Source organism: Bradyrhizobium sp. CCBAU 45389 (assembly GCF_028128625.1).
Taxonomy (GTDB): domain Bacteria; phylum Pseudomonadota; class Alphaproteobacteria; order Rhizobiales; family Xanthobacteraceae; genus Bradyrhizobium; species Bradyrhizobium liaoningense_B.
The window spans coordinates 340,625-554,373 of sequence record NZ_LBIY01000002.1 but is presented as its reverse complement, the minus strand read 5'-3'; the positions used below and the strand labels follow the sequence as shown (position 1 = coordinate 554,373).

Below are 213,749 nucleotides of genomic sequence, written 5' to 3'. Positions count from 1 at the left end.
ACCGACGGCGACGGCGACAAGGCGAGCACGCCGGTCGACGTGTCGGGCAAGATCACCTTCGACGACGACGGCCCGAAAGCGAACACAGTGACCGCGACGCCGGTCCTGGACGACGACGCGCAGACGCTGTTTGTGGGTAATCCGGGCGGCACGAGCGACGTTGCGGACGCAATGGTTGCGACGGGCGCGGCGGGTGCGCTGTTCGCGGCGGGTGCGGACGGTGTGCAGTCGATCAGCTTCACCAACCCGGTCGGGCTGAAGGCGATCTACAAGGACGCCAACGGGCTCGGGGCCCAGGAGACGCTGAACTACGCGACGACGGTGGTCGCGGGCCACACGATCCTGACCGCGACGGGCGCGATCTCGAACAATGTGGTGTTCAAGCTCGACGTCGCACCTGACGGCTCGTACACGTTTACCGAGTCGGAGCCGCTGGTGCATCCGACCAGCAGCACGACGGAGGAGAACCTCGCCGTCGCGATCGGCTTCACGGTGACGGACGGCGACGGCGACCAGGCGGCGGGTTCGCTGACGGTGAACGTCAATGACGACACGCCGTCGATCAGTGCAATTCAAGATGCGATTGCACCTTTCAACAACAATACGCAGGTCAACGGTACGTGGCAGCCGCTGTTTGGTGCCGATGGCCCGAACGCAATCGCTCCGATTTCGATCTCAATGGGAGCGAACCCGACTGGTCTCACCTATGTCATCACCGATACGAATACGGCGGTGTCAGGCCACGAGCTCTTCAAGGTTGACGTGAAGAGCGGCGCAACGACGCTATACTCCTTCTATGAGTACACGGACTACAATCCCGCCACGAAGAGCGGGGAGATGTTTGCATTCACCGACCTTGCCCATACGAAGCAGTTCTTTGAACTGACCGTAGGCATCGATGGAACCTACAATTTCCACGTTGACACAAACACTCTTCAGCAAACGACCACGTTCAGTTTCGTTTCGCAGTTGCCAAACGGCGGAAACGGCGACTATCTGACGATCGTCAACGGCACCGGAACGTTCCTCAACGGCAACGATCCCGCCACGGTGCCTGCCGGCACCGTCCTCATTGACGGATGGAACAGCAGCAACACGAGTCCAAACTCTCACGTCTTGCACAAGAACAACCCGGGCTTGGGCATTGACAACGGCAACTTGGATGGCGGCGAAACCGTCATGTTCAAGTTCGGTGATCTGCAGACCGGCATAACCGTTGGCATCGGCAAGGGAAATAACTCGACCAACGAACACTTCCTCGTCACCGTTTGGGATGCGACGCATACCAATTCCGTTACTTGGGACTTGGTGCAGGCAGACGGCACGGCGATTGTTGTCGATCAAGCGCACTGGGGCGCTACCGGAACGGTATCCGGAGCACTCTTCTCATCTTTCAGCGAAGTCGACGTCAAGAATATCGCCAGCGGCTCTGCTGTCCCGGACGAAGACGACAAGGTCGTGCTGACGACACTTTCGTATGGACAGAATACGACGATTGCCAGTACCACCCTGAACTTCGCGCTCGCCATCACCGATGGTGACGGCGATACGTACGCCAGCACGGACAATCTGACCGTGTCTCTGGTCGGCACCAACGCCAGCCTGACAGGTACGACCGCGCCCGAGGTGATCGCCGCGAGCGCTGCGAATGATACGATCACCGGCGGAACGGGACCGGGAGATACCGTTGACTACAGCAACGCGACGTCCGGGGTGACGGTCAACCTGACGGCAGAAACCGATACGGTGGCCGCCGTCGTGGGTGGTGGCGCGGCAGGTGACACCATCAAGGGTATCGAAAACGTCTTCGGATCGTCCTTTGCGGATACTCTGACGGCTCACCCGTCCGGCAGCGTCCTCTATGCGGGAGCAGGTAGCGGGGCTGGCACGGATGTCCTGAATGGCGGCGTCGGCAATGACACTCTCGTCGCGGGCCTGGCCGGAACTGACGTCCTGTCGGGCGGCGCGGGCAACGACACGTTCGTGCTACATGGCAATGGCGGTGCCAATGTAACGATCTCAGACCTCGGTTTGGGCGATTCGATCGTCGTCGACGTTGCAAATCTGAACCTGACCATCAATACGGCCCAGACGGTCACGTTCAACTCGGGAACGACAGGCGCAAACGATCAGACCCACGACAGTGCCTTCGTGGGCTCGAACTTCTTCTTCAACACCAGCAACAATGAGCTGTACTATTCGGCCGACAATACTGCAGCTCACGCGGTCGATCTTGCCCACATCAGCACGGGCATCCCCGCAGCCAACGCCGTCCACGTGGCGTAAGCGGGCTGTGGTGCACGACAAAACCGCCGGCGAGCTCCTCGCCGGCGGTTTCTTTTTGCCTCAAAGAAGCAGTGGCAGCGTGCTCAGTGACCCGCCACCGGCATCCGCCGGCTCCGAGCCCACCCATTCCGAGCCGGCTGCCGCCGGCGCCGCTTCGGCTGTGAGCGGCGCAGCCTTCGCATACGGCTTCGCGAACAGGTGCACGCCGTCGTGATTGATCGCGAATAGCGGCGCGAAGTTCAATTCGCCGTTGTCCTCCCGCAGGCCCGCCCAACGGTTGTCCAGGATCATCCAGCGGCCATCGAGCCGGGCGGCAAGCACCGCGTGGTCCTGCCGGACCGTACGGTCGCGGACGAGGAGCAGACGCATGTCGGCGTCCGGGAAACCCGCTTCGCGCAGTGCGGCGTATTTGGCGATCGCGTAATCTTCGCAATCGCCTTTGCCCGTCGCAAAGCTCGCCAATGGCGAACTCCAGCGGTCCAGCTCGCGATGCTGGACGAGATCGCTGACATAACGGATCGCGGTGTTGACACCGAGATTGACCTCCTCGAGCTGAGCGCGACCGGACTTCGCCTTGACCGCACTGATGAGCCTGAGGAACTGCGCAGCGTTCGGCGGGCAGCTCGCGACATCGGAGCGGCAGCGCTCGAGCAGGGCCTGCTCGCTCGCGATCTCTGCCTCGACCGTGCGCCATTTGCGCCAGATGGCGTTGTCAGGTGCCCGGAACGTGAAGAGGCCGAAGGGTTCATTGCCGAGCGACGGCGCGCCGGCCGGAGAGGCGGCCTCTGGTTGGGCATCCGTCGCCGTGGCGGAGGGAGGCGTCAGCGCTGCCAGACGCATGGCATTGGGCCCGCGGCCACGCTCGCGATCGAGCTTCGCCAGCACCGCGTTGATCGTGAAGAACGTCGCGGGAGCCTGAATGGTATCTGCTCCGGATGGCGCGATTTCAGTCGGATCAGCCGGCCCGAGATCGGCCGCAAACGCGACCGAGGTTGCAGCACCGCTGAGCGAAACCAGCATGGCCGCCGCAAACGCCAGAATGCCCTGCCGTCGCCGTCCACAACGCGACTTCATTGACCGTCCCCATATTTCGGGACGTCGCCGGCGTCTTTACGCGCCTGGTCATCATCCCGACCTGTTTATCGGGAGCCAGCGTGCGCGTGGGTGCGCTTAAGTCGGGTTAAAACCGGGGACGGGACGACCAGGAATGAGCCGGTGGGATGAACCGCGTCCCTCCGGCAATGCTAAAGCTTGCGATCGCGCGTTAAGGACGCATTAAGCAAGGCGATCGGATCTAGTGCTCGCGCAGGGCCTCGTCGCGCAAGGTGCGAGCCGGCTTCATGATGTAATCCAGAACGCTCTTCTTGCCGGTCAATATCTCGACCGTCGTGATCATGCCCGGAATGATCGGAAGCGGAGTTTCCTCCGTACCGAGATGGTTCCTGTCGGTTCGAACCATCACGCGATAATAGGTCTCCGGCCGCTGCGCCGCTTCTCCCTTGTCGTCGAGGATCGTGTCGGCGCTGATCCGCTCGACCTTGCCGGCGAGATGGCCATAAACGGAGGAGTCGTAGGCGGAGATCTTGACCACGGCATCCTGGCCCGGGCGGATGAAGGCGATGTCCTGCGGCCTGATCTTGCCTTCGACCAGCAGGGTATCGTCGAGCGGAACGATGTCCATGAGGTTCGCACCAGGCTGAACGACGGCGCCGATCGTCGTGACGTTCAGCTTGTTGACGATGCCGCGAACCGGCGAACGCAGATCCGTCCTGCGCACCCTGTCCTGGGCGGACTTGATGTTCTCGTCGAGCACGGCGAGATCGGCCCTCGACTTGGCGAGATCTTCGTCGGCCTGCGCGCGGAAGGTCGAGATCGTGGTCGCAATCTTCGCCTTGGCTTCGGCGATCTGCCCTTTGGCTTCCGCGGATTGACGCTCCAGCCGGAGCATTTCGATCTCGGGAACGACCTTCTGCTCGTACAGCTTGCGCGTCAATGCGAGCTCGCGATCGAGCAGGCCCGATGTTTGGGTCAGCCTTGCGATCTGCTGATTGAGGACGTCGACATCCTGCGCCACCTTGAGGGCGCGCGTCTTGAAGACGCTCCGTTCCGTTGCGACGGCCGCGGGGTTGACCTCTTCGATCTTGTCAGGAAAGACGATCTCGCTACGGCCCTTCGCTTCGGCGTCGAGCCGCGCGAGGCGGGCCGCCATCGAGGCACGGCGCTCCCGTATCTCGCCAAACTCGGAGGCGAACTTGGTGTCGTCGATCCGCATCAGGGACTGTCCCTGCTGAACCACCGCGCCTTCCTGGACCAGGATGTCGCCGACGATCCCGCCTTCCAGGGATTGCACGACCTGGATCTGCCGCGACGGCACGACCTTGCCGTTGCCGCGCTTGACCTCTTCGAGCACGGCGAAATGAGCCCAGATCAGGAATGTGGAGAGGAGGGCGAAGAACGCCCACAGCAGCATGCGGGAGGTCCGCGGCGTTCTCAATCGAACGGCCGCGCGAATGTCGTTGGCGTAAGCGAAATCAGCTGACATTGGACTTCTGCGCCGGCTGGACTTGTTGAACCACTCTGGGATTGACGACCGGCTCGGCCGACGGAGTCTTGCCTTGCAACAGGCTCAAGACGTGGTCGCGTGGCCCGTCGGCAACCAGCCGGCCGTTGTCGAACAGCAGCAGCCGGTCGACCATGGTCAGCAGTGAGAGACGGTGCGTGGAGATGATGATGGTCATCTGCGCATCGTCGAGCTTCTTCAGCCGTTCAAGGAACTCGCTTTCGCTGCGGACGTCGAAATGCGCGGTTGGCTCGTCCAGAAACAGGATCTTGGGCTTGCGGATCAATACGCGCGCGAGGCCGATGGCCTGCTTCTGACCGCCCGAGAGGCTGCGTCCGCCCTCCGCGATGGGCATGTCGTAGCCCATGGGGTGGCCTGCGATGAAGCTTTCGACGCCGGCGAGGCGCGAGGCCGCAAGCACTTCCTCGTCGGTCGCGGCCGGATAGCCCAACGTGATGTTGTCGCGCAGCTTGCCGAAGAACAGATCGGTGTCCTGCATGGCAAAGCCGATGCCGGCGCGCAGGTCGGCGGGATCATACTGGCGCGAGTCGACGCCATCGACCAGGATGCGGCCATCCTGTGCCTCGTAGAACGAGAGCAGCAGGCGGCCGACGGTCGTCTTTCCCGAACCGACCCGGCCGATGATTCCAACGCGCTCGCCGCTCTGAATCTTGAAGGTGACCTTGTCCAGCGCCTTTCCAGGCGCATTGGGGTAGGTGAACGAGACGTTCTCGAAGCTGACAGTGCCTTGATCGATCTTTCTGGCGAGATAGGTCCGTTCCGGTGAACGCTCCCGCTCCAGAGTCATGATCCGATCGATGGATTTGAGCGCCGAGAAAGTCTGAGTGCCGCGGGTGATCACGGAGGCGATGCCTGCAATCGGCGCCAGAACCCGGCCGGCGAGCATGTTCGCCGCGACGAGGGCGCCGACCGTCAGAGTGCCGTTCTGGATCAGAAAGACGCCGATCACGATCATGAGCAGGCTGGTCAGCGTCTGCGCCGAGTTGGCTGCAGTCAGCGCCAGGGATGACCAGAAGTGCACGGCCTCGCCGGACCGGGCTGTCGCCGCGACCGAACGCTCCCAGGCCGTCTGCATCCTCGCTTCACCGCCCGAGGCGCGCACGGTTTCGAGGCCCGCGAGCGATTCCACCAGCACGCCGTGGCGGGCCGCCGACTCGGCCTGCAAGCGCTTCATCGCCCGATTGAGCGGGCGTTGCAGCACGAGGCCAATTCCGATCATGACCGGCAGCATCAGGAGCGGCACCCAGGCAAGCGGCCCGGCGACCACGAAGAGAACGGCAACAAACAGGATGGCGAACAGCAGATCGGTTGCCGAGACGACGCTGCCCGAGGTGAAGAACTCGCGAACGGAATCGAAATCGCGAAGCTGGTTGGCAATGATGCCGACGGATGTCGGCCGCTGCGACATCTTCACGGCCATGACGTGTTCGAAAATGTTGGCGGCAAGGACGACATCGATCGTCTTGCCCGTCACGTCGATCATCTTGCTCCGGACCATCCGCAGGATCAGGTCAAAGACGATCGCAAGGCCCATACCGATCGAGAGAGCAACGAGCGAGGGGATCGCTCCGTTCGGGATGACCCGGTCATAGACGCTCATCGTGAAGAGCGGCATGGCCAGGGCCAGAATGTTGATGAGCAGCGCAGCGAGCGCGATATGTCCGTAGTTGCGCCAATGCGCCTTTACGACGGACCAGAACCAGTGCTGTCGGGGAAGGCTGCCGGCCGCGACGGCTCGCGGGTCCGACTCGGCGGCGGCCCGGACCAGAAACGCGTAACCCGTATATCCCGCAGCGATGGTGTCGAGCGTCAGCATCTGCGGCACATAAGGCCGGTTGCTCGGGTCGATCACCCTTGCGGTACGCTTGCTCTCGTCGATGCTCAGCAGAACCAGCGTCGTTCCGTTCTTCATGATCAGAACGACCGGAAGAACGAGAGACGGGATGTCCAGCAGCTTGCGTTTGGTGGCCTCGGTCTCGAGGCCGGCACGGCGCGCCGCGCGCTCGTAGAGCGAAACCGTCAGGCGCCCGTCGAGGATCGGCAGGCCGCCGAGCAAGCCCTCGCGTGTCACGGCTCTGCCGTGATGTCCGGCCAGAAAGATGAGCGAGTCCAGCAGGGGATCGCCGTGTTTCGCTGCGCCTTGCTCGGTCCGGGCCGAGGCCGCGGACTCTTCGCCGATGTTGTCTGGGCGCGCACCTTCGGCCGAAGCCGTCTTTGTTTGACGAAACAACAAGCTGATATGCCTTAAATGAAAAGCGATGACGCGAACTTGGCAAAGTCGTCGCGAGACTACGACAAATTGCGAGTTAATTCATTTACTTATTTGAGCGGTCGCGATTAACGATTAACAATCGCGCGCCCGAAATTCTATCCGTGCGTTATCGGGGGTAGGCCGAAACAAAAAAGCCCGCACAAATGTGCGGGCTTTTTCAATGGTTATTCGGCCGACGTTGCTATTTTGTAATCGGCGAGAATGCGGTCAGCAGCCAGTGGGGCTTCTCGGCCGCGGCATATGAGCTGCGCTGGTCGGCCGCGCTGTCGAGCACGACCGGCCCGCCGGAGCCTTGCCGCTGCTGCGCAAACCAGGCCGACACGCCGGCAACCTTGGCTGACGCCGGCTCACCGGACCAGCGATCGCCGAAAGCGGACGTGGCAGGCTCGGTCGCCGCATAGGACAGCCGGACGGGCGCTGCCGTCGGTGCCGGCACGGCAGTCCGCAGCGGCTCCGAACCGCTCTGCGGCAGGGTCCAGCGGAACGTGGGCGCCTTGTAATCCGGCAGGCCGAACAGGTTGAGATCGGTCGGAGCTGCGTCGACAGGGGGAGGAGCCTTCAGGTACTCGATCAGGGTTCCTGTCGCCGCGAGCAATTGATAGTCGGCGAACACCACGACCGCGCGCGCCGAGGTCAGCGAAACCTGCGCATTGAAGAACTGGTTCTGGGCGTTCAGGAGGTCGATGAGCGAGCGCTGGCCGAGCTCATATTCCTTCTGGAAGGCGGCGATGGTCTTCCGGGCCGCCTCCAGCTCGCTGGTCAGCGCCGCAATGCGGGTCTGCGTGACCGTGCGAGCGTTCCAGGCCTTGTCGATCGACTCATAGGCATCCCGCTGCAGGCGGGCGTGCCGTGCGGTCGCCTCCGTGAACCGTTCGGCCTTTTCCGAGCGGTTCCAGGCGTCCTGGCCGCCGCGGAAGATGTCCCAGGACATCACCACCTTGCCGCTGTAGTCCTCATGGGTGACGGCGGGCGAGCCGGCGGCCGCAACATAGGGGAACGCATTGTCGTAATGCGTCGCCCGACCCTCGAGATAGAATTTCGGGGCGAACAGTCCGTCCGTGGACTTGAAAGCGTGCTTGGCGGCGTCGACGTCGGACTGGGCCGCCGAGATCGTGGAGTTGAACCGCAGCGTGACCGCGAGCGCCTCATCCCGGCTGGCCGGCAGCCCCCTCAACGGGCCCGGGAAACGCACATTGTAAGGCTCTATTCCGACGACCTTGCGGTACTTCGCCCGTGCGTCCTCGAGACTGCGGCGGAATTCGGCGAGGGCTGCACGAGCGCTTTCGACGCGCTCCCTCGACTGCTCAAGGTCGCCTTCGCCGGCCCGGCCGCCCGAAAAGCGGGAGTTCACGTTCGAGAAGATCTTCTCGTGATTGGCGACGTTCTGCTGGGCCCAGGTCACCAGGCGCATATAACGCACGACATCGATGTAAGCTTCGGCGGCGTCGAGGGCGATCAGCTCGGTGCGTTCCTTGACGCGTGCCGCGGCGGCGTTCACGCGCGCATTTTGACGCCACACTTCGTGGATCGAGGTGAAACCATCAAAAAGAAGCTGACGGACGACGACGGATTCCTGGCTTCCGTTCCGCCACGGTCCTGATCCGGTCGTTGGAACCGCAATGCTCGGGGCGATGAAGCCGGGCGACTGGTCGAACTTTTCCGGTCCATAGCTGGCGTCGATGCGGACCTGCGGTAATAGCGTACTCTGGGTCTGGCGGAGCTCGCTCTCGGTTGCGCGGCGGTTGGCCGAGGCCTCACCCACCCCCGGGTTGGTCTGCATCGCCTGTTTCAAGGCATCGTTGATTGAAAATTGCTCGGCTTTCGCGGGGGCGACGGCCAGGATGATCGTTGCGAAGGCTAAATGCGCCGGCTTCATGGTCCCCACCATAAACGTCTTTTAACAAATATTATTGCCTGGGAAGAATTAGCAAAATGCTACGGCACTACCTATGACATTTCAGTCACAGCTTGCAGCAATCGATCCGACGTCTCTTGCGCGAGTGATACGGGAACAGCTCGGGCAGACTAACTAATTACCTCTTCATGGGTGAAACAGGGCTTGCTGCGTTGCACAAATTCAGCGTGTAATCTGCTGCCTAGCAACCTGATTCTACTAATCAATTGCGCTGCTGCCGTGCTGCGATGCGGCTGTCGTTCGATGGGGCGGTTCCGGATATGGCAGGGTGTGCCAGGCCGGCCGGAGAGTTTTGCGCCGCCGGTTGAATGCTTCCCCCGCTCCGGAGTTGGAGACCGCCCGGGGCGGCCAGCACCATCCGGCCTTCGCCGATTCGGATCCAGGGGCGCCTAAGCGGCCGGCAGGTTTGACCTGCGATCGGCTTGCCTTCAATCGCCGGTCATCAGCGCTTGCCCCGGCCCGCTCACGTGGCGGCAGGGCGATGCCTCGGGTCCATCCTCATGATACCTCGGGAGCCCCTCGGGAAGTAACGGCACGTGCATTTCAAGTTAAGGACGAACGCTTGCAGCAGGCCTCTGGATGCAAACTTTGCTTAAGGTGTCAGACACATAGTGAAGGCATTTCAGAATGAGATTGAAAGGCTTGAATTGTGACTCCAGATCTTCGAAGCGAGCTGGAAGGCCTCATGGAAGCTATCCAGAAGCGCCAACGGCATATTGAGGACCAGGTTTTTCTCATCAACATTCTCGAGCGGGAGGGGCACATCACGCTCGACCAACAGGCCGCCCTTCGATTTGAACGCAAGGAGCTGGCGCTTCAAATGGAGCGGCAGACGAACCTGCTCTTGAAAGCGCGGATCCGCGCTTAGCGCCATTCATTCTCGGGCAAAGTTCCCGGCGGAGGCTTGAGTTGCTCGAGCCCGTCGTCGATCGCCCGGATGTCTTCTTCCATCCGCTCGATGGTCCGGCTCGGGTCGATGCCCGACACGGTCCGGAGTTGCTCGAGCAGCAGGCGCCGATGCTCGCGCAGCTCTTCGAGTCCGCGCCGGTCCTTGAGTGCCACATGAGAGGCAACGATCAATTCTATGGATGATGGCAATGCAATACCTATCGATTAAATGCGTCGATTAAAACGTTCATTATAGAGCTTTATGCGAAGCAGAAAAGATCGCCCGCATCCACACTTCGACGATAGGGGCTGCCGGCGCAGGTGTTGCCGGAGATCCCCTCAAGCGCAATCGCGACTTGCCGGGAGCGGGCTGTCGTCACGTTGGCCTAGACACAGCTCAGTCGACCTTATTGCGATGGCACCATGATCTGACGGCAAAAGCTGCTCGATCTTTGCTGTTCGCCGGAGCGCACACGGCATGTCGGCGAGATGGTTTCCGCGACGCTGTATCGCGTTGCATCGGCGGCTTCGCTGCTCGATACCGCCATGTCGCGGGATGTGCATCGGTGATTCCACAGAGCGCGTCCTTTACGGATAGCGTTACGACCATTAATTTCATCTCGATATTTTGTTGATTTGTTTTGCCGGTGTCAGCAGCCCTTTCGCCAAGGCAATTGCAAACGATGTGTGATCGTTGCTCGATCCTCGACAGGAAGATTCAAAGATTCAAGGAGCTCGTCGTTCAGCTGTCTGATTTCGATGACGGCCTGGTCGAGCAGATCATTTGGAGAATAGCCAGGCTGCGCAGCATGAAGGCTGCGCTGCATCCCGACGACGGATAGCCGGGAAATGGCCGCCATTCGTCTGGTCCGGGTGCGATGTTCCAACAGCGCCGGGAGGGAAATGCAGGATCCGGTTGTTCGAGTCTGCGGTTTCATTGATCTAGATCAAACCAAAGCCGCCCATCTGGTGAATCACGCTGGGCGTATGAACCAGCCCTGCAGAGCATCGACCGTTCGGTTAAGATTGCGGGAAAAAAAGGAAAAAGCGTTCATCTGAACGTAGATGAGTAGGGCCTTCTTTCGAGATTCCGCACAGCAATATCCGACGAGATCATCGGGCACTTATCACTGGGTGCACGCGCGATGGCATGAGGGGGCTTGGCAGGATCGGGAAAAATAGGCAATATTCAATTTTTGGATTTTGCCATGCCAGCTTATCTTGTCCGCTCAATCGATAGTCATCAGATCGTCGGCCTTTTCTCCGCCGATCATCCCCGAAGTCTCGCCCATTCAGTCGAGGAATGGACGGAACGGGACCATTGCGAATATGTCGAATTGCCATCCGGCGGCCTGGTCTGGGCGGGGTCGGCGGTTCGAGTGCCCATGCACACGGGCATCGAGAAAGACGCTGACTGGAACATCCCCGAATTGCCTTTCACGAGCGCGACGCTGTCGGACACTTGGCTCAATGTGCTCTACGGCTACACGCCCGGGCTTCGTTGGACGAGGTTCAGGGCCAAAAAAGCACCGCAATCAACGCCAGCCGAACTTCCAGAGCCGGTGCGCTCGGCGCAGATCATTCCTCTGCGACCGCGCTCTCAGCAAATGGCCAAGCGGCGAGATGCGCAATGACGGCGGAGAAGCTGCGCAGCCACGTCACCTACTTGACCGAACTGGGGCCGGATTCCGAGGGACGCGACGTCTTCGTGGGCCTGACTTATGGAGAAACCGTCTGGTTGATCGATTATCGGGAGCGGCGTGCGCGCGGCGAGCCGGGATGGAGCCGCGATCAAGCGACTGCTCGCAAACTGGCGGCAAGGCACCATACGGCGCACATCGAGATCGTGATCGCACAGGCGGAAAAGCGTTTCGACAACCCGACCATCAACTAGCTTGCTCAGGTCCTGCTTCGCCACCGCTCATCCCGGAACGCTGATGGCGCAGCCGTTCTGCGGATGGAGATCATCCGCAGAGCTCAACTTCCTCCCATCCATTTCGACGATGGTCAGCGGCAGACATACGTCCCGTTGACCAGCACGCGAACGCATGCCGCGCCTGCGGCTGCTGCGCCGACGGCCGCAGTCCCGACGACCGCCCGCCTGGTGGTTCGGCGTGCCACGCCGGCGACCGACACGGGGGTGAGGGGGCGTCCGACCCGTGCATCTGCCTGGCTGAAGGACAGTGATGGTGTCTCGCCGGATGACCAGCCGATCGAGACGGACAGGCCTGCGCCGACCACGATGGTCGCAGCAAACAGCTTACCGATCATACCACGTGTCATGACGACCTCCGTCCTTGCGGCGATGATGATGATGTCGACTGACCCACGGGCCGGCCGGCGAACCGTTGATCAAGATCAAGGGAAAAGTCGAAATCCACTTGGAGGTCGTCAGGTCAGCTTCAATGTCAGATGAACCGTTTGAGGATCCCGCTTCGCCGCAGGGCTGAAGCCGAGCCTCTCGAAGACGCGACGCATCGCCGTATTGTCGGACATGACCTCCGCAATCAGTTCAGTCAGCCCGGCCTCGCGCGCGAGCGCGATGAGATGCTGTGCCAGCAGCGTGCCGACGCCACGTCCCTGCCAGGCATCGACAACGACAAAGGCCATCTCTGCGCAGCCGGGCGTCGCGACGACGTAGCGGCCTCCGCCTATGATGACGTCTCGGCCCGCACCCTTCGCGCAGGCAACCAGCGCCACGTGATTCACGAAGTCGATCTCCATGAAATAGGCGCGCTCGCGGTCCGAGAAGTGGCGCTTCGGTGCGAAGAAGCGAAGCTGGCGTGTTTGCATGCTGGTCTGGTCCAGCGCGGCGAGCATTCCGACCTCATCCTCCGGCCGCTGTGCCCGGATCTCGATCGCGGTGCCGTCGCGTAGCGTCTCCCGGCAAGTGAAACTTGCTGGAGTCCCCATGAGTGCGTGCCTTTCTCCGTTCAGCGATTTGCCGGAACTTGCGCCTGAACCGGATCAAGTCTGCCGCGAAAGGCAGGTCGTCAGGCTTCCGCAGGGAACCTTGCGCTCCGTCACTGACCGTTGACCTAAATCAACGTCGGCGATCCGCACGCTCCTTGAATGACTGGACGACGGCGAGGGCGAACATGGCGATGGCTAACATGGCGATGGACAATCTGAAACTGCCCGACCTGAAACTGCCGGATGGCCCGATGTCGGGCCTTGTGGCCTCCGCCGTCGAATACATGGTCGATGCGGGGCAGCGCAGCGTGCTGTTTCTGGACATCATGCGTCAGCGTGGCGACCAGTATCGCGAGCATGTCGCGCAGGTCGCGCCGCATGTGCTGCAATATGCTGCAGAATTGATCGCCGACGGCCGCACGCTGGAGGAGCCGGTCAACTACGCGCTTGTGCGCATCATTCCGCCCAAGGATGTCGAGATCGACATGAGTCGGCGGCCCTTCGTGGTGGTCGATCCGCGTGCCGGCCATGGGCCGGGCATTGGCGGCTTCAAGGCCGACAGCGAGATCGGCGTGGCGATGAAGGCGGGGCATCCCTGCTATTTCATCGGCTTCCTGCCGGAGCCGGTGCCGGGCCAGACCATCGAGCGCATCGCGCGCGCGGAAGCGAAGTTCATCGAAACCGTCATCAGCCGTCATCCCGAAGCCGACGGCAAGCCCTGCGTGATCGGCAATTGCCAGGCCGGCTGGGCCGTGATGATCCTGGCATCGTTGCGGCCGGAACTGTTCGGGCCCTTGATCATCGCCGGCGCGCCGCTGGCTTATTGGGCAGGCGTGCACGGCCAGTATCCGATGCGCTATTCCGGCGGCCTTTTGGGCGGAAGCTGGCTGACGGCGCTGACGAGCGATCTCGGCGCCGGCAAGTTCGACGGCGCCTGGCTGGTGCAGAACTTCGAAAATCAGAATCCGTCAAACACGCTCTGGACCAAGCAGTACAACGTCTACTCCAAGGTCGACACGGAGGCGGAGCGCTATCTGGATTTCGAGCGCTGGTGGGGCGGTCACGTCAACCTCAATGCCGAAGAGATCCAGTTCATCGTCGACGAGCTGTTCATCGGCAACAATCTCGCCGCCGGCCGCATCGAGATGTCGGACGGACAGAAGGTCGATCTGCGCAATATCCGTTCGCCGATCGTGGTGTTCTGCTCCAAGGGCGACAACGTCACGCCGCCGCAGCAGGCGCTCGACTGGATTTTGGACTGCTACGCCGACGTCGACGAGATCAGGGCGTATGGCCAGACCATCGTCTATACCGTTCACGAGAGCATCGGCCATCTCGGCATCTTCGTGTCCGGCGGCGTCGCCAAGAAGGAGCATGCCGAGTTCTCGAGCAACATCGATTTGATCGACGTGCTTCCGCCCGGGCTCTATGAGGCGACGTTCGAGGCGAGAGGCAACGAGACGCTCAATGCCGATCTCGCGGCCGGGCAGTGGGTGATGCGCTGTGAGGCGCGCACGCTCGACGATATCCGCGCGATGGGAGGCAACTCGCCCGAGGATGAGAGGCGGTTTGCCGCCGCCAAGCGCGTCTCGGAGCTCAATCTGGCGGCCTATCAGAAGTTCGTCCAACCCTGGGTCAAGAAGATGGTGACCCCGCAGGTGGCGAACTTGGCGCGCAACATGCATCCGCTGCGGATGCAATATGAGGCCTTCAGCAGCAAGAATCCCTGGATGTCCACCATCCAGGCGGCCGCCGATCGTGTCGAGGACAACCGCAGGCCGGTCTCGAAGGACAATCCGTTCCTGGCGATCCAGGAGCAGATGTCGAAGCAGATCGTCCATGCGCTCGACAGCTGGCGCGACGCGCAGGAGGCGTTGAGCGAGACCGTCTTCCTGAATGTCTACGGCTCGCCGTTGCTTCAGGCGGCCGTCGGTATCGATCCGAATTCGGTGCCCTCGCAGCGCCGCGAGATGTCGGCGGAGCATCGCGCGATGCTCGAGAAGCGAATCTCCGAGCTGAAATCGCGCATCGGCGAGGGTGGCCTTCGCGAAGCAGCGCTCCGTTCGCTGCTCTATGTCGGCTCCGCCCGCGGCATGGTGGACGAGCGCAGCATCGAGGCGCTCCGGCAGGTGCGGCGGGACCATGCCGGCCCCCGGATGACGCTGGCGGAATTCAAGATGCTGGTCCGCGAGCAGTTCTTCATGCTGCTGCTCGATCGCGACGGCGCGCTGGCTGCGATCCCGAAATTGCTGCCCGACGACATGAGCCAGCGGCGTGCAGCCTTCGCCGCGATGTGCGAGGTGCTGTCGGCGAGCGAGGACATCACAGGCGAGCGCGCCCATCGTCTGAAACAGGTCGCCGGGCTTTTTGGTCTGGACGGAGAAGGGGACCTGACGTCGAACGTCACCCCTTTCGACCCGAAGGCAGAGGCAAAAGCGTCGTAACGCGGATGGACGGAAGTGGGAGTGACATGATGTCGGCCAATACGACGGGGGGCCATTCCGGCAGCAAGTACGACCGCCTGATCGCGGCAGCGAAGGCGGGGGCGTCACTGCCGACTGTCGTCGTCCACCCCTGCGACGAGACTTCGTTGCGCGGCGCCGTCGACAGCGCAAGCGCCGGCATCATCCGGCCGATACTTGTCGGGCCCGAGAAGAAGATCAGGGAGACGGCGGCCAAATTCGATCTCGACGTGTCCGGGTTCGAGATTGTCGATGCCGCGCATAGCGAGGACGCCGCGGCCAAGGGCGTCGCGCTCATCCACGCCGCCAAAGGCGATTTGCTGATGAAAGGCAGCCTTCACACCGACGAATTGATGCGCGCCGTCACGGCCAAGACCGACGGCCTGCGCACCGACCGGCGCATCAGCCACGTGTTCGTCATGGATGTGCCGGCCTACGCCGAGACCATCTTCGTGACCGATGCCGCGATCAACATCTTCCCCGATCTCGACGCCAAGCGCGACATCATCCAGAACGCGATCGACCTCTACAACCAGGCCGGCTTCGGCAAGACCCCGCGGGTCGCGATCCTGTCGGCAGTCGAGACCGTGACCTCGAAAATCCCCTCGACGATCGAGGCCGCTGCGCTTTGCAAGATGGCCGATCGCGGCCAGATCACCGGCGGCATCCTCGATGGCCCGCTGGCGTTCGACAATGCGATCGACACGGAAGCCGCGCGGATCAAGGGCATCACCTCCGAGGTCGCCGGCCGCGCTCAGATCCTGGTCGTTCCGGACCTCGAGGCCGGGAACATGCTGGCCAAGAACCTCGCCTATTTTGCCAAGGCGGACGGCGCGGGCATCGTGCTCGGTGCCCGCGTGCCGGTGGTGCTCACCTCGCGGGCGGATTCTCCACGCGCGCGCATGGCATCCTGCGCGGTTGCCGCGCTCTATGCTCGCGCCAGGCGTCAGAAGGCGCCGACAGTGGCTGCGTGATGTCATGGATACGATCCTCGTCGTCAATGCCGGCTCCTCCAGCGTCAAGTTTCAAGTCTATTCGATCGAGGGCGAGGGGGCCCTTCGGCGGCAGATCAAGGGACAGATCGATGGTATCGGCAGCCGGCCGCGTCTGCGGGCCGGCGGCACGAGCAACGGCCCATTGGTCGATCGCGCCTATCCGATCGAGGCTGTGCCGGATGTCCCGGCGGCAATGGCTGTTGCCGGCGACTGGTTGCGGAACGAGCTTCGGGTGACGCCGATCGCGGTCGGCCACCGCGTCGTGCATGGCGGTCCGGACTATTCGCGGCCGGTCGTGATCGACCACGGCGTCGTGTGCCGGCTCGAGCGCTTCGTCTCCCTGGCGCCGCTGCACCAGCCGCATAACCTGGCGCCGATCCGCTCGCTGCTCGCGGGCTTCCCGGCATTGCTCCAGGTGGCCTGTTTCGACACCGCCTTCCACCGCACGCACGACGCGGTCGCCGACCACTATGCCATTCCGCACCAGCTTCATGCCGAAGGCGTGCGGCGCTATGGCTTTCACGGCCTGTCCTATGAATACATCGCCCGAACGCTGCCCCATGTCGCGCCCGAGATCGCCAGCGGACGCGTGATCGTCGCCCATCTCGGCAGTGGTGCCTCGATGTGCGCATTGAAGAACGGGCGTAGCGTCGAAAGCACCATGGGCTTCACGGCGCTCGATGGCCTGCCGATGGGAACGCGGCCGGGGCAGATCGATCCCGGCGTTGTGCTTTATCTCATCTCGGAGAAGGGGATGTCGGCTCCGAGGGTGCAGGACTTCCTCTACCGCGAGTGCGGACTGAAGGGCCTCTCCGGCGTCAGCAACGACATGCGGGAGCTCGAGGCGAGCACAGATTCCCATGCAAGGCTCGCGATCGACTACTTCGTCTACCGGATCGGGCTCAGTGCCGGCATGTTGGCCGCGGCCTTGCAGGGGCTGGACGCCTTCGTCTTCACCGCCGGCATCGGCGAGAACTCGGCATCGATCCGGGCGCGTGTGGCAGAACAGCTCGCCTGGCTCGGTGTAACTCTCGACGCCGACGAAAATGCCCGCCATTCACGGCTGATTTCGCATTCCGGCAGTCGCATCCCCGTCTATGTCGTCCCGACCGATGAGGAGCTGATGATCGCGCAGCACACGCTGGCGATGCTGGTCAACAGCCCGTCGCAAAACACACGATCTGAGAGGGTGTCATGATCCCAGTATTCCCGGACAGCAAGGTGGCCCTGAAGGGAAAGAAGGGTCTGATCGTCGGTATCGCTAATGACCAGTCCATCGCCTGGGGCTGTGCGCGGGCGTTTCGTGCGCTCGGCGCCGATCTCGCCGTCACTTACCTGAACGATCGCGCCAAGAAGCATGTCGAGCCCCTGGCGCAGGCGCTACAGGCGCCGATCTTCATGCCGCTGGACGTGATGGTCGAAGGACAGACCGAAGCGGTGTTCGAGCGCATTGCGGCCGAATGGGGCCAGCTGGACTTTCTGCTTCACTCCATCGCCTTCTCGCCCAAGGAGGCGTTGCACGGCCGCGTCGTCGATGTCGGCCGCGACGGCTTCCTCAAGACCATGGATGTCTCGTGCTGGTCGTTCATGCGCATGGCCCATCTCGCCGAGCCGCTGATGAAGAACGGCGGTACTCTGTTCACCATGACCTATTACGGCAGCCAGATGGTGGTGGAGAACTACAACGTCATGGGCGTGGCCAAGGCTGCGCTCGAGGCCTCGGTGCGCTACATCGCCGCCGAGCTCGGTCCGAAGGGCATCCGCGTTCACGCGATCTCGCCGGGCCCGCTGGCAACGCGCGCAGCCTCAGGCATCCCCGAGTTCGACGAGCTCATGGACAAGGCGCAGTCGAAAGCGCCGTCACGCAGCCTCGTCAGCATCGACGACGTCGGCAACGCCACCGCCTTCCTGGCGCTCGACGGCGCCAAGCTGATCACCGGCGGCGTGCTTTACATCGACGGGGGATATCACATCATCGACTGACCCCGGCCGCGTGTTGTCACGCCGGGTTGGCAGTCAGGAGGCTGTGGGCTGATCGTGGCATCATGCCAGTGTTTTGCCCGACGGGTCAAATTGCTTTCGCCGGCAGAAACAACCGGAAGAAAAAGCGCAATGCCGTCAATGCCCCCGCTACTGTGCATGGGGTTGTTTTCGACCTTTTTTTTGATTCAGCGATAGTGGAGGGCGATCAGCTCGGCGACGCAGGCTGGCTTCGTGCCGCCTTCGATCTCGATCACGAGGTGATAGTTGACGCGCAGCCCGTCCGGCGGCACGTCCTCGGCTTCGGCGACGGTGACGCGGCCGCGCAGCTTCGAGCCTGCCGGCACCGGCGCCAGATATCTGATCCGGTCGGCGCCGTAGTTCAGCGTGTTGCGCAGGCCCTTCAGGCCGATCACCGAACGGATGAAGAGGGGCGCGAGCGCCAGCGACAGCAGGCCGTGGGCGATGGTCTTGCCGCCGGGCATCTCCTTGGCCGCGCGCTCCTGGTCGACATGGATCCACTGCTCGTCGCAGGTCGCCTCCGCGAATTGGTTGATGCGCTGCTGCGACACCTCGACCCATTCGCTGACGCCGATCTCGGTGCCGACGGCGGATTTGATGTCGTTGAAATCGCTGAAGACGCGCATGGTCACCCCGTCAGATCTTCATTTCCGGGACAGTGTCGGGAATGGCGAGCTCGGCCTCCGTCACCGCCAGGATCTCGCCGATGCTGATGCCGGGTGCTGTTTCCAGCAGCGTCGCCTTGCCGTCGGGAAAGCCGATCACGGCCATGTCGGTGACGACGAGGTTCACCGGCCGCGCCGAGGTCAGCGGCAGCGTGCATTTGGCAACGATCTTCGACTTGCCTTTGGCCGCGTGCTGCATGGCGACGATGACGCGCTTGGCACCGCTGACGAGGTCCATCGCGCCGCCCATGCCTGGAACCATCTTGCCAGGGATCATCCAGTTGGCGAGCAGGCCGTGCGCGTCGACCTGAAGGCCGCCGAGCACGGTGACGTCGACATGACCGCCGCGGATCAGGCCGAACGACATCGCGCTGTCGAAGGTCGAGGCGCCCGGAAGTGCGCTGATCGGCCGGCCGCCGGCGTCGGTGAGCAGGGGATGCGCCATTCCCTGCTCCGGTATCGGCCCGGTGCCGATCAGCCCGTTCTCGGACTGGAAGAAGACCTTGAGATCGGACGGAACGTAGTTCGCGACCAGCGTCGGGATGCCGATGCCGAGATTGACGAGATTGCCTTGGCGGAGCTCCTTGGCGACGCGCCGCGCGATGATGATCTGCGGATCCATGGGGTCACCCGTTCGCAATGATGTAGTCGACCAGCGGCGCCGGCGTGACGACGTGATCGGGTGCGATGACGCCGACGGGCACGATGTTCTCGGCTGCGACGATGACCGTGTCGGCCGCCATGGCCATGATCGGATTGAAATTGCGCGCAGTCAGCGCGTAGGCGAGGTTGCCGAGATAGTCGGCGAGGAAGGCGTGGATCAGCGCGAACTGCGCGCGGATGGCGGTCTCCAGCAGAAACGGCTTGCCGTCGACCTCGATCTGGCGCTTGCCCTCCGCAACGAGGGTGCCGACGCCGGTCGGCGTCAGCACGCCGCCCAATCCGCATCCGCCCGCCCTGATGCGCTCGACGAAGGTGCCTTGCGGCACGAGATCGACCGAGATCTGGTTGCCAAGCATCTGCTGCTGGACCTTCGGATTGAGGCCGATATGCGTCGCGGTCAGCTTCGAGACCGCCGTCGCATCGAACAGCTTGCCGACGCCCTTGCCGGGGACCGCCGCGTCGTTGCAGATCAGGGACAGGCCTGTCTTGTTCTGCCGGACGAGCTCATCCAGCAGACGTTCCGGTGTCCCGACGCCCATGAACCCGCCGACCATGACGCTCGCGCCGGACGGGATCATCGCAACGGCTTCTTCGACGGAAACGGCCTTCATGGTCGGACCTCCGGTCGGCAGGCACAGTTGAATTGCGGATCGATGTTGGAGCCGGGCGGTGTCGCGGCTTTGATCTGCGTCAAGGCCGCAGGCTCATTGCTGCGGGACGACGCCGATGCTTTCCAGCGTCTCGTTCCAGAGTCTGCGCACCTCGGCATGCCGCCGATCGAGCGCTGTGCTGACGGCGTCCCGGAGGGGAACGAGGTCCGGTCCCTTCAGGAACAGGATCTGCGCCTGCAGCAACCGGCCGCTCTCGAACTCGATGCGGCGCAGCGCCGCCACGAAGGGATCGCTGGCTTTGGCATCCGTCGGCAGCAGGGCCGCGGGCCGGATCCCGGCGTGAACGGCATGCGCGAGGGTCGCAAGCTGGACCGCCTGCGCGCGGGCGTGATCGGCGATGCCTTCGATCGGGGCCGGCAGCCAGGCCATCTCCCACGACGCGGCCATGGGCCCCAGCGCGAGGTCCGGGACCCAGGCGGTCGCACGCATCAGAAGCGAAACGATCTCGCTCTCGCGATAGAGCTGGGCGTTCAGCTCGGCCTGCCAGGCCGCGTCGAACTTCGCGGGAAGGGCGAGCGCAAATTGCCGCGCCAGCGCACCATGGGCGGAGAGCAGGAATGCGGAGACCCGCGACTGCTGACGCGGCGGGACGCGGCCGTCGGCTTCCAGCGGTCCGAGAAAGGCGCTCATGTTGCCGCCCTCTGCACCGGGATCGCGCGCAGATGGTCATACCCGTCCGGAAACGGCGAAAAGTCTCCGCCGGCCTGTTCCGGCGCGATCAGGACCTGCTTGTTGCCCCGCCAGCGGCCGGCCATGACGTCATCGGCGAAGCGCGCCAGCAGGTCGGCGGTGAGGGCCGCCTTTTCGAGCGTGAAGGCGTGATAGGCCTTCGGGATGATGACGAGGGCGCTGTCGGGAATCTCGACCCGCAGGGTCTCGTGCAACGCGCGTGGCGTGAGGAAGTCGAACTCGCCGTTCAGGATCATGGTCGGGACAGTGATGGCGGAGAGCTGCGGCGTCAGCGGCTTGAAGTCGAGAAAGGACTCCATCAGGTTCTGGAGGGCGTAGACGTCGTTCACCAGCCAGCCCTGCCGCTTCACGCTGTCGAGCTTGTCCAGCAGCGGCTTCAGCCATTGATCCGAGAGATTCATCGGCAGCAACAGATCCTGGAGATAGCCGGTGCCGCCGAGGATGAGGCCGGTGCGCAAGGCATTGCCGATCAGCAGCAGTTGCGGTGAAAGCTCCGCAAAGCAGCTCATCGGCACGAGCCCCGACAGCCGTGCGCCGTGCTCGATGGCATAGCGCAGCGCGATCAGCCCGCCGAAGCTGATGCCGCCGAGGAAGACCGGGCCGTCGCCGAGTTCGCCGATCAGGCGATGCAGCACGGCGACGTGGTCGTCCTGGTTAATGAACAGCGCGGGCTTGTCGGAGGCGCCCTGGCCGAGCAGATCGAATGTCGCGACGCGAAACCGCCGCGCGATCAGTGCGTCGCGATAAGCGCCCCAGAGCTCGGAATATTGCGTGAGACCGTTAACCAGCACATAGGCCGGCGCATCCGCCGGTCCGTCGAGCTCATAGCGGATCCGATATGAGCCGAGACTGAGGAAGGGCATTGCGGGCACCGGCCAGGTGGTGATGGCCGCGATCCTCGACGCCGGCGCGAGGATTCCATTGAGCTAAATCAAACCTCCCGGGGGCACCCAACCTAGCGTGCGCGCAAAACACCGCCAGGAGGGAGGTCGCCATGACCGGGAGAAACGCGCTGCAGCGTTGCATCGTCAGCCTGATCTTGTTGCTGGTTGGCACCGCGCTTGCGGTGGCGCAGCCGTTCACGCGCCGCTCGTCGCAGATGCAGCATGACGGTCTCAAGAAGACCTACGAGATCGCGAATTTCCGCCTCGGCGGAAAGTACGACCTGGCCGATCCCTCGAAATGGGAGAATGGCGGCGAGGGCGGCGTGACGTTGGAATCGCTTGGCGGCGGCAAGCTGCGCACCGGCTACATCGCGATCGGCAATGCGCGACGCAATGCCGCCGGCGAGATCACCAATGCCGTCGTGATCAACTCCTATTATTCCGGCGACTCCACCGACATGTATGAGCAGTGGGTCAAAGGCGCCGCCCTGTCAGGCGGCGTCCCGGTCATCGGCCCGGGCCGGCCGATCGACACCGACCGCTATTACGTCATCATGGTCGATCCGCTCGGCACCTGGGGTGCAAGTAAGCCGTCCGACGGTCTCGGCATCAAGTTCCCGCAGTACAGCTACTACGACATGGTGCAGGCGAACTATCGCCTGCTGCGCGACGAGCTGAAGGTCGCGCGTGTCGCGCTGGTCACCGGCGTCTCCATGGGCGGCACCCAGACCTATGTCTGGGGTGTCATGCATCCCGAATATATCGGCGCGTTGATGCCGATCGGCGGCACCACGCAGTCCGATGGCGAGGATCCCGTCGGCAACTGGACGTTCCAGATGATGACGGCCGCGATCCAGGGCGATCCGGTCTGGCAGGCGACCAAGGGCGACTATTACAAGCTGCCCAAGGAGAAGCACCCGGTGCCGGGCGTGGCCTTCGGCTGGTCGATCCTCGGCATGACCGGCTATGACTTCGCTTTCCGCACCACCCAGAACTGGGCGGCGGTCCAGCCCGAAATCTTCTACTGGGACCCGCCGAACGAGAAGGCCGGGTTGAACGTCATCAACCGCGCCAAGCTCTATGACGCGGTCGATCTCGTCTGGCGCAACCGGGTGGGCGAGACGCACAACGTCAATCCCTATCTCGGCCGCATCCAGGCCCGCACGCTGGTGATGCACATCACCAACGATCTCTGGCTCAACTTCAAGCTCGCCCAGAAAGCCGTCGATCGCGTGCCCGGCGCGGATCTGATCGCCGAGGAAAGCCCGGTCGCCCATTACGGCGTGTTCCCGCTGATCAACAATCGAAAGAACGATCCGAAGTTCGTCGCCTTCATGGACGACGTCGCGAGCCTCGATCGCGCGCAGAAATTCGTCGACAAGAATTACCGCGTGGCCGACGTCGCCCAGAACATCGATCCGAAAAAGTCGTTCTGGAAGGCGTATGTGACCTATCCCTATCCGGTCAAGTTCGGCAACGCCAAGGACAAGAGCGGCAATTCCTGGGAAATCGGTTACATGGATGAATATGCCGGCACCGACAAGGATCCGAAGGTGCTCGTCATCATCCACGGCAAGGGCGCCTTCGGCGGGCACTACGGCAACGTCATGCAGTATGCGCTGCGCAGCGGCCTGCGCGTGATCGTGCCGGACCTGCCGCATTACGGCATGTCCGGGCCCGGCAATCTCGACAAGAGCCCGGCGCGGACCATGCAGGACATGCGCGAGGTGATCTACGACCTCGTCGTCAACCAGCTCGGCGTCAAGAAGGCCTACTACCTCGGCCACTCGCTCGGCGGCCAGTTCGTGGTGGGCTACGCACTGACCTGGCCGGACGCGGTGCAGGGCCTCGCCCTGGAAGCACCCTCCGGCCTCGAGGAATATCCGCGCGAGATCACCATCGCCAAGGACAAGAAGGCGCCTCTTTTCGCCGACGGCCTTGGCCGCGATTTCGACAAATGGAAGCAGGTCTGGGACCAGACCGGCATCCTCGCGGCGGAGAAGGCGCGCGACGAGCAGAACATCCGCGACTTCTTCTATTTCAAGAAGCGCGATCCGAACACCGGCGCGGTGTCGGCGGCCAAGAGCGGGTACTTCTTCAGCGACAGCGAATATGCCCGCTTCCACACCGAGCAGCGCGTCGGCCTCACCAAGGGCAACCCGAAAGAGCTCGAGCAATGGTGCAACGTCTTCATCTTCGACATCTACACCATCGGAGCGGAGCTTCAGCAGGATGATCCGAAGAATCTCTACGAGCGCATCACCCAGATCAAGGCGCCGATCTTCCTGTCATTCGGCGACAAGGAGCCGTTCATCCCGACGCCCGCCTTCAACGGGCTCACCGACCTCGGGCGCGACGTCATCACGCCGTTCATGTCGCGGATGACCATTGCCGGTAACCGGCCGATCCTCAAGATCTATCCGGAGACCGGACATTTCATCCATACGGATAACCCTGTCGAGTTCTCTGTCGACGTGGTGGATTTCGTCACCAAGGGAACGGTCGATACGTCGTCGCCGCTCGGCACCGATCGCATGATCAGGGGCGCGGTGGCATCGGCGCTGCCGGTGGCGCCAACGCCTCCCGGTGCGGCACCGACGGCGGGTCTCAACAAATAGGACGTGCTGATGCCACGGGTGCGGGCGGGCGAGGTCCAGCTTGGCTGGCGAGAATGGGGAGAGGGCGACGTCACCGTCGTCTTCATCCACGGCAATCTCGCCAGCAAGGACTGGATCGAGCTCGCCGCGCCTCTGTTTCCAACGGGGCTGCGGGTCGTCGGCCTGGACTGGCGCGGGTGCGGTGACAGCGATCGGCCGAAGCCGAACGCGGACTATTCCAACTATTCCATGCAGCGGCACGCCGAGGACATGCTGGCGGCGCTCGACACGCTGGGCATCCGCCATTGCCATCTCGCGACGCATTCGACCGGCGGCATCATCGCTGCGCGCATGCTGCTGATGCAGCCGCAGCGTTTCGGGCGGGTGTTTGCGCTCGATCCGGTGACTCCGCTCGGCATGGCCTTCAATGCCGACCAGATCGGCCTGTTCCGCTCGATGATGATGAGCAAGGAGCTGACGCGGACGATCATGGCAACGGCGGCGTCCTCGCTGTTCGTGCCGGAAAGCATGGCGCCGAACGCCATCCCGCGCTTTCGCGAAGGGCTGGGCGAGATCGAGGCGCTGTTCGACCGCATCATCGACCAGACGTTTGGTGTCTCGGAGGGAATCTGGATCGGCACCCCCGTCAACCTCACGCGCGAGAAGGAAAGCCGCGAGCTCGAGCGCCGCATGCCGGAACTGCGGCATCCGCATTTGGTGCTGTGGGGTGAAAGGGACGGCTGGATTGCGCCGGACGATCTTCGCGCGATGGCCAAGGCGATGCCGGATTGCCGTCTCGTGATCGTGCCCGGCATCGGGCATTCGATGAATCTCGAACGGCCCGCACTCTATGCCGGCTATTTCGGCGGCTGGTTCGGGGGACTGCCGTCCAACTCCAGGTCCTGACTGATCCTACAACAAGGGCGCTCCTGGTGCCTTCTCATGACGCCAGTGCAAGGCTTGCCATCATCAGGCCGATCGCCGCGATCCAGCCGCCGAGTGCGCGAACGGCGATGGTGCGCCAGGATGTTGCGCTATCCGGGTTCGTTCGCTTGAACACCGCGGTCAGCGCCATCGTCAGGGTGATGGCGGCGTAGCCGATGAACGTCAATCCTGCTGCAAACAGCACCCGGTCGGTTTCGGGCGCGAGGTCGGCGCCGTTCGCGGCACCCCTGATCACGGCGACCGCGAAGGCCATCGCGCAGAGCAGCACTGTGGGCACCTGCGCTGCGCCTGCGAGCAGCAGGCCGATCGCGAGCATCATTGCCGCGTCCGCCAGCTGTGTGGACGCCGCGCCGAAGACGTGCCCGAGGAGCAAGCCGGCCAGCAGTCCTAGGGGAAACACGGCGATGAGCCAGCGCCCCTTGGCGGCTCCGAGCGTACCCGCCAGCACGCCGGTCGCGGTCCAGAGCACGACATCCTGGAGATCGGTGAGTGGATGCACCACACCCATGTAGAAATCGCCGAGGCGCGCCGCGACGATATGCGCCTCGGCGGCATTTCCGCCGACGAGCAGCATCGCTGCGGCGATCAACAGGCGCGCGGAATTCAGCTTCATGCGAAGGCTCCGACGCCCTGCGCAAGGAAATAGCAGCCGATTGCCGCAATGCCGGCCCCAAGTCCCTGGATGAGGCGCTCGCCGGCGGGCCAGCGCGTCAACGTGCCGATCGCGATGCCGCAGAGGTGCAACAGGCCGGTGGCGGTGACGAAGCCGACGCCATAGGCGAGCGCATTCGCCGCGCGCGGAAGCTCGGCGCCGTGCGCATGACCGTGAAAGATCGCGAATACCGCGACGACGACAGCGGCCGCGGCAAAGGGCAGGCGCAGCCGGGCGGCAACGGCAACTCCCAGGATCACGGCGGAGACGGCAATCATCACCTCCGGCATCGGAAGCGGAACATGCAGCACGCCCAGCACTCCGCCGATCGCCATGACCAGCGGAAAGGTGATCGGCAGGATCCAGATAGCCGGCGCGCCGAGCTGCGCGCCCCAGATCCCGACCGCCACCATCGCGATCAGATGGTCGATGCCCGTGACCGGATGGAGCAGGCCGCTGACGAGGCCGCCTGCCACGCCGGCCTGCTCATGCGCGAGAGCAGGTTGCGTCAGCGCGAGCGAAACGACCGCGGTTGTGAGGGTGAGGGTGAGGGTGAGGGGAAGGCGCAAAGACATTGTGTTTGGACTCTCGCTCAGATCACTGCGAACACGCGCACCAGACGGCCGAAGAACCAGAACATCGAGACCGACCCGATCAGGTAGGCCGGGAGGGCCTCGCCCCAGCGCGGCACGACGGCATCGAGCCGGCGGTGCGCCCAGATCAGGGCGAGCACCAGCAGCACGAAGGCCAGCTGTCCGATCTCCACGCCGATGTTGAAGAACAGCAACGCTGCCGGAAGCAGGCGGCGTTCGAGCCCAAGCCCTGCCAGCGCGCTCGCAAAGCCGATGCCGTGCACCAGGCCGAAACTGAACGCCACGATCCAAGGATAGCGGGCGGTGAGCCCGATCTCGTCGCGCTGCTGCTTGACGATTTCCACCCCGACGAAGGCGATGCTCAACGCGATGCAGGCATTGAGCGGGCGTTCCGGCACGCCGATCAGGCCGAAAGCCGCTGCAGCGAGCGAAGCGCTGTGGCCGATCGTGAAAGCTGTGATCGTCTTCACCAGACGCCAGCCGCCGCCGACGATCCAGATCAAGCCCAGCACGAACAGCAGATGATCGGCGCCGAGCAGGATGTGATCGATGCCGTAATTCACATAAGTCTTGGCCAGCTCGAGCCACACCTCGAATGTCGGCGCGCCGGTGCCGAGAACGGAGACAACCGGATTGGCCGTCGAGATCGTGTAGCTGCGCGGATCGCCCTCGATCGGAACGACCTTGATTAGGACGACCGACATGTTGGAGCCGAGGTTGGTGATGGTGATCGGACCCACCAGCCCCTTCGTGCCGCAGTTCATCTCCGGCAGGCGGAGAAAGCAGTGCGGCGGCATCCGCAGGTCGACCCGCGACGAGCCGATCGAGGGCTCGATGCTCCAGCGACCGACGAAGGCGCCGGGCCGGACCTCGCGGAATTCAAGCACGCCCATCGCCGCTTCATGCGCGCTGAGCACCGACGGCCGGATGAGTACGGCCAGCGCCAGCGTCAAAGCCAGCAGCGTCAACCGCAGATATGGGATCGTTCTCACGGCTCGTACCGCACTTGATAGGACGCCTTGAGCCGCTTGACCGCTTCCCAGGCCAGCTTGCGCGTCTCGTCCGTATGCCAGATCCTGGCGGCCTCATCCCGAACCTTGTCGAGGCTGGCTAGATTCCCCTCGCGCCGGGAATCCAGCCGGGCGACGTGCCAGCCGTCCTTGGATTGCAGCAGCTTCCATTCCCCTTCCGGCATCGCCAGCAGTTGATCGCGGAAGCCTTCGCCGAAGCCTGCGGCAAGACTTTCGACCGGCCGGGCGAGGACGGCGCGCGTGAGATGCTGCAGCTCCTCGGATTCGCGTTGCTGGACGATGTCGTCGAGCTGGCGCTGCGCCGTCGCCTGGTCCGTGGGCGGGGTGATGTAGAAGGAAACGCGCTCCGGCTCGTCGAAGCGGGCGTGATTTTCCGCAAACCACGCCTTGAGCTGCTCGTCGGTGGGACGCGGGACGCGGATCTGGTCGAAGATCAGCAACTGCATCTTGAAGGCAATACGGTCGCGGATCGTCTCGTCGCCGCGGTCGACGCCAAGCGCCTTGCCTTCGCGGTAGAGGATCTCGCTCGCGACCCAGCTGTCGATCATCTTCTGGAGCTGCTCGCTGGACGGGGCGCGTTCCTTGTCCTCGTCGAAATTGTCGATGAAGGACTGACGCATCGCCTTGGTCACCGTGATGACCTTTTCGTCCTTGGCGGGCGGATGCAGCACGCCGTCGATCCCGAAGATGATCGCTCCGAGCAAGGTGAAGTGCAGCAAGGGTTCGCGCGAGAGCCGCACGAGCGCCGAGACGAAGGAGCGCGACGGCTGCGTGGCGCCACGGGCATCGGCGCCCGGGCTCGGGCCTCCCGCGTGCGATATCGGAAAGGACTGCACTTCAACTGGTGTCGCCGGCATTGACATATGGTTGTCACAAATCTCGCAGCACGCGCCGCCGCTTGATGCGGCAGAGCATTTCAACTGTCACCTTCACGCGGCGCGGAAAATGCAACGGACAAACGCTGGAGGCAAGATGCCTGGCGAAATTGCCGACCTGCGCGCACCAAACATAAATCCTTCACGAAGTTGTATCGGAACTCTGGTCATGATCCCGCGCGCAGGGAATCCGCTCACCCCAATTGGGGCACATGGTGTTCGATTCCCGGAGGCTCCGTTGTTGTTTCGCGATATCTGACTTGAATGAGGGGAGATAGATGTTTCCATCTGGCAAGACGATCCTGTTGACCGCCGCATCGGCATCATTAGCGCTGACTCAGAGCGCGACGGCCGAGGAGTTCGGTCGGGGGGAGCGCCGCGGCAATCCCTATGTCGCCGGTGACATGCACAATCACAATACCTGCGCGGATGGTTCGGTTGCCGCCGGCTACACCATCGACCGCGCCGTCGGGCGGGGTACCGCGTCGGCGGGTGGCAACAATTTCGACCTCGACTGGTTCACGCTCGGCAACCACGGCGGTTCCGGCAATCGCGACTGCCGCTTCAGCGACACCAGCGCCAATATTCCGGGGCAGACCACGACGACCTGGAGCCAGACGCTAGGCCAGACCATCGACGGGATCACCATCAGCAGCCTGAAGGGCACCCCGAACGGCTCCGGCACCGGCGCGCAGATGTGGCGCTGGCAGTCGATCCGCGAGGTCGAGTATCCGACCATCGTCAATCGCTCGGCGCGCTACGACAAGGTGCTGATCGAGGGTCTCGAGTGGATCGCGCCCGGCCACGAACACGTCGACGTCGCCGTCATCACCGGGCAGCACCCGATGCACCCGAGGAAGGGGCCCGGCAACGCGGACAAGATGGCGGAATTCGAATACCGCTTCGACCGCGCCGACACCGATGCGATCGGCCCCGTCATCGACGCCGGCGGCAACCAGCTCTGGCCCGGCAAGGACAACGTCAACAACACCGGCACGGCGGGCCACCAGAAGGCGCTCACGGGCATCAAGTGGCTGCAGGCGAACTATCCGCTGCAATCCTACGTCATCCCGACCCACACCGAACGCCAGGGCCCGTTCAGCACGACCGCGAACAAGGGCTACAACATCGAGCACTTCCGCGACTTCAACAATGCGGGCCCGACGGTCGCGTTCGGCATCGAATCGCCCGGCCACTTCGCCGAAGGCGGTGCCAACGGCGGCTCCGGCTCCTACACCTCCGGCGCGGTCGGCGGCGGCACCTACGGCATGAGCGGCATCTACACCGCGAAGGTCGGCGGCCTCTGGGACGGGTTGCTCGGCGAAGGCCGTAACTTCTTCATGTATGTGAGCTCGGATTGGCACAGCCGCGGTGCCGGCGGTGCGCGCGACTCCTTCACGACGGCCGACTTCATTCCCGGCGAATACACCAAGCTGTATGTTCCGAACGCCGGACGGTTCTCGTCGCAGCACGTCGTCGACGGCATGCGTTCGGGCAACTCGTACTCGGTCAACGCCGACCTGATCGGTCCGGATATGGTCTTCCGCGCCAAGACGCGCGGCGACGACTGGAAGACCATGGGTGAAACACTGGTCGTGCGGCCCGGCGAGAAGATCACGGTCGAGATGCAGCTGACCGTGCCGCGGGAGAACAACAGCCCCTACACCTTCAACAATCCGCTGCTGGTGCCGGTGGGGATCAAGCAGCCGCTCAACAAGCCGTCGCTCGACCATGTCGACCTGATCACCGGCCAGATCACCGGCGTCGTTGCGCCTGATGCGCCCAATTACGCGGTGGCGAATGCCGCGGGCACGGCCGGCGCGTCGATCGTGTACAATCCGTCGGCGACGATCGCCCGGCAGATTCCCGCGACGCAGATGCATCGCGAGCACCGCGGCGACCCCGACGGCGTGCGGCTGACGTTCACGACGACGTTTACCGCGGGCACAAAGCCGTTCTACATCCGTGCGCGCGGAACCAACATTCCGAACGGCACTCCGAACGTCAGTGATACCGCTGGCAATCCACTGCTCGATGCCAACAACGCGCAGGTCAGCTGCACCGATCCGGCGTGCCCGGCGCATCTGGAGACGGTGAACGGCGCCAAGAAGGTGACCCACGACGTTCAGGCCTACTCGAACGTCTGGTTCTATGCCAACCCGATCTTCGTCAGGCCGGAAGGTTCGCCGAAGCTTCTGGTCGAGACCAATGCTGAGCTGGCGCGCAAGCTCGGACAGCGGGCCGACAACGACCACGATCACGACGACGATCATCATCATCACGACCACCACTGACGTGATGTGAGTCCACCCGGCGGGACGCAACATTGCGTCCCGCCGCACTCGTTTTGAAGCGGGCTGTTGCTGCCCAGTAACGACTGACATGCATCTGTTTCGTGTTACGCTCTACACATTCGGCGTGCTCGCGGGCCTCGGCTGCGCTGCGGCTAGCCCCGGTGCGGCCGTGCCCGCCTCGGAGGAACCGACCCAAGACGAGTGCAATGCTGCGGTGGCGGAGGCGCGCGCATTGGCGGCCGCCTTGCCGCCCGATCATCTGTCGCGCTATTTCGCCGAACGGCACCTGCATCAGGCGCTGGTCGAAGCCGGCAATGGCGAGTTCGACGAATGTCTCGACATGGCCGCACGTGCCTCTGACGAGGTGCGCGAACGGCGTCACGAGCTGCTGCCGGGCGAGAAGCTGAAGGTGCTCGGGGCCGACGAGTAGCAGGATCGGAGAATCTTGCAGATCCTGCACGCTGTCATCGCAGTGTCATCCTTGCCCGCGCATTGTCTGCCCGCGTTTCAAGAACAGGGTGACGTTGCGACATGGATCAGATCGAGCCGCTTTTTCCGATTCCCCTGCTGCGGTCGCCCGGGCTGCTTCCGCCCTCGCTGAACGAGGCCGCCGTGGCCGCGATCCGGAATACCCGGATCGAGGGTAATCTGCGTTCGGGTCAGCTCTTCCACACCGAAGTTGCCGATCCCCGCGACAACGAGCTGTTTCGTCAGATCGCCGAGCTTGCCGTCCCCAAGCTGGTCGATTTCGGTGTCCTGCTGTTCGGCGAAAAGCTGCGCTGGACCGTCAAGGAGATGTGGACAAACATGCTCGAGACCGGCGGAAACCAGACGCTGCATTCTCATGCCAACAGCTTCGTCTCCGGCATCTTCTACCTGACGCCCTCGCACCCGGCCTGCAAGACGGTCTTCGTGCGGCCGCCCGGCGGCTTCGACTTCTCCTTCCGCCACCACACGCGCGAAGCCGCCATCGGGCCCTTCAACGCGGGCAAGTATGCGTTGCCCGAGGCCGAGCCCGGCGATCTCGTGCTGTTTCCAAGCTACCTCTACCACGAGGTGCCGAGGAATCAGGGCGGTCAGAGGATCACGATCGCCTTCAACGCGATTCCCGATCATCTCGACTGCTGGGGCTATCGCATCAACTTCGCGCCGTAAGGCCTGCAGATCACTCGTTACGCAAGCCGAACTCGCGCAGCAGCAGCTCCCGCGCATCCCGCCTTGAGGGCGCCGCCTCATTGATCTTGCGAAGCAGGCGGGCGGCCGCCGCGCGGTCCGAGCCGATTAGCGATTTCGCCATGCCCATCAGCGGTCCATAAGCCGGGTCGAATTCGGGGCTGAGGCGAAGCGCGTCGATGAGGCCCGGGGAGGCGGCTTCGATGAGGGCGGCACCGCGGGGATCGCCGGGCAGCGACGCGCCGGCTTCGAGGAAGCGGTTGCGTGCGTGCCAGTAAGCGGCGAGGCGCGCGCTCAAAGTATCGCGCCCGGGCCCAGCCAGCAGTTCACTCGGATCCGGCTGGAGGTCTTTGGTCACGGCCAGCAGCAGTGACCAGGGGGCTGCCCGGAGCGCGCGGACATTCCGCCGCGCATCGAACGTCACGAACGGATAATCATCCGTGTTGCGCGGACCGTCGCCGGCGAAGGCGGAGAGCGCGCGTGGACCTCCGACATATTGGCCGAGCAGGTCGATCGGTGCCTCGAACCCCAGCGGCCGTACGACCTTCGCGGTCGCGGGATCGTGCAGCCGCGCTTCCAGCGCATCGATATCGAGATGGCCGCCGTCCCTTGTTCCGATCAGCGCTAGCATCGGGGTGCGGACGCTGTAGTGGTTGAGCCAGGCCGCGCCGTCGGGATAGACGTCGAGAAAGCCGCGGATGATGGCGCGGAGCGAGGGCATGTCGAGCTGGTACAGCGGTAGCCATTGGCAGAAGATGCCGCCGGCCGCCAGCCTGCGTTTCACCGCCTGGAAATGCTCCACCGTATAAAGCGCGCCGCTGCCGTCGAGCGCGGGGTGAAACAGGTCGGCGATGATCACGTCGTGCTGGCCCGTATCCGCCGCGACGTAGCGGCGGGCGTCCGCCACAGTCAGCCGGGGCACTGAGGCCGCCGCAGGATCGACGAACCAGGGCAGCAGGTCCACCACTTCCCGCGAGAGCTCGACGCCGCGCACGCTGACGCCGGGCGCCTGTGTTCCCCCGATCATAGTGGCGCCCGTGCCGATGCCGAGGAACAAGGCGTGGCGCGGCGCTCCGTGAAGCAGCAGCGGCAGCATCGCCTGCCGATAGTCGGACCGCGTCGAGCTCGTTCCGCCCATCCGGAAATGACCGTTGATCTCAAGGTAGCGCGTACCTGCCGCGTCGTCGACCACGCCGGCCGTCGCCATCGGCCCTTCACGGACCGCAAGCAGCGCGCCGCCCGGCGGCACCCGCGTCAATGACGGCGCTGGATTGAGCCACAGCAGAAGCGCGCAGATTGCAGGTAGCGCGGACCACAGCAACGCCGACCGGCCGGGCGGGAGCAGCAGCAGATAACCGACTGCGACGGCCAGCAGCGCCGTCCAGGCGCCCAAGGCCGGGATCAGCAATTGCGCCGCAACCAGCGGCGCGATGCAGGCGCCTAGACTGTTGATGCCGACGGCCGTTCCGACCGAGCCGCGCTGATCGCTCACCCGCTGCGCCAGCAGGCCGAACAGTGCACCCATCGCGGTTGCGGGGATCAGGAAGAGGGCGATCGCCACTGCGAGCTCGCCGAAGATGTCCGCAGCCGATGCGATCTCGACCAGTCGGCCGGCATAGGGCGCAAGAGCGGCGGTTGTGATGCAGGCGAATGCGGCTCCAGCGAGCAGGCCGCGGAGATTTCCGTCAGTCGCCTCTCGCCCGGTCCGCTGCCAGAGCAGGCCGCCTGCCGCGGTGCCGAGCAGATACGCAGCCAGTAATCCTGCGAATGTGTAGACGGTATCTTCCATCACCTGCGCGGCGAGCCGGACCACAAGGACCTCGAATGCGATTCCGAGCAGTCCGGTGGCGAACAAAGTGATCGTGAGCCTGAGGTCGCGAATTCGTTCGGGCCGCTTCTGTTCGGCATCGGCTCTGCCCGCTGCCGATCCAAGCGCGAGCGCGGCGAGGGCGCAGAACGCGTTGACGCCGGCGAGGCAGAGCAATGTTCCCGAAAATCCGAGCGCCGGGATCAGCAGGAATGTGGAAGCGAGCGTGCCGACCAGAGCCCCCGCCGTATTCGCCCCATACACGCCTGAAGTGACGCGCGCCTCGCCGCGCGCGTGTCGCGTCATCCGTTCCAGCGCGGCCAGAGTTCCGCCCATGGCGATCGTTGCGGGGAGCAGCACGAGCGTCGGCAGCACCAGGCTGCCGGCCCACAGCAAGACTGGAGACGGTTCGGTGCCGAGCAGAGGCGGCAGGGCCCGCCCGGCCGCCGGCAGCAGCCACACGCTGATCAGGCCCCAGACGGCGATGACGGCCTCAAGAGCCGCATAGACGCGCCATGGCGATGACGAGCGGCGGATCAGCCGATCAAGAGCGAACGCGCCGAGGGCCAGACCGCCGAAAAAACCGGCAATGACGCCGAGTATCGCCATCATCTCGGTGCCGAGTGCGAGGCTCAACTGGCGGGTCCACACGATCTCGTAGCCGAGGCCCGCAAAGCCAGATGCGGCCATGATGGAGACGAGCGCCCAAGGGCGTGCAGCCTGCCCCCGGATCGATGCGGCCTCGTCCTGTGCCGTGCGCGCGAACCGCTCTGCCGAGGCGATCATGGCGATATCAGGCTCAGATTGCATTCCCCTTAACTCCTGCCTCGAACGCGACCGCTGGGCGGTCGGAGCCGGGGTCTTGCGTCAGCCGATCTCGCGCGCTCGGTTCATCAAAGCATCCGCTCTATGTCAGATTTTTTCAGGATTTATGACGGTCAGAATCTCGCGGCCACCGTCAGCCGCACCGCAAGCGGCTCGGCCGGATGGACGTGACGATCCGCAACGCCCTCGATGGGCTCGCCCGGCAGCCGCGACAGATAGTAGTATTCGATCTGGTTGGTCTGGGCGTTGAAGAGGTTGAGCACGTCGAGTTGCACCCGAACGCCGTTGTCGAATCTGTAGCCCGCGCGTGCATTGAAGATCAGCGACGACCGCGAGCGGACGCTGTCGTCCTCGATCAGGGGGCGCGGACCGAAATAGCGCGCCTTCAGCGCACCGAACCAGCCGGTGTCGCCGCCGAGCGTGACCGTGCCGCTCGCCACCCATGCTGGCGCACCGGGGATGCGGGCGCCGGCCGGATCGAAATCGGTGAAGCGCGCGTGGGTATGGGCGACGTCGAGATCGACCGTCATCCACGGCAGCGGCTTGTACTGGTTCGTCCACTCGACGCCGACGCGGCGGCTGGGGCGGCTCGGCTCGGTGGTGCCGGCGTCGCCGACGAACAGCAGCTCCGAGTCGAAGTCGAGCACGAAGACCGCGAGCGAGCTGGTCAGACCCTCGATTAGTTTGGTGCGGACGCCGAGCTCGGCGCCGCGCGAGCGCACCAGCAGCGGCACGCGGTCGAGCGGCGTCACCTTGTCGTTGGGATCGACCGTGATGGTCGCGCCGCGGATGTCGTTGCTGTGCAGGCCGTAGCCGGCATTGGCGTAGAACTCGGTCCTGTACCACGGGCCGAGCACGAGGCCGGCCTTCGGGCTCGCCATCGACGCCTGGGCGTTGCCCGAATTCTGCGGCGTGTCGCTGAAAACGTGTCCGGCGAAGACATCTTCGCGGATGCCGATCGTGGTGCGCAGCCAGTCGGTCCACCGCGTGGTCGTATCGGTCCAGAGGCCGACATTGCCCTCCTGCACGCGGTCATCGCGCACGGTCGAGAGCCAATTGCGCTGTTCGGTCTTGAACAGGCCGACATGGATATCATCATAGCGGCTCTGCACGCCGACGCGGGTTTGCGCCTCGATGCCGGCAAAGCGCCAATCGAATGCATGCCGGGCATCGATGCCGCCGAAGCTGCGGCGGTCGAGCTGGCTGAACTGGTCGCCATTGACGGGGTTGTCGAGAAAATAGGTGAAATCGTTGAACAGCCGCAGGTCGGAGCGCACGATATAGGCGCGGACATTGGTTTGTCCGTAATCGCTTGAGTGCGCCCAGCTGCCGGACAGGCTGAACCGGCTCGAGGTGCCGCCGTCGGTCGGATTGAGCGTGCCGAGGCGATCGATCAGGCCCTGGTCGATCGCGCGTTGCGCAACCTGGTCGGTGGAATTCCAGCCGTTGGAATAGGCCATCGCGGTCAGGGTCAGGCCGTCGGTCGCCGTGCCCTGACTGTAGCGCAGCACGCCGTTCAGCTTGTGGACGTCGTCCGGCGACCGCCACGGGCCATCATATCTGGTGGCCTCGAGCGCCGCCAGCAGCGTGCCGGCGCCGACGGAGTTCGACGTTGCGGCCAAGGCGCGGCGATAGCCGAAGCTGCCGAAGGTCATCTCTGCGATGTTGTGCGGCAGCTTGTTGACATAGTCGATCGCCACGGCACCGGCGGAGGCGAAATCGCCATGGTCGGCGAAATACGGTCCTTTGCGCACATCGACGGACCGGATCAGCTCGGGGATCAGGAAGTTGATGTCGGCGTAGCCCTGCCCATGGCCGTGGGTCGGCATGTTGACGGGCATGCCGTCAACGCTGATCGCGAGATCGGTGCCGTGATCGAGATTGAAGCCGCGCAGGAAATACTGATTGGCTTTGCCCTCGCCGGAGTGCTGGGTGACGATCAGGCCCGGCACCACTTCCAGGGCTTCACCGGGCCGCGAGAATGGGACCGCGTTGACCTCTTTGCCGCTGATGCGAACTGCGCTGGCGGCCGTGGGCTGCAAGGCGGCTGAGCCGCCGGGCGCCGCTGCCCCGGCTGCGCCGCCGCCCTCGGTCGAATTGTCCGTGCGAGCGGCCGCCGGATGATTGCGCGTACCCGCATTTTTCGGCGGCTTCTTGCGGGCGAGCCGCTTCGGATGCTGTTCCACCTCGGCCGCGACGGTGACCGGCGGAAGCTCGGCGGCCGCGACCGGGCTGAGCTCGTGGGCTGCTGCCGGAAGCGCACACAGGGCGGACGATGCGGCGGCCGAAAACATCCGCAACAAGGTCCCACGCACCGCCACGTCTCCGCATTCCAACCAGTCCAGCAACGCCAAGCTCTAGCAGGGGAGTATGACGATGCGGCAACAATGTCATACTGGGGCCCAGAGCCAGTGTCGAGGTGTGCAATGATCGCAGCAGGCCGGGGAAACATCGGGGAGGTCGCGGATGTTTCGCACAAGTGTCACATCGGCAGCCGATAAGCCTTGCTCCCCTCGGTGTTCAGCGCCTGGCAAGCCGCTTGTCTTGCCTGAGCTGGCCGCCGGCCTCCTTGACTGAGACTCTTGCGCGTTGCTTCCGACAGGCCGATGACTGGGAACATGAGACGGCACAAGGCGGCGCGGCGGATATCGGTGGGGTTCGTGCTCGTGCTGGCGTCTCTGCTCGACGTGTCCGCCTCGACCTCCGCGCTGCCGGCGGATTTCCCTGACATCGACGTGCCGGGCTTCAACGGGCCGACGTCCAGCCTTGGGACGTCCAGCCTTGGGGAGTCTCCCACAACGTTGGCGCCGGTCAGTTCCGCGGCGCCATCGCGGTCTCCGGTCAATCGGGAAGCGATGCGCGGCAATCCGCTCTGTGCAGTCCCGCTCGCGGCACTGACGGACACGAACGAACGGCCGATCTTCTCGACCTCGCGGCGGCCGCCGTCGCCACCTGCGATTTCGGAGTCTGTGTCGAAGGCGCCGCCCGTGCCGCCCGGCCCGCCGGCAGCCGAACTGCGGCTGGTGCTGGTCGGAACCGTCGTCGGCGGCGATCAGAGCGTCGGCATTTTCGTCGACGAGACCAGCAAGGCCACGCTGCGCCTGAAGCTCGACGGAGACTACCAGGGCTGGCGCCTCAGTTCGGTGCACCCACGCGAAGTGACGATGGTGCGCGGCGAGCTCTCCGAGACGCTGACATTCCCGAAGGCAGGCGGAGCCGTGCCCGCGACAGGACCGGCGGTTGCGGAAAGTGCGGTGAAGCGAGGCAGCTCGCACACGGCTCAGTATGACTGAACGAGTCCTTCAGGCAGACGTCGTTGCTATTGGGGGGCTGTGCAAACTTAAATCTGGAACACCCGCCGGGGGGCACGTGTCAGACACTCATGCCCGGCGTTTGTGACGAGCACGGTCTCGCTCAGCGCGAGCCCGTCGGCGGAAACATACATGTGGAATACCATGCCTTCCTCCAGCCTCCAGTCGACGGTGGGCAGGAAGACACGTGAGAAGTCGCTGGTGCGCGGCGTGTGGGCCGGATAGCAGCCGAGCGAATAGCCGGTGATATTGGGAAAGTCGGGCCGCAGGCCTTCGGCGAGCATCGTGTCTCTGGCCAGCGCGTCGATATCGGCGGCTGCGGCGCCCGGCTTCATCGCTTCGAGCTGCTGGTCCTGGATCTCGATCAGACGGCGTGCGAGTTGCGATCGGCGCTGGTCCATCTCTCCGATCACGGCCGACCGCATCAGGCGGGCGCCGTAGCCGTCGATATAGGGCAACAGCTCCATATGCAGAACGTCGCCTTTGGCGAGCGGCTGCTTGGTGAGTCCGCCGTGCAGGAACGCGTTGCCGACGCCGGCGGTGATGATTCCCGCGCGTGCCGCATCGGCGCCCTCCTGCATGAACACCTGATAGACGGCTGCCGCGGCATCGCGGGCCGATCGGCCTTCGCCGGCCGCCTTCACAGCGGCATCGATGCCGAGATCGCCGATTGCGGCGGCGCGCCGGAGCACGGCGATTTCCCTTGCGCTTTTCCTGGCGCGGAGCAGGGCCATCACGCCGGAGAAGTCCACGAATTGCGCGTCCGGCAGCTGGGCAGACAAATGCTTGAAGCGGGACAGCGGCATGCAATAGGAATCTTCGTCGAGGCCGACACGCCCCGTCGCACAGCCGAGGCTGCGGATGGTATCGGCGAGGACCTTGATCGGGTCTTCCCAATCGGCGAAGGCGACGGAGCGCTGCAGCCATGAGCTCTCGCTGAACGGGCCGAGGTCGACGGCGCGCAGAATCATGATCGGCTCGCCATCGCGCGGCAGCAGGCAGGCCCGATACATGTTCTCCGAGATCAGGAATCCGGTGAGATAGGCGAGAAACTCGCTCTGATCGATGATCAGGACATCGAGATTTCGTGCCGCCGTCTGCTCGCGCACGCGCTTGACGCGAGCGTCATATTCGTCGATCGGAAACAACATCGTCATTCGCCCTCGTGGGATCAGATGCGCGATTTCGAGCGCGCGTCAGCCGCAGATCTCGAGGATCGCGAGCATGTAGATGCGGATCATGTCGACGAAATCGACGATATCGACCCGCTCGTCGGGCATGGTGTTGTAGCGTCCGCCGGGGCCGCAGACGATACCTTCCATCTTGCCGAAATAGTGCAGGTGACCGGCGTCGGTGCCGTAGAAACAGCTCGGCGCAACGGGTCCGGTCGGCTGGTCTTCGCCGCGCACCGTGCGATAGGCGCGGTTGATCGCGGCGACGATCGGGCTCGTACGCGCCACTTCGAACGGCGGCATCGTCGGCACGCCGGAGCGATCCTCCGACATGATCTTGGCCTTGAGACCGGGAAACCGTGCTTCGAGCGCATCGAGCTCGCGACGCATGTCGGCCAGCGCGCCGGCCTCGGTCTGGCCTGGCGCATAGCGGCCCGAGCCCTTGATCCGGACGAAGTCGGCAACCTGCGGCGCGCGCCATTCGTGCAGCTCGCGCCCGAGCGCGCCATGCACGACGCCGACATGGACGCGGTTGATGCCCTCGTGCTCCGGCGAGAGCGCGCCCGAGAACTTCATCGCGTTGAGACGCGGAATGAGGTCGCACGCCGCGGTGATGGCGTCGACCGCCTCTTCGCGCTTGGACAGGTGACGGGTATTTCCTGTGAGCTCGATGATGAACATAAACGCCGCGGCGTGCATGGTCATCGCCTTCAGGTCGGTCGGCTCCGAATTGATGAAATAATCGGCGCGAAGTCCCTGCTCGACGAGCGAGTAGGTGCCGACGCCGCCTTGTAGCTCACCAACCACGTAGGTGAGGATGACGTCGCCTCGGAGCTTGACGCCGGCGTCGATCAGCGTCTTGACGGCGCAGAAATAGGCGGCGTCGCCGGCCTTCATGTTGGAGACGCCGATGCCGTAGATGAAGGCGTCGTCGACCTTGCCTGCCCAGGGATCGACGGTCCAGCCCTCGGTCACCGGGTTGGTGTCGAGATGGCCGTTGAACATCAGGCTCTTGCCGCCGCCGGTGCCTTTCCAGCGGCCGACGGCGTTGACGCGTCCCTCGTCGCCGAAGGGCGTGAGCTCGCTTTCGAGGCCGATCTCGCGCATGCGGCCGGCCATGAAGGAGGCGAGCTGCTTCTCGCCCTCCGACTTGGAGTAGCTCTTGTGCTGCACCATGCGCGACAAGAGGTCGAGGGCGGCGGGCACGTCGATCCGGGCGAGAAGTGCGTTGTGATCCATGAGAGAAATCCTTGTCGTCAGCCGACCGGTACGGGCGAGGCGGCCATCAGTTCGCGGGTATAGGGATGAACGTGCTCTGCGTCGAAATCCTCGGCCGGCAACAGGTCGACCATTTCACCGCGGCGCATCACGGCGATGCGGTGGGCGATCTGACGGATGAGGTTGAGATCGTGGGTGATGAAGAGGAAGGCGGTTCCGGTCGCGGCGCGCAGCGCCAGCAGCAATTCGATGATCTGCGCCTGCACGGAGACGTCCAGCGGCGCGGTGATCTCGTCGCAGATCACGAGCTTTGGCCGCGCGGCAAAGGCCCGTGCGATGGCGACGCGCTGCTTCTGGCCGCCGGAAAGCTGGTGCGGCCAGCGATCGGCAAAGGACGTCGGCAGGCGGACCTGTTCGAGAAGGCGGGGAATCTCGGCGGTGCTGCCGCCATACAGCTTCAGGGGACGCGACAGGATTTCGCCGACCTTCTGGCGCGGATTGAGCGAGGAATCCGGATGCTGGAAGATGATCTGCACGTCGCGGCGATAGGCCGCGTTCATGTCACGCGCGCCTGTGATCTCGCGATTGTCGAAGCGGACTTTCCCCGAGAAGCGGGCAAGACCGGTGAGCGCACGTGCCACGGAGGATTTGCCCGAGCCGGATTCGCCGACGAGGCCGAGAATTTCTCCCGCCCGCACATCGAGGCCGATGCGTTTGGTCGCGGGCGGCGGCGGATGGCCGAAGAGGCTGCCGCGACCGTAATGGACCTCGATGTCCGAAGCCGCGAGAAGGACATCGTCACTGGACTTGTCGTGAATGAGACGCCGTTCCGGCCGCGGCACGGCCTGCACGAGGGCCTGCGTATCGGCATGCCGGGGCGCGCGGAAAATCTCGGCGGCCGGGGCCTGCTCCACCAGACGGCCGTGTTTCAGGACCGCGACCCGGTCGGCAACCCGCGTCACGAGCGCGAGGTCGTGGGAAATATAGAGTGCGGCAACGCCAGTTTCCTCGCGCAGCCGGGCGAACAGTTCGAGGATGCGTGCACCGGTGATGACGTCGAGCGCCGTGGTCGGCTCGTCGAACAGGATGACATCAGGCCGGCAGCCGAACGCCGTGGCAATGATGACACGCTGCTTTTCGCCGCCGGAGATCTCGTGCGGATAGCGTCGCATGATCGCGGCGGGATCGCGCAGTTCGACATGACTGAGCAGGTCGACGGCCAGCGCATCCGCTTCGCGCTGCTTGAGGCCGCGGTGCTGGATTAGCGTCTCCGTCACTTGCCGGCCGATGGTGAGGGTCGGGTTGAGCGAGGTCGACGGATCCTGGAACACCATGCCGAGGCGGCGTCCCCGGATTCTGGTCAGCCCGCGCGGACTCAGGCGCTGGAGGTCGGTGTCACCGAGATGCAGGGAGCCTGCGATCTCGCGGGCATTGTCCGGCAAATGGCGCATCAGCGCCCAGGCGAGCGAGCTCTTGCCCGAGCCGGATTCGCCTACGAGGCCCAGCACTTCGCCCGGGCCGATCTGACGCGAGATGTCGTGCAGCACGCGCACCGGTCCCGCGGCCGTCGCGTAGTCGAGCGTATAGTTCTCGATGGCAAGGGCAGGGATCACCGCTCATCCTTCGGATTGAGGGCGTCGCGAAGGCCGTCGCCCAGCAGGTTGAAGGCAATGGCGGTGAGTGCGATCGCCGCCGCGGGCACGATCAGACCCCACGGCGCCTGGTACATGTACTGCCGGGCATCGGCCACCATGAGCCCCCATTCCGATGCAGGCGGCTGCGCCCCGACGCCGAGGAAGCTGAGGGTCGCGAACAGCATGACGGCAAAGGATACGCGAATGGTGGATTCGATCACGATCGGCGCCATCACGTTGGGCAGCATCTCGCGGAAGATGATCCAGACTGCGCCCTCGCCACGCGCGATGGCCGCCTTGACGTAGTCCTGATTGCGCACATTGAGTGCAACGGAGCGGGTGACGCGCGCCATGCCGGGCGCAAAAGCCACCGCAATGGCGATGACGGCGTTGCCGGCGCCATTGCCGAGCGTCGAGACCAGCAATAGCGCGAGCAGAAGGCCGGGGATCGCCATCACCGCGTCGTTGGTGCGCATGATGGCCTCGTCGGTTCGGCCGCCGAGATAGGCCGAGCCGACGCCGATGATGGCGCCGGCCGCGCTGCCAACGAAGGTCGCGATGAGGGCCATCGGCACGGTCGAGCGGGCGCCGACCATCAGGCGGCTCAGGATGTCGCGGCCGAATTGGTCCGCGCCAAGCCAGTTCTGCCAGCCGGGCGGACGAAACCGGCCGAGAAAATCGATCTTCTCCGGCGCGTACGGGGCAAGCGCCGGCCCGAACAGGCATGCAATGGCAATGAGCGCCAGGAGCGTCACGCCGACGAGCCCCTGCGGTCTTCGGATCAGGCGGATGAGCAGCTCAGTCATAGCGGATCCGCGGGTCGAGAACGGCATAGGCCATGTCGGCAAGCGTATTGGTGACGGCGTAGGTCGCCGCCATGATCAACGCGCCCGCCTGGATCGACGGCAGGTCGCGCGCCGTGATGGCGACCATGAGGGCCCGTCCGATGCCAGGAATGGCGAAGATCTCCTCGATCACGATGATGCCGCCGAGCAGGTAGCCGACATCGAGCGCAATGATCGTCACCACCGGCAACAGCGCGTTGCGCAGCGCGTGACGGAATAGCACGCTGCGTTCCGGCAAACCCTTCAGGCGCGCTGCGCGGATATAGTCCGATTTCAGCACGTCCAGCGTCTCGGAGCGCATCATGCGCATCACGTGCGCGATGAGGATCACCGAAATCGTCAGCACCGGCAGCGCCAAATGAGAGATGCCGTCGCCGAAATTTTCCAGCGGCGAGACGTAGCCCGTCGCCGGAAGCCAATGCAACGTGTCGGCCAGCAGGAGCGCAAGCAGTGTCGCGGTGACGAATTCGGGCAGTGAGACGCCGAGATATGCGATCAGACTAACGCCGGTGTCGGCGGCCCTGCCTTGCCGCAGCGCCGCCACCACACCGAGTGGTACGGCGACGACCAGCGTGACGAGGATGGACGATGCCGCGAGCAGCAGCGAACGCGACAGCGCGCTCAGCATTTCCGGGCCGACGGGCTGGCTGGTCCGCATCGAGATGCCGAAATCGCCGGTGAAGACGTGGCCGGCCCAGCGCAGATATTGCTGCCAGGCCGGAGCGCCGAGCCCAAGCTTCGCCCTGAGCGCAGCCAGCATTTCGGGCGTCGCATTCTCGCCGAGCAGCGACTGGGCCGCGTCGGCCGGCAGGACCTGCGTGATGGCGAACACCAGCATCGACACGACGATGACGGTGTAGACCATCAGCAGCAGACGGCGCGCGAACCAGGCAAGCGACACCCGAAGCCTCCGCGTCAGCCGCGCTTCGGCGCGCCGGCGCCGAGCGAAACCAGATCGAGGCGGAAGACCGAACCGCGCGGATGCAGCGCGTAGCCCTCGACGTAGGAGCGCTGTGCGGCCAGAAGGTCGAAGAACGCCGAGATCACGGTGGGGACCTCCGTGTTCATCATCTCCTGCGCCTTGGCATAGAGCGCGGTGCGCTTGGCCTCATCGGTCTCGACGCGGGCCGCATTGATGACGGCATCGAACGCGCTGTTGTTCCAGCGCGTCTCGTTCCAGGTCGCATTGGACGTATAGAGCAGGTTGAAGATCGCATCAGCCGTCGGCTGCATGTTGTAGAAGCCGACGTAGAAATTGCCCTTCTTCCAGACCTGGTCGAGATAGGTCGCGTGCGGCATCGTCTGCACGTTGATCCGGAAGCCGGCGGCGGCGGCCATCTCGCGAACGGCGACGCCGAGCTGGGTGCGGGTCGCGGGCCTGTCGGATGCGATCAGCGTCAGATCGATGCCGTTGGGATAGCCGGCCTCGGCCAGAAGCTGCTTCGCCTTGGCGACGTCGGGCTTCTTCATCGGGATGTTCTTGTAAAAGTGATAGGCGGAGTTGAGTGGCGTGTCGTTGCCCGGCGTTCCGTAGCCGCCGGCGACGAAACCGACGGTCGCCTCGCGATCGACCGCCAGCGCCAGTGCCTGGCGGACCCTGACGTCGTTGAATGGCTTCTGGTCGCATCCGAGGTTGATGTTGAGGAATTGGCCGGAGGGCGTGCGCAGCGCCTTGACGCCGCTCGCCTTCACGAGCCGCTCGTATTCGCCGGGCGTCGTCGTCAGAAGCAGGTCGATCTCGCCTGAGATCATCGCCGAGGCTTCGGCCGTGCGGTCCGGATAGACCAGCAATTCCACGCGATCGAGGTAAGGCCGCGCCGGGTCGTAATAGGCCGCGTTGCGTTCGACCACGATCTTCCGATCAGGTTCATAAGACACCAGTTTGAACGGCCCGGTGCCATTCGCCGTGGTCGACAGGCTGGCGAGGTCGGACGCGATGACCTTCGCCGGAACGATCCGCGCATTGAGATAGGTCAGGGCCACCGGCAGGTCGGCGTAGGCGCCTGATAGCGTGAACTTGACAGTCAACGGATCGATCGCCGCGACCTCCTTGATCGGACCGACATTGGTCCGGCCGGGGGAGGCGGTCTTCGGATCGAGAATGGCATTGATGCTGGCGACGACATCTTCCGACGTCAGCGGCGAGCCGTCGTGGAACGTCACGCCGGGGCGCAGCTTGAAGATCCACTCCGTCCGCGCCTCGTTCGGCTCCCAGGAGAGCGCGAGGTCCGGCTCGACGGTCATGTCCGGCTTCAGCCGGGTCAGGTTGGAATAGAGCAATTCGGTGACGAGATATTCCGGATTGACCCGCGCCAGCATCGGGTGAATCACCGACGCCGCCTGGTCGAGCGACATCCGCAGCACGCCGCCGCGCTTAGGGGTATCGGCGACGGCGATCCTGGGGAGAGTGACGAGGCTGATGGCCGTGCCGGCAAGAAACAGGCGGCGGGTGACGGACAGCATGGCAGTAGGCTCCTCGAGTTAGCGAATGGCGGTTGCTTCGGGCGAAAGGTCGGGACGGAATTCGGCGGAGAGGTACGCCAGGACCGACTTCGCGAGCGCGATGATGTCGGGGAGCGTGGTGAATTCGCCGGGCGCGTGAATGCGACTGGTCGGCCGACCGAGGCCGGTCAGAAGGATCTCCTGCATGCCGGTCGCCTGCACCCAGCCGAAGTCGGAACAGCTCGTTGCGCCCCATTTGGCGAATTCGTCGGGTGCGTAGCCGAATCCGGCCGACAGCGCGTCCTGCCAACGCGGCCAGTGCGGACCGGTCGGATCCGACGTCGGCATCAGGTGCCCCGTCAGTGCGATTTCGATCTCTGCGTACGGCGCAGCCTTGCGGATCGCATCCTCGATCTCGTGGCGCGCGGCGAGGAAATCCTCCTCCGGCGCATAGCGGCGGCAGATCAGGATATCGAAGCGCGAGGGAATCTGCCCGCCGCACTGGCCGCCATGAGCGGCCGATATATCGAGCTGTGCGGCAAGCGGGCGTGTCGCGCCTGGCGCGGCCGGCAGGGCGGAGATGCGCTCTGCGATGTCCGGCTTCAGCGCAGCGAGCGCATTGAGGATCGGCAGCGCGGCCTCGATGGCATTGGCGCCGCTTCCGGCGTTTGCCGCTTCGCTCGCATGAACCGTCCTGCCATGGACTTTCACCAGCAGCGTAAACAGCCCGAAGCAACCGGCCCAGATGCGTGGCGCCGCCGCGCCGTTGAAGTTGAGGATGTGCCCCTCGAGCAAGCCCTGGTCCGCGAGATAGCGGACACCGGGATGGAGCCCGCCTTCCTCGTCGGTGCAGAACAGCAGCATCGGATCATAGCCGAGCGGCAGGCCGGTGCGGTCGGCGGCGCGCAGCGCCAGCAGCACGGCCGCGATCGTCCCCTTCATGTCGGCTGAACCGAGGCCGATCAGACGGTCGCCGTCGCGCGTCAAGTGCAGCGGATCGGTGGCCCAGCCCGGCGCGGCCGGCACCGTATCGACATGAAAATACAAGCCCAGCACCGGCCTGCCGGAGCGGCGGCGCGCGATGAGATTGGTGCGCGCGCCTTGCGCCGGGCCGCCAGCGACGCGCCACAGGTGCTCGGGGACATCGATGCGCCGGCACTCGAGGCCAAGCGGCGCGACGAAGCTCTCCATCAATCCGGCAAACGCCTGGTATCCCGCACCGGGTGGGAAGGTCGTGTCGACCGCCACCATCCGCGCAAGATCGTCGACCGCGCTTTCGGCAGCGCGTTCGATTTCGGCGAAACCCAGGCTTAGCCCGGACTGCGCTGGACCGTTAAGCGGAGAAACCATTTGCGGCGGCTCATTTCTATATTCTATAAAGAAATACACGATGAGAACCGATTGCTGTCAATTCCAAAGAATGAGGCAGAGGTGACCGGTAAACAGGCAAAAGCGGCGGTGACGGGCTCGTCGAGCCTGCCGGTTCCTCTGTACGAGCACGTGAAGCGGCAGATCGCCGAGGCGATCCTGGTTGGAGAGCTTGCTCCGGGTACGGTGCTGCCGGGAGAGGTCGCGCTTGCAACGCGGTACGGAGTTGCGGTTGGCACCATTCGCCGGGCGCTGGCGGACCTGACTGCCGACGGCATGCTGGTGCGCCGTCGCAAAACCGGTACGGTCGTCACCGGCCGTGCTCCGCAGCACAGCCTGCGCTTCTTCTTTCAATACTTCCGCCTGCATGGCGAGGACGGCGGCCTGCAGCGCTCCGTACCTGAGGTCTTGTCCGTGGCAATCCGGCCGGCAGGCGCCGAGGAAGCCGCGCTCTTTTCGGAGCCGGCGGGTGAGCCGCTGCTCTGTCTCGACCGCATCCGGAGAGTCGGCGGCGTGCCGGTCATGCATTCGCAGATCAAGCTCCTTGCGCGCCGCGTGCCCGATTTTCCGCGCGAGCCGGCACGCGTGCCGGCGCTTCTCTATCTTCATCTGCTCGACGTCTACGGCATCCGCGTTGCTGCGGTCCGCGAAAAATTGTCGGCAGAGCTCGCGGACGCGAAAGACCGGCGTCTGCTCGGCTTGCGCTCGCCGAGCGCCGTCCTGGCCATTCACGAAGAGGCCTACGATCAGACCGGAGCATTGGCGCTGCTCAGCGAGCACCGCGCGACGACCGCGCACCATCGCTATGTGAATGAAATCCGCTGACCCAATCGGAGTAATCACCGTCCTCGAGCGATGGAGAGACAGAACGACAAACCCGCATCGTTTGGGCTCGTCGCGCAGACCCGGCTCGTCGATCAGCAGAGCGGACGCATCTGGCGATAGCAAATAGATCCGCGCTATTTCCCCGCCATCTCGGCGCGGTACCAGTCGCCGATTTCGCTTGCGGTCATCAGCGCGACGCCATCATGGCTGATGACATGGTCGAGCAGTGCCTCCAGATACTTGATCCGGTGCGGCACGCCGGTGATGTAAGGATGGATCGAGATCGCCATCACCCGCGCATTATCGGCGCCTTCGAGATAAAGGCGGTCGAACTGGTCGGTGCAGCGCTTCAAGAACTGCTCGGACGGCAAATGCTGAAGCGCATGGATGACAATGTCGTTGGTCTCCACCGAATAGGGGATGGTGGTGATGGTGCCGTGGGGCGTGGCGATCTCCTGCGGCAAATCGTCGATCACCCAATCCGCGACATATTCGATGCCGTTGAGGCGGAGCAGGTCGAGTGTTGCCTCGGTTTCGGTGAGACCAGGGCTCTCCCATGAGCGCGGCGGCTTGCCGGCGAATTTGGTGATGGTGTCGACCGCGCGCTTGATCGCATCGGCCTGGTTGTCGAGCCTGTGCATCGGCCCCTGCAGGAAGCCGTGGCCCATGAACTCGAACCCGGCTTCCAGCGCGGCGGAGGCGACGCGGGGGTAGGAATTGCAGACATTGCCGTTGATGGCGAGCGTCACCGGGATGTTGCGCTCCGTGAGTGCCTTGAACTGGCGCCAGAAACCCGCGCGCATGCCGTATTCATGCCACGACCAGTTCGGCACGTCGGGCAACAGCGGCTGCCCCATTGGCGGCGACAGCACAGTACGAGGCATGGCATTTTCGATCCGCCATTCTTCGACATTGAGGATGACCCAGACGGCGAGCCTCTTGCCGCCGGGCAGCTTGAGCTTCGGGCGGTCGACCTGAGCGATGTAGGGGATGCGATCGGAGAGAGCCATCGTGTTCAACCTGCGGCGTCGCGGCTTCGGGCAGAGGCGGCGTTGACGCGTGGTATGACTTGCTCGGCCATCAGGATCATGGAGCGGCGGCCGGCCTCGCGGTCGCGCCAATCCTTGCCGGCGTAGAGGAGCGTGCCGAAGGTGCCGACGTCCTCCTGGAAAGCCAGCAACTGGTCGGCAACGCTCTCCGGTGTGCCGTAGATGATGAGTTTTTCGCAGATCGACTCCAGCGTCACCTCATCGTCGGGCTGGTCGCGCCGGGTCTTGAACAGCTCGATGCGACCATTTCGCTTCAGCTTGGTGAAGAGCGAGCGATAGTAGTAGACGTAAGGTCCGTTGGGGTCGGTGGCGTAGGCCTTGGCGGTAGCGGCATCCTTGGCGACGAATACGCTTTTGGCCACGCGCCAGTTGGCGGGATCGGCCCGACGCCCGGCGCGCTCGCAGCCCTCGACATATTTCGGCCAGTGGCTCTTCACCCATGCCGGCATCAGGAAGTTGGCGGAAATCGGTTCCCAGCCGCGCGCGGCCGCCTCAGTGACGCCCTTGGAGAAGGGCGCGACGGCAGTGACCACGATCGGTGGATGCGGACGTTGCAGCGGCTTTGCGATAAAGCCCTGACCGATGTCCTCGATCAGGGTTTTTTCGATCGAGATGTTCCAGTATTTGCCTGCAAGATTATAAGGTGGCTTGCCCTCCCAGATTGCCAGCACCTGGTTGATGGCCTCCAGGAACATCGCATTGCGATCGGCCTCGAGATTGCCAAACAGCTCGGCGTCCGACAGCAGGCCGCCCGGGCTGATGCCGAAGATCAGCCGGCCGTCGAGCATGTGGTCGAGCATTGCGATAGAGGCGGCAATTGCGGCCGGATGGCTGTTCGGCATGTTGACCGTGCCGGTGCCGAGCTTGATCTGCTTGGTGGCGGCGGCAAGCCAGGCGATGAAAGCGATGCAGGACGTGATGTTTTCGGCGCGGTCGGTGACGTGCTCGCCGACATAGGCTTCCGAAAATCCGAGCTCGTCCGCCAGCAGGAAGGCTTCCCGATCCTCGTTCAGGGATTGCCGCCAATCCTTGTCCAGGGGATGGATCGGCATCGTGAAGAACCCGAGCTTCATGATTGCTGTGCTTCCCCGAGCTGTTCTTGTTGGCGGGAGGGTGCGTCGGCCGGTCGATCAAGGCAAGTCCGAAAGTCGAAAAGACTGCGAAATCTAGTCGCTTGACCTTCGAAAAGTCCCACCCTCTAATCCCCTCAAAAGCAGAAAAGCAGTTCCGGGGAGGGGCTTGCCTGAATGAAAGCCGCGGCTTTCACCTACGCACGCGCGACCAGCGTTGCCAATGCGCTGGAGCTGCTTGCCGTGCACGGAGAGAAAGCGAGGGTGCTTTCGGGCGGGCAAAGCCTGATCCCCGCGATGAATCTGCGGCTGGTTGCGCCGGAGGTGATCGTCGATATCGGCGAACTCGTCGAATTGCGCGGGATTGCGGTCAAGGACGATATACTCGTCATCGGCGCGCTGACCCGGCATGCCGATCTCCTGAAATCATCCGACATTGTGAAATGCGCGCCGCTGCTCGGGGCGGCAGCGGCGCATGTGGCGCACCCCGCAATCCGCAACCGGGGTACCATCGGCGGCAGCCTCGCGCAGGCCGATCCGGCATCCGAACTGCCCGCCTGCATGCTGGCGCTGGGTGCGTCGATCGTCGTCCACGGCCCCGGCGGCGAGCGGCGGATTGCTGCGGAGGATTTTTTCACCGGGATTTACGAGACGCAGCTGGCACCGCAGGACCTGCTGGTCGCCATCGAACTGCCAGTCGCCCATACCGGCTCGGCGCATTTCTTCCAGGAGTTTGCGCGGCGGCACGGCGACTATGCGATCGTCGGCCTTGCGGCGCAGGCCGTGCTGCAGGGCGATCGGTTTGCCGACCTCCGGCTCGGCTATTTCGCCGTCGGCGACAAGCCCGTCCTGGCGAAGGCTGCGGACAAACTGGCGGGCGCTGCAATCACGCCCGCACTGCTGGCCGAGGCCTCCGACGCCCTTTCGCATGAGCTTGATCCGCATGAGGATCAGCAGGCGACGCCCGCAATGCGCCGGCATCTCGCAAGAGTCTTGCTGGCGCGCTGCGTCGCTTCGCTCCTGAACCGTCCCGATCTCGACATCGGAGGACGGACGTGACGGCTCCAATGGCGATCTCAGTCACGGTCAACGGCGAGCGCGTGGAAGCGCATGTCTTGCCGCGACTCAATCTTGCGGATTTCCTGCGCGAGCACCTGAAACTGACGGGCACGCATCTCGGATGTGAGCATGGCGTCTGCGGAGCTTGCACGGTGCGCGTCGGCGGCGAGATTGTGCGCTCCTGCCTGATGCTGGCGGTGCAGGCGAATGGCGCCGTGGTCGAGACGATCGAGGGGCTGTCCGACTCCGGCGAGATCGCCGATCTGCAGGCGGCGTTTCGCGACCGCAATGCGCTGCAATGTGGCTTCTGCACGCCGGGCATGCTGATGGCGGCGCAGGATCTGCTGCGCGAGAACCGAACGCCCGCGCGAGAGGAGATCCGCGAGCATCTCTCGGGCAATTACTGCCGCTGCACCGGTTATCACGCCATTGTCGACGCGATCGAGACGACCGCGCGGGCGCGGATGGAGCTGAAGGCATGAGCCCGGCCCGCAGCAATCCGGAAAGGCTGTCGGTCCTGGACCGGCCGAACTCCTATATCGGCAAGACGGTGCCCCGGCCGAATCTGGAGCGGCTGCTGCAGGGCCGGGGCAGTTATGTCAGCGACATGGAGCTGCCGCGGATGGCGCATGTCGTGTTCTTGCGCTCGCAATATGCGCATGCGGAGATCGTGAGCATCGACGCCGCCGTTGCAAGGCGGATGCCGGGTGTGATCGCGGTCGTCACCGGCAAAGAGCTTGCGGACGTCATCACGCCGTGGATCGGCGTGCTCTCCCATCTCAAGGGCCTCAAATCCGCGCCACAATCGGCGATCGCGGTCGACCGGGTCTGCTGGCAGGGCGAGGCGGTGGCCGCCATCGTGGCGACGAGCCGTGCGGCGGCTGAGGATGCCGCTGAGCATGTTGCGGTCGAGTATAGGGAGCTCGAGGCCGTCACCGACATGCGCACGGCGCTCGATCCGGCGACACCGGTCATTCATGCTTCGCTTGGCGACAATCTGGCGTTCGAGCGCGTCCTCGACGCAGGCGCCGTGGATCAAGCCTTCGCCGGTGCCGATGCGGTGGTCGAGGCCGAATTCATCTTCGGCCGCCACACCGGCGTGACGCTGGAGCCGCGTTCGGTCGTTGCCGACTGGGATGCCGCGGAAGCGCGGCTCACGATCTATCAGGGGACGCAGGCCCCGCATATGGTGCAGAACATCGCTGCACTGCACCTGGGTTTGCGAGAGTCGCAAGTTCGCGTCGTCTGCAAGGATGTCGGCGGCTCGTTTGGCATCAAGGTGCACATCTACGCCGACGAGATGGCGACTTATGCGCTGGCCAAGCTGCTGCGTCGGCCGATAAAATTCGTCGCCGACCGCGTCGAGAGTTTCAATACCGACATTCACGCCCGCGACCATCGCTGTAAGGGAAAGATCGGCGTCAAGCGCGACGGCGCCATCACGGCGTTCGAGATCGACGATCTGACTGGCATCGGGCCTTATTCGATGTACCCGCGCACGAGCGCGATCGAGGCCAACCAGGTCGTCAACCTCGTCGGCGGCCCCTACACCACGAAGAACTATCGCGCCCGGGCGCGGGTGGTGTTTCAGAACAAGAACGTGATGTGCCAGTACCGCGCGGTCGGCCATCCCATTGCCTGCTCGGTGACTGAGGGACTGGTCGATCTCGCCGCCATGAAGATCGGTATGGATCCGCTGGAAATCCGCCGCCGCAATCTCATTGCTGACGACGCCTATCCCTGCGCCTCGCCGTCGGGGCTGCGGTTCGAGCAGTTGTCGCACCATGCGTCGCTGGCCAAGATCGTCGAGATGATGAACTATGAAGCGCTGCGTGCCGAGCAGGTGGCCTTGCGCAAGCAAGGCATTCATCGCGGCATCGGCATCGCGAGCTTTATCGAAGTCACCAATCCCAGCGCCGCGTTCTATGGCGTTGGCGGGGCGAAGATATCGTCACAGGATGGCGTGGCGGTGCGGCTGGATGCGCAAGGCTCGGTGATCTGCCAGACCAGCATCACCGAGCAGGGGCAGGGTTCGCAGTCGCTCACGGCGCAGATCGTGGGCAGCGTCCTCGGCGTTTCCATGGATCGCGTCCGCGTCATGCTCGGTGACACCGACATGACGCCCTACGGTGGCGGCACCTGGGCTTCGCGCGGCGCCGGCATCGGCGGCGAGGCGGCGCTGCAGGCGACGAAGGTCTTGCGCAAGAATATCCTCGATGTGGCCGCCGTCATTCTGCAATCGACCTCGGCCGAACTCGATATCATCGACAATGCCGTGGTCAATGTCAGCGACGGCGCGCCGCGCATCGAACTCGATGAGCTTGCGCGCATCGTCTATTTCCGTCCCGACATCCTGCCGCCGGGCATCCAGCCCGAACTGATGGCGACAAGGCACTATGTGCCCCGTGAATATCCTTTCGCCTTTACCAATGGCGTTCAAGCCGCCTGGGTCGAAGTCGATGCCGACACCGGCTTCGTCAAGTTGCTCAAGCACTGGGTGGTCGAGGATTGTGGCACCATCATCAATCCGCAGCTGGTCGATGAACAGATCAGGGGCGGAGTGGTGCAGGGGCTTGGTGCGGCGCTGTTTGAAAAGTGCGTCTATGACGACCGGGGACAGCTGACCAACGCCAACATGGCCGATTACCTGGTGCCGATGTCCGGCGAAATGCCCGACATCGACGTGGGCCACGTCGTCTCGCCGACGCGGGAGTCCGAGCTCGGCGCCAAGGGCGCGGGCGAGGCCGGTACCGCAGGCGCGGCGGCGGCAGTGGCCAACGCGGTCAATGATGCGCTCGAACCGTTCGGAACAATAATCACCGAGATCCCCCTGACACCGCAGCTTATCCTGACGGCCTTGGGACGGATCTGACGAGGGACGCCGCCGCAAAACAATACAATCACACCAAGCAACAACGACCTAGGGGAGAGAACTGCCAATGTCGAAGAAGGTCTCCAAGCCAGGATCGATTTCCCGCCGCCGGCTGCTGGCGACTGCCGGCGTGACGCTCGCTGCCTCGCCGTTCGGCGCCAAGCTGGTGCAGGCGCAGCAGACGCCGATCAGGATCGGCATGAGCATGCCGCAGACCGGCGGTCTTGCAGGTGGCGGCAAGGCCTCGCTGCTCGGCATCGAGATCTGGCGTGACGACGTCAACGCCAGGGGCGGGCTGCTCGGAGGCCGCAAGATCGAACTCGTCGTCTATGACGACAAATCGAGCGCGTCGGAGACGCCGGCGATCTATTCGAAGCTGATCGATGTCGACAAGGTCGACCTCTTGTTCGCGCCCTATGCTACCGTGCCGACGGCGCCGATCATGCCAATGGTCAAGCAGCGTGGGCTTCTGCTGATGGGTAACTTCTCCTTCCAGGTCAACAGCAAAGTCGGCCATGACATGTGGTTCAACAATGCGCCGTGGGGACCGGCTGACAGCTGGGCCACTTCGTTCCTCGATATCGGTCAGAGGGCCGGCGGCAAATCCATGGCGTTGCTGGCCGCCGACCAGGAATTCGCGCAGAATCTGGCGAAGACCGCGCGTGAAGTCGCAGCGAAGCGCAACCTGCCGATGGTATTCGACCAGGCCTATCCGCCGAACACGGTGGAGTTCTCCAGCATCATCCGCGCGCTCAAGGCATCCAAGCCCGACATCGTCTATATCGCGTCTTATCCGCCGGATTCGGCGGGCATCCTGCGCGCCGTGAACGAGATCGGGATCGGCGACAACGTCAAGGTTTTCGGCGGCGGCATGGTCGGCCTGCAGTTCGGCGCCGTGATGGAGAATATGGGATCGCTGCTCAACGGCGTCGTCAACTACAACACATGGCTGCCCGAAAAGAGCATGTACTTCGAGGGCACCAGGGAGTTCTTCGACAAGTACACAAAACGTGCCGTCGAAGCCAAGATCGATCCGCTCGGCTATTATCTGGCGCCGTTCGGCTATGCCAGCGGCCAGCTCATCGAGCAGGCCATCAACGCGGTGGGGTCGCTGGAGCAGAAGGCACTCGCAAAATATCTGCGCGAAAACACGCACAAGACCATCGTCGGTCCGATCGCGTTTTCACCTGATGGCGAGCGCAAGGAAACTGCGGTGCTGCAGGCCCAGTTCCGCGGCGTCGTGGATAAGAACATGGAGCAGTTCCGCAGCTCGGGCAAGCAGGTGATCCTGTTCCCGGAGAACCTGAAATCCGGCGAGTTGGTCACTCCGTTTGAGGCCGCGCGGAAGTAAGCTGGATATCGCGAGACGGCTCGGTAAAGATCGTCCCAGGATCGGCTACCCCGGCACGAGTTGATCGGGGAGTCGATCTCAAAGCGGGTCAAGGGGGATCTCAATTGTTTTCATTTGATCTGCTGCTCGATGCGGTGGTGATCGGGGTGCTGCTCGGCTGCTTCTACGGCGCGGTCAGCCTCGGATTGTCCGTGTCGTTCGGGCTGCTTGACGTCCCCCATGTGGCGCATCCGGCGTTTCTGGTGCTGGCGTCCTACGCGGTGTATTTCCTCAACGAGCATTATGCCGTTGATCCGCTGATCGCCGGGCTCCTGATCACACCGGTATTCTTTCTGCTCGGGCTCGTGGCCTATCGCTTGTACTACGAAACGTTCGAGAAGCGAGGCAGCGACGCAGCGGTGCGCGGCATCGCCTTCTTCTTCGGCGTCGCCTTCATCATCGAAGTGCTGATCATCCTGCAATTCGGCGTCGATCAGCGCTCCGTCACCGCCGACTATGTCGGCAGGGCCTGGCGGCTCGGCGATATCCGCATTCCGTACCGGCTCCTGGTCGCCTTTGTCGTCGCGACCGCACTGACCGTCCTGCTCACGCTTTATTTGTCGCGGACCTTCATGGGACGCGCCATCCGGGCGGTCGCGCAGGACCAGGAGGCGTTGCGGTTGATGGGCGCCAACCCGATCAGGATCAAGCAGTGGGCGTTCGGCATCGCCACGGCCGTGCTCGGGATCGCCGGCGCCCTGCTCATCATAGTCGCTCCTGTCGATCCGACACTCGATCGTGCCTATATCGGGCGTACATTCTGCGTCGTTGTGATGGCGGGGCTCGGCAGCATGGGCGGCACGCTCGTCGCCGCCATCATTCTCGGTGTTGCCGAGACGATTGTGCTCACCATGTTCGGCGCCTCCTGGGCGCCAGCGATTTCCTTTGCGATGTTGCTCGGCGTTCTCGCCGTAAGGCCGCAAGGCCTGTTTGGCAGGCGATCATGACACGCAACAGCATTGCTTTCTGGACCGGAGCGACCGTCTTTCTCGTCGCGGTCTTTGTGATGACACAGGTCGTCGGCAACCAGTATCCATTCTTTGCCGGCTACGTCATCCTGCAGTTCATCGCGCTTGCCGTGGCATGGAGCATCCTCGGCGGTTATGCGGGCTATGTAAATTTCGGCACCAGCGCGTTTTTCGGCGTCGGCGTCTATGCCGCGGTCTTCCTGGTCAAGGCCTTTGGCGCGCCGCTACCCCTGCAGATACTGACTGGCGCCGCGATCGGTGCGCTCATGGGGTTTGCGCTCGGTCTCTTGACGCTTCGCATGCAGGGCATCTTTTTCTCGATCGCGACGATTGCGCTGACGATCATCATCGAGACGACGATAACAAATTGGCGATACGTCGGCGGAGCAGCGGGTATCCAGATCCAGCGGCCGGCGGTGATGGCGCCATTCGACAATTATGTGCAGATGCTGTTCTTCGTCCAGGCTCTCCTCGTGGTTCTGGCGGTTGCGATCTCGCGCTACATCCAGAATTCATGGATCGGCCGCGGCCTGCAGGCGCTGAGGGACGACGAGCTTGCGGCCGAATGCACGGGCGTGCCGACCTTGCGGTTGAAGCTGCTCGCCTGTGTGATCTCAGGGGCGCTGATGTGCGCCGTCGGCGCGCCGGCAGCGATGTACCTGCAATATGCCGACCCTGCGTCCGCGTTCAATCTCAACTACTCCGTCACGACCCTCGCGATGTCTCTGATCGGCGGAACCGCGCATTGGTCCGGACCGATCATCGGCGCGATCCTGCTTGGCACAACGCAGCAATTGCTGACGGTAACGATCTCGTCGGAAGTCAATGTGCTGGTGCTGGGCGTGATGCTCGTGCTGTTTGTCGTGGGCGCCCCGGAGGGTATCATCGGCCTGATCCGCAAGCTGCGCGGCGACCGCAAGGAGGGCGAGGTATGACGCTCTCAGGAACCCAGTCGCCCCTGCTGCGGATTTCGTCGCTCACCAAGCGTTTCGGCGGGTTCACGGCGCTCCACAACGTGAGCGTCGACATTCGGCCCGGCGAGCGGTTCGGCCTGATCGGTCCGAACGGCTCGGGCAAGACCACGCTGATCAATTGCATTTCCGGCGCGTTTCGCACTGAGCCCGGCACCATCCTGTTTCGGGATGAGGACATCACGCCGCTGCAGCCGCATGTGCGTACGCGCCGCGGCATCGCTCGCAGCTTCCAGATTCCACGACCGTTCAGGAGCATGACGGTCGCCGAAAATCTCATGGTCGCGCTCGATTTTGCCGCGCACGAGCACGTCTCGGTGGCGCAGCGGCGAGACGCCATGATGTCGATCCTCAATCAAATGGGCCTCGCCTTGAAGGCTAACGTCTCGGCCACGCAGCTTAGTCAGGTGGAATTGCGCAAGATGGAACTCGCGCGTGCAATGGCGACGCATCCGAAGCTCCTGATTTCGGACGAGGCCATGGCAGGCCTCTCCAGCTCGGAAGTCGACGAGGTGCTTGACCTGCTGCTCAGCCTTGCAAGCCGGGACATCACCATCATTATGATCGAACACATCATGCAGGCCGTGATGCGCTTCTCCGAACGCGTCATGTGCCTCGACGCTGGCCGAATCATCGCCATCGGCACGCCATCCGAAGTCATGGCCGACCAACGCGTGCAGGAGGCTTACCTTGGCACTTAGCCTCGCCATCAACGATCTTGATGCGGGTTACGGCGCCGTGAAGGCGTTGCGCGGCGTTTCGCTCCATGTCGAGGCCGGCGAGACCGTTGCCTTGCTTGGCACCAATGGCAACGGCAAGAGCACGCTGATGAAGTGCATCGCGGGCCTAGTGCGGCCGCAGCGTGGGGCCATATCGCTTACGATCGACGGTACGGCGCACGATCTGTCCCGTCTGTCGGCCGAAGACATCGTCGAACTCGGCGTAGCGATGGTTCCAGAGGGACGGCGTTTGTTCCCCCGGCTGACCGTGCTCGAGAACCTGATGCTCGGCGCGTTCCGCAAGGCAGCCCGGCGCAGTATCGACCGCAACCTTGCGATCGCTTTCGAAGCATTTCCCGTCCTCGAGGAGCGGCAGGGGCAGCTCGCGGGCACGATGTCGGGCGGACAACAGCAGATGCTGGCGATTGCGCGCGCCCTGATGTCGTCACCACGCCTGTTGTTGGTCGACGAACCTTCGGTGGGTCTCTCGCCGCTACTGGTCTCGCAGACCATCACCAAGATCGGCGAACTCAATCAAAACCTCGGCCTGACCGTGCTGATGGCGGAGCAGAACTTCAATCAGGCGATCCGGATCGCGAGCCGCGGCTATATCATCGTGCATGGTGAAATCGTCGTGGCGGCCGCTTCGGTCGACGAATTGAGGGGCAACGACATCGTCAAGCGGCTCTATCTTGGCGGGGCGGCGTAATTGCTCGCTGAGGCACCGAAGTGCCTAGAAGGTCGCAGCCATTGCAGCGAGGCGCTGATAGGCCCTGTCACGGGCGGCATCGATCGGCTGCTGCGGTCCAGTGGTTGGACCGATCAGCATGAAACGGACATTGCTGATTCCAACAAAGCGCAGAATTTCCCGCAGGTAGGGCGTTGCCATGTCGACGCGGCCGCGGTTCATGCCGGTGGCAAAATCGCTGCCGCTGGCGATGATCACCAGTGTTGGCCGATCCTTCAGCAGCGGGAAATATCCCTGGGACGGATCGAACCGAAAGGTGAGCCCGGGCTGGACGATGACGTCGAACCATTGCTTGAGCTTGTAGGGAATGCCGAAGTTCCACATCGGGGTCGAGATCAACACCCGATCGGCGAGCGAAAAGCGCAGCGCCATGCGCTCGGCTTCGGCAAAGCTGTCGCGTTGCGCCTCGGTGAAGGCCTGAGCTTTCATGCGCGCATACTTGGCCTCGACGATGGGACCCGTGAATTCCGGCATGCGCTCACGCCAGAGGTCCACGACATCGACGTCCCAATCCGGCCGCGCCTGGCGGAAGCGATCAAGGAAGACGTGTGCGCCGGCCGTCGAGACGGACTCGGCGCGGGGCGAGCAGGACAGATGCAGGAGCTTTGCCACAGCTCATCCCAGCGCTCTGATGACGGAATCGGCCCTGGTCACGACCGCGACGTTCTGCATGGCAAAATTGATCGAAGCGTTGTGCCAGTCGGCGTTCATGGTCGAGCAGCAGTCCTCGGGCACGATCATGAAATAGCCCTTGTCGGCGCCGGTGCGCGCGGTGTGTTCGACCGACATGTTGGTCCAGGCGCCGGTATTGATGATCATGTCGCGGCCGGTCGCTTTCAGGATCGTCTCCAGCCGCGTGCCCTCCCAGGCGCTCATCCGCATTTTCTCGACGACGAAGTCGCCGGGCCGCGGCTCTAGGCCCGAGACCGGGGCCGCGCCCCAGCTTCCGCGCACCATCGCCTCGCTGTCGACGAGCCCCTCGAACAACGGCGCATTCAGCGTGACCCCAGGTGCGCCGGGCTCGACGATGAACCAGACATGGATGATGGGGACGCCGCGGGCGCGCGCAGCTTCTGCCAGACGGCGCACATTCTCCACGACGTGCTGTTGCTTGGCGTGCCCCGGCGCGCCTGACTCGGCGAACGCGCCGCCGTCCATGATGACGTCGTTCTGGAGATCCTGGATGATCATGGCGCAGCGCTGCGGATCGAGCCTCATCTCGCCCTCGGTGAGGACAGGCGAGGCCGGAGATGGAGCCGGGCCCGCTCCGCTGCTGGCGCGCCTGCCGCTCATATAGGGCTCATGGCGCGGACCGACCTTGGTCGGGATCGCGTACACCGAATGCGTCGAGGTGAGATAAAGCGAGCGGAAATCCGACCCTCCCCAGGCGAGGTTGGCGACCAGCTCCGGCACGCGGACCTTGCCGAGCAGTTCGCCGCGCGGCGAATAGACCCAGACGCCGCCGGGCGCGGTGACCCAGACATTGCCGTGCTGGTCGCACTTCATGCCGTCGGGCAGGCCCGGTTCGAGCTCGGACTTGATGCCGCTCGCGAACACCCGCGCATTCGCCAGCGAGCCGTTGCCGTCGACGTCGAAGACGCGGATCAGGGCCTGTACGGTGTCGTTGACGTAGAGCAGCGTCTCGTCCGGCGAGAAGCACAGCCCGTTCGGCTGATCGAACAGGTTTCGCTCGACCACGAGCCTGGGTTCGCCGCCGGGCACGACCCGGTAGACGCCTTGGAAGCCGAGCTGACGCGGTCGCTCGACGCCATAGACCGGCATCCGGCCATACCAGGGATCGGAGAAATAGATCGCGCCTGAGCTGTGCACGCACACGTCGTTCGGGCTATTGAGTTCCTGGCCGCCGAAATGCGAAGCGAGTACCTCACGCCGGCCGTCCGGACGTTCGCGGACGAGCGACGAGGTCGCGTGCTCGCAGACGATCAAATTGAGCTCGGCGTCATAGGTCATGCCGTTGCATTTATTCGACGGACGCTTGACCTCGACGACGCCGCGCCGCGCATCCCAGCGCCGGCGCACGTCAGCGGGCATATCCGAGAACAGCAGGTATCGATCGACCGGATGCCAGATCGGCCCTTCCGTGAAGTCGAAGCCGGTGCCGATCTGTGCAACGGGAGCGTAGGGGTCGATCAGGCTCTCGAATTCGCTTCGCAGGGTGACGTGCGTCATCGGTCTATCTCAAAGATCATCTCAGGCCGGGAACCAGTTGCGCTGCGGCAGGGACTGCACGACCGGTCCGGGGACCTGGTCGTGCAGCCGCCCGACGACATTGCCGCCTTCGATCTTGGCAGGACGATCGTGCACCGGAAGGAGATAGCGCGAATTGCTGAGCAGCTTCTTGATCGCCGCCTTCTCCGCGCGCTTGCTGGTGCCGTGGTTGCCGGTGGTGCGCGGCTCCCAGTCGTGGATCTCGTGGAAGGGCGTGACAATCTGGTCGTTGAAGTCGTAGATCACGTCGCCGCAGATGGTGGCGATGCCATCGGCGGTGTGGACGATGATGTTCATCGATCCCTCGGTGTGGGCGTTGGCGGCATCGCAATAGACGCCGGGCATCAGCTCGATCGGGCCGGTGATCTCCAAGTCGAGGAAGCGCAGCGCGCTCTTGGTGTGCAGGCGGTCGATCAGGTGCTTGATGTCGGGTGCTGGATATTGCGGATGCATCAGGCCGGAGACGGAATACTCAAGCTCCTTGCGGTTGACGACGACGGTCGTGTTCATCGGGAACAGGTCGTCCTTGCCGGCATGGTCGATGTGCAGATGGGTGTGACAGACGAAGCGCACGTCGCCCATGCGCACGCCGTGGCGCGCGAGCTGGTTCTCGATCATGTGCTCATGGTACTGCAGCCCGCGCATCCCCAGCGTCTCCATGATCTGGTTGGAGCGGTAGCCGGTGTCGACCACGACCGGATACGGGCCGCCGAGGATCAGGAAGCCGAGGGTGAGGACGCGGCGGGTACGGCCGCAGTCGCGGCCGAGCACCAGGAAGCTCGATTCCAGCTCGATATCGCCATAGTCCAGGATCTTGATCTCCAGCGCCATTCGTTGCCCTCCGGTCTCGTGTCTTGTCTGTCAAAGCCGATAGACGCGCGTCGCCGTCGCCCTGAAGATCGCGTCCTGCTGCTCCGCACTGAACGGGGTGGCAGCTGCGCGAAAGGCACTAACGAGATCGCGATAGCTGGTCCACAATTTCTCGATCGGGAAATTGGAGCCGAACAGGCAGCGCTCGGCGCCGAAGATTGCAACGGTGTCGGTGAGCACGGCGGCGATATGCGCGGGATCATTGCGATGGATGAAGGTGCCGAGCCCGGACAGTTTTGAGACCACGTTCGGACAGGCCGCGAGCCGGGCCATTCCCGCACGCCAGGCCGCACGGCCCGCCGGCGAGAGATCCTCCAGCATGCCGGCATGCTGAAGGACGATCGTCACCTTGGGGCAGGACTCCGCCAGCAGTGCGGCATCCGGCATCTGCGGCGTGAAGACCTGCAAGTCGAAGCTCCAGCCGTAATCGGCGAGATGCGCGACGTTGCGGCGGATCACGGGATCGGCGCAGAGATCCGGACGAGCCGCGAAGCGGTACAGCGGGTTCTCGTGCCAGTGCAGCTGCATGCGTACGCCGCGCAGAAGCGGATAGCGTTTGAGGCGGTCGAGCTGCGGGCGTACGTCGTCGGCCGCGAAATTGGCGTAGGCGACGATGGCGTGCGGCCAGCCGTACTCGTCGGCCGTGCGCTGCACCCAGGCGGCTTCCTCCTCGAAATGCTCGGGCGCCCAATTGGTCTGCACATAGACGGAGCGGGCAACGCCGGTGACCTTGAGATCGGCGAGATACTCCTCGATCGGATAATCGCGGCGGATCGGCTCGTAAGGTCCGAAGATGCGCGGCTGCATGGGGCCGGTCAGCCAGGGCAGGTCGGCCTGCCGCCAAATGTGATGATGGCCGTCGACAATATCGTTCACGCAGCTCTCCTTCGTCCCAGTGCCAGTACATGGGCGACGATCGAGGAGCTCGATCCGCCGTCCACGAGATCGTCGACGAACCGCTCGATGGCGACGAGCGCTTCGGTCTGCGGGCGGAAGCCCGGTCCTGTCGCGAGCGGCGTCAGCCAGCTCAGGCGCCAGGCCCGCCGCGACAATTTCGCGACGGCATCGCGAAGCGCGTCGGGCTCGCCGCGCTCGAGCCCGTCGGACACGATGACCACGGCGGCGCCGCGGGCATAGCCGCCGAACCGCGGCACCGCGAGGAAGGCTTGCAGCGCGTCGCCGATGCGGGTGCCGCCGTCCCAGTCGCTGACCAGATGCGCCGCGGCGTTCAACGCCTGCTCGCGGCGCTTCAGCCGCAGCGCGCGGGTGACACGGGTCAGCCGCGTGCCGAAGGTGAAGACCTCGACACTGGGCGCGGCCTGTACCAGCGCGTGCGCCAGCTTCATGTTCTCCTCGGTGCGGCTCTTCATCGAGCCGGAGACGTCGATCAGCAGCAGCATCTTGCGCGGGCGCTGGCGCCGCTTCATGTGGCCGAGCCGCAAAATCTCGCCGTCGCTGCGGACGCTGTCGCGCAGGGTGCGGCGGAGGTCGGCAAAGGGGCCGCGGCGGGCCCGCATGCGACGGTGCCCACGCCGCCGCGGCAGGCGTCGCGGCGCCTCGTGTGCCAGGCGTCGGAGCGGATCGGAGGTTGATAGCTGGCCGAAGCGGCGCTCGACCAGCGCCTCGGTGCGCGTCGCGGTCAGGCCGGACTCGTTGGCGTCATCGGAGAGCAGGGGCTCCTCGTGGCCGCGGCCTTCCTCCTGGAGACGGACGGTCTCGTCGTCCTCGCCCTCGTCGTCGCGCGCAATGGCCTCGCTGCCGCGAAAATGAAGGTCGAACAGCCGGTCGAAGGTGGCGCGGCGCTCGGGCGGCGGGGCGAGCGTGGCGAGCGCAGATTGCCTGATGTCGTCGAGGTCGCGCGGACCGAGCAATGCGATCGCGGCGAGAAAGGCGGTGGTCTGCTCCGGCGCTACGGCGAAACCGTTGGCACGCAGCAGCGCGACGAACGAGACGAAGATGCGCGCAGCGCGCGGGAGCTGCTGCTCGGTGCTCATGCGGTCGCCTCCGCGAGCATGGCATCGAGCCGGGGGGCGATGAAGTGCAGGTCCTCCTCGTCCTTCAGCGCCACGCCGATCGAGCGCTTGAAGGCGTCGGGCCAGCGTGCGCCGCCCTTGTTGAGGAGCGTCGCGGCCTCAGCCCAGTCGACGGCCTCGGCGATGCCGGGCGCCTTGCTCAACGGCTCGCGCCGCAGCTTCTCGACGGCCGCGACGACGGCGCGGGCCGTGGCTTCGGCGACGCTGGATGCGCGCATCATGATGATCCGCGCCTCCCGCTCGGCGGTGGGATAGTCGATCCAGTGATAGACGCAGCGGCGGCGCAGGGCCTCGTGCAGATCGCGCGTCCGGTTCGAGGTCAGCACGACCACGGGACGCTCGGCCGCGCGGACCGTGCCGCGCTCGGGGATGGAGATCTGGAAATCGGACAGGAATTCGAGCAGGAACGCCTCGAACTCCTGGTCGGCCCGGTCGATTTCGTCGATCAGCAGCACGGTGGAATCGGGCGCGCGCAGCGCCGCCAGCATCGGCCGCTCGATCAGGAAGGTTTCGCCGTAGATGTCGATACTGTCGTCGCCGGCCTGGCGGATCGCGAGCATCTGGCGCGGGTAGTTCCATTCATAAAGCGCGGCAGAAGCGTCGATGCCCTCGTAGCATTGCAGGCGGATCAATTGCCGGCCGAGCACGGCGGCGATGGCCTTCGCCGCTTCCGTCTTGCCGACGCCGGGCGCGCCTTCCAGCAGCAGCGGTTTGCCGAGGGCAACGCCGAGATAGGCGGCGGTCGCGAGCCCTTCGTCGGCGAGGTAATAAGCCGCCCGCAACGCCTTCTCCAGCGCCTCCGGGCTGTCGATACCGACGATGTTGCTACGAACGGCCACGATGTCTCCCTCAGCGCCGTGCCTGCGGCCGCGCGCCGCCTTGGGCTTTGATCGCCCGCAGCACCTTTTCCGGCGTGATCGGGAGATCGTCGATGCGCACGCCGACGGCATTGAAGATCGCGTTGGCAACGGCCGGCAACACCGGGTTGGCGCACATCTCGCCGGGGCCCTTGGCGCCGAACGGACCGTCGGGCGCAGGTCGTTCCAGCACGGCGATGTCGTGCGGGCAGATGTCGCCGGGGCCGGGCATCAGATATTCGACGAAGTCGCGGGGCCCATGAGCCGGGTCCGGATAATAAGGCTCGGGCGTCTCGTAGAGCGCGTGACTGACGCCCATCCAGGCGCCGCCGACGAGCTGCTGCTCGACCAGGCGCGGGTTGAGCGCGCGGCCGAGCTCATAGGCGGAGTCCATGCGGACCATCGCAACATCGCCGGTCTCGTCGTCAACCTCGACCTCGGCGACGAGGCAGGCATGAGCATAGCAGGTCGCCGGTGACATCTCGCCGGTTTCAGGATCGACGTCGGACAGCGGCACGAGGAAGATGCCGCGGCCGGCGATGGTCTTGCCCTGCTTGAACTGCGCCGCGATCGCGACGTCCTTGGTCGAGATCGAGCGGTGTGGCGCGCCCTTGACGTGGATGTTGCCGCGGCCGTCGGTTTCGAGATCGGCGGCGTTGACCTCGAGTTCCTCGGCCGCCGCCTCCATCATCACCCCGCGCGCTTCGCGGGCCGCGGCCATCACGGCGTTGCCGACGCGATGGGTGCCGCGCGAGGCGAACGAGCCCATGCAGTGCGGGCCGGTGTCGGAATCCGCCGTGTCGACATAGACGTCCTCGACCGGAACGCCCAGCGTCTCCGCGCAGATCTGCCGCGTCACCGATTTCATGCCCTGGCCGAGGTCGATGGACGACAGCGCCACGGTGAACTTGCCGCTGGGGTTGGAATGCACCAGCGCCTGGCTCGGATCGCCGCCGAGATTCATGCCGATGGGATAGTTGATCGACGCCATGCCGCGTCCGCGATGCCTGGTCATCTCAACGCCTCCTGGTGCCGAAGACAGAGGAGAAGCGGGGCGCGCCATGCGAGGGCGCCGTTGGTCGCGGCGAGGGGGGCGGCGGAGCGGGCGGTGGCGGCTCGCGCGGCGGCTCTCGCGTGACGTTCACCGGCGCGCGGTCATAGCTCGTGCGCTGCTGCGACGGCACCGCCGGCCGCGCACGCGAATCCGTCGGCGTCGCGGGGATGGCGGCGCGGCTGCCGCCACCGTCCTTGCGCGAGGAGGCGCGCTTGAACTCGTCGCGGATCGGCCATTTGGCCTTTTCGGCGGCGACCTGCACGCATTCGATCAGCGCGGTGTTCTTGGCCTCGCGCCGGTGCGCCTTCATGTCGCCGTCGCGATAGGCGTTGAGGATGCGGAACTCCATCGGGTCCATGCCGACGAGGTTGGCCAGCTTGTCCATCTGGCACTCGATCGCAAAATCTATCGCGGTGACTCCGAAGCCGCGCATGGCGGTGGCCGGCGTCCGGTTGGTGAAGACGCAATAGACGTCGCCATAGACGTTCGGGATGGTATAGGGGCCCGGAAGGTGGGCGGCGCATTTCACCGCCGCGTAGCTCGACAGCCGCGTATAGGCGCCGCTGTCGAAATAGGCGCGGATCTTGCGCGCGACGATGCGGCCGTCGCGCATCACGCCGTCCTTGATGTAGATGCGTTCGGCGCCGCGCGGCGGGCCGTACTGCATCTCCTCCTCGCGCCCGAACACGTAGCGGACGGGGCGCCCGGTCAGCATCGCGCCGAGGATCGCGAGCGGCTCGGTCAGAGTGTCCACCTTGCCGCCGAACCCGCCGCCAACGGTGCCGCCGATGAAGTGGAATGTGTTCGAGGGCACGTCCAAAATCTTGGCGCAGGTGTCGACCGAGAAGAACAGCGCCTGCGTCGAGGTGTAGACGACGTAGCGGCCGTTGGTGTCGGGGGCTGCGATGGCCCCGTTGGTCTCGGTCGGCGCGTGCTCGATCGGCGACATCTGGTAGCGCTGCTCGAGCACGTGGTCGGCGGTTGCAAGCGCCGCGTCGGCATCGCCGAAGCGCAGGCGCTGGTGATCGTAGACGTCGTGATAGATGAAGGCGTTCTTCGGATAGGTTTCGTTGACCACGGGCGCGCCGGGCTTCAGCGCGTCCTCGACGTCGAACACGGTCGGCAGCGGCTCGTAGTCGACCTTGACCTTTGCGATCGCCTCGAAGGCCTCGCGCTCGCTGTCGGCGACGATGGCGACGATCGGCTCGCCCTTGTAGCGCACCTTGTCGACGGCCAGCGACGGCTCATCGTCCTTGCCGAAGTTGATGAGGCTGAGCAGCGTGTTGAGGTTGACCGGTACGTCGGCGCCGCGGATGATCCGCCGGACACCCGCCGAGCGCTCCGCGTCCGCGGTGTCGATGCGGCGCAGCCTTGCATGCGCATGCGTCGAGCGCACGACCTTCAGATGCAGCATGCCCTGAAGTTTATGGTCGTTGAAATAGCTGGACGTGCCCGTGACATGGCCGAGCATGTCCTGGCGCTGGGTGCCCTTGCCGATCTCCTTCAGGTTATCGTCGCGTTCGTCGGCAAAAATGTCCTTGCGCAGTTCCAGCATGGCCGCGTTCCCTTACGCGCTGACCCGGCCGCCCGAGGCGGCGAGGATGGCATTGATGATCGGCTCGTAGCCGGTGCAGCGGCAGATGTTGCCGGAGATGGCCTCGACGACCTCGTCGCGGCTCGGTGACGGATTGCGGTCGAGCAGCGCCTTGGCGGCCATCAGCATGCCCGGCGTGCAATAGCCGCACTGGGCGGCGAAATGATCGGCAAAGGCGCGCTGCAGCGGATGCAGATTCGGGCCCTGCTTCATGCCGTCGAGCGTCTCGACCGAGCGGCCGGCGACCGTTTCGGCCAGTGTCAGGCAGGACAGGTGCAGCTCGCCGTCAACAAGCACGCTGCAGGTGCCGCAGCCGCCCTGGCCGCAGCCGAATTTCGGTGTCATGTCGCCGATCAGCTCGCGCAGCGCCACGAGCAGATTGGTGCCACCATCAACGAAGATCGCGACGTCGCGGCCATTGTGACGAAATTGCAGGGGGATCTTCGACATGGCGGTCTATTCCTGTCCCGACAGCAGGCGCCGCAGATGCACGCCGACGATCTCGCGGCGGTACCAGGCGCTGCCGAGCGCGTTGTCGGATGGCGATGTTCCTTCAGTTGCCGCCGATGCGGCGGCCGCGATCGTCGCGGCATCCAGCGAGCGGCCCTCGAGCGCGCGCTCGGCGGCGCGGGCGCGGATCTGTGTCGGGGCCATCGAGCCCAGCGCGATCCGCGCGCCCGCGATCCGTCCACCGCTGACGGGCACATGTGCAGCCAGCGTGATCACCGCGCCGCCCTTCGGCTTGATGCGCGCGATCTTGCGATAACGGAAGGCGTCTGCGCTGGCCGGCCGGGTGCACGAGACCGACAGCACCAGCGTGCCGGCCTGCCGGTCGCGCCCCTGCAAGAACTCTTCGATCGGGATGGCGCGCGCGCCGAAGCCGCCTTGCACCGCGACGGTGGCGTCGAGCGCCAGCAGCGCCACGGTGAAATCGCCGTAAGGAGTTGGCGCAAACAGATTGCCGCCAACCGTTCCCATGTTGCGTACGGCGGGACCGCCGATCGAGCGGGCAGGGGCGTGCAGGAAGGCGAGGTCGCGCTCGGCGAGCACGCGCGCGAAGGTGACGCCGGCGCCCAGCGTCACGCGCGGGCCGGAGGCATCGATCCGGGCCAGCGCCTGATCCTGCGCGCGAACGATCGTCGAGATCGAGACATCGCCCTCGTTCAGCGCCCGCATCACCAGCGTGCCACCGCCGAGATAGCGCGCGCTACGGTCCGAGGACAGCGCTCCTGCCGCCTCGCTCGCATTCGCAAAGGTCTTTACCGTCACGGCCATGTTATTTGGCCTCCTTCAGATGCCGGCGGATCGCTTCGAACCCGGCCTGATAGATATCTTCCGCGACCATGTGGGTAATGCGGTCCCGGTCCTCGGATCTGGTCGTGAATCGCGACTCCCAGTGCCAGAAGGTGCGGTCGCCGTCGGTCACGGGCAGCAGGCGGACATGGGCGACGTAGTTGAACATCGGGATCGGCGTATCGAGCAGGCAATAGCTGAAGGTCTGTTCGAGGTCGGACAGCGCCAGCAATTGCTCGCGTAGCTCGGAGCCGTCCTTGAGCTTGAACCGTCTGACACAGCCGATCTTGTCGGCGGACTGCGCGCGTTCGATGGAGGAGGTCGCGACCGCCGGATGCCAGCGATCATGCCCGTTGAAATCGCGCAGCACGTTCCAGACCGCGTCGGTCGGCGCGTTCAGAATCGTGCTCTTGACGACATGCGGCACAGCTAGCCTCCGAACACGCGCTTCAGGGCGTCGAAGCCGCCCTGGAACACGCCGCCGCCGATATTGTTGACGAGCTCGGTCTCCCGCTCCGGTGCGCAGTCGAATTCCGCGGTCCATTCCATGAAGGTCTGGTCGCCGTCGGTGACGGGCGTGAGCCGCAGGGTCGCGACGTAGTTCTCAACCCCCATCGGCGATTCCAGGATCGAATAGGTGCAGAACATGTCGTAGTCGGAGAGCCCGAGCAGCTTCTCGCGGATGCGGTCGCCGTTGCGCAGGCGAAAGTCCCTGACGCAGCCGATCTTGTCGGAGGGCTCGCCGCCCTCGATCCGGCTTTCGGCGATCGCCGGGTGCCAGTTCGGCATGCCGTTGAAATCGCGCACCCGCGCCCAGACGCGGTCGTTGCGGGCGTTGACGACGGTGGAGACGTAGACGCGGGCCATGGCGCGACCTCAGCTCTTCTTCCGCGGAGCGCGCTCGGCCGGAGGCTCGCTGCCGCCTTCGGCAGAGGGCGCGGAGGCCGCCGGCTTGTCGCCGCCACCGCCGCCCTTGCGCGCGGCCTCCTTGATGCCCTGCATGTCGCGGGCCTCGCGGATCAGTCCTGGCATCTTTGCCAGGCTGCCGCCCTCGACGCCGATGTCGGACAGGATGGAGTCGATCAGGGGCGCCTGGACACGGTAGCGCAGGGCCGAGTCGATCACCTCGTCGGTAGCGCTGCGGCCACCATTGCCGCCGCCATGTCCGCTGCCGTTGAGGCCGTCGACCTGGAGGATGCGGATGCCCTCGATCTTCTCCATCGGCTTGACGCTCTCGCGCACGATGCCTTCAATGCGGTCGAGCAGCTTGCGGCGGAATAGCGAGTAGCGGGCCTGATCGGTCAGCACGTTCTCGGCCTCGTTGAGCATCCGCTGCGCTTCGGCCTCGACCGCGGCGCGCACCCGCTCGGCCTCGGCCGCGATGCGGGTTTCCTCGGCCTGCTTCTCGGCCAGCAGCACCTCGACGGTCTTGCGACGCTTTGCGATCTCGCTCTCGCGTGCGGTGACGACACGCTCGGCCGCTTCCGTCGCCCGCATCCGTGCCTCCTCAGCCGCAGCGCGCGCGGCCGACTCTTCCAGCGACTTCTGATGGATGGCGATCGCTTTCTCCATCAGCACCGTCTCGACATCCTTCTCGCGATTGACCTCAAGCTTGCGCAGTTCGCGTTCGCGGCCGATCCGGGCTTCGTCCAGCCCGCGGTCGGAGGCGATACGGGCGCGCTCGACTTCTTCGCGCGCTGCGATTTCCGCCTCCTGGAGCGACTGGACGCGGGCGACCTCGAGCTGCTCGATCGCGCGCCGGCGCTCGAGGCGGGCTGCTTCGAGTGCCTGTTCGCGCGAGACGTCGGTGGTCTCGACCTCCTTGCGCGCGACGATCTCGGCCTGCTTGACTTGGCGATCGGCATCGATGCGTTCGGAGCGCTTGGTAGAGAGGGCGATGACGCGGTCCTCGTCCGCGATCTCGATGGCCTTCTTTTGCTCGATGTTGAGCACCTCGCGCTTCTTGGAGGAGTTGATGCGCTCGGCTTCGAGCGCAAGATCGACCGTAATGCGCTGGCGCTCGATGGCGTCGCGTCGCTTCAGCTCGGCCGCCTCCAATATGCCGGTCCGCTCGATTTCGAGCGAACGCGTATCGCGCTCGGCCTGGATGCGCTCGGCCGCAACCGCCTTCTCCTGGGCGATGCGGGCTGCCTCGATCGCCTCGCGCGAGGCGATGTCGGCCTCCTCGACGGCACGGTTGCGGGCGATCTCCAGCGAACGCACGCGCTCCTCCTGGGTGATGCGGCTGGCTTCCGTTGCTTCACGGGCCGCAATGCCGGCGACATCGAGCGTCTGGTTGCGCTCGATCTCCAGCTGCCGGGTGTTCTGCTCGGCGGCGATGCGCTCGGCGGCGAGCGTCCGCTCGCGCGCGATGCGCGCGGCCTCGACCGCCCGCTGGGCCTCGATCTCGGCCTCCTGAATGGTGCGCACCTGCTGGATTTCCAGCGCGCGGGTGCGCTCGTCCGAGGAGATGCGCTCGACATTGACGATCAAGGTCTGGGCGATGCGGGCTTTTTCGGTGGCTTCGCGGGCGGCAATCTCGGCCTCGTCCACGGCACGGGTGCGCTCGATCTCGCGGCGGCGTGTCTCCTCTTCATTGGCGATGCGGGCATCGGTGACGACGCGGTCCTGCTGGATCCGGGCCTTTTCGATGGCTTCGCGGGCGGAAATTTCAGCTTCCTCGACCGTGCGCATCCGCTCGATCTCGCGCTGGCGCACCTCACGTTCGGAGGCAATGCGGGTGGTGTCGATCGAGCGCTGGTTGGCGATCCGGGTCTTCTCGATCTCCTCGCGCGCCAGAAGTTCCTTCTCCTCGATGGTGCGGGTCCGCTCGATCTCCTTCTGGCGGGTCTCACGCTCCGAGGCGATACGGGCCTCGGCGATCGCCTGGTCATTGGCAATGCGGGCGCGCTCGATGGCTTCGCGCGCGGAAATCTGCGCCTGCTCGGCCTCGGTCTCGCGCAGTGCGCGTTCGCGGGCCACTTCCGTGCGCTGAAGCGCACGGCGCATCTCGATGTCGCGTTCCTGCTCGAGGCGCGCGGTCTCGCTCTCGCGCTCGATCTCGAGCGCCTGCCGCTCAGCCTCCAGATTGCGGGAGCGGATCTTGATCATCGAGTCCTGCTCGATGTCGTTGCGCAGCTTCCGCTTCGCCTCGATGTCCTCCATCAGGCGCGTCAGGCCTTCGGCGTCGAAGCGGTTCGAGGGATTGAAGAACTCGAGGTCGGTCTGGTCGAGGTCGGTGATCGCGACGGATTCGAGCTCGAGGCCGTTCTGGGCGAGGGCCTCGGCCGCATTGGTCTTGACGCGTGCGACATAGTCGCCGCGCCGCTCGTGCATCTCCTCCATGGTCATTTCGGAGGCGACCGAACGGATCGCGGAAATGAACTTGCCGGCGAGAAGGGCGTGCAACTGCTCCGGCTCCATGGTGCGGCGGCCGAGCGTCGCGGCCGCAATCGAGACGGCTTCGCGGGTCGGCTGCACCCGAACGTAGAAATCGGCCTCGATGTCGACGCGCATCCGGTCGCGGGTGATCACGGCGTCCTGCCTCGAACGCACGATGCCCATCGGCAGCACGTTCATGTTGACCGGCGTGTAGTCGTGAATGAACGGCAGCACGAAGGCGCCGCCATTGATCACCACGCGTTCGCCGAGGAATCCGGTCCTGACGAACGACGTTTCCTTGGAGGAACGGTGGTAGAGCCAGTTCACGATATAGACGCCAACCACGACCACGACGATCGCGACGATCAGCCAGAGGATCAATTCACCGACCAGCATCCCTGACATCTTTTCCTCCCTCGAACCTTCCGGCGTTAGCGCGCGCCGATCGCCTTGAATTGCCGCACCTGCTCCGTCAGCGCCCGTTCCACAGGCAGTCGCTCCATCGAGGAGGCGCCGTAGAAGCCGTGGCAATGACGGGTGTTCTTCATGATGAAATCGGCATCGGCGGGATCCGCGATCGGGCCGCCATGGGCCAGCACCAGGATGTCCGGATTGACGCTGAGCGCAGCGGTGGCCCAGGTGTCGATCCGCGCGGGGCAGTCCTGGAGCCTCACGGCGGTTTGCGCGCCGATCGTGCCGCCGGTCGTCAGACCCATGTGGCAGACGACGATGTCGGCACCGGCGATCGCCATCGCGGCGGCCTCCTTCTCGCTGAACACGTAGGGCGTGGTCAGCATGTCCTTGTCGTGCGCCTTGGCGATCATGTCGATCTCGAGCGCATAGGACATGCCGGTCTCCTCGAGATTGGCGCGGAAGGTGCCGTCGATCAGGCCGACCGTCGGAAAGTTCTGGACGCCCGAAAATCCGAGCGCCTTCAGCTGGTCGAGAAACGCGTCCATGTCGCGGAACGGATCGGTGCCGTTGACGCCGGCAAGGACCGGCGTCTGGTCTACCACCGGGAGCACTTCACCGGCCATCTCCAGCACGATGGCGTTGGCATCGCCATACGCCATCAGGCCGGCGAGCGAGCCGCGCCCGGCCATGCGATAGCGGCCGGAATTGTAGATGACGATAAGATCGACGCCGCCGGCCTCCTCGCATTTGGCCGACAGGCCAGTGCCGGCGCCGCCACCGACGATCGGCTCGCCGCGCCTTGCCATGTCGCGGAACTTCTTCAGGAGGGCTGCGCGTTCAAACCTGGCCATCGGTCACCTCGCTAGTCTCCGCCGCGTGCCGGTGCGGCCGAACAGCGTTCGGAACGCACTGACGACGGCGGCGGCGAAGTCGGGATCGTTGATGTTCTTAGGCGTGCGAATGAGCTGGCGGTTGCCGGTCTGTCGCACGTTGCGCTCCAGGGCGCGGAACAACGCGGCATCGGCGTCCGGATCCCAGAACGGCTGGCTTTGCGCATCGAGCGCGGAGACACCGCCCTCGGGCAGGAAGAAGCGGACAGGGCCGTCCATCTGGTTGAGCCGCTCGGCGATCCAGCGGCCCATGCGCTCGTTCTCTTCGGCCGTGGTCCGCATCAACGTGACCTGCGGATTGTGGACGTGGAACTTGCGCCCGCGGTAACGTTCGGGGATTGTGTCGGGCGCGCCGAAATTGACCATGTCCAGTGCGCCGACCGAGCCGACATAAGGCAGCCGGCTGCGGATGATCGCACCAAAACGATCTTCGGTCGCCGGAAACACGCCACCCATCAGCAGGTCGCAGATCTCGGTCGTGGTGAGGTCGATGACGCCTGAGAGCTGCCCGGACTCGACGAGTTTTTCCATGGAACGGCCGCCGACGCCGGTGGCATGGAAGACCAGGCATTCGAAATCATTGTGCAGCTCGGCCGCGATCTTCTTCACCGCCGGCGTGGTGACGCCGAACATGGTGATGCCGACCGCGGGCAGGCTGCCGGTCTCGCGCGCTGCCGTAGCGCGTTCATCGAGCCGCGCCTTGACCATGCCGGCGAGGGCATTGGCGCCATTGGCGAGCACCGCGCGCGAGATCGCGTTCAACCCCTGAACGTCGGTGACCGAGTACATCATGGTGATGTCGGCGGGGCCGACATAGGGCCCGACATCGCCGGAGGCGATGGAGGAGATGATGAGCTTGGGTAGACCGACGGGAAGGGTACGCATGCCCGGCGCAACCAGCGACGCCGCACCCGAGCCGCCGGCCGAGATCACGCCGGCGATATTGCCCTGTCGCCGCAGCCAGTTGGCGAAAGCATCGGCCATCGCGGTCACAGCGGCGCCGCGGTCGGTGCCGAATACGGCGGATCCGCCGCGGCCGTGGTTCAGGGCGATCTCCTGCGCGGAGACATCGCAGCTCGAATGCTTGCCACTGGTCGAAACGTCGACCAGCCGCGTGCGAAGGCCGGTTGCTGCGATGATGTCGCGAATGAAGCGCAATTCCTGGCCCTTGGTATCGAGCGTACCGACGACCAGCACGACGGGCGGGCCCGCGATCTGCGCCGCCGCCGGCTCGCGCCTGCGCCGCGTCGACTCCTCCAGCCGCGTGACCTCTGTCGAGCGCGTGCGGGCCGCCGCCTCGATGCGGGCGATCGGCACAGGCTGCGACCATCGCGTCGGCGGCACGGGGTTGGAGACGTAGATGCGGACAGGGCCGTCGCGGCGTGGCGCCGGCGCTGGCTTCGAGCCGGCAGCCGGGGCGGGTATGTCGATATCCGGCTCGAGCTCGGCGTGAAGCCCGACGCCCAGCAGGCGCTGCTGCAGCTCGCGGTCGGCGGCGAGGCGACCGGAGTCGATGATGCGGTTGACCCGGCCGTTGACCATGATCGCAACGTTGCGTGAGATGGCGGTGGCGACGCCGATGTTCTGCTCGATCACGAGCACGGACATGTCGCCGTCCTCGCCCAGCCGCAGCAGCATCTCCTCGACTTGCGCCACGATGACGGGCGCAAGGCCCTCGGTCGGCTCGTCCATGATCAGGAGATGTGGATTGGTGAGCAGCGCGCGCGAGATCGCCAGCATCTGCTGTTCGCCGCCGGAGAGCTGGCCGCCGCCGTGGCCCTTGCGTTCGGCGAGCCGCGGGAAGGTGTCGTAGATGCGCTCGACGGTCCAGGCGCCGGAGCGCATGCCGCCGGCGAGCCGCAAATGCTCTTCGACGCTGAGCGAACGCCAGAGACGGCGCCCCTGCGGCACATAGCCGACGCCGAGCCGCGCGATCTGGGCCGGCGGCCGCCGCGTGACGTCCTCACCGCGGACGCGGATCGATCCGCCGCTCACGCCGACCAGCCCCATGATCGCCTTGCACAGCGTGGTCTTGCCCATGCCGTTGCGGCCGACGACGGAAAACACCCCGCTCTCCAGCGTGAGATCGACGCCTTGCAGCGCGTGCGAGTGGCCGTAATAGACGTCGAGGCCGCGGACCTCGAGTGCAGGGGAAGAACGGCGGGCCTCATTCATGGCCGCCTCCGAGATAGAGCTCCTGCACCTCGGGATCGGACTGAATCTCCTGCGGTAGGCCCTCCTTGAAGACGCGCCCGTTGTGCATCATCGTGACGCTCTCGACGACGCGCAGCGCCACGTCCATGTCGTGCTCGATGATGATGTAGCCGATATGCGCGGGCAGGGAGGTCAGGATCTCGATCAGCTCGGCCCGCTCGGTCGGCGACAGGCCCGCGGCCGGCTCGTCGAACAGGACGAAGCGCGGTGCGCCGGCCAGCGCGAGCGCAATCTCGAGTTGGCGCTGTTGGCCATGCGCGAGCTCGGATACGCGCTGGTCCTTCACGGCGGACAGATGCACGGCCTGGACGAGGTTGTCGGCGGCATGCATCAGGGCGTCGTTCTGACCCGGACGCAGGAACGAGAAGCGCCCGCGTGAGACGCCGCGGCAGGCGAGATAGACGTTGTCCTGCACGGTCAGGCCCGGGAACAGGACCGAGATCTGGTAGGTGCGGCGCAGCCCGCGGCGGATGCGTTCATAGGGAGGAAAGTGCGTGACGTCCTCGCCGAAGAAGCGGATGGTGCCGGAGGAGGGCGGAAAATCTCCGGTGATGCAGTTGAACAGCGTGGTCTTGCCGGCACCGTTGGAGCCGAGCACGGCGCGCCGCTCGCCCGGACGCACTGTGATGGTGACGTCCGTCAGCGCCGCAAGCGCGCCGAACAGCCGCGTCACGCCGCGCAGCTCGAGCGCGGCACTGGCACCGACGGCGGAGAGGCGCTGGGCGACGCTATCCATGGCGGCGCCCTCCGTCTGGGCGGTCTGTGCGGGGACGCCGACTCTGGCGCCAGCGCTGCCACAGGCCGACGACGCCGTCCGATGACCAGAACACGATGGCGAGGAAGCCGAGCCCGATCAGCAGACGGAAACGGTTGCCGTCGAGGCCGAGCCTGACCAGGAAGTCGAGCGCGAAGGTGCGCAGCAGCACGAAGATCAGCGCGCCGATGAAGGGACCGATCGGGCGGGTGATCCCGCCGACCACGGCGATGATCAGCACGTCGATGCAGGCGCCGACGCTGACCGAGCCCGGCGAGATCTGGCGATAGTTCCAGACCTGGAGGACGCCGGCGAGCGCGGCCACGAAGGACGCGAAAGCATAGGCGGCGACGCGATGGGCGTTGACGTTGAAGCCCAGGGCGGCCATGCGCCGCGGATTGTCGCGCACGCCCTGGAGCGCAAGGCCGAACGGGGCGCGCGAGAGATATTCGACAGCGAAATAGCAGAGCGCGGCAACCGCGAGCACCACATAATAGAAGGGGATGTCGGCGCGCCAGTTCACGCCCCAGAAGTGAGGCGTCGCCACGTTGTTGATGCCGGTATGGCCGTTGAAGATCGCCCAGTTCTGGTTGGTGAAATAGTAGAAGGCAGCTCCAATCGCGAGCGTGATCATGATGGTGTAGATGCCTTCGGTGCGCACCGCGAGTGCTCCGCCGAGCGTGCCGAAGGCGGTCGCCAGCGCCAGCGCCATCGGGACTGCGAGCCACCACGGCCAGCCCAGGCTGATATTGGCGTTGCCGCTCACCCCGAACACGGCGACCATGTAGGCCGAGAAGCCCGCGATGGTGAGCTGCATCAGGCTGACCATGCCGCCATAGCCGGCGAGGAACATCAGGCTCAGCGCCATGATGCCGAGGATCAGCGTGGTCGCGAAGATCTCGATCAGGAAGAAGCCGTTGGCGATCAGCGGCATGATCAGGAGGATGGCCGCGACGACCCAGGCGGCAGGATTGTCGATCTCCGGCCATGTCCGCGCGGGCCGCTGCGTTCCGGCAGCGGGACGAACGGTAACGCGGGCGTCGTGGGCGAGCGACATCTCAGCGCCTCGCCAACAGGCCCTGCGGCCGGATCGCCAGCACCAGCACCATGATCAGGAAGGTCACGACGATGGCATAGGTCGGGATGTAGACCGAGCCGAGCTGCTCGGCGAGGCCGATGATCAGCGCGCCGAGTGCCGCACCGGGAATCGAGCCCATGCCGCCGACGATCACGACCACGAGGGAGGCCAGCAGGAAGCGGATGTCCTCGCCCGGCGACAATGACTGGAACGTTCCGCCGACCACGCCGGCTATACCGGCAAGTCCCGCGCCGAAGGCGAACACCAGCACGAAGACGAGCTGGATGCGCACACCGGTCGCGGCCAGGATATCGCGGTCGTCGACGCCGGCGCGGATGATCATGCCGATCCGGGTGCGGTTGAGCGCGAGCCACATCGCCACGCCGATGACCACGGAGGCGGCAAGGATCACGAGCCGGACCAGCGGGTATCGGAGATAGACCGGCTCGCCCGAGGATTTCACCGCCGTGACCAGCGGCAGGTCCACGGGTCCGATCAGCCAACTCGGGGTCTGGATCTGGTAGAAATCGCCGCCGCAGGCCCAGAGCATGAGGTCGGCAAACACGATCGACAGACCGATCGTCACCATGGTCTGCCTGAGGTCCTGGCCTTCCATGCGCCGGAACACGATCACCTGGAGCAGGACGCCGACCAGGGCGGTCAGGATGAAGGCGACGATGAAGCTGAGCAGCCAGGATCCGGTCGATGTGCTGATGGCGTAGCCGACATAGCCGCCGAACAGATAGAGCGAGCCATGTGCGAGGTTGACGTTGCGCATCAGGCCGAAGATCAACGTGAAGCCGCTGGCGACGAGGAAGTAGAGGCCCCCGAGCGTGATGCCGTTGAAGACGGCGTTGAGGAAGACGCGCTTGCGCCCGATCGCCTCCTCCAGGCCCGGCGGCCAGACCGCGAAGACCAGCCAGAGCGCGACGGCAATGGCAATGATGGTGATCAGCGCCCAAGCGGGATGGCGTTCGATGAAACGGCTCATATGCGCGGTCCGCTCGTCCGGGCGCCACGCCGAAGGTTCGTTGAATGCAGGTCGGACAGCCCTATAGCGGCTGCAGGCCTTGCCATGGACGTGCGCTCCCGTCGGTCGCGATCATCTCGGGATCGCGTTGCCCACATCCTAGCCGGGCGGCGAGGGCGACGTTTGATCGTGAGTATCTTTTCGTGCAGCTGTCAGGCGCGCAAAACCTTGGCTGCGCGACGATAATCGGTCGGGGCCATCCCGACATTGGCGGCGAAGAAGCGGGTGAAACCGCTCTGCGAGGAGAAGCCGAGATCGAAGCCGATGTCGGCGATCGGCGTCTCGCTGGCCACCAGCGCTTCGAGCGCTTGTTCCATGATCAGCGTGTTGAGATAGAGGTTGGGCGTCACCCCGGTCTGGACGCGGAACAGCCGGTAGAAATGCGGCCGCGACAGACCGGATTCACGCGCAATGGCGTCGAGCTCGATCTCAGCGCCGGGGCTCTCGGACATCATCTTGATACACTTGCGCACGCGAAAGTCGGTCACGGAGCCACCTGCGCGCGGGTCCCGCGCGATCTCGGCCTGCTGCCAGCTTTCATCGTAGCAGATGTCGATCAGCCTCCGCAGCTCGCAATCGAGACTCGAGAGCGATGGTGCGCCGCACACGAGCGCGGCGGTCCGCCTGATGTGCTTGTCGAGTGCGGGCGTGCGCCTGAACTGGGTCCGGCCGAAACGCATGCGGTCAGTGCCCGAAGCGTCGGGCGTAAACCATTCGGCATTGACGTAGAGCACGAAGAAGATGGCGCCGCCATCGAGGTCGGTCGGCAGGAAGTTGTGCGGCTCCCAGGGATTGACGGCGACAACGGAGGATTCGTTGAGATCGTAATGTCCGTCGCAAACATCGATGCATGCCGGCATGCCGCCGACATGGAAGATCAGATGACCTTCACGATGGGCGTGGATATTGAAAGGGCGGTTCAACTGATAAACCGTCGCCCGGCCGAACCTGCCGTGGAAGACGGCGAGCGCACGGCTCATGCCTTCCCCTCCCGAATGTTCTTCTTTTCAGCCAGCGTTCAACAACCCCGCCGAGATTGCAAGAGCGGAGAGCGACCGCGTCAGCTGGTCGCTCCCCCGTCGCTTCTTGACGATGTAATGCGTCAGTACTTCTTACATTCCGGCACGGTGCGGCTCGGCAGGCCGATCTTCGAGAACACGGCCGGGTCATAGCCGAGCGTCTGGTTGACGTTCGGGATCACCTTCACGACCTTGCTGAACAGCGCGCCTTTGCCGTCATCGACGACCTCGGTGACGAAGTTGGTGCCGATCGCCTGGCGGTTGGAGTCGAGCTTGATCTTGCCGTTCGGCGCGTCGAGCTCGATTTTCGCCAGTGCTTCCCTGAACTTCGCCTGGTTGTTGGAGAGATCGCCGTTGACCTGGCGTAACGCGAGGATCAGCGCCATGGTTGAGTCATAGTAGTTGGTCGCCAGCAGCGACGGGCTCGGGAAGCGCTTGTTGGGCGGGAAGGCGTCCTGGTAGGCCTTCACGAACTTCTGCCAGCCCGGGTCCTCCCAGGTGTCGGCCTGGCCGCTCGCCGCGATGGTGCCGATCAGCGCATTCTTGGCGTTCCCCTTCGACGACAGGATGGTCTGGTCGATCATGATGGAACCGCCCATCAGATGCGCCTTGCCGCCGGCCTGCTGATACTGGTTGAGGAAGTTGACGGCATCCGCCCCGCCAAGGCCGAGATAGATGGCATCGACGTCGTCGGGCAGGGCGGCGATGACCGAGGCGAAGTCCTTGGTGCCGAGCGGCACCCATTGCCTGTTGGTGACCTGTCCGCCGGCGCCGCAGAACTCAAGCACCAGCCCGAACACCTGGGTGTAGATGAAGGAATAGTCCTCGCCGACGGTTGCGATCTTGCGATACTTCTTCTCGTCATAGGCGTATTTGCCGAGGCCCACCTGCCACTGTGCGCCGTCCATGTTGTAGCGGAAGAAGTTCGGGGCAGGGTCGACATAGGTGGTTTCCTGCGCGCCGGATGCCGCGTTGATGAAGGTCAGCTCGGGGTGGGTCTTCGCGAAGTTCTTCACCGCGATGCCCTCGTCGCCGGAGAGGGGCGACAGCAGGATCTGCACCTTGTCCTGCTCGATCAGCTTACGGACCGCGCGCACCGCGGAGTCCGGCGTCGCGTCGGTCGAGGCGACGATGAATTCGAGCTCCTTGTCGCCGATCTTCTTGCCGAGCACGTTGAGCGCCGTCTGGTGGCCGCGCATGCCGTCCTCGCCGAGCACCGTGTAGGTGCCTTCGAGGGTCGCGGTCACGCCCACCTTGATCTTTTCCTGGGCGATCGCTGCACCTGAAAGAAACAGGCTGCTCAGCGCGAGCAGACCAACACTGCATTTCAACATTGTGCTCCTCCCTGTGTCGTCGACTTATTGCCGCACCGAATTGGCGCGACGCCCGTGGCCTCTCGAGCGGCCCGCGGCTTTGTGGGGAAGCTAGCCGAAGTCGGATGCGGTGCATGCGCGGACGCCTCGTTCGGCTTGACTGGCAGTCTCATTTTTGAATGTTGCGGCGCAAATGGTTTCGCGGTGCAGCAGTCCCATACGAGGCTCTGGGCCAGTGTCCGATGGATGCCGTCCACAAGCCGGTGACATCTCAGCCCACGACCAGTCTTCACAGGCGCTGATCCGCTGACGGCGAAAGGCCTTCAACCAAGAGGAGGCCTTCAGCTCGTTGAAAGGAACGATGTCCTGCGGGGCGCGTGCTCGCGCTGCGCAAGCTGACCAAGGCTCGGCCACTACCTGATGTCGTACATCTGTCTCCTTTGATTGAATTCGTCGGCGCCGAATAACCCGGTCCATGGTTGGCCCAGTGATGATGGTCACAGCCGACGATATCGACCTGCGCTATGGCTGCGACTGAAAATCCACTGGTCGAGCAGGAGAGACCTGTGTCAGTCGAACTCAGCAGCACGGACTGGAGGCCATTAGCGGCGGTACATTCAGTCTAGGGTTAGCGTTCCTGCCCTCGATATTGACGAAGACAAGTAAGCCGCCATCGCCAATCGCTCCCTCCGATCCGTCGACGAGCAGCACGCATAAGAGCGCGTCGTTCGATCCTGTTGGTGTTCGGTTCTGATCCCTGCGCGACGAAAACTTGGACCGCAAAACAACGTGCGTGGACCTGCCGGCCTGAGGTACCTCATAATGGTTGCGCACGAGCGGGGAGTGCGACAAGGCGACATCTTCCCGGGCTTCGATTGAGGCCAGAATATGTTGAGGAGAGGGAGCCAAATATCCATCAACCAGTGCGAGTGATGCAGATGCGCGAACTTGCTGAAGCGGAATATTGGAAGACGTTTGAACTCTCGCCGTCCCCCATCGAGCCGTCGTGGATCATCGAAGGTCGGCCGGAAGCTCGTTCGCACCTTCTGTCGAAGAGCGCGTTCAAGACCTGGTGGACGATGATTTGGTCCTGCACCCAAGGCAAGTTCAACTGGCATTACTATTTCGACGAGACCGTCGTGATCCTCGAAGGATCAATCATGCTCGAGGTCGATGGTGCACCGCCGACGCGTTATGGTGCCGGCGACGTGATCTTGTTCCGCACCGGTTCGCGTGCCAAGTGGCACGTCGAGGATTGTGTGAAGAAGGTCGCCTTCTGCCGGCGGACTCCGCTGGGCCTTGTCATGCGTGCCGCCAGCAAGCTCAAGTCACCGATGCTCGGCCAGCCTGCGGCGTCGCGACTTACTTGACGGGATGCAGCGAATTGGAACGCTCTTGGAACGGGAGTCGATTGCGTTCCGACCTCGCCCCATCCATCAATCCGATTTCACCCGACCGATGTCGTCGTCGATCGCCGCCACATAGTTTACGTGCAGAGTGATCGGAACCTTCGATCCGTCCAGAACCAGACGGAGGCTTCTCGGATAAAATCCGCCGCCAATGACGCGTCCGGTTTTTCCAGCCAAGCGAGCACCAGCTTCAGGTTTGACCTGAACGCGTGAGCCCGGGGGAAACCCGAGATTGGTGCAGGCTGATTCCGGCATGGCTTTCTCAGCAGCGAATGAGACAATGCTCGCCCCGCGAATTTCAGATGAAATGCTCTTAGGCGCCGCGATGGCGGCCGACGTCACTGCCACTACTTACCTGTCACGGCTTGACGTAGGTCCAACCCATCTCCTGCAATTCCATCACGCGCACGACGCCCGATTTCACGATCTCCGCCTGACGCACAATCGGTATGTCCTTATTCTCGGCCTTCTTCATTTTCTCCTGGGTGTTGCCGCAGGCCTTGAACGAAACCTCAGGCGTGCTCAGGGCCATTTCCTCGATGCGCGCTCTTACCGGCGACGTGTCGTCACGCAGCATATGTAGCCCGGGCCCAAATGTGACGACCTCGATCTTCACCTTCTCGCCGGCGTCCTTGTAGTATTGCGCCACGTTCATCGCGTTGTTGAGCGCGAGATTCATCGCCGGGGCGTCATTGGTATTTACCTGCAGGATCAAATGATGTTCTCTTTCCTTCGGCGCCGCCGAATTCTTCATATGGGCAAACGCGTCCTGCTTTCGCTTTGCCGGCTTCGCCACGTGTTGTCTTGCGTGCGCCCTATGCTGGACTTGTTGCCCGTCTGCCGGCGTCCAGTATCTTCCGCCTTGCTCCGCGGCCGCAAACGATGCAGAAGCCAGAACTGTAATCGCCGCCACCGCGAACACCTTGGCAGTATGTTGGAACGTCATCATTATCCGCCTCCATCGAGAAAATCGTTTTGCATGTCATCAATGACTCGGTGTCGCGAGCGCGCGCGGCCATTTGCATGCCGCTGCTATCTTCGCACGCGCTTCGTCCAACCCAGCGAGGGAGAACGATCCGTCATGGGCGGCGCCGCCCCGTCGCGAGAACAGGACAATGAGGTCCCCGCTGTCTGGAAGCGACTGCACCAAGCGAACAACTTCCCCCGTAAACGCAACGCCGGGCCCGAAGGTAGGGACGGCTGCCCCGATTTGTATCGCCGGGTTATCATTGATGCGGTAAAAAATTGCATCGTCACCGCCCCCACGGGAGATGCCTGGTCCCGTAAGCACCAATTCGGTCCGCCCGCTGCGGCAGCGAATCGACAATTGCATCGCGGACTCGCCGGCTCCGCCGCGTGAGGATGTCGTGGCAGTCGCGATCGGAGAGTAGTCAATCGGCGAGGTCGTCTGGCTGACGACCCAGCCGTCTTCGGGGGATTGACGATGCTGAGGCGCGACGGTGCGAGTCAGTTTGTCCAGACATTCGAGGCGCTCGGCGTGTTGCCTCTGAAGGCAGGAGCGCAGTTGCCTCATCGAATCCTGCGCCGACGCTACGCCGCCGGTAGCCGCGAGCGCCAGGAGAAGCAGGGTCGCGGCCCGGTTCATTGTGATGCTTGTGTTGCGCGGTGCTGACGATCCAGCCACGCCTGCGCCGCAGGGACGCGGGTGAGACCCGGAACTGTCGCAGCAAGGTTGATGGACTTCCATTTCGGGTCGAAACCGGGCGCCTGCAGCCTGTCGATCCGGGAGAACAGGTGGTCGATGAAACGAGAGACGCGCTCGGAACGGTTTGAGTTGATCGGCCAATTGAAGGCGACCAGTGCGGTCGGCACGGCGATCGTCGAAACCCGTTCGCCCGGCTTGATCAGATTGGGATAGTCGGCTTCGCCGAGGGAGGCGGGGAGATAGTAGTCCTCGAATCTGCCGTCATAGGGGAGGGACAGGAACTTGTAACCCGGCTCCCAGCGGCCCCGCACGAAGGCATCCACCGGCTTCGATGTAATGAAGACAACCGCTGCAATCTCGCCCTTGCGCATCTGCTCGAGCGCGATCTGGTGCGGGATGAACGTCTTTTCCACCTCGAGCTTGAGGCGGCTGAAGATCAGCGGGCCCGAATAGGCCGCAGCGGTGCCTTGCGTATTGAAGTTGACCTTCTTGCCGGAAAGATCGCTCAAGCTCTGGATCTCCGGTCGAACGAAGATATGCAGCTCGGACGGGAACAGATTCAGGACATATGCAATTCGTCGCTGGATGTCCGGCACCTGGCTTTTGTATTCCTCGAGCGCGTCGGAATTGATGATTGCCGCATCGATGCCGCGTAGATAGAGCAGGGAATTCACGTTTTCAGTGGCTCCGCGAGTGACGACCGGCAGAACGTGCAGGTTATCCCCGTCGTCGACCACACGCGCGATCTCCGCCGCCAGCCGTATCGGTGCGCCCTCGAGCAGGCCTCCGGCCAGGCCAACAGTCCAGGCGTTCATGGAGAGCACCTCAGGTCTCGGCTGCGAAGGCGCGGGGCGAACCGGCCGAGCATTGTGGGACTGCGAATTCAACGGCCGCGCATCCGCCCAGGGCTGAACGGCCATGAGCGATGATGCGAACGCCGCAAGCAAGGCCAACCGGCGGAATCCTATGAACCCTTTCATCGACGAACTCCTTTACGCACGCTGCATCCGCTTTGGGCTTTCTATCGGCGCAACGCTTCGTATCGCGCTTTTGCTTCCTTGATTCCCCCGGCTTCGGCTCGCGCATAAAGATCTCGCGCTTTGGTGGAATCCCCTTGCGTTCCGTACGTTCCGAAATTCGGCAGGATCAGCGGATCGTAGGTTTCCGCGAGCGCGAAGCTTGCTTTCGCGCTCCCCATCTCAGCGGCGCGCTCCAGCACGATCCGAGCCGAGCCGATGTCTCCCTGTTCAAGTAGTGCGCTTGCGCGCGCGACCAATTTTTCCGCTTGCGCGCTGTCGTTGGACTGGACCTGAGCATTGCTCTGGCCACGCGCTGCTATGGCCTTGTCTGGGACAGGTCGGGCTCCGACCGATTTATGTGGGATGGGCTTGTCCTGGACGGGTCCGTCTTGCACAGGCCGGTTTTGGATTGGCCGGGTCGGCGCCGACGGCGGTTCCTCGCGTACAGCCCTGCCGGTGGTAGCCGGCGGAGGCGCAGCAGAGGGAGAGTTCCCCACAAGCGCGCCGTTATCTCGACGCGCCAATGCGAGATCCCTTTCTAATTCCTCGGCGCGCTCGCGCTCACGCTGCAACAAGCTCCGCAGCTCGGTCGATTCGCGTTCTCGGGCCTGCCTGATCCGTGCGACGTCCTCGCTCGCCTTGGACGCTCGTTCGGTCTGCGCGTCGAGTTCGCGGCTTGCTTTTGCAAAGTCCCGGGCCAGCTGTTCAGCCCGCTCGCGCTCCTGCTGCTGCGCTTGCTCCAACGAGGCCGTATTGCTCGCCGCCGTCTGTCTGAGCTGTGCCGCTTCCTCGCTGGCTTTGGCGGCTTGCGCTTCGTATGCGTAAATCTTGCTGCGAGCGATCGAGAGATCCTGCGCCAGCGCATCAGCTCTCTCTTGCTCCTTCTGGATCGATTGCTTCTGGTCTGCGGCTTCGGCTTTTGCCGCTCGCGTCAGTCTGCCGACCTCGTCACTCGCCCTTGCAGCCAGCGCGGCCTGCTCATCGATATCTCGGTGCGCGGCCACCAGCGCTTGCTCCAGCTGCCCGGTCCGATCGCGCTCTTGTTGCAGGGAATTCTGCAGCTCCGCCGTGCCGTCCCTTTCGGCCGCTTTCAGCAAGGACGAGCCGTCGCTGGCTCTCGCCGACGGCGCGGTTTGCACCTGGTATGCATAAATTGCGCTCCGTGTCAGGGATAGGTCTTGTGCGAGAGTTTCGGCCCGGTCACGCTCGTTCCGCATCGACTGCCTCAAGTCCGCGGCACTGGCTTCCGCTGCCTGCTTCTGCTGCAGAAGGTCCTCGTTAGCCTTTGTCGCCAGCGCAGCCTGGGACTCGACGTGTTGCCGCTCGGCTGCAAGATCCTGCTCCAGCCGGACCGAGCGCTCGCGCTCCTGCCGCAGCGATTTCTCTAACTCCGCGGCACTGCTTTCTCCTGCCCGCTTCAGCCGGGACGCTTCCTCACCTGCCTTCGTCGCCAGCGCGGTCTGGGTTTCGACATCGTGCCGGGCGGCCGCGAGATCCTGCGCCAGCCACTCGGCTCGATCGTGCTCCTGCTCCAGGCGTTGCAGCAATGCGATGTCGCGCCTTGCAAGGGCGAGTTCGCATGACAGGGACTCTGGCCAGTCGCGTTGCTGTTTAGGGGGCTGCTGCAGCGCTCCTGTGTCGCCAGTCGTCGCTTGCGCAACCTGTATCGATTTGTCACTGCCGCCCCGGCCCGGCAGCAACCTCTTGAACTCGTCAGAACCGAGATCGTGGACAGCCAGTTGCCCGTCTGCGCGGTGTCGCGCCTGGTCCCGGGAAGCCTCCGCCTCCGACGCCCATGTCATAGCGAGCATGACCGCTGCCATCCACAGGTGCGCGCATGGTCCCCGCGTGAGGGAGTTCTTCATTTCCTCGTTGAGCACGACCGTGCGAGCCATCTGCAATCACCTGTCGCGCGGAGATACGATATCTCTCAGATGCCTTCAGACGCCTCATTATGCGCTTCATCTTTACGCGAATCATATAGCTCGCATGGAGGACCCTCCCCACCACTTTTGGGTTAGAGTACGGATTGTGCCCGAGCCGTGAACAATGAGATGGCCGCAGCGGGCTGGATCCTAGGGCCGTCCAGCCCCGCGCCTGCGAGTAGCGCCTTCACGGATCGCCATTGCATTGTCCTCAATCGTGAGGAAAGCAGAAGCTATTGTTGCTAACAAACAGCGATTAACAACTGCCATGGATAGGTACTCCCAGTGCGGATGCACCTATGCGACCGCTATTCTAAATTGTATGTCGAGTGTCCGAAGATGTTTCGCATCTAATCGGCCATGTGCTGATCCAGAGCGAGCGCGCAAGCCCGCATCGCCGAGCCGGTGCAGAAGGCCAGTTCCGGATTTTGGTTCGGTGTCCCATCCATTTGGAGTACTCTCCTTTCGTCCACGCACGTCAGGAATCCTGCACTCATATGTCAAGAGCAAGTGGTAATCATGGACCTGGCGTTCTACCGCTCAGGGGTGCCGGTTGCGCCGAGTGAAGGGAGCATGTTCTTGAAATCGAGTCTCAGAAATGAAGAGCCCCGGCAGGGGCTGCCAATCGAGGCCCTTTAGTGGCTATTACCGCTATCCTTCGGCTTGTCGCGTGGCTCCTCGCAGCGGCCGTCACATTTGCAACGCTTGGACCTCAGGACGCTCGGCCTCGTCCCTTTCTCGGACAGCACGGCGATCACGCGCTCGCCTTCCTTCTGGTCGGGATCGCCTTCGGCCTTGCCTATCCGCAGCGGCGCTGGACTGCTTCAGCGCTCGCCGTTGTCCTGATCGGCCTGCTTGAGATCATGCAACTATGGGTACCGGGACGGCACGCGAGGTTTGAGGATTTTATGGTCGATGCGCTTTCGACCTGCGCCGGCTTCGCGCTTTCCGCAGCGGCCAGCCGGATGATGGCGCAATTGATCCACGATCCCGACGCGGTGAGGCGCCAGCGTCCTTAGCGAGCGCACTGATCTGACTTGCAGCGGAAGATGCGCGAGCTGACCGCGAGACGGAGCGCACCATCAATCGAGCTCAGTGCATTGGTGCACGGACAGCCCGCCGCCGCTTGTGTCGTTGCCGCGGATCGTCAAACTTTAGCTCGGCGACCAGTCGCCAAAGCTGAACCTCGTGACCATCCGCCAACCGCCCGGCCCGCTCGGTTGCGGACGCGTCGTCCGGGCAGTGGAGGTTGACCACGCTCCCCAATTGGCCGTGTTCGTCCAAAACAAATGCACGATAGTGTGGCATCGCAAATCCCCACGCGACCGCATCTTACCTGCCGCCTCGCTCTCCGGTTTGGAGATTATGGAGCATTGCGAGCTACCTCTGATGGGCGGTGTGCTCGCCCCGAACCCGCTCGGCGTCGCCCGTTCGAATAGCTGAGGCGCACGCACTCATCCGTGACGGTGGAAATGCCTGGACAGCTCCGGTCTTTGAAAGTGCGCTACCATGGTAACCGTCGGGGTTCTGCAATTGCCAACGCCAATGGTCCGCACACATCTGCTCCAACGATCGGGTCGACTTCCAGCCCAAGGCCTCCATCGCAAAGGTCGGGTCGGCATAGCAGGCGGCGACATCGCCAGCCCGACGCTCCCTGATTTCATAGGGAACTGAACGCCCGCTCGCTGCTTCAAATGTACGAACGATGTCCAGAACGCTGCTGCCGTTCCCCGTGCCAAGATTGACCGTGAGCACACCAGGCTGTCTCAGGTTGCGCAAGGCGCTCAAGTGCCCGGATGCGAGATCGACCACATGAATGAAGTCGCGGACTCCGGTGCCATCAGGCGTGTCATAGTCGTTTCCCCAGATCTGCAGCTTCTCCCTCCGTCCAATCGCCACCTGCGCCACAAACGGGAGCAGGTTGTTGGGAAGGCCCAGCGGGTCTTCTCCGACCAGCCCGCTTTCGTGTGCTCCAACCGGATTGAAGTAGCGCAGATTGGCGATCCGCCAATCGTCGTCGGACCTGCAGAGATCCTTCAGCATCTCTTCGATAACGAGCTTTGTGCGGCCATACGGATTGGTCGGACAGAGGGGATGCTTCTCGTCGAGTGGCAAGTATTTAGGTATTCCGTAAACGGTCGCGGACGAGCTGAATACAAGTGTCTTTACATTCGCCCTCTTCATTGCCGATACGAGCCGCATCGTTCCCAGAACGTTGTTCTCGTAATAGTTCAGGGGACGTACGTTGGAATCACCCACGGCCTTCAGCCCTGCAAGGTGAATGACCGCGGTCACTCCGCAGGAACTAAGTATGTCGTGAATCGCCTCTTCATGGCGGATATCTGCGTGTCGAAAGACGAGCGAACGCCCGCAAATGGACTGCACCCGCTCGAGCGAAGTCTGGCTGCTGTTGGAGAGATTGTCGAGCGCGACGACGTCGAACCCGGCGTCCAGCAATGCGATACAGACGTGGGACCCGATGTAGCCGGTACCTCCAGTCACCAAGATCATCTCGGACAGCTTCCGCATTCGCTCAACTGGCCTCCGTGGATGCGACACCACATTAATCGGAAGTCGCGTCCACGGGGCGTGGAGATTCTGGGCCTTATGAGCTACCTCTACTGGACTGCATCGCGGGTGATGCAGCCGGGAACGGACCATCGGGCGCTCATGACCGTTGCATCATCCATTTCCAGGCGTCGCGGATGAGGTTTGGACCGCCAACGTAGGATAGCGTCGCAAAATGCTATCTCCCGCTACGGAACTGCGACGGCTGTTGTTACCTCTGCCCGATGCGCACCGAATCGCCAGCGTTCTCATCGGTCCGGCTTGTCCCTGATGGAATGTCTGAACTGCCTATCCTTCGGGGAGGGACGGGAGGACCATCCTGGTATCGGAGGGTGACCTCGACGGCGTCACCCGGCTGCAGTTCGGCATCTTCGCTTGCGATGATCCGTTCCTGTCCCTTATCGCCCTTCCTGATGATGGCAATCTCCGCGTGGTTGCCGGTTCCTCGCACGAGTTGTGATCGAACCATCGCAGTGTACTGAAGTTTCTCGCCGACGCTCTGCAGCTTCTCGCGAATTTGATTGAGCTTCACGCTGGTATCTTGCAGCTCGCGGAGCAAGTCGAGCCTCCGCTGGTCGTCTAGCTTTGCCAGCTTCCTGACGAACTCGTCCTGCTGCTTCTTGACTTGCAGCAGTTGCGCAGAGGTTTGCAGCTTCCGGGTTGATGACAGCAGCACGGCGCGACGCGCATCCGTAACGCGAGGGCTGATCAAGGAACCCTTGCCGAAGAGCTCGGTCGTTTTCTGCAGGTCATCAAGATCTGCTTGAAGTCCCTCCTCATCCTTCTTCTGCTGCTCTGACAGCACGCGGACCTCGTCGTCTCCCTGCCTAATGCCGCGCTGAAGATACGTCTTTTCCTGCTGATAATCACTCTGCTTGGTCTTCAGATATTCCGTTTCTGCATTAACGATGTCCGAAATCGCCGATCGAGCTAAGGGCGCGTCCATCAGAGCGCCTGAACTGATCTGGGCTGCCTCTCCAAGTTCGGTCTTGATGCGCCACATACGCGCTTGTTCTTTGGCCAGCTCTGTCCAAAGCGAACCATACTCGCCTCTCAGGTCCGCTGCCTCGAGATACGGGTTGTTCATTTTGACGCGCATGATGTCGTAGCCGCCTGCCACGGCGACGAGCTGGCGTGCGGTAATAGACGGACGATAAGGGTACTCACCCGGCTTCGATACATCCCCATTTACGTATATGGGCTTGTATTCCGCGATGATCGTCGTGACCTCGCCTGCGTCGATCACGACGACCGTCTCACGGCCATCGGACGTCCGCTGTCGAAATACCTTGCGCGCAAGTGCAGCCCCGATTTTGGCTCGGATCTGTGGTAAGGGCAGGCCGGCCACCGGAAGCGTTCCAACCAGAGGCAACGAAATATTCCCGTCCATTTGAACGGGAGCACGATGCCGCAGCTCCGGCACGCCCGCCACCGCAACCTCCAGCACATCTCCGATGCTTACCAGATATTCCGCCTTTGCTTGAGTGACGGAAATTGTCAGGCCAATAGCCACCAAGGCCCATTTGATGCAACGACCCAGGTCGCTGCCATCGACGTCGACATGGAAGCTATTGCGCAGTCTGGAGTTCGGCATGGGGTCATTCCCTGTACGAACGTAGTCACCGAAGTGAAAGTCTTTCAAATTTGTTCGCGGACAACCGTCCGAGTAGTCTCCCGACAGGCGATCAGCGAAATTACGTTCCGTTCTCTCATTGACGCCGAACCACTCGGTGCCTTCTTCCGCTCAGTTCGATTGAACGGTTCTCTATCATACTCATCGAACCCATTGGGACGGGCGCTTCCATTGCTGCCCGAATCTAATCCCGCGCGGTCGCGGCTCAATCGACCATCGTAGTTACCCACTTATTGCCCGTTTTGCCGGCCTCCGCCAAACTTCCGGCACATCCGGTCCATGGCGGCACGGCGATCGCAGGCCGTTGGAAGGGGCAGATTGGCCGCTCTATTACTATTGGCAGCAGGTGCCGAGTTCCTACTCGTAGCCGGTGCGGAACATGGGCGCGCAGATGACGATCGTTTAAGAACAGTACGGCCATCGCGGACGAACGCTTCACCGCCGACGATCACGCCGGCGCCAGGATCCACCGAGCGCAGGCACCGCTGGTGAAAACGCTCGAACCGAGCTGCAAGCTATTCTGGTACGGAAGCGCGATACTCACGGCGCCACATCTCGACCATCATGAGCTGAAATAAGCGGCGACTTCCGCGCTCCGTCGACCGAAGGCTTGACAGGAGGCGCGCCAAAAATCGCTTTTCAAAAAGTGGCGAGCCGGTCGCGATGAGATCGTCCACGAGCGGCCGCCAAGGTCCCTGGAACCATTCATGCAGAGGGATCGAGAAACCCTGCTTTCGGTGACTATCAAAGTCGGGAGGTAGCCAACGCTGCGCAAGAGCACGCAAGATGATCTTTCTTCGAGCATTCTGGACTTTGAATCTTCCGGGCAATCGCCCAAAAGCAAACTCGACGATTCGATGATCCAGGAGCGGCGCGCGCACCTCCAGGGATGTGAGCATGCTGGCCCGATCGACTTTGACGAGAATGTCATCCGGCAAGTAGCTGCGAAACTCGGCGGCACAAATCGCATCTATGCCACCGCAGACTGTTTCCAATCCAGCGCGGCGAAGTTCCGGGGTAACCGACACAGGCCGGCCGGTCAGTCGCGACCTCGTAATCGGATCAAGTAGTCGCGTCAGCACTGTTTGTGGCTCATTGCAGCTGAGTAGCCCCATGATCGCGTTGCGTCCTTCGATTCCCAACGGTATCGATTTTGCGGCGAGTGCCTCCAATCCGAGCCGATGCAGACCAAACTGCCGTAGTTGCGCGATCTTCAGAAGCCAAGGATGATGAATGTAGCCACCGAAGAGTTCATCGCCGCCATCGCCTCCTAGGGCGACAGCGCATTCCTTTCGAATTGCGCGACTCACCAGATAGGTGGGAAGCAACGAGTTGTCAGCGATAGGCTCGTCATATTGACGGATGAGCGAAGGCAGGAGCTCGCCCGAGCCCGGCTCAGCGACGAGTTCAGTATGGTTTGAACCGAGATAATCAGCGACCCGACGCGCGTGGCGCGACTCGTCGAAGCTCGGATAGCCTGGAAAGGCGACGTTGAAAGTGCGAACAGCCCGCCCCGAACTCCTGACGGCCGCGGCAGCCACGAGGCTCGAATCAAGACCACCGCTCAGCATGATGCCGATCGGCACATCAGCGATAAGCTGGCAGCGCACGCTCTGCGTCAGCAGGACCTCGAGATCGCTCGTGAGCTCTTGCAAATCGCTCTGCGCGGTGTTGGTGGCACGTATCGGTAGGTCCCAGTATCTGCTGATCTGCAGTCGATCCAGATCGGGTTCGTAAGTCAGCCAATGCCCCGGCGGTAGTTTTGCGAATCCGTCGAAGATGCAAAGTGACCCGGAAACGTAACCATACGCCAAGTAATCGTCGAGCGCCTCGCGATTGATGCTCCGTGGGATGTTCGGATCAACGAGAATAGCTTTCAGCTCGGACGCGAAAGCGAACCGGCCATTCTTGTGCAAATAGAATAAAGGCTTTTCGCCGGCCCGATCGCGAGTAACGAACAGGCGTCGTTTGGCGCCGTCCCAGATCGCGAGCGCGAACATTCCGACCAAACGATCGAGACACGCGGGGCCCCACGTTCGATACGCGGCGATCACGACCTCGGTATCGCTTGTGCTGCGAAAACTATTGCCGCGCGCCTGAAGTTCGGCTCGAACTTCCTGAAAATTGTAAATCTCACCATTAAAGACAATTGTTATCTGGCCATCGTCCGAGCTCATTGGCTGATGACCGAGAGGGCTGAGATCGATTATGGCTAAGCGCCGATGACCTAAGCCTACCCGCCGATCAGGACTGAGCCAGGTACCAGCGTCGTCCGGGCCGCGGTGTGCGAGTGCATCGCACATGCTTTGCACCAATTGAAAGCTAACCGGCTTCTCGGCCTCGACTATGCCGGCAATTCCGCACATGGTTGCCCGATCGTTTTTCTATGCGAAAAGAAAGATACGCGAAACATTGCAAGTTACAGAGCAGGTTACAAAGGAGGGGCGCTCTTCGTCAAATCTCCAGGGGTTAACGAGCGGACAAAATCAATCACTGCATCCGCGCGCTTGGGGCTGCATCAGACGGTACACCGTAGAAGACGCCCCGTCCGTCGGTCCCGATGTACACGCGGCCCCAGACCTGCCGGTCGCCCGCCATGGCCCCGGCTCCGTTTACGAGATCGCTCATTTGGTACTGGCTGTCGTTGATGAGAATCCAGTTGGTCCCCATGTCGTCGGACCTAAAGACCCCCTTCGTATTTTCCACTGTCCCGTAGAGAAAGACCGTCGGGACTTTCGACCCGTTCGGGGGCGCTCCGAAGCTGAACATGAAGGCGTACTGCACGTTGGCGACCTTGGCGAAGGTCTCACCTGCGTTCGACGAACGATAAAGGCCCGAGGCACCGTTGCTCATCCAAACCTCCCCGCTCATTCCTGGGGCGGCCTCTACGACCTGCTGTCGCCAGCCCGACGGCGGAATAGTTGAGACGCTCTCGAATGTCGCCGCACCATCGGTCGAGCGGTAGAAATGCCCGTTGTTGTAGTCGTACAGGTAGAACTTGCTTCCATCTGTGCGGTCCGCGGCCAGTGGTTTGTTCTTGCTCCAGTAGTTCTTTCCTTCGACGGCGGCCGATGGCGCTCCAACCGACTGCGTCCACGAGGCGCCCAGGTCGGTCGAGTAGTAGGGAACGCTTCCTTTCGGCAGCCATACGATCCGCCGTGACGTGGCCGAAACCGCCACTCGGCCGTCTAAGTTTCCGTTTGGGTTGGATGGAAAAGCCGTGAAGGTCTTCGCATTGTCGACGGAATAGCCACCGGCCGGCGAGGTGTCTCCAGGATGTCCCACCCGCACGACGAAGTTTGGATCCGCCTCCTCGAAATCGATTCCTGTGGAGTTGCCGAAGGGGGTATATCCGAACTCGTTGGGCGGTGGCGTGGTGAGAGAGGCATTTCTGAACCCGATATGGTCAGCCACAGCCGAGAGCAGGGGAGCGCCCTGGGGCGGGGACTTGACGTCGAAGACGACCATCTCTTCCAGCCCATTTACGTAGCTCTGCCAAATTTGGCGCTTGGCGGTAATGTCGTCGGTGCGCCACACCCCACCGGTGTCCGTGAACCAGACCCGCTTCGGATCGGCAGGATCAATTACCATCGCCGACGGCCCATCGGCGAACTCGCTGTTGGGCAGCCACGGAACCGAAGAAGTGGCGCTCACGTTCCAAAAGGTCCAACTGGCGCCGCCGTTCGTGGAGCGGTACCAGCCGTAGTGGCTCTCCATCGTCACCAGGACGTTCGGATTGGTCGGGTCAACGCTGATGGCCGAAAAGTTGCGCCTCCGCTGAGGCGGCGAGATATTGGTCCAGGCCCCCCCGGAAAATTTCGCGACGCCGTCGTCGTGGGTCACGTAGAAGGTTCCATCAGAGGCGATGGCTTGGCGGTGAGGGGCAACTGGGCTGCCGGCCATGACGGCCCACGATAGCCCTGCGTCCATGCTGCGATAGACTCCGTGGCCACGTACAGCGGCATAGATTGTTGCAGAAGGCGACCCCGCCCTGCCTGTCGTGCGATCGATGGCCACGAAGGTGATCCCGACTCCCGCCGTGCCGGTGGGAAAACTCTCGACCCGCTGCCAACTTGCTGCGGCGTTGGTGCTTTTCCACAAACCAGCGTTGCGCGAACCAAAGTAAAGGACGTTGCCGTCGTTCGGATCTACAATCAGCCGCTCCCCGTTGAGCGCGCCGGGGCCATCGTTGCCGTGCATCACGACGTTCAGATTAGTGCGCTCCCATGTCTTGCCTTGATCCGTGGACTTAAGCACATCCCACGGTCCGTCGCGCCACCAACTGAACATCCCGGCAGCGAAGTAGACGTTGTTCGGGTTCGATGGGTCGATAGCGATGCTCTCTCCGCCGAATAGATTCTGGTGCGAGAGCGGGAGCCAGTCGAGCAACGGAATCCACCGCTGGTTGGCAGCATCCCACCGGTAACATCCGCCGACATCGGTGCGGATGTAGAGCAAGTTGGGGGCCGATGGATGTGCGACGATTCCGGTGACGTACCCACCGCCGCCCCACTTCACGTTTGTCCAGACGTATGACTCGCTCTTGACAACGCCTGCATGCCCGGCGGCGAAGCTCAAAGCGGCCAACAGCATTCCTAGACACGTTCGACGAATGAACCATGCGCTCCAGGCACTCTTTGCCAGGGGTACGTGTCTTCCGGCCCGCTCGCCAGCGCTCCGCATCATGAACGGACCGCATCGCCTCGTGCGAATCGTCGTCGCTCGTATGGCTGTTGCATCCGGTCGTTGTTCTTCCATACACCCTCCGTCTGCAATGAACTTCAAATACTACGATTGGCTCGCTTTTGACAACGCCCGCAGGTCCGACCTCGCCCTCAGCTCATATCGCGCGCGAGATAACCCGTAAGAGTTATTGCGATAACCATAATCCAGGACACACTTGCTGGTGAATCGGTTCTCTTCAATGCCGCGGGGCGTGTATGTCGACGAAGCTGAGGCCTGACTATGCGGCGATCCAGCGGCGCCGGAAGGATACACGGTCGCCCGAGCGTCTGATCGCGCACTACGAACTCGAACGGAGGCTCGCGGATCGGCTGCGGGCCGCCGGGCGCGATGAACGTTCCCGATTATATACGGAGGTCTATTCAGAACTGTTCAACAGCCTGCCGGATCATCCGCAAAAAACCGCCATGAGCTCGCGGACGGATTGGATCGTAAAGCAGGTCAGGCTCCTCAAACCTCTGGTGCGGCGCGGCGACGTGTACCTGGAGGTCGGCTGCGGTGACGCCTTGCTGCCATTCGCGCTGGCCGGCTTCGTCCGGGAAGTGCTGGGCCTCGATGTCACAGACGCCCTGGTGGATTTCGTCGCCGCTCCGGCTGGCTTCCGCTTCTTGAAGACGGACGGGGTCGAGATCCCGCTCGCTGAAAACTCCGTCGATCTGGCGCACTCGGACCAGCTTATGGAGCATCTGCACGTCGAGGATGCCGAAGCCCAGCTCCGGGAGATCCACCGGGTGCTTAGGCCCGGCGGGCACTATGTGTGCAAGACCCCGAGTAGGCTCACGGGGCCGCACGATATCTCGGTGTTCTTCGACGAGGTGGCGACCGGCATGCACATGCGGGAATACGACTATGGCTCAGTGCGCTCCCTAATGCTTCAGGCCGGCTTCCGGTCGGTCGAGTTCGCCCTCGTGGTCTCCGGATATCGGCTTGTCACGCCACCCTACCCGATACTACGCGGCGTCGAACGGGCTCTGCAGCAATTTCCGGCCCGATTGCGGTGCAATGTCTTGGCGCGCTGCCTGATGGGCATCACTGCAATCGCCATCAAGTAGCAGCACCGGAGTTCAGGGCGCGTCACGTCCGCCGCTCACGAAGGAGAGATATGACCGACCGATGCATGTTCGTGAGCACAAACCCAAGCAGCATGGTCATCACAAAGACCGAGGACTTCACGAAGAGGCGGAGAAAGACGGATGTGTCCAGCCCGGAGCAGAGGACGTGGACGACGAGCACACCGACTGCGACCACAACGATGACTTTACAAATCCGATCGAGCCGTATCATTTGCGCGATGCTGGCCCCCAGTGCTTTGGAAACCATGTTCAAGGCCCAGCACTCCCAAAGAACAAGGCTTGTGGTGCTTCCTGCTACCACGCCGGCAAGTCCGAAAAACTGGAGACCAAGAATGCTCAAAGCAATCGATAGCAGAAGAGATATTGCGCCGATTATTGCGGCCCGCCGACCGAATCCAAATACCTGAAGGAGATGGCCCGCCGCGAAGACGGTAGCCATCTGTCCCAGGAGATAGATGCGCATGAGCGGCACCGCCCCCAGATACTCGCGCGTATATATGAGTTCGACGAGCTCGTTTGCGGTCGAGATCAGCAACCCGAGAACTGGGGGCAGCATCATTCCCAGTACGAGGTATCCCTTCTGTATCAGGGCGAGGGCGTCATCGAGTTTGCCTGCGCCAACCAAGGAACTGATCTTGGGTAGAAGAGCATCATTGAGAGGCTGGCGGGTCAACGTTCCGACCAACAGAACCGTCGACGCAATCGAGATAAGTGCAAAGGCCGTGTTCGAGAAGTTCGTCGCCACGACCCATTGGTCCGCCTGCACGCGCAAAAGGAAAAACCCCTGGGCGACAGCAAAGGGCAACGAATAATTCAATTGCAAACGCACGAGCTGCCTGTCGAATGCGAGTCCCGTTTCCTGCGCGGCAAACAGAGCATAGGCGAGTGCTATCCCGACCTTCGCCATGGCCGCGCCGCACATGGCAACCAGAACCCAGGTCACGTCGCCCGACGCGACTGCCGCACCTGCCAATGCCGCCGCCCTGAGTGCCGCAAAGCCGACCGTTGCGCAGGCCTGCCACTCCGATTTTCCATCCGCGTTCGGCAATACGTCGAGAATCGATGCCAATATCCAGGTGCCAACGAAAATCTGCACGAGCGGCGAGTAGCGCTGCAAGCCGGCGATCGAACCAGGCAAGACGGGCATCAGCACCAAAAGCAAGAGAACCGAAAGACCGCCGAGTGCGAACAGGCTCAGGAGCGTATTCCCCACCAGCTTCGGCCGAGTCCCGGGGGCAGCGCGCGGCAGGAAATAAATCAGGGACTGCGGCAGGAAGAGGGGAAACAGGATCAACCCTGTCGAAGCAATCAACCACATCAGGCGGTAGTCCCCAAACTCCTGCTGGGTCAGGTGGCGGACCAGGATGACCGGCAGCGCCATTTGCATGGCATACTCGAATAGCCCTGCGGTAGCCAGAAAACTGGCCTTGCGGCGAATCCCTGACGTCATGCCGTGCGCGCCTCCCTCCATGCGGCCTCGTCCAGCAGGCTGTCGTGCTTCCAGCGCATCGGTCATAAGGAAATGAGGCCATGCACGCGCTGACGCGCATGCATGGCATCCCTCCTGTGTCGATCGCCGCCGATCAGGAGCCTCATCGCCACACCGGTTTGCTCGACGCCTGTCGTTCCGTCCTTCGGCGAATCGCTTTTTCGATTGCTGCGACATAGGGCTTCAGCACCACGTGATCGCAATGCATCCGGTCCATGTAGCTTCTGCATCGCTCGGACGCCTTTCGCCATTCTGTTTCATCGGCAATCAAGTGGTCGGCAACGTAAGCCATCTCATCGATGGACTGGGGTGAGGCACCCAGGCCTTCGCGCTTGATGAGTCCATCGGGATCGAAAAATGATATTACCGGAACGCCGCGACGCCAGGACTGAAGAAAGGAATTGGGAAAACCCTCCGTGTGCGAGGTATTGACGAAAATCTTGGCGCGGTCATAGAGGTCACCGACGTCGTGATAAGGCACACGACCGCAAAACGTCAGGTTCGGCAGTCGCTTCGCAGCAGACTCGATCTTGCTGTACAGGTCGGAATAACCCGGTTGTGGACCGCCAACCATGTGGATATGCCGGGAAGGCATGCGGCGCGCCAACTCGATGGCGAGCTCGGGGCGCTTGAAGTCACGCAGGTTGTTAACCCAAAGAATTTCCAAGTCGCGTTGATCACGATCCAGCTGCCGATCCGGGGGATCCACCAGCATGTCAGCGACCACGCTCGTCAGTCCGTAATTTTCCAAGAGGGCGCGTTGCTGACCGGCGTGTTGACAAAGGACACTATCAGCCCTCCTCAATCCGTATTCGTAAAGCTTTTTGTCTCGTGTGTAGCGTATCAGCAACTTCTCAGGATCGGCATCCGCGTCATGTGCCAATCGGTGGACGAGGCCACATCCATGCCGGCGGCAGAACATCGCGACCAAGCCGACACTCATGGTGGCACAACTGGTGTAGTAGACGTCGGCATCGGCCCGCATCAACGCCGCCCACGTTGCGGTCCAGCGGGGATAAACAAAACGAAGTACCGGAAGGCCCGCATCCGCACGATAGGTTTTGTAGGTCGTGACGTCGTGCCAGGCCGCTGCGTCGGATTGACCGTAATCGCCGACGACCATGGAAACCTGGTATCCACGAGCAACGAGTGCTTTCGCGAGCAGCGTCTGTTGGACCTCTTCTCCTCCAATACCTTGGTGATTGTATTCAGGGGCAAGGACCGGGAGGTTTTGAAAACCGACGAAACACACCTTCATGGCTGCGTTCTTTTGGTCGAACAGATTGATTGGGCCTGCCCGAGTGCGAGCCCATAACACAGCCAAAGGGCTACCTGCGGGTAGGTCGGTACAAATCGGTCATCCGTCAATCCCTGGACGGCGAGGCACATCAGGCAAACAACGCCCCCTTCGAAAACCCCGCGCCATAGGGGATCACCATGGTTCTTCGCGAGGCGTCTGAACATGGCCCAAGCCGACCAGAAGAAGGCTGCGACGACTGCGACACCCACCATCCCCATATCAAGGAGAACGCCGAGATAGGCATTATGGGGGTGTCCGACCGGAAGCATTTCTCCGCGGAGATTGGGAGTGGCCCACATGGTCGAACCGAGGCCATGCCCGAGGATGGGCGCTTCCCAGAACGTTGGCAATAGTGGGCGCCAGATCATGTCGGGGCGACCGGCCGTGATTGCATGAGTATCCTCTGTGGCGAAACCTGTCGTCGCTCGTTCGACGAATGCGCCGGGCAATAACAAGGTGACACCGACGATGATCGACAGCGCAAGAACGATCTGGCCTGTTCGGCGCCGGGTGATCAGATAATGTCCAACGATGATGGCAAGGCCGATAAAGGCGCCTCGAGAAAAGGTCAGCGCCGCCATCGCGGCGGCGGCGATGGCGCATGCAAAAAGCGTCAGGCGCGGAATCGGTCGGGCGGTGGCCGCCGCCGTGTAGAGCAGGATCGCAAACCCCAAATTCGCCATGAGGCCGATCTCATTGGCGTGCATTCCGGTCCAACTGAGAAAACCGCGCTCTCCTGCGGACGCGAGACTTTCAAGGCTGATGCCGTTGCCAACGAGGTCGGCCACGACGAGCATGAAGAAGGTAACAAGGGCCCCTGCGAGCGCCCAGATCAGAGATTGCCCACCTCCATTTCGCGAGACCACAGCCGCCATCCAAGCCACGAAAAGGATAATCATCGGCTTAGCGAAATTGTCGAGGATGTATGTCTTCACGGTTAAAGGCTCCTCGCCTGGAATCGTGATCGCTTGCTCTGCCGACGCGGAGCCGCTGTAGGCGGCGAGTGCAATCAGTGCGACATAAACCAGTAGTGCCGGCGGCAGGTGGGGGAATCGAACGGCCTCTCGGAGCGAAGCCAAGCACAACGACGAGAACGTGAGCACGAGCAGGCAATTTTCCGAATTGAATCCGGTGACCTCGAATACCTGACGCGGAACCATTTGGGTTGACGCGAAGGGTAACAGTAACACTAACAGCCAGACTCCATTCCGGTAGTTGGCAAGAACCACCGCCGCGGCAATCGGCAACGAATAAAGAAAAAAGGGAATCGTTCCCCCGACCATTGCCGTCAATCCGCCCCCGATCGCGGCAAATATCCCGATGAGAATCAAGAATAAAGTGTCGGCTCGCAACGGTGAGACGGAGCTGGAATTCGAGAAGGAGCCGTTCATCTATCGATGGCCATGTTGTCGAATGACGTTTTGCGTGCCGTCATCGTCCGCGACATCACGGATGATGCCGCGAGGAGATCGTGAGCGCAGCTGATGTCATTCGTGACCAGATTGAGATAGTGCGCGAGATTCGCCGTCTCATGCTTCATATGCAAGCGTCTGATGCTGCGTGAACTCTGCGAATTGGGGGTAATCCTTTCGACTGCTCCGACACGTGCTCCTGGAGGCGGGCAAGATCGCCGCCTGCGTGCGCGCGGACCAGCGCGCCAGCAATGCCCTTTCGAGACCAGGGCAGCGCCCAGTCTTCAATGCAGAATCTCTTTCGGGCCACAGGCGCTTGCTGGCTTCGCGGCCACCCTCCAGCGAGGTTGCACATCTTCGGCCTCGATCGCCGTTCGACCTTTCCGCAACACAATGCCTGATCCGCGGTGCCGCCATGCAGGAGACGATACCATTCCACTGCGCAACGCCAATTTGCCGTCCCAATGTTAGATCCGACGGGGCGCGCGGGAGGCCGAGTGACGACCGATTGAACGCGACCTATCGGGTCAGGCGTCTCGATTGCGGCGCGCCCCCCCGCTACAGGCGAAAGCGAAACAGGTCGCTGGACCCGTAATTGTCACGAAGTTCGGATAGATATCGCCGAGCCGCCACTCCAAGTCGGTATGAGACCGATTCTGAATCTGGGAAAGCATCCGGCTGTTCGTGATAAACACAGCGTATATCCGCCGTTCTGCCGGGCGGGATATCGACGATCAGTCTAAGACATCCGTCCATGTATTCGTGCGCGACGATCTCCTGGTTGACTGTAACATTGTTCAAGGAGGCGACCTGTGGTTCTTCCTTCATAACTCGGATCCGTCGCGTCATCGCCTCCTTATTTTCGATGCGGAGTTGTTCAGCAAACATCCTTATTTTGCTCGTTCCGCCGCTGGCTTTAATGCTGTAGCTGCGGCAAACGGCGTCCCCGAGAGTCCGCCAACAGAGTTTCCACCGCAAGGATGCAAGCTGTCGGAGGAACTCCGCCAGTTCGCTGCCATGGCCCCGGAAAATGTCGTGATGCCCGGCGATGAAGCACGGCTTGCCCAGGATTCCGTCAAATGCGAAGTTTTCAATGCCGTGGTGAATGTACCGCCGGGTAAAGATCGAGAATCCCCCATACCGCACGATGGCGACACTCCACAGGTCGGCAAGTGTCGTTTCGTTCGACGCGTCATCGGCTGGTGCGACTTCCGTGTTCACTGCCGCGACGAAACCGTTTCGTTTAAGAGCCGACGCTGCCTCCGGCGAGAATGCCCCTTGCGGGAAAACCATCACGTTTTCATGGTCAAGCGCGGTCTTGTTGAGAAGGGACTGCATCCGACACTTCGCGGTCTTCAGTTTTCTGTCGAGGAGTTCGGCTGAACGGGCTGCAAATTCACCACGGGTGTGATCGCAGCCGTGCACACAAACGGATAGTTTTCCGCTATTTTTCCGAAAGGCGGCAACGGTGTCGCGATTTGTTCGTTGCCAGTTCCATGGAATGAAGGCGATGGTCGTCGCGAACTTCTGCTTGTCGGCCAAGTGCAGTAGCTCGCCAAAATCGAGAAGGCCGTACCGTGGCCTCAGGGGTGGATCGTCGATGATCAGGCACGCGTTTGTTTCGGAGGTGGTCCAGCAGATGGCGCGGAACGACCACTTCAGATACATCACGACTGGCACCGCACCGGCGAAACGCTTCTTCACGTCAAAATAAGTCGCAGCCCGTTCGCGAATGTCCACCATCGTCAGTGACGCGTCGGCAAAAAAGCGCACGCCGGAATGAGCAAATCCGGCGAACAGATGTCCCTCAGGCGCCGCGGCGATGCTCTGCAATCCGGCACCATCCCGGATGACAAGCGCCGCATCCGCGGCGCCGGGCTGCAGTTGGATCTGCAGGGCCGACATAGGGCCGCACATGTCTGGAAAAGCATCAGTGACGGACACGGTTATCGGCCACGCGTCGATGCCGCGGATATCCGCCTCCGGGTCTCCAGTGATCTGGCGCAGCAGAGCCCTGCAGGGGTCCCCAGGTTGAAATCCATAGACGAACACTGAAGCGGCTGCCGCCAACCAGGCCGGAAACGTTCCGGCCTTGCAGGGCTGCAAGATTTCGGCGAGCCAGTGCGCGGAAGTCAGGATGGAGAACTGCGGATGACTTGCCGTCAGCGAGGCTACCTTGTCCCCGTTCGCCTCGCTGACTGTCAGCGCCGTCCATGGAATTCCGAAAAAATCGAGGATTTCCGCTAGATTGCAATCCTCGGGCGATGGGGTGTCGTCGCTGCGGAGCAGGAGCGCGATCGAAGAACCCGTGTCCATGGCGTGGGCGCTCCTCCCTGGTTGTCGCATCATCCCTCGGCAAGGCCAGCGGACATCCTGCGGATCGTCCGCGACCTTGAGACTGTGCTCCTCTTTGGGGAGTCCTATACCAAAGATCGCCAGGTTTCCACCGAAGGACGCCGGCGCAATGGTTCTGTCGGCCAACATATCTGCGATGGGCGATGCGGGGGCAGCTTGTCGCAATCGGCGCGGACTCTGCGCTGAAAACCCATGGAGTGATAAGGCGTTAGATGGTCGACCAGCCAAGCAATCACTTTGGCTATGACCAACGCTACGAGAGCAGGGCGCGGGGGGTGGTCCAACCTGTGTACCCCCAAAGAGCGTAGATCATAATCCCTGTTCTAACGCGGCGCGCGCGCCCAATCGGTTATCTTGAATCGATGCACGCTGAGCGCCTTCAGACAGGAGCCAACATGGCGAATATGGCGAATAAGGACGCGGAAATTCGGACCAGGAACGGCGGCCCTTCGCTCGCAGTCATCGGTTGCGGCTACTGGGGTTCGAAGCACATCCGCGTCAGCTGCGATATACGCGATGCAAGGTTGTCGATGGCCGTTGATCCGCGTCCTGACAGATTGGAATATATCCGTTCACAATATCCTTCTGTCGCTGTTTCGCGAGATATCGGCGCGGTACTGAATAACCCTTCTATAGACGGAGTCATTGTCGCCACCCCTGTAGAGACGCACTTTGAATTGGCGCGAGCGGTGCTCCAGGCCGGAAAGCACGCGCTCGTCGAGAAGCCGCTCGCCATGACGAGCGCGCAATGCCGCGAGTTGAATGCCATCGCCGAAAAGCGCAAGCGCGTGCTGATGGTCGGGCACACGTTCGAGTATCACCCGGCGGTCGGTGTCATGCGTCAGATGATCAAGAGCGGCTCTCTCGGTGAGCTTTACTACATTGATTCGCGGCGCCTTAATCTCGGTCTCTACCGGCAGGACGCCAATGTCCTTTGGGACTTGGCGCCGCACGACCTCTCGATCATCTTCTGCTTGCTGGAGGAGGTGCCGCAAACCATCGGCGCCTGGGGTTGCGCCCACGTTCTGCCCAACGTCGAGGATGTTGTTTACGCCAAGATGGGCTTCAAGAGCGGCCCGACCGCCCATGTGCATGTTTCCTGGTTGGACCCGGTCAAGGTGCGCCAGACCACGATCGTCGGAAGCGATGCGATGCTGGTGTTCGACGACGTGCAGCCGTCCGAAAAACTGCGCGTTTACCAGAAGCGATTCAGGCCGCGGATCGACGGCGACTCCTATGCCGATTTCCAGTCGGCCTATCATCATGGCGACGTGCATATTCCCGCGATATCCAGCAGTGAACCGCTGAAGCTCGAGATACTCGACTTCGTCAATGCGATCGTGACCGGGGAACGGCCGTGCGCGGACGGAATGCACGGGCTGCGCGTCGTCGAAGCGCTCGAGGCGGCATCGGCGTGTCTACGGCTCAAGCACAAGCACGGTAGCAATGGCAAGGATCAACGGATATTTCGGCGGCGGAACATGCCGGCGGGAGGTCCCGAAGTTGCGGTCGCATGACGCCACGCGACGGAAGGCGACCCCGCGGGAATTCGGCAAGCGGGCGCTCGACGTCGCGATCAGCGTTATCGCGATCGTGCCGTTGGCCCTCGTCTTCATCGTGGTGTGGATAGCAATCCATCTCGACAGTCCCGGGCCAGCGGTCTTTCGCCAACGTCGCATCGGGCGAGACGAGAAACCGTTCGACTGCTTCAAATTCCGGACACTCCACCACAACGCCGACGAAAACGTCCATCGCGAGGCGATCCGGAGGGCTTGGGCAAAGGAACTCCTCTCGAACGACCCCGCCGCCCCATACAAGCTGACGGACGATCCTCGCGTGACGCGCGTGGGACGGTGGCTGCGGAGAACCAGCTTCGACGAACTGCCTCAATTCCTCAACGTATTGCGGGGCGAAATGAGCATCGTCGGTCCGCGGCCAGCGATTCCCTATGAACTCGAATACTTCCGGGACTGGCACCATAAGCGTCACATTGTGAAGCCCGGGATAACCGGAATTTGCCAGGTGCGCGGTCGGGGTCGTGTCAGCCCCGAGGTGATGCTCGAGATGGACGTCGACTATGCAATGAACTGGACCCTATTGACCGACCTGAAGTTGATTGCCCTGACGTTTCCCGCGGTTCTGCGGGGGCACGGTGCTCGATGACGTTCTCTGGAAACAAAGACGGATTCTCGTGAGGTTGGAAAAAATGCACATTCCGTTTGTCGATCTCAAAGCGCAATATGAGACGCTAAAAGACGACATGGCCGAAGCAATTCGGGACGTTCTAACCTCCGCGCAGTTCATAGGCGGCGAAACGCTTGCCTCGTTCGAAAGAGATTTCGCCGCGTATTGCCAGGTGCGCCATGCGCGCGGCGTGGCGAACGGCACGGACGCAATTCATCTGGCGCTGCGGGCCTTGGGTATTGGTCATGGCGACGAGGTGATTACAACCGCCCATACCTTCATCGCCACCGCGGCCGCCATCGTGGCGACGGGGGCGCGGCCTGTGTTCGTCGATATCGATCCGGACACCTACACGATTGATCCCGAGATGATCGAGCGCGCCGTAACGGATCGTACAAGAGCAATCATCGCAGTCCACCTCTTCGGGCAGCCGGCTGACATGGGTCCAATCAAGGACATCGCACGGCGGCGCGGCCTCTATGTACTAGAAGACGCAGCACAGGCGCACGGGGCGGAATATCAGGGTGTCCGAACGGGGGCGCTCGGCGATGTCGCATGTTTCTCGTTTTATCCAGCGAAGAATCTCGGCGCCTATGGCGACGGCGGAGCGGTCACCACCAACAATGCCGCGATCGCCCAGCGGATCGAACGACTGCGTGACCACGGTCGAACCACTCACTACAGCCACGCCGAGATCGGGTTCAACAGCCGGCTCGACGCGCTCCAGGCGGCAGTCCTGCAGGTCAAGCTCCGGCGTCTGGATGAATGGAACACCAATCGGCGGCGCGCTGCGGAGTGGTACGCCACTGAATTGGCCCAGTCGGGGATCGAGACGCCGCTCGTTCGCAAGGGGGCGACGCACGTCTACCATCTGTATGTGATCACCACGAACGATCGTGACGCAATGCGAACCAAGTTAGACGAAGCCGGCGTGGCGACCGGGATTCACTATCCGTTGCCGCTCCACCTACAGCCTGCTTTCGAGCATCTCGGCTACAGGCAGGGCGACTTGCCGTGCTGCGAAGCGATGGCCGCTCGATCATTGTCCCTGCCCATGTTTCCCGAGCTCACACGCGACCAAGTGCGCCGTGTCGCCGCGATTGCGCGCGCTGCGGCCGAGCGGGACGGTCACAAGAACTTGCAGCGGAAGTCGGCGTATTCGTCCGCTGCGCTGCAGGCGTCAGAATCGGCGTTGGCGCCGTCGTCGGCGCCGGTGCGGTGGTGACGAAGGACGTGCCCGACGGTGCGCTCGTGATGGGCGTCCCGGCGGAGATCCGACGACGGCTCAACGGGCTAGCGGTGCAGACCAGTGACCCGGTGGCAGTTCGTGCCGAGCGTCGAGGCAACACTAATCGTGAGGATCCTCTGCGTCGCCAACGTACATCAACCTATATCAAAGTCCCAATTGTGGTTGAGCGCTGGGACTGCGGTCATAAGGTCGGGTGAAGGAATGCTGAATTCGTCAAGGCCCGCGATCAGGGTGCTGCATATAACCGACACGTTGGCCTCCGGGGGGAAGGAGCGGCAACTGGTTGAATTGCTGCGTGGGTTCAGCAAACTAGATGGGTTCATTAACGAACTCGTCGTTCTTTCAGATACCATCCACTATGACGAGATTAGGTCACTGGGAATAAAAATACACATCATCAGAAGAAGCCGACAATGGGACTTCAGTATTTTCGAAAAGCTATATGGCCTGGCGAGACGATACCGACCGGACATAATATATTCGTGGGAGTCGATGTGTTCGGTGTATGCGTCACCAATTGCGTTGATATCTCGATCGGCTCTGATCAATGCAATGATACAAAACGCACCGCCCCATCTGAATTTGAAAGATTATACGTACCGACGTTTACGTCTGACAGCTCCATTTTCAACTGTAATATTGGCAAATTCATTAGCGGGACTTAGAGCTTTTCGAGTTGAGGGCAAAAAAGCTCTTTGTATACGAAACGGTTTTGATTTTGATCGAATAAACAATCTTCCGGACGTCAACGATGTCAAGCGTTCGATGGATATAAGAACCAAACACGTAGTCGGTATGGTTGGAAGATTCCATCGAGAGAGAGACTATAGTACGTTCTTCAAGGCGGCAAAATTGGTGTGCAGCGAGCGGAAGGACATTACATTCGTCGCTGTGGGCGAAGGACCAGATCTTGAAAGCTTCATGGAGCGTGTGAAGCGCGACGGTCTTTCGAATGTGCGCATTCTGGGAGTCAGGAAACGGGTCGAAGAAGTCATAAGAACCTTTTCCGTCGGAGTATTGGTCTCAACAAACGGAGAGGGAATCTCTAATGTGATTCTAGAGTACATGGCGCTGGAAAAGCCGGTCATAGCCACAGACGTGGCGGGCAATCGCGAAATCGTCAAGGACGGAGAGAATGGATTCCTAATTCCATTCGGAGACGAAAATGCACTGGCGTCGCGGATAAGGGAAATTGTCGACTGTCCTGGCATTGGAAGCGCGTTCGGTCGTGCAGGACGGGTGCTCGTCGAGGAGAAGTTCGGGATTGAGCAAATGGTGCAGAAGCACGTTGAGCTGTTTCGGCAATTGGCAAGCGGGAATAGGGTACCTTCTGTTGCGGTTTGATTGCGAGCTGGAGCCTCAGATTGATCGAACGACCATATTTGGAGACTGCTGAGAGGCATTGGTCGCTATGTGCGGGATTGCGATAGTCGAGCTGGATCTGATTCCCTGTTTGGCCGTCAAACGGGGGTTTGGCGTGCGTCGGGTGAGCGAATGGCCGTTCCTGGAGGGCACAAGGAGCAAGCTGCGTTGATTGTTCTGCATGTTACGGGCGCGTACCCTACTGCACAGAATCCGTCTGCGGGCGTTTTCATCCGCACTCAAGTGGAGTCGCTGGCGAAGCTTGGGATTGATGTTGATGTGTGCCTGCTCAAGAGCACAGGCATTGGCAAATATATCAAGGGTATTGCTGAAGTACGGAGGGCTGTACGTTCGAGGCAGTACGATATCGTTCATGCGCACTATATGTACTCAGGCTGGACAGCCAGATTCGCTACTACCCTGCCGCTCGTTGTGTCGTTTATGGGCAACGACGTATATGGAGATTGCAACGAGCGGGGAGAATATCGATTCTCGAATCGAGTGTTGCACGGGCTATTCTCCCGTTTATTGTCGTGTGCGACGGCTCGCAATATTGCGAAGAGTGCTGGCCTTGCAAAATATCTTCGCGCCAAAACAACGTCCATCATTTCCAATGGGATAGATCTTGATATCTTCTATCCCAGAACGGTCCCTAAGCACGAAGTGGGTTTAAAGGAAGACGAGCGGCACGTCCTGTTTGCAGGCAGGCCCTCGGCAGGGGGTTATAAGAGATACCCGCTCGCCGAAGCCGCTTTTGAGTTGGTTCGAAAATCCAATCCATCTGCCCAATTGGTCACACTTGATAAGAGGCCTCAGGAAGAGGTAGCGCGCTTCCTGAACGCCGTCGATTGTTTGCTGCTTACGTCCGCTCATGAGGGTTCTCCGAACATTGTAAAGGAGGCTCTTGCCTGCAATCTACCGATTGTTTCCGTCGATGTTGGCGACGTGGCCGAGCGAATTAAAGAGTTCGAAGGATGTTACATCGTGTCTGACGAACCGACCTCTATCGCGGAAGCTGCAGAGAAGGTGCTGGTCCGTGGAAAGCGTCTTTCCGGCGGTTATGCCGCGGTCCATGAACTTTCGCTTGCAACGGTCGCAAGGCGAATACAATCTTTGTACGAACGCGTTCTTTCGTGAAGCTGCAGGAGCGGAAGGCTGGCGCGGGGCGGCCGATGGCTATCGTCGATGAACAGCACACCGTCGCCGACGAACGCTTCGCCGCCGACAGTCACGCCGGCGCTGGGATTGAAGAGACAATTTGGGAAACCCGATCGCAGGCGCGGGCGAGATAATCGCCGAACCGGGCAACCTCGACCAGATAATGCGAGAGTGTTTTCTGTCTTCCTGGTTTGTCGTTGACGAGGCGATCGAGCGCGCCAAAGGATTCCACCATGTGCGGCATCTGCGGGCAGTTTAACTTCGGCAGCGGTGCGCCCGTCAGCGCTTCCACCATCGAGGCGATGATGGGCACGATCATCCACCGCGGCCCCGACGACGCCGGCCGGCATTTGGACCGGAATCTCGGCTTGGGTTTCCGCCGACTGGCGATCATCGATCTGTCACCCGCCGGACACCAGCCCATGTCTGACCAAGCCCAAACGGTGTGGGTGGTCTTCAACGGAGAGATATACAATTATCAGAAGCTCCGGCAGGAGTTGCAGGGGCACGGCCACGTGTTTCGTTCCAACTGCGACACCGAGGTGATCGTGCACGGCTACAAGCAGTGGGGTGACGCCGCGCTGAACCGCTTCAACGGCATGTTCGGCCTCGCTATCTGGGACGTGAAAAAGCGCCGGCTGCTGCTGGCGCGCGATCCGATGGGCATCAAGCCGGTCTACTACGCAATCCGCAACGGATCGCTCGCTTTTGGTTCGGAGATTCGGCCGGTCCGCGTTGCTCTAGGCGAGCCGGGCGTTGATCCCGAAGCCGTCGCTCTTTTTCTGCGCTATCGCTACACGCCGGCCCCGCGCACGATGTTCAAGGGCATCCAGAAGCTCGCCGCGGGTGAAAAACTCGTCGTCGAAAACGGCCAGGTGCACGTCTCGCGCTACTACCAGTTCGTCCCGGAGCCATTCGCCCCGCAGCCCCGCCCGGAGGAGGCGGCGGAAAAATTGATCGAGCTGTACAGGGCGGCCATGAAGCGGCATCTCATCAGCGACGTTCCGCTCGGACTGCTGCTCAGCGGCGGCCTGGATTCGGGCCTGCTGTTGGCGCTGATGAGCTCCTATGGTCGCGACTGGCACACGTTCAGCGTCGGGTATGGTTCGTCGTTCGCCGATGATGAGCTCGAGGATGCCGGAAAAACGGCCCGGACCTACGGGGCCAAGCACAATACGGTTCACCTCACCCGGGAAACGTTTGAGGACGTCCTGCCCCGCATCGTGGATGTCCTCGAGGAACCGGTCGCCTCGTCATCGATCGTGCCCATGTACTTCGTCTGCCAGCGGGCTCGTGAAAACGTGAAGGTGGCGCTCATCGGCCAAGGGCCGGATGAGCTGTTCGGCGGATACAACCGACACCTAGGCGTGCACTATGGCGCCGCCTGGCGCGCGCTGCCCGCCTGGTTGCAGACACCCAGTGCCGCACTCGCGCGCGCCCTCCCGCGGAACGATACGATCAAGCGTGGCCTTTACTCGCTGCACGAGCCCGACCGGCTTCGTCGTTTCCAGCAGATATTCTCCCTGGTTTCGGACAACGCGATGCAGGGGCTTTTTCGCCCCGAACTGATTGCTGACGGGGAAGTTGCCGTGGCGGCCCGCTGCTGGGAGGAATACCGGCCGGCCTTCGAAAACCTGGACGACCTGAGCGCCTTTCAGTTACTCGAGCTGCGCTCGTCGCTGCCGGACGAGTTGCTCATGTATGGCGACAAGCTGTCCATGGCGCACGCCCTCGAGGTTCGCGTACCCTATCTCGATCGTGAAGTGGTCGAGCACGTCCAGCAATTGGGCGCGTCCTTCAAGGTGCGTCATGGCATTCGCAAGTGGCTTCATCGCGAAGTGAGCAAGCGGCTGTTGTCGTCGGAAATCATCCATCGCAAGAAGCGCGGATTTGCGGTGAATGTGGTCGATGGGTGGTTCCGCCAATCCCTCGACGGAGGGATCCGGCAATACTTGGCCGATCCGCAGTCACAGGTCTACCGGTTCTTGGAGCCGGCTGCGGTGCAATCCATGCTGCGTGACCACGCGGCAGGCCGGGCCGACCACCACAAGATGCTATTTAGTATCGTCGTGCTGGAGCAATGGCTCCGCAGCGTCCGTCTGACACGGCGGACGCGATGTCCACTTCCCGCGCATTAGGCTGGAGGGTCGCCAAGCGGGCACGAGCTGAAAGATAATAAAATATCCCTGAGAGGGCGCGACAATTGCGACAGTAAGTATGGTTCGGAGTAATAATATGCCAAAGCCGATGATCTCGCGGGTTAGATCTAAGTTAGCTTTGCTCAATTATGAATTGAGGCGGTTGTATTTTGTTTATTTTTGGAAAATGGATATTAAAAAGGGGACACGCATCTCGCTTAGCGCAAAACTAGATAAGACAAATCCTACGGGTGTACACATTGGTAAGAATACTGCGGTCGCTTTTCGATCTGCAATACTTGCTCATGATTTCATAAACACAAAGCACAAGGACGTTTTTATTGGCGACAACTGCCTGATCGGAGCGGGTTCAGTAATAATGCCAGGAATTCAAATCGGAAATAATTGCATTGTGTCACCAAACACCGTCGTTCTGCAAAATGTGCCAGCGGGATCCATCGTAATGGGCAATCCGGCCAAAATCGTTCAGAAGAATATTATAACCGGACCATGGGGAACCCGGTGCTCAACCCAAGAAAGCTCCCGACAAACATCTGAAGCGGCGACTTGTCAGGGCTGAGCGCGGCCGCCGCTTCAGCTTGACCTCTCGTTTCTCAAGCTGCCCAGTCCGCGCATAAAGCTTGCCGTGTTCCGATTGACCGAGGTAGGCGCAATGGTTTTCTCAGCGAACATATCTGCGGCAGGTGATACGGCCGGCGCGGTCCTTATCATCGTTGAGAACCTGCCGGTGCCGGCCGATCGCCGGGTCTGGACGCAGGCCACAGCGCTGCACCAGACTGGTTACACCGTCTCGGTCATTTGTCCCAAAGGAAAGGGATATGACAAGGGATACGAGCAGATGGACGGTGTGCATATCTACCGCCATCCACGGGGTGTGGAAGGCTCGGGCGCCCTGACCTATCTTCTCGAATATACCGTCGCCCTTTTTTGGCAATTCGTTCTCTCGTTGAAAGTGTTGTCCAGGCATGGATTCGATATTCTTCATGCATGCAATCCACCGGACTTGATCTTCTTGATTGCGCTTTTCTACAAAGTTTTCTTTGGCAAGAAATTTCTGTTTGATCAGCATGATCCCGCGCCCGAACTTTATGAGGTCAAGTTCGGCCGCCAGGATTTCCTTTATCGGCTCCTGCTCCTGCTTGAACGCTGGACGTTTCGCTCGGCTGACGGGAGCCTTGTGACAAACCCTACCCTGAAGCGGCAGGCCGTGGAGCGAGGCGGGATGCCGCCAGACAGGGTCTGGATTGTCAGAAGCGTCCCCGAGCTTGGGCGCTTCAGCCGGGTCAAGCCCGAACTGTCGGTCAGGCGGGACTGTCGATATCTCGTCGGCTACGTGGGAATGATGGCCGAGCAGGACGGTGTAGACCTCCTGGTCAAGGCGATGGAATACATCGTCAAGCGCCTGCATCGAACGGATATCGCCTGCCTGATCATCGGCGACGGGCCGGAGGCAGATCGGCTCAGGGCGCTCACAAGCGAACTCGGGATTACAGACAATGTCGAATTTGCCGGGTACATTTCGGGCGATCCGCTTCCCGCCATGCTGGCGGCTTGCGACATCGGCGTCGTTCCGGATCCGCCCAATGCCTGCAATGTGGTTATGTCGATGATCAAAGTCTTTGAATACATGGCGCTCGGGCTGCCGTTCGTCCTGTTCGACTTGGCACAGGCGAGGGTTGATGCAGGCGACGCTGGCCTGGTGGTGGCGGAGCCGACGCCGCGGGCGCTCGGCGAAGGAATCGTGGCGCTGCTTGAGGACGAGGCCGGGCGCGAGCGTATGCGGAACTACGGCAGGGAGCGTGCCTACGGCGCATTTCAGTGGGAGCTCGAAAAGCGTTCGCTTCTCGCCGCCTATACGACGCTGGCGCCGAGGCGCGCACGTGCAGGGACACCAGCCGATGCGAATCCTCACTGAGAGCGGAAGCAATTAGCCTCCGGGCGGTGGAGCGGGTGAACTGCTCGATCGCGAGGTCGCCGCGAGTGTACCACGGCCGAATCCCTCGATCGCGAGCGTAATGTCCGGATCTTGGCTCCCGGCAGCGGCAAGACCGATCTGCACGGGGGGGGGCGCGCCAGCGGCCGGACCTCGCGTGTCAATCGTTGCGATGTTCGTTCGTGCCGGGTAGAAAACCTTTCATTGAAAATGCGGTTTCGAAGATTCGGGTGCCGATCGGGACCAGGTAACTGCCAGCCCCCCGCTAGAGAACGCTGACGTTGATTTTGTCCGCGCTGTCGGATGTTTTTGTCTAGGCGTCTGGGGCGGTACCTCTTTGGTCCACCTCTTTCAGTTCTTGTCCGCGTGTTTTAATGCGACCGTAAATCGCATTGTGCTGCGCTAGTCTCATTGAGACGCTCCATGCGTGGACGCTGGATCGCCACATGAGTCAGGCATCAGCTTCGTCAACACACTCGCCTCCGTTCGATGTGGCCGCTCGTTTCGCCTAGCCTGAGATCGTGGCGATCGGCTCGCGCGGTGGGACAGGCGAGATACGGCTGCTCTCCTAGCCCACGATGAAGTTGACGAGGTCACCTGACTGCATCCTGGTGGACCGATGCCGATGGGCGGGTCCGCCGCCGCGTGCCGCACGACTTGGTAGGTCACCGGGTTCGCCTCTCTTCCGATTGCTGGGCGCAGGTCACCGGCAACGCGCTCAACTTCCAGATCGTACTTGAGGTCAGCCTTCGCAATCATCCTTACGGGGCACCCTGGAGCGGCAATCTGTTCGGTCGCAAGATGACTCCGCCATGCCGCCGATCGGTGGACTTGCAACGCCACTTGCTCCAAACGGATCGACAAACGACGCTACATTGCATACTTATGGGCGCAGCGTTGCCACGTGCATTTCATGCGCAACGTGCTGGCGTATGCGGGCAAAACGTGCTGGCGCATGCGGGCAAGAGCACACGGCGCGTCGTCCCCGCTTCCATCGCCACCGTTCGCCCAGGAAGATGCGACTGATGTGCTCGCCTACGCGACGTTCCGCGCTGGCATCGGACCAAGCTGTACTCTCCGACGCGATACAAGCTGACAGAAAAATCGGGTGCGCGTGTCTTGAACCAACCAATTCAATACGTGGCGCAATATAGGCGCGTATGAGGCAAGTGGGGGGCGCTACCTACTTGAGTATAATTCACACTTTGAAAGTTTTTTCGCCATTTTTGCTCATTAGGCAACCAACCCAGCAGTCGGGGGGCACCTTCAAAAATCCCACTGCTTTGGAGTCCGCTCGCGGTCCGAGACCGCGATGCGTTGGAATCCGCGCGCGGTCCGTGACTGTGATGCGTTGGAATCTGCTTGCGGCCTGAGGTTGCGAGCACGTGGTATGTCGCGCGCTTTCGTGATGCGCGGCAGTGGAATTCCCTTGTCAACGTCAAAGACTCACGCAGAACGAAAGGTACGCATGTCGTTCAACTTGTCATCCACTCCGTTTTCGTCGACCTCCGCTTGGAACCAGCTCGTCCCGACCGGAGCAACGTATACGTCGCTGAACTGGCCCACCGCGACCGGATGGAACTACGACGTGGGCTGGGGCAACGTGCCAGTCTACGTCGCCTCGTCGTCGGACCCAGTCGTGCAGGTGTCTGTTCCCGCCAGCTGGGGATGGCCCGGCGGGACCGTCAGCCTCCATGTTCCGGCCGGGGGGACCGGCGGCATCGGCACGGACGGACCGGTCGTCATCGTCGACGGCGACATCGCCTACAATTTCTGGCGATTCAACCGCACGAGCACCACGACCGCGACCGCCGTGTCGTATGCCGAGGCGAACGTGGTCACGGGCACCGGTTGGGGCACCCCCGGGTTGGGCGCAGGCATCACTGCGGCCGGCTCGAGCGAGCTGGGCGGGCTCCTGGTCCAGGCGCAAACGGACACGGGCACGATCAATCATGCCCTGCAGCTCGCCGTCGAGGGCTCGCTCTTGAAGTCAGGCTACGTTTCCCCCGCCATTTCCACCGACGGCTCCAGTTCCAGCGGCATAATGCAGGAAGGGCAGCTTCTGGCCATTGCGCCCGGGACGCCGATGCCATCCGGCCTTTCGACGCTCGGCCAGGAGGTGTTCCGCGCCCTCCAGCAATACGGCGCCTACGTCATCGACGACGGAGGCACCCAGACCGCCATTCGCACCCAGGCGAACGCTTATGATTCGGCGACAATGAACGCCCTCCGTCTGGACATGAATTTGATGCTTCCGATGCTCAAGGCGGTGAGCGGGGGCACGCCGACAAGCCCGACCGCCCCCGTCAACGTTGCGCCGACGGTGACGCAGGCCTCCGCTTCACCGGGGACGGGAGTCGAGCATGTCGGCGATACCGTCACAATGACACTCGGCTTCAGCGAGGCCGTGACCGTCACCGGTACCCCGACGCTGTCGCTCAATGATGGCGCCAAGGCCACCTATGTCGGCGGCTCGGGGACGAACTCGCTCACGTTCAAGACGACCGTCGCGTCGACCGACACCACGACTTCGGCGCTCGCCATCACCGGGGTCAACCTTCCGAGTGGCGCGAGCATCAAGGATACGGGCGGCCTTGCAGCCAACCTCTCGGGTGCGGTGAAGACGTTCACCGGGCTCCAGATCGATCCGACGTCAACCACGTCGACCAGCCCAACGACCCCGCCGACCCCCTCCGTGACGAGGCCTGTCCTCACCGTTGCGGATGACTCGCTCTGGGTGGCGGGTCGAGGTGGTACGGTCGATCTCGGGACGAAGGTGACAACGACCGATTCCAACGACCGCGTGGCCTTGCACATCACGGGGTTGCCTAAATATGAATCGATCACTGACGCGCTCGACGGTCAAACGTTCCGCGGAAGAGACATCACGTTGACGGCCGCGCAGGTCAACAGCGGGCTGACTCTGACGTCCACCTACAGGGGCGGTGGCCATCCGGTTGCGGACCTTACGCTGACGGCAACCGCGACGGATCCGTCAACCGGTGCGGTTGCGACGGCTTCGCCGCAGATCATCACCGTGACGGACCCCCGACCTGCGAGGGACGCGACTACAACAACGTCGTCGCACGGCCACGCTGTGACGGATCAGCAGCCTGTTGCCACCGCGACAGCTGTGACCCCGACGGCCTCGCAGACGATCGAGCCCACGGATCATCAGCAGGCAGCGCCGGCAAGCACGGGATTCCTGGCAAACCGGGGCTTTGAGCTGCTCCAGCAGCATTTTGATCGGGCCGCCAGCAGCCTGGCAACGACCGCTGCCCATCCGGTCATGGCGGCAGATCATCCGACTGCCACCGGGAGCACGATGGCGTCGCTCGCAAGCCAGAGCTTTGCGCTGCTGAACCAGTACTTGGCCACTCACACCGGCCAGGTGGATCCCGGTCAGATCGTGGCGGCCGTGTCGCAGGCCGCCGGTTGGGGGCACGACTCGTTGCTGGCCAGACCGCAACACTGAGGCCAAGCCGCACCCAGGCTCAGCGCCTGGGTGCGGCACCCGCAATGTCTTGGAATGCATGAGAAGGAACATCGAACGCGGTCGGTAGCCGCGAAGGGTTGAGTTAAAATGGCGATCCAGAATGGAAATGCCCATGCCGCAGACCTCGGGCTTCGAGCCCTGGCTCTGTTCCTGCGCCTTCATGGCGTGAACGCCGAGCCCGACCAGCTCCGCGACCGTTGCGGGAGCAACGATATCGGCATCAGCGCAATGCTTCGCTGTGCCCATGAATTCGGGGTCAAAGTCCGTTCGAGCACGACGCGTTGGAAGCGACTGGCGAGCACTACGCTGCCCGGAATCGCCTCGCTGCGTGATGGCGGATTCCTGCTTCTCGGCAAGGTTGATGACGAGACGGCAATTGTGCTGCACCCGACTGCGTCGCGTCCGAACAAGATGACGCGTGCCGAGTTCGAAGAAGTCTGGGACGGCCGTTTGATCCTGGCCGGCTCACAGACTCGCGTGCACCGGTTGCTTCATTCACTCGCTGGCATAAGTCATCTGGGGCGGGATCTGGCGCGGCGCGCCCGCGATGCCGTGATGCACGCTGACAATCTCTTGACGCGCGCACGGGGCGTTTTCATGCGCGCGCCCGATCGATCCGATATGCCTGTCCAGGAGGCAGGTCTTGAGAGCGGCGACGAGTCAGGGCTCCTTGCGGTCGCGATATTGCTGCGTTGCCATGGCATTGCGGCCGATCCGGAGCAAATTCGGCATCGCATGGGCACTGCGCGGATCGGTCTGACCGAAATCCTCCGCTGTGCCAAGGAATTTGGGCTCAAGGCCCGGTCCCAGAGATCGAGCTGGAGCAGGCTTGCGGTCACGCCGCTGCCGGCCATTGCCGTGCTTCGCGACGGCGGCTTTCTGATCCTGGGCAAGGTCGTCGACGACAAGCTTCTTGTTCAGCGCCCATTGTCTCCCCGCCCCGAAGCCATCACTCAGGCCGAGCTCGAGGCCATCTGGAGCGGTGACATCATCCTGATGACCCGGCGCGCGGCTCTGACGGATCTGTCCAGGCGTTTTGATATCGGCTGGTTCGTTGGCGCGGTCCACAAGTATCGGCGCTTGCTCGCGGAAGTGCTGGCCGCGTCGTTCTTCCTCCAGGTCTTCGCCCTTGTCTCTCCGCTGTTCTTCCAGGTTGTCATCGACAAGGTGCTCGTGCATCGAAGCCTGAGCACGCTCGACGTCCTCGTTGCGGGCCTCGTCGCGCTGACCGTGTTCGAAACCGTTCTCGGCACGCTGCGCGTCTATCTGTTCGCGCATACGACGAACCGCATCGACGTCGAACTCGGCGCGCGGCTGTTTCGTCACCTGATGGCATTGCCGATCGCATATTTCCAGACGCGCCGCGTCGGCGATTCGGTCGCACGCGTTCGAGAGCTGGAGAACATCCGTCAGTTCCTGACGAGCTCGGCGCTCACGCTTGTCGTCGATCTGTTGTTCACGGCCGTCTTCCTTGCGGTAATGTTCTACTATTCGACAGCGCTGACGTTGATCGTTCTGGCATCGTTCCCGCTCTACATCGGTATTTCCGCCGGCGCCGCGCCGCTGTTCCGCCGGCGCCTCGACGAGAAGTTCAATCGTGGCTCGGAGAACCAGGCCTTCCTGGTCGAGAGCGTCACGGGCGTCGAGACCCTGAAAGCGATGGCGGTCGAGCCGCAAATGCAGCGCCGCTGGGAGGAGCAGCTCGCCGGCTATGTGGGTGCGAGCTTCCGCGTACTCAGCCTGAACAATACCGCGAGCCAGGCGGTCCAGATGATCAACAAACTGGTCACAGCCGCAACGCTCTACTTCGGCGCCAAGTTCGTGATCGGCGGAGACCTATCCGTTGGCGAGCTCGTCGCGTTCAATATGCTGGCGGGTAGGGTGAGCATGCCGGTGCTTCGGCTCGCGCAGATGTGGCAGGACTTCCATCAGGCTCGTCTGTCGATCGATCGTCTCGGCGACATCCTCAACACCATTCCCGAGCCAAGCTTCAGTCCGGCCCGCGCCGCCTTGCCACCGATCCGCGGCAAGGTCACGTTCGAGCACGCGACCTTCCGCTACCGAGCCGACGGCCCCGAAGTGCTGCACAACGTGTCCTTCGACGTCGAGCCGGGGCAGGTGATCGGCATCGTGGGCTCTTCGGGCTCGGGTAAGAGCACGATTACCAAGCTGATCCAGCGCCTCTATGTACCGGAGAGCGGTCGCGTGCTGGTCGACGGCGTCGACCTCGCGATGGTCGACCTGGCCTGGCTTCGACGCCAGATCGGCGTGGTGTTGCAGGAGAACGTGCTCTTCAACCGCTCGATCCGTGAGAACATCGCGCTCGCCGACCCGGCCATGCCCATGGAGCGCGTCATCGAGGCGGCGTCGCTCGCCGGCGCTCACGACTTCATCCTGGAACTGCCGGAGGGCTACGATACCATCGTCGGCGAACGTGGCAGTAGTCTCTCCGGCGGGCAACGCCAGCGCGTCGCGATCGCCCGCGCGCTCATCACCGACCCGCGCATCCTCATTCTCGATGAGGCGACCAGCGCACTCGACTATGAAAGCGAGCGCGCCATCCAGCAGAACATGAGACGGATCTCCGCTGGGCGGACCGTGTTCGTGATCGCGCACCGACTCTCGACCGTACGCAATGCCAACCGGATCATCACGCTCGAGCACGGCCGCATCGTCGAGGACGGCAGCCACGACGAACTGATCCGCTCTAACGGGCGTTACGCAAACCTCCACTATCTGCAGGCCGGTATCCATGACGTCCGCTAGTCGAAATATCGTTCCGTTTCCGAGACGCGAGCCTCGCCGCCGCGAACAAGAAATCGCGTTCCTGCCGGCCGCACTCGAGATCACCGAAACGCCGCCGTCGCCGGTCGGGCGCGCAATCGGGGTGAGCATCATCGCGGTGTTCTGCATTGCGCTGGCGTGGGCATCGTTCGGCAGCGTCGACATCGTCGCGACCGCGACGGGCAAGATCGTGCCGGGCGGACGCACCAAGCTGATCCAGCCATTCGAGACGGGCGTTGTCCGCGCCATCCACGTCCGCGACGGACAGACCGTCAAGGCCGGCGACGTCCTGATCGAGCTCGACCCGACGATGACGGAAGCCGATCAGGAGCGGCAGAGGAGCGATCTCCTCGCGGCAGAGCTCGACGTCGCGCGGCTACGCGCAGCGCTCACCGAGGATCCGCTGGCAACTTTCCGGCCACCGCAGAACGCAAGTGCCGCGGAGATCGAGATGCACCGTCAGTTTCTGATCAGCCAGCGTGCCGAGCAAAACGCCAAGCTCGCCGAGATCGCGCGCCAGCAGGTCCAAAAGGAAGCCGAGCGGGCAACCACGTCAGCGAGCGTGGCGAAGCTGCAGGCGACGATCCCCGTGCTCCAGGAGCGGGTCGATATTCGCAAGGGGCTCGTCGACAAGGCCCTGGCTTCGAAGGTGATCTATCTGTCCGAGTATCAGGAGCTGGTCGGCCTTCAGCAGGATCTCGTCCTCCAGCAGAGCCGGCTGAACGAAGCCGACGCAGCCATCGCCTTGCTGAAGGAAACGAAGGACAGGATCGCCGCGGAGTATCGGCGCGCGACCTTTGACGCACTTGCCAAAGCCGAGCAGAAGGCGGCGAGCGCTGCGCAGGAAGTGGTCAAGGCGGAGCGTCGCACGAAACTCCAGCAGTTGACAGCGCCGGTCGACGGCGTCGTGCAACAACTCGCGGTGCATACGGTGGGAGGCGTGGTAACGCCGGCGCAGGCGCTCGCCATCGTGGTTCCAAGTGAGAGCCAGCTCGAGATCGAGGCGATGCTATCCAACCGGGACATCGGCTTCGTCCATCCCGGACAGAAGGCGGAGATCAAGGTCGATACGTTCAACTTCACGCGCTATGGGCTCCTGCATGGGGGCGTACTCAGCGTGTCGACGGATGCCATCACGCGCGACAGGCCACAGGGCGGATCGAACGACCGCGCGTTGGGCACGGCGCAAGGCAGCAGTGAACCGAAAGGCCAGGAGCTGGAGTATGCGGCGCGAATTTCGCTCGACCGCACGCAAATGCAGGTGCAGGATAAGCTCGTCAAGCTCGGCCCGGGCATGGCAGTGACGGTCGAGATCAAGACCGGTGCGCGCACCATCATCAGCTACCTTCTCTCGCCGCTGGCGAGGTACAAGCAGGAGGCGCTGCGGGAGCGATAGACGAAGTGGAGCCTCATCGAGCAGCATTGCGCGCAACTGGCCGATGTCGATTCCCTTCCAAAGAGGAGATACTTCATCCACCTTCTGATCGCTTGGCACGTTCTCGATGTCGACCAGGTAATTCGTCGAGTAGACGAAAAAGGCTTGGTCGCCGTGCGCCTCCATCCAGCGCGCCGCCGGGTCGAGGGACAGGGCTCTTGGTGCGCTGGAAGACTGCTTCGATGACGTCGATCTCCCGTTCAATCGAAACGTCGTCCGGCGAGCCCGGGCACGAAAAGAATTGTCGGCCCCGATCTTTGCTCGCGGTAGTCGATCCGTTCAGCAGGATATTCGATCATGACTGCTCGGCAACGTGGACGTGATACCTATCCAGAAAATATTCTTCTGCTACCGGCCCTTCTCGGGCCTCTGGTGAGGGCCGCTATTGCACCGCTATTAGAGGTACAATTGACCTCATACGCTTCCGGGGCTTGAGCCCCAGAACTATCTTGGAAGAAGAACTCCTTCTATGGCGCACAGGCGTCTTGCCATTTTCACATAGCGCTACGCCCGGATTTAGGACACAGGTCCCTCTTCGAATGAGATTGACATCGCAACCGGTCTTACTGGGCGAACCAACGATGATCGATTGCGAAGACGCTCGCCCGCCGCGGCGCTATTTAGGGCGCGGCTCGCGAGCAGCTTCGCCGGGGACACGACCCTCGGCAGAAGCCTGGTCGTTACCGCGCTCACCCTCGCACGAATTGTACAGAGAGCATTGAAGCCGACCAATGAGTTTCGAGGAAAGCATCGCTTTCGCGACCATGGCATGGGCTGTCGGATTCCAATGAGCATCTCTTGGATACTCAAACCGACCACCGTGGTACGCGCGATCGCCTTCGTGTCCAGCACAAACTGACCGCCGGTGGCACGCCGATTGTTAGGTATCCTTCAACCCGCACCCGTAAGGCGCGCTGGCCTTGTCTTTGCCGATATTTCAGATTGATGATCTGATCGGAGCACGTCCGGAATAGGTCGCTCGATCCAGTCGTCTTGTGCGCTTAGACGAGGTTCCCGCCCGATGGCGAGAATTGCGGACAGTTCGCGCAGCATTCCGATAGCGATGCCAAGAAGCGCTCCCGCAACAATCGCTGCTCCAAGCACGACTCTGGCTTTTGGCGAACTGGCCCTCAACGGAGGCGACGCCCCAGTGATGAGACTCGCCTCAAACACCGGCAAGGATTGCTGTCGCGTGGCTTCCATCTTACGCAGCACGTGGCGAAAGTTATCATAGGCGCTTTTGGATGATTCAGCCGCGACTGCCAGTTTATCGATAGTAGCAGCGGAATCCGCTGTATCTTTCCCGTTTCTACTGAAATCCTCCAATGCTTTTTGGGCAGCTAATGCTTGAGTGCTCAGTTCGTTCAATCGATCCTTGATCCACGAATCATCTCGTATGCCGGCATAGTCCATTTGACGGGTAATATATTTTTCTGCGACGGCGTTTAGGATCTGCGCCGCTCGATCGGGATCTCTGGAGTCGAAGGTAATCTCGACAAGATACGTAGCGCCGAGACGCTTGGCTGAAAGCTTGCGTTGGAACGATTCCACAATATACCGCGCCGCATTGGCTTTCGTTTCCGGTTTACTCCAGCCGAGCAGACGGGATATCGATCTGGTCATGCTGTGCAGGGGGCTGGCTTGGCTGGCCTCAAATTCCGGATCTTGAGCAAGGCCGAGCTTTTCGATCACAGCGTTAGCGATGCTCTCAGACGTTATGATCTTGATCTGGCTTTCCACGATCGTTGACACCGAGGTAGGGTCGACCGCTCTCGAGTCCACCACGAGTTCCGCCTTCGCCGTATACGTGGGTGCCGCGGCAATGAGGTAAATTGTGGCAATACCAAGCGCTGCCAAAGTTGCCAGCGATATGATCGAGAGATGTCGTCGTATGAAGGCTAGCACTTCTACCAGGGACATGGTGGGTGCCGGACGAAAGTCAGGCGGCATACTGTCCCGATTTACCCAATTATCCGTTCTATTGGTCTGCACCATTTTCGCACCAGCGCTGATAGTTGAGGCTTCGCGACGATGACCAAGCTGAATATGCCGATAGGGCGATCGTCGGTTGGCGGAAGATGCAGCAGATGAAGTCGCACGAGGCAACTAGCCGGCCCCTACCGACGCTTGGTGGGGCCGCCCTGCCGCCGTCGACTAAATGTGCCGGAAACTGTGTAGAGGCCGGCAATTTGGTGAAGAACGCATGACCCATGGCCTCTACTACCCAGTCGCTCATCTCCGGGTATCAGTACCTTGCCGCTCAGTGGATGGGAATTGGCGATAATTAGGTAACTACGATGGAGCGACGGCACTGCCGAAGGTTCGAGCTGCAAATCGGCCGCGCTGGCGGCGAAAGCAAGCCAGAAAGCTTCCCAGCGGAATCATATGAGCGAAAGCGGCGCGGTCTGAATTAGCTGCAAAAATCCCTGAACAGGAGCGCGAGCGCCCCGCAGGGCTGAAGCAAAATCTTGCGGAAGAAGGCGGGCCGAATGACCGGGCGTCGGGCGCGGCGCAAAGCAGCGGTGAACTGAAGGTCTTGAGCTGGAATATGCAGCGCGTATTTCACTCGACCGCACGCACATGCAGATGGAGGACAAGCTCGCCGAAGCCCGGTCCGGGCTCGGCGACGATGGTCGAGATCAAGACCGCGTCAGTTATCGTCTCTCGCGGCTGGCGAGGTACAAGCAGGAATCGCTGCGGGAGCGATAAACAAACTGGGCTCCCGCAGCCTGCGCACTGCGCGCCGTCAACCAGAGGAGACTGTCTGCGCAATCTTGCGTGCTAATCACACAAGAGCAGCAGCGAACATTCTCCCCGCGGCCTGGGCGTCGAGGAAGTCGACGAAATTGTCGCAGCTTTGCTCCACGATGGGATCGTGCGCGCGACTCAGTCGTCCGTCCCTGCGTCTACTTGTAGAGCCTTGCCGCGGCGCGCGTCCCCCGGTCCACGCCCTTGCGGAGTAGGTCGTCGATAGGGGGCACCGCTACGTGACTAGACTGGGGAGACAATGGAGCCGGCTCGGTGATCGGCTCCATCTCGGAAACCACCTGGAGAGGTTTCGCGATCCCTCTGCCCAGATCGACGGTTGTGAGCGCCCGACCATTTGCCGCGCGTACCAGCGATCCGTGGTTCATTCCCCAGATCGCCGCTTGCGTCCGGTTCTGGACCCGGATCTTGCGCAAGATCGCCTTGACGTGGACCTTCACGGTAGCTTCGGCGATGTCGATCTTTCGGGCAATGCATTTGTTGGAATCGCCCTCGATAAGGCAGGATAGAATTGCCTTTTCGCGTGGCGAAAGCTGCGGCGAGATCGCGTCGTCCGACGTGACGAGGATCGCGTGCCCGTTTTCGCTGAGTGTTGTCGTTTCGCGTTCGTGATTGCCGTCTAGAGCGAACGACAGAAATGCCGGTGGGTAGACGGTCTCGCCCATCGTGACGAGCTCAACGGACTTGATGAAAGCGTCGCACGAAATGATGTTGACGAAGTAGCCGTTGGCGCCTGCACGAAATGCAGAAGCCAGTTCGACCGGCCGATAATTGTCGGACACGATTGCAATGGGCGCGTCGGGATAGCGATCTTTCAAATATCCAATCTGCGCTATCTCGATGCCGAAATCATCGCCGGTGTGGATGATGAGAAACATCAGTTTCTCATCTTGAAGGGAACTTGGTAGCTCCTCAGGGCTCGAAGCAGACAGGGCAATACGAAAATGTGCCGTATGCAATATTCTGGCAATACCTTCACGGATTAAAACGTTCTTTCCGAGAAGTGCCATGCCGTAAAGTTGACGCCTCCTCATTTTATCCTCCAACCACGCACTGACACAACAGGAACAAACTCAATGTAGTCTCGCGATGGGCGATTGGGCCTTTCTAGTAGGGTCATCGCCCCGCCTGAACACCTTTGGGCTAGTGAATTTTCGTTACTCCGAATGCCTACGTCCGTAGGCTATATCCCTCCATGTTGCTAAATCTTTAAATTATGTTAAACACGAATTTACGTTAGCCATATATATCCTTTGCTATAGGTGTCCATGCGCCGCAGTTCGAATCGCAATACTGTTTTTGGCGCAGTCTCTGCGTGAACTTGATGATCATGTTTATTCAAAGTGGAGGAGGGGCGGGCTTTTGGTCGCCGGATCTACCTCCACGCGAACGCCGGTATGCAGCCGAATTTCGCGGTGCTCTGGCCGTAGTGTAGTCTCAGGGTGTTGCGGACTCCGGAATCGCAAGTCGCCGCGTGAGCGTCGGGGAGCGAGCAGAGCAGCGCGTCAATCCAATCCAATATTGCACTGCGACATAGGCATCGATCGTATTAGAGAAATTTCGAAAGGTCCGTCCTGCGCTGGGGAAATAGCAGCACGTTCCAGGCGTTAATGTGTTTAGGGGGGCGCGGGCTGAGGAGCGCCCAATGCGACGTACTAACGTAGTCATTGCAGACCGGCATCCGGTCGTCCTGCAGGGACTGAGTAACGTGCTCAGTGCCGCGGCGGACTTCAACATCATTGCGTCTTGTAGCGACACTGCAAGCTGCATCCAGGCGATTCGTAACTTGGCGCCCGACATCGCGATTGTTGATCCCGCGATGCCCGAACTCGCCGCGCTGATAGTTCTCTCCGTCAATTCAGAAAATCGTTCGACGCATTTGGTGTTTTTCGCCTCGAGTGAAGATTGCGGATTGCTTTTGGATGCCCCCTTTGCCTGCAGCATCGTCCTGAAGGATACGGAGCCAGAAGCGCTGGTGCAGTCGTTGCGGCACATCGCCAATGGCCGATGTCTACTGCCGATGATGTCATCCGGTTCGATCGCATCGCAGGAGCAGGGCGCGAATTCGGACAAGATTGTGACATATCTGACGGACCGCGAGCGTCAGATCATGCGTCTGGTATCCGAAGGATTGTCGAATAAGGAAATCGGGCGGCGGCTGGGCGTTTCCGTCGGCACCATCAAAGTGCACCTTCACAACATTTTTCAAAAACTTGAAATCAGCAATCGAACAGAGCTCGCGGCAATAGCTATCGCGCAAGATGATCGTGCGTCAGGTGGAGAGCACTAGGAGAATCGTCGCGGTCCGCCAATCCCGGTCGCGCCTCCCACTGCAATGAGCACGGATGGGCTGGTCCGACTCGAAAGAATCTCGCGATCGCGCCCGACGGCAAAGTCTGCGTCGCGCACACGACAGGCCCCGACATCGGCGGCCGCTGCGCCATCGCAAGCTGAATGGGGTAATCCGTCAGGACCGTCAGTTCATCCGGAATGGCAGTCAATGCAAGGAGGGAGAGGGGTATTGATTCATCATCTGCGGCTCTGGGTCGATCGAAGTGGTCCGCTGTCAGGTAAAGCGTCGTCGCGGGCTATAGCGAACGGCTCGAGATAGCATCGCAGAAATATGCCGATTGGAACTCGGCAACTGCGGAGCGGCGGCCCTGGCCTTTCCTTCCTGCCCCCCCAGTGGTCAGGGCCGTTCTCCCTCTCGGCCTTTCCGGCAGGGCGGATAATTCTGTGGTTGAGATGAAGGCCAGTATGGGGCGCAGCTAGATGTCCCTCGAGTTTCACCGTGCCGTCGACGACATGGAAATCTGGAGCGCGACTGGCGACGGCTTTTCGTTCGTTATCACGTATGAGAGCCCGGCTGGCGCCGGTTTTCATGGACGCGCAGGCTATGTGGCGTCATGGCGGCCGCTCTATGGGGGGAACGGCGCGATCAAGATCGGTGGTTCGGCGTTTGTATCTCTTGCGGAGGCCGAGAAGGCCTGCAACACGATGCTTGGGCATCTGACGGGGGCTGGCTGAGTTGAAGAGCGGGTGAAGCCGGCGCGAGCCTGCGCACAATGGCCAAGCCGATACCGCGGCTGCCGCCGGTGACGAGGATGTTACGCATCGGTGCGCGCCAGTTTTCCCGCTGCCGTGACCTCGAGTCGCTCGACGAAACGGATCACCGCGGGTACCTTCCATGCTGCCAGGCCGTCCTTGCATTGGCTGAGTATCTCTGCGCGGATGGCCTCGTGGCGCTTCTCATCGGTGCCGCCCGCGAGGATGACGTCGGCAACCACGATGGCGCCCGTGATCGGGCTCTTGCGCGATCGCGCCCGCGACATTCGAACACAGGCGTGACGGTTGATCACAGCCTCCACCTCTTCCGGATGCACCTTCAACCCGCCGATGTTGATAATGCCGCCTCGCCGGCCGACGAAATGGTATCGTTCGCCGCGCAACTCGACGATATCGCCAGTATCGACGAAGCCCTCCGCGTCGGCGAGCGGCGGCGCATCGGCGCCGACATAGGCGCGCGCAGTACGCTTGGAGCGGATCCGCAACGAGCCCTCGACGACCTTCATCTCTACCCCGTCCCGATTTCGTCCGATCAGGTGGGCAGGAAACCCCTCGCGCCCGTCGTCGACGCTAAACCCAACTCCGGCTTCGGTTGAGGCATAGGCATGACCGATCGACGCGTGCGGATATGCCTGGGCCAGGCTGTCGAGCACGGCCTGGTCGGCGATTTCGCCGGACAAGCGGATATAGCGCGGCGAAAAATTGGCGGCCGCGCCGCTCATCAGGAGCTTGCGCCAGTGCGACGGCGTGCCGGAGATGTGGCTGACGCCGCCCGCGCGCAGCCGCTCCACATGGGCCGCGATGGTTTCCCCGGGCTCGGATAGCACCATCGATCCACCGCCGATCACGGCGCGCAGGAGGATTTGCAGGCCGCCATAGCGGCGGATATCGTAGAACGTTGCCCAGGTGGCGTCACTGTGACGCGCAGGCCCCTCGGCGATTATCGCGCCGGCGAGCCCGTCGAGTGTGTGTCGGACGATTTTCGGCAACCCCGACGTCCCCGATGTCAGCATCAACCATTCGGTTGCGTGGTCCACCGTCGGTCTCGTGTCCGTCCGATCGGGCAGGTCGATGCCGATAATAGTGCATTTTCCCGCACGCGATCCGGATAGCGGTCGATCGGTGACGATGGTGTCGATCCCGGCCTGTTCGACCAGAGCCTGCAGGCGCTCCCAATCGAGATCGGGCGGGCATAGAAGCATGCGGCGTGCGACGCCGTCGAGCTCGATCATTGCAAGCGCGGAGAACAGCTGTCTCGATGTCGCAAGCAGCACCGAGCGGCCGGACAACTCGTTGCATTCGCCGGCGAGGCAGCTGTGCTCGACCATGTCGGTCAGCGATACACTGTGCCGGGCGTCGGAAATGGTGCGGTCCTTCGCTCCCTGGCCGAGGTAGTGGCGCAGCGCGATGATGTCAGGCGGGAACATTCTCATAGGCTCTGACAAACTCACCGAGGGTAGACGGGAAGGCTGCGTCCTCGGCAATAGTGAAGGGATCAATACCGAGCTCGTCCTCCAGCCGCGCAACCAGGATAGCGAAGGCCAGCGAATCGAAGCCGGTTTCGTTCAGGGACAGGTCGTCCTGAAGAGGTGGAAGCGTGACTTGCTGTTCTTCGGAGATCTGCTTCATCGCGGAGAAAATCTTCGTTCTGACCGACATGGTACACACCTCACATTTCGGCTTCGGAGCCAATGTTAGAGCCTGATTTCGCCCTCGACGATGCGCGCGTAGACGGCCCGGTCGATCGAACGATAGCGACCGGTCACCGGATCGCGCACGAACAGCGGATCTCCCACGACCGAAGGATCGAACCCCTCGTAGATCAATCGCTGCTTCTTCTTCCTGAAAGTGTCGGTCGTATCCAGCGCGGGGCATAACCTGACGAAAGCCGGGATCGCGTAAGGCGGCAAGCGATGCGAGAGGTATTCGCTGAACATTCCGAGGTCGAAATTTTGGTCCACCACCAGGGCCGCCATGCCGACGCGGCCGTCGGCCCCGGACACCGCAACTCCATAGGTCGAAGCGTCGAGAACGCCGGGGCAGTCGGCTATTGCATCGTTCACTTCGCTGGTCGCGACGTTCTCGCCCTTCCAGCGAAAGGTATCGCCGACGCGGTCGATGAAGTGGAGGTAGCCCTGCGCGTCGCGCATCATCAGATCTCCACTGCGGAACCAGGCATCCCCCCTTTCGAATACGTCGCGCAAGACCTTCTTCTTGGTCTCGGCGGGATCCGTGTAGCCCTCGAAAGGGCGGCCGTCGGAATTGGCCTCGCCGATACGTCCGACGGCCTCGCCGGTCTCGCCGGGGGCGCACGCGATGCATAGCCCCGCCTCGTTACGGATCGGGCCGCCGCTGTCGGCGTCGACCTTGACGAGCGAGGTCGGAAAGCGATGCGCCAGAACCGGCGGTATCCGGCCGATCGCGCCCGGCTTTCCGTCCACGTTGAACAGCGAAAAATTGCCTTCGGTTGCAGCATAGAATTCGAGGATCTGCGGAATCGCGAACCGGTTGGCGAACATCTCCCAGATGTCGCGGCGCAACCCGTTCCCGACAGCCAGCCGCAGCCGGTGCCGCGTCTCTTGTTCAGATACTGGCGCCTTCAGCAAATACCGGCAGAGCTCGCCAATGTACTGGAAGACGGTACAGTCGAAACGCTCGATGTCGCGCCAGAAGCCGCCGGCGGAAAATTTCTCCGCAATCGCGACAGAACCGCCCGCGCAGAGCATGCTGCAGGGAGCCGCGACGCCACCCACGGAGTGATGGAGCGGCAGGCAATCGTAGAGACGATCGTCGGTGGACGCGTCCGTCAGTCCGGCAAACCACCCACCCCAGGCGAGAACGCGACGATGACTGACGTTCGCCGCCTTCGGCAAGCCGGTGGTGCCCGAGGTGTAAATGAGGAGCGCGCGCCCATCGATCGTGACGTCGCCGCGTTCGTCGGAGGACAGCGGTCGTGGTTCGAAGGCGGAGAGCGCCGCATCCAGATCGTTGCGTCGATCGCCTGTGCCAAGGCTCCAGCATTGCGGCACGCGGTGCAGGTGGGGACGCGCGCCCTCGAAGGCGTCCACGCAATCGGCAGCGAGGATGAGGTGATCGGCATCAGCGACGTCGATACAATGGGCGAGCGACCGGCCGACCAGCCTGGTGTTGATCAGCGCCACCGTTCCGCCGACGCTGCTGATACCGAGCCAGCAGGCGAGGTAGTCCGGGCGGTTCGGTGCCAGCAGGCAGACGGTGCGACCGGCATGAAGGCCAAGGTGCCGTGCCCAACGCGCATAGCGGTTGATCCGGTTGGTGAGCTCGCCGTAGGTGAAGGATTGGCCATCCGAGAGCAAGGCGGCACGCCCGGGCTGCCGTTGTGCCCAGTCCTCGACGATGTCGGCGAACAAGCGATGCGGCTGGGCTTCGAGCCGTGCGGTCAGTGCGATGGCTTGCAGCCAGGTCTTGGCGGCGGAGCGCCGCGGAGCGTCGCGTCTGGTCGCGCTCTCGATCACGGCTTTGTTTGCGAGTTGATCATGCGGCCGGGCTGGATCGGTATCCTCGCGCACCCGGGCGAAGCGGCTTGCCTGGTTCTCGAAGCGCAATCTTTGTTCAACTGGCTTCATCCCGACCCGGATCCGAGCTGGTTGAGGATCATCCGCTCCATCGCCTTCACCGATTGGAAGTTCTCGGGTGTGATCTCGAGTTGGGGAAGGATGAGATCGAACTCGGCTTCAACCTTGAGCATCAACTCGACCATGCCCATCGAGCTCAGCCCAATGTCCACGAGTCGCGACTCCGGGTGGACCTCGGCGATAATTGCGTTCTGCTGGAGGACGCTCCTGACGACCGATAGGACGCGGTTCTGAACGTTGACGGCAAAGTCGTGCATTTCAGCCGGTCTCCTGCCGTGGCCAGGCGTGATCACATGGAGGCGACGATACCCAACTGTACCTTCGGCCAACAGCTCTGCTTCGGAGGTACCTCGCCCGGGAGCGGAAGAGTCCTGATACCCACTTCTGCGCCAAGGACGCGGTGAGGGAAGTGGGCTACTTGTCGCTTTTGATCGGAAATCGTCTCGACCCGGCTTGCATCGTTCAATCATGACAACCATGAAACGGGAGGCTCTGGCCCATGACTGTGCAGGAAGTTCAGTTCCGCAACAGCGCCACCGAAACTGGTCGAATTACTTTCTCTCCCGACTACCCCTCGTTCCAACAGCGAACGGCAAATGTCGTGGAGGTCGCCGCGGCGGAGGCAGAAGCGGTCGATCGCGAGGCGCGCTTCCCGCGGAAGGCGATCGACGCGGCGCGGAAGGAAAGACTTCTGGGAGTTCAGATTCCGATCGAGTTCGGCGGGGAAAGCGCAGCCATCTCCGAGGTCGCGGATATGTGCTACGCGCTCGGCCGCGCCTGCGCCTCGGTCGGAATGATCTTCGCGATGCATCAGACCAAGGTCGCGTGCCTGGTTCGCCACGGCGCGGACAGTTCGTGGCACGAAAATCTCATGCGACGCGTGGCTGCCGAGCAGCTGCTGCTGGCATCATCGACCACGGAAGGGCAGAACGGCGGAAACATTCGCTTCAGCTCGGCCGCGGTGGAACGCGCGGGCACCGAGATTTCGCTGCTGCGCGACGCGACGGTGATTTCCTACGGCGCGGAGGCGGACGGCATCATCACCGTCGCTCGCCGCTCCGAATCCGCTGCCGGATCTGATCAGGTGCTGCTGGCCATCACTCGTGATGACTATACCCTGGAGCGCACTCTGGGGTGGGAGACGCTCGGCATGCGCGGGACCTGCAGCGCAGGCTTCAAGCTGAATTTCAGAGGGACTTCAGACCAGATATTCCCCGTGGCATACGAAAAGATCCATGCGCAGACGATGACGCCCGTCGCGCATCTGTGCTGGTCTTCGGTCTGGGCAGGAATCGCGGCAGCCGCGGTGGACCGGGCGCAGCTGTTCGTCCGCAAGGCCGCTCGCGGGTCGGGCGGCAATATGCCTCCTGCCGCGGCGCACTTCACCGCCGCCAGGATGACCCTGACGAAATTGCGCGCCAGCATCGCGGCAAGTCTGCAGTTCTATGAAACTCATGGACAAGACGTGCGCGCGCTGTCGTCCGTCGACTTCCAGTCCTCGATCAATCTCCTCAAGGTGGAGGCCTCCGAGCTTGCGGTTGCGACCGTCATGCACGCGATGCGCACCTGCGGCCTGTCCGGTTACCGCAACGACACCGACGTGAGTATCGGCCGCCACCTGCGGGACGTGCTTTCCGCTCCGATCATGATCAACAACGATCGCATCCTCGCCAATATTGGCCCCGCCACGCTCATGAGCACGGTTCCAGACTCTCTGTGCGATTGAGTTTCTTCTGAAAGGAAAGGCCTGATGAAGTTCGCCATTGTTGAAGCACCGGCGCTCTCCACTCAACCTGAAGCCGATCCGTTGGACCATCTCGCCGATGCGCTGTTCCACGAGATGGGGTCTCCCGGCGTCTATGGCCGTACCGCGCTCTACGAAGACGTCGTGGAGCGGATTGCCGCGGTGATCTCACGGAATCGCGACCCGAACACCGAGGTGATGCGTTTTCCACCCGTCATGAATCGCGCCCAGCTCGAGAGGTCGGGTTACCTGAAGAGCTTTCCCAATCTGCTCGGCTGCGTCTGTGGCTTGCACGGCATGGAAAGTGAGATTGACGCGGCGGTCAGCCGCTTCGATGCCGGCGGCGACTGGACCACGTCGCTATCGCCCGCGGATCTCGTTCTGTCGCCGGCCGCCTGCTATCCGGTCTATCCGATCGCGGCGAGCCGGGGGCCCGTGCCGGCCGACGGCTGGACCTTCGACGTGGCCGCCGACTGTTTCCGCCGCGAACCGTCGCGCCATCTCGACCGGCTGCAGTCGTTCCGAATGCGGGAATTCGTCTGCATCGGTAGTGCGGATCACGTCTCGGCGTTCCGGGAACGTTGGATCATACGTGCGCAGAATCTTGCTCGGGATCTCGGGCTGACCTTCAGGGTCGACCATGCCAACGACCCGTTCTTCGGCCGGGTCGGCCAGATGATGGCGGTAAGCCAGAAGCAGCTTTCGCTGAAGTTCGAACTGCTGGTGCCGCTGCGCTCCGAGGAGCAACCGACCGCCTGCATGAGCTTCAACTACCACCGGGATCATTTCGGCACGACCTGGGGCATCGTCGATGCAGCCTCCAAGCCGGCCCACACGGCCTGCGTGGCGTTCGGAATGGATCGTCTGGCCGTCGCCATGTTCCATACCCACGGCAAAGACGTCGACTGGTGGCCGACCGCAGTGCGCGAGCTGCTGGGCTTCGCGCCGACCGATGGCCGAGCACCTTCAGCAAGCGAGGAGGTCCGATGCGCCAGGGAAGTCGGGAGCTAGCCCGGGGCAGGAGAGCCGAAGAGCCAGCGACCATGAGAAGAGAGACTGTCGCCGTTCATGGCGGCTTCGAAGATGATCCGGCAACGAAGGCGGTTGCCGTGCCAATCTACCAGACGGCCTCCTATGCATTCGACAGCGCCGACCATGGAGCGGCGCTCTTCAACCTCGAAGTCGACGGCTTCCGTTATACCCGGATCGGCAATCCAACAAACGCCGTGCTGGAGAAGCGCGTTGCCGCCCTTGAAGGAGGCATCGAGGCACTCAGCGTCGCCTGTGGGCAGGCTGCGGTGAACTATGCGGTGGTCAACATCGCGGAAATGGGCTCCAATATCGTCTCGATTCCGCAGCTCTACGGCACCACCCATACGCTGTTCGCGCACATCCTGCCGCGGCAGGGCATTGATGCCCGCTTTTCGGAAGACGACCGGCCGGAAAGTGTCGAAAGGCTGATCGACGACGACACACGCGCGGTTTTCTGTGAGAGCGTGGGAAATCCGGCCGGAAACGTCTGCGACATCCAGGCAATGGCGGAGGTCGCGCACCGGCACGGTGTCCCACTGATCGTCGACAACACCGTGCCGACACCGATGCTGCTCAGGCCGATCGAATACGGCGCTGACATCGTTGTGGAGTCGCTGACGAAATTCATGGGCGGGCATGGCACGACGCTCGGTGGAATTATCATCGACGGCGGCAGATTCCCCTGGACCGAGCATCGCCGGCGCTTTCCGATGATGAACGAGCCGGAGAAATCGTACCACGGGCTGGTCTTCACCGAGCGCTACGGCGCCGCTGCCTACATTGCGCGTTGCCGCGCCGTTTCGCAAAGGACCACCGGCGCCGTGCTGGCGCCGATGAACGCCTTCCTGCTGCTTCAGGGCATCGAGACCGTCGCGCTCCGGATCGAGCGGCATGTCGAGAATGGCGCCAAGGTCGCGCGATTCTTGCGCGATGACGGCCGTGTCGGGTGGGTGAATTATGCGGGCTTTCCCGACAGCCCCTATTTTGCGCTGACGCAGAAGTATCTGGACGGTCGAGCGTGTTCGCTGTTGACCTTTGGCGTCGCCGGAGGCTTCGAGGCGGGCAAGCGGTTCTACGACAGGCTCAAGCTCTGCAAGCGGCTGGTCAACATTGGCGATGCGAAAACGCTCGCCTGCCACCCCGCGTCGACGACGCACCGGCAGATGTCCGTCGAGGAACAGGAGAAAGCCGGCGTGCGGCCCGAGATGATCAGGCTGAGCGTCGGAATCGAGCACATCGACGACATCCTCGCGGATCTCGATCAGGCGCTCTGCGCAGCGAGCGTTTCGTCAAACGTGAAGGCATTCGGATGACTGTCTTAATCGATATCGATTCACACGATCACCACCTCTTCTCCAGAGCGCCGCGCGGCGCCTGTGCGACGGCGTCGCAAGGAAACCGGGGAGAGTGTCTGGACATCGGGCTCATCAACAACATGTCGGATGCCGCCCTGATGTCGACCGAGCGGCAGCTGTTCGATCTGCTCGATGCGGCTGCCGGACGACTGTGCGTCAGGCTGCACTTTTATGCGATGGCGGCGACGCCCCGTTCGGAATGGGGACGCGATTACGTGGGTCGATACTACCGTGGCATCGATGATCTGCTGAACAGGAGCCTGGATGGCGTGATCATCACGGGCGCCGAACCCAGGGCCGCCAGCCTCACGGAAGAGCCATATTGGAGCACCTTCACCGAGATCGCCGACTGGGCGACCGAGAATACCGTGTCGTCGGTGTTTTCCTGCCTGGCTGTCCATGGGGCCGTCCTGCACCGGGACGGCGTTGTGCGCCACAAGCTGCCTGGCAAATGCTTCGGTGTCTTCGCTCAAACGAAGACGAGACATCATCCCTTGATGCAGGATGTTCCGAGGACCTTCCGGATACCGCACGCCCGTTGGAACGAGGTGCAGGAGGAGGATCTCTCGGACTGCGGATATTCAGTTCTCACTTGGTCGGCGGAGGCCGGGGTCGACTGCTTCGTCAAGCAGCAGAAGAACAGCCTATTCGTCCATTTCCAGGGCCACCCGGAATACGAAACCCAGAGCCTGCTGGGTGAATATCGGAGGGATATGGGGCGTTTCCTCCGGGGAGAGAACGAAGTCTGTCCGACGATACCGAGAGGCTACCTGAACGAGGGCGCGGAAAAGATGCTGATCGCTTTCCGACAGAAGGCCCTTTCGGACAGAAACCCGGAGCTTTTCGCCGATTTTCCAGCCGATCAGCTGGCGAAGGACCTGAGCAACGTCTGGCGTCTTCCGGCCCAGCGCATATACCGCAACTGGTTGCGCTACATCGTCACGCAGCGACGCGCACACTCGATGCGAGAAGCAGCTCTCGCTGCAGCCGGAATTCCGGCCCGTCGCCACGGACGCAAGTTGGTTGCCGCTCGATCCGCTCGCCTGGCGCGCTCGCCAAACCAGGGGACCATGAGGCGGCTCGGATACAACGAGTGAGAGTCTAGATAATGATCCGCTGCCGTGAGATAGGAACAGCCGATCTCGACGCCGTCGCCGATCTTCTGACAAAGGGCTTTCCAATACGCTCGCGCGACTACTGGATCGACGGACTCAGGCGCTTGTCTGGACGCCCGACCGCTTCCCGCGCTTTGGCTATATGCTTGAGCACGACCAGGCACCTGTCGGCGCTCTGCTGTTGATCCGCACCGCAAGGAACGAGGGCGGTGGTGCCTCCATCCGCTGCAATCTCTCCAGCTGTGTCGCGCTGGCGATGGCCGCGCCTTTCCGTTCGTGCTGCAGCCGATGCGGATCCGTCGCATCAGGCTGCCGGTGATGCAATTGATCTATTGCGCCGATCTGGCCGACTACGTCGTTTGCGCCGGCGCTATGGGGCGCTTCCTGGTTCGACGCGGCTGGATGTCGATTGCTCTCGATGCCAATGGCTCCGTGACCGGCCTCCTCGGCATCTACAGGGAGCCGATCGGCCGGAAGTACTTCAAGGGTCCGCATTGCCCCCGGCTTGCCGATCTGTCCGACTCGGAGCTGGTGATCTACGGGCCGTGACTTCGTCGTTCCATGACAGTTCCAAACGGGGCGCCAGCAAGTTCAATGCGGGTGTCGCTCAGATGCTCCGCGCGCCGGTGGCGGGCAAACGCCTCCATCGCCCCTCAGGGCGCCATAAGAATTCGCTATGGCGGCAGAGGACAGTCGTGCTTCCCCTGTCATCAAACGTAAATCTATTTTTTACCGTCGGCCGCAGCAAAAAATTCCAAGGGCAAGACCACCGAAGTGGCACAGTTCGCGGGCGCATCATTTTGTGGCAGCAATGGAGCGGGCTAATGACGATCGAGTTGAGCCGACGGGGATTTTGCATCGGAACCGCTCTGGTTGGGCTCCAGACGATGTCCTCCGCCGCCTTCGCGGCCCGAAGTGAAGACGGGACAGTGAGGCTTGGTCTCGTTGCGCCCATGAGCGGCCCGAACGCCCGGTATGGGGCGTTTTCGATGCGCGGCGCCCAGATGGCCGCGAAGGAAATCAACGACGCCGGCGGCGTTGGCGGACGCAAGATCAACGTCATGCCCGGGGACAGTCAGGGTACGCCGGTCGAGGGCGTTTCTGCGACCCGCCGTCTGATCGACCAGGACCGGGTCGACTTCATCATCGGCGATGTTTCGAGCTCGGTCACGCTGGCCATGCAGCCGGTCGCCGAGGACGCCGGCATGCTTCTACTCAATGCGGCCTCGTCGAATCCGATGATCACCTACAAGGCGGGCGTCGGCGGCTTCAAATGGTCCTTCCGCAACTATCCGACCGACGAGAACCGCGCACTGCTCGTGCTGCAGTACGCGGCCGAAAAGAAGGGCTTCACCAAATACGCCGTGCTCTCGGTCGACAGCGATTACGGCCGCGCCGCCATCCAGTTCACCAAGAAATACCTGCCGCGCTTCAAGAGCGCGATCCTGACGGAAGACTACTACAAGGAGGGCGAGGTGGATTTCCGCAGCGTGCTCTCCAAGATCCGCGACTCCGGCGCCCAGGCCATCATCATGTACGGCAATGCCGATTCCTCGCCCATCGTCGGGCGCCAGATGATGGAAGTCGGAATCGCAGGCAAGATCCCGCTGATCGGCAACGCCGAGTTCAATACGGCGAGCACCATCAAGGCGGCGCCGAAGGCGATGGAGGGCGCGATCGAGGCTGCAGCCTGGCTTCCGGCGTACGACTCTCCGAAGAGCAAGGCTTTCGTCGAAAAATTCACTGCCGAATATCGCGAAGCTCCCAACAATCACGCTTACGTGCATTGGGAGACGGTGCATCTCCTCGCCAAGGCGATCGAGCAGGCCAAGAGCGTCGATCGAGAGAAAGTCCGCGCCGCGCTCTCTGGCATCAAATATGATAGCGCGGTCGGCGAGGTCACCTTCGACGATCACAACCAGGCACGCCTGCCGATGATCCTCCTCGAGATCGAGGGCGGCAAGCCCGTGATCAAGGGCGCCTACAAGGCCGAGATCGACTACCCCAAGTAGGAACGGTGGCCCATGTTCTACACGATCATCGAGCAGGTCGTTAACGGCATCGTTTCCGGATCGGTCTACGCGATCGTTGCCGTCGGCATGACGATGATCTTCGGCGTCCTGCGTGCGATCAACTTCGCTCATGGCGAATACTACATGCTCGGGACGTTCGGGGCCTGGTTTGCGATCGACTATTTCGATCTGCCCTATCCGGTCGCGGTCGTGATCGGCGTGGTTGCGACGGCGGCCATTGCCGTCGTCGTCGGCAACTTTGTGATGCAGAGGATCGTGGGAGCGCCGGCGGAGGCTGGCGTTCTCGCCACGCTCGGCGTCGCCCTGATCCTGCAGAACGCGGTGATCCTGGTCTTCGGCGGCAGCTACAAGTTCTTCTCCGGCGGCTATATCGAGCCGGTGAGCGTTTTGGGCTTCACCCTGGCCGAACAGCGCATCCTGATCATCATCGTCGGCCTCATCGTGTTCGTCGGGCTCGAGCTGATGGTGACCTACAGCCGGATGGGCAAGGCCATGCGCGCGGTCTCCCAGAACATCGAGTGCTGCGCAGTGGTCGGTATCGACGTTCGCCACATCGCGCTGTGGACGTTCATCGTCGGTGCCTGTCTTGCCGCGCTCTCGGGCGTGCTGACCGCGCCGGTGAACGTGAGCGTCTATGGCGGCATGGGCGAGCTGATCACCTTCAAGACGCTGCCGATCATCATCATGGGCGGGCTTGGCAACGTGCGCGGCACGTTCGTCGCCGCCATGATCCTCGGTATCGCCGAGAGCCTGGTCGCGACTTACGTCGGCCTGCAATTCCGCGACACGGTCGGCTTCGCAACCCTGATGCTGGTGTTGATGTGGCGTCCGCACGGGCTCTTTTCCGCGCAGGCGCGCTTCTAGAGATGCGGTGGTGACAGGTGAGCGAGATCGCCCGAGAGCCGAACATGACGTCCGCTGAACTCACGGCCGCAACGACGGGGCGGGACCTTCGCGTTCCCTTCGGCGTCGCGCTCGTGGTGCTGGCATGTGTCGCGCCGCTGTTCCTCGGCAATTATCCCCTGCACGCAATGATCATCGCACTGATCTTCCTCCTGCCGGCGCACGGGCTCAACCTGCTGCTCGGTTACACCGGCCTGCTGTCGCTGGCGCAGGCGGCGTTCTTCGGCATCGGCGCCTACACGTCCGCGCTGCTCGCGGTGCATTTCGGTACACCTTTCTATGTGAACTTCCTGGCAGCGGGACTGATGGCCGGCGCGATCGCGCTGCCGCTCGGCATTCCGGCGCTGAGGCTGCGTGCGACGTCGTTCGTGATGTGTACGCTGGGCTTCGTCATCATCGGCCAAGCCATCGCCAAGAACTGGATCAGCCTGACGCGCGGCGACATGGGCTTGGCGGCGATTCCAAAACCTTATTTTGCGCTGGGGCCGGCTTCGTTCACCGTCTCCGGCACGGTCGGCTTCTACTATCTGGTCCTCGCCATCGCCGCGATCGCCACGCTGGTCGCCTTCCTCATCGTCCGTTCGCCGGCCGGGCGAAACATGATCGCCATCCGCGAGAACGAGACGCTGGCGGAATCCGTCGGTATCCCCACCTGGCACTACAAGCTGGTGGTGTTCATGATCAGCGCCACGTTCGCCGGTCTCGGCGGCAGCCTCTATGCGCACTACCTCACCGTCGTCAGCCCGCTCACGTTCCAGATGTACTACTCGACCACGATGCTGATCATCGTGCTCGGCGGCGGCGCCGGGACCATTTCGGGCGTCATCTTCGGCAGCCTGTTGTTCGTCGGTCTCACCGAAGCGCTGCGCGTCACGCCGGAGCTGCGCATGATCGCCTATGGCTTCTTCCTGCTTGGGCTCGTGTTCTGGTTTCCGAGCGGATTCGCGCCGCTGATCGGCCGCTTCTGGTCTTTCCTTGAGAGGCGCAAATGACCGGCCTTCCGATCCTCGACATCTCCGGTCTCTGCAAGTCCTACGGTGCCGTCCGCGCCGTCGATGGCGTCGATCTGCACGTGGGCCGCGGCGAGATCTGCGGGCTCATCGGCCCCAATGGCTCGGGCAAGTCGACCTTCTTCGATTGCGTGACGGGGCTCGCGAAACCCAGCGCCGGTGCCGTGAAGCTCGACGGCCAGGACATCACGGGCTGGTCGCTGAACGACATCGCCCGTGAGGGCCGCATGCTCAGGTCGTTCCAGAAGACCGTGGTGTTCTCAGCGCTCGATATCGAGGAGAACCTCGTCATCGCCGGCCAGATGTTCACCTTTCCCGGTATCTGGTCGACGTTCGGGATTGGATCGGCGGCCCGCAACCGCGTCGCGGCGCTGCGGGAACGGGCGCGCGAGCTGATCAAGATCGCCGGCCTCTGGGACGTGCGCTTCCAGCCGGCGGGCAAGCTGTCCGGCGGCCAGCAGAAGCTGATCCAGTTCGCCTCGATGCTGATGCCGGAGCCGAAGCTCATCCTGCTCGACGAGCCGATGGCCGGCATCAACCCCAAGCTGATCGAACGCGTGGTCGAGAGCATCCGCCTCGCCAACACCTCCTTCGGTGTCAGCTTCCTCATCATCGAGCACAACATCGATGTGGTGACGAGCCTCTGCAAGCGCGTGGTCGTGCTCGACCAGGGCCGCAAGCTTGCGGAGGGAAGTCCGGAGGATATCGTCCAGAACCAGGCGGTGCGGGAGGCCTATCTCGGTGGCTGAACCCTCTCTCTCGATCAAGGGATTGCGCGCGGGCTACGGCTCGCTCGATATTCTCAACGGCGTCGATCTCGACGTTCCGCAGGGGCAGTTCGTCGCGCTGATGGGACCGAACGGCGCCGGCAAGTCGACGCTGCTGAAGACGCTCTATGGCATGACGACCATCAAGGGTGGCAATATCAACTGGCAAGGCAAGGACATCACGGCCTTGAAGTCGCGCGCGATCCTGGCCGAAGGCATTTCATGGGTGCCGCAGGGACGCTGCAATTTCCCGGTGATGACGGTCGACGAAAATCTGCAGATGGCCGCCTATACGCTGCGCGACAGCCAGGTGAAGGCGGAGCGGGACTATGTCTACGACCTGTTCCCGATCCTGAAGACACGGCGCAATACGCTTGCCGGAAACATGTCCGGCGGCGAGCAGCAATTGCTGGAAGTGGCGATGGCCGTGCTGCAACGGCCGAAGATCCTGCTGGTCGACGAGCCGTCCGTGGGACTTTCGCCGAGCGCAATCGGCATCGTCTTCGACGAGCTGCTTCGTATCAACGCGACCGGTCAGACCATTCTGCTGGTCGAGCAGAACACCAAGAAGGCCATGGAGGTCGCTCAGCGCGCGGTCATCCTGCGTCTCGGCAAGGTGATCTGGGATGGCCGGCCGGCAGATATTACCCACGACGAGCTGGGCGAACTGTTCCTCACGGGCCGCATGCGCGGCGAGACCGAGGTCGAGCACTAGCTATCACGGCGTTCGCCGCGGACGCGCGCCCCCATATTCGCAAACTGAAGGACGACAAACGTGACGATTTTCGTGCCGGCTTCGCGCGTCTCGCGCATCAAGATCTCTCCGACCACGGCGGCGTCCGCCCGCGTTCGCGAGCTCAAGGCGGCGGGACGCGACATCATCGACATGGCGATCGGCGAGCCGGATTTCGACACGCCCGATTACGTCAAGACGGCCGCGCATGAGGCGATCGATCGCGGCGAGACGAAATATACCGCGGTGAACGGCACCGTCGCCCTGCGCAAGGCGATCATAGCCGACTACAAGCGCCGCCTCGGCCTCGAATATGCCGACAACGAGATCTGCGTCGGTGGCGGCGCCAAGCAGATCCTGTTTCTCGCGCTCATGGCGAGCGTGGAGGAGGGGGCGGAGGTCATCATCCCCGCACCCTATTGGGTCTCCTATCCCGACATGGTGATTGCCAATGACGGCAAGCCCGTCATCGTCCGCTGTTCGGAGAACCAGGGCTTCAAGTTGACGGCTGACGCGCTCGAGGCCGCCATCACGCCCAGAACACGCTGGCTGATCCTCAATGCGCCCTCGAACCCGACAGGCGCGGCGTATTCGCGCTCGGACCTTCAGGCCCTCGGCGAGGTCCTGCTGCGCCATCCCAATGTGCTGGTACTGTCCGACGACATCTACGACCAGATCTGGTACCGCGACGAGCCGGCGACCACGCTAGCGGCTGCGGTGCCGGCGCTGAAGGAACGTGTTCTGCTCGCCAACGGCGTGTCCAAGACCTACGCCATGACCGGATGGCGGATCGGGTACGCGGCGGGTCCCGCGCCGCTGATCGCAGCCATCAACAAGCTGCAATCGCAGATCTCCTCGTGTCCCTCGTCGATCAGCCAGGCCGCGGCCGCCCATGCGCTCACCAGCGACCAGGCGTTCGTTCGCGACAGCGTCAAGCTCTACAAGGAACGTCGCGACTATGCTTGCGCGCGGCTGAATGCGATCCCGGGCCTGTCATGTCTGGTGCCGGATGGTGCGTTCTATCTCTACCCCGGCTGCGCCGGTGTCATCGGCAAGACCACGCCGGATGGCAAGGTCATCGAGAACGATCTCGATTTCGTGCTCTATCTGCTCGACGGAGTCGGTGTGGCGGCCGTGCAGGGTGCCGCCTATGGGCTCTCCCCGTATTTCCGCCTGTCGATCGCGACCTCGATGGAGGCGATCAAAGAGGCCTGCGACCGCATCGAGAAGGCCTGCCGCGCGCTTTCCTGAGCGCGGCGAGCCGTGGATACGGCGAAAACCCTCTAAATCGACGAGAATCCCATTGAAATCAATGGGCTAGATAAAGGATAGTGCGGCTCCCGACCTTCTTTCCAGGACCAGCATTCGGCCCCTATGAGTGTCGATTTCAGGAAGCTGAAGAGCTTTGTCAAAGTCGTCGACGCCGGCAGCGTGTCGCGCGCCGCCGGCCTGTTGCGGACGGCTCAGCCCGCGCTGTCGCAGCAGATCGCTGCACTCGAGAGCCATTTCAAGCACAAGCTGCTTCTGCGCAGCAATCACGGCATCGTCCCGACCGAAGCGGGGCTCATTCTCTACCGTCACGCCCAACTGCTGCTGAAGCAGATCGAGCAGGCGCAGATCGACATCGATCAATCGACGAAGGCGTTGGCTGGGCGTGTGTCGATCGGGCTCGCGACCTATTCAGCATCGAGCACGTTGTCGCTGCCGATCCTGAAGGAGATGTCCACGCTGCATCCCCAGATCATCGTCCACATCAACGACAGTTTCGGTCATGTGCTGAGCGAGCTCATCATGACCGGCAAGATGGACATGGCGATGATCTACGGCTCCGGTCCGATCAAGGGCGTCAAGCTGCAGCCGCTGTTCCGGGAGGAGCTGTATCTGGTCTCCCGAGTGGAGCAGGGAGCGAAGAAGCAGGCCGATGAGCCGCTGGCGTTGTCGGCGCTCGCCGACGTCAAGCTGCTCTTGCCGAGCCAGGGCCATTTCCTGCGGCGATTGATCGATGAATCGCTGGCGCGGGCGCGGGTGACGCCGAACGTCGTCTCGGAGATCGAATCCGTGTCGGCGCTGGGAGCGGCGGTCACGGAAGGGCTCGGCTCGACCATCCTGCCGGCTTCGGTGGCGGCAAGCGCATCCAGCTTTGAGGGCGTCGAGGTCCGGCGGCTCGTCCGTCCCGCAATCGAAGCGACCGTTTCGCTTTGCGTGTCGGATCACCTGCCGCTCTCGGAGCCGGCGCTGGCGACCCGATCGGTGCTTCTTACGGTCGTGGAGAAGCTGATGCGCGGCCATCCACAAGGCATCCGCGCGGTCTAGCCGCCGCTGACCGCGTATCCATTGCAGGGACAAGACGTGTCAAACGCCGATCGCTGCACGCCATAAGCAAAACCTATGGCGGCAGACCGGAGTTGTGTTGGCCAGCGGCGGGTGCATTTCCTACCGTCGAAGACATCGTCGAACCCGGCGTTCCCGATTCAAGCCTTGATCGCACGGTTCAGCAGGCAGCTCGAAAATGCTTCGTCCTGCACGGCGATCGCTTCGAGGACAAAGATGGCCAAGCTCGCATTCGATACCGGGGGAACTTTCACCGATTTCGCGCTGCTCGACGACAAAGATGAATTGCATCTCCACAAGGTGCTGAGCACGCCGCACAATCCCGCCGAAGCCGTGGTCCGCGGTGTGTCCGATCTGCTCGAGCAGTTTGGTGATGTCGTCGATCTCGATAAGCTCCAGGTGCTCGGCGCGACTACCGTGGTCACCAATGCCGTGCTGGAGCGCAAGGGCGTCAAGACCGGCTTTATCTCGACCGCCGGTTTCCAGGACATGCTCCGCATCCGCAATGAAGGGCGCTACGATCTCTACGACCTCAATCTTAAATATCCGGATCCGCTGGTGACGCGCGCGAACAGCTTCGGCGCGGTCGAACGCATTTCCGCTGACGGCGAAGTCATCACGGCGCTGGAGGAGGAGACGGTCCGTGGGATCGCCGGCCGGCTGCGCCAGGAGGGTATCAAGTCCGTCGCTGTCTGCCTGCTGCACGCCTACAAATATCCGACGCACGAACAGCGCATCGCAGCCCTGCTGCGCGAGGAGGATCCTGATATCTTCGTCTCGCTCTCCTCCGAGGTCTGCCCGGAAGTGCGCGAGTTCGATCGCGCCTCGACCACCGTCGTCAACGCCTATACGCGGCCGCAAATGTCGGGACACGTCGCTCACCTCGAGCGCGAATTCGCCGTCAAGGGTATCGATCGCCAGGTGCTCTGGATGACGTCCTCGGGGGGCCTCGTGCCGAGCAGCCGCGCCGCCGAGCTGCCGGTGCGCCTGATCGAGTCGGGACCCGCCGCAGGTGCGGTCGCCGCCGCCGAGTTTGGTCGCATCGCCGGAGAGGGCAGCGTGCTGTCCTTCGACATGGGGGGCACCACGGCAAAGCTGTGCCTGATTCCGAATGGTGAGCCGACGGTCGGTACCGATCTCGAAGTCGCGCATTATCACCGCTTCCGCAAGGGCTCGGGCTTCCCGCTGAAGATCCAGTCGATCCGCATGATCGAGATTGGGGCCGGCGGCGGCTCCATTGCTGCGAAGAATCCGCTTGGCCTGCTCGACGTCGGACCGCGTTCGGCCGGCGCGATGCCGGGACCGGCGGCCTATCAGCGCGGCGGCACCGAGCCGACCGTCACCGATGCCGATATACTGCTCGGCTATATGGGCACCGGGTCCTTCGTCGGAGGCTCATTCAAGGTATCGAAAGACGCCGCGCTCGCGGCGATGACGAAGCTCGCATCCTCGCTCGACGTCAGTGTTTCCCGCTGCGCCTTCGGCATCCACGATCTCGTCAATGAATCCATGAGCAAGGCCGCGGCCGTGCATGCGACCGATCTCGGCGTCGATCCGCGCAGCCTGCCGATGGTCGCCTTCGGCGGCGCGGGTCCGGTGCATGCCTATGGTATCGCGCGCAAGCTCGGCATCAAGCGCATCATCTGTCCGACGGGGGCCGGCGTCACGTCGGCGATCGGCCTGCTGATCGCTCCGGTCGCCGTCGATCTGTCGGTGAGCTTTCCGATGCAGGTCGACAATTGGGATTTCGCCGCGATGGATCGCCTGCTCGGAGATCTCGCCGCCCAGGGCGCTGAAGTCGTCCGTGCCGCGGGCGTTGCACCGGAGACCATCACCAACACTTACACCGTCGACATGCGTCACGTCGGGCAGGGCCACGAGATTACCGTCGCCCTGCCGGATCGCAGCTTGCCGCCCAAGCAGTTCCACGAACAGCTGCTCGCCAATTTCTTCAAGCTCTACCGCGAGCTATTCGGTCGGACCGTGGCAGGCTCATCGGTCGAGGTGATCACCTGGCGCCTGCGCGCCGGCGGCCAGAAGGATCAGGTGACGCGGCCGCACGCGCGCTATGCTGCCGAGGCGAAGAAGGGGACCCGTCCGGTCTATTTCAGCGAGCATGGGGACTTCGTCGAAACGCCGGTGTACGATCACTACAAGCTGCCGGTCGGCGAGGAGATCAGGGGGCCGGCCATCGTCGAGCAGCGCGAGTCCACTGCGGTGGTCGGACCGAGCGGTACCGCTCACGTCGACATTAACGGCAATCTCGTGATCAATATCGCCTGAGGACCACGTATCCATGTCCGTGAACGCCGCCGATTTCAACGATCCGATCAACCTCCAGGTGATGTGGAACAGGTTGATCTTCATCGCCGACCAGGCCGACATCGTGCTCGGCCGGACCGCGTTCTCGCCGATCGTGCGCGAGAACCACGACTATGTGACCGTGCTGCTGGACAGCCGGGGCCGCGCGCTCGCGCAGTGCACCTGGTCGATCCCGGTCTTCATCACCTCGCTGCCGGTTGCCGCGCAGAAATACTTCCTGCCGAAGTTTCCGGCGGAGACGTTGCAGGAGGGCGACGTCCTTGCCACCAACGACCCGGAGATCGGCACCGGCCATCTTCCCGACGTGACGATGATCACGCCGATCTTCAAGAAGGGCAAGGTCGTGGCCTATGCCGGCTCGATCGCGCATCTGCCGGATATCGGCGGCGCTCCCCTGCATTCGGAAGCCAGCGACATCTTCGAGGAGGGCATTCGCTTTCCGATCGTGAAGCTGCACAAGGCGGGCGTTCCCAACCAGGATGTGCTCGACATCATCGCGGCCTCCGTTCGCCTCCCGACCGAGGTGATGGGCGATCTCGAATCTATGGTCGCCGCCAACAACGTCATGGGGCGCGAGCTTCTGAAATTTCTCGATGAGTACGATCTCGACAGCATCGACGAGCTCGCGGACGCCATCCATACTCGCTCCGAGGCCCAAACGCGAAAGGCCATCCGGCAGTGGCCGAACGGGACGTATTCCGCCGAGGTCCTGCTCGACGGCTATGACACCGACGTGAGACTCAAAGCATCGGTCATCGTGCGCGACGATTCCATCCACGTCGACTACGCCGGGACGTCCGACCAGATCCTTCACTCGATCAATTGCCGCACCAACTACCGCTACGCCCATTCGGTCTATGCGCTGAAGTGCCTGCTCGATCCGGACACGCCGAACAACGAGGGTTGCATCACCCCGATCACCGACGAGGCGCCGCTTGGTTCCATTCTCAATCCGCAGCAATGGACGGCGGGCAATTCGCGAAACCTGATCGGGCACGTCATTCCATCGCTGATCTTCAAGGCGCTGGAGAGTGTGGTGCCCGACAAGGTCATGGGTGACAGCGGCGGTGCGCCGATCTGGGCCGCCAATTGCGTCGGCCGGCGGGATGACGGCTCGCAATACGGTTCGGTGCAGAACTTCCACGGCGGGCAGGGCGCGCGCGCCGAGTTCGACGGCCTCGACACGCTGAGCTTCCCGTCCAATTGCAGGGTCACCGCCATCGAGATGTTCGAGATCGCCGTGCCGGCGCTTGTCGAATGCAAGGAGTTGATTCCGGACTCCGGCGGCGCCGGCAAGAGCCGGGGCGGTCTCGGCCAGCACGTCGTACTGCGCAACCTCGGCCGCAACCCGATGAACATCTACCTTGCCTCCGAGCGGGTGCGTCATCCCTGCTTCGGTGTGGTCGGCGGTCAGTCCGGCAGCGCGGGCAAGGTGTATAAGAACGGCGGACCGCAATTTCCGAAGGGCAAGGTCGTCTTGAAGACCGGGGACCGCCTCGAAGTCGAAACGCCCGGTGGTGGTGGCTGGGGCAAGACGTCGGAACGCTCTGTTGCATCGATCGAGCTCGATCTTGCGGAGGGGTTGATCACACCGCAGGCTGCGCGGCAGTTTTACGGCTATCAAGGCTCAAGCCTGGCGGCGACTGCCGCCGAATAGGTGAATCATGGGGCTACTCGACGGAAAAGTCGCACTCGTCACGGGGGCAGGCACGGGGATCGGGCGGGAGACCGCGATCCTGCTGGCCCAGGAGGGGGCAACCGTTGTCCTGACCGGGCGCCGCATCGCGCCGCTTCAGGCGGTCGTGTCCGTCATCGAGAAGGCGGGCGGCAAGGCCACCGCTCGCGCGCTCGACGTGGCCTCGCGTGAGGCGATCATCGAGACGGTGGCCTGGGTCAAGGGTAACGTCGGATCGATCGACATCCTCGTCAACAATGCCGGCAGCGCCAGCAAGGTGCTGAACGCGCGGTTCATCACCGAGGCCGAATGGAACGCCACGGTCAACATCAATCTCACGGCCGTGTTCAACCTGACCCAGGCCGTGCTCGAGGATATGATCGCCAGGAAGGAAGGTACGATCATCACGGTGTCCTCGCTCGCGGTGGTCAATCCGAACCTGCTCGGCGGTGCCGCCTACGGCGCAGCCAAGGCCGGCGTGAAGAACTTCATGACTTTCCTGCACAATACGTTCCGCAATCATGGCATCCGCGCGACGACGATCCTGCCGGGCGAGACCGACACGCCGATCATGGACAATCGTGCAAGACCGCCTTTGGACAGCGAACGCGCTGTTATGCTCAATCCGCACGACGTCGCGCGCGCAGTGCTGCTCTGCGTCAGCCTGCAAAAGGGCGCGATGATTCCCGAGCTGCACATCTGCCCGACCTTCATGCGGGATACATCCGTGGATATCGAGACGGCCCGCTGGGTCGGCGCGCCCGCAGGTCTTGCCGACAAGCCGAAAAGCTAGAGAAGAGGATCCCATGAACGGAGCCAACTTGCGCGAGCGCCTTGCCAGGGGCGAGGCGGTCACCATGTTCACGCCGCACCATGCCTCATCGGGACTGGCGGTGCGCCTGGTCGAGCTCGGTGCGGACGCCATCTTCGTCGATTGCGAGCACGGCACCTGGAGCTTCGAGGACGTGCGGGTGACAGCGCAGGCCATCCGCGGTGCCGGCGGCGCCGCAATCGTCCGCCCGCATTCCCATGAGCGGCCGGTGCTGATCCGTTATCTCAACGCCGGCGCCGACGGCTTGATGGTGCCGATGGTCGATACCGCAGAGCAGGCGCGGGCCATCGTCGATGCGGTGCGCTACGCCTGTCCCGCCGATTACGAGAAGCGGCTCGTCATCGCCATGATCGAGACGCCGAAGGCGATCGACGACATCGACGCGCTGGTCGCGGTCGATGGCATTGACGTCTTCTTCATCGGGCCCGGCGACCTCTCGCAGAACATGGGCTTTCCGCCGGCACCGCCATTCGGCCAGCCGCGGCCGCAGGCCGTGATGGAGCGGGTCGCGCATGCCGTGAAGAAGATCCGTGCGGCCGGCAAAGTCGCCGGCACGCTCGTGACGTCGGACGAACTGCCTTCCCTACTCGAACAAGGTGTGCGGTATTTCTACATCCACTCTGATCCGTTCCTGCGCGTCGGTCTGGCCGGCGTTAAGAGGCTGCTCGACCGCTGATCGCGGATGTAGCGCCATGTCGTGTGACGGCCGCCATCTCGAATTGTCCAATCTCGTCGGCCGACGCGCACTAGTGACCGGGCCGTCGTGAGAGATCGGCCTTGCCATCGCCACGCGGCCTGGCCGAGTGAATGGACACCCCTTTTTGGCATGTTGACTGGTCATTCCAAGGCCCGGTGCCCCATCCAGTGCAACCTGGACGACGGGCATCAACCAGTGCTTGGGGAACATTACGATCACAAGCCCAGCAAGGACGGGGCTGTACGTATTCTCAATTGGAATGATGTCTTGAGTAATCTTCGTTTTGAAGGCCTTGACGATGCAATCATAGTGTAGAGCGATACCGATCTCGCCACGCATCTTCTCAGAACGGACAGCGTCGACGTCGTGCCCGGCTCCGCATTTGAGCTTGCGCCTTGCTTCCGGATTTCTTACGCCACGTCGATATTGGAGGCCAGTCGGCGGATTGCCGACGCGGCAGATGCGTTACGGCTGAAGGAGTCTGCCTGATGGAGGGCGATGCGAAATCGCACGGACTGTGGGAGTTGACGGCGCCGCCAGCACCTCAGACTCAGCCATTGGCGGGCGAGATGGATGTCGATGTCGCCATCATCGGCGGCGGTTATACGGGATTGTCCGCGGCTGTTCACCTGGCCCAAAAAGGCGTCCGCGCCGTCGTGCTGGAAGCCTCCGAGATCGGCTTCGGCGGCTCCGGCCGCAACGTCGGTCTCGTCAATGCGGGCATGTGGGTCATGCCTGACGTTTTGGTATCGACGTTGGGGCAGACCTTCGGCGAGCGCCTGATCGAGCTGTTGGGGCATGGGCCGAATGAGGTGTTCGATCTTATCGCCAGGCACGGCATCGACTGCGAGCCGGTGCATGCGGGCACGCTGCATTGCGCAGTCGGTCGCAGAGGATTGGAAGAGATCGAGACGCGCGCAAAGCAGTGGCAGCGGCGCGGTGCGCCCGTCGAAGTGCTCACCGCCGAAGAAACGCGCCGAAAGGTCGGCGGAGCCGACTATGCCGGGGCGCTGCTCGACAAGCGGGCCGGCACCATTCAGCCGCTGGCCTATGTCCGCGGCCTGGCACGAGCCGCGCTTGCGGCTGGCGCCCAGATCTTCACCCAGAGTCCCGTACTCGCTGCAAGGGACGCCGGCGCCCGTTGGCAGGTCGACGCGAAAGCGGGAATCGTACGTGCAGATTGGGTGATCGTGTCGACCGATGCTTATGCGCGAGGACCCTGGTCCCAGCTACGGAAGGAGCAGGTACATCTGCCCTACTTCAACTTCGCGACCAGGCCGCTGCCGGACAATCTGAAGGCGTCGATCCTGCCGGAACGGCAGGGGGCCTGGGACACGCGGCAGGTACTCTCCTCGTTTCGCTTCGACCGTGCAGGCCGGCTCATTTTCGGCAGCGTCGGCGCACTCGAGGGGAGCGGTACGGCGATCCACAAGGCGTGGGCCATCCGCACGCTGCGCCGGATGTATCCGCAGCTCACCGCGGTCGAGTTCGAAGCCGCCTGGTTCGGTATGATCGGCATGACCTCCGACAACTTGCCGCGTTTTCACAAGCTCGCCCGCAACGTGATTGCCTTCAACGGATATAATGGCCGGGGCATCGCACCGGGCACGGTCTTCGGGCGCCTGCTAGCATCCTATGTGCTCGGCCATGTCAGCGAGAAGGATCTCCCGCTGCCCGTCGCGGCGATCGAGGAGCCGCGATGGCGCGCCGCGCAGGAGGCGTTGTACCGTGTGGGCTCTCAGTTCGTTCATTTGACTGAATCACGGCTCTGATCGGTCGTTCGACGCCGTCACTCGCGGCAGTCGAGCCGGGGGCGATCCTGCGCGCGGTCAGGATCGGTCCTCGCACGTCAATCATTGCAAGATGCGCAGCGGAGCTGCGCCGCCAGCCCGGTTGCTGCCTCTTTAGGCCGGCAAATGCCGAGAATCTCCGCAAGCATCATCGTGGAATTTGTTGACGATAGGAAACTTTTGTTCCACGCTGCGGGTATGGCTGACATTGCCGAGCACATCGGGAATCCCGGGTTCGTTCTGCAAACGCGGAATCTCACGCGCCAGTTCGATGGCTTCTTCGCCGTGAAGAACGTGAACTTCCGGCTTGCCCGTGACAGCGTGCACGCGGTCATCGGCCCCAACGGGGCCGGCAAGACGACGCTGTTCAATCTTCTGACCAAGCATCTGGCCCCGACCGGCGGCGTGATCCTGCACGAGGGCGAGGACGTCACGCGCCTGAAAATGCCGGCGATGGCCAAACGCGGTGTGGTGCGCTCCTTTCAGATATCTGCGGTGTTCGCCGGCCTTACCGTGCAGGAGAACGTCGAAGTCGCGTTGCTGCGTAGCAGCGGCCTCGCATGGAACGTTCTCGGTCGTATATCGAAGCGTTCCGGCATCATCGAGCGCGCAGCCGCGTTGTTGCGTCGCTTTGGCCTTGCCGAGCACGCCACCACGATGGCGGGCAACCTCTCCTATGGGCGCAAGCGCGTGCTGGAGCTCGCTACGACGCTGGCGCTGGAGCCGAAGGTTCTCCTGCTCGACGAGCCAATGGCGGGATTGGGCCGGGAGGATATCGGCCGGGTTACAGCGCTCATCCAGGAGGCGCGGCAGGGCCGTACGGTGCTGCTGGTCGAGCACAATATGAATGTCGTTGCGGAGCTGGCCGACACGATCACCGTGATGGTGCGGGGTGAGATCCTGGCGGAAGGCCCCTATGACGACGTCGCCGCCAATCCGGTCGTGATCGCGGCTTACACGGGGCGTGCGCATGCTTGAGGCGCTCAGCGTCCGCCGGCTCGAGGCCTGGTACGGCGAGTCCAAGGTCGTGCACGGCATGGATTTCTCCGTCGGCGCCGGCGAGGTAGTGGCGCTGCTCGGCCGCAACGGTGCGGGCAAGACGACGACGCTGAAGGCGATCATGGGGCTGCTCCAGAGGCGAGCAGGATCGATCCGCCTCGATGGTGAGGAGATCATTGGCGCGGCCCCCTTCGACGTCGCGCGCAAGGGCATTGCTTTCTGCCCGGAGGAGCGTGGCATTTTTGCCAGCCTCAGCGTGCGGGAAAATCTGCTGTTGCCACCGAAGATCGCCGAAGGCGGCATCGCACTCGACGAGGTCTTGAACCTCTTTCCAAATCTGAAGGAGCGGCTCGACAGTCAGGGCTCCAAGCTCTCTGGCGGCGAGCAGCAGATGCTGGCGCTCGCGCGCATCCTGCGTACCGGTGCGCGCATCCTCCTGCTCGACGAGCCGACCGAGGGGCTCGCGCCGGTCATCATCCAGCAGATCGGCCGCATGCTGTCGCATCTGAAGAGGCTTGGCTTCACGATCCTCCTGGTCGAGCAGAACGCCGGATTCGTCTGCGGGCTGGCTGACCGCCACTACGTTGTCGAAATGGGGCGTGTCGTCGACGAGATAGCCGGTGACGAATTCGAGCGGCGGCTCGGGTCGGTCAACAGCTATCTCGGGCTCTGAGGCACGATGATGAGGAACGCTGGGACATGACGACGATCTTTGGCATTCCTTCGGCGGTGCTGTTCGGCCAATTGTTGCTCGGCCTCGTCAATGGCGCCTTCTACGCCATGCTCAGCCTTGGGTTGGCGGTCATCTTCGGCATGATGAACATCGTGAACTTTGCTCATGGTGCGCAGTACATGATGGGGGCGATGCTGGCATGGCTGCTGCTCAACTTTCTCGGCATCGGCTACTGGTGGGCACTGATCATCGCGCCGCTGTTGGTCGGATTGACGGGCATCGTCGTCGAGCGATTCCTGTTGCGGCGGCTCTATGGGCTCGATCACCTCTATGGAATGCTGCTGACGTTCGGGTTGGCCCTGATGGTCCAGGGCGCGCTCAGCAACTGGTTCGGGTCGTCCGGCCAGCCTTATGCGATTCCCGCCGAGCTTTCCGGTGGCCGCAATCTCGGCTTCATGTTCCTGCCGAACTACAGGGCCTGGGTCCTCGCCGCGTCGCTCATCGTTTGTCTGGGCACCTGGTACGTGGTCGAGCGGACGAGGCTTGGCGCCTATCTGCGCGCGGCGACCGAGAATCCAATGCTTGTTCAAGCGTTCGGGATCAGGGTGCCGCGCATGATCATGCTGACCTACGGCGCCGGAGTCGCGCTCGCGGCGCTGGCGGGCGTGCTGGCCGCGCCGGTCTACCAGGTCAGCCCGAGCATGGGGGCGGACCTGTTGATCGTGGTGTTCGCCGTTGTCGTGATCGGCGGCATGGGTTCGATCATGGGATCGATCGTGACCGGATTCCTCGTGGGGCTGATCGAAGGCCTGACCAAGGCCTTCTATCCCGAATTGTCGAGCACGATCGTCTTCCTGGTGATGGCCGTGGTGCTGATGCTGCGGCCGGCGGGATTGTTCGGCTCAAAGCTGGACAATGCCGGTGCTCCCGATCAGGCGGACGCCGTGATGCCGACATCATCTCCCGGTGCGCAGATTTTCATCGTCCTGGCGCTCGCCGCAAGCCTGATCGCGGCGCCGCTCGTCATCTATCCAGGCTTCATGATGAAGGCGATGATCTTCGCGCTGTTCGGCTGCGCCTTCAATCTGATCGCTGGCTATGGACGTCTGGTGTCTTTCGGGCACGCGATGTTTCTGGGCTCGGCCGGCTACGTCTGCGGGCACGCGGCCAAGGTGTGGGGATTGACGCCGGAGCTTGCGATCCTGACCGGGACCGGGACGGCGGCGTTGCTCGGGCTGGTGTCGGGCTGGCTCGCGATCCGCCGCAGCGGAATCTACTTCGCCATGGTGACGCTTGCGTTTGCGCAGATGGTCTATTTCGTCGCGTTGCAGGCTCCCTTCACGGGTGGTGAAAACGGCTTGCAGGGCGTTCCGCGCGGCATGCTGTTCGGGCGGATCGATCTGTCCAATCCCGTCAATCTCTACGTCTTCGTGACGGTGATCTTTCTCGGCGGCTTCGTCCTGATCATGCGGCTGGTCGACTCGCCGTTCGGCCGTGTGCTGAGGGCGATCAGCAATCACGAGGCCCGCGCGCAGTCGCTCGGTTTCGAGATCGACCACTACAAATGCGTCGCGTTCACCCTGTCGGCCGCCCTGGCGGGCCTTGCCGGGTCGACCAAAGCGATCGTCACCCAGATTGCCAGTCTCACCGATGCGCATTGGTCGATGTCGGGCGAAGTCCTCCTCATGACGTTTCTCGGCGGTGTCGGCACGCTCCTGGGGCCAGTGATCGGCGCGTTCGTGGTCGTCGCCATGCAGAACTATCTGGCCGGCCTCGGCCAATGGGTCGCGGTGATCCACGGGTTGATCTTCGCGGTCTGCGTTCTTGCGTTCCGCCGCGGCATCGTTGGCGAGGTCGCGGCGTGGTGGCGCCGGCGCAAGCCGCATGGCACCGGTCCGGCGCCCAGCCCCGTGCAGGCTGTGTCCGGCAAGTGAGCTTGAAGTGGATTCTTGTGCAATAAAGAGGAGCGGCAATTGAAGATGCATCGGCGATTCATGCGGGGACTTGCAGCGCTCTCCGTCCTCGGTTCTCTCGGTCAGGCGGGAACGGCGTTCGCGCAAGCCAGCGACGACATCGTCAAGCTCGGCGTGCTGACGGACATGTCTGGCCAGTATTCGGACATGAACGGTCCGGGTTCGCTGCTTGCCGCGCGAATGGCCGTCACCGATTTCGGCGGGACCGTGCTCGGCAAGCCGGTCGAGGTGGTCGGCGCCGACCACCAGCAGAAGGCCGATGTCGGTCTCGGCATTGCGCGGCAGTGGATCGAAAGCGAGAAGGTCGACGCCATCGTCGACGTCACCAACAGCGCCATTGCGCTGGCGGTTCAGCAGTTGACGCGAGAGACCAACAGGATCGCACTGTTTTCCTCGCCGGGTACGACCGATCTCACGGGCAAGGCGTGCTCACCGACCGGATTTCAGTGGGTCTACGACAACTACTCCAATGTCGTCGGTCCGGTCAGGACCTTGATCGAGAAGGGCAACGACACCTTCTTCATCATCACCGCTGACTTCGCGTTCGGACATTCGCTCGAGAAGATCGCGATCGACGCAATCAAGGCCAATGGCGGTAAGCTCGTCGGTTCCGTGCGCCACCCCTTCGGCGCCAACGATCTCTCGGCTTTCCTGCTGCCGGCCCAGGCGTCGAAGGCCAAGGTGATCCTGCTGGCAACTGCGGGCAAGGATCTGACAACGGCCATCAAGCAGGCCAGCGAATTCGGGATCACCGCAGGCGGCCAGATCCTCAGCGCTCCGGTGGTGTTTCTGACCGACATTCATGCGCTCGGTCTCTCCAGCGCGCAGGGCATGTCGTTCCTTGAGGGCTTCTACTGGAATCAGAACGACGAAACCCGTGCCTTCGCCAAGCGCTTCTTCGAGGTACGCAAGACCATGCCGACCGCGCTGCAGGCGGGCGTCTATTCGGAAGTGTCGCACTATCTCAAGGCGGTGCAGGCCGCGGGGACGGACGAAGCCAAGGCTGTCGCCGCCAAGATGCGTGAGCTGCCTGTCAACGACTTCTTTGCCAGGAACGGCAAGGTCCGGGAGGACGGGCGGATGGTCCATGATATGCTGCTCGTCCAGGTCAAGAAGCCTTCCGAATCGAAGGGGCCGTGGGACTATTATAATGTTGTGGCAAGTACGCCGGGGGATCAGGTATTCCTTCCACTCAGCCAGAGCGAGTGTTCGCTCGTGAAGAAATGAACCCCCGCCACGGGCGGCGTGACCAGCGCCGTCCGTGACGGTCCCGAGAAGGAATGGCCGTGGCCAAGAAAGCGACCAAACCCCGCATCAGCGCCGCGGCGCAGCTCGCGCCGTCGGTGCCGGCCCGGTTTTCCGCGCCACGGCCGGCCAAGGAGGATACGTCCGTCGATCTCGGCCAGCGCTTGAAGCGCATGCGTTTCGACAACGGCTGGACGTTGGAAGACGTCAGCCAGCGCACCGGTGTATCGCGTTCGACCCTCTCAAAGATCGAGAATGGTCAGATGTCGCCGACATACGATGTGCTGCAGAAGATTGTTCGCGGCACCGGGCTCGACATTGTCGAGCTGTTCGACACGCGCCAGCAGAGCGCTCCGTTCGGGCGCTGCAGCATCACGCGCCGTGGCGAGGGCAGATCCCATCAGACGGCGACCTATCACTATGAATTGCTCGCGACTGATCTCGCGCACAAGCAAATCCTGCCGTTCAAGTCGCGGGTGGTCGCGCGGAGCCTGGACGAATTTCCAAACTGGGTGCGCCATCAGGGCGAGGAGTTCCTCTGCGTGCTCTCCGGCCGCATCCAGCTTCACACGGAGTTCTACGCGCCCGTCATTCTCGAGGCCGGCGACAGCGCATACTTCGACAGCAAGATGGGACATGCGATCATTTCTCTGAGCAGAGTGGACGCAGAGATCATCTGGACCTGCACGGGCATCGCGTCGATCGAATAGATGAAGTGAGGAAATCTTGTTGCGTTACTATACGGCAGCCGAGGTAGAAGTCGGCCTCGACTATGTCAGGCTGATCGACGCTCTCGCCGAATCCTTTCGACGCGGCGGCGAGGCGATGCCGGTTCGACAGAGCTACGAGCTTGGAACGCCCGACACGCCGGGACATCTGCTGACCATGCCGGCCTGGGAGCGCGGGAAGGCGCTCGGGGTGAAGCTCGTCACGGTGTTTCCTGCCAATGCCGACCGCGGGATCGGCTCGGTATCGTCGCTCTATACCTTGTTCGACGGGGCAACGGGACAGCCTCGCGCCATGATCGATGGCGAAGCGCTGACCAACCGGCGTACCGCAGCCGCCTCTGCCCTGGCTTCGCGATATCTGTCGCGATCGAACAGCAATACGCTGCTCGTCATAGGAACCGGCCGCATCGCGGCCAGCCTGCCTGCGGCGCATCGCGCCGTACGTCCGATCGAACGCGTGCTTGTCTGGGGGCGCAATTCGGAACGTGCGCGGGGCTTCGCCGACACATTCTCTCGCCAGGGATTCGCCGCCGAGCCCGTCGCCGATCTGACGGAGGCTTTGGCTCGGGCGGACATCGTCAGCTGTGCCACGACGTCCACCGAGCCGATCGTGCTGGGTCGGTATTTGCGGCCCGGGACACATCTTGACCTCGTCGGCGCGTTCACGCCGAACATGCGCGAGAGCGACGACGAAGCGATCTGCCGCAGCCGCGTGTTTGTCGATACGTATGGCGGCGCGCTCGCCGAAGCAGGCGATCTGCTCCAACCGATTGCTGCGCACCGCTGGCAGGCCGACAAGATCTGCGGTGATCTGCATGAGCTGACGAGTGGCGCGCGACCGGGGCGCCTCGATGAGAGCGAGATCACGATCTTCAAGTCGGTCGGCGCGGCATCCGAGGATCTTGCGGCGGCCTCGCTGCTCGTCGGTGGATGGGATTCCGTAGCGGGCGGTGCGGCGCCATAAGCCGGGTCGCCTCGAAAGGAAGGGCAATGCCGACCATCGAAAAACCGGGCTTCTGCACGTTGTGTCGATCGCGCTGCGGTACCATAAACGTCATCGAGAACGACCGGCTCGTCGCTGTCAGGCCCGATCCCTCACACCCCACCGGCAAGGCGTTGTGCCCGAAGGGGCGGGCTGCGCCGGAGATTGCGCATTCGGCGCGTCGGCTGAAAACCCCGTTGCGGCGAACGGCGCCGAAGGGCGCTGCGGATCCCGGTTTCGTGCCGATCACCTGGGACGAGGCGCTGACTGAAATCGCGGACAAGCTTGCGCGCTACCGTGCCGAGACGGGACCGGAGTCGGTCGCATTCGCCATTACATCCGGCTCGTCGTCGTCAACCTCGGACAGCCTCGACTGGATTCAGCGCTTTGTTCGCGGCTTTGGAAGCCCCAATACGGTCTTCTCGACGGAGATATGCAACTGGCACAAGGACCACGCCCACGCCTTCACGTTCGGCTGTGGTCTGCCGCCTGCCGACTATCGGCATTCGGATCTGATCCTGCTGTGGGGGCACAATCCCGCCAACGTCTGGTTGGCGCAAGCCGAGGCGATCGCAGAAGCACGGAAGAAGGGCGCTAGGCTCGTTGCGATCGATCCCCGGCGCAACGGATCATCACGCGATGCCGATCTCTGGCTGCGCATCAGGCCGGGGACCGATGCAGCGCTCGCCCTCGGGCTTGCCCGCTGGCTGATCGTCAATCGCGCATATGACGCCGAGTTCGTCCGCCACTGGACCAACGCCGCGTTTCTGGTGCGCGAGGATGATGGACGGTTTCTGCGCCCGGCTGATGTCGGCCTGTCAGGTGAGGGCTATCTGGTCTGGTCATCGCGCTCCGATCAGCTGGCGGCTGCCGAGGACGGACTCACTGACGTCGCGCTCGAAGGCTGTTTTGAGATCGCGGCGGCCGACAGGACCATCGCGTGCAGGACCGCATTTGATCATTATTTCGGTGCGACCCAGGCCTACGATCCGGCAACCGTCGAACAGATCACTGGCATTCCGGCAGCCGAGGTGGAGCAGCTTGCTCGCGCCATCGCCGATGCCAAATCGATCTGCTACCATGGCTGGACCGGCGTCGGGCAGCACACCAACGCCTCGCAGACCGAGCGCGCGATCGCGACGCTCTACGCGCTGACAGGCCATTTCGACGCGCCAGGCGGCAACGTCCGCATGCCGGCTCTGCCGGCTCCTGCGCTGCATTCGATCTCGATGATCGAGCCTGAGACCCGCGTGCGCGCACTTGGTCTTGCCGAGCGGCCGCTTGGTCCGCCGGCCGATGGTTGGATCACGTCGACCGATTTTTATGACGCGACCCTGATCGGCAAGCCCTATCGGATTCGCGCGCTGTTTGCCTTCGGTTCGAACATGCTGGTATCGCATCCGGCGCCTGACCGTGGCCGCGAGGCGTTGATGGCGCTCGATTTCCAGGTTCACTGCGATCTGTTTCTCAATCCGACCGCGGAAATGGCCGACATCGTGTTGCCGGTCTCCAGTCCGTGGGAGCACGAGGCGCTGCGGCTCGGGTTCGAAATCTCGCCGGAGGCGCAGGAGCTGGTTCAGCTGCGGAACCCGATGATTCCGCGTCAGGGCGATGCGCGCTCGGACATGTGGATCGTCTTTCAGTTAGCGCGCCGCCTGGACATGGGAGAATTGTTCTTCGACGGCGACATCGAGAAGGGCTTTGCGCATCTGCTGGCGCCTCTGGGGCTGACTCTTGAGGCCCTGCGTGCGGCGCCTGAAGGCATCCGAGTGCCGCTAAAGCACGATCATCGAAAATATCGCCGCAGCGGATTTGCGACCCAAACGGGCAAGGCCGAGCTCTATTCTGAGCTGTTGCACCGCTACGGCTATCCGGCGGTGCCGCGCTTTGTCGAACCTGCCGAGCACCGCAACGACAGCTTCCCGCTCACGCTGTTTTCAGCCAATAGCGGCTATTTCTGTCACAGCCAGCACCGTGGTATCATCGCCTTGCGTCGCAAGCGCGTGGAGCCGACAGCGGAAATTCATCCCGCGCTCGCGCGCCGCAAGGGAATTGACGCCGGTGCCTGGATGACGGTGTGCACCCGCAAGGGCAGGATCAGGATGCGGGCGGCGTTCAACGATGCGCTGGCAGAGGATGTCGTAGCCAGCGATTACGGTTGGTGGCAGCCATCTCCAGATCTTGGTCTGCCCGGCTATCTGCCCGACGGCACGCTACCTATCGGATCGAGCTTCAACGCCGTGATCTCCGAAGACGAGCGCGATCCGCTCAGCGGGGCGTTGGCGCTTCGTTCGTTCGCCTGCGATGTGGAATGCTGCGAAAACCGGGCTTGGGCCGGCTGGAGATCCTTTGCGGTCGCCGGGCGCCGCGAGATCACCGGAGATGTCGTCGAGCTGACGTTGCGACCGAGCGATGGCGGTTTGCTGGCGCCGTTCCGGCCCGGCCAATATGTCGGCTTTCGCGTGGAGGGCGCCAGCAGGTGCTATTCGCTGATCGGCGCGGCCATCGCGGAGCCCGACGCCTATCGCATTGCCGTACGGCACATCGAAGGCGGATTGGTTTCGGGAGCGATCAGATCTCGACTCGCACCCGGCGACCATGTCGAGCTGGAAGCGCCGAGGGGAGGGTTCGTTCTTCCACTGCGCAACGAATTTCCGATCGTGCTGATCGCCGGCGGCATCGGCATCACGCCGTTCTTGTCCTATTTGGAAACCTTGCAGGGCGATAGTGACGAGCCCGAGATCACGCTGCACTATGGTTGCCGTAGGGGCTCAAGCCAGCCGTTCCGCGAACGGCTGGAGGTGCTGCGACAGCGGCTGCCGAATCTGACGGTGATTACCTATCTTAGCCGGCCCACAGACAATGATCGCTTCGATCGCGAGGGGCGTTTCACCGCCTATGATATCGAGCCGGATCTCCTGCGCCGCCGCGCGCGATTTTACATGTGCGCGTCCGACTCGATGATGCGCGACGTCAGGGATGGCCTGAAAGCTCGGGGCGTACCGGATTTCGAGATTTTTTCCGAACGGTTCCACTCGCCTGTCCTGGCGATGCCGGACGATCAATCGCCCCGACGGATCACTTTTGTCCGCTCCGGAAAAACTGTGACCTGGCTTCCGCAAAATCCGGCAGGCAGCATTTTGGCTGTAGCGGAACAAGCGGGTCTTTCGCTGCCGAGCGGATGTCGCGTCGGCCAATGCGAAAATTGTTGTTTGTCCATCAAGGAGGGCCGCGTACGTCATCTGATCGACAGCCCTGATTTGGAAGAAGGGCACTGTCTAACCTGTCAGGCGATTCCTCTGACCGATCTCATTTTAGATGCCTAGTGGATGAAATGCAGCGTCGTACAAGCACGCTGCCTGAAGAATCTCTCGAATTTGTAACGGCTACGATCAGAGAATGTCGGTTCAGGCCGCTCCACTTTCCGAGCCGGTCATCGGCGCATGACCCCGGATGACGAGCTGACCCGTCTCGTCGCGAGTGAACATCTGGTCAGGCGGCACGAACGTTGTCGTCGTGGCTTCTTCGACGAGCGCCGGGCCCGGAGTCAGCGATCCGATCGGAAGTAGGTTTCGGTCATAGACGTTGCAGGCGACCCAATCATTCTCCCTTGCCAGGAAAATGAAGCGTTGGCCCTTGAGAGCGTTGTCGAGCGTATTTTGCGGGTTGCCCTGGATCTTCGGCAGGGCGATCACTTCGCTGAGCATCTCGGTCTGCAGATGAAGCGTCGTGATCTCGGCTGTTGCGGTCATCAACGCGAACGAAAATGCCTTCTGATGGGTGGCATGGAAACTGGACAATAATTCCGCGGCGCTGCCGCCGGAAATGGTCACGGAGACGCTATGCTCTTGGCCTCTATATCGCATCTCGGCATAACGATGGAATTTCAATCGGGCTGTGCTGGTTCCGGCGAAATATTCGATGGCCTCCTGTTCGAGCTCCGCAAACAATTGCGCAATCGAATCCATTTCATGCTCGCTGACCGTCTTTAACACCGTCCGCCTGATGTCAGCGCGCGGCCGCGCAGCAAGCATTCCCCAGGCCGAAAAGATACCGGGATGCGTGGGAATCACGGTCCGTTTGGCATTCAGTTCTCGCCCGAGGCTGGCAGCCAGCAACGGTCCCGCGCCTCCGGATACGATCAAAACGAGATCGCGCGGATCGTGTCCCCGCTGTATGGTGATCAACTTCAGTGCGTTGATCATGGACTCTTCGGCCACCTTGACGATCGCGAGCGCGGCCTGTTCGACGGGGAGCTTCATCGGCAGGGAGACACGGGCGATCGCCGCACGCGCACGATCGACGTCGAGCGGTATGCGGCCGTCGGCGAAGGTGAGCGGGTCCAGAATTCCGAGAGCCAGTTTGGCGTCCGTCACCGTCGGGTCGGCGCCACCTCTGCCGTAACAGGCAGGTCCTGGGTTCGATCCCGCGCTTTGAGGGCCGACCCGCAGCCTGCCGCTCGAGTCGAGCCAGGCTATCGAGCCCCCGCCGGCGCCGACCTCTACGATATCAACGACCGGGACTTGAATGGTGTAACCAGGGGAGCTTCGGGTCTTCTCGAGGCGATATTCTGCGTCGACCTTGGGCTGTCCCGCCTTGATCAGGGAGCATTTCGCGGTCGTGCCGCCGACGTCCAGGTACAGAATATCGGTTTCGCCGATCTCCGATCCGATACGCGCCGCGCCGGCCACGCCGCCGGATGGACCGGATTCGACCAGTGTGAGGGGAGCTGTTACCACCTGTTCGAAGCTTGCGACGCCGCCGTTCGATTGCATCGCATAGGTGGGGCAATTTATCCCCTTCCTTTCCAGCGCGGTACCGAGGTTGTCGAAGTAATTTCTGATGATGGGCTGAACATAGGCATTGAGCGCGACCGTGTTGGATCGCTCGTATTCCCGCCACTGCCGCGAGATTTCGTGGCTGGCACAAACTGAAATCCCAGGCAGCTCCTTGCGCAGCAGTTCCGCGCATTTCTTCTCGTGGGTGGGATTGGCGTAGCTATGAAGGAAGATGATGGCGACGGCAGCAACCTGCTGCTCGCGGCATTGCCGGGCGCAGCGCGCGACATCTTCCTCATCCAGGGCGTGCAGGACCTCGCCTGACGCACTCATGCGCTCTCTCACCTCGAATCGCAGGTGACGTGGTACGAAAGGCGCCGGAGTCCTGGTGCGCAAATTATACAGATCGGGGCGGTTGCCCCTGCCGATTTCGAGCACGTCACGGAAACCAGCCGTCGTAATCAGCGCAGTCTTGACACCTTTGCGCTCGGTTATGGCGTTGATGACGGTTGTGCCGCCGTGAACGAAGAAGCCGATGGCGTCGACGCCCAATCCGGATCGCTCGGCCATGGCGATGGTGTCTAGTACCCCGACGGATTGATCATCGACGGTTGTCAGGCTCTTCGAGAAGACGACTGCACCACTGGTGTCGTCATAGGCGATCAGGTCGGTAAAAGTGCCGCCCACATCCGTGGCAAGGCGAATCATGCCGTGGACCCCTGGCCAAGCGTCATTGCTGTCTTCCGTAAATGCGCTGTGCATCTTCCCGCGAGATCAGTCCGCTCTCGATGTCGGCTGTCACCATTGCGGGGGCCCGGTCCGATGGTGCTCCCCAACCGCCGCCGCCGCCCGTCACGATCTTGATACGGTCGCCCTGGCCAACGGGTTTGGTCGGCGATCGTCCGAGCTTCAAGACGCCTCCGTCGGGCTTCACGATTTCAAGATAGTTGACCGATCCGCACTTGCCGCCGTCCATTGGCCATGGCGGCGTGACCGTCCGCCCAAAGCCGCAATAGACCTCGGCGCGCTCGGCCAGGATCCGATATTCCCTCACCAGACCGTATCCGCCACGAAAGCGGCCGGCACCGACACCGCCTTCGACATTGAAGCCGTAGCGTTCGACCAGCAGCGGAAACTTGGCTTCGATCAGTTCGACGGAATAGTTGTAAGTATCGCCGTCGGTCAGCGCGATCAGCGCATTGGCGCCGTCGCTGTCGTGACAAGCGCCCCAGCCTCCGTGCTCGGGTTCGATATGGACGAACAAGTCGCCGGCTTCATCATGTCCGGCGATGTAGGTGACACAGAGACTGGTATAGGAGCCGGCAGAAAATCGTTCGGGCAGGATCGGCGCCAGCGCCTTCCAGACCAGCTCGGAGGCATGCACTGACCCTTCATAATACCAGCCGGTCGGAGACGGTCGCTCGGCGGTAAACAGCGTGCCCTGCGGGGCCGAGATCGACAATGGGCGAAACCAACCTTCGTTCGAGGGTTCGTGGGGCGCGACCAGGGCTTTGAAGACGGTCTTCACTGCGGAGTGCAGTGCGCCGCGGGCGCAGTTGATCGGACCGGCGCATGCCGAGGGGCAGTCCGTGAAGTCGACCTCCATGCAGTCACCTGCGATACGGACCGCAACCCTGACCTCGATGGGAAGCGGACTGACGCCATCGCCGTCGATCACGTCGGTGGCGATGTATTCGCCATTCGGCAGCGATCGGATGAGTTCCCTGGCTCTGGTCTCGGAATCTCGCAGCAACTGATCGAACGAAGCGAGCAGTGTGTCGGCACCGTATCGGCCGACCACCTCCTGCAGCCTCTGGTCCGCGATCTGGACGGTGGCGAGCTGGGCATGGAGGTCGCCAATAGCCATGTCGGGAAGCCGGACGTTCTCGCGGATGATTTCGACGATGCTCTCGACCAATTGATCTCTTTCGGTGATCTTCACGCAGGGCAGTCGCAGCCCTTCCTGAAAGATCGAGGTCGCGTCGGGCGGCAGGCTTACCGGAATCGCGCCGCCGACGTCCAGCCAATGCGCGACATTGATGGCAAACGCGATCAGTCGGCCTTCGGCGAACACCGGACGCACGATCGCGAAATCACAGGCATGGGTGCCGCCGCGAAAAGGGTCGTTGGTGACGATCACATCGCCGGGAAAAATCGACGTGCCGAACCGGTCGATGACGCTGCGGATCTGCGCGCCGAACGTTCCGGTAAACAGCGTAATCCCGTTGGTCTGGGCGATGAGCTCGCCGTGCGCATTGCAGATGCCGCATGCGAAATCCAGCACCTCGTAGATCACCGGGCTCATGCTGGTCTTGGTCATCACGATCGCCATCTCGTCGACGACCGAGAGCAGCTTGCCCCGGATGATTTCGTGCGTGACCGGATCGAACGACGCGGCAGAATCGATGGTTTCAATGGCCAAAATGCGTCACTTTCGATTCGGTGCAGCCATGCCGTGGGGTCGTACCAGATTGTCGACCCAGGCCTCGGCGATGTGGGGGAGGCTGAGCTCACCCTTGCGGTCGAGCAGCAGTTCGAGCACCCGCGGCGGCGTCAGCGGCAGTTCCTGGACACGCTTTCCGGTTGCGTTCGCCACCGCGCAGGCGATGGTCGCGCCGACGTTCAGGATCGGCACCTCTCCGGCACCTTTGGTGCCGAGCGGCCCGACCGACGGCGCGCCTTCGTACAGGCTGATCTCGACCGGCACGACGTCGAGCGCCAGCGGCAGGCGGTACGTCTCGAAGCCGTTCTGGCAGACGCGTCCATTTGTACCGATCGTCACCTCTTCGTGCAGGGCATAACCCAGGCCTTGCACGACGCCGCCCTGAATCTGGCCATGGATCGCGCGCGGATTCAACGCGCGGCCGACATCCTGCACGACGCGATAGTTCAGCACCTCGACATGTCCCGTGTCGGGATCGACGGCGACATCACAGTCATGGACCGCGAACACCGGGATATCGATCGCGTCGATGAAGTGTCCGGCGACACAACCGGGCATCGCCGGCACGCCGGCGCCCGTGAAGGCGCCAGTGCCGGAAACCGGACCGAGTTGGGTCTGTGCGCGGGTTGCGACGTCAGCGATCGTACGACCAGAGCCGGGCGCGCCGGCGATCTCGATCCGCCCCCGGCGCATCACGAGGTCCTCGGGCGCCGCTTCGATCATCTCCGAGGCGACCTTCAGCAGCTTGGTTCGCACCTCGTGCGCTGCCGAAAGGCTCGCCGCGCCGAGCGACACTGTGGTGCGACCGCCGCCGACACCGACGTCGTAGCCGGCCGCGTCGGTATCGGCCGCGCGCACCACGACGTCGTCGGGCTTGAGGCCGAGCGTGCCGGCGACGATCTGGGGAAGGCTCTGCATCATCGAGCCGGAACCGATCTCGACACCCGATGTCACGAGCGTGGCTGTCCCGTCGGCGTTTATGTTGACGGTCGCGGCTGAGGGGCCGACGAACACGAACCAGGTGCCGACCGTGGTGGCGCGTCCGAACAATCGGCCATCGGACAGCGTGTGGGAGGGCGCGGCGGCTTCGCGCAGCGTATCCATCCGGTCGAGCATCGGGCCGAGCACGTTGCCCTCGAACACCTGGCCGGTGGCGCCGAGGTCGCCGTCGCCGAGCACGTTGCGGCGGCGGAAGGCGAGGGGATCCATGCCGATCCGCGCTGCGATCTCGTCGGTGTGCCGCTCCAGCGCGAAGGTGCAATAGACGCCATTGCAGCAGCGGAAGGCACCGTTCGGTGCGGTGTTGGTGTAGACCGCGCGCGAGACCAGGCGCGTCGACCCGAGCCGGTAGTTTCCGCCAAGCGTATGGGCGGTCATGGTGGTCAGGAAGATCTGCTCGCCGCCATAGGCGCCGCAATCCATCAGGACGACCGCCTCGCGTCCGACGATCTCGCCATCGCCCGTCACCGCCGAGCGAATGCGAATCTCGGCGTTCTCGCGGAACAGGCAGGTCAGCATCTCCTCTTCGCGCGAATTGATCAGCCGCACCGGTTGTCCGCTGGCGCGAGCGAGCAGGGCCGCGAATGGTTCGATGGCGAGATCGAATTTGAGGCCGAAGGCCCCGCCCACCGGCGGCACTGTGACCCGCACCCGCGAGGGAGCAACGCCGAGGATCCGCGCGGTCGCATTGCGGATGGTCCAGGGAACCTGGGTCGAGGTCTCGATATGGAATCGTCCGTCCTCATAGCTCGCGATGACAGCGCGCGGCTCGAAAGCGACATGGTTCTGGCGGCCAACGCGAAAACTGCTCTCGACGATCTCGACGTCGGGCCTTGCGAAGGCGGCGTCGACGTCGCCGCGGACCACCGTTGCCTCCCAGGCCACGTTGCCCGCACGCGCGCCGCCTTCGAACAGCACCTCGTAGTCGCGCCAGTCGGGATGAACCAGCGGTGCGGCCGGTGCGAGGGATTCCGCCATGGTGAGCACGGCCGGCAGCCGCGCGATCTCGACATCGATCGCCGCAAACGCAGCCTGCGCCTGTGCAAGCGTGTCGGCTGCGATCGCCGCCAACGGCTCGCCGTCATAGCGGATCACGTCGCGGGCAAATAGCGGGTGATCGGCGATACCGATCCCGATCTTGCCGGGAGTATCCGCCGCGGTGACGATCGCGCGCACGCCGGGCAGGCGTGCGGCGCGCGACGTGTCGAGGCGGACGATGCGCCCCGAGGCCACGTTGGCGCGCAGTACAGCGGCGTGCAGCATCCTGGGCAGGTAGCGATCCATGGTGTAGCGCGTGCGGCCGCGCAGCTTGTCACGCGCATCGCGGCGGCGGAAATCCATGGTGGCAGAGATGTCGGACATGGAGCAGCCCTCGATCATTTTGCGGCAAGTGCGGACAGCGCAGCGTCGACGATGCGCTCATACCCGGTGCAACGGCAGATGTTGCCGCTCAGCGCAGCGCGGACGTCGTCGCGCGTTGCTTCCGGGGAGGTCGCCAGAAGATGTGTCAGGGTCACCACCATGCCCGGGAAGCACATGCCGCATTGGACTGCATCGCAGGCTTCGAGCGCGACCTGAATTGCGGTCGGCGCACCGCCAGTGCCAAGACCTTCGACGGTCCGGATATCAGAACCTTCGGCAAGCGCTGCCGGCATCAGGCATGATGGGGTCGGCTTGTCGTCGACCAGCACCATGCAGGCACCGCAAAAGCCTTCGCGGCACACCGGCTTGGTGCCGGTGAGATGGAATTCCTCGCGCAGGATGTCGACCAGTGGAGTTACGGGATCGGCGGCTGATGCGCGGCGGTCACCATTCACGGTCAGGCTCAGGGCCATGTTCACCTCCAGCAATCTCGTTCAGGCGCCAAGCGCCGTGGCAGTCGCTCGCCGGACGAGGCCGGGCAGTACGCTGACGCGATACCATGGGGGAGCCTCGACGCTGTCGCGGCCGGCGAATTCATCAGCCAGATCGGCGGCCATATCCGCGGCCCGCGAGGGGTCGAGTAGGCGGTCAAGCAGAGCCGTTTCGAGCCGTTCCCAGCGGCGTGCGACCGTTTCGACCGAACCGATCGCGATCCGCGCCGCGCGTACATGGTTCGTCGCATCGACATCCAGGGACAGGCTCACGATGGCGACTGGATAGTCGCCAGCCTTACGTAATGTTAGTCGCGCATGCGCAGTCTTGTGCCGGGATCGCGGCACCACGATCTTGGTAAGCAGCCGGCCTGGTGCCAATGCCGATCGCTGCGTCAAGAACGCCTCGAGGCTCATGCGTTCGTGGCCGCTTCGGCTCGAGACCTCGATTTGGGCATCGAGGCAGAGCAGGGCGGGCACGCAATCTGCCGCGGAAAAGTCCGATGTCGCCAGATTACCGCCGATCGTTGCCATCGCGCGGACCGCCGGGTTCGCAGAGCGGCCCGCGGCCGCCGTGAGGACCGCGAACTCGGGCAGATCGGCCAAAGCCGAGGCCAGTGCGGCGTGCGTGACTGCTGCACCGATTTCGATCGCATCGGGGCCGATCCGAATCTCGGTCAGCTCGGGAATTTTCCCGATCGCAACATAGCAGCCCTTGAGCGGTTGATGCCGGATCGGCGCGCGCATGATCCAGGTGCCCCCGGCAAAGGCCGCGCCTTCCGGGCCGTAGTCGTTCAGCGCGTCGAGGGCGGCGGCCAATGACGATGCGATATGGAATGTTCCAGTCGCATTGCCTTGTGCGGGAGTACAAGTTGTCATCGGCGTCGCTCCAGTCGCAGGCGATCGAGCAGCACACCGATGATGACGATGGCGCCGAGCACGACCATCTGGATGTAACCGTCGATGCGGGTGAGATTCATGCCGTTGGACAGGATCGTGACGAACAGGGCACCGAGCACGGCGGTGCCGACCCCGCCGCGTCCGCCTGCCAGGCTCGTTCCGCCGACCACGGCACCGGCGATGGCCTGCAATGACAACGAGCCACCGAGATTCGGCTCGCCCGAGCCGGTGCGCGCGGTCATCATGATCGCGCCGAGCGCGGCGAGCGTCGAGCACAGCACATAAGTGCCGATTAGGATCCGCTTGACCGGCAGACCGGCGACCGTCGCGGCGCGTGGGTTGGTCCCGATGATGTAGAGTGAGCGGCCGAACACCGTGCGGCCGAGCATCAGATGCAGCACCAGGCCAATGGCCAGCGTGATGACAATGGCTGCCGGGATGCCAAAAATATTGCCGCCGTAAAAGAGCTGCGAGAACAGTTTGGGCACCCCCTGGACCGGACGCCCGGCGGACAGGGTGGTGGCGACGCCGATCGCGATGTTGTAGCTACCCAGCGTCGCGACGAAGGGGCTAACGCCAAGCAGCGCGATGACCACGCCATTGAACAGGCCGCAGGCGATGCCGAGGCCGAAGCCGGCGCCGAGCCCCGCGAGCAGGACGGTGGACGGATCATGGCCGGCTGCCGTGGCGCCGGCCATGGCCAGCGCGGTGCCGACACTGACCATTGAAACGGCCGGCCCAAGCGCGAGGTCGAAGCCGCGGGTGAGGATCACCACGGTCTGGGCCATGGCAAACAGCGCCAGATAGCTGGTCTGCTGCGCGATATTAAGCAGATTGGCCGGGGAGAGCACGCTGCGATCGACGGCGGCAAAGCCGAGCAGCAGCACAACCAGCGCGATCGGCAGGACCGCGCGCCACAGCCATTCGCTCGAAAACGAATTCTTGCGGTTGGTCTGCTCGGTTGTCATGGACAATTCCAGGTCAGACACGGGCCTTGCTCCGTCGGCTCATTTCATCCAGCGCCACAGCTGCCACCATGATGACGCCGAGGAAGACCGGTTGCAGGCGGGAGTCGACATGCAGCAGGTTGAGCGCATTGCCGAGAATGGTCAGGAACAGCGCGCTGATGGCCACAATCTCGACGCGGCCGACACCGCCTCGCAAGGAGACGCCGCCGATCACGGCCGCAGCGATCGACTGCAGCATCATGCGGTCGCCACCAAAGCTAGCCTGGCCGGAGCCAACCTGTGCGGTGAGCAGGATACCGGTGAGGCCTGCCAGCACGCTTGACACGGCGTAGGTGCCGACGATGTGGCGCTGGATCGACACGCCTGAGACGACGGCGGCATCGACATTGCCGCCGATCGCATAGACATAGCGGCCGAACAGCGTGCGCCGCTGTACGAACATCATCACGGCAATGACGGCAAGCGCAGCATAGACAGCGGTCGGCAGGCCGAACAGCTGTGCGCGCCCAAATCCCTTCACGAAGCTGTCGGGCGTGCCGTAGACAGGGATGCCGCTCGTGATCATGAGACCGACGCCGGCGGTCGCCGACATCGTGCCGAGCGTGACCACGAAGCCGGAGACCTTCAGCTTCGCGACGCAGAAGCCGTTGACGAGCCCGACCACGAGTCCGCAGCCGATCCCTGCGGCGGCCCCGCTTGCGATGATCAGGGCGGTGTTGCCCGGGAATGCCGCGGCGGTCGCCGCCATGGTCTTGGCGGTCACCACGCTTGCCAGCGCGACGACCGCGCCGACCGAAAGGTCGAAGCCGCCCGCGACGATCACCAGCGCCTGGCCGCAGGCGACGATCGCCAGCAACGATGCGTTGCGCAGGATGTTGAGGATATTGATGAGGCCGTAGAACTGGGAATCGACGGCCGACATGCCCGCGACGAGGGCGACCAGCAGCGCCGGCAGGAATCCGATGCGGCCGACGATCGATCGGCCGAGGCTTGTCGACCGTCGAGGCATCCCGGCGGTCACAACCGTGCTCATGCGACCTCCGCGACAAGATGCTCTCTAAAGAAGCTCGCCAGCACGCTCTGCTCGGTCTTCTCGGCACCCGTCAGCTCTGCGGCGATGCGGCCGTGGTGCATGACGTAAAGTCGGTTCGACAGCGCCAGCACCTCCGGCAGCTCCGACGACACCACGATCACGGCGGCGCCGGCTTCGACCAGGCGCTTCATGAATTCGTAAACCCCGAGCTTAGCGCCGACGTCGATACCGACGCTCGGCTCATCGAACAGGAACGCGGTCAGCTCGCGCGTCAGCGCGCGGCCGAGCATCACTTTCTGACGGTTGCCGCCGGACAGGGCGCCGGCGGTCCGCTCGATGTTCGGCGGCCTGAGCTGCAACTGCTCCATGACGCCTTGGATCGTGGTGCGTTCCACCGCCTGCCGCAGCACGCCGAAGCGGGCGAAGGCGGGCAGATCGAGCACGGTCATCGATGCGTTCTCGCGAATCGGGCGCGACAGCGCGAGCCCTTCGGCGACCCGGTTGGCAGGGAAGTAGGCGACGCCATTCTTCAGGCTTCGCCGTGGCGCGGGGAATTCGTAAGGCAGGCCATCGATCCGGATCGTGCCGGAGACGATCGGTTCGATTCCGTAGATGGCGCGGATCAGCTCGGACTTGCCGCAGCCAACGAGGCCGGCGACGCCGGTGATCTCACCGGCGCGGGCGTGGAAGTTCACGTCGCGCACGCTTCCGTCTGCCAGTGTCAGGTTCTCGACGTCGACCATGACCTTGTCCGGCTTGTGAGTGATGGTCGGAAACAGCAGGTCGATTTTGCGGCCCGTCATCAGCTCGACCAGCTCGCTGTCGGTCGAGGTCGCGGCGTCGAGGGTGCGGATGTGGCGGCCATCGCGCAGCACGGTCACGCGGTCGGCGAGTGCGCGGATCTCACGCATGCGATGCGAGACGTAGATCAGCCCGATATTCTGGCTCTTCAGGCGAGCGATCAGCTCAAACAGCCGGCCGGTCTCGCGCTCGGTCAGCGACGCCGTCGGCTCGTCGAGGATGAGTAGGCGAACGCGGCTGAGTAGAGCCTTGGCGATCTCGGTCATCTGCTGGTGCGCTCGCGAGAGGTCGTCGACCCGCTGCGAGGGATCGAGATCGAAGCCGAGCTCATCGATCAACGCGGTTGCACGCTTGCGCATCTCGCCGGCATGCAATACGCCGCCGCGCGTGACCTCGCGGCCGAGGAACAGGTTCTCCTCCACCGTGAGGCTTGGAACGAGCGAGAACTCCTGAAACACCGGACTGATGCCGATCGCCCGGGCCCGCTGCGGCGTAAGATGGCGGATTTCCTCACCGCCGAAATGGAATGTGCCCTCGTCGGGCGGGAATGTCCCTGACACGACGTTGATCAGGGTCGATTTGCCGGCACCGTTCTCACCGAACAGCACGTGCAACTCGCCGGCATGGACATCGAGATCGACCCGGTCGAGCGCACGAACACCGGTGAATCGCTTCGAGATGCCGCGCAAGGCGAGCAAGGGTTCGGCCGGCTTCAGGTCGGTATCGACGTCCATCTGGTCTCCGCGGGCGTTGGATGAGGCGGGAGCGCAGGTCTCCCGCCTCGATGATTTGCGGGTTACTTGGCCTTGACCGAATAGACCGGCTTCCAGCTGCCCGGTGCCAGCACGAGGTCCATTTGCAGTTTCGGAACGGTGGTCTTGTCGACGGCTGACGCCAGCGGCTGGGCGAGGCTCATCACCGGCTTCTTTTCGATCAGGCGCACGGCCTGGTCGACCGAGACGGCGCCTTCGCCGACCGGGTACTGCGTCGCAAAGGCAAGGACGTCGCCGCGGTTCAGCGCGTCGAGCATCGCTTGGTTCTCGTAAGAGGACATGATCTTCATGTCGCTGCGGCCGGCTTCGGCGACCGCACCGATAGCGGCTTCCGCGGTCGGGGCGGTGCCCCAGATCACGTTCATGTTTGGATAGGCCTGGAGCGCGTCCTGGATCAGCTGTAGCTGGACCGCAACGCCGGAGTCGCCGAACTTCTCGGCCAGGACCTTGGCGTTGGGGTTCTTCGCCACCGCTTTCTTGAAGCCTTCGTTGAAGGACTCCGCCCAGCCCGAGCCGGCCGGCCCGGGGAAGGTCACGATGTTGAGCTTGTCGCCGGGCTTGGCCTGCGCGAGCAGACCCGCGCCGGTAACTTCGCCCATGGCGACGAAGTCGACATAGATCGCGGCAGGCAGGGCATTCGGCGGCAGCGGGTTGGCGACGCCGACCACGGGCACACCCTTGGCCTTGGCCTCCTCGAACTTCTTGCTGAGACCTGCACCCGAGATGGCGCCGACGATGATCGCGTCGGGACTGCTCGCCATGCAATCATCGAACTGCGAGAGCTGCTTGGGCAGGTTCTCGTAGCCGCCGGCTTCATAGAGCGTCATGTTGACGTTCAATGCCTCGGCCTGCTTGACGATGCCATAAGCAACCGCGACCCAGAAACTGTCCTTCATATGCGGAAACAGGACGCAGAGCTTGTAGGGCTTCTCGGCCTTGGTCAAAGCCGTGTACTCGGCCGGCTTCGGTGTGCCTGAGGAGGCATCGTAGACCTTCATGGGGAACCATGGCGTCTCGGCCGCGGCGGGCGCCATCGCGGCGAAGGCGAGGCCTGCGGCGATGCCGAGGGTGGAGCAGATCGGCCGAAAATGCTCGATCGAAAGGCACGTCGCATGAGTCATAGCTCTATCCTCCTGGTTCGAATGAAAGGTGAGGGCCGACGGCTTCGGTTCCTCTGTTGCATGCAACCGCCACGCCGCCCGTGGGCGACGCAGTCGTCGACGGGGATCAGCCCGTTGCCCACTTTGCGACCGAGCGCCGCTCGAAGACTTCGCGGAACTGGCGTGTGGATTCGGGAAGGAGGGCGCCGCTGCCCCAGTCGAGGATCACGGCGTGCTGGCGGATGACATCGAGGGCATCGATCTCGCCGCTGCGGAAGCGCCGCGCGACAAGTTCCGGATCGAGCCTGGCCTTCGCGACCCGCTCCACCCTGATCCTGGCGCGGAGTGCGTCGGTTTCGGTCTTGTCCACCTCGTACTCGCAGAGTTCGGCGTCGATGATCTGCACGACGACGCCGTAGTCCTTTGCGGCGCGCTCGACTGAGACGTAGTCGTCCTTGATGTCCTCGATCACGAGGCGCGGGTCGCGGTCGAGCGGATCACCGAAGCCGCCGCCACCTGCGGTCGGTCGGGAGAAAACGTCGCCTTCGCCAATCGGCACGTCGGAAAAGATCGAGCCGAGCCGTTCTTCGCGCGTGCTGTCCTTGCGCTTCAATGTCAGCCCGTGCGGCATGGAAGGCAGGCCGCCTTCGATGCCCCACACCACGGCGCGTTCGCGGTCGCAGATGTAGGAGATCACGGTCTTCTCGGCCTGCAGCATCCGCGAGGTCTTCATCACGCCGGCGCCGCCGCGCCATTTGCCGGGGCCGGGTGAGTCCTTCAGGATCTCGCATTTAGTGGTCAGGATCGGATTGGCGCGCTCCTGGCCCTCGACCGGCTGCGACATCAGTCCAGTACCGAAGCAGGCGGTGGTGACGTTGCTGCCGTCCTTGCCGTTGCGACCGCCCCAACCGCCCGGCAGCCAGTCGTAGAACATGAAGATCGGCTTGTCGGCGCTACGGCCATCGAACCCGCCGGTGAGCAGATATTCGAGATTGAAGGCGCAGGCGAGCGCACGCTCGGGCATTAGCTTCGACCACATCTCGTAGATCGAGTTCATGATCTTCTCGAACGGCATCAGGAAGCCGGTGACCGCGATCGGCCACTTCGCATCGACGATCGAGCCTTCAGGAGCGATGATCTCGAAGCAGCGATAGAAACCGGAGTTGAGCGGCAGGTCGGGGAAGAAGGTCTTCATGCCTGCTGCGACGGCCGAGAAGGTTGCGCCAAAGGCTGAGTTGTAGATCGAGCCGATGGTCGGATGGCTGCCCGTGAAGTCGTAGATCGCCTTGTCGCCCTTGATCGTCATCTTGATGCGGATCGGGATCATGCCTTCGCCGCCCGCCGGATCGCGATCGATGAAGTCGACCGTCTCCCATTCACCGTCGGGCAGCGCGGCGATGCGCTGGCGCGCGGAGCGCTCGACATAGTCCTGGACTGCGGCCAGACCGGCCTCGACCGTATCGCGGCCGTATTTGTTGACGAGGCGGAGGATCTCGCGTCCGCAGACGGCAGTGGCCTCGGCCTGCGCCTGGATATCGCCGATGATGGAGGCGGGATCGCGCGTGTTGGACGCGATCAAATGCGCGACGTCCTTGCAGAAGCGTCCCTTGTCGAACAGCCGGACTGGCGTGATGCGTAGGCCTTCACGAAACATGTCGCGCGCCGCGACGTCGAACGAGCCGGGTACACTGCCGCCCATGTCGGACCAATGACCGTTGGACTGGCTGAAGGCGATGATCTTGCCGTCGGCGAAGATCGGCCGGATCAGCCGCACATCGGAGAAGTGGGTGCCGCCCGCATAAGGATCGTTGATTGCGAACACGTCGCCCTCGTGCATGTCGCCCTCGAAGTGGCGCATGACGTCCTGGCAGGTGAAGTGCAGCGTGCCGACATGGACGGCGATGTCCTGATTGCCCTGCGCTGCGCATTCTCCCTTGGCGTCGTGCAGGGCGCTGGAGAAGTCACGATTGTAGATCACGAAGGAGTAGCAGGTGCGCAGCACCTGCTCGCCCATCTGGTCGACGCTGGTGATGAAGGAGTTTTTCAGAACCTCAAAGGTCACGGGGTCGAGCGGAAGATCTCCGGCCATGGTTCATTCCTTCACGCGGATGATGATGTTCAGATATTTGTCGACCTCGGCGCTGGCGCCGGGCGGCACGACGGTGGTGGCGTCGACCTGCTCGACGATCGCAGGGCCCTGGAAGGAGAAGCCGCAGGGCAGGTCGTCGCGGGCATAGACGGGCGTATCGAGCCCGTTGCCCTCGAACCACACCCTGCGGCGGCTGACCGGCTCAGGGATCACGCCGGTCGGCTTGTGGACGGCGAATTCGGCCTTGGGCACGACGCCGATTGCTTTCAGGTTCAGCCGGAAGAAGCTCACGGGCGAATCGTCGCGGCGGAAATTGTATTCGCGCTTGTGCTCGGCATGGAAACTCTGGACCAGGTCGGAGATCGAGCCGATCGGGCGCGGTGCCTGGACCGCGAGCGACCGCCATTGGCCGCGATACATCATGTCGATCGATCGCTGCAGCACAATGTCGCCCTCTGCAACGCCCTCGTGGGTGAGCCGGGTGAGCGCTTCCTTCTCCAGCGCGATGAACTGTGCTTCGATATCGGCGGAGTCGGCCTCGTCAGCGCCGACCATGCAGCTCTGCGAGAAGTCGTGCTGCATGTCGACCAGCAGGCAGCCGAGCGCTGAAGTGACGCCGGGATTTGGCGGCACGATCACGACGGGGATCGCAAGCTCGCGCGCCACGTCGACGCCATGCAGGGCGCCGGCGCCGCCAAAGGCGACCAGCGCAAAATCGCGCGGATCATAGCCGCGACTGATCGAGATCAGCCGGACCGCGTCCGACATGTTGGCATTGGCGACCTTGACGATCGCGTCGGCCCCCTCATGCAGGCCGAGGCCGAACGGCTTTGCGACGCCTTCCTCGACGGCCTGCCGGGCAAGGGCGGGATCGAGCTTGACCTTGCCGCCGGCGAGATCGGTGCCGAGCCGGCCCAGCGTGACGTTGGCGTCGGTGTTGGTTGGCTGGGTGTTGCCGTTGCCGTAGCAGGCGGGGCCCGGATAGGCGCCGGCCGATTGCGGGCCGTTGCGCAAGGAGCCCGCCGGATCGGTCCAGGCCAGCGAGCCACCGCCGGCGCCGATGGTGAGCACCTCGATCGAGGCAAAGCGGATCGGATAGCCGAACTCGATATACCAATCCTTGGTGATGCGCGACTGGCCCTCATAGGCCAGCGATACGTCGGTCGAGGTGCCCCCCATGTCGAGGCCGATCGAATTGGGATAGCCGCAGAGGCCGGCGATGTAGCGGCTGGCGATGGCGCCTGCGGCAATGCCGGAGCCGGCGAGGCGGGCGGCGAAGTCCTTCACGGAGGCCGGCGTCATGACGCCGCCGCCGGTGTGGAGCAGCAGGAGATCGCGGGTGTATCCTTCATCGGCGAGGCGGTCGCCGAGCCGGCTCGTGTAGCTGACGACGACCGGGCTCACGACGGCATTGGCTACTGTCGTCGAAAAGCGTTCGTGCTCGAAGATCTCGGGCAGGACTTGCGAGGAGATCGAGACGGGGACGTCGGGCATCTCAGCGAGCAGGATATCGCGCATGGCGCGTTCATTGGCGCCGTTGAGATAGGCGTTCATGAAGCATACGGCGACCGCGGCGACGCCCCGGCGCTTGAGAATCCGCGCGACGTTGCGCGCGGCTTCGACGTCGAGCGGCTCGATCACCGCGCCGCCTGCATCAACCCGTTCGGGCACGGTCAAACGGTCGCGTCGCGGCACGTAGGGGCGCACAACGTCCTTGTAGGTATCCCAGAGATCTTCCTTGTTGGCGCGCCGGATTTCGATCACGTCGCGGAAGCCCTGGGTCGTCACCACGGCGGTGCGCGGCAGCCTGCGTGTGATCAGCGCGTTGGTCGCAACCGTGGTGCCGTGCGAAAACAGGGCCACCTTGGAAAGATCGATGCCGGCCTTGGATACGCCGCCCATGATCCCTTCGATCGGGTCGCGCGTGGACGAAGTCTTCTCGATGCGGATGAGGCCGGTCGCCTCGTCCATGATGCAGATGTCGGTGAAAGTCCCCCCGACATCGACGGCCACACGAAGGTTCTGCATCATGCGTCTTCCTTTCCGGCAAGCGTTTCGCCGATCATAGGCAGACCGGCGGCTTGGGCGCTTGACGCTGAGTGCAGGAAGATTTGTGCGAGAGAGCGAACCTCGCCCGTGCCTGGATCGACGGCTGGTTGCCTAAGGATCGGCCAGACCGGTGCGGCGTGGGGCCGTCAGGACGTCGGGATGCGTGAGGCCGCGCGTGCTTCGCTCGGGGTGCACCCGAACCGGCCGCGATAATTCCGGCTGAATTGCGCCTGGTCGGCGAATCCCCATTGATAGGCGATTTCTGAAATGCTCTTGCGGCAGTTGGGATCGCGCAACAGGGTGTCGCACATCGACAGACGCTGGTTGCGGATATAGGCGCAGACCGTCAGGCCTTCGCCTTCGAAGATCTGGTGCAGGTATCGAAGCGAGATGCCGCAGCCGTCGGCAATGGTCTGCGGCGTCAGTCGCATGTCTTCGAGGCGGGTTCGGATGAAATGCTCGCAGCGGAGCAGATGGCCGTTACGAACGGAGGACGAGTGGCCGGTCAGGACGCGGTCGTCGGATTCGATGGCCATCGCGAGGAGCTCGACGAGGTGCTTGCCCATCAACGTGCGCGCCATCTCGTCCATCTCGCTGATGCGTTCGCCGGCAAGGCGCAGCGTGTCGACGAACAAGGCGCCGACGCTGCGGCTTGCATCGAACTGAAGCGTCGCGAGACGTTCGGGGCGCGAGATGCGCGCACGCAGGACTGCGCTGGGAATCTTCAGAACCCACAGCGCCGTCCGATCCTGATGGCTGAATTCGTATGGCAGATGGCTGCGTTCGATCAGGAATGCGCCTGGCCGACAGTGCACGACCTTGTTGTCCTGCTCGAAGCGGATTTCGGCGAGCTCCGGCACCGTGATCAGGAAGGATTCTTCGCGCTCGCTCTGGAGATGCCGTTCATGGCGTTTGTAGAGCAAGCCATTTGCGATGTTGCGGGATACTGCAACGGGCCCCATCGACCAGGCGCCGAGGCGCGCATCGAAATCGCGGCCGCTCGGGAAGCGCAAGTCCAGTGAGAAATAGGTCCTGGAGACGATGTCCTGCCAGTATTGCTGCCGGCCATGCGCTGGAATGTCGTTGGTCGCGTAACTGACTTGCATTGCTGCGCTCCCCGCTGCCGGCTGCTTCTCCGGCGGCCAGGCCCTTGGTGAGTGTGGCGAGGGCGGCCGGATGACGTCAAGTCGAATAAGGCGGAATCAGATATTTCAGATTTCGATCCTCTCCTCGGCGTGATGCCGGTGGTCGACGCTGATTGGCGGTCGGCCGGGACCCACGCCCGCTACCGCAAAGCGCATGAAATCCCGGAATGCCTTTGCGGCTTCCGACAGCTTGATGTCGCGGCGCCAGGCGAGACCGATGTCCATGGTCGGTATCTCGTCCTCGATCACCCGGGTCTCGATCCGCTGGCCTTCCAGCGACCAGGGCCGGTAGATCAGGTCCGAGAGGATTGCGATGCCCATTCCGCCGGCGACCATGGAGCGCACGGCCTCGACCGAAGACGTGCGGAAGATGGTCTTTGGCTCGAGTAAAGCGTTGTTCCAATAGCGCATGGAGGTGTGCTTGGCTTCGTCCACGGTGAGCATGACGTAGGGATAGGTCGCGACTTCGGCGAGGCGGACGTGCTCGGCGCGGGTGAGCGGATGATCGGGAGCGAGCCACAGGCGGCGGGGCGAGCGCAACAACGTTTCGCTACCGAGCATCGCGTTGTCGCGCAGGTTCGAGACCAGCATGACCGCGAGATCGAGAGCGCCATCGACGAGCGCACGTTCGAGGACGTCGCGCGGGGCCTCGAACAGCTCGACCGTGATGCCCGGGAAGCTCGCCTGAAAACGCATCTGGTGGCGAGGCAGGAAATAGCCGGACACGGTGTAGGTGACACCGATACGGACGGTCCCAAAGAGCGGGCCCGCGGACATGTGCGTGCTGCGGACCGCCTCGGCCACGGCTGCCAGTATCTGCCGGCCCTGGGACAGGAAGCGGCTGCCTTCCATGGTCACGGTGACGCCGTTGGGCGCGCGCTCGAGGAGGCGCGTGCAGATGGTCGCTTCGAGTTGCTGAATCGCCGCCGTGACCGCGGATTGCGAGACGTTGAGCTCCATGGCCGCCTGGCTGATGCGGCCGGTTTCGGCCGCGGCGACGAAATAGCGAATCTGTTTCAGTGAAACTGACATCGCGGTTGATCCGATGTTTGCACAAGTCGTGCGCAGTTGAGCGTTTCCTCAGCCCAGTGACATCCGCTGCAACTCTCGTGCCGAGGTCGGAAAGATGACGGTCGCGCCACGTTAGATTTAGGGGTTGATCACGGACAGCCGCAGGTTTGAGGATCGCGCCATCCGCGGGCACCTCGGCCATAGTCGGCCGAGGTGCGGCAAATGTCGTGCAATCTGCGCGGGTTACGTCAGCGCGTTGCGCAGCCTGCCAAGCAACTCCGCACGGCTCTTACGTGCTGCCAGGGCCTGATCCATCCCAACCTTGACGAACCGCACCGGCGTATTGGGCTGGAGCTGGCCGATGAGATCCATGTCCGCGGAGATGACCGTACCGACCATGAAGTAGCCGCCGCCCGAGACCGCGTCGCGATGCAGCACGATGGGCTCGGTGCCGCCGGGAACCTGGATCGAACCGTAGGGATAGCAGGCGTCGGTGATGTTGGACGGATCGGAGCCGGCGCCGAATGGCGGCTCGCGCGGCACGAATTGAAGCGCCTTACCGCCCTTGAAGCGGTAGCCGATGCGATCCGCCTCCGGTGCGACCTTCCACGTGTCAGCGAAGAAGTCGTCGCCGGCCGCCTCCGTAATGCGGTGCCAGTAGAGGCCCGGCATGACGCGCGCCTCTGTCGGCATCGCCGTTGGCTGGCCGCGCAGCTCACTCGCGACCACGCGTCCGTCCTTGACGGAGGCCGCAGCCTTGCCAACCGGCAGCTCGTCGCCGGCCTCGAGCTTGCGCCCCTTGAATCCACCGAGCGCGCCGAGCGCGTAAGTCGAGCGCGAGCCGAGGACGACCGGCACGTCGATGCCGCCGGCCACCGCGATATAGCCGCGCGCGCCCTGTTTGAGGAAATCGAAGGAGAGGACCTGGCCGCGTTTGACCTTGAAACTCGTCCAGGTTTCGCGCGGTTTGCCATCGAGCTTCGGCGGCAGTTGGGCGCCGGTGATCGCGACGGTCGCATCTTCGGTGAATTCGAGCTCCGGTCCCATGAAGACCGCTTCGAGGACGGCCGCACCTTCCTCGTTGCCAACAAGGAGATTGGCGGCGACGAGCGCGTGACGGTCCATGCCGCCAGAGAGGGGGATGCCGATGTGATAGTAGCCTGGACGCCCGAGGTCCTGGACGGTGGTCGCAAGACCCGGCTTCAAAACCTTAATGGCCATGGAGAACTCCATCGAGCTTACGGTTGTAGGCATCAATGTCGCGGTTGAACTCGGTCAGCGAGAACGAGACGTCGCGGATGACGGGCGCGAAGCGTCCGGCGTCGACATCGGCGACCGCCGCGTCATAGGCCGTTCGGTCGATCGGCTTCCATTTGACGATGTCGCCTGGCCGGAACAGACACATGAAGTCGCGCAAATAGCTGATCTTCTGGTTGGGGTCGTAGATCGGCATCGGCGTGATGCCGAACATCTGGTAGCCGCCCGCTCCGCGCACCGAGTAGATGCAGGAGAAGCATCCTCCATGACCGATGGTGAGCTTTGGCGTATCGGTGCGCGGGCGCAGGTATTTCGGCGCCTGGATCTGCCGCTGGCGTTCGACCATCTGGTAGAGGAAGGGCAGGCCGGCCACGAAGCCGACCATGGAGACGAACCAGGGGGCGCTGGAGTGCGCCTTGATGAAGGCGTCGACGCCGTCGAGGCCATTGATCTGCGCGGCGTATTCGAGATCGGTGCCGTTCGGATTCTGATGGCGTTCCCGGAAGCGCATCAGGGTCTCATGCGTCCAGGGATCGTTGTAGAGCACGGGGATTTCGATAATTCGCGTCTTGATCACCGGCTCGGACTTTTCGGACGCGGTGTCCAGCCGTTTCAATTCCGCGAGGAGATCATCGGGCTTGATCTGATCGGGATCGAACTTGACCTGATAGGACGCGTTCGCCGGACAGATCTCGGTCACGCCCTTGATCCTGGCGTCGCGCACTGCGTTGGTGATGAAGAGGCTCTTGAAGAAGGCCTCGAGCGACATTGCCTCGCCGACCTCGGCGAAGATATGCTCATCGCCGCCGAAGGAAAATCGAGTTTGCATGGCTAGTAGCCTCCTGTTGTGGGCGGGGCGGATTTTCTCGCGTTCATAGGGTAGCTCTTGCGGCCGGTGACGCCTGGTCCGTGGCGAGGGTCGACGCATGGAGCTCCAGCCACGGTTCGAGCCAGGCGGTATGGAATCGTCCGGCCTGCACGTCGGCGTTGCCGGCGAGCGCCTGATGCAGCGGTTTCGTCGTGGCGAGGCCTTCGACGCTGAGCTCGGCGAGCGCACGCGAGAGCTTTCGTATTGCGCTCGGCCGATCCTTGTCGTGCACGATCAGTTTGCCCAGCAGGCTGTCGTAGAATGGAGGCACGGTGTAGCCCTGATAGAGCATGCTATCGAAGCGCACGCCGTCGCCGCCAGGGATGCTGAGCGCGCTCACCGTGCCCGGGTTGGGCATGAAATTCCTGGCGGGATCCTCGGCATTGATGCGAACCTCGATCGAATGCCCGGTTACGCGCACGTCGTCCTGGCGGATGCGCAGGGGCTCGCCGCCCGCAATCCGGATCATCTCGCGAACGAGATCGATGCCCGTCACCATTTCGGTCACGGGATGCTCGACCTGGATGCGGGTATTCATCTCCAGAAAATAGAACTCGTGGGTCCTGCCGTCATAGAGATACTCGAGCGTCCCGGCGCCGCGATAATTGACCGCCCTGGCCAGCGCGACCGCAGACGCGCAGAGCTTTTCACGGATGGCCGGCGCCAGCGACGGTGAGGGAGCCTCTTCCCAGACCTTCTGGCGGCGGCGCTGCAACGAACATTCGCGCTCGAAGCAATGGATGACGTCGTATCCGTCGCCAAGCACCTGCACCTCGATGTGCCGCGCGCCTTCGATGAGTTTCTCGACATAGAGTCCGCCGTCACCGAAGGCCGCGAGCGCTTCGGCCTGCGCCTGCGGCATCAGATGATTGAACTCGTCCGCCGACCGCGCAATGCGTATACCGCGCCCGCCGCCACCGGCGGCCGCCTTGATCATGACGGGAAAGCCGGTGGTCTCCACCAATGCGAAGGCGGCTTCTGCCGACTCGAGGCGCCCCCGACTGCCGGGAACGGTTGGCACCCCGGCTGCAGCAGCGGCCTCACGTGCCGCGACCTTGTCGCCCATGAGCCGGATCGATTGTGCGGTCGGGCCGACGAAAGTCAGATGCGCCGCCTCGACGGTGGCCGCGAATTCGGCATTTTCCGCCAGAAAGCCATAGCCGGGATGGACAGCATCGGCCCCGGTGGTCTTGGCCGCGGCGAGGATGGTCGCCTGGTTGAGATAGGACTTGGATGCCTGTGGCGGACCGATTTCGATCGACTCGTCAGCGAGCCTGACCGCGAGCGAGTCCTTGTCGGCCTTGCTGTAGACCTGAACGGTCGCAATGCCGAGCTCGCGCGCCGCGCGATTGATACGCACGGCGATTTCGCCGCGATTGGCTATGAGCAGCTTCTTGATGGCCATGAAGGGAACGGGCGGTCTCAGACGTCGATTTCGGCGATGGGCTGGCCGGCCATCACGGCTTCCTCGTTCTCAGCCAGGAACCGCAGGATCTTGCCGGTAATGCCGGCCTTCACCTCGTTGAATGACTTCATCACCTCGATGAGGCCGATCGTGTCGCCATCGGCGACGACGTCACCGTCGCTCTTGTAGTCGGGTTTGTCGGGCGCGGGTTTGCGGTAGAAGATGCCCGGAAGCGGCGAGAAGATTTGCTGTGTTGTCATGGTGTCCTCGTGATGTCCGTGCTTGGGCTCTCGGTGCGCCGGCTCAGGGCGCGGTCAGATAGGGGCGGACCGCCTCGCGAACCGCCTCGGCGATGGCGACGGCGTTGGGGGTATCGGAGTGGATGCAGATTGAATCGGCGCCGACCACAATGTCGTTTCCTGCCACGGAGCGTGTCTTGCCTTCATTGACGGCTCTTGCGCAGCGGGAAGCCGCGTCGGTCGGATCCTTGGCCTCGTGCTCGCGCGTGATGATCAGGCTGCCGTCGGCATTGTAGTCGAGATCGGCGTAGTACTCGGCCACGAAGGTATGGCCACGCCGTTCGTAGACTTTCTGGTGCAGTGTGCCCTTCATGCCGAGCAATGGCACCTTATAGACGTCGGCAGCGTCCGCCACCGCCTCGGCGATCTCTTCGTTGCGTGAGGCCATCCCGTAGAGCGCACCATGCGGCTTGATGTGATTCAGCGCCATGTTCTCAGCATCCAGAAACGCCTTGAGTGCGCCGATCTGATAGAGCAGGCAATTGGCCAGCTCCTCACGGCTGATCTTCATTTCCCTGCGACCGAACCCCTGCAAGTCCGGCAGCGAGGGGTGCGCGCCGACCTTGACGCCGAACTCCTTGGCTAGCCGCACGGTCTTGCGCATGTGGTTGAAGTCCGAGGCATGAAAGCCGCACGCGACGTTCGCGACGTCGATGTGAGGCATCAGTGCCTTGTCGTCGCCCATCTTGTAGAGGCCGTAGGCCTCGCCCATGTCGCAGTTGATCACGACCATCTCCTAATTTCCTCCCAACAGCGCTTGCGTCGATCCGAGGTGAAACCTCCCGGGGGCTCGCCCCTCGGGAGGCGCGTTGTCGGCTTACTTGGACACCAGATAATCCAGCGGGATCTTTTCCGAGATCGTCCACTGATCGATTACGCGCGGCTTGCCGGCTTCCGTATCGACGATCAGGTAACGGCCCTGGTTCTGGTGGTGAATGTCCTTGGTGAACGTGCGCGGTCCGAACAGCGTCGGTTCGCTGGTCATCTTCTCGAGCTCGGCTACCACAGGCGCTGCCTCGGTCGACTTGGCGCGTTCGACCGCTTTGGCCCAGACGTCGATCAGGACATAGCCCGGATAGACATATTGGCTGGACGGATCACCGCCGGTGACTTCCTTATACTTCTTGTTGAACTCGTTGACCTTCGGGTTCGGATCGTCGCCGTAGACGGAGCCCTGCACGGGAACATAGAAGTTTGACAGGTCCGGCACGGCGTTCAGCCAATAGCTGCCGTCGACGCCGGATCCGTTGACGATCATCGACTTGATGCCGGCGGCGCGGATCTGCTTGATGGCGGAGACGGCGCCCGGCATCATCGTGCAGAGCATGATTGCGTCGGGCTCCTTCGGCAGGCTCTTGATGCGCGTGATCTGCGAGGCGATCGAGGCGTCATCGTTCTTGAAGGTGTCGCTGCCGGCGAGCTTGGCTTCCTTCAGGCGTGGCAGCATCCAGTCGAAGCCGTCGCAGATTCCCTTGTTGTAGACGGTCCAGCTATCGAGCAGACGGTAAAAGGTACGTGCGTTCTTCTTTTCGTAGGCCCATTCCGCCATGGTTGCGCCCTGCACGGCCGCGAGCACCGACGCCGAGAACGAGAAGGGGCCCACGCCGGGAATGCCGGCCTTGATGGACTCAGCGCACAGGAAGAAGGAGACCTTTCCGGCGGCCTGTGCCTGGAGGGCCGCGGGCGCGCCGAAATCATAGTCACAGGAGACGATGACCAGGTCGGCGCCCTGGTCGAGCACGGCGAGGCCGGCCTTGGCGCCCTCGGCCTGATCGGTCTTGGTGTCGGCGAAGACGGGCTTGATCTTCTTGCCAAGCAGGCCGCCGGCCTTGTTGATCTCGTCGATCCGGATCAGCGCCGCATCCTGTGCCGGCTTGTCGTAGGCCTGCATGAAGCCGGATGCGGCCGTCGCGAATCCGACGACGATTTCGTTGGCCGCCTGGGCGGGGGTGAACCAGAGCGCGGATGCTCCGGCAAGAACGCCGAGTATTGATCTGAAACGCATGAGCCACTCCTCTAATTTGTGCGAAAGGACGTCAGTTCAGTTCCTTGAGGGCCGTCTGGGCGGGGCGCGCCAGGCGCCGCTGCAAGGGCCATCCGCGCCAGCGGAATTCCAGGTTGCGCGTCAATCCCGTCGGCAGGTACATCAAGATGGCGATCGTGACGATGCCGATCGCTATTTCCTGGACGCCGTTCGGAAGCGCAATCATGTGACCGCCGAAGCCGACGCCCTTCTCGAGGTTGCGGAACAGCTCGATCAGCACCGACATCGCGACCACGCCGACGACCGCGCCGCTGAGGCTATACATGCCGCCGACCACCAGCATCGACAGGGTGATGAAGGTCGTTCGGAGATAGAATGCGCCCGGATTGACGATGCTCAGGAAATGCGCGTAGAGCGCACCGGCAAGGCCGATGATGAACGCGCTGACGACGAAGGCGATCAGGCGTTCACGAACGATATCAATGCCGGAGGCGCTTGCCGCGATCGCTTCGTCACGTGTGGCACGCAGCGCCAGCCCCGAGCGCGAGATCGCATAGAGATAGGCGATTGCGATGGCGACCGCCGCGCCGATCCATCCGGTCCAGACGTTCATAGTAGGGGGGATGCCGACGATCGAGCCTTGGCCACCGGTGACGGAATCCCAGTTCGAATAGATGTTGTTGACGACACCGAGCAGACCGAAGGTCGCGATCGAGGCGGCAATGCCCGACAGGCGCATGATGATGCGCCCGACGATCAATGCGATCAGCGCCGCGAAGAGTCCGGAGATCGGTGTCGCGATCCACATCGGCAATTGCGTATGCAGCAGCCAGCCGGGAAGTCCCTTGAGCGTGATCGACTTCATCACCGACGGGATGGTCAGCCACGCGGTCATGTAGGCGCCGAGGCACATGAAGCTGATGTGTCCGAACGACAGCAGGCCGGAATTGCCGACGAACACGTAGAGGCCGACGACGATCATGATGTTGATGAACATCTCGACGATCGTGCGGTTGAAGGGCCGGCTGCCGAAATAATAGGTGAGGGCAGCCATGACGAGCAGTGCCGCGATCAGCACGATCGGCGTGACGATCGTTTGCCGGATGACGGAGGGCCGCTGCGACATCGATCAGACTCTCTGCTTGGCGGATTTCGGCGCGAACAGGCCCTGCGGCCGCACCAGAAGGACGACGATGACCGCGCCGTAGACGAAGGCGTCGCGGAACACGCGCGCATCGTGCGGCAAGGTGGCCTGGAACACGACGCTCGCCGCACCGATCAGAAAGCCGGCGGCAACGGCGCCGGGAATGCTACCGAGGCCGCCGATCACGGTTGCGATGAACGCGATCAGCATCACGTTGGCGCCCATGCCGATGTCGGCGGTGCCGGAATTGGTGGCGAGGATCAGGCCGATCGCGGCTGCCAGCATGCCGCTGATGGCGAAGGCGAACAGTATCACCCCGTTGGCGCGGACGCCGAGCATGCGCGCCATGGTAAAATTTTCGGCTGCTGCACGCATTTCCAGGCCATAGCGGGTGCGCTTCAGGAACAGCACCAGCGCGGCAAGCACGATCAGCGTGATGACGATGGTCGCGACCTGGAGTATCGGGATGCGGGCGCCCAGGAATTCGACCGGCAGGCCGAGGCTCGGCCACAGCGTGACCGATTTCGGCCGGCTCGAATACAGCATCAGCAGGAGGTGGCGGATGACGAAGCCGAGCGCGAACGACGCGATCATCATCGTCGCCGGATTGGCGTTGCGGAAGCGGCGGAAGACGATGAGCTCGGACAGAACCGACAGCGCAGCGCCGATCAGCAGCAGGAGCGGAATCAGCAGGTAGGACGGCAGTTGGCCGGCAAACACGATCGCCGCCGCATCGGTCGACGGCCACAGCATGGCGAACACGCAGAAGGCGATGAAGTCTCCATGCGCGAAGTTGACGAGCCGCATCACGCCGAAAATCAGCGCGATGCCGAGCGCGCCGAGCGCATAGAGGCTGCCGAGGCTCAGCGCGTCGAAGACGACCTGGAGGACCGCTGTCATCTGTCAATGGTCTCCGAAGCCGAAATAGGCCTGCTTCAGCCGGTCGTCCTTGACCATGTCGGCGGCCGCACCCTCGAGTACGATACGGCCGCCCCGGATGAGAACCATCCGTCCGCCCGTCATGAGGGCACGCGTCGAGCTCTGCTCGACAATCAACAGGGTAAGCTTGCGCTGGGCGCGCAGCCGTACCAGGATCTCGTAGACTTGGTCGATGATCTTCGGCGCAAGGCCGAGCGAGGGCTCGTCGATCGCCATGATGCGGGGCGCGGCCATCAAGGCGCGACCGATGACGAGCATCTGTTGCTGGCCGCCGGAGAGCATCCCTGCCGGAGTATGGCGGCGCTCGGCCAGCATCGGGAATTCCTCGTAGACAGAGTCGAGGTCGTCGGCAATCTTCCTGCGGTCGGTCCGCATGCCGGTGCCGACCTTCAGGTTTTCCTCGATCGTCAATCCGCCGAAGACGTTGCGACCTTCGGGCACCAGCGAAAAGCCGCGCCGCGCGATATCCTCCGGCGAGGCGCCGGTTACCGTCGCGCCGTCGACGGTGATGGAGCCCGATGCCGGCGGCACGACGCCGGCGATGGCATTGAGCAAGGTCGATTTGCCCGCGCCGTTCGGACCGGTCACGAACAGGACCTCGCCCTCGTCGATATTGAGCGTGACGCCGCGCAGAGCCGTCAGGCGCCCATAGCTGACCGTGATGTCGTTGACCGCGAGCAGCGTCATGACGCGACGGCCTCTTCGGCAATCGGCGGAATCAATTCGTCGCGCTGCGTGCCCATATAGGCGTGCCGCACCTCGTCGCTGTTGCGAATTTGCGCGGGAGAGCCGACTTCGATGATCTGTCCGGAATCGAGGACGAAGATGCGTTCGCAGAGTTCGAGAACGAGGCCGATATTGTGTTCGATCAGAAGCACGCCGACGTTTAGCTCCCGGGCGATCCGCCGGATGATGGCGGCCAGATCGTGGCTCTCATGCTCCGACATTCCTGCTGCGGGCTCGTCGAGCAGGAGGTAGCGCGGCGTGCACATGATGGCGCGGCCGATCGCGACGCGGCGTTCGTCCGTGTAGGGCAGGGCGCCCGCGTCGGTGTTGGCGAGATGAGAAATGCCGAGCCAGGCCATGACGCGAGCGGCTTCGGCGATCGCGTCGCGGCGGGTCTGGCCAAGGCCGACGCCGGTCACCTCAAGGTTGTCGATGACCGGGAGATCGCGGAAAAGTCGACCTGATTGGAATGTGCGTGCAACACCCGTTCGTCTGAGCTTGTGCGCCGCAATGCCGTTGATCGGCTCGCCCTCCAGTTCCAAAGTGCCTGCACCGACCGGTTGGAAACCCGTGAGCACATTAATAAGGGTGGTCTTGCCGGCACCGTTGGGACCAATCAGGCCGGTGATGCGCCCGCGCGGCACGGCAAGGGTCACGTCGGACAGCGCTTTCAAGCCTTCGAATTGGACGCTGACTTTGCGAGCGACCAACTCCAAGCCATCGGACATCTATCAGCGCCTTCTCACCAAAAAAACCGATGGATTGATTTTTCCGTTCCACCGGGGGATTGTAAAATTCGAAATATCGTTCACTGATATCGGAAATTTTGATGTCTCTGACGTTCCGTCAGGTTCGGCACTTTATTGCAACGGCCGAGACAGGGCGGGTGTCGGCTGCGGCGGCAGCTCTGAACGTGACGCAGTCGGCAGTCACGGCGTCCATCAAGGCGCTCGAAGCCGAGCTCGGGCGCAAATTATTCGATCGTCACTCAAACGGCGTGACGCTGACCTTTGACGGACAGGAGTTCTTGCAGCGCGCCCGGGCGATCGAGGCCAGTGTGTCGGACGCGATGCGGGGCCCGCATCGCTGGGGATCACAGGTCGACGGAACGGTCGACGTGGCGGTCAGCTATACGATCGCCGGATATTTCCTGCCGCCACTGTTGTCGCGCTTCTGGCGATCCTTCCCAGGGATCACGGTGCGTCTGCACGAGTTTCAGCGCGATGCGATCGAGCAGAGCCTGATCAGTGGCAGCGTCGATGCGGCGGTGATGCTTGTCTCCAACCTGCATGACCGCCTCTCTATCCGTTCGCGACTGTTGCTGCGCTCACCGCGCCGCCTGTGGACATGCGCCAATCATCCGCTGCTCCGCAGGGATAGTATCAGGCTGGAAGATCTGGCCAGCGAACCCTATCTGATGTTGACCGTCGACGAGGCCGAGCGCTCCGCCATGCGCTACTGGCAGCACACGGCACGCGTTCCGAACGTCATCTTCCGGACCCTGTCGGTCGAAGCCGTTCGCAGCATGGTGGCGACCGGCATGGGAATCACCATTCTCTCGGACATGGTTTACCGCCCCTGGTCGCTCGAGGGACATCGCATCGATCTCAAGACGGTCGATGATGATGTTCATACCATGGATGTCGGGCTCGCCTGGAAAAGTAACGCAGAGCTGTCGCCGGCGGCCCGTGCGTTCTGCGAGTTCGTCGCTCATTCCTATCCCGGATCAGAACCGGTCCAGTTTGACTGACCGGGGCGCTCGTGCTCGGCAAGGTGGAGCGTCGTTGCAACGGGCTCGCGCGACGATCATCTGCAATCCGTCACGGATCTCAGTGTAGCTTGAATCACTCATCGTGAGTGGGGCCGGCTCCGACACGCCGATAGCGACCCGGTGTGCGTGCGATCGCACGGGTCTGGGTGGAGAGTCCGCGGCAGACCGATATTGCCCAAGTCCCGGACCATAAGAGAGGCACTTTGCCTCAAGATCGGTCAAAATCCACAAGAAGATCGGCACAAGTCGCGTTGAAATCCCCTTGGCACACCTTCTGCATGACCGTTTTGACCGATTGGTCGGTTGCACCAAGAAAAGGGGAATATCGATGTATCCGAAATTTGATCGCCGCCAGCTTTTGAAGGGGGTGGCGGGAGCTGCGGTCGCCGCGGGCTATATGCAGATCAATCCGGACTTTTTCCTGTCGGTGGCGCACGCGCAGGCCGGCAAGGTCATGACGTTCCTGTCGGCCGAGAACATCACCGGCAATTGGGACCCGACGGCCCATACGACCCTGTCGCAGAAGAATATCGAAGGCTTCGTGATGGGCTTTCTCACCCGCACGCCGATGAAGCTCGAGAACCCGGGCGAGGTCGTCTATGAGCTCGCAACCGACATCAAGCTGCTCGATCCCAATCGCCTGCAGATCAAGCTGCGCGAGGGCGTGGTGTTCCACGATGGCAAACCGTTCAAGGCGGAGGACGTCAAGGCCACCTTTGAATACGGATCCAAGCCCGACCGCCCGGCACAATGGTATCCCGGCCCCAGCGAAACGCTGAAGATCGAGACGCCTGATGACTATACCGTCATCGTCGATACGTCGAAGGGCGGCTATCCCGCGCACCTCTTCATGTTCCTCGCGGCCTTCCTGCCGATCATGTCGGCAAAGGACATCGCAGCCGGGCCCGGCGGCCCGCTCTCGCAGCGTCTTAACGGCACGGGTCCGTTCAAGTTCGTCGAGCAGCGCGGCAACGATACCGTGATGAAGGCCTTCGACGGCTATTTCAAGGGAAAGCCGACGATCGCGGGCATCAACTTCACCTTCACCGGCGACTCCACGACCCGCATGCTCTCGCTGATGAACGGTCAGGCCTCGATCGTCGAGCGGCTGGAGCCGGAGCAGGTCGATACGGTCAAGGGCAACGCCAACATCCGCATCAACCGCGTGGTGTCCGTCGAGAACAAATATCTCTGGTTCCGCTGCTCGAAGCCGCCCTTCAACGACCCGCGTATCCGCCTTGCAGCGTGTCATGCGATCAACCGCGAGCTCATTCTGGAGGTGCTGGGTTCGGCGGGCCATGCGTCCTCGAATTTCGTCTCTCCGGTGAAGTTCGGCTATATCGACCTCGAAAACTACCCGAAGTTCGATCCGAAGAAGTGCCAGGCGCTGCTCGCCGAAGCCGGCTTCCCGAATGGCAAGGGGTTGCCGCCGCTCGAATACATCACGTCGGTAGGCTTCTATCCCAAGACCAAGGAGTACGGCGAGATCGTCACAGCGATGCTCAACGAGCAGGGTTTCAATGTCAGTCTGACCGTGCTCGAGCCTGCTGCCTGGAACGAGCGGTTGTATCATCGTCCGGGCGGCGGTCCCGGCCACATGGTGGATTGCGGATGGTCGACCGGCTCTCCCGAACCCGATCTGATCCTGCGCACGCATTTCCACTCGTCCTCGCATCGCATCTGCGGCATCGAGGATCCGGCGATCGATGCAAGTCTCGACAAGGAGCGCAGCGCTCCCACGCTCGAAGAGCGGAAGAAGATCCTCCAGGCCGAGACGATGCCCTTGCTGGCCTCGAAGATGCCGGCGCTCTCGCTCTTCACTTCAGTGATGATTCACGCGATGCAGAAGGAGTTCGAAGGTCTTTATATTTATCCGGATGGATCGATGGACGCCTCCAAGCCCGTCGCCTGATGATCATGGATGGCCGCCGCGTGCCGCACTCGTGCGGCGCGCGGTTTGGTACGCTTCTTACGGAGCTCGGAAGATGTTCGTCCTGAATTTCCTGCTGCGTCGTCTGGCTCAGGGCGTCTTGATCATATTTCTGGTCTCGCTGCTGATCTTCACGTTGCTCCGGATCGTGCCGGGCGATCCCGTGCGCCTGATGGCGGGAGGAATGGCACCGGAAGCCCTGATCGAGAAGATTGCGACCGACATGGGCCTGCGGGATCCGATCGTCGTCCAGTTCGGACGGTACATGGGCGGCGTCGTGCGCGGCGATCTCGGCCAGTCCTTCGTGCGACCCGCCAACGGCGCCGCGACGGGCGGCGCGACCTTCAACGACACCACGCGTGGCGAGCGGGCGAAGGTCCTGAGCCTGATCCTGGAAACCTTGCCCATGACCCTTCAACTCGCTGCGGTGACGCTCGTGATCGCGCTGCTCTTCTCCGCCGTGGTGGGAATTGCCGGTGGCCTTTCGGTCGGCCGATGGCCGGACAAGCTCGCGTTCTACATCTCCTCGATCTTCATATCGCTGCCCAATTTCTGGCTGGGAATTGTTCTCGCGCTGCTGTTCTCGGTCAAGCTCGGCTGGTTGCCCGCAATCGGATACAAGGGGTTTGCCTATACGATCCTGCCGGCGATCGTGCTCGCGGTCGAGCTGTCGCCGGTTCTGATCCGGACGCTGGTCAGCTCTGTGTCGGCGCAGATGACAGAGCCCTATGTCGCTGTCGGGCATGTGCGCGGTCTCAGCCGGGGACGCATCATCGCCAACCATGCGCTGCGCAACGCCTCGGTGCCGCTGCTCAATCTGCTCGGGATTCAGTTCTCAAGCCTGCTCGGAGGGGTGATCATCGTCGAATACATCTTCGACTATCCGGGGCTCGGCCTGCTGACCATCAATGCGGTGCTCCAGCGCGACTTTCCGCTGATCCAGGGGATCGCCATCGTCACCAGCGCCATCTTCGTGCTGATCAACATCGTCGTCGACCTCGTTGCCACCGCCGTGGATCCAAGGCTCGAATATTAGGGCTTGAATATTGATGTCCGTCGCTACCGCCACCGCTGCGCCGATCTTGCGTAAGCAAGCCCAACGCTCCATTGCCCGGCGAATCTTCGATCGGGCGGCCTCTACGCCAGGGTTTCGGGTCGGCCTCGGAATCTTCGTCGTGCTTGCGCTCGCAGCCGCGTGCTATCCGGAGCTGAGCGGCCTTGACCCGACCAAGATGGATGTCAAGGCCCGCCTGCTGCCGCCGCTGTTTCTTGGCGGCAATTGGAGCTGGGCTCATCCGCTCGGCACCGACCAGATCGGTCGCGACATGCTGGTACGCTCGCTCGTCGGCCTGCGCTATTCGTTCCTCATCGGCGTTGCCTCGGTCATCGTCATGCTGGCGATCGGATGCGCGCTGGGCACGATTGCAGGGTATTTCGGCGGGCGCACGGACGCTGTCATCATGCGCCTGACCGATGCGCAGCTCTCGATCCCGATGATCATTCTCGCGATTTCCGTTCTTGGCGTCTCCCGGCCGACCATTCCGGCTATCATCCTGGTGCTCGGGGTATCCAACTGGCCGGTCTATGCGCGCATCATGCGCAGCATCGTGATGACCGAGCGGCAGCGCGAATATGTCCGCGCTGCGAAGATCGGCGGTTCGACCGATGTCCGGATCATCCTGACGCTGCTGCTTCCCCTGCTGCTGCCGCCGGTGCTGTTCACCTCGGTCCTGGATGTGGCGCGTATGATGATCTTCGAATCGACGCTCGGCTTTCTCGGGCTCGGTGTGCAGCCGCCGACGCCGACATTCGGCAACATCATTGCCGACGGACGCAAATATCTGCTCAACGCCTGGTGGATCGCCACCATGCCGGGCCTCTTCCTCGGATTGACGCTGACCAGCATCAATCTGATCGGCGCCTCCCTCGAGCGCGCGCGCAACACGATCCACGGGGGAGTGGAAGGATGACGCGACCGCTTCTCGCTCTCACGAACGTCACGATCGCCGCCGGTCGCTCGGCGACCGCGAAGGTCCTCCTCGACGGCGTCTCGCTGAGCCTTGCGCCGCGCGAGATCGTCGGTGTGGTCGGTGCCAGTGGCTCCGGCAAGACCGTGCTCTCCAAGGCCGTGGTCAACTGGCTCGAGCCGCCGCTGACGAAGCGGTCCGGCGAGGTGCTGTTCGAGGGGCAGGACATCTATGCCATGAGCGGCGCGGACATGCGCGCTCTGCGTCAGCGGATTTCCTACGTCGGCGCCAATCCGATGGGGGCACTCGATCCCACTCTGCCGGTTGGCGCCCAAATCGTCGAGAAGATGCGGGCGGTCGTGCCCGGGGTGTCGCGGCGGACGGCCGAAAGCCGTGTGATCGAACTGTTGGACGCCGTGCGTATTCCCTCGGCACGCAACCGCTTTCACGACTATCCCGCACAATTCTCGGGCGGCATGATGCAGCGCGCGCTGATCGTGGATGCGCTGGTGACCAACCCGGCACTCCTGGTGGCCGACAACGTCACCCAGCCCCTGGACGTCACGGTCGCCGCCCAGGTGATCCGGCTGATGAAGGAATTGACGACGAGCTTCGACACGGCCGTCCTGTTCGTCTCGTCGTCGCTGCCAGTGGCTCGCGAAGCCTGTACGCGGATCCTGGTGATGGAAGAGGGGCGCATTGTCGAGGAGCAGTCTACCGAAGATCTGGTCGAAAGGCCGGTGTATCCCTACACGCGCGAGCTCGTGCGGCAGACGCCGAAAATCTGGGGCGAGGCCGTCCCGGCGCCCCGCCATGACGACCAGCGGGAGGTGGTCCTCAGCCTGCGCGATGCCTCGCAGAGCTACAAGGTCAGGAAGAAGACCGGGTTTGGCGGGGTTAATCTTGTTCGTGCCGTCCGCAACGTCACCTTCGACATCCGCCGCGGCGACAGCTTCGCCATCGTCGGTGAATCCGGCTGTGGAAAATCGACCCTGATGCGGCTTCTGTGCAGGCTCGAACTGCCGAGCTCGGGGCAGATCCTCTGTGCAGGCAAGGATATCGCGGCGCTCAGGGGCCGGTCGCTGCTCGAATTTCGCGGGAAGCTCCAGATGGTGCTACAGGATCCCTTCGGTTCGCTGCCGCCGCGGACGGCGGTTGGAAGGATGCTGGAGGGACCGCTGCGGACGCACGGCTGGCGCGACGACGCCAGAATTCGCGAGCGCGTTCTGAAGGTGATGGGGGAGGTGGGCCTGCCGGCCGAACTCTACGGCGAGCTTCCGCTGGGCCTCAGCGCGGGACAACGGCAGCGCATCAACGTCGCCCGCGCGCTCGTCCTCGAGCCGGAAATCCTGATCATGGACGAAACGCTGTCAGCCCTGGATCAGGCGGAGCAGTTCAAGCTGCTCGACCTGTTCGAGAAGCTCCAGAAGGAATACGACCTGACCTACATCTTCATCTCGCACGATCTCGCGATGGTCAGGAAGGCTTGCAATCGCGTCGCCGTGATGTATCTCGGCGAGGTCTTCGAGCTCGCCGACAATGAGCGTCTCTTCTTTGATCCCGGCCATCCCTATACGAAGGCCCTGCTGAGCGCGATGCCGACACTGGAGCCGCGCCGCTACCGGCCGGAGGAGTGCCTGCTCGAGGGCGAGCCGCCGAGCCCGCTGGATATCCCTGTCGGCTGCAGCTTCCGATCACGTTGCCCGCAGGCCATGAACAGATGCGGCCGTCTTCAACCGAGCCTGACGGTGCGTGAGCGGCAGGATTTCGCCGCTTGCCACCTCGTCCTGCCGCCATCGGCATCGGGAGGCCTCGGTGAGGTGGGCACGACCGCGCCATGAGACGGATCGTGAGCAGGAATACGCGCCAGGAAGCGGCCGGCAGTGCCGCGACATGCGGGGAACGTCCATGAGCTTTACGGAGCATCGGCTCGAGCTGATCCGCGATCTGTTGCGGCAGAAGCAGCGGGTCCACGTCAAGGACCTCGTCGACCAGCTCAAGGTCAGCCAGGAATCGATCCGGCGTGATTTGAGGGAGCTCGAGACGCAGGGGTTTGCCCGGCGCGTCTATGGCGGCGCCGTGCTCGATCGGCAGGAGAGTGACCAGCCCTTCGCCGAGCGCCTGCGCGTCGGCGCGAGGGAAAAGGCACGGATCGGCGAGGCCGCTGCGGCGCTCGTCAGTGACGGCATGAAGATCTTCATCGACGAAGGCACCACGGCGCTTGCCTGCCTGAAGCATCTTGAGACCCGCAAGGACCTTACGATCGTGAGCAACTCGCTGGCGGTTGCCGCCCATTTCTACTACGCGCCGACGCCTAGCGTTCGCGTGCTGGGCGGGCGGCTACGGCCGGACTATCAGGCGACGTTTGGTCCTGAGACGGTGGCAGCAATGAAGGAGCACTTCTTCGATCTCGCCATCATCGCGATCAGCGCGGTTCATGCCGAGCGCGGATTCATGGACTATGGCGAGGACGAGGCGATCATCCGCCGCGTCGCGCGCGCTCAGGCGAAACGTTCGGTCATCGTCGCGGACAGCTCCAAGTTCGGCCGCCTCGGCTCGATCCATACGTTTGGCCTGCAGGACGTGCATGGCGTGGTCACGGGAGGCAGCCTGACCAAGGACTTCTCCGAGCAATTTCTCAAATCCCACGTGGAAATCATCTATGCCTGACATCAACTCCGTGCGCGCCCCCATCAACCCATCGCGCTTGCAGGCGATGATGGACGAACTCTCGACGTTCGGCGGCGGCCCCGACGGGTCCATGACACGCCTGGCCCTCTCGAAGGAGGACGGCGCGGCGCGCGATTGGCTCGGGCGCTGGTTTGCCCGGAACGGGTTCAACCAGGCGGTCGATGGCATGGGTAATCAATTCGGGAGCCTGTCGCTCGCCGGCGCCAATGCGCCGGTGGTGATGGTCGGATCTCACATCGACAGCCAGCCCAACGGTGGCCGTTTCGACGGAGCTCTCGGCGTCGTCTCGGCCTGCGAGGCCGTGCTTGCCGTGTCGGAACGGCTGAAGGCGGAGAAGAAGCTCCCCGTCTGCAACTTTCAGGTGGTGAACTGGACCAACGAGGAGGGCGCGCGTTTCCAGCCGAGCCTGTTGGGAAGCAGCGTCTTTGCCGGTGCTCTGGAGCGCGAATGGGCGCTCGACCGCAAGGACGGTGACGGCGTGACCGTGCGGGAATCCCTTGCGCAGATCGGCTATGCCGGCAAGGACAGTGTGGCAAGGCCGAGCGCGCTGATCGAGCTTCACATCGAGGGCGACAAGGCGCTGTTCGAAGCCGATGAAAAGTTTGGCATCTTCACCCGCTTCTGGGGCGCCACCAAATATCGTCTCGCCTTCCTGGGCCGGCAGGCCCATACGGGGCCGACGCCGATGGCGCAGCGCAAGGACGCGTTGCTGGGCGCCGCTTACCTCGTTGCGGATCTGAAGCGAATCGCCGCCGAACACGGCCTTGATCTGCATACGTCGGTCGGCCGCCTCGAAGTGTTTCCAAATTCGCCCAATACCGTTCCGTCCGAGGCCGTCCTCTTCATGGAACTGCGTTCGGGATCACCCGAGGTTCTCGCCGAGGCCGAACGAAAGATGGAGTTGGGAATTGAAGCCGCCGCGGAGAAGGCTGGGGTGACATTCGAGGTGAGGGCGATCGATCGGCGCAAGGCCGGCCGATTTGCCAAAGGGCTGGTCTCGCTTGCGGAGCGAACGGCCGCGGGGTTCGGTGAAACGGCGCGTCATCTCGATACGATCGGCGGTCATGATGCCGTGGCGCTGTCCGCCGTCTGCCCCTCGATCGTTCTGGCGGTCCGCTCGCGTGACGGCGTCATCCACCACCCGACCGAGTTCACGAGCGCCGCAGACCAGGCCTTTGGAACGCAGGTCCTCGCCGACATGCTGTATGCGATGGCCAGCGAAGGGCTGCCGGCAAATGAGGCTGCGGCATGAAAAAGCTTGGTCATCCCAATACGGCTGCGGAGGAGCGCGCCGAGCGGGCAATCCGGAACATGTCGGTTATCGACGCGAACAAGGCAACGTACGCGGTGTCCGCGTTTCCAGTGGCCTCGCCGTCGTATCATGCGGTCGAGTCGACGACATTCAACGTCGCGCCTGACGGCAATGGCGCAAATCTCCTCCTTCGACTTGCGAACGACGAGGTCGCCGAATTGGTCGACGACGACGTGGCCTTTGTGGCGGCACAACGCCTTCACGGCCTGGGCCTGTCGCCGACCCTGGTCGCGCGTGTGCCGGCTGAAAGGGCCGTGCTGTTTTCTCGCCTCGACGAGGGCTGGCGTACGGCCAAGATCGACGATCTGATGCAAGAAGACGCGGTCGTCCGGCTGGTTGAGATGCAGAAGACGATTGCCGCAGGAGAACCGCTGGGACGCCCCTGGTCTGTTTTCGACGGCATCGACCGGCTTTGGCCGTTGATCTCGACGTCAGGCGCGGTGCTCCCGGGCGATGTGAACTGGATGCTGGCCTGGATGACCTCTATCCGGGAGGCGATCTCTGCGTCCGGCGTCGAGCTGAGGCCGGCACACGGCGACCCGCAATCCTCCAACGTGATGCTTGGTCCGGACAAGGCCCTGATGCTGGTCGATTTCGATATGGCCGGCGATATCGACCCCTACTATCAACTGGGTGTTCAGATGAACGAGCTCTACCAGTTCGAGAGCTGGATGAAGCCGCTGCTGGAAATGCATGATGGCCGGTTCTGCGAGAAGGCATTCAATCGATGCCGGCTCTATGCCGCCGCGGACGATCTTTACTGGGCGCTCCGCAGCCTGCTGCAGGATGTGCGTTCACCGCTGCAGGGCGTCGAATTCCTGAAATATGCATCGTGGCGCTTCCTGCGATGCCGGATGCTGCTTGGGCATCCCGGCTTCGAAGAGCGCGTGCGGTCTCTCTAGTGAAGATGGGGCAAGGTGATGATGGAGATGGGATCTGGCCGATCCGATGCTGAACGAACGCTGGAGGCGGCCGTCGTTGGGGTGGAAGTCTGGAAGGGATCTCGTCTGACTTACAGGCCGGTGTCGGGCGGTATCAGCAACACCAATTTTCGTGTCACAGTCGAAGGCGACCCGGTCGGATATTTCGTCAAGATACCCGGTCGCGGCACCGAGATGTTCATCGATCGCCGCGCGGCCCGGGCCGCAAGCAAGCAGGCGGAGATGATGGCGGTCGGGCCGCGGACCTTCGATTATCTCGACCACCTCGACATTGAGGTGTCCGAGTTCCTCGATGATCGCCGGGCTTCGACCCATCGCGACTGCGTCGATCCGCTGTTTCGCGCCAACGTGGTCAGGATGTACCGCCGCTTTCACGAAGGCGAGCCGCTTCCGCTGACCAAGACCGTGTTCGACATGATCGACGAGCACTATGAGCAGGTGAGACAGCTCGGTGGCTACTCTCCGGAAGATCACGTCTGGCTTCAACGTCAGTACAGGCAGGCGCGTGCGGCGCTTGAAGCTGCCGGGCTCGATCTCGTGCCCTGCTTCAATGATCCGATGCCGGGGAATTTTCTCGTCGGGGAAGACAGATCGATCAAGCTGATCGACTTCGAATACGCGTCCAACAACGAGAGGCTCTATGATCTCGCCATCTGGAGCGGGGAACACTTCTTCTCAGAGGATATCGAACAGGAGATTATCGAGGAGTATTTCGGCTCTTACCGCAAGCAGTGGCACGCGCGCTTTATCGTTCACAAGGCACTCGCCGACATCAAGTGGAGCACCTGGGCGATGGTGCAGAACCGCATCTCGACACTGGACTTCGACTTCTACAAATATGGCGTCTGGAAGCATATGCGGGCCCGCTCCATCATCTACGACCCGCGATGGCCGCTGTTCTTGAAGGCGCTGTGATGGCTCACCCCGCCGTCGCGGCTGATGACGCCGACGTCTACCTGTCCTTCGCCGCCGAACTGGCGGATCTGGTCAGGCCCACTGTGCTGTCCTATTTCCGTACGCCGCTGGACGTCGTTTCGAAGTCGGATGACAGCCCCGTGACGATTGCCGATCGCACCGTCGAGCTTCGTCTCAGGGAGAGGATCGAGGAGCGCTTTCCGGAACACGGCATCATCGGTGAGGAGATCGGGGGCAAGCCGGGGGGCGCCTTCACCTGGATCGTGGACCCCATCGACGGCACCAAGAGCTTCATCACCGGCTTTCCCTTGTTCGGAACGCTGATTGCATTGACCTGTGAGGAGCAACCGTTCTGCGGCCTGATCGATATTCCCTTCACGGGGGAGCGGTGGATGGCGCGGCCGGGGCTGTCGCTGTTCGGTGGTCGATTGGCGCGAACCAGCGCGTGCAAGAATATCGCAGACGCGCGATTCTACACGACTTCGCCGGATATGTTCGCCGGCGGCGATGCCGAGACGTTCGAGCGGATCTCGAGAGCCGCGAGATTGCGCCGCTTCGGCGGAGACTGTTACATCTATGGCCTGCTTGCATCGGGACATTGCGACATCGTTCTGGAGACGGGTCTCCAGCCGCATGACTACATGGCGCTGATTCCCATCGTGCAAGGCGCCGGCGGGTGTATCACCGACTGGACCGGACGACCGCTCACGATTCGCTCGGAAGGGCATGTCTTGGCGGCCGCTACGCCGAGGCTCCATGCGGAAGCACTTGCGCTGATCGGCAGGTAGCGCTCATGCCGTACAAGACGACCATCGACGGGACGACTTTCGGCTTCTCCGACCTGAGGGAGCTGCTGGCCAAGGCGACGCCAGAGCGGTCGGGCGACCAGCTTGCGGGCATCGCTGCGAACGGTCCGGTCGAGCGGCTTGCCGCGCAAATGGCGCTCGCAGACCTCCCGCTGAAGACCTTTGTCGCCGAGGAGATCATTCCGGCCGAGACAGACGAGGTCTCGCGCCTCATCATGGAACGCCATGATCCGGCGGCCTTCGCGATCGTCTCGTCGCTGACGGTCGGTGAATTTCGCGAATGGCTGCTCAAGCCGGAGACGGCGCAGCGGCAGCTGGAGGCCGTGGCCCCCGGTTTGACGCCGGAGATGGTGGCGGCGGTGTCGAAGATCATGCGGCTGCAGGACCTGATTTCCGTCGCGTCCAAGCGGGAGGTGGTCACGCGGTTCCGCTCGACCATCGGCCTCAAGGGACGTTTGTCGACGCGCAATCAGCCAAATCATCCGACCGACGATTCCCACGGCATTGCTGCGTCGGCGATCGATGGCCTCCTGATGGGCTCAGGCGACGCCGTGATCGGCGTCAATCCGGCGACCGATACGGTGGACGACTATATCCGCATCGTCTCGCTACTGGACGAGCTGCGCACGCGCCTTTCGATTCCGACACAGACGTGTTGCCTTGGCCATGTGACGACGGCGATGAAGGCGATTGCGGCGAAAGCACCCGTGGATCTCGTATTCCAGTCAATCGCGGGGTCGCAGAAGGCCAATGAGGGATTCGGCGTCAGCCTGTCGCTGTTGCGGGAATCTCATGAGGCCGTACGCGGTCTCGCTCGCAGCGCGATCGACGCCAACCTGATGTATTTCGAGACCGGGCAGGGGGCGGCCCTGTCGGCAGAGGCGAATTTCGGTATCGATCAGCAAACCATGGAAGCCCGCGCCTATGCTGTTGCGCGCGAGTTCAGCCCTCTGCTCGTCAACACCGTGGTCGGATTCATCGGGCCGGAATACCTCTTCAACGGCAAGCAGATCATCCGCGCGGGCCTCGAAGATCATTTCTGCGGCAAGTTGCTCGGCCTGCCGATGGGCGTAGACGTCTGCTACACCAACCATGCCGATGCTGATCAGGAAGACATGGATGCGTTGCTGACGCTGCTATGCGCGGCCAACGTTAATTTCGTCATCACCGTGCCGGGCGCCGACGACGTGATGCTGAACTATCAGTCGCTCGCACATCATGATGCGGTCTATTGCCGGGAGGTCCTGAAACGGCCGCCGGCGCCGGAATTCGAGCGATGGCTCCTTGACGTCGGGTTGACCGATGGCGCCGGTCGACTTCTGGAGGCATCTCCGAGGTTCGCGGACTATATGGCAGACGCCCGGCAGTTGGGGAGGTGACATGACGGACGAACTCGATCGAGGGCCGACGGCGTCGCTCGATCTCCGGGAAATGACCCAGGCGCGGGTCCTTCTCGGCCGTTTCGGTGCGGGGCTGCCGACGCGTGCGGCGCAGTCGTTCCTGCTCGACCATGCGCGCGCGCGGCAGGCAGTTTGGTCAGAGGTTGATTGGGGCTTGGTTCGCGACGGATTGATCGATCTGGAGCTGGGAATTGTCGAGGTGGAAAGCCAGGCTGGAGACCGCGCTACCTATGTTCGTCGGCCGGACCTCGGCCGGAAACTCTCGTTGCAAGCGGCCGACCGTCTCACCGGCGCCCGCTCGGACTATGACATCTTGATCGTCGTAGCTGACGGATTGTCTGCCCGCGCAATCGACACAAACGCCATACCGCTGGTGCGAGCCGTCGTTGGGCTGCTTTCGGCACGGCGGCTTTCCATTGCGCCCCTGGTTCTGGCATCGCAGGCGCGTGTCGCGCTCGGTGATCCCATTGCGGAGATCGTGGGTGCGCGGATCTCCATCGTGATCATCGGCGAGCGGCCCGGCCTGTCGGCGGCCGACAGCGTCGGGATCTATGTGACTTGCTCGCCGCGGCCAGGAACACCCGACTCGAGAAGGAATTGCATATCCAACATCCGCGATGGCGGACTCACAATCGGTCATGCGGCGGATGGAGTGGCGTCGCTGGTTGAGCATATGCTGAAAACGGGCATCAGCGGAGTTGGACTGAAGGATGCATCGTGGGACTTCTGCGCGTTCGACAGCAGCTCCGGGGCGTCAGCTTTGATGGAGTAGTCCTTGTTTGGCCGTAACTGGCTCAAACTCGCCGATGGTGGGTTGCGAACGCGCGAGCTACCCGACTTGAGCCCCGTAAAGGTCGGCATTGCGTGTGCACTCCACCCCGATTTCGTGTGCGCGCGCCCTGTGTACCGGGAGATCAAGAAAATCTTGCAGCAACCGACGTGAACAAGCTCTCCGGAGTGGGCGAAGCGAGTCCAAAAAGTGGCTCCGCGACGAGTTGCATAGAGGCCCTCTGTAGATCTCAGCGAAGTTTGCGCCAACATCGATGCGGGAGCGTTCGCTACAATCTCCGGCGCCCTCTCTCGCTGCTCGCGAAGTACATTACATCGGTGTCCACGCGGCCGACCTTACCGACGGCTACGCAGCTGTGGGCGTAGCGCAGCCACACCCAAGTCGAGCGTTGACTCCAGCACGTTGCTCACTGGCCGATGCCATTCATCTAAAGCTATGAAGCTCACTATCATCACCTGGACCTGGCGATCGCCCTTGCTCCGTCGACGCTCCGGCTTGTCCGCAACAGCGATCAGTTCGTGACGAGAAAATTGCAATCGACCGAGCGGACGACCAGCCAAACTGCACTTGCAATGTTTAGTAAATCGTGCCTTACTAAACAAATCGAGCCTGCCGGGCCTATAGAATCCGGGTGGCGCGAGGAAGCGCAAGTTTAGTTGTTCAGCTCGTCATGGACTGTGTCGCTCCGCTCGAAGCATTCGAGCGGGTAGGAAAGCCGCGCCATGTCGATGGCCGGCCCACTCGGAGGGAACGTGCAATGAAACGAACGATGAAGACGCTTGTAGTGGCCTGCGGGGCTGTTGCCGCCGCGTTCGGCGTCGGAGCGGGCACCACGCCCGCGCAGGCGCAAGGCAAGACCATCACGCTGTGCTGGGCCGCATGGGATCCCGCCAACGCGCTGGTCGAATTGTCGAAGGACTTCACCGCCAAGTCGGGTATCGGTATGAAGTTCGAATTCGTGCCGTGGACCAATTACGCCGATCGATTCCTGAACGAACTCAATTCGCACGGCTCGCTGTGCGACCTCATCATCGGCGATTCACAATGGATCGGCGGCGCTGCGGAGAACGGCCAGTACGTCAAGCTCAACGATTTCTTCAAGAAGGAAGGAATCAGCATGGACGACTACATGCCGGCCACGGTGGTCGGCTATTCCGAGTGGCCGAAGAACACGCCAAACTACTGGGCGCTGCCGGCGATGGGCGATGCGGTGGGCTGGACCTATCGCAAGGACTGGTTCGCGCGGCCGGACGTGCAGAAGGACTTCAAGGCCAAGTACGGCCGCGAGATCGGCGTGCCGAAGACGCTCGATGAGCTCAAGGACATCGCGCAATTCTTCCAGGGCCGCGAGATCGACGGCAAGAAGGTCTACGGCGCCTCGATCTATACCGAGCGCGGCTCGGAAGGCATCACCATGGGCGTCTCGAACTACCTCTACGACTACGGCTTCAAATACGACGATCCGAAGAAGCCCTATGCGATGGATGGGTTCGTGAACTCGGCCAGCGCGGTGAAGGGGCTCGAGGCCTACAAGGAGCTCTACAAGTGCTGCACGCCGCCCGGCGCCTCCAACTCCTACATGTCGGAAGGGCTTGATGCCTTCAAGTCCGGCCAGGTCGCGCTGCAGATGAATTTCTTCGCGTTTTTCCCGGGCCTCTACAAGGACCCGAATGTCGGCGGCGACAAGATCGGTTTCTTCGTCAATCCGGCCGGTCCCGCAGCGCAAGCGACGCAGCTCGGCGGACAGGGTATCTCGGTGGTCTCCTACTCGAAGAACCAGGCCGAGGCGCTGCAATACATCAAGTGGTTCTCCGGCGGCGACGTCCAGAAGAAGTGGTGGGCGCTCGGCGGCTATTCCTGCGCCAAGTCCGTGCTGAACGACCCGAGCTTCCCGAACAGCGCGCCCTTCGCCAAGGAGTTCCTGCAGTCGATGGGAATGGTCGTCGACTTCTGGGCCGAGCCATCCTACGCCCAGCTGCTGCAAGCCGAGCAGAAGCGCGTACATGACTACGTGGTTGCCGACAAGGGCACCGCTCAGGAAGCGCTCGACGGTCTGGTGAAGGACTGGAAGGCGATCTTCAAGGAAGAAGGCAAGAAGTTCTGATGCAATCTGCCCGGAGCGCGTACGCTCGCGCTCCGGGTTTCCTTCGAGATGACCGGAATTCGTCGCAGTGTCGACGCCGGGTGTCAGGATCGGTTCACGCAATGAACGAATTGAGTGCCTCTTCGCGGATGACCTATCGGGCCGTCATGGTCGGGCCAGGCGTGGCGCGTCGTATCCGAGGTCTGTCGGACAGGGCGCTCGCCTGGCTCTTCATCACGCCGACGATCGTGCTGCTGCTGGCGATCAATATCTTCCCGCTGCTCTGGACGATCTATCTGTCGTTCACGAACTACCGCGCGAACAGGGCCAACGTGCCGATGATCTGGCTGGGCGCTGACTGGTACCAGTCGATCCTGACCGATCCTGACATCTGGGCGGCGATGCAGGTGACCGCGCATTTCGTGATCTGGACGGTGGTGATCGAGACCGTCCTCGGATTCGGCCTGGCCTACCTCATCGACAAGAAATTCCGCGGCCACGGCATGTGGACCACGATCATCCTGCTGCCGATGATGCTCTCGCCGGCCGTCGTTGGCAATTTCTGGACGTTCCTGTACCAGCCCCAGATCGGCCTGTTCAATTACGTCGTCGCCTTCTTCACGGGCCGCGCAGCCTCGTCCTTCCAGATGCTGGGCGACGTCACGCTGAGCCCCTGGGCCATCGTCATCGTCGATGCGTGGATGTGGACGCCGTATGTGATGCTGATTTGTCTCGCCGGCCTGCGTTCGATCCCCGATTACATCTACGAGGCGGCCGAGGTCGATCGCGCGTCGAAATGGCGGCAGTTCTGGTCGATCACGCTGCCGATGGCGCTGCCGTTCATCATGCTGGCCGTGCTCTTTCGCGGCATCGAGAATTTCAAGATGTTCGACATGGTCAATCTGCTCACCGGCGGCGGGCCGGGATCGACCACGGAAGTCGCCTCGATCACGCTCAAGCGGGCGGCGTTCGAGAGCTGGCGCACCGGCTATTCCTCAGCCTTCGCGATCATCCTGTTCGTGACGGTCTTCGGACTCGCTAACATCTATGTGAAGGCGCTGAACAAGGTGAAAAGACGATGACATCAGCCACCACAGCCCATTCAGTCGTCGAGCCGTCGGCCACGACACGGCGCTTTGCCGGCTCGCTCGTCGTGCTCTACGCGATCATCACCATGATCCCGCTGGTCTGGATCATGCTCACCGCATTCAAGTCGCCTGACGATGCGATCTCCTATCCGCCGAAGGTGATGTTCAAGCCGTCGCTCGAAGGCTTCTGCAACCTGTTCACGACCCGCTCGCGCCAGACGCCGGAATTCATCCGTTCGCTGGGGCCGCCGCAAGGACTGTGCGATGACATCGCGCGCAGCCGCAACATGGTTGTCGCCGGTCCCTCGAACTATGTGCCGCGCTTCGTCAATTCGCTGATCATTGCGTTCGGCTCGACCGTGCTCGCCGTTGCTTTGGGTACCCTCTCGGCCTACGGCTTCTCCCGGTTCCGCGTGCCGCTGAAAGATGACCTGCTGTTCTTCATCCTGTCGACCCGGATGATGCCGCCGATCGCGGTCGCGATCCCGATCTATCTGATGTACCGCACCATCGGCTTGTCGGACACCAGGCTCGGGATGATCCTGCTCTACACCTCGGTCAACGTCTCGCTCGCGGTCTGGCTGCTCAAGGGTTTCATCGACGAAATCCCGCGCGAATACGAGGAGGCGGCGATGATCGACGGATACACCCGCTTCCAGGCCTTCGTGAAGGTGGTGCTGCCGCAAGCCACCACGGGAATCGCGGCGACGGCGATCTTCTGCCTGATCTTCGCCTGGAACGAATACGCCTTCGCGGTGCTTCTCACCTCGGGCAACGCACAGACGGCGCCGCCATTCATTCCAATCATCATCGGCGAGGGCGGGCAGGACTGGCCCGCGGTGGCCGCCGGCACGACGCTGTTCTTGGTGCCGATCGTGGTGTTCACGGTCTTGTTGCGTAAGCATCTGCTGCGCGGCATCACCTTTGGAGCTGTCCGCAAATGAGCCTCGATGCCACCCCCTCCATCGCACGTCGTGGTCCTGCGGATCGTGTTCTGCGCCGCGGGCCGCTCGAAGCCGTGGCGACGACGATCATCGCTGCCGGTGTCGTGATGTTGATGCAGCCATTCTCACTGACACTTTATTCCTGGTCGTTTGCGACGACCCTGTTCGGCACGGTGATGTACACCATCGTGTCCAAGGTTCGGGAGTAGGGCGCGATGGCACAGATCAAGGTCGAGGCGCTCGACAAATCCTTCGGTGCATTTCATGCGGTCAAGTCCGCCAGCTTCACGGTGGAGGACGGCCAGTTCCTTTGCCTGCTCGGACCTTCCGGCTGCGGCAAGACCACGACGCTCCGCATGATCGCGGGCCTGGAGCTGCCGACGGCGGGTACCATCCGGCTCGGCGGCGAAGACGTGACGATGAACCGCGCGTCGGCGCGCGACATTGCCTTCGTGTTCCAGCTCTTCGCGCTCTATCCGCACATGAATGTCCGCCGCAACATCGGCTTTCCCCTGAAATGCGAGGGCATCGGTGCCGCCGAGCGCGATCGGCGGGTTGTCGAAGTGGCGCGGATTTTGCGGATTTCACATCTCCTCGACCGTTCCGTGTCGGGCCTTGCCGGCGGTGACCGGCAGCGCGTGGCGCTGGGGCGGGCGATTGTACGCAAGCCAAAATGCTTCCTGATGGACGAGCCGCTCGGCGCGCTCGATACCGAGATGCGGGAGGCGATGATTCATGAGTTGCGTGCCCTGCATGATCGGCTCGGCGCGACGACCGTCTACGTTACGCATGACCAGCTCGAGGCCATGGCGATGGCAGACAGGATCGCGGTGATGAACAATGGTGTGGTCGAGCAGGTGGCGAGCCCGCGCGATATGTATGACCGGCCGGCATCGCTGTTCGTCGCAGATTTCATCGGCTCGCCGCCGATGAACTTCCTGCCGTTCCGCGGCGGCTTGCAGACCGGCGCAGAGGCGATCCGGCTCGGCGAGCGTGACGTTGCAATTCCTGCCGCGCGCGAGGCAATGGCGGAAAGCGAGCTCGTGCTTGGGGTGCGGCCCGAGCATGTGCGCTTCACCGATCGCGGCATGGTGCGCGGCGAAGTCTATGGCACGGAATATCTGGGCACGACGCAGATCGTGACCGTGACGACGCATTACGGTGCGCTCAAGGCTCGCTCACCCAGCAGCAGATCCTTCCGGACCGGCGAGACTGTCGGCCTCGACTTCAGGCCCGATACGCTGTCGATCTTCGACAAGGCATCCGGCCGGGCGATCCGTACCGCGCTGCATGAGGGAGTCGCGCATGGCTGAAGTCGAGATCAATGCCGTCTCCAAGGCCTTCGGCAAGACTCAAGCCCTGAGCGATCTGTCGCTGACCGTCGGCGACGGGGAGTTCGTGGCATTGCTCGGGCCGACCGGCGCCGGCAAGACCACCGCATTACGCTTGATTGCCGGATTGGAGCAGCCGGATTCCGGCTCGATCCGCATCGACGGGCGTGACGTGACCGGCGACGCGCCGGCGGACCGCGATGTTGCCTTTGTCTTCCAGCAATATTCGCTGTATCCGCACCTCACCGTGTTCGAGAACATGGCCTTCGCGTTGCGTGCGCCGACCCGCCGCGTGCCCGAAGCCGATATCCATGCGAAGGTGCAGGAGGTGGCGCGCCTGCTTCATATCGAGACCAAGCTGGACAACAAGGCGACGCAGCTGTCAGGCGGGCAGATGCAGCGCGTCGCGATCGGCCGGGCGCTGGTCCGCTCGCCCTCGATCTATCTGATGGACGAGCCGCTCTCCTCGCTGGATGCCAAGCTGCGCGGCGAACTACGCCTCGAGCTCAAGCGGATCCAGGTCGATCTCGGCGCGACCATCCTCTATGTCACCCACGATCAGACGGAGGCGATGACCATGGCCTCGCGCATCGGCGTGATCGAAAGCGGGCGGCTGATGCAGATCGGCTCGCCGCGGGAGATCTACGAGAATCCGATCAACGCGCATGTCGCGGCAAGGCTGGGCCAGCCGGTGATCAACCTGCTGCCGGCGGCTCTGTTCGGCGGCGCGCCAGCCGGCGCCGAGACCATCGGCGCGCGGACCGAGCACCTGACGATAGCGCGTAACGGCGGCGATGTCTCGGCAACCGTCAAGCGGGTCGAGCACCTCGGTGACCAGAGCCATCTCCATCTCGACCTCGCCGGGAGGCCGGTGGTGACCCTGGCGGATCCCGAAGCGGGCTTTGGCGCAGGAGACGTCGTGTCGCTCCGTTTGAATAAACCGCTGTTTTTCGATGCGAAGGGCTGGAGGGTAGCGGCATGAGCCTTGATCGGGTAGCCAGGGAAAGATTGGTGCGTGCGCTGGCAGCGTCGGTGATCGAACACGCGGACGAGTTGACGAGCCTCGACCAGGCGATTGGCGATGGGGATCACGGGCTGAACATGAAGCGCGGTTTCGAGGCGGTGCTTGCGGCGCTGCCAGGCCTTGCCGACAAGTCGCTTCCAGAAATGCTGAAGGCGATCGGAATGACGTTGGTGATGAAGGTCGGCGGTGCTTCGGGGCCGCTGGTCGGGACTTTCTTCATGGAACTGGGCAAGGCACTTCCGGGGCAGCCGAGCCGGGCCGATCTCGTCGCGGCGACGGAGAAGGCGATCGAGGCCGTCAAGGCGCGCGGCCGTTCGGAGGCAGGGCAGAAGACGCTGCTGGATGTCCTGGTGCCGGTTCACGCCTTACTTGCGGGAGGCGGTGACGCCAAGGCGATCGCGGCGGAGGCTGTGCAAGCGGCCGATCGTACCACGCCGATGCTGGCGATCCGCGGTCGCGCGTCGTTTCTTGGCGAACGTTCCATCGGTCATATGGACCCGGGCTCGCGCTCGGCGTCACTTCTGATCGGCGCAGCAGTTGAGGCACTGGAGTTCGAGGTCAATACATGAGCAATGTCGGAATTGTCATCGTGTCGCATTCGCCGAAGATCGCGGAAGGCGCGGCCGATATGGTGCGCCAGATGGTCGGAGACGCGGTGCCGCTGGCCTGGACCGGTGGCGATGTCGATGGCGGCCTAGGTACGAATGTTGCAGGAATCCTCGAGGCGATCGAGACGGCCTGGTCACCGGCGGGCGTTGCGATCCTCGTCGATCTCGGCGGTGCCGAGACCAATTCGGAGATGGCGGTCGAGATGCTCCCGGAAGACCGGCGCGCGCGCGTCCTTGTCTGCAATGCGCCGGTGGTCGAGGGGGCCGTGATCGCTGCGACCGAATCTTCGGGCGGCTCATCGCTTGCCGCCGTCAAGCGCAGTGCGGAGGAATTCTATGCATGATGCCAACGCCAACCGGGCGGCTCAGACGTTTGCGCCGCTGACCGCCTCGGCGGTCCTCGTCAATCCGGTCGGCCTGCACGCGCGGCCGTCGGTGAAGCTCACGCAATGCGCCAAAGGCTTTGCCGCCAAGATCGAAATTGCGCTTGCTGCCGAGGGACCCTGGACCGACGCCAAGAGCCCGGTGAAGGTGATGCGTGTAAAGGCGCCGCAAGGCGCAACGCTGCATTTCCGCGTCGCTGGTCCCGATGGTGACGCGGCGCTCGCGGCGATGCTGGCGCTGGTGCATGACGGTTTCGGTGAGGCGTAGAATCGTGGGCGAGATTCACCTCACCGGCCATCCCGCTTCGCCAGGCCTCGCCATCGGCCCGGTCGCCATGTTGACGAGTGCCGTGGCGAGCAGGTTGACGAAGGGCGATCCCGGACAGGAGGCCGCAGCGCTGAAGGTAGCGATCGAGGGGGCAGCAGCCGAGCTTGCCGAACTGATCGCGACGGTTCATGGCGAGGCCGCGGAGATCCTGGAATTCCAGGTCGCGATGCTCGGTGACGATGCGCTCGCGGAGGGGGCTTACGAGGCTGTTGCGGGCGGTACGGCTGCCGATGAGGCCTGGCGCGCAGCACTCGACGCGGAGATCGCTGGCTATCGCGCGGCGGATGAGGAGTATTTCCGCGCCCGTGCCGCCGATCTCGTCGACATTCGCGATCGCGTGCTCGCAGGGCTCAACGGCGCAAACACGATCGCAAAAATCTCCGGAGCTTCCGTCGTCACGGGCGACGATATTTCGCCATCGACGTTCCTCGCCGTGGACTGGACCCGCGGCGGTGCCATTGCGCTCGCTAGCGGATCGCCATCGTCGCATGTCGCGATGCTCGCGCGATCGCGCGGTGCCCCCATGGTGGTTGGACTGGGTCCATTACCGTGGAACGGACAGCCGCCGTCATTGGCTCTGGTCGACGGCGATACCGGCAGCGTGATCTTTGATCCCAAGCCGGAAACGCGCCGCCTGTTCGAGCAGCGGATGGCGGCGGCGCGTGCCGCACAGATCGCTGCCGACGCGGGGCGCCTCAAGCCGGCGCTGACGGCCGATGGCCGGCGCATCGCCGTCCTGCTCAACGTTGCCGCGCCCCAAGACCTCGCGGCGCTCGATCCCGCTATTTGCGACGGCATCGGACTCGTGCGGACCGAGTTTCTGTTCGAGGGATCGAGAGGCCTGCCCAACGAGGATACGCAATATTCGGTCTATCGACGCATTCTCGAATGGGCTGCGGGACGGCCGGTGACGATCCGCACTCTCGATGCCGGCGGCGACAAGCCAATCGCCGACCTGACGGTCGAGGGTGAGCGCAACCCATTCCTGGGCCTGCGCGGGATCCGGCTCTCGCTTGCGCGGCCGGAGGTGTTTCGCGTGCAGTTGCGGGCGCTGTGCCGGGCGGCCGTGCATGGGGCGCTGAAGGTGATGCTGCCGATGGTCGCGGTCCCCTCGGAGCTCGACCGTGCCAAGGCCATGATGGACGCGGAGTTTGCGGCACTCAAGGCAGCGGGGATCGCCTGCGCGCGTCCGCCGCTCGGCATCATGGTCGAGGTCCCGGCGGCAGCGCTGTGCGCGGAAGAGTTCGGCGCGGCGTTCTATTCGATCGGGTCCAACGACCTGACCCAGTACACAATGGCTGCGGCACGCGATATCGGCGCTGTCGCCGACCTCAACGATGCCGGCCATCCGGCGGTGCTGGCGCTGATCGCGCGAACCGTCGAGGCCGGGCGCAAGCGCGGTGTTGAGGTTTCGCTCTGCGGGGATGCCGCAGCGGATACGCGCTTGACGAAGGCGCTGCTGGCGACAGGCTTGACGACCCTCTCGGTCTCGCCGATTGCGGTCGCGCGGCTCAAGGCCGCCATCGCTGGGGTGACCGCATGACCGACGATGCAGGCGAAGACACAAGCCGGCCGGGCGACAGCAACGTCGCGGATTACAAGCTCATCCTGCGGCGGGCTCTCGACAACAGGCCGTCCGGGACGCGGTTGAAGCTCGCGGCCGCGCTCGGCAAGAACCGCTCCTTCGTGAGCCAGATCACCAATCCGGCCTATCTGGTGCCGATTCCGGCGAAGCATGTCCCCATTATCTTCGAGGTCTGCCATCTCGCAGGTGCCGAGCGCGCGGCTTTCCTCGAAGCCTATGGGCGCGCACATCCGGGGCGGCTGCGTGGCGCTCACCGCGAGGCGCGCACGCGCATTGTTTCCGTGACCGTGCCAGATCTCGGCGACGACAAGAAAAATCGCGCGCTCGAGCAGCTCATCGTCGACTTTGCTGCCCAGCTCGCGCGCTACGCCGAAAGCATCGGCTGACGAATTCGAAACGCAAAGAAGATAACCGGGAGGACGCCATGAAAAAGCTGATCAACGGCGCCGACACAGTGCTCGAAGAGAGTCTCGACGGATTGGCGGCTGCACATGCCGATATCCTGCTGCTCGGCGCCGAGCGGAAGTTCGTGCGCCGTCGTACACTGAAGCCGGGCAAGGTTGCGCTCATCTCAGGCGGCGGCTCCGGCCATGAACCGCTCCACGCCGGCTTTGTCGGCCACGGCATGCTCGATGCCGCCTGTCCGGGCCAGGTCTTCACGTCGCCGACACCGGATCAGATGATCGAGGCGGCTGAGGCCGTCGACACCGGGGCAGGCGTGCTGTTCATCGTCAAGAACTACGAAGGCGATGTGATGAATTTCACCATGGCCGCCGAGATGGCAGGGCGTGAGGTCGTCAGCGTCGTGACCAACGACGATGTCGCGGTTGAGAAATCGACCTACACGACCGGCCGTCGCGGCGTCGCGGGCACGCTGATCGTGGAAAAGATGGTCGGCGCCGCTGCTGAAAGGGGAATGCCGCTCGCCGCGCTCAAGACGCTTGGCGATGACGTCAACCGACGCACTCGCTCGATGGGGGTGGCGCTGCTGCCGTGCACGGTTCCGGCGGCGGGCCGGCCGAACTTCACCCTGGCCGACAACGAGATGGAAATGGGGGTCGGCATTCACGGCGAGCCGGGTCGCCGCCGGGTGCCGCTGGCCTCTGCCGATGCGATCGCGGCCGAGATGCTCAACGCGATCCTGGGCGATCTCGCGCCGAGCAAGGGCAGCGAAGTCCTGCTTCTCATCAACGGGTTCGGCGCGACGCCGCTGATCGAGCTCTATCTGATGGCCAACAGCGCCAAGCGCATCCTGGACGGGGCGGGGATCACGGCGACGCGCTTCCTCACCGGCTCCTATGTGACGTCTCTCGACATGGCCGGTGCTTCGATCACCGTCTCAGTGCTCGAGGGTCAGGCAAAAGAATTGTGGGATGCCCCCGTGCATACCGCGGCGCTACGCTGGGGTATCTGATGGACCGAAGCGAGAGCTCGGAGTTTTCAGTTGGAAAGGCTCGTGGCCCGGTAAATCGGAATGATGCCGTGATCTGAACTTAGCGTTCGAATGCCGCATCGACGCTTCGTTCATACGATTCCGAGTGCGGCCAACTTCTTCACGATCTGGTCCGCCAATTGCTCGGGCTGCTGACCAATCGTTTGCAGGTGTATTTCGGGAGTCTCCGGCGGTTCGTACGGGGCATCGAAGCCGGTAAAATTCCTGATCTTGCCGGCCTTTGCCTTGGCGTAGAGACCCTTTGGATCCCGCCGTGCACATTCGTCGATAGGTGTATCGACGAATACCTCAATGAACTCTCCATCGGACACCAGTCGGCGCACCATGTCTCGCTCGGCGCGATAGGGAGAAATGAACGAGCACAGCACGATCAGGCCTGCATCCACCAGTAGTTTTGCTGTCTCTCCGGCACGACGGATATTCTCAACGCGGTCCGCCTCCGTGAAACCGAGGTCCCGGCTGAGGCCATGGCGCAGATTGTCGCCGTCCAGCATCATCGTGTGATGGCCGCCGGCGTGAAGCCGGCGTTCAACGATGTTGGCAATCGTCGACTTGCCGGCACCCGACAGGCCGGTGAGCCATACGATGGCTGGCTTCTGGTGCTTTTGCGCAGCGCGCTCCGACTTTCCTACCAGCGTGGCCTGCCAGGGGACATTGGTGGCACGCTGCAGGCCAAACGCGATCATCCCCGCGCCAAGCGTATGATTGGTCAAGCGGTCGATGACGATAAATGATC

Annotated in this window: 178 protein-coding genes and 1 pseudogene (1 of these 179 cut by a window edge); 88 read left to right on the top strand and 91 right to left on the bottom strand. The window is 63.0% G+C overall.

The annotated features are described in order from the left end of the window. Positions 1 to 2,286 (top strand): DUF5801 repeats-in-toxin domain-containing protein (locus XH79_RS02455; protein ID WP_442869900.1); only part of this gene is annotated, 2,286 nt, incomplete at its 5' end. A 60-nt stretch (positions 2,287 to 2,346) separates the two neighbouring features. Here XH79_RS02455 and XH79_RS02450 read toward each other — a convergent pair. From XH79_RS02450 to XH79_RS02435, 4 genes are all read right to left on the bottom strand, one after another. After that, positions 2,347 to 3,306 (bottom strand): transglutaminase-like cysteine peptidase, encoded by a 960-nt coding sequence (locus XH79_RS02450; RefSeq protein WP_271580508.1) that lies wholly within the window; start codon positions 3,304 to 3,306, stop codon positions 2,347 to 2,349. Positions 3,307 to 3,580: 274 nt separating this feature from the next. Further along, positions 3,581 to 4,828 carry an HlyD family type I secretion periplasmic adaptor subunit gene (locus tag XH79_RS02445; RefSeq protein ID WP_212338289.1) on the bottom strand — a complete coding sequence of 416 codons (1,248 nt, stop codon included), beginning with the start codon at positions 4,826 to 4,828 and terminating at the stop codon, positions 3,581 to 3,583. Continuing rightward, positions 4,818 to 7,097, bottom strand: coding sequence for a type I secretion system permease/ATPase (locus XH79_RS02440; protein ID WP_442869899.1), 2,280 nt, complete (start codon positions 7,095 to 7,097; stop codon positions 4,818 to 4,820). The genes XH79_RS02445 and XH79_RS02440 overlap by 11 nt, the downstream gene beginning before the upstream one ends. A gap of 223 nt (positions 7,098 to 7,320) precedes the next feature. Then, the gene (locus XH79_RS02435) at positions 7,321 to 9,027 is read right to left on the bottom strand and encodes a TolC family outer membrane protein (protein ID WP_271580507.1); all 1,707 of its coding nucleotides are present in this window, start codon (positions 9,025 to 9,027) and stop codon (positions 7,321 to 7,323) included. A gap of 712 nt (positions 9,028 to 9,739) precedes the next feature. Between XH79_RS02435 and XH79_RS02430 the strand changes: the two genes are divergently transcribed. Further along, complete coding sequence (locus XH79_RS02430; RefSeq protein ID WP_271580506.1) at positions 9,740 to 9,922, top strand: hypothetical protein; 183 nt, start codon at positions 9,740 to 9,742, stop codon at positions 9,920 to 9,922. Here XH79_RS02430 and XH79_RS02425 read toward each other — a convergent pair. Together XH79_RS02425 and XH79_RS02420 are read right to left on the bottom strand one after the other, a co-directional pair. Beyond that, entirely contained in the window at positions 9,919 to 10,116 is a 198-nt protein-coding gene (locus XH79_RS02425; protein ID WP_333938753.1) for a hypothetical protein, read from the bottom strand. The genes XH79_RS02430 and XH79_RS02425 overlap by 4 nt on opposite strands. A 476-nt stretch (positions 10,117 to 10,592) precedes the next feature. Next, complete coding sequence (locus tag XH79_RS02420) at positions 10,593 to 10,802, bottom strand: hypothetical protein (RefSeq protein WP_271580504.1); 210 nt, start codon at positions 10,800 to 10,802, stop codon at positions 10,593 to 10,595. Between the two features lie 300 nt (positions 10,803 to 11,102). Here XH79_RS02420 and XH79_RS02415 point away from each other — a divergent pair, with 300 nt between their 5' ends. Both XH79_RS02415 and XH79_RS02410 read left to right on the top strand, forming a co-directional pair. Beyond that, a complete protein-coding gene (locus tag XH79_RS02415) occupies positions 11,103 to 11,576 on the top strand; it encodes a hypothetical protein (protein ID WP_212338310.1) in 474 nt (157 codons plus the stop codon). Then, positions 11,573 to 11,836: a hypothetical protein gene (locus tag XH79_RS02410; protein ID WP_212338312.1), complete on the top strand. Its 264-nt coding sequence runs from the start codon at positions 11,573 to 11,575 to the stop codon at positions 11,834 to 11,836. Before XH79_RS02415 ends, XH79_RS02410 begins: the two co-directional genes overlap by 4 nt. A 113-nt stretch (positions 11,837 to 11,949) precedes the next feature. On the opposite strand, the gene XH79_RS02405 is transcribed toward XH79_RS02410, so the two are convergent. Further along, positions 11,950 to 12,225 (bottom strand): hypothetical protein, encoded by a 276-nt coding sequence (locus XH79_RS02405; protein ID WP_212338314.1) that lies wholly within the window; start codon positions 12,223 to 12,225, stop codon positions 11,950 to 11,952. 108 nt (positions 12,226 to 12,333) lie between these two features. Continuing rightward, positions 12,334 to 12,855 (bottom strand): GNAT family N-acetyltransferase, encoded by a 522-nt coding sequence (locus XH79_RS02400; protein ID WP_271580503.1) that lies wholly within the window; start codon positions 12,853 to 12,855, stop codon positions 12,334 to 12,336. Between the two features lie 185 nt (positions 12,856 to 13,040). On the opposite strand from XH79_RS02400, the gene XH79_RS02395 reads away from it, so the two are divergent. From XH79_RS02395 to fabI, 4 genes are read left to right on the top strand one after another with little or no spacing between them, the layout of a single operon-like run. Further along, positions 13,041 to 15,299 carry a DUF3141 domain-containing protein gene (locus XH79_RS02395; RefSeq protein WP_271580502.1) on the top strand — a complete coding sequence of 753 codons (2,259 nt, stop codon included), beginning with the start codon at positions 13,041 to 13,043 and terminating at the stop codon, positions 15,297 to 15,299. A gap of 26 nt (positions 15,300 to 15,325) precedes the next feature. Continuing rightward, entirely contained in the window at positions 15,326 to 16,291 is a 966-nt protein-coding gene (locus XH79_RS02390) for a phosphate acetyltransferase (RefSeq protein ID WP_442869898.1), read from the top strand. Between the two features lie 4 nt (positions 16,292 to 16,295). Further along, positions 16,296 to 17,510 (top strand): acetate/propionate family kinase, encoded by a 1,215-nt coding sequence (locus tag XH79_RS02385; protein WP_271580501.1) that lies wholly within the window; start codon positions 16,296 to 16,298, stop codon positions 17,508 to 17,510. Next, positions 17,507 to 18,295: an enoyl-ACP reductase FabI gene (fabI, locus tag XH79_RS02380; RefSeq protein ID WP_212338321.1), complete on the top strand. Its 789-nt coding sequence runs from the start codon at positions 17,507 to 17,509 to the stop codon at positions 18,293 to 18,295. The genes XH79_RS02385 and fabI overlap by 4 nt, the downstream gene beginning before the upstream one ends. 185 nt (positions 18,296 to 18,480) lie before the next feature. On the opposite strand, the gene XH79_RS02375 is transcribed toward fabI, so the two are convergent. From XH79_RS02375 to XH79_RS02355, 5 genes are all read right to left on the bottom strand, one after another. After that, the gene (locus XH79_RS02375) at positions 18,481 to 18,939 is read right to left on the bottom strand and encodes a MaoC family dehydratase (RefSeq protein ID WP_271580500.1); all 459 of its coding nucleotides are present in this window, start codon (positions 18,937 to 18,939) and stop codon (positions 18,481 to 18,483) included. Between the two features lie 10 nt (positions 18,940 to 18,949). Further along, positions 18,950 to 19,600 (bottom strand): 3-oxoacid CoA-transferase subunit B, encoded by a 651-nt coding sequence (locus XH79_RS02370; protein ID WP_212338325.1) that lies wholly within the window; start codon positions 19,598 to 19,600, stop codon positions 18,950 to 18,952. A gap of 4 nt (positions 19,601 to 19,604) precedes the next feature. Continuing rightward, positions 19,605 to 20,252, bottom strand: a complete 648-nt coding sequence (locus XH79_RS02365; RefSeq protein WP_271580499.1) for a CoA transferase subunit A — start codon at positions 20,250 to 20,252, stop codon at positions 19,605 to 19,607. Between the two features lie 93 nt (positions 20,253 to 20,345). Then, positions 20,346 to 20,942 (bottom strand): hypothetical protein, encoded by a 597-nt coding sequence (locus XH79_RS02360; protein ID WP_271580498.1) that lies wholly within the window; start codon positions 20,940 to 20,942, stop codon positions 20,346 to 20,348. Next, positions 20,939 to 21,865, bottom strand: coding sequence for an alpha/beta fold hydrolase (locus XH79_RS02355; protein WP_271580497.1), 927 nt, complete (start codon positions 21,863 to 21,865; stop codon positions 20,939 to 20,941). Before XH79_RS02355 ends, XH79_RS02360 begins: the two co-directional genes overlap by 4 nt. Before the next feature lie 131 nt (positions 21,866 to 21,996). On the opposite strand from XH79_RS02355, the gene XH79_RS02350 reads away from it, so the two are divergent. Next, entirely contained in the window at positions 21,997 to 24,504 is a 2,508-nt protein-coding gene (locus XH79_RS02350; protein ID WP_271580496.1) for an alpha/beta hydrolase, read from the top strand. A gap of 9 nt (positions 24,505 to 24,513) precedes the next feature. Next, positions 24,514 to 25,389 (top strand): alpha/beta fold hydrolase, encoded by an 876-nt coding sequence (locus XH79_RS02345; RefSeq protein ID WP_271580495.1) that lies wholly within the window; start codon positions 24,514 to 24,516, stop codon positions 25,387 to 25,389. 34 nt (positions 25,390 to 25,423) lie between these two features. On the opposite strand, the gene XH79_RS02340 is transcribed toward XH79_RS02345, so the two are convergent. The 4 genes from XH79_RS02340 to XH79_RS02325 are packed head-to-tail and all read right to left on the bottom strand — an operon-like array spanning position 25,424 to position 28,567. Further along, positions 25,424 to 26,041, bottom strand: coding sequence for a HupE/UreJ family protein (locus tag XH79_RS02340; protein ID WP_271580494.1), 618 nt, complete (start codon positions 26,039 to 26,041; stop codon positions 25,424 to 25,426). Continuing rightward, positions 26,038 to 26,655 carry a HupE/UreJ family protein gene (locus XH79_RS02335; RefSeq protein WP_271580493.1) on the bottom strand — a complete coding sequence of 206 codons (618 nt, stop codon included), beginning with the start codon at positions 26,653 to 26,655 and terminating at the stop codon, positions 26,038 to 26,040. Before XH79_RS02335 ends, XH79_RS02340 begins: the two co-directional genes overlap by 4 nt. A 17-nt stretch (positions 26,656 to 26,672) precedes the next feature. Beyond that, positions 26,673 to 27,665 (bottom strand): HupE/UreJ family protein, encoded by a 993-nt coding sequence (locus tag XH79_RS02330; protein WP_271580492.1) that lies wholly within the window; start codon positions 27,663 to 27,665, stop codon positions 26,673 to 26,675. Continuing rightward, the gene (locus XH79_RS02325) at positions 27,662 to 28,567 is read right to left on the bottom strand and encodes a peptidylprolyl isomerase (RefSeq protein WP_271580491.1); all 906 of its coding nucleotides are present in this window, start codon (positions 28,565 to 28,567) and stop codon (positions 27,662 to 27,664) included. Before XH79_RS02325 ends, XH79_RS02330 begins: the two co-directional genes overlap by 4 nt. A gap of 290 nt (positions 28,568 to 28,857) precedes the next feature. Between XH79_RS02325 and XH79_RS02320 the strand changes: the two genes are divergently transcribed. From XH79_RS02320 to XH79_RS02310, 3 genes are all read left to right on the top strand, one after another. Beyond that, entirely contained in the window at positions 28,858 to 30,873 is a 2,016-nt protein-coding gene (locus tag XH79_RS02320) for a hypothetical protein (RefSeq protein WP_271580490.1), read from the top strand. A gap of 88 nt (positions 30,874 to 30,961) precedes the next feature. After that, positions 30,962 to 31,303 (top strand): hypothetical protein, encoded by a 342-nt coding sequence (locus XH79_RS02315; protein ID WP_271580489.1) that lies wholly within the window; start codon positions 30,962 to 30,964, stop codon positions 31,301 to 31,303. 101 nt (positions 31,304 to 31,404) lie between these two features. Then, positions 31,405 to 32,028 (top strand): 2OG-Fe(II) oxygenase family protein, encoded by a 624-nt coding sequence (locus XH79_RS02310; RefSeq protein WP_212338349.1) that lies wholly within the window; start codon positions 31,405 to 31,407, stop codon positions 32,026 to 32,028. A 10-nt stretch (positions 32,029 to 32,038) separates the two neighbouring features. Here XH79_RS02310 and XH79_RS02305 read toward each other — a convergent pair whose 3' ends face one another. Then, entirely contained in the window at positions 32,039 to 34,663 is a 2,625-nt protein-coding gene (locus tag XH79_RS02305; protein ID WP_271580488.1) for a spermidine synthase, read from the bottom strand. 128 nt (positions 34,664 to 34,791) lie between these two features. Then, positions 34,792 to 36,972, bottom strand: a complete 2,181-nt coding sequence (locus XH79_RS02300) for a TonB-dependent receptor (RefSeq protein ID WP_271580726.1) — start codon at positions 36,970 to 36,972, stop codon at positions 34,792 to 34,794. 324 nt (positions 36,973 to 37,296) lie between these two features. Here XH79_RS02300 and XH79_RS02295 point away from each other — a divergent pair, with 324 nt between their 5' ends. Continuing rightward, positions 37,297 to 37,971 carry a hypothetical protein gene (locus XH79_RS02295; RefSeq protein ID WP_271580487.1) on the top strand — a complete coding sequence of 225 codons (675 nt, stop codon included), beginning with the start codon at positions 37,297 to 37,299 and terminating at the stop codon, positions 37,969 to 37,971. A gap of 47 nt (positions 37,972 to 38,018) precedes the next feature. Here XH79_RS02295 and XH79_RS02290 read toward each other — a convergent pair whose 3' ends face one another. The 7 genes from XH79_RS02290 to XH79_RS02260 are packed head-to-tail and all read right to left on the bottom strand — an operon-like array spanning position 38,019 to position 46,650. Next, complete coding sequence (locus XH79_RS02290) at positions 38,019 to 39,146, bottom strand: M24 family metallopeptidase (protein WP_271580486.1); 1,128 nt, start codon at positions 39,144 to 39,146, stop codon at positions 38,019 to 38,021. A 39-nt stretch (positions 39,147 to 39,185) separates the two neighbouring features. After that, positions 39,186 to 40,400: a M20 family metallopeptidase gene (locus XH79_RS02285; RefSeq protein ID WP_212338352.1), complete on the bottom strand. Its 1,215-nt coding sequence runs from the start codon at positions 40,398 to 40,400 to the stop codon at positions 39,186 to 39,188. A 17-nt stretch (positions 40,401 to 40,417) separates the two neighbouring features. Continuing rightward, a complete protein-coding gene (gene nikE / locus XH79_RS02280; protein ID WP_271580485.1) occupies positions 40,418 to 41,992 on the bottom strand; it encodes a nickel ABC transporter ATP-binding protein NikE in 1,575 nt (524 codons plus the stop codon). Next, the gene (locus XH79_RS02275) at positions 41,989 to 42,819 is read right to left on the bottom strand and encodes an ABC transporter permease (RefSeq protein WP_212338354.1); all 831 of its coding nucleotides are present in this window, start codon (positions 42,817 to 42,819) and stop codon (positions 41,989 to 41,991) included. The genes nikE and XH79_RS02275 overlap by 4 nt, the downstream gene beginning before the upstream one ends. Further along, positions 42,812 to 43,759 carry an ABC transporter permease gene (locus XH79_RS02270; protein WP_212338356.1) on the bottom strand — a complete coding sequence of 316 codons (948 nt, stop codon included), beginning with the start codon at positions 43,757 to 43,759 and terminating at the stop codon, positions 42,812 to 42,814. The genes XH79_RS02275 and XH79_RS02270 overlap by 8 nt, the downstream gene beginning before the upstream one ends. A gap of 14 nt (positions 43,760 to 43,773) precedes the next feature. Continuing rightward, positions 43,774 to 45,321, bottom strand: a complete 1,548-nt coding sequence (locus XH79_RS02265; RefSeq protein ID WP_271580484.1) for an ABC transporter substrate-binding protein — start codon at positions 45,319 to 45,321, stop codon at positions 43,774 to 43,776. Positions 45,322 to 45,339: 18 nt separating this feature from the next. Then, positions 45,340 to 46,650, bottom strand: coding sequence for a M20 family metallopeptidase (locus tag XH79_RS02260; RefSeq protein ID WP_271580483.1), 1,311 nt, complete (start codon positions 46,648 to 46,650; stop codon positions 45,340 to 45,342). Between the two features lie 81 nt (positions 46,651 to 46,731). Here XH79_RS02260 and XH79_RS02255 point away from each other — a divergent pair, with 81 nt between their 5' ends. After that, a complete protein-coding gene (locus tag XH79_RS02255; RefSeq protein ID WP_271580725.1) occupies positions 46,732 to 47,493 on the top strand; it encodes a GntR family transcriptional regulator in 762 nt (253 codons plus the stop codon). A 134-nt stretch (positions 47,494 to 47,627) separates the two neighbouring features. Here XH79_RS02255 and XH79_RS02250 read toward each other — a convergent pair whose 3' ends face one another. Both XH79_RS02250 and XH79_RS02245 read right to left on the bottom strand, forming a co-directional pair. Continuing rightward, on the bottom strand, positions 47,628 to 48,503 hold the full coding sequence (locus tag XH79_RS02250) for a polysaccharide deacetylase family protein (RefSeq protein ID WP_271580482.1): 876 nt from the start codon (positions 48,501 to 48,503) through the stop codon (positions 47,628 to 47,630). 5 nt (positions 48,504 to 48,508) lie between these two features. Further along, the gene (locus XH79_RS02245; protein ID WP_271580481.1) at positions 48,509 to 49,615 is read right to left on the bottom strand and encodes an LLM class flavin-dependent oxidoreductase; all 1,107 of its coding nucleotides are present in this window, start codon (positions 49,613 to 49,615) and stop codon (positions 48,509 to 48,511) included. Between the two features lie 174 nt (positions 49,616 to 49,789). Here XH79_RS02245 and XH79_RS02240 point away from each other — a divergent pair, with 174 nt between their 5' ends. The 8 genes from XH79_RS02240 (at position 49,790) to XH79_RS02205 (ending at position 58,300) form a co-directional block, all read left to right on the top strand. After that, the gene (locus tag XH79_RS02240) at positions 49,790 to 50,671 is read left to right on the top strand and encodes an FAD binding domain-containing protein (RefSeq protein ID WP_212338367.1); all 882 of its coding nucleotides are present in this window, start codon (positions 49,790 to 49,792) and stop codon (positions 50,669 to 50,671) included. An 8-nt stretch (positions 50,672 to 50,679) separates the two neighbouring features. Beyond that, positions 50,680 to 51,153 (top strand): (2Fe-2S)-binding protein, encoded by a 474-nt coding sequence (locus tag XH79_RS02235; RefSeq protein WP_271580480.1) that lies wholly within the window; start codon positions 50,680 to 50,682, stop codon positions 51,151 to 51,153. Beyond that, positions 51,150 to 53,543: a xanthine dehydrogenase family protein molybdopterin-binding subunit gene (locus tag XH79_RS02230; RefSeq protein WP_271580479.1), complete on the top strand. Its 2,394-nt coding sequence runs from the start codon at positions 51,150 to 51,152 to the stop codon at positions 53,541 to 53,543. The genes XH79_RS02235 and XH79_RS02230 overlap by 4 nt, the downstream gene beginning before the upstream one ends. A 67-nt stretch (positions 53,544 to 53,610) precedes the next feature. After that, a complete protein-coding gene (locus XH79_RS02225) occupies positions 53,611 to 54,894 on the top strand; it encodes an amino acid ABC transporter substrate-binding protein (RefSeq protein WP_271580478.1) in 1,284 nt (427 codons plus the stop codon). Positions 54,895 to 54,998: 104 nt separating this feature from the next. Continuing rightward, complete coding sequence (locus tag XH79_RS02220; RefSeq protein WP_212338375.1) at positions 54,999 to 55,880, top strand: branched-chain amino acid ABC transporter permease; 882 nt, start codon at positions 54,999 to 55,001, stop codon at positions 55,878 to 55,880. Next, positions 55,877 to 56,836 (top strand): branched-chain amino acid ABC transporter permease, encoded by a 960-nt coding sequence (locus XH79_RS02215; protein WP_212338378.1) that lies wholly within the window; start codon positions 55,877 to 55,879, stop codon positions 56,834 to 56,836. The genes XH79_RS02220 and XH79_RS02215 overlap by 4 nt, the downstream gene beginning before the upstream one ends. After that, positions 56,833 to 57,573 carry an ABC transporter ATP-binding protein gene (locus tag XH79_RS02210; protein ID WP_271580477.1) on the top strand — a complete coding sequence of 247 codons (741 nt, stop codon included), beginning with the start codon at positions 56,833 to 56,835 and terminating at the stop codon, positions 57,571 to 57,573. Before XH79_RS02215 ends, XH79_RS02210 begins: the two co-directional genes overlap by 4 nt. Positions 57,574 to 57,610: 37 nt before the next feature. Next, a complete protein-coding gene (locus XH79_RS02205; RefSeq protein WP_271580476.1) occupies positions 57,611 to 58,300 on the top strand; it encodes an ABC transporter ATP-binding protein in 690 nt (229 codons plus the stop codon). A 24-nt stretch (positions 58,301 to 58,324) separates the two neighbouring features. Here XH79_RS02205 and XH79_RS02200 read toward each other — a convergent pair whose 3' ends face one another. From XH79_RS02200 to XH79_RS02105, 20 genes are all read right to left on the bottom strand, one after another. Then, positions 58,325 to 58,951: an FMN-dependent NADH-azoreductase gene (locus XH79_RS02200; protein ID WP_271580475.1), complete on the bottom strand. Its 627-nt coding sequence runs from the start codon at positions 58,949 to 58,951 to the stop codon at positions 58,325 to 58,327. 3 nt (positions 58,952 to 58,954) lie between these two features. After that, a complete protein-coding gene (locus XH79_RS02195) occupies positions 58,955 to 60,529 on the bottom strand; it encodes an isochorismatase family protein (RefSeq protein WP_271580474.1) in 1,575 nt (524 codons plus the stop codon). A 21-nt stretch (positions 60,530 to 60,550) separates the two neighbouring features. Further along, on the bottom strand, positions 60,551 to 61,399 hold the full coding sequence (locus XH79_RS02190) for an MBL fold metallo-hydrolase (RefSeq protein ID WP_271580473.1): 849 nt from the start codon (positions 61,397 to 61,399) through the stop codon (positions 60,551 to 60,553). A gap of 30 nt (positions 61,400 to 61,429) precedes the next feature. Beyond that, entirely contained in the window at positions 61,430 to 62,314 is an 885-nt protein-coding gene (locus tag XH79_RS02185; protein WP_271580472.1) for an amidohydrolase family protein, read from the bottom strand. Continuing rightward, on the bottom strand, positions 62,311 to 63,432 hold the full coding sequence (locus XH79_RS02180) for a vWA domain-containing protein (protein WP_271580471.1): 1,122 nt from the start codon (positions 63,430 to 63,432) through the stop codon (positions 62,311 to 62,313). Before XH79_RS02180 ends, XH79_RS02185 begins: the two co-directional genes overlap by 4 nt. Further along, complete coding sequence (locus XH79_RS02175; protein ID WP_271580470.1) at positions 63,429 to 64,310, bottom strand: AAA family ATPase; 882 nt, start codon at positions 64,308 to 64,310, stop codon at positions 63,429 to 63,431. The genes XH79_RS02180 and XH79_RS02175 overlap by 4 nt, the downstream gene beginning before the upstream one ends. Positions 64,311 to 64,320: 10 nt before the next feature. Then, complete coding sequence (locus tag XH79_RS02170; protein ID WP_271580469.1) at positions 64,321 to 65,343, bottom strand: xanthine dehydrogenase family protein molybdopterin-binding subunit; 1,023 nt, start codon at positions 65,341 to 65,343, stop codon at positions 64,321 to 64,323. 1 nt (position 65,344) lies between these two features. After that, the gene (locus tag XH79_RS02165) at positions 65,345 to 66,937 is read right to left on the bottom strand and encodes a xanthine dehydrogenase family protein molybdopterin-binding subunit (RefSeq protein ID WP_271580468.1); all 1,593 of its coding nucleotides are present in this window, start codon (positions 66,935 to 66,937) and stop codon (positions 65,345 to 65,347) included. A 12-nt stretch (positions 66,938 to 66,949) separates the two neighbouring features. Continuing rightward, positions 66,950 to 67,426: a (2Fe-2S)-binding protein gene (locus XH79_RS02160; RefSeq protein ID WP_271580467.1), complete on the bottom strand. Its 477-nt coding sequence runs from the start codon at positions 67,424 to 67,426 to the stop codon at positions 66,950 to 66,952. 6 nt (positions 67,427 to 67,432) lie between these two features. Then, positions 67,433 to 68,251, bottom strand: coding sequence for an FAD binding domain-containing protein (locus XH79_RS02155; RefSeq protein ID WP_271580466.1), 819 nt, complete (start codon positions 68,249 to 68,251; stop codon positions 67,433 to 67,435). Position 68,252: 1 nt separating this feature from the next. After that, the gene (locus tag XH79_RS02150) at positions 68,253 to 68,696 is read right to left on the bottom strand and encodes an SRPBCC family protein (protein ID WP_271580465.1); all 444 of its coding nucleotides are present in this window, start codon (positions 68,694 to 68,696) and stop codon (positions 68,253 to 68,255) included. A gap of 2 nt (positions 68,697 to 68,698) precedes the next feature. Further along, positions 68,699 to 69,136: an SRPBCC family protein gene (locus XH79_RS02145; protein ID WP_157331006.1), complete on the bottom strand. Its 438-nt coding sequence runs from the start codon at positions 69,134 to 69,136 to the stop codon at positions 68,699 to 68,701. Between the two features lie 9 nt (positions 69,137 to 69,145). Then, complete coding sequence (locus XH79_RS02140) at positions 69,146 to 72,055, bottom strand: flotillin family protein (RefSeq protein WP_271580464.1); 2,910 nt, start codon at positions 72,053 to 72,055, stop codon at positions 69,146 to 69,148. A gap of 26 nt (positions 72,056 to 72,081) precedes the next feature. Further along, a complete protein-coding gene (locus XH79_RS02135) occupies positions 72,082 to 72,915 on the bottom strand; it encodes a phosphoenolpyruvate hydrolase family protein (protein WP_271580463.1) in 834 nt (277 codons plus the stop codon). Between the two features lie 3 nt (positions 72,916 to 72,918). Then, entirely contained in the window at positions 72,919 to 75,129 is a 2,211-nt protein-coding gene (locus XH79_RS02130; protein WP_271580462.1) for an ABC transporter permease, read from the bottom strand. Next, positions 75,122 to 75,904, bottom strand: coding sequence for an ABC transporter ATP-binding protein (locus tag XH79_RS02125; protein ID WP_271580461.1), 783 nt, complete (start codon positions 75,902 to 75,904; stop codon positions 75,122 to 75,124). The genes XH79_RS02130 and XH79_RS02125 overlap by 8 nt, the downstream gene beginning before the upstream one ends. Beyond that, a complete protein-coding gene (locus tag XH79_RS02120) occupies positions 75,897 to 76,979 on the bottom strand; it encodes a branched-chain amino acid ABC transporter permease (RefSeq protein WP_271580460.1) in 1,083 nt (360 codons plus the stop codon). The genes XH79_RS02125 and XH79_RS02120 overlap by 8 nt, the downstream gene beginning before the upstream one ends. Position 76,980: 1 nt before the next feature. Beyond that, entirely contained in the window at positions 76,981 to 77,991 is a 1,011-nt protein-coding gene (locus XH79_RS02115) for a branched-chain amino acid ABC transporter permease (RefSeq protein ID WP_212338414.1), read from the bottom strand. 191 nt (positions 77,992 to 78,182) lie between these two features. After that, positions 78,183 to 79,010 (bottom strand): helix-turn-helix domain-containing protein, encoded by an 828-nt coding sequence (locus tag XH79_RS02110; protein ID WP_271580459.1) that lies wholly within the window; start codon positions 79,008 to 79,010, stop codon positions 78,183 to 78,185. Between the two features lie 122 nt (positions 79,011 to 79,132). After that, positions 79,133 to 80,383 (bottom strand): ABC transporter substrate-binding protein, encoded by a 1,251-nt coding sequence (locus XH79_RS02105; protein ID WP_212338416.1) that lies wholly within the window; start codon positions 80,381 to 80,383, stop codon positions 79,133 to 79,135. Positions 80,384 to 81,300: 917 nt separating this feature from the next. Here XH79_RS02105 and XH79_RS02100 point away from each other — a divergent pair. Beyond that, positions 81,301 to 81,732, top strand: coding sequence for a cupin domain-containing protein (locus XH79_RS02100; protein ID WP_271580458.1), 432 nt, complete (start codon positions 81,301 to 81,303; stop codon positions 81,730 to 81,732). 66 nt (positions 81,733 to 81,798) lie between these two features. Here the strand turns inward: XH79_RS02100 and XH79_RS02095 are convergent, their stop codons facing one another. From XH79_RS02095 to XH79_RS02080, 4 genes are all read right to left on the bottom strand, one after another. Beyond that, positions 81,799 to 82,113 carry a hypothetical protein gene (locus XH79_RS02095; protein WP_271580457.1) on the bottom strand — a complete coding sequence of 105 codons (315 nt, stop codon included), beginning with the start codon at positions 82,111 to 82,113 and terminating at the stop codon, positions 81,799 to 81,801. A 16-nt stretch (positions 82,114 to 82,129) separates the two neighbouring features. Next, positions 82,130 to 82,720, bottom strand: coding sequence for a DsrE family protein (locus tag XH79_RS02090; RefSeq protein WP_271580456.1), 591 nt, complete (start codon positions 82,718 to 82,720; stop codon positions 82,130 to 82,132). Between the two features lie 653 nt (positions 82,721 to 83,373). Then, the gene (locus XH79_RS02085) at positions 83,374 to 84,417 is read right to left on the bottom strand and encodes a TAXI family TRAP transporter solute-binding subunit (RefSeq protein ID WP_271580455.1); all 1,044 of its coding nucleotides are present in this window, start codon (positions 84,415 to 84,417) and stop codon (positions 83,374 to 83,376) included. Positions 84,418 to 84,458: 41 nt separating this feature from the next. Further along, on the bottom strand, positions 84,459 to 86,351 hold the full coding sequence (locus tag XH79_RS02080; protein ID WP_271580454.1) for a hypothetical protein: 1,893 nt from the start codon (positions 86,349 to 86,351) through the stop codon (positions 84,459 to 84,461). Between the two features lie 674 nt (positions 86,352 to 87,025). On the opposite strand from XH79_RS02080, the gene XH79_RS02075 reads away from it, so the two are divergent. Then, positions 87,026 to 87,400 (top strand): VanZ family protein, encoded by a 375-nt coding sequence (locus XH79_RS02075; RefSeq protein WP_212339954.1) that lies wholly within the window; start codon positions 87,026 to 87,028, stop codon positions 87,398 to 87,400. A gap of 361 nt (positions 87,401 to 87,761) precedes the next feature. Here the strand turns inward: XH79_RS02075 and galE are convergent, their stop codons facing one another. From galE to XH79_RS02055, 4 genes are all read right to left on the bottom strand, one after another. Beyond that, positions 87,762 to 88,892, bottom strand: coding sequence for a UDP-glucose 4-epimerase GalE (gene galE / locus XH79_RS02070; RefSeq protein ID WP_245003573.1), 1,131 nt, complete (start codon positions 88,890 to 88,892; stop codon positions 87,762 to 87,764). A gap of 268 nt (positions 88,893 to 89,160) precedes the next feature. Further along, the gene (locus tag XH79_RS02065) at positions 89,161 to 90,543 is read right to left on the bottom strand and encodes a polysaccharide biosynthesis/export family protein (protein WP_271580453.1); all 1,383 of its coding nucleotides are present in this window, start codon (positions 90,541 to 90,543) and stop codon (positions 89,161 to 89,163) included. Positions 90,544 to 91,097: 554 nt separating this feature from the next. Beyond that, complete coding sequence (gene asnB / locus XH79_RS02060; protein WP_271580452.1) at positions 91,098 to 92,948, bottom strand: asparagine synthase (glutamine-hydrolyzing); 1,851 nt, start codon at positions 92,946 to 92,948, stop codon at positions 91,098 to 91,100. 124 nt (positions 92,949 to 93,072) lie between these two features. After that, positions 93,073 to 95,175 (bottom strand): WD40/YVTN/BNR-like repeat-containing protein, encoded by a 2,103-nt coding sequence (locus tag XH79_RS02055; protein WP_271580451.1) that lies wholly within the window; start codon positions 95,173 to 95,175, stop codon positions 93,073 to 93,075. 347 nt (positions 95,176 to 95,522) lie between these two features. Here XH79_RS02055 and XH79_RS02050 point away from each other — a divergent pair, with 347 nt between their 5' ends. Further along, positions 95,523 to 96,377, top strand: a complete 855-nt coding sequence (locus XH79_RS02050; protein ID WP_271580450.1) for a class I SAM-dependent methyltransferase — start codon at positions 95,523 to 95,525, stop codon at positions 96,375 to 96,377. Positions 96,378 to 96,399: 22 nt separating this feature from the next. Here XH79_RS02050 and XH79_RS02045 read toward each other — a convergent pair whose 3' ends face one another. The 4 genes from XH79_RS02045 to XH79_RS02030 form a co-directional block, all read right to left on the bottom strand. After that, positions 96,400 to 97,914, bottom strand: coding sequence for a lipopolysaccharide biosynthesis protein (locus tag XH79_RS02045; RefSeq protein WP_271580449.1), 1,515 nt, complete (start codon positions 97,912 to 97,914; stop codon positions 96,400 to 96,402). A 76-nt stretch (positions 97,915 to 97,990) separates the two neighbouring features. Then, positions 97,991 to 99,145 (bottom strand): glycosyltransferase family 4 protein, encoded by a 1,155-nt coding sequence (locus tag XH79_RS02040; RefSeq protein ID WP_271580448.1) that lies wholly within the window; start codon positions 99,143 to 99,145, stop codon positions 97,991 to 97,993. Then, positions 99,142 to 100,578, bottom strand: a complete 1,437-nt coding sequence (locus XH79_RS02035; RefSeq protein ID WP_271580447.1) for an O-antigen ligase family protein — start codon at positions 100,576 to 100,578, stop codon at positions 99,142 to 99,144. Before XH79_RS02035 ends, XH79_RS02040 begins: the two co-directional genes overlap by 4 nt. A 579-nt stretch (positions 100,579 to 101,157) precedes the next feature. Continuing rightward, positions 101,158 to 102,915, bottom strand: coding sequence for a hypothetical protein (locus tag XH79_RS02030; protein ID WP_271580446.1), 1,758 nt, complete (start codon positions 102,913 to 102,915; stop codon positions 101,158 to 101,160). A gap of 434 nt (positions 102,916 to 103,349) precedes the next feature. Between XH79_RS02030 and XH79_RS02025 the strand changes: the two genes are divergently transcribed. From XH79_RS02025 to XH79_RS02000, 5 genes are all read left to right on the top strand, one after another. After that, positions 103,350 to 104,471, top strand: coding sequence for a Gfo/Idh/MocA family protein (locus tag XH79_RS02025; RefSeq protein WP_271580445.1), 1,122 nt, complete (start codon positions 103,350 to 103,352; stop codon positions 104,469 to 104,471). Then, positions 104,458 to 105,117, top strand: coding sequence for a sugar transferase (locus XH79_RS02020; RefSeq protein WP_271580444.1), 660 nt, complete (start codon positions 104,458 to 104,460; stop codon positions 105,115 to 105,117). Before XH79_RS02025 ends, XH79_RS02020 begins: the two co-directional genes overlap by 14 nt. Next, positions 105,107 to 106,363 carry a DegT/DnrJ/EryC1/StrS family aminotransferase gene (locus tag XH79_RS02015; RefSeq protein WP_271580443.1) on the top strand — a complete coding sequence of 419 codons (1,257 nt, stop codon included), beginning with the start codon at positions 105,107 to 105,109 and terminating at the stop codon, positions 106,361 to 106,363. Before XH79_RS02020 ends, XH79_RS02015 begins: the two co-directional genes overlap by 11 nt. Positions 106,364 to 106,588: 225 nt before the next feature. Further along, positions 106,589 to 107,731, top strand: coding sequence for a glycosyltransferase (locus XH79_RS02005; RefSeq protein WP_271580442.1), 1,143 nt, complete (start codon positions 106,589 to 106,591; stop codon positions 107,729 to 107,731). A 150-nt stretch (positions 107,732 to 107,881) separates the two neighbouring features. Then, positions 107,882 to 108,886, top strand: a complete 1,005-nt coding sequence (locus XH79_RS02000; RefSeq protein WP_271580441.1) for a glycosyltransferase — start codon at positions 107,882 to 107,884, stop codon at positions 108,884 to 108,886. 91 nt (positions 108,887 to 108,977) lie between these two features. Here the strand turns inward: XH79_RS02000 and XH79_RS01995 are convergent, their stop codons facing one another. Further along, complete coding sequence (locus XH79_RS01995) at positions 108,978 to 109,226, bottom strand: hypothetical protein (protein WP_271580736.1); 249 nt, start codon at positions 109,224 to 109,226, stop codon at positions 108,978 to 108,980. On the opposite strand from XH79_RS01995, the gene asnB (XH79_RS01990) reads away from it, so the two are divergent. The 6 genes from asnB (XH79_RS01990) to XH79_RS01965 all read left to right on the top strand — a co-directional run bounded on the left by asnB (XH79_RS01990) (position 109,141) and on the right by XH79_RS01965 (position 120,675). Next, positions 109,141 to 111,045, top strand: a complete 1,905-nt coding sequence (gene asnB / locus XH79_RS01990) for an asparagine synthase (glutamine-hydrolyzing) (RefSeq protein ID WP_271580440.1) — start codon at positions 109,141 to 109,143, stop codon at positions 111,043 to 111,045. The genes XH79_RS01995 and asnB (XH79_RS01990) overlap by 86 nt on opposite strands. 97 nt (positions 111,046 to 111,142) lie before the next feature. Next, positions 111,143 to 111,625, top strand: a complete 483-nt coding sequence (locus tag XH79_RS01985) for an acyltransferase (protein ID WP_271580439.1) — start codon at positions 111,143 to 111,145, stop codon at positions 111,623 to 111,625. A gap of 93 nt (positions 111,626 to 111,718) precedes the next feature. Then, positions 111,719 to 112,981: a glycosyltransferase family 4 protein gene (locus XH79_RS01980; protein WP_271580438.1), complete on the top strand. Its 1,263-nt coding sequence runs from the start codon at positions 111,719 to 111,721 to the stop codon at positions 112,979 to 112,981. Positions 112,982 to 114,467: 1,486 nt separating this feature from the next. Next, entirely contained in the window at positions 114,468 to 116,474 is a 2,007-nt protein-coding gene (locus tag XH79_RS01975) for a hypothetical protein (RefSeq protein ID WP_271580437.1), read from the top strand. 108 nt (positions 116,475 to 116,582) lie between these two features. Next, a complete protein-coding gene (locus tag XH79_RS01970; RefSeq protein WP_212338485.1) occupies positions 116,583 to 119,261 on the top strand; it encodes a type I secretion system permease/ATPase in 2,679 nt (892 codons plus the stop codon). Further along, positions 119,248 to 120,675, top strand: coding sequence for an HlyD family type I secretion periplasmic adaptor subunit (locus XH79_RS01965; RefSeq protein WP_271580436.1), 1,428 nt, complete (start codon positions 119,248 to 119,250; stop codon positions 120,673 to 120,675). The genes XH79_RS01970 and XH79_RS01965 overlap by 14 nt, the downstream gene beginning before the upstream one ends. Before the next feature lie 930 nt (positions 120,676 to 121,605). On the opposite strand, the gene XH79_RS01960 is transcribed toward XH79_RS01965, so the two are convergent. After that, complete coding sequence (locus XH79_RS01960; RefSeq protein ID WP_271580435.1) at positions 121,606 to 122,634, bottom strand: Wzz/FepE/Etk N-terminal domain-containing protein; 1,029 nt, start codon at positions 122,632 to 122,634, stop codon at positions 121,606 to 121,608. 986 nt (positions 122,635 to 123,620) lie between these two features. Next, positions 123,621 to 124,358, bottom strand: coding sequence for a LuxR C-terminal-related transcriptional regulator (locus XH79_RS01955; protein WP_271580434.1), 738 nt, complete (start codon positions 124,356 to 124,358; stop codon positions 123,621 to 123,623). A 767-nt stretch (positions 124,359 to 125,125) separates the two neighbouring features. Here XH79_RS01955 and XH79_RS01950 point away from each other — a divergent pair. After that, on the top strand, positions 125,126 to 125,770 hold the full coding sequence (locus tag XH79_RS01950; protein WP_271580433.1) for a response regulator transcription factor: 645 nt from the start codon (positions 125,126 to 125,128) through the stop codon (positions 125,768 to 125,770). A 482-nt stretch (positions 125,771 to 126,252) separates the two neighbouring features. Then, positions 126,253 to 126,507 carry a hypothetical protein gene (locus XH79_RS01945; protein ID WP_212338496.1) on the top strand — a complete coding sequence of 85 codons (255 nt, stop codon included), beginning with the start codon at positions 126,253 to 126,255 and terminating at the stop codon, positions 126,505 to 126,507. Between the two features lie 80 nt (positions 126,508 to 126,587). Here the strand turns inward: XH79_RS01945 and XH79_RS01940 are convergent, their stop codons facing one another. From XH79_RS01940 to XH79_RS01925, 4 genes are read right to left on the bottom strand one after another with little or no spacing between them, the layout of a single operon-like run. Continuing rightward, entirely contained in the window at positions 126,588 to 127,973 is a 1,386-nt protein-coding gene (locus tag XH79_RS01940) for a class I adenylate-forming enzyme family protein (protein ID WP_271580432.1), read from the bottom strand. Beyond that, positions 127,960 to 128,205: an acyl carrier protein gene (locus tag XH79_RS01935; protein ID WP_212338499.1), complete on the bottom strand. Its 246-nt coding sequence runs from the start codon at positions 128,203 to 128,205 to the stop codon at positions 127,960 to 127,962. Before XH79_RS01935 ends, XH79_RS01940 begins: the two co-directional genes overlap by 14 nt. 35 nt (positions 128,206 to 128,240) lie before the next feature. Beyond that, complete coding sequence (locus XH79_RS01930) at positions 128,241 to 130,151, bottom strand: long-chain-acyl-CoA synthetase (RefSeq protein WP_271580431.1); 1,911 nt, start codon at positions 130,149 to 130,151, stop codon at positions 128,241 to 128,243. Continuing rightward, complete coding sequence (locus XH79_RS01925) at positions 130,148 to 130,417, bottom strand: phosphopantetheine-binding protein (RefSeq protein ID WP_026311989.1); 270 nt, start codon at positions 130,415 to 130,417, stop codon at positions 130,148 to 130,150. The genes XH79_RS01930 and XH79_RS01925 overlap by 4 nt, the downstream gene beginning before the upstream one ends. A 242-nt stretch (positions 130,418 to 130,659) precedes the next feature. On the opposite strand from XH79_RS01925, the gene XH79_RS01920 reads away from it, so the two are divergent. The 25 genes and pseudogenes from XH79_RS01920 to XH79_RS01800 all read left to right on the top strand — a co-directional run bounded on the left by XH79_RS01920 (position 130,660) and on the right by XH79_RS01800 (position 160,425). Beyond that, the gene (locus XH79_RS01920; protein WP_271580430.1) at positions 130,660 to 131,886 is read left to right on the top strand and encodes an acyl-CoA dehydrogenase family protein; all 1,227 of its coding nucleotides are present in this window, start codon (positions 130,660 to 130,662) and stop codon (positions 131,884 to 131,886) included. A gap of 24 nt (positions 131,887 to 131,910) precedes the next feature. Beyond that, positions 131,911 to 132,915, top strand: coding sequence for an amino acid--[acyl-carrier-protein] ligase (locus tag XH79_RS01915; protein WP_271580429.1), 1,005 nt, complete (start codon positions 131,911 to 131,913; stop codon positions 132,913 to 132,915). Between the two features lie 32 nt (positions 132,916 to 132,947). Continuing rightward, positions 132,948 to 134,249, top strand: a complete 1,302-nt coding sequence (locus tag XH79_RS01910; protein ID WP_271580724.1) for an O-acetylhomoserine aminocarboxypropyltransferase/cysteine synthase family protein — start codon at positions 132,948 to 132,950, stop codon at positions 134,247 to 134,249. After that, the gene (gene metA, locus XH79_RS01905) at positions 134,246 to 135,388 is read left to right on the top strand and encodes a homoserine O-succinyltransferase MetA (protein ID WP_271580428.1); all 1,143 of its coding nucleotides are present in this window, start codon (positions 134,246 to 134,248) and stop codon (positions 135,386 to 135,388) included. The genes XH79_RS01910 and metA overlap by 4 nt, the downstream gene beginning before the upstream one ends. Positions 135,389 to 135,694: 306 nt before the next feature. Then, entirely contained in the window at positions 135,695 to 135,955 is a 261-nt protein-coding gene (locus tag XH79_RS43185; protein ID WP_442869893.1) for a hypothetical protein, read from the top strand. A gap of 275 nt (positions 135,956 to 136,230) precedes the next feature. Further along, entirely contained in the window at positions 136,231 to 137,418 is a 1,188-nt protein-coding gene (locus XH79_RS01895; protein WP_212338504.1) for an ABC transporter substrate-binding protein, read from the top strand. Positions 137,419 to 137,430: 12 nt separating this feature from the next. Beyond that, the gene (locus XH79_RS01890) at positions 137,431 to 138,303 is read left to right on the top strand and encodes a branched-chain amino acid ABC transporter permease (RefSeq protein WP_212338506.1); all 873 of its coding nucleotides are present in this window, start codon (positions 137,431 to 137,433) and stop codon (positions 138,301 to 138,303) included. A gap of 44 nt (positions 138,304 to 138,347) precedes the next feature. Next, positions 138,348 to 139,334 (top strand): branched-chain amino acid ABC transporter permease, encoded by a 987-nt coding sequence (locus XH79_RS01885; RefSeq protein WP_212338508.1) that lies wholly within the window; start codon positions 138,348 to 138,350, stop codon positions 139,332 to 139,334. After that, the gene (locus XH79_RS01880; protein ID WP_271580427.1) at positions 139,331 to 140,101 is read left to right on the top strand and encodes an ABC transporter ATP-binding protein; all 771 of its coding nucleotides are present in this window, start codon (positions 139,331 to 139,333) and stop codon (positions 140,099 to 140,101) included. Before XH79_RS01885 ends, XH79_RS01880 begins: the two co-directional genes overlap by 4 nt. Beyond that, the gene (locus XH79_RS01875; protein WP_212338512.1) at positions 140,094 to 140,834 is read left to right on the top strand and encodes a branched-chain amino acid ABC transporter ATP-binding protein; all 741 of its coding nucleotides are present in this window, start codon (positions 140,094 to 140,096) and stop codon (positions 140,832 to 140,834) included. Before XH79_RS01880 ends, XH79_RS01875 begins: the two co-directional genes overlap by 8 nt. A 60-nt stretch (positions 140,835 to 140,894) precedes the next feature. Next, on the top strand, positions 140,895 to 142,103 hold the full coding sequence (locus XH79_RS01870; RefSeq protein ID WP_212338515.1) for an aspartate transaminase: 1,209 nt from the start codon (positions 140,895 to 140,897) through the stop codon (positions 142,101 to 142,103). A gap of 123 nt (positions 142,104 to 142,226) precedes the next feature. After that, the gene (gene nac, locus XH79_RS01865) at positions 142,227 to 143,165 is read left to right on the top strand and encodes a nitrogen assimilation transcriptional regulator NAC (RefSeq protein ID WP_212338535.1); all 939 of its coding nucleotides are present in this window, start codon (positions 142,227 to 142,229) and stop codon (positions 143,163 to 143,165) included. 234 nt (positions 143,166 to 143,399) lie between these two features. Then, positions 143,400 to 145,466: a hydantoinase/oxoprolinase family protein gene (locus tag XH79_RS01860; RefSeq protein ID WP_271580426.1), complete on the top strand. Its 2,067-nt coding sequence runs from the start codon at positions 143,400 to 143,402 to the stop codon at positions 145,464 to 145,466. A gap of 13 nt (positions 145,467 to 145,479) precedes the next feature. After that, positions 145,480 to 147,162 carry a hydantoinase B/oxoprolinase family protein gene (locus XH79_RS01855; protein WP_271580425.1) on the top strand — a complete coding sequence of 561 codons (1,683 nt, stop codon included), beginning with the start codon at positions 145,480 to 145,482 and terminating at the stop codon, positions 147,160 to 147,162. A 7-nt stretch (positions 147,163 to 147,169) separates the two neighbouring features. Continuing rightward, a complete protein-coding gene (locus tag XH79_RS01850; RefSeq protein ID WP_271580424.1) occupies positions 147,170 to 147,973 on the top strand; it encodes an SDR family NAD(P)-dependent oxidoreductase in 804 nt (267 codons plus the stop codon). Between the two features lie 13 nt (positions 147,974 to 147,986). Beyond that, positions 147,987 to 148,688: an HpcH/HpaI aldolase family protein gene (locus tag XH79_RS01845; RefSeq protein ID WP_271580423.1), complete on the top strand. Its 702-nt coding sequence runs from the start codon at positions 147,987 to 147,989 to the stop codon at positions 148,686 to 148,688. Between the two features lie 509 nt (positions 148,689 to 149,197). After that, positions 149,198 to 150,481 (top strand): NAD(P)/FAD-dependent oxidoreductase, encoded by a 1,284-nt coding sequence (locus XH79_RS01840; RefSeq protein ID WP_271580422.1) that lies wholly within the window; start codon positions 149,198 to 149,200, stop codon positions 150,479 to 150,481. Between the two features lie 84 nt (positions 150,482 to 150,565). Beyond that, complete coding sequence (locus XH79_RS01835) at positions 150,566 to 151,477, top strand: ABC transporter ATP-binding protein (protein WP_333938745.1); 912 nt, start codon at positions 150,566 to 150,568, stop codon at positions 151,475 to 151,477. Next, the gene (locus XH79_RS01830; RefSeq protein ID WP_212338553.1) at positions 151,470 to 152,171 is read left to right on the top strand and encodes an ABC transporter ATP-binding protein; all 702 of its coding nucleotides are present in this window, start codon (positions 151,470 to 151,472) and stop codon (positions 152,169 to 152,171) included. Before XH79_RS01835 ends, XH79_RS01830 begins: the two co-directional genes overlap by 8 nt. Before the next feature lie 26 nt (positions 152,172 to 152,197). Then, positions 152,198 to 153,073: pseudogene (locus tag XH79_RS01825) on the top strand (branched-chain amino acid ABC transporter permease); the annotation flags it as partial. Then, the gene (locus XH79_RS01820) at positions 153,047 to 154,105 is read left to right on the top strand and encodes a branched-chain amino acid ABC transporter permease (RefSeq protein WP_333938772.1); all 1,059 of its coding nucleotides are present in this window, start codon (positions 153,047 to 153,049) and stop codon (positions 154,103 to 154,105) included. The pseudogene XH79_RS01825 and the gene XH79_RS01820, both read left to right, overlap by 27 nt. 60 nt (positions 154,106 to 154,165) lie before the next feature. Next, the gene (locus XH79_RS01815; protein WP_271580421.1) at positions 154,166 to 155,371 is read left to right on the top strand and encodes an ABC transporter substrate-binding protein; all 1,206 of its coding nucleotides are present in this window, start codon (positions 154,166 to 154,168) and stop codon (positions 155,369 to 155,371) included. 53 nt (positions 155,372 to 155,424) lie between these two features. Then, positions 155,425 to 156,099 (top strand): helix-turn-helix domain-containing protein, encoded by a 675-nt coding sequence (locus XH79_RS01810; protein WP_271580420.1) that lies wholly within the window; start codon positions 155,425 to 155,427, stop codon positions 156,097 to 156,099. A gap of 19 nt (positions 156,100 to 156,118) precedes the next feature. After that, the gene (locus XH79_RS01805; RefSeq protein ID WP_333938744.1) at positions 156,119 to 157,081 is read left to right on the top strand and encodes an ornithine cyclodeaminase family protein; all 963 of its coding nucleotides are present in this window, start codon (positions 156,119 to 156,121) and stop codon (positions 157,079 to 157,081) included. Positions 157,082 to 157,107: 26 nt separating this feature from the next. Next, a complete protein-coding gene (locus XH79_RS01800; RefSeq protein ID WP_271580418.1) occupies positions 157,108 to 160,425 on the top strand; it encodes a molybdopterin-dependent oxidoreductase in 3,318 nt (1,105 codons plus the stop codon). A gap of 81 nt (positions 160,426 to 160,506) precedes the next feature. On the opposite strand, the gene XH79_RS01795 is transcribed toward XH79_RS01800, so the two are convergent. From XH79_RS01795 to XH79_RS01685, 23 genes are all read right to left on the bottom strand, one after another. Next, positions 160,507 to 162,585 carry a hydantoinase/oxoprolinase family protein gene (locus XH79_RS01795; RefSeq protein WP_271580417.1) on the bottom strand — a complete coding sequence of 693 codons (2,079 nt, stop codon included), beginning with the start codon at positions 162,583 to 162,585 and terminating at the stop codon, positions 160,507 to 160,509. 22 nt (positions 162,586 to 162,607) lie between these two features. After that, positions 162,608 to 164,299 (bottom strand): hydantoinase B/oxoprolinase family protein, encoded by a 1,692-nt coding sequence (locus tag XH79_RS01790; protein WP_271580416.1) that lies wholly within the window; start codon positions 164,297 to 164,299, stop codon positions 162,608 to 162,610. Positions 164,300 to 164,305: 6 nt separating this feature from the next. Continuing rightward, positions 164,306 to 166,681 (bottom strand): xanthine dehydrogenase family protein molybdopterin-binding subunit, encoded by a 2,376-nt coding sequence (locus tag XH79_RS01785; RefSeq protein ID WP_271580415.1) that lies wholly within the window; start codon positions 166,679 to 166,681, stop codon positions 164,306 to 164,308. A gap of 14 nt (positions 166,682 to 166,695) precedes the next feature. Then, positions 166,696 to 167,154 (bottom strand): (2Fe-2S)-binding protein, encoded by a 459-nt coding sequence (locus tag XH79_RS01780; protein ID WP_271580414.1) that lies wholly within the window; start codon positions 167,152 to 167,154, stop codon positions 166,696 to 166,698. 21 nt (positions 167,155 to 167,175) lie between these two features. Further along, on the bottom strand, positions 167,176 to 168,051 hold the full coding sequence (locus XH79_RS01775; RefSeq protein ID WP_271580413.1) for an FAD binding domain-containing protein: 876 nt from the start codon (positions 168,049 to 168,051) through the stop codon (positions 167,176 to 167,178). Further along, entirely contained in the window at positions 168,048 to 169,040 is a 993-nt protein-coding gene (locus tag XH79_RS01770; protein ID WP_271580412.1) for an ABC transporter permease, read from the bottom strand. Before XH79_RS01770 ends, XH79_RS01775 begins: the two co-directional genes overlap by 4 nt. A gap of 13 nt (positions 169,041 to 169,053) precedes the next feature. Next, complete coding sequence (locus XH79_RS01765) at positions 169,054 to 170,073, bottom strand: ABC transporter permease (RefSeq protein WP_271580411.1); 1,020 nt, start codon at positions 170,071 to 170,073, stop codon at positions 169,054 to 169,056. Beyond that, positions 170,070 to 171,608, bottom strand: a complete 1,539-nt coding sequence (locus XH79_RS01760) for a sugar ABC transporter ATP-binding protein (protein ID WP_271580410.1) — start codon at positions 171,606 to 171,608, stop codon at positions 170,070 to 170,072. The genes XH79_RS01765 and XH79_RS01760 overlap by 4 nt, the downstream gene beginning before the upstream one ends. 62 nt (positions 171,609 to 171,670) lie before the next feature. Next, positions 171,671 to 172,768, bottom strand: coding sequence for a TMAO reductase system periplasmic protein TorT (gene torT, locus XH79_RS01755; RefSeq protein WP_212338608.1), 1,098 nt, complete (start codon positions 172,766 to 172,768; stop codon positions 171,671 to 171,673). A 106-nt stretch (positions 172,769 to 172,874) separates the two neighbouring features. Beyond that, complete coding sequence (locus XH79_RS01750) at positions 172,875 to 174,836, bottom strand: hydantoinase B/oxoprolinase family protein (protein WP_212338611.1); 1,962 nt, start codon at positions 174,834 to 174,836, stop codon at positions 172,875 to 172,877. A 3-nt stretch (positions 174,837 to 174,839) separates the two neighbouring features. Then, entirely contained in the window at positions 174,840 to 176,864 is a 2,025-nt protein-coding gene (locus XH79_RS01745) for a hydantoinase/oxoprolinase family protein (RefSeq protein WP_333938771.1), read from the bottom strand. Between the two features lie 167 nt (positions 176,865 to 177,031). Continuing rightward, the gene (locus XH79_RS01740; RefSeq protein WP_271580408.1) at positions 177,032 to 177,991 is read right to left on the bottom strand and encodes a helix-turn-helix domain-containing protein; all 960 of its coding nucleotides are present in this window, start codon (positions 177,989 to 177,991) and stop codon (positions 177,032 to 177,034) included. A gap of 105 nt (positions 177,992 to 178,096) precedes the next feature. Beyond that, positions 178,097 to 179,062: a LysR family transcriptional regulator gene (locus XH79_RS01735; RefSeq protein WP_212339961.1), complete on the bottom strand. Its 966-nt coding sequence runs from the start codon at positions 179,060 to 179,062 to the stop codon at positions 178,097 to 178,099. A 222-nt stretch (positions 179,063 to 179,284) separates the two neighbouring features. Continuing rightward, entirely contained in the window at positions 179,285 to 180,262 is a 978-nt protein-coding gene (locus XH79_RS01730; protein WP_271580407.1) for a biotin-dependent carboxyltransferase family protein, read from the bottom strand. Beyond that, a complete protein-coding gene (locus XH79_RS01725) occupies positions 180,252 to 181,127 on the bottom strand; it encodes a 5-oxoprolinase subunit B family protein (RefSeq protein ID WP_212338617.1) in 876 nt (291 codons plus the stop codon). The genes XH79_RS01730 and XH79_RS01725 overlap by 11 nt, the downstream gene beginning before the upstream one ends. A gap of 43 nt (positions 181,128 to 181,170) precedes the next feature. Further along, entirely contained in the window at positions 181,171 to 182,571 is a 1,401-nt protein-coding gene (locus tag XH79_RS01720) for an acetyl-CoA carboxylase biotin carboxylase subunit (protein ID WP_271580406.1), read from the bottom strand. 17 nt (positions 182,572 to 182,588) lie between these two features. Then, positions 182,589 to 182,831 (bottom strand): acetyl-CoA carboxylase, encoded by a 243-nt coding sequence (locus tag XH79_RS01715; RefSeq protein WP_212338619.1) that lies wholly within the window; start codon positions 182,829 to 182,831, stop codon positions 182,589 to 182,591. 43 nt (positions 182,832 to 182,874) lie between these two features. After that, the gene (gene pxpA, locus XH79_RS01710) at positions 182,875 to 183,603 is read right to left on the bottom strand and encodes a 5-oxoprolinase subunit PxpA (protein ID WP_212338620.1); all 729 of its coding nucleotides are present in this window, start codon (positions 183,601 to 183,603) and stop codon (positions 182,875 to 182,877) included. 84 nt (positions 183,604 to 183,687) lie between these two features. After that, the gene (locus tag XH79_RS01705) at positions 183,688 to 184,875 is read right to left on the bottom strand and encodes an ABC transporter substrate-binding protein (protein ID WP_212338621.1); all 1,188 of its coding nucleotides are present in this window, start codon (positions 184,873 to 184,875) and stop codon (positions 183,688 to 183,690) included. Positions 184,876 to 184,906: 31 nt separating this feature from the next. After that, entirely contained in the window at positions 184,907 to 185,980 is a 1,074-nt protein-coding gene (locus XH79_RS01700; RefSeq protein ID WP_271580405.1) for a branched-chain amino acid ABC transporter permease, read from the bottom strand. A gap of 3 nt (positions 185,981 to 185,983) precedes the next feature. Continuing rightward, on the bottom strand, positions 185,984 to 186,898 hold the full coding sequence (locus tag XH79_RS01695) for a branched-chain amino acid ABC transporter permease (RefSeq protein WP_271580404.1): 915 nt from the start codon (positions 186,896 to 186,898) through the stop codon (positions 185,984 to 185,986). A 3-nt stretch (positions 186,899 to 186,901) separates the two neighbouring features. Next, the gene (locus tag XH79_RS01690) at positions 186,902 to 187,624 is read right to left on the bottom strand and encodes an ABC transporter ATP-binding protein (RefSeq protein ID WP_271580403.1); all 723 of its coding nucleotides are present in this window, start codon (positions 187,622 to 187,624) and stop codon (positions 186,902 to 186,904) included. Further along, positions 187,621 to 188,391 carry an ABC transporter ATP-binding protein gene (locus XH79_RS01685; protein WP_271580402.1) on the bottom strand — a complete coding sequence of 257 codons (771 nt, stop codon included), beginning with the start codon at positions 188,389 to 188,391 and terminating at the stop codon, positions 187,621 to 187,623. The genes XH79_RS01690 and XH79_RS01685 overlap by 4 nt, the downstream gene beginning before the upstream one ends. 101 nt (positions 188,392 to 188,492) lie before the next feature. Here XH79_RS01685 and XH79_RS01680 point away from each other — a divergent pair, with 101 nt between their 5' ends. The 24 genes from XH79_RS01680 to dhaK all read left to right on the top strand — a co-directional run bounded on the left by XH79_RS01680 (position 188,493) and on the right by dhaK (position 212,974). Beyond that, entirely contained in the window at positions 188,493 to 189,413 is a 921-nt protein-coding gene (locus XH79_RS01680) for a LysR substrate-binding domain-containing protein (RefSeq protein WP_212338635.1), read from the top strand. 349 nt (positions 189,414 to 189,762) lie between these two features. Continuing rightward, the gene (locus XH79_RS01675) at positions 189,763 to 191,346 is read left to right on the top strand and encodes an ABC transporter substrate-binding protein (protein ID WP_271580401.1); all 1,584 of its coding nucleotides are present in this window, start codon (positions 189,763 to 189,765) and stop codon (positions 191,344 to 191,346) included. Between the two features lie 73 nt (positions 191,347 to 191,419). Continuing rightward, positions 191,420 to 192,400 carry an ABC transporter permease gene (locus tag XH79_RS01670; RefSeq protein ID WP_271580400.1) on the top strand — a complete coding sequence of 327 codons (981 nt, stop codon included), beginning with the start codon at positions 191,420 to 191,422 and terminating at the stop codon, positions 192,398 to 192,400. Positions 192,401 to 192,413: 13 nt separating this feature from the next. After that, a complete protein-coding gene (locus tag XH79_RS01665; RefSeq protein ID WP_271580399.1) occupies positions 192,414 to 193,334 on the top strand; it encodes an ABC transporter permease in 921 nt (306 codons plus the stop codon). Then, positions 193,331 to 195,172 carry an ABC transporter ATP-binding protein gene (locus tag XH79_RS01660; RefSeq protein WP_271580398.1) on the top strand — a complete coding sequence of 614 codons (1,842 nt, stop codon included), beginning with the start codon at positions 193,331 to 193,333 and terminating at the stop codon, positions 195,170 to 195,172. The genes XH79_RS01665 and XH79_RS01660 overlap by 4 nt, the downstream gene beginning before the upstream one ends. A gap of 67 nt (positions 195,173 to 195,239) precedes the next feature. Further along, on the top strand, positions 195,240 to 196,001 hold the full coding sequence (locus XH79_RS01655; protein WP_212338644.1) for a DeoR/GlpR family DNA-binding transcription regulator: 762 nt from the start codon (positions 195,240 to 195,242) through the stop codon (positions 195,999 to 196,001). Further along, positions 195,994 to 197,274 (top strand): Zn-dependent hydrolase, encoded by a 1,281-nt coding sequence (locus XH79_RS01650; RefSeq protein ID WP_271580397.1) that lies wholly within the window; start codon positions 195,994 to 195,996, stop codon positions 197,272 to 197,274. Before XH79_RS01655 ends, XH79_RS01650 begins: the two co-directional genes overlap by 8 nt. Then, the gene (locus XH79_RS01645; protein ID WP_271580396.1) at positions 197,271 to 198,236 is read left to right on the top strand and encodes a phosphotransferase; all 966 of its coding nucleotides are present in this window, start codon (positions 197,271 to 197,273) and stop codon (positions 198,234 to 198,236) included. Before XH79_RS01650 ends, XH79_RS01645 begins: the two co-directional genes overlap by 4 nt. An 18-nt stretch (positions 198,237 to 198,254) precedes the next feature. Then, the gene (locus tag XH79_RS01640) at positions 198,255 to 199,190 is read left to right on the top strand and encodes a choline/ethanolamine kinase family protein (RefSeq protein ID WP_271580395.1); all 936 of its coding nucleotides are present in this window, start codon (positions 198,255 to 198,257) and stop codon (positions 199,188 to 199,190) included. Beyond that, positions 199,190 to 199,978 (top strand): histidinol-phosphatase, encoded by a 789-nt coding sequence (gene hisN, locus XH79_RS01635; RefSeq protein WP_271580394.1) that lies wholly within the window; start codon positions 199,190 to 199,192, stop codon positions 199,976 to 199,978. Before XH79_RS01640 ends, hisN begins: the two co-directional genes overlap by 1 nt. A gap of 5 nt (positions 199,979 to 199,983) precedes the next feature. Next, positions 199,984 to 201,375 carry an ethanolamine ammonia-lyase subunit EutB gene (locus tag XH79_RS01630; RefSeq protein ID WP_271580721.1) on the top strand — a complete coding sequence of 464 codons (1,392 nt, stop codon included), beginning with the start codon at positions 199,984 to 199,986 and terminating at the stop codon, positions 201,373 to 201,375. A gap of 1 nt (position 201,376) precedes the next feature. Then, positions 201,377 to 202,168, top strand: a complete 792-nt coding sequence (gene eutC / locus XH79_RS01625) for an ethanolamine ammonia-lyase subunit EutC (protein ID WP_271580393.1) — start codon at positions 201,377 to 201,379, stop codon at positions 202,166 to 202,168. Positions 202,169 to 202,955: 787 nt separating this feature from the next. Continuing rightward, positions 202,956 to 204,290, top strand: a complete 1,335-nt coding sequence (locus XH79_RS01620; protein ID WP_433996634.1) for an ABC transporter substrate-binding protein — start codon at positions 202,956 to 202,958, stop codon at positions 204,288 to 204,290. Between the two features lie 101 nt (positions 204,291 to 204,391). Further along, entirely contained in the window at positions 204,392 to 205,351 is a 960-nt protein-coding gene (locus XH79_RS01615; protein ID WP_271580392.1) for a carbohydrate ABC transporter permease, read from the top strand. Next, positions 205,348 to 206,301 (top strand): carbohydrate ABC transporter permease, encoded by a 954-nt coding sequence (locus XH79_RS01610; RefSeq protein WP_027557138.1) that lies wholly within the window; start codon positions 205,348 to 205,350, stop codon positions 206,299 to 206,301. The genes XH79_RS01615 and XH79_RS01610 overlap by 4 nt, the downstream gene beginning before the upstream one ends. Beyond that, on the top strand, positions 206,298 to 206,510 hold the full coding sequence (locus tag XH79_RS01605; protein WP_271580391.1) for a hypothetical protein: 213 nt from the start codon (positions 206,298 to 206,300) through the stop codon (positions 206,508 to 206,510). Before XH79_RS01610 ends, XH79_RS01605 begins: the two co-directional genes overlap by 4 nt. Before the next feature lie 6 nt (positions 206,511 to 206,516). Next, positions 206,517 to 207,614, top strand: a complete 1,098-nt coding sequence (locus XH79_RS01600; RefSeq protein WP_271580390.1) for an ABC transporter ATP-binding protein — start codon at positions 206,517 to 206,519, stop codon at positions 207,612 to 207,614. After that, the gene (locus tag XH79_RS01595; RefSeq protein WP_271580389.1) at positions 207,607 to 208,614 is read left to right on the top strand and encodes an ABC transporter ATP-binding protein; all 1,008 of its coding nucleotides are present in this window, start codon (positions 207,607 to 207,609) and stop codon (positions 208,612 to 208,614) included. Before XH79_RS01600 ends, XH79_RS01595 begins: the two co-directional genes overlap by 8 nt. Further along, a complete protein-coding gene (gene dhaL / locus XH79_RS01590) occupies positions 208,611 to 209,225 on the top strand; it encodes a dihydroxyacetone kinase subunit DhaL (protein ID WP_271580388.1) in 615 nt (204 codons plus the stop codon). The genes XH79_RS01595 and dhaL overlap by 4 nt, the downstream gene beginning before the upstream one ends. Beyond that, positions 209,222 to 209,608, top strand: a complete 387-nt coding sequence (dhaM, locus tag XH79_RS01585; RefSeq protein ID WP_027557143.1) for a dihydroxyacetone kinase phosphoryl donor subunit DhaM — start codon at positions 209,222 to 209,224, stop codon at positions 209,606 to 209,608. The genes dhaL and dhaM overlap by 4 nt, the downstream gene beginning before the upstream one ends. Next, positions 209,601 to 209,915: an HPr family phosphocarrier protein gene (locus tag XH79_RS01580; RefSeq protein ID WP_209961969.1), complete on the top strand. Its 315-nt coding sequence runs from the start codon at positions 209,601 to 209,603 to the stop codon at positions 209,913 to 209,915. The genes dhaM and XH79_RS01580 overlap by 8 nt, the downstream gene beginning before the upstream one ends. Before the next feature lie 4 nt (positions 209,916 to 209,919). Further along, the gene (gene ptsP, locus XH79_RS01575; protein WP_271580387.1) at positions 209,920 to 211,518 is read left to right on the top strand and encodes a phosphoenolpyruvate--protein phosphotransferase; all 1,599 of its coding nucleotides are present in this window, start codon (positions 209,920 to 209,922) and stop codon (positions 211,516 to 211,518) included. Further along, entirely contained in the window at positions 211,515 to 211,946 is a 432-nt protein-coding gene (locus XH79_RS01570) for a hypothetical protein (protein ID WP_212338681.1), read from the top strand. Before ptsP ends, XH79_RS01570 begins: the two co-directional genes overlap by 4 nt. 38 nt (positions 211,947 to 211,984) lie before the next feature. Beyond that, positions 211,985 to 212,974 (top strand): dihydroxyacetone kinase subunit DhaK, encoded by a 990-nt coding sequence (gene dhaK / locus XH79_RS01565; protein WP_271580386.1) that lies wholly within the window; start codon positions 211,985 to 211,987, stop codon positions 212,972 to 212,974. A gap of 110 nt (positions 212,975 to 213,084) precedes the next feature. Here dhaK and cysN read toward each other — a convergent pair whose 3' ends face one another. After that, positions 213,085 to 213,749, bottom strand: the end of a protein-coding gene (gene cysN, locus XH79_RS01560; RefSeq protein WP_271580385.1) for a sulfate adenylyltransferase subunit CysN. It continues 1,207 nt past the right edge of the window; only the last 665 of its 1,872 coding nucleotides appear in the window; its start codon lies off the right edge, out of view; it ends in the stop codon at positions 213,085 to 213,087.

Bases quoted from the DNA above. Each gene is read 5' to 3' on its own strand.
- XH79_RS01780 (WP_271580414.1), bottom strand. From the start codon at position 167,154: ATGGCCCTGAGCCTGACCGTGAATGGTGACCGCCGCGCATCAGCCGCC.
- XH79_RS01950 (WP_271580433.1), top strand. From the start codon at position 125,126: ATGCGACGTACTAACGTAGTCATTGCAGACCGGCATCCGGTCGTCCTG.
- XH79_RS02435 (WP_271580507.1), bottom strand. From the start codon at position 9,027: ATGGTGGGGACCATGAAGCCGGCGCATTTAGCCTTCGCAACGATCATC.
- XH79_RS01785 (WP_271580415.1), bottom strand. From the start codon at position 166,681: ATGTCCGACATCTCTGCCACCATGGATTTCCGCCGCCGCGATGCGCGT.
- XH79_RS01680 (WP_212338635.1), top strand. From the start codon at position 188,493: ATGTCTCTGACGTTCCGTCAGGTTCGGCACTTTATTGCAACGGCCGAG.
- XH79_RS01820 (WP_333938772.1), top strand. From the start codon at position 153,047: ATGCTGCGGCCGGCGGGATTGTTCGGCTCAAAGCTGGACAATGCCGGT.
- XH79_RS02395 (WP_271580502.1), top strand. From the start codon at position 13,041: ATGGCGATGGCTAACATGGCGATGGACAATCTGAAACTGCCCGACCTG.
- XH79_RS01800 (WP_271580418.1), top strand. From the start codon at position 157,108: ATGCCGACCATCGAAAAACCGGGCTTCTGCACGTTGTGTCGATCGCGC.
- XH79_RS01885 (WP_212338508.1), top strand. From the start codon at position 138,348: ATGACGTCCGCTGAACTCACGGCCGCAACGACGGGGCGGGACCTTCGC.
- XH79_RS02040 (WP_271580448.1), bottom strand. From the start codon at position 99,145: ATGAAGGTGTGTTTCGTCGGTTTTCAAAACCTCCCGGTCCTTGCCCCT.
- XH79_RS01985 (WP_271580439.1), top strand. From the start codon at position 111,143: ATGCCAAAGCCGATGATCTCGCGGGTTAGATCTAAGTTAGCTTTGCTC.
- XH79_RS01945 (WP_212338496.1), top strand. From the start codon at position 126,253: ATGTCCCTCGAGTTTCACCGTGCCGTCGACGACATGGAAATCTGGAGC.
- XH79_RS02375 (WP_271580500.1), bottom strand. From the start codon at position 18,939: ATGCGCGTCTTCAGCGATTTCAACGACATCAAATCCGCCGTCGGCACC.
- XH79_RS01720 (WP_271580406.1), bottom strand. From the start codon at position 182,571: ATGGCCATCAAGAAGCTGCTCATAGCCAATCGCGGCGAAATCGCCGTG.
- XH79_RS01880 (WP_271580427.1), top strand. From the start codon at position 139,331: ATGACCGGCCTTCCGATCCTCGACATCTCCGGTCTCTGCAAGTCCTAC.
- XH79_RS02085 (WP_271580455.1), bottom strand. From the start codon at position 84,417: ATGAAAGGGTTCATAGGATTCCGCCGGTTGGCCTTGCTTGCGGCGTTC.
- XH79_RS01815 (WP_271580421.1), top strand. From the start codon at position 154,166: ATGCGGGGACTTGCAGCGCTCTCCGTCCTCGGTTCTCTCGGTCAGGCG.
- eutC (WP_271580393.1), top strand. From the start codon at position 201,377: ATGACGGACGAACTCGATCGAGGGCCGACGGCGTCGCTCGATCTCCGG.
- XH79_RS01910 (WP_271580724.1), top strand. From the start codon at position 132,948: ATGAGAAGAGAGACTGTCGCCGTTCATGGCGGCTTCGAAGATGATCCG.
- pxpA (WP_212338620.1), bottom strand. From the start codon at position 183,603: ATGGTCGTGATCAACTGCGACATGGGCGAGGCCTACGGCCTCTACAAG.
- XH79_RS02210 (WP_271580477.1), top strand. From the start codon at position 56,833: ATGACGCTCTCAGGAACCCAGTCGCCCCTGCTGCGGATTTCGTCGCTC.
- XH79_RS02005 (WP_271580442.1), top strand. From the start codon at position 106,589: ATGCTGAATTCGTCAAGGCCCGCGATCAGGGTGCTGCATATAACCGAC.
- XH79_RS02265 (WP_271580484.1), bottom strand. From the start codon at position 45,321: ATGCTGTCCGTCACCCGCCGCCTGTTTCTTGCCGGCACGGCCATCAGC.
- dhaL (WP_271580388.1), top strand. From the start codon at position 208,611: ATGAGCCTTGATCGGGTAGCCAGGGAAAGATTGGTGCGTGCGCTGGCA.
- XH79_RS02370 (WP_212338325.1), bottom strand. From the start codon at position 19,600: ATGGATCCGCAGATCATCATCGCGCGGCGCGTCGCCAAGGAGCTCCGC.
- XH79_RS01580 (WP_209961969.1), top strand. From the start codon at position 209,601: ATGCATGATGCCAACGCCAACCGGGCGGCTCAGACGTTTGCGCCGCTG.
- metA (WP_271580428.1), top strand. From the start codon at position 134,246: ATGACTGTCTTAATCGATATCGATTCACACGATCACCACCTCTTCTCC.
- XH79_RS01750 (WP_212338611.1), bottom strand. From the start codon at position 174,836: ATGGCCGGAGATCTTCCGCTCGACCCCGTGACCTTTGAGGTTCTGAAA.
- XH79_RS02405 (WP_212338314.1), bottom strand. From the start codon at position 12,225: ATGACACGTGGTATGATCGGTAAGCTGTTTGCTGCGACCATCGTGGTC.
- XH79_RS02275 (WP_212338354.1), bottom strand. From the start codon at position 42,819: ATGACTGAGCTGCTCATCCGCCTGATCCGAAGACCGCAGGGGCTCGTC.
- XH79_RS01640 (WP_271580395.1), top strand. From the start codon at position 198,255: ATGATGGAGATGGGATCTGGCCGATCCGATGCTGAACGAACGCTGGAG.
- XH79_RS01655 (WP_212338644.1), top strand. From the start codon at position 195,240: ATGAGCTTTACGGAGCATCGGCTCGAGCTGATCCGCGATCTGTTGCGG.
- XH79_RS01765 (WP_271580411.1), bottom strand. From the start codon at position 170,073: ATGAGCACGGTTGTGACCGCCGGGATGCCTCGACGGTCGACAAGCCTC.
- XH79_RS01670 (WP_271580400.1), top strand. From the start codon at position 191,420: ATGTTCGTCCTGAATTTCCTGCTGCGTCGTCTGGCTCAGGGCGTCTTG.
- XH79_RS02100 (WP_271580458.1), top strand. From the start codon at position 81,301: ATGCGCGAACTTGCTGAAGCGGAATATTGGAAGACGTTTGAACTCTCG.
- XH79_RS01775 (WP_271580413.1), bottom strand. From the start codon at position 168,051: ATGACAACTTGTACTCCCGCACAAGGCAATGCGACTGGAACATTCCAT.
- XH79_RS01660 (WP_271580398.1), top strand. From the start codon at position 193,331: ATGACGCGACCGCTTCTCGCTCTCACGAACGTCACGATCGCCGCCGGT.
- XH79_RS02445 (WP_212338289.1), bottom strand. From the start codon at position 4,828: ATGTCAGCTGATTTCGCTTACGCCAACGACATTCGCGCGGCCGTTCGA.
- XH79_RS02400 (WP_271580503.1), bottom strand. From the start codon at position 12,855: ATGGGGACTCCAGCAAGTTTCACTTGCCGGGAGACGCTACGCGACGGC.
- XH79_RS02410 (WP_212338312.1), top strand. From the start codon at position 11,573: ATGACGGCGGAGAAGCTGCGCAGCCACGTCACCTACTTGACCGAACTG.
- torT (WP_212338608.1), bottom strand. From the start codon at position 172,768: ATGACTCATGCGACGTGCCTTTCGATCGAGCATTTTCGGCCGATCTGC.
- XH79_RS02295 (WP_271580487.1), top strand. From the start codon at position 37,297: ATGAGACGGCACAAGGCGGCGCGGCGGATATCGGTGGGGTTCGTGCTC.
- XH79_RS02050 (WP_271580450.1), top strand. From the start codon at position 95,523: ATGTCGACGAAGCTGAGGCCTGACTATGCGGCGATCCAGCGGCGCCGG.
- XH79_RS01955 (WP_271580434.1), bottom strand. From the start codon at position 124,358: ATGTTTCTCATCATCCACACCGGCGATGATTTCGGCATCGAGATAGCG.
- XH79_RS02045 (WP_271580449.1), bottom strand. From the start codon at position 97,914: ATGACCGATGCGCTGGAAGCACGACAGCCTGCTGGACGAGGCCGCATG.
- hisN (WP_271580394.1), top strand. From the start codon at position 199,190: ATGGCTCACCCCGCCGTCGCGGCTGATGACGCCGACGTCTACCTGTCC.
- XH79_RS01980 (WP_271580438.1), top strand. From the start codon at position 111,719: ATGGTTTTCTCAGCGAACATATCTGCGGCAGGTGATACGGCCGGCGCG.
- XH79_RS02080 (WP_271580454.1), bottom strand. From the start codon at position 86,351: ATGGCTCGCACGGTCGTGCTCAACGAGGAAATGAAGAACTCCCTCACG.
- XH79_RS02225 (WP_271580478.1), top strand. From the start codon at position 53,611: ATGTCGAAGAAGGTCTCCAAGCCAGGATCGATTTCCCGCCGCCGGCTG.
- XH79_RS02315 (WP_271580489.1), top strand. From the start codon at position 30,962: ATGCATCTGTTTCGTGTTACGCTCTACACATTCGGCGTGCTCGCGGGC.
- XH79_RS02190 (WP_271580473.1), bottom strand. From the start codon at position 61,399: ATGGCGCTGGAGATCAAGATCCTGGACTATGGCGATATCGAGCTGGAA.
- XH79_RS02135 (WP_271580463.1), bottom strand. From the start codon at position 72,915: ATGGCCAGGTTTGAACGCGCAGCCCTCCTGAAGAAGTTCCGCGACATG.
- XH79_RS01975 (WP_271580437.1), top strand. From the start codon at position 114,468: ATGTCGTTCAACTTGTCATCCACTCCGTTTTCGTCGACCTCCGCTTGG.
- XH79_RS02165 (WP_271580468.1), bottom strand. From the start codon at position 66,937: ATGCTGGAACTGCGCAAGGACATTTTTGCCGACGAACGCGACGATAAC.
- nac (WP_212338535.1), top strand. From the start codon at position 142,227: ATGAGTGTCGATTTCAGGAAGCTGAAGAGCTTTGTCAAAGTCGTCGAC.
- XH79_RS01595 (WP_271580389.1), top strand. From the start codon at position 207,607: ATGGCTGAAGTCGAGATCAATGCCGTCTCCAAGGCCTTCGGCAAGACT.
- XH79_RS01760 (WP_271580410.1), bottom strand. From the start codon at position 171,608: ATGGACGTCGATACCGACCTGAAGCCGGCCGAACCCTTGCTCGCCTTG.
- XH79_RS02290 (WP_271580486.1), bottom strand. From the start codon at position 39,146: ATGACGATGTTGTTTCCGATCGACGAATATGACGCTCGCGTCAAGCGC.
- XH79_RS02305 (WP_271580488.1), bottom strand. From the start codon at position 34,663: ATGCAATCTGAGCCTGATATCGCCATGATCGCCTCGGCAGAGCGGTTC.
- dhaK (WP_271580386.1), top strand. From the start codon at position 211,985: ATGAAAAAGCTGATCAACGGCGCCGACACAGTGCTCGAAGAGAGTCTC.
- XH79_RS01650 (WP_271580397.1), top strand. From the start codon at position 195,994: ATGCCTGACATCAACTCCGTGCGCGCCCCCATCAACCCATCGCGCTTG.
- XH79_RS01810 (WP_271580420.1), top strand. From the start codon at position 155,425: ATGGCCGTGGCCAAGAAAGCGACCAAACCCCGCATCAGCGCCGCGGCG.
- XH79_RS01935 (WP_212338499.1), bottom strand. From the start codon at position 128,205: ATGTCGGTCAGAACGAAGATTTTCTCCGCGATGAAGCAGATCTCCGAA.
- asnB (WP_271580452.1), bottom strand. From the start codon at position 92,948: ATGTGCGGAATTGCCGGCATAGTCGAGGCCGAGAAGCCGGTTAGCTTT.
- XH79_RS02320 (WP_271580490.1), top strand. From the start codon at position 28,858: ATGTTTCCATCTGGCAAGACGATCCTGTTGACCGCCGCATCGGCATCA.
- XH79_RS02235 (WP_271580480.1), top strand. From the start codon at position 50,680: ATGGCGATCTCAGTCACGGTCAACGGCGAGCGCGTGGAAGCGCATGTC.
- XH79_RS02215 (WP_212338378.1), top strand. From the start codon at position 55,877: ATGACACGCAACAGCATTGCTTTCTGGACCGGAGCGACCGTCTTTCTC.
- dhaM (WP_027557143.1), top strand. From the start codon at position 209,222: ATGAGCAATGTCGGAATTGTCATCGTGTCGCATTCGCCGAAGATCGCG.
- XH79_RS02170 (WP_271580469.1), bottom strand. From the start codon at position 65,343: ATGACCAGGCATCGCGGACGCGGCATGGCGTCGATCAACTATCCCATC.
- XH79_RS01645 (WP_271580396.1), top strand. From the start codon at position 197,271: ATGAAAAAGCTTGGTCATCCCAATACGGCTGCGGAGGAGCGCGCCGAG.
- XH79_RS01855 (WP_271580425.1), top strand. From the start codon at position 145,480: ATGTCCGTGAACGCCGCCGATTTCAACGATCCGATCAACCTCCAGGTG.
- XH79_RS02105 (WP_212338416.1), bottom strand. From the start codon at position 80,383: ATGTTGAAATGCAGTGTTGGTCTGCTCGCGCTGAGCAGCCTGTTTCTT.
- XH79_RS02450 (WP_271580508.1), bottom strand. From the start codon at position 3,306: ATGCTGGTTTCGCTCAGCGGTGCTGCAACCTCGGTCGCGTTTGCGGCC.
- XH79_RS02000 (WP_271580441.1), top strand. From the start codon at position 107,882: ATGGCCGTTCCTGGAGGGCACAAGGAGCAAGCTGCGTTGATTGTTCTG.
- XH79_RS01605 (WP_271580391.1), top strand. From the start codon at position 206,298: ATGAGCCTCGATGCCACCCCCTCCATCGCACGTCGTGGTCCTGCGGAT.
- XH79_RS01830 (WP_212338553.1), top strand. From the start codon at position 151,470: ATGCTTGAGGCGCTCAGCGTCCGCCGGCTCGAGGCCTGGTACGGCGAG.
- XH79_RS01930 (WP_271580431.1), bottom strand. From the start codon at position 130,151: ATGAAGCCAGTTGAACAAAGATTGCGCTTCGAGAACCAGGCAAGCCGC.
- XH79_RS01740 (WP_271580408.1), bottom strand. From the start codon at position 177,991: ATGCAAGTCAGTTACGCGACCAACGACATTCCAGCGCATGGCCGGCAG.
- XH79_RS01665 (WP_271580399.1), top strand. From the start codon at position 192,414: ATGTCCGTCGCTACCGCCACCGCTGCGCCGATCTTGCGTAAGCAAGCC.
- XH79_RS02065 (WP_271580453.1), bottom strand. From the start codon at position 90,543: ATGCCGAACTCCAGACTGCGCAATAGCTTCCATGTCGACGTCGATGGC.
- XH79_RS01715 (WP_212338619.1), bottom strand. From the start codon at position 182,831: ATGACAACACAGCAAATCTTCTCGCCGCTTCCGGGCATCTTCTACCGC.
- XH79_RS01970 (WP_212338485.1), top strand. From the start codon at position 116,583: ATGGCGATCCAGAATGGAAATGCCCATGCCGCAGACCTCGGGCTTCGA.
- XH79_RS02300 (WP_271580726.1), bottom strand. From the start codon at position 36,972: ATGTTTTCGGCCGCCGCATCGTCCGCCCTGTGTGCGCTTCCGGCAGCA.
- XH79_RS01700 (WP_271580405.1), bottom strand. From the start codon at position 185,980: ATGTCGCAGCGGCCCTCCGTCATCCGGCAAACGATCGTCACGCCGATC.
- galE (WP_245003573.1), bottom strand. From the start codon at position 88,892: ATGATCTTGGTGACTGGAGGTACCGGCTACATCGGGTCCCACGTCTGT.
- XH79_RS01745 (WP_333938771.1), bottom strand. From the start codon at position 176,864: ATGCAGAACCTTCGTGTGGCCGTCGATGTCGGGGGGACTTTCACCGAC.
- XH79_RS02345 (WP_271580495.1), top strand. From the start codon at position 24,514: ATGCCACGGGTGCGGGCGGGCGAGGTCCAGCTTGGCTGGCGAGAATGG.
- XH79_RS01620 (WP_433996634.1), top strand. From the start codon at position 202,956: ATGAAGACGCTTGTAGTGGCCTGCGGGGCTGTTGCCGCCGCGTTCGGC.
- asnB (WP_271580440.1), top strand. From the start codon at position 109,141: ATGTGCGGCATCTGCGGGCAGTTTAACTTCGGCAGCGGTGCGCCCGTC.
- XH79_RS02145 (WP_157331006.1), bottom strand. From the start codon at position 69,136: ATGGCCCGCGTCTACGTCTCCACCGTCGTCAACGCCCGCAACGACCGC.
- XH79_RS02350 (WP_271580496.1), top strand. From the start codon at position 21,997: ATGACCGGGAGAAACGCGCTGCAGCGTTGCATCGTCAGCCTGATCTTG.
- XH79_RS02115 (WP_212338414.1), bottom strand. From the start codon at position 77,991: ATGAGCCGTTTCATCGAACGCCATCCCGCTTGGGCGCTGATCACCATC.
- XH79_RS02230 (WP_271580479.1), top strand. From the start codon at position 51,150: ATGAGCCCGGCCCGCAGCAATCCGGAAAGGCTGTCGGTCCTGGACCGG.
- XH79_RS01965 (WP_271580436.1), top strand. From the start codon at position 119,248: ATGACGTCCGCTAGTCGAAATATCGTTCCGTTTCCGAGACGCGAGCCT.
- XH79_RS01940 (WP_271580432.1), bottom strand. From the start codon at position 127,973: ATGTTCCCGCCTGACATCATCGCGCTGCGCCACTACCTCGGCCAGGGA.
- XH79_RS02180 (WP_271580471.1), bottom strand. From the start codon at position 63,432: ATGAGCACCGAGCAGCAGCTCCCGCGCGCTGCGCGCATCTTCGTCTCG.
- XH79_RS02385 (WP_271580501.1), top strand. From the start codon at position 16,296: ATGGATACGATCCTCGTCGTCAATGCCGGCTCCTCCAGCGTCAAGTTT.
- XH79_RS02245 (WP_271580481.1), bottom strand. From the start codon at position 49,615: ATGAAGCTCGGGTTCTTCACGATGCCGATCCATCCCCTGGACAAGGAT.
- XH79_RS02260 (WP_271580483.1), bottom strand. From the start codon at position 46,650: ATGGTTTCTCCGCTTAACGGTCCAGCGCAGTCCGGGCTAAGCCTGGGT.
- XH79_RS01895 (WP_212338504.1), top strand. From the start codon at position 136,231: ATGACGATCGAGTTGAGCCGACGGGGATTTTGCATCGGAACCGCTCTG.
- XH79_RS02125 (WP_271580461.1), bottom strand. From the start codon at position 75,904: ATGGATAGCGTCGCCCAGCGCCTCTCCGCCGTCGGTGCCAGTGCCGCG.
- XH79_RS02335 (WP_271580493.1), bottom strand. From the start codon at position 26,655: ATGTCTTTGCGCCTTCCCCTCACCCTCACCCTCACCCTCACAACCGCG.
- XH79_RS01920 (WP_271580430.1), top strand. From the start codon at position 130,660: ATGACTGTGCAGGAAGTTCAGTTCCGCAACAGCGCCACCGAAACTGGT.
- XH79_RS01685 (WP_271580402.1), bottom strand. From the start codon at position 188,391: ATGTCCGATGGCTTGGAGTTGGTCGCTCGCAAAGTCAGCGTCCAATTC.
- XH79_RS02025 (WP_271580445.1), top strand. From the start codon at position 103,350: ATGGCGAATATGGCGAATAAGGACGCGGAAATTCGGACCAGGAACGGC.
- XH79_RS02340 (WP_271580494.1), bottom strand. From the start codon at position 26,041: ATGAAGCTGAATTCCGCGCGCCTGTTGATCGCCGCAGCGATGCTGCTC.
- XH79_RS02160 (WP_271580467.1), bottom strand. From the start codon at position 67,426: ATGTCGAAGATCCCCCTGCAATTTCGTCACAATGGCCGCGACGTCGCG.
- XH79_RS02240 (WP_212338367.1), top strand. From the start codon at position 49,790: ATGAAAGCCGCGGCTTTCACCTACGCACGCGCGACCAGCGTTGCCAAT.
- XH79_RS01615 (WP_271580392.1), top strand. From the start codon at position 204,392: ATGAACGAATTGAGTGCCTCTTCGCGGATGACCTATCGGGCCGTCATG.
- XH79_RS01925 (WP_026311989.1), bottom strand. From the start codon at position 130,417: ATGCACGACTTTGCCGTCAACGTTCAGAACCGCGTCCTATCGGTCGTC.
- XH79_RS02120 (WP_271580460.1), bottom strand. From the start codon at position 76,979: ATGTCGCTCGCCCACGACGCCCGCGTTACCGTTCGTCCCGCTGCCGGA.
- XH79_RS01675 (WP_271580401.1), top strand. From the start codon at position 189,763: ATGTATCCGAAATTTGATCGCCGCCAGCTTTTGAAGGGGGTGGCGGGA.
- XH79_RS02030 (WP_271580446.1), bottom strand. From the start codon at position 102,915: ATGGACACGGGTTCTTCGATCGCGCTCCTGCTCCGCAGCGACGACACC.
- XH79_RS02360 (WP_271580498.1), bottom strand. From the start codon at position 20,942: ATGAGCGCCTTTCTCGGACCGCTGGAAGCCGACGGCCGCGTCCCGCCG.
- XH79_RS02130 (WP_271580462.1), bottom strand. From the start codon at position 75,129: ATGAATGAGGCCCGCCGTTCTTCCCCTGCACTCGAGGTCCGCGGCCTC.
- XH79_RS02355 (WP_271580497.1), bottom strand. From the start codon at position 21,865: ATGCCCTTCCTCAGTCTCGGCTCATATCGGATCCGCTATGAGCTCGAC.
- fabI (WP_212338321.1), top strand. From the start codon at position 17,507: ATGATCCCAGTATTCCCGGACAGCAAGGTGGCCCTGAAGGGAAAGAAG.
- XH79_RS01690 (WP_271580403.1), bottom strand. From the start codon at position 187,624: ATGACGCTGCTCGCGGTCAACGACATCACGGTCAGCTATGGGCGCCTG.
- XH79_RS01735 (WP_212339961.1), bottom strand. From the start codon at position 179,062: ATGTCAGTTTCACTGAAACAGATTCGCTATTTCGTCGCCGCGGCCGAA.
- XH79_RS01600 (WP_271580390.1), top strand. From the start codon at position 206,517: ATGGCACAGATCAAGGTCGAGGCGCTCGACAAATCCTTCGGTGCATTT.
- XH79_RS01960 (WP_271580435.1), bottom strand. From the start codon at position 122,634: ATGTCCCTGGTAGAAGTGCTAGCCTTCATACGACGACATCTCTCGATC.
- XH79_RS01725 (WP_212338617.1), bottom strand. From the start codon at position 181,127: ATGCAAACTCGATTTTCCTTCGGCGGCGATGAGCATATCTTCGCCGAG.
- XH79_RS02310 (WP_212338349.1), top strand. From the start codon at position 31,405: ATGGATCAGATCGAGCCGCTTTTTCCGATTCCCCTGCTGCGGTCGCCC.
- XH79_RS01695 (WP_271580404.1), bottom strand. From the start codon at position 186,898: ATGACAGCGGTCCTCCAGGTCGTCTTCGACGCGCTGAGCCTCGGCAGC.
- XH79_RS02140 (WP_271580464.1), bottom strand. From the start codon at position 72,055: ATGTCAGGGATGCTGGTCGGTGAATTGATCCTCTGGCTGATCGTCGCG.
- XH79_RS02430 (WP_271580506.1), top strand. From the start codon at position 9,740: ATGGAAGCTATCCAGAAGCGCCAACGGCATATTGAGGACCAGGTTTTT.
- XH79_RS01915 (WP_271580429.1), top strand. From the start codon at position 131,911: ATGAAGTTCGCCATTGTTGAAGCACCGGCGCTCTCCACTCAACCTGAA.
- XH79_RS01570 (WP_212338681.1), top strand. From the start codon at position 211,515: ATGACCGACGATGCAGGCGAAGACACAAGCCGGCCGGGCGACAGCAAC.
- XH79_RS01610 (WP_027557138.1), top strand. From the start codon at position 205,348: ATGACATCAGCCACCACAGCCCATTCAGTCGTCGAGCCGTCGGCCACG.
- XH79_RS01840 (WP_271580422.1), top strand. From the start codon at position 149,198: ATGGAGGGCGATGCGAAATCGCACGGACTGTGGGAGTTGACGGCGCCG.
- XH79_RS43185 (WP_442869893.1), top strand. From the start codon at position 135,695: ATGCGGATCCGTCGCATCAGGCTGCCGGTGATGCAATTGATCTATTGC.
- XH79_RS02250 (WP_271580482.1), bottom strand. From the start codon at position 48,503: ATGGCTCTCTCCGATCGCATCCCCTACATCGCTCAGGTCGACCGCCCG.
- XH79_RS02035 (WP_271580447.1), bottom strand. From the start codon at position 100,578: ATGAACGGCTCCTTCTCGAATTCCAGCTCCGTCTCACCGTTGCGAGCC.
- XH79_RS01845 (WP_271580423.1), top strand. From the start codon at position 147,987: ATGAACGGAGCCAACTTGCGCGAGCGCCTTGCCAGGGGCGAGGCGGTC.
- XH79_RS01730 (WP_271580407.1), bottom strand. From the start codon at position 180,262: ATGGCCATTAAGGTTTTGAAGCCGGGTCTTGCGACCACCGTCCAGGAC.
- XH79_RS01795 (WP_271580417.1), bottom strand. From the start codon at position 162,585: ATGATTCGCCTTGCCACGGATGTGGGCGGCACTTTTACCGACCTGATC.
- XH79_RS01890 (WP_212338506.1), top strand. From the start codon at position 137,431: ATGTTCTACACGATCATCGAGCAGGTCGTTAACGGCATCGTTTCCGGA.
- XH79_RS02110 (WP_271580459.1), bottom strand. From the start codon at position 79,010: ATGAGCCGTGCGCTCGCCGTCTTCCACGGCAGGTTCGGCCGGGCGACG.
- XH79_RS02390 (WP_442869898.1), top strand. From the start codon at position 15,326: ATGATGTCGGCCAATACGACGGGGGGCCATTCCGGCAGCAAGTACGAC.
- XH79_RS02285 (WP_212338352.1), bottom strand. From the start codon at position 40,400: ATGGATCACAACGCACTTCTCGCCCGGATCGACGTGCCCGCCGCCCTC.
- XH79_RS01705 (WP_212338621.1), bottom strand. From the start codon at position 184,875: ATGCGTTTCAGATCAATACTCGGCGTTCTTGCCGGAGCATCCGCGCTC.
- XH79_RS02155 (WP_271580466.1), bottom strand. From the start codon at position 68,251: ATGGCCGTGACGGTAAAGACCTTTGCGAATGCGAGCGAGGCGGCAGGA.
- XH79_RS02325 (WP_271580491.1), bottom strand. From the start codon at position 28,567: ATGTCAATGCCGGCGACACCAGTTGAAGTGCAGTCCTTTCCGATATCG.
- XH79_RS02090 (WP_271580456.1), bottom strand. From the start codon at position 82,720: ATGATGACGTTCCAACATACTGCCAAGGTGTTCGCGGTGGCGGCGATT.
- XH79_RS02365 (WP_271580499.1), bottom strand. From the start codon at position 20,252: ATGAAGGCCGTTTCCGTCGAAGAAGCCGTTGCGATGATCCCGTCCGGC.
- XH79_RS02420 (WP_271580504.1), bottom strand. From the start codon at position 10,802: ATGGCGGCCATTTCCCGGCTATCCGTCGTCGGGATGCAGCGCAGCCTT.
- XH79_RS02195 (WP_271580474.1), bottom strand. From the start codon at position 60,529: ATGACGCACGTCACCCTGCGAAGCGAATTCGAGAGCCTGATCGACCCC.
- XH79_RS01630 (WP_271580721.1), top strand. From the start codon at position 199,984: ATGCCGTACAAGACGACCATCGACGGGACGACTTTCGGCTTCTCCGAC.
- XH79_RS01850 (WP_271580424.1), top strand. From the start codon at position 147,170: ATGGGGCTACTCGACGGAAAAGTCGCACTCGTCACGGGGGCAGGCACG.
- XH79_RS01860 (WP_271580426.1), top strand. From the start codon at position 143,400: ATGGCCAAGCTCGCATTCGATACCGGGGGAACTTTCACCGATTTCGCG.
- XH79_RS02055 (WP_271580451.1), bottom strand. From the start codon at position 95,175: ATGCTGTTGGCCGCTTTGAGCTTCGCCGCCGGGCATGCAGGCGTTGTC.
- XH79_RS01770 (WP_271580412.1), bottom strand. From the start codon at position 169,040: ATGACAACCGAGCAGACCAACCGCAAGAATTCGTTTTCGAGCGAATGG.
- XH79_RS01995 (WP_271580736.1), bottom strand. From the start codon at position 109,226: ATGATCGTGCCCATCATCGCCTCGATGGTGGAAGCGCTGACGGGCGCA.